At 34.1% G+C, this 208939-nt stretch carries 178 protein-coding genes and 2 tRNA genes; 103 read left to right on the top strand and 77 right to left on the bottom strand.

Features of this window, described 5'->3' with window-relative positions:
- Positions 1–775 (top strand): hypothetical protein (locus N4A45_01515; GenBank protein ID MCT4663894.1); only part of this gene is annotated, 775 nt, incomplete at its 5' end.
- 351 nt (positions 776–1126) lie between these two features.
- On the top strand, positions 1127–2251 hold the full coding sequence (locus N4A45_01510) for a hypothetical protein (protein ID MCT4663893.1): 1125 nt from the start codon (positions 1127–1129) through the stop codon (positions 2249–2251).
- 23 nt (positions 2252–2274) lie between these two features.
- On the opposite strand, the gene hemW is transcribed toward N4A45_01510, so the two are convergent.
- The 5 genes from hemW to metG all read right to left on the bottom strand — a co-directional run bounded on the left by hemW (position 2275) and on the right by metG (position 8344).
- A complete protein-coding gene (hemW, locus tag N4A45_01505) occupies positions 2275–3390 on the bottom strand; it encodes a radical SAM family heme chaperone HemW (protein MCT4663892.1) in 1116 nt (371 codons plus the stop codon).
- A gap of 7 nt (positions 3391–3397) precedes the next feature.
- Complete coding sequence (locus N4A45_01500) at positions 3398–4561, bottom strand: ATP-binding protein (GenBank protein ID MCT4663891.1); 1164 nt, start codon at positions 4559–4561, stop codon at positions 3398–3400.
- A 5-nt stretch (positions 4562–4566) separates the two neighbouring features.
- Entirely contained in the window at positions 4567–5142 is a 576-nt protein-coding gene (locus tag N4A45_01495) for a hypothetical protein (protein MCT4663890.1), read from the bottom strand.
- 51 nt (positions 5143–5193) lie between these two features.
- Positions 5194–6159: an rRNA pseudouridine synthase gene (locus N4A45_01490; GenBank protein ID MCT4663889.1), complete on the bottom strand. Its 966-nt coding sequence runs from the start codon at positions 6157–6159 to the stop codon at positions 5194–5196.
- A 139-nt stretch (positions 6160–6298) separates the two neighbouring features.
- Positions 6299–8344: a methionine--tRNA ligase gene (metG, locus tag N4A45_01485; protein ID MCT4663888.1), complete on the bottom strand. Its 2046-nt coding sequence runs from the start codon at positions 8342–8344 to the stop codon at positions 6299–6301.
- Positions 8345–8481: 137 nt separating this feature from the next.
- Between metG and N4A45_01480 the strand changes: the two genes are divergently transcribed.
- Positions 8482–9096 carry a hypothetical protein gene (locus tag N4A45_01480; GenBank protein ID MCT4663887.1) on the top strand — a complete coding sequence of 205 codons (615 nt, stop codon included), beginning with the start codon at positions 8482–8484 and terminating at the stop codon, positions 9094–9096.
- A gap of 13 nt (positions 9097–9109) precedes the next feature.
- Here the strand turns inward: N4A45_01480 and N4A45_01475 are convergent, their stop codons facing one another.
- From N4A45_01475 to N4A45_01460, 4 genes are all read right to left on the bottom strand, one after another.
- Positions 9110–10657, bottom strand: coding sequence for an FAD-binding protein (locus N4A45_01475; GenBank protein ID MCT4663886.1), 1548 nt, complete (start codon positions 10655–10657; stop codon positions 9110–9112).
- Positions 10658–10684: 27 nt separating this feature from the next.
- Positions 10685–11407, bottom strand: coding sequence for a PorT family protein (locus N4A45_01470; protein MCT4663885.1), 723 nt, complete (start codon positions 11405–11407; stop codon positions 10685–10687).
- A 28-nt stretch (positions 11408–11435) separates the two neighbouring features.
- The gene (gene ubiE / locus N4A45_01465; protein MCT4663884.1) at positions 11436–12164 is read right to left on the bottom strand and encodes a bifunctional demethylmenaquinone methyltransferase/2-methoxy-6-polyprenyl-1,4-benzoquinol methylase UbiE; all 729 of its coding nucleotides are present in this window, start codon (positions 12162–12164) and stop codon (positions 11436–11438) included.
- A gap of 84 nt (positions 12165–12248) precedes the next feature.
- Positions 12249–13424, bottom strand: a complete 1176-nt coding sequence (locus N4A45_01460) for a formyltransferase family protein (protein MCT4663883.1) — start codon at positions 13422–13424, stop codon at positions 12249–12251.
- A gap of 243 nt (positions 13425–13667) precedes the next feature.
- Between N4A45_01460 and N4A45_01455 the strand changes: the two genes are divergently transcribed.
- The 3 genes from N4A45_01455 to N4A45_01445 are packed head-to-tail and all read left to right on the top strand — an operon-like array spanning position 13668 to position 16505.
- Positions 13668–14675, top strand: coding sequence for a Wzz/FepE/Etk N-terminal domain-containing protein (locus tag N4A45_01455; protein ID MCT4663882.1), 1008 nt, complete (start codon positions 13668–13670; stop codon positions 14673–14675).
- Between the two features lie 7 nt (positions 14676–14682).
- Positions 14683–16143 carry an O-antigen ligase family protein gene (locus N4A45_01450; GenBank protein ID MCT4663881.1) on the top strand — a complete coding sequence of 487 codons (1461 nt, stop codon included), beginning with the start codon at positions 14683–14685 and terminating at the stop codon, positions 16141–16143.
- 2 nt (positions 16144–16145) lie between these two features.
- Positions 16146–16505: a Na(+)-translocating NADH-quinone reductase subunit F gene (locus tag N4A45_01445; GenBank protein ID MCT4663880.1), complete on the top strand. Its 360-nt coding sequence runs from the start codon at positions 16146–16148 to the stop codon at positions 16503–16505.
- Positions 16506–16686: 181 nt separating this feature from the next.
- Here the strand turns inward: N4A45_01445 and N4A45_01440 are convergent, their stop codons facing one another.
- The 5 genes from N4A45_01440 to N4A45_01420 all read right to left on the bottom strand — a co-directional run bounded on the left by N4A45_01440 (position 16687) and on the right by N4A45_01420 (position 20910).
- A complete protein-coding gene (locus tag N4A45_01440; protein ID MCT4663879.1) occupies positions 16687–17316 on the bottom strand; it encodes a hypothetical protein in 630 nt (209 codons plus the stop codon).
- Between the two features lie 253 nt (positions 17317–17569).
- Positions 17570–18199, bottom strand: coding sequence for a hypothetical protein (locus tag N4A45_01435; protein ID MCT4663878.1), 630 nt, complete (start codon positions 18197–18199; stop codon positions 17570–17572).
- 10 nt (positions 18200–18209) lie between these two features.
- Positions 18210–18440 (bottom strand): hypothetical protein, encoded by a 231-nt coding sequence (locus N4A45_01430; protein MCT4663877.1) that lies wholly within the window; start codon positions 18438–18440, stop codon positions 18210–18212.
- A 275-nt stretch (positions 18441–18715) separates the two neighbouring features.
- Positions 18716–19621 carry a hypothetical protein gene (locus tag N4A45_01425; protein MCT4663876.1) on the bottom strand — a complete coding sequence of 302 codons (906 nt, stop codon included), beginning with the start codon at positions 19619–19621 and terminating at the stop codon, positions 18716–18718.
- Positions 19622–19980: 359 nt separating this feature from the next.
- The gene (locus N4A45_01420) at positions 19981–20910 is read right to left on the bottom strand and encodes an Rpn family recombination-promoting nuclease/putative transposase (GenBank protein ID MCT4663875.1); all 930 of its coding nucleotides are present in this window, start codon (positions 20908–20910) and stop codon (positions 19981–19983) included.
- A gap of 294 nt (positions 20911–21204) precedes the next feature.
- On the opposite strand from N4A45_01420, the gene folE reads away from it, so the two are divergent.
- Positions 21205–21789: a GTP cyclohydrolase I FolE gene (gene folE, locus N4A45_01415; GenBank protein ID MCT4663874.1), complete on the top strand. Its 585-nt coding sequence runs from the start codon at positions 21205–21207 to the stop codon at positions 21787–21789.
- Positions 21790–21794: 5 nt separating this feature from the next.
- Complete coding sequence (gene fabD, locus N4A45_01410) at positions 21795–22685, top strand: ACP S-malonyltransferase (GenBank protein ID MCT4663873.1); 891 nt, start codon at positions 21795–21797, stop codon at positions 22683–22685.
- A 498-nt stretch (positions 22686–23183) separates the two neighbouring features.
- Here fabD and N4A45_01405 read toward each other — a convergent pair whose 3' ends face one another.
- Positions 23184–23918 carry a DUF2807 domain-containing protein gene (locus N4A45_01405; GenBank protein MCT4663872.1) on the bottom strand — a complete coding sequence of 245 codons (735 nt, stop codon included), beginning with the start codon at positions 23916–23918 and terminating at the stop codon, positions 23184–23186.
- Positions 23919–24085: 167 nt separating this feature from the next.
- Between N4A45_01405 and N4A45_01400 the strand changes: the two genes are divergently transcribed.
- The 4 genes from N4A45_01400 (at position 24086) to N4A45_01385 (ending at position 26286) form a co-directional block, all read left to right on the top strand.
- A complete protein-coding gene (locus tag N4A45_01400) occupies positions 24086–24817 on the top strand; it encodes a pyridoxine 5'-phosphate synthase (GenBank protein MCT4663871.1) in 732 nt (243 codons plus the stop codon).
- The gene (locus tag N4A45_01395) at positions 24798–25574 is read left to right on the top strand and encodes an alpha/beta fold hydrolase (protein MCT4663870.1); all 777 of its coding nucleotides are present in this window, start codon (positions 24798–24800) and stop codon (positions 25572–25574) included. Before N4A45_01400 ends, N4A45_01395 begins: the two co-directional genes overlap by 20 nt.
- 1 nt (position 25575) lies before the next feature.
- The gene (locus tag N4A45_01390; protein MCT4663869.1) at positions 25576–25800 is read left to right on the top strand and encodes an AtpZ/AtpI family protein; all 225 of its coding nucleotides are present in this window, start codon (positions 25576–25578) and stop codon (positions 25798–25800) included.
- Positions 25801–25869: 69 nt separating this feature from the next.
- The gene (locus N4A45_01385; GenBank protein ID MCT4663868.1) at positions 25870–26286 is read left to right on the top strand and encodes a DUF6168 family protein; all 417 of its coding nucleotides are present in this window, start codon (positions 25870–25872) and stop codon (positions 26284–26286) included.
- A 7-nt stretch (positions 26287–26293) separates the two neighbouring features.
- Here the strand turns inward: N4A45_01385 and N4A45_01380 are convergent, their stop codons facing one another.
- The 5 genes from N4A45_01380 to N4A45_01360 form a co-directional block, all read right to left on the bottom strand.
- The gene (locus tag N4A45_01380) at positions 26294–27082 is read right to left on the bottom strand and encodes a class I SAM-dependent methyltransferase (GenBank protein MCT4663867.1); all 789 of its coding nucleotides are present in this window, start codon (positions 27080–27082) and stop codon (positions 26294–26296) included.
- Between the two features lie 18 nt (positions 27083–27100).
- Entirely contained in the window at positions 27101–27982 is an 882-nt protein-coding gene (locus N4A45_01375) for an AAA family ATPase (GenBank protein ID MCT4663866.1), read from the bottom strand.
- Entirely contained in the window at positions 27979–29001 is a 1023-nt protein-coding gene (locus N4A45_01370) for a hypothetical protein (protein MCT4663865.1), read from the bottom strand. The genes N4A45_01375 and N4A45_01370 overlap by 4 nt, the downstream gene beginning before the upstream one ends.
- A 52-nt stretch (positions 29002–29053) precedes the next feature.
- Positions 29054–30157: a slipin family protein gene (locus tag N4A45_01365; protein MCT4663864.1), complete on the bottom strand. Its 1104-nt coding sequence runs from the start codon at positions 30155–30157 to the stop codon at positions 29054–29056.
- Between the two features lie 326 nt (positions 30158–30483).
- A tRNA-Ser gene (locus N4A45_01360) sits at positions 30484–30551 on the bottom strand.
- A gap of 384 nt (positions 30552–30935) precedes the next feature.
- On the opposite strand from N4A45_01360, the gene N4A45_01355 reads away from it, so the two are divergent.
- Complete coding sequence (locus N4A45_01355) at positions 30936–31961, top strand: WYL domain-containing protein (GenBank protein MCT4663863.1); 1026 nt, start codon at positions 30936–30938, stop codon at positions 31959–31961.
- Positions 31962–31998: 37 nt separating this feature from the next.
- Here N4A45_01355 and N4A45_01350 read toward each other — a convergent pair whose 3' ends face one another.
- The 4 genes from N4A45_01350 to N4A45_01335 form a co-directional block, all read right to left on the bottom strand.
- Positions 31999–34194: a glutamine synthetase III gene (locus N4A45_01350; GenBank protein ID MCT4663862.1), complete on the bottom strand. Its 2196-nt coding sequence runs from the start codon at positions 34192–34194 to the stop codon at positions 31999–32001.
- Between the two features lie 204 nt (positions 34195–34398).
- The gene (locus tag N4A45_01345; GenBank protein MCT4663861.1) at positions 34399–35658 is read right to left on the bottom strand and encodes a type II toxin-antitoxin system HipA family toxin; all 1260 of its coding nucleotides are present in this window, start codon (positions 35656–35658) and stop codon (positions 34399–34401) included.
- Between the two features lie 9 nt (positions 35659–35667).
- Entirely contained in the window at positions 35668–35943 is a 276-nt protein-coding gene (locus N4A45_01340; protein MCT4663860.1) for a helix-turn-helix domain-containing protein, read from the bottom strand.
- A gap of 131 nt (positions 35944–36074) precedes the next feature.
- Positions 36075–38042 carry an Omp28-related outer membrane protein gene (locus tag N4A45_01335; protein ID MCT4663859.1) on the bottom strand — a complete coding sequence of 656 codons (1968 nt, stop codon included), beginning with the start codon at positions 38040–38042 and terminating at the stop codon, positions 36075–36077.
- 418 nt (positions 38043–38460) lie between these two features.
- Between N4A45_01335 and N4A45_01330 the strand changes: the two genes are divergently transcribed.
- From N4A45_01330 to N4A45_01310, 5 genes are all read left to right on the top strand, one after another.
- Positions 38461–39897, top strand: coding sequence for a T9SS type A sorting domain-containing protein (locus N4A45_01330; GenBank protein ID MCT4663858.1), 1437 nt, complete (start codon positions 38461–38463; stop codon positions 39895–39897).
- 117 nt (positions 39898–40014) lie between these two features.
- On the top strand, positions 40015–41070 hold the full coding sequence (gene rlmN, locus N4A45_01325; GenBank protein MCT4663857.1) for a 23S rRNA (adenine(2503)-C(2))-methyltransferase RlmN: 1056 nt from the start codon (positions 40015–40017) through the stop codon (positions 41068–41070).
- A 94-nt stretch (positions 41071–41164) separates the two neighbouring features.
- Positions 41165–42094, top strand: a complete 930-nt coding sequence (locus N4A45_01320) for a lamin tail domain-containing protein (GenBank protein MCT4663856.1) — start codon at positions 41165–41167, stop codon at positions 42092–42094.
- A gap of 114 nt (positions 42095–42208) precedes the next feature.
- Positions 42209–44830 carry a TonB-dependent receptor gene (locus N4A45_01315; GenBank protein ID MCT4663855.1) on the top strand — a complete coding sequence of 874 codons (2622 nt, stop codon included), beginning with the start codon at positions 42209–42211 and terminating at the stop codon, positions 44828–44830.
- Positions 44831–44842: 12 nt separating this feature from the next.
- A complete protein-coding gene (locus tag N4A45_01310; protein ID MCT4663854.1) occupies positions 44843–47104 on the top strand; it encodes an endonuclease in 2262 nt (753 codons plus the stop codon).
- Positions 47105–47174: 70 nt separating this feature from the next.
- On the opposite strand, the gene N4A45_01305 is transcribed toward N4A45_01310, so the two are convergent.
- Positions 47175–48092 carry a pyridoxal-phosphate dependent enzyme gene (locus N4A45_01305; protein ID MCT4663853.1) on the bottom strand — a complete coding sequence of 306 codons (918 nt, stop codon included), beginning with the start codon at positions 48090–48092 and terminating at the stop codon, positions 47175–47177.
- Positions 48093–48223: 131 nt separating this feature from the next.
- Here N4A45_01305 and N4A45_01300 point away from each other — a divergent pair, with 131 nt between their 5' ends.
- Both N4A45_01300 and rsgA read left to right on the top strand, forming a co-directional pair.
- Complete coding sequence (locus tag N4A45_01300; GenBank protein ID MCT4663852.1) at positions 48224–50560, top strand: gliding motility-associated C-terminal domain-containing protein; 2337 nt, start codon at positions 48224–48226, stop codon at positions 50558–50560.
- 69 nt (positions 50561–50629) lie between these two features.
- Complete coding sequence (gene rsgA / locus N4A45_01295; GenBank protein ID MCT4663851.1) at positions 50630–51565, top strand: ribosome small subunit-dependent GTPase A; 936 nt, start codon at positions 50630–50632, stop codon at positions 51563–51565.
- An 8-nt stretch (positions 51566–51573) separates the two neighbouring features.
- On the opposite strand, the gene N4A45_01290 is transcribed toward rsgA, so the two are convergent.
- From N4A45_01290 to N4A45_01255, 8 genes are all read right to left on the bottom strand, one after another.
- Complete coding sequence (locus N4A45_01290; GenBank protein MCT4663850.1) at positions 51574–52092, bottom strand: gamma carbonic anhydrase family protein; 519 nt, start codon at positions 52090–52092, stop codon at positions 51574–51576.
- On the bottom strand, positions 52079–52837 hold the full coding sequence (locus N4A45_01285; protein MCT4663849.1) for a glycosyltransferase family 2 protein: 759 nt from the start codon (positions 52835–52837) through the stop codon (positions 52079–52081). The genes N4A45_01290 and N4A45_01285 overlap by 14 nt, the downstream gene beginning before the upstream one ends.
- Positions 52837–53253 (bottom strand): hypothetical protein, encoded by a 417-nt coding sequence (locus N4A45_01280; GenBank protein ID MCT4663848.1) that lies wholly within the window; start codon positions 53251–53253, stop codon positions 52837–52839. The genes N4A45_01285 and N4A45_01280 overlap by 1 nt, the downstream gene beginning before the upstream one ends.
- Positions 53250–54224, bottom strand: coding sequence for a bifunctional ADP-heptose synthase (locus N4A45_01275; protein ID MCT4663847.1), 975 nt, complete (start codon positions 54222–54224; stop codon positions 53250–53252). Before N4A45_01275 ends, N4A45_01280 begins: the two co-directional genes overlap by 4 nt.
- Before the next feature lie 6 nt (positions 54225–54230).
- Positions 54231–55427 (bottom strand): pyridoxal phosphate-dependent aminotransferase, encoded by a 1197-nt coding sequence (locus N4A45_01270; GenBank protein ID MCT4663846.1) that lies wholly within the window; start codon positions 55425–55427, stop codon positions 54231–54233.
- Between the two features lie 154 nt (positions 55428–55581).
- Positions 55582–56307 carry a LytTR family DNA-binding domain-containing protein gene (locus N4A45_01265; protein ID MCT4663845.1) on the bottom strand — a complete coding sequence of 242 codons (726 nt, stop codon included), beginning with the start codon at positions 56305–56307 and terminating at the stop codon, positions 55582–55584.
- The gene (locus N4A45_01260) at positions 56298–57434 is read right to left on the bottom strand and encodes a histidine kinase (protein MCT4663844.1); all 1137 of its coding nucleotides are present in this window, start codon (positions 57432–57434) and stop codon (positions 56298–56300) included. Before N4A45_01260 ends, N4A45_01265 begins: the two co-directional genes overlap by 10 nt.
- A gap of 9 nt (positions 57435–57443) precedes the next feature.
- Positions 57444–58064: a hypothetical protein gene (locus tag N4A45_01255; GenBank protein MCT4663843.1), complete on the bottom strand. Its 621-nt coding sequence runs from the start codon at positions 58062–58064 to the stop codon at positions 57444–57446.
- A gap of 243 nt (positions 58065–58307) precedes the next feature.
- On the opposite strand from N4A45_01255, the gene N4A45_01250 reads away from it, so the two are divergent.
- The 11 genes from N4A45_01250 to arsM all read left to right on the top strand — a co-directional run bounded on the left by N4A45_01250 (position 58308) and on the right by arsM (position 71900).
- Complete coding sequence (locus N4A45_01250) at positions 58308–59468, top strand: DNA polymerase III subunit delta' (GenBank protein ID MCT4663842.1); 1161 nt, start codon at positions 58308–58310, stop codon at positions 59466–59468.
- Positions 59458–60879 (top strand): hypothetical protein, encoded by a 1422-nt coding sequence (locus tag N4A45_01245; protein MCT4663841.1) that lies wholly within the window; start codon positions 59458–59460, stop codon positions 60877–60879. Before N4A45_01250 ends, N4A45_01245 begins: the two co-directional genes overlap by 11 nt.
- The gene (locus tag N4A45_01240) at positions 60880–61344 is read left to right on the top strand and encodes a gliding motility lipoprotein GldH (protein MCT4663840.1); all 465 of its coding nucleotides are present in this window, start codon (positions 60880–60882) and stop codon (positions 61342–61344) included. It abuts the gene before it with no gap.
- Positions 61331–63676 carry a transglycosylase domain-containing protein gene (locus N4A45_01235; protein MCT4663839.1) on the top strand — a complete coding sequence of 782 codons (2346 nt, stop codon included), beginning with the start codon at positions 61331–61333 and terminating at the stop codon, positions 63674–63676. Before N4A45_01240 ends, N4A45_01235 begins: the two co-directional genes overlap by 14 nt.
- A gap of 15 nt (positions 63677–63691) precedes the next feature.
- Positions 63692–64390, top strand: a complete 699-nt coding sequence (locus tag N4A45_01230; protein MCT4663838.1) for a CoA transferase subunit A — start codon at positions 63692–63694, stop codon at positions 64388–64390.
- A 3-nt stretch (positions 64391–64393) separates the two neighbouring features.
- Positions 64394–65830, top strand: coding sequence for an aldehyde dehydrogenase (locus tag N4A45_01225; GenBank protein ID MCT4663837.1), 1437 nt, complete (start codon positions 64394–64396; stop codon positions 65828–65830).
- Between the two features lie 89 nt (positions 65831–65919).
- Entirely contained in the window at positions 65920–66840 is a 921-nt protein-coding gene (locus N4A45_01220; GenBank protein MCT4663836.1) for an OmpA family protein, read from the top strand.
- A 252-nt stretch (positions 66841–67092) separates the two neighbouring features.
- Positions 67093–69138: a S9 family peptidase gene (locus tag N4A45_01215; protein MCT4663835.1), complete on the top strand. Its 2046-nt coding sequence runs from the start codon at positions 67093–67095 to the stop codon at positions 69136–69138.
- Between the two features lie 378 nt (positions 69139–69516).
- Positions 69517–69855: an arsenosugar biosynthesis-associated peroxidase-like protein gene (locus N4A45_01210; GenBank protein ID MCT4663834.1), complete on the top strand. Its 339-nt coding sequence runs from the start codon at positions 69517–69519 to the stop codon at positions 69853–69855.
- 3 nt (positions 69856–69858) lie between these two features.
- Positions 69859–70920, top strand: a complete 1062-nt coding sequence (gene arsS / locus N4A45_01205; GenBank protein ID MCT4663833.1) for an arsenosugar biosynthesis radical SAM protein ArsS — start codon at positions 69859–69861, stop codon at positions 70918–70920.
- A 14-nt stretch (positions 70921–70934) separates the two neighbouring features.
- Positions 70935–71900 (top strand): arsenosugar biosynthesis arsenite methyltransferase ArsM, encoded by a 966-nt coding sequence (gene arsM / locus N4A45_01200; protein MCT4663832.1) that lies wholly within the window; start codon positions 70935–70937, stop codon positions 71898–71900.
- 63 nt (positions 71901–71963) lie between these two features.
- Here the strand turns inward: arsM and N4A45_01195 are convergent, their stop codons facing one another.
- From N4A45_01195 to gpmI, 7 genes are all read right to left on the bottom strand, one after another.
- On the bottom strand, positions 71964–73709 hold the full coding sequence (locus N4A45_01195; protein MCT4663831.1) for a sensor histidine kinase: 1746 nt from the start codon (positions 73707–73709) through the stop codon (positions 71964–71966).
- A gap of 3 nt (positions 73710–73712) precedes the next feature.
- Positions 73713–74405: a response regulator gene (locus N4A45_01190; protein MCT4663830.1), complete on the bottom strand. Its 693-nt coding sequence runs from the start codon at positions 74403–74405 to the stop codon at positions 73713–73715.
- A 240-nt stretch (positions 74406–74645) separates the two neighbouring features.
- Positions 74646–75806, bottom strand: coding sequence for a PLP-dependent aspartate aminotransferase family protein (locus tag N4A45_01185; protein ID MCT4663829.1), 1161 nt, complete (start codon positions 75804–75806; stop codon positions 74646–74648).
- 7 nt (positions 75807–75813) lie between these two features.
- The gene (locus N4A45_01180) at positions 75814–76785 is read right to left on the bottom strand and encodes a pyridoxal-phosphate dependent enzyme (protein MCT4663828.1); all 972 of its coding nucleotides are present in this window, start codon (positions 76783–76785) and stop codon (positions 75814–75816) included.
- Between the two features lie 175 nt (positions 76786–76960).
- Positions 76961–78313 carry a sodium:proton antiporter NhaD gene (nhaD, locus tag N4A45_01175; GenBank protein MCT4663827.1) on the bottom strand — a complete coding sequence of 451 codons (1353 nt, stop codon included), beginning with the start codon at positions 78311–78313 and terminating at the stop codon, positions 76961–76963.
- Complete coding sequence (locus tag N4A45_01170) at positions 78313–79539, bottom strand: amino acid dehydrogenase (protein MCT4663826.1); 1227 nt, start codon at positions 79537–79539, stop codon at positions 78313–78315. The genes nhaD and N4A45_01170 overlap by 1 nt, the downstream gene beginning before the upstream one ends.
- A 354-nt stretch (positions 79540–79893) precedes the next feature.
- A complete protein-coding gene (gpmI, locus tag N4A45_01165) occupies positions 79894–81408 on the bottom strand; it encodes a 2,3-bisphosphoglycerate-independent phosphoglycerate mutase (GenBank protein MCT4663825.1) in 1515 nt (504 codons plus the stop codon).
- Positions 81409–81545: 137 nt separating this feature from the next.
- Here gpmI and N4A45_01160 point away from each other — a divergent pair, with 137 nt between their 5' ends.
- The 11 genes from N4A45_01160 (at position 81546) to N4A45_01110 (ending at position 101512) form a co-directional block, all read left to right on the top strand.
- Positions 81546–88289 carry a T9SS type A sorting domain-containing protein gene (locus N4A45_01160; GenBank protein ID MCT4663824.1) on the top strand — a complete coding sequence of 2248 codons (6744 nt, stop codon included), beginning with the start codon at positions 81546–81548 and terminating at the stop codon, positions 88287–88289.
- A gap of 125 nt (positions 88290–88414) precedes the next feature.
- The gene (gene clpP, locus N4A45_01155; GenBank protein ID MCT4663823.1) at positions 88415–89098 is read left to right on the top strand and encodes an ATP-dependent Clp endopeptidase proteolytic subunit ClpP; all 684 of its coding nucleotides are present in this window, start codon (positions 88415–88417) and stop codon (positions 89096–89098) included.
- Between the two features lie 3 nt (positions 89099–89101).
- Positions 89102–90328: an ATP-dependent Clp protease ATP-binding subunit ClpX gene (clpX, locus tag N4A45_01150; protein ID MCT4663822.1), complete on the top strand. Its 1227-nt coding sequence runs from the start codon at positions 89102–89104 to the stop codon at positions 90326–90328.
- Between the two features lie 93 nt (positions 90329–90421).
- The gene (gene truA / locus N4A45_01145) at positions 90422–91174 is read left to right on the top strand and encodes a tRNA pseudouridine(38-40) synthase TruA (GenBank protein MCT4663821.1); all 753 of its coding nucleotides are present in this window, start codon (positions 90422–90424) and stop codon (positions 91172–91174) included.
- A gap of 10 nt (positions 91175–91184) precedes the next feature.
- A complete protein-coding gene (locus tag N4A45_01140; protein MCT4663820.1) occupies positions 91185–92942 on the top strand; it encodes an ABC transporter ATP-binding protein/permease in 1758 nt (585 codons plus the stop codon).
- A gap of 190 nt (positions 92943–93132) precedes the next feature.
- The gene (locus N4A45_01135) at positions 93133–94206 is read left to right on the top strand and encodes an adenylate/guanylate cyclase domain-containing protein (GenBank protein MCT4663819.1); all 1074 of its coding nucleotides are present in this window, start codon (positions 93133–93135) and stop codon (positions 94204–94206) included.
- The gene (locus N4A45_01130; GenBank protein ID MCT4663818.1) at positions 94203–94976 is read left to right on the top strand and encodes an SdiA-regulated domain-containing protein; all 774 of its coding nucleotides are present in this window, start codon (positions 94203–94205) and stop codon (positions 94974–94976) included. Before N4A45_01135 ends, N4A45_01130 begins: the two co-directional genes overlap by 4 nt.
- Complete coding sequence (locus tag N4A45_01125; protein MCT4663817.1) at positions 94973–98668, top strand: BamA/TamA family outer membrane protein; 3696 nt, start codon at positions 94973–94975, stop codon at positions 98666–98668. The genes N4A45_01130 and N4A45_01125 overlap by 4 nt, the downstream gene beginning before the upstream one ends.
- Before the next feature lie 24 nt (positions 98669–98692).
- Entirely contained in the window at positions 98693–99964 is a 1272-nt protein-coding gene (locus N4A45_01120) for a DUF5706 domain-containing protein (GenBank protein ID MCT4663816.1), read from the top strand.
- 24 nt (positions 99965–99988) lie between these two features.
- Positions 99989–100573 (top strand): hypothetical protein, encoded by a 585-nt coding sequence (locus N4A45_01115; protein ID MCT4663815.1) that lies wholly within the window; start codon positions 99989–99991, stop codon positions 100571–100573.
- Between the two features lie 207 nt (positions 100574–100780).
- Positions 100781–101512 (top strand): HEAT repeat domain-containing protein, encoded by a 732-nt coding sequence (locus tag N4A45_01110; GenBank protein ID MCT4663814.1) that lies wholly within the window; start codon positions 100781–100783, stop codon positions 101510–101512.
- Positions 101513–101633: 121 nt separating this feature from the next.
- On the opposite strand, the gene N4A45_01105 is transcribed toward N4A45_01110, so the two are convergent.
- Complete coding sequence (locus N4A45_01105; GenBank protein MCT4663813.1) at positions 101634–102083, bottom strand: hypothetical protein; 450 nt, start codon at positions 102081–102083, stop codon at positions 101634–101636.
- Positions 102084–102398: 315 nt separating this feature from the next.
- Between N4A45_01105 and N4A45_01100 the strand changes: the two genes are divergently transcribed.
- On the top strand, positions 102399–102794 hold the full coding sequence (locus N4A45_01100; GenBank protein ID MCT4663812.1) for a hypothetical protein: 396 nt from the start codon (positions 102399–102401) through the stop codon (positions 102792–102794).
- Between the two features lie 164 nt (positions 102795–102958).
- Here N4A45_01100 and N4A45_01095 read toward each other — a convergent pair whose 3' ends face one another.
- The 8 genes from N4A45_01095 to N4A45_01060 form a co-directional block, all read right to left on the bottom strand.
- Positions 102959–103474, bottom strand: a complete 516-nt coding sequence (locus N4A45_01095) for a flavodoxin (protein MCT4663811.1) — start codon at positions 103472–103474, stop codon at positions 102959–102961.
- 20 nt (positions 103475–103494) lie between these two features.
- Positions 103495–104031 carry a TetR/AcrR family transcriptional regulator gene (locus N4A45_01090; protein MCT4663810.1) on the bottom strand — a complete coding sequence of 179 codons (537 nt, stop codon included), beginning with the start codon at positions 104029–104031 and terminating at the stop codon, positions 103495–103497.
- A 4-nt stretch (positions 104032–104035) separates the two neighbouring features.
- Complete coding sequence (locus tag N4A45_01085) at positions 104036–104494, bottom strand: hypothetical protein (protein MCT4663809.1); 459 nt, start codon at positions 104492–104494, stop codon at positions 104036–104038.
- Entirely contained in the window at positions 104487–104972 is a 486-nt protein-coding gene (locus N4A45_01080; protein MCT4663808.1) for a GAF domain-containing protein, read from the bottom strand. Before N4A45_01080 ends, N4A45_01085 begins: the two co-directional genes overlap by 8 nt.
- Positions 104972–106261, bottom strand: coding sequence for a glutamate-1-semialdehyde 2,1-aminomutase (gene hemL, locus N4A45_01075; GenBank protein MCT4663807.1), 1290 nt, complete (start codon positions 106259–106261; stop codon positions 104972–104974). The genes N4A45_01080 and hemL overlap by 1 nt, the downstream gene beginning before the upstream one ends.
- Positions 106262–106345: 84 nt before the next feature.
- A complete protein-coding gene (locus N4A45_01070) occupies positions 106346–107674 on the bottom strand; it encodes an ABC transporter permease (protein MCT4663806.1) in 1329 nt (442 codons plus the stop codon).
- Positions 107675–107678: 4 nt separating this feature from the next.
- Complete coding sequence (locus N4A45_01065) at positions 107679–108575, bottom strand: ATP-binding cassette domain-containing protein (protein ID MCT4663805.1); 897 nt, start codon at positions 108573–108575, stop codon at positions 107679–107681.
- A 10-nt stretch (positions 108576–108585) separates the two neighbouring features.
- Complete coding sequence (locus N4A45_01060) at positions 108586–109644, bottom strand: anhydro-N-acetylmuramic acid kinase (protein ID MCT4663804.1); 1059 nt, start codon at positions 109642–109644, stop codon at positions 108586–108588.
- 117 nt (positions 109645–109761) lie between these two features.
- On the opposite strand from N4A45_01060, the gene N4A45_01055 reads away from it, so the two are divergent.
- Entirely contained in the window at positions 109762–110643 is an 882-nt protein-coding gene (locus N4A45_01055; protein MCT4663803.1) for a sterol desaturase family protein, read from the top strand.
- On the opposite strand, the gene radA is transcribed toward N4A45_01055, so the two are convergent.
- A complete protein-coding gene (radA, locus tag N4A45_01050; GenBank protein ID MCT4663802.1) occupies positions 110635–112011 on the bottom strand; it encodes a DNA repair protein RadA in 1377 nt (458 codons plus the stop codon). The two genes, N4A45_01055 and radA, sit on opposite strands and share 9 nt — an antisense overlap.
- A gap of 273 nt (positions 112012–112284) precedes the next feature.
- On the opposite strand from radA, the gene rfaD reads away from it, so the two are divergent.
- The 6 genes from rfaD to N4A45_01020 are packed head-to-tail and all read left to right on the top strand — an operon-like array spanning position 112285 to position 117081.
- Positions 112285–113262 carry an ADP-glyceromanno-heptose 6-epimerase gene (rfaD, locus tag N4A45_01045; GenBank protein MCT4663801.1) on the top strand — a complete coding sequence of 326 codons (978 nt, stop codon included), beginning with the start codon at positions 112285–112287 and terminating at the stop codon, positions 113260–113262.
- A 3-nt stretch (positions 113263–113265) separates the two neighbouring features.
- On the top strand, positions 113266–113919 hold the full coding sequence (locus N4A45_01040) for a peptidoglycan-binding protein (protein ID MCT4663800.1): 654 nt from the start codon (positions 113266–113268) through the stop codon (positions 113917–113919).
- A complete protein-coding gene (locus N4A45_01035; protein ID MCT4663799.1) occupies positions 113916–114278 on the top strand; it encodes a hypothetical protein in 363 nt (120 codons plus the stop codon). Before N4A45_01040 ends, N4A45_01035 begins: the two co-directional genes overlap by 4 nt.
- 24 nt (positions 114279–114302) lie before the next feature.
- Positions 114303–115130 (top strand): hypothetical protein, encoded by an 828-nt coding sequence (locus N4A45_01030; GenBank protein ID MCT4663798.1) that lies wholly within the window; start codon positions 114303–114305, stop codon positions 115128–115130.
- Entirely contained in the window at positions 115131–115622 is a 492-nt protein-coding gene (locus N4A45_01025; GenBank protein MCT4663797.1) for a GTP-binding protein, read from the top strand. It begins immediately after the preceding gene.
- On the top strand, positions 115606–117081 hold the full coding sequence (locus N4A45_01020) for an ATP-binding protein (GenBank protein ID MCT4663796.1): 1476 nt from the start codon (positions 115606–115608) through the stop codon (positions 117079–117081). Before N4A45_01025 ends, N4A45_01020 begins: the two co-directional genes overlap by 17 nt.
- 164 nt (positions 117082–117245) lie before the next feature.
- On the opposite strand, the gene N4A45_01015 is transcribed toward N4A45_01020, so the two are convergent.
- Genes N4A45_01015 through murI form a run of 3 tightly spaced genes read right to left on the bottom strand, consistent with a single transcriptional unit; the run spans position 117246 to position 120863 of the window.
- A complete protein-coding gene (locus N4A45_01015; protein MCT4663795.1) occupies positions 117246–119282 on the bottom strand; it encodes a M3 family metallopeptidase in 2037 nt (678 codons plus the stop codon).
- 10 nt (positions 119283–119292) lie between these two features.
- Positions 119293–120072 (bottom strand): exodeoxyribonuclease III, encoded by a 780-nt coding sequence (locus N4A45_01010; protein MCT4663794.1) that lies wholly within the window; start codon positions 120070–120072, stop codon positions 119293–119295.
- Positions 120054–120863: a glutamate racemase gene (murI, locus tag N4A45_01005; GenBank protein ID MCT4663793.1), complete on the bottom strand. Its 810-nt coding sequence runs from the start codon at positions 120861–120863 to the stop codon at positions 120054–120056. The genes N4A45_01010 and murI overlap by 19 nt, the downstream gene beginning before the upstream one ends.
- Before the next feature lie 219 nt (positions 120864–121082).
- On the opposite strand from murI, the gene crtI reads away from it, so the two are divergent.
- The 12 genes from crtI (at position 121083) to N4A45_00945 (ending at position 131727) form a co-directional block, all read left to right on the top strand.
- On the top strand, positions 121083–122591 hold the full coding sequence (gene crtI / locus N4A45_01000; protein MCT4663792.1) for a phytoene desaturase family protein: 1509 nt from the start codon (positions 121083–121085) through the stop codon (positions 122589–122591).
- Entirely contained in the window at positions 122575–123414 is an 840-nt protein-coding gene (locus tag N4A45_00995) for a phytoene/squalene synthase family protein (GenBank protein ID MCT4663791.1), read from the top strand. Before crtI ends, N4A45_00995 begins: the two co-directional genes overlap by 17 nt.
- Complete coding sequence (locus tag N4A45_00990) at positions 123411–123827, top strand: hypothetical protein (protein ID MCT4663790.1); 417 nt, start codon at positions 123411–123413, stop codon at positions 123825–123827. The genes N4A45_00995 and N4A45_00990 overlap by 4 nt, the downstream gene beginning before the upstream one ends.
- A gap of 4 nt (positions 123828–123831) precedes the next feature.
- Positions 123832–124287 (top strand): sterol desaturase family protein, encoded by a 456-nt coding sequence (locus N4A45_00985; protein ID MCT4663789.1) that lies wholly within the window; start codon positions 123832–123834, stop codon positions 124285–124287.
- Complete coding sequence (locus N4A45_00980; protein MCT4663788.1) at positions 124284–124961, top strand: lycopene cyclase domain-containing protein; 678 nt, start codon at positions 124284–124286, stop codon at positions 124959–124961. The genes N4A45_00985 and N4A45_00980 overlap by 4 nt, the downstream gene beginning before the upstream one ends.
- A gap of 231 nt (positions 124962–125192) precedes the next feature.
- Entirely contained in the window at positions 125193–125483 is a 291-nt protein-coding gene (locus tag N4A45_00975; GenBank protein MCT4663787.1) for a hypothetical protein, read from the top strand.
- 231 nt (positions 125484–125714) lie between these two features.
- Positions 125715–128435, top strand: coding sequence for an insulinase family protein (locus tag N4A45_00970; protein MCT4663786.1), 2721 nt, complete (start codon positions 125715–125717; stop codon positions 128433–128435).
- A 97-nt stretch (positions 128436–128532) separates the two neighbouring features.
- Entirely contained in the window at positions 128533–128784 is a 252-nt protein-coding gene (locus tag N4A45_00965) for a type B 50S ribosomal protein L31 (protein ID MCT4663785.1), read from the top strand.
- Between the two features lie 26 nt (positions 128785–128810).
- The gene (rpsF, locus tag N4A45_00960; GenBank protein MCT4663784.1) at positions 128811–129155 is read left to right on the top strand and encodes a 30S ribosomal protein S6; all 345 of its coding nucleotides are present in this window, start codon (positions 128811–128813) and stop codon (positions 129153–129155) included.
- Positions 129156–129157: 2 nt separating this feature from the next.
- Positions 129158–129424, top strand: coding sequence for a 30S ribosomal protein S18 (gene rpsR / locus N4A45_00955; protein ID MCT4663783.1), 267 nt, complete (start codon positions 129158–129160; stop codon positions 129422–129424).
- Positions 129425–129438: 14 nt separating this feature from the next.
- Positions 129439–129894, top strand: coding sequence for a 50S ribosomal protein L9 (gene rplI / locus N4A45_00950; GenBank protein MCT4663782.1), 456 nt, complete (start codon positions 129439–129441; stop codon positions 129892–129894).
- Positions 129895–130182: 288 nt separating this feature from the next.
- Positions 130183–131727 (top strand): aldehyde dehydrogenase family protein, encoded by a 1545-nt coding sequence (locus N4A45_00945; protein ID MCT4663781.1) that lies wholly within the window; start codon positions 130183–130185, stop codon positions 131725–131727.
- A 75-nt stretch (positions 131728–131802) separates the two neighbouring features.
- Here the strand turns inward: N4A45_00945 and yidD are convergent, their stop codons facing one another.
- The gene (gene yidD, locus N4A45_00940) at positions 131803–132057 is read right to left on the bottom strand and encodes a membrane protein insertion efficiency factor YidD (protein MCT4663780.1); all 255 of its coding nucleotides are present in this window, start codon (positions 132055–132057) and stop codon (positions 131803–131805) included.
- Positions 132058–132174: 117 nt separating this feature from the next.
- Here yidD and pheT point away from each other — a divergent pair, with 117 nt between their 5' ends.
- From pheT to N4A45_00915, 5 genes are all read left to right on the top strand, one after another.
- Complete coding sequence (gene pheT / locus N4A45_00935) at positions 132175–134616, top strand: phenylalanine--tRNA ligase subunit beta (GenBank protein MCT4663779.1); 2442 nt, start codon at positions 132175–132177, stop codon at positions 134614–134616.
- Between the two features lie 99 nt (positions 134617–134715).
- Positions 134716–135144: a TerB family tellurite resistance protein gene (locus tag N4A45_00930; protein ID MCT4663778.1), complete on the top strand. Its 429-nt coding sequence runs from the start codon at positions 134716–134718 to the stop codon at positions 135142–135144.
- A 136-nt stretch (positions 135145–135280) separates the two neighbouring features.
- A complete protein-coding gene (locus N4A45_00925) occupies positions 135281–135838 on the top strand; it encodes a hypothetical protein (protein ID MCT4663777.1) in 558 nt (185 codons plus the stop codon).
- 288 nt (positions 135839–136126) lie between these two features.
- Entirely contained in the window at positions 136127–136627 is a 501-nt protein-coding gene (locus tag N4A45_00920; GenBank protein ID MCT4663776.1) for a biotin/lipoyl-binding protein, read from the top strand.
- Positions 136628–136631: 4 nt separating this feature from the next.
- A complete protein-coding gene (locus N4A45_00915) occupies positions 136632–138173 on the top strand; it encodes an acyl-CoA carboxylase subunit beta (GenBank protein ID MCT4663775.1) in 1542 nt (513 codons plus the stop codon).
- An 82-nt stretch (positions 138174–138255) separates the two neighbouring features.
- Here N4A45_00915 and N4A45_00910 read toward each other — a convergent pair.
- From N4A45_00910 to N4A45_00880, 7 genes are all read right to left on the bottom strand, one after another.
- Positions 138256–138329 (bottom strand) — tRNA-Pro (locus N4A45_00910).
- Between the two features lie 76 nt (positions 138330–138405).
- Complete coding sequence (gene accC, locus N4A45_00905) at positions 138406–139743, bottom strand: acetyl-CoA carboxylase biotin carboxylase subunit (protein MCT4663774.1); 1338 nt, start codon at positions 139741–139743, stop codon at positions 138406–138408.
- Between the two features lie 74 nt (positions 139744–139817).
- Complete coding sequence (accB, locus tag N4A45_00900) at positions 139818–140324, bottom strand: acetyl-CoA carboxylase biotin carboxyl carrier protein (GenBank protein MCT4663773.1); 507 nt, start codon at positions 140322–140324, stop codon at positions 139818–139820.
- A 16-nt stretch (positions 140325–140340) separates the two neighbouring features.
- Complete coding sequence (locus N4A45_00895) at positions 140341–141342, bottom strand: ketoacyl-ACP synthase III (GenBank protein ID MCT4663772.1); 1002 nt, start codon at positions 141340–141342, stop codon at positions 140341–140343.
- On the bottom strand, positions 141339–142292 hold the full coding sequence (plsX, locus tag N4A45_00890; protein ID MCT4663771.1) for a phosphate acyltransferase PlsX: 954 nt from the start codon (positions 142290–142292) through the stop codon (positions 141339–141341). Before plsX ends, N4A45_00895 begins: the two co-directional genes overlap by 4 nt.
- A gap of 99 nt (positions 142293–142391) precedes the next feature.
- Positions 142392–142571 (bottom strand): 50S ribosomal protein L32, encoded by a 180-nt coding sequence (gene rpmF / locus N4A45_00885; protein MCT4663770.1) that lies wholly within the window; start codon positions 142569–142571, stop codon positions 142392–142394.
- Between the two features lie 9 nt (positions 142572–142580).
- Entirely contained in the window at positions 142581–143111 is a 531-nt protein-coding gene (locus N4A45_00880) for a DUF177 domain-containing protein (protein MCT4663769.1), read from the bottom strand.
- Positions 143112–143410: 299 nt separating this feature from the next.
- On the opposite strand from N4A45_00880, the gene N4A45_00875 reads away from it, so the two are divergent.
- Together N4A45_00875 and purD are read left to right on the top strand one after the other, a co-directional pair.
- Entirely contained in the window at positions 143411–145123 is a 1713-nt protein-coding gene (locus N4A45_00875; GenBank protein MCT4663768.1) for a phospho-sugar mutase, read from the top strand.
- Between the two features lie 9 nt (positions 145124–145132).
- Complete coding sequence (purD, locus tag N4A45_00870) at positions 145133–146404, top strand: phosphoribosylamine--glycine ligase (protein ID MCT4663767.1); 1272 nt, start codon at positions 145133–145135, stop codon at positions 146402–146404.
- Between the two features lie 22 nt (positions 146405–146426).
- Here the strand turns inward: purD and N4A45_00865 are convergent, their stop codons facing one another.
- A complete protein-coding gene (locus tag N4A45_00865; GenBank protein ID MCT4663766.1) occupies positions 146427–146591 on the bottom strand; it encodes a hypothetical protein in 165 nt (54 codons plus the stop codon).
- Between the two features lie 41 nt (positions 146592–146632).
- Between N4A45_00865 and N4A45_00860 the strand changes: the two genes are divergently transcribed.
- The 3 genes from N4A45_00860 to N4A45_00850 all read left to right on the top strand — a co-directional run bounded on the left by N4A45_00860 (position 146633) and on the right by N4A45_00850 (position 150660).
- Positions 146633–147547 (top strand): hypothetical protein, encoded by a 915-nt coding sequence (locus N4A45_00860; GenBank protein MCT4663765.1) that lies wholly within the window; start codon positions 146633–146635, stop codon positions 147545–147547.
- 120 nt (positions 147548–147667) lie between these two features.
- The gene (locus N4A45_00855; protein ID MCT4663764.1) at positions 147668–148045 is read left to right on the top strand and encodes a hypothetical protein; all 378 of its coding nucleotides are present in this window, start codon (positions 147668–147670) and stop codon (positions 148043–148045) included.
- 359 nt (positions 148046–148404) lie between these two features.
- Positions 148405–150660 carry a TonB-dependent receptor gene (locus N4A45_00850; GenBank protein MCT4663763.1) on the top strand — a complete coding sequence of 752 codons (2256 nt, stop codon included), beginning with the start codon at positions 148405–148407 and terminating at the stop codon, positions 150658–150660.
- 84 nt (positions 150661–150744) lie between these two features.
- Here N4A45_00850 and N4A45_00845 read toward each other — a convergent pair whose 3' ends face one another.
- From N4A45_00845 to lepA, 3 genes are all read right to left on the bottom strand, one after another.
- Positions 150745–151401: an inorganic phosphate transporter gene (locus N4A45_00845; protein MCT4663762.1), complete on the bottom strand. Its 657-nt coding sequence runs from the start codon at positions 151399–151401 to the stop codon at positions 150745–150747.
- A gap of 163 nt (positions 151402–151564) precedes the next feature.
- Positions 151565–152530, bottom strand: coding sequence for a glycosyltransferase family 9 protein (locus N4A45_00840; GenBank protein MCT4663761.1), 966 nt, complete (start codon positions 152528–152530; stop codon positions 151565–151567).
- Between the two features lie 9 nt (positions 152531–152539).
- A complete protein-coding gene (lepA, locus tag N4A45_00835) occupies positions 152540–154336 on the bottom strand; it encodes a translation elongation factor 4 (GenBank protein MCT4663760.1) in 1797 nt (598 codons plus the stop codon).
- 307 nt (positions 154337–154643) lie between these two features.
- Here lepA and N4A45_00830 point away from each other — a divergent pair, with 307 nt between their 5' ends.
- From N4A45_00830 to N4A45_00740, 19 genes are all read left to right on the top strand, one after another.
- The gene (locus N4A45_00830) at positions 154644–155843 is read left to right on the top strand and encodes an aromatic ring-hydroxylating dioxygenase subunit alpha (GenBank protein ID MCT4663759.1); all 1200 of its coding nucleotides are present in this window, start codon (positions 154644–154646) and stop codon (positions 155841–155843) included.
- Positions 155844–155846: 3 nt separating this feature from the next.
- On the top strand, positions 155847–156914 hold the full coding sequence (locus tag N4A45_00825; GenBank protein MCT4663758.1) for a ferredoxin--NADP reductase: 1068 nt from the start codon (positions 155847–155849) through the stop codon (positions 156912–156914).
- A gap of 177 nt (positions 156915–157091) precedes the next feature.
- Entirely contained in the window at positions 157092–158561 is a 1470-nt protein-coding gene (gene rpoN / locus N4A45_00820; GenBank protein ID MCT4663757.1) for an RNA polymerase factor sigma-54, read from the top strand.
- Positions 158562–159164 carry a phosphatase PAP2 family protein gene (locus N4A45_00815; GenBank protein MCT4663756.1) on the top strand — a complete coding sequence of 201 codons (603 nt, stop codon included), beginning with the start codon at positions 158562–158564 and terminating at the stop codon, positions 159162–159164.
- Between the two features lie 96 nt (positions 159165–159260).
- On the top strand, positions 159261–159566 hold the full coding sequence (locus N4A45_00810) for a hypothetical protein (GenBank protein ID MCT4663755.1): 306 nt from the start codon (positions 159261–159263) through the stop codon (positions 159564–159566).
- Between the two features lie 32 nt (positions 159567–159598).
- Positions 159599–159967 (top strand): hypothetical protein, encoded by a 369-nt coding sequence (locus N4A45_00805; protein MCT4663754.1) that lies wholly within the window; start codon positions 159599–159601, stop codon positions 159965–159967.
- A 105-nt stretch (positions 159968–160072) separates the two neighbouring features.
- On the top strand, positions 160073–160675 hold the full coding sequence (locus N4A45_00800; protein ID MCT4663753.1) for a TetR/AcrR family transcriptional regulator: 603 nt from the start codon (positions 160073–160075) through the stop codon (positions 160673–160675).
- A gap of 10 nt (positions 160676–160685) precedes the next feature.
- Complete coding sequence (locus N4A45_00795) at positions 160686–162011, top strand: TolC family protein (GenBank protein ID MCT4663752.1); 1326 nt, start codon at positions 160686–160688, stop codon at positions 162009–162011.
- A gap of 17 nt (positions 162012–162028) precedes the next feature.
- Positions 162029–163201 carry an efflux RND transporter periplasmic adaptor subunit gene (locus N4A45_00790; protein MCT4663751.1) on the top strand — a complete coding sequence of 391 codons (1173 nt, stop codon included), beginning with the start codon at positions 162029–162031 and terminating at the stop codon, positions 163199–163201.
- 6 nt (positions 163202–163207) lie between these two features.
- Positions 163208–166669 carry an efflux RND transporter permease subunit gene (locus tag N4A45_00785; protein MCT4663750.1) on the top strand — a complete coding sequence of 1154 codons (3462 nt, stop codon included), beginning with the start codon at positions 163208–163210 and terminating at the stop codon, positions 166667–166669.
- A gap of 277 nt (positions 166670–166946) precedes the next feature.
- Positions 166947–168419 carry an IMP dehydrogenase gene (gene guaB / locus N4A45_00780; protein MCT4663749.1) on the top strand — a complete coding sequence of 491 codons (1473 nt, stop codon included), beginning with the start codon at positions 166947–166949 and terminating at the stop codon, positions 168417–168419.
- A gap of 175 nt (positions 168420–168594) precedes the next feature.
- The gene (locus tag N4A45_00775) at positions 168595–170538 is read left to right on the top strand and encodes a peptidylprolyl isomerase (protein MCT4663748.1); all 1944 of its coding nucleotides are present in this window, start codon (positions 168595–168597) and stop codon (positions 170536–170538) included.
- On the top strand, positions 170539–171387 hold the full coding sequence (locus N4A45_00770; GenBank protein MCT4663747.1) for a hypothetical protein: 849 nt from the start codon (positions 170539–170541) through the stop codon (positions 171385–171387).
- Between the two features lies 1 nt (position 171388).
- Positions 171389–172732 carry a peptidylprolyl isomerase gene (locus N4A45_00765; GenBank protein MCT4663746.1) on the top strand — a complete coding sequence of 448 codons (1344 nt, stop codon included), beginning with the start codon at positions 171389–171391 and terminating at the stop codon, positions 172730–172732.
- Positions 172733–172741: 9 nt separating this feature from the next.
- Entirely contained in the window at positions 172742–173698 is a 957-nt protein-coding gene (locus tag N4A45_00760; GenBank protein ID MCT4663745.1) for an AAA family ATPase, read from the top strand.
- A gap of 205 nt (positions 173699–173903) precedes the next feature.
- The gene (locus N4A45_00755) at positions 173904–175511 is read left to right on the top strand and encodes a hypothetical protein (protein MCT4663744.1); all 1608 of its coding nucleotides are present in this window, start codon (positions 173904–173906) and stop codon (positions 175509–175511) included.
- 266 nt (positions 175512–175777) lie between these two features.
- Positions 175778–177376 carry an ABC transporter ATP-binding protein gene (locus N4A45_00750; GenBank protein MCT4663743.1) on the top strand — a complete coding sequence of 533 codons (1599 nt, stop codon included), beginning with the start codon at positions 175778–175780 and terminating at the stop codon, positions 177374–177376.
- Positions 177377–177479: 103 nt separating this feature from the next.
- Positions 177480–178793 (top strand): hypothetical protein, encoded by a 1314-nt coding sequence (locus N4A45_00745; GenBank protein ID MCT4663742.1) that lies wholly within the window; start codon positions 177480–177482, stop codon positions 178791–178793.
- A gap of 210 nt (positions 178794–179003) precedes the next feature.
- Positions 179004–181406 carry a KAP family NTPase gene (locus N4A45_00740; protein ID MCT4663741.1) on the top strand — a complete coding sequence of 801 codons (2403 nt, stop codon included), beginning with the start codon at positions 179004–179006 and terminating at the stop codon, positions 181404–181406.
- Here N4A45_00740 and N4A45_00735 read toward each other — a convergent pair.
- From N4A45_00735 to N4A45_00725, 3 genes are all read right to left on the bottom strand, one after another.
- On the bottom strand, positions 181392–181898 hold the full coding sequence (locus N4A45_00735; protein ID MCT4663740.1) for a GNAT family N-acetyltransferase: 507 nt from the start codon (positions 181896–181898) through the stop codon (positions 181392–181394). The genes N4A45_00740 and N4A45_00735 overlap by 15 nt on opposite strands.
- Before the next feature lie 249 nt (positions 181899–182147).
- Positions 182148–184133 carry a hypothetical protein gene (locus N4A45_00730; GenBank protein MCT4663739.1) on the bottom strand — a complete coding sequence of 662 codons (1986 nt, stop codon included), beginning with the start codon at positions 184131–184133 and terminating at the stop codon, positions 182148–182150.
- Positions 184134–184617: 484 nt separating this feature from the next.
- The gene (locus N4A45_00725) at positions 184618–184791 is read right to left on the bottom strand and encodes a hypothetical protein (protein ID MCT4663738.1); all 174 of its coding nucleotides are present in this window, start codon (positions 184789–184791) and stop codon (positions 184618–184620) included.
- Between the two features lie 87 nt (positions 184792–184878).
- Here N4A45_00725 and N4A45_00720 point away from each other — a divergent pair, with 87 nt between their 5' ends.
- Positions 184879–185796 (top strand): AraC family transcriptional regulator, encoded by a 918-nt coding sequence (locus N4A45_00720; protein ID MCT4663737.1) that lies wholly within the window; start codon positions 184879–184881, stop codon positions 185794–185796.
- A 66-nt stretch (positions 185797–185862) separates the two neighbouring features.
- Here N4A45_00720 and truB read toward each other — a convergent pair whose 3' ends face one another.
- Genes truB through N4A45_00705 form a run of 3 tightly spaced genes read right to left on the bottom strand, consistent with a single transcriptional unit; the run spans position 185863 to position 188205 of the window.
- Positions 185863–186561 carry a tRNA pseudouridine(55) synthase TruB gene (gene truB / locus N4A45_00715; protein ID MCT4663736.1) on the bottom strand — a complete coding sequence of 233 codons (699 nt, stop codon included), beginning with the start codon at positions 186559–186561 and terminating at the stop codon, positions 185863–185865.
- 3 nt (positions 186562–186564) lie between these two features.
- The gene (gene hflX, locus N4A45_00710; GenBank protein ID MCT4663735.1) at positions 186565–187782 is read right to left on the bottom strand and encodes a GTPase HflX; all 1218 of its coding nucleotides are present in this window, start codon (positions 187780–187782) and stop codon (positions 186565–186567) included.
- A gap of 15 nt (positions 187783–187797) precedes the next feature.
- Positions 187798–188205 (bottom strand): hypothetical protein, encoded by a 408-nt coding sequence (locus N4A45_00705; GenBank protein ID MCT4663734.1) that lies wholly within the window; start codon positions 188203–188205, stop codon positions 187798–187800.
- Positions 188206–188282: 77 nt separating this feature from the next.
- On the opposite strand from N4A45_00705, the gene N4A45_00700 reads away from it, so the two are divergent.
- Positions 188283–189173 (top strand): GNAT family N-acetyltransferase, encoded by an 891-nt coding sequence (locus N4A45_00700; protein MCT4663733.1) that lies wholly within the window; start codon positions 188283–188285, stop codon positions 189171–189173.
- A 29-nt stretch (positions 189174–189202) separates the two neighbouring features.
- On the opposite strand, the gene N4A45_00695 is transcribed toward N4A45_00700, so the two are convergent.
- From N4A45_00695 to N4A45_00680, 4 genes are all read right to left on the bottom strand, one after another.
- A complete protein-coding gene (locus N4A45_00695) occupies positions 189203–189922 on the bottom strand; it encodes a response regulator transcription factor (protein ID MCT4663732.1) in 720 nt (239 codons plus the stop codon).
- Positions 189923–189998: 76 nt separating this feature from the next.
- The gene (locus N4A45_00690; protein ID MCT4663731.1) at positions 189999–190793 is read right to left on the bottom strand and encodes a helix-turn-helix domain-containing protein; all 795 of its coding nucleotides are present in this window, start codon (positions 190791–190793) and stop codon (positions 189999–190001) included.
- A gap of 217 nt (positions 190794–191010) precedes the next feature.
- Entirely contained in the window at positions 191011–191610 is a 600-nt protein-coding gene (locus N4A45_00685; GenBank protein MCT4663730.1) for a superoxide dismutase, read from the bottom strand.
- A 55-nt stretch (positions 191611–191665) separates the two neighbouring features.
- Entirely contained in the window at positions 191666–192790 is a 1125-nt protein-coding gene (locus tag N4A45_00680; protein ID MCT4663729.1) for a beta-lactamase family protein, read from the bottom strand.
- Between the two features lie 397 nt (positions 192791–193187).
- Here N4A45_00680 and N4A45_00675 point away from each other — a divergent pair, with 397 nt between their 5' ends.
- Together N4A45_00675 and N4A45_00670 are read left to right on the top strand one after the other, a co-directional pair.
- Positions 193188–194909 carry an HAD-IIIC family phosphatase gene (locus tag N4A45_00675; GenBank protein ID MCT4663728.1) on the top strand — a complete coding sequence of 574 codons (1722 nt, stop codon included), beginning with the start codon at positions 193188–193190 and terminating at the stop codon, positions 194907–194909.
- Between the two features lie 4 nt (positions 194910–194913).
- Positions 194914–195156, top strand: coding sequence for an acyl carrier protein (locus tag N4A45_00670; protein ID MCT4663727.1), 243 nt, complete (start codon positions 194914–194916; stop codon positions 195154–195156).
- Between the two features lie 278 nt (positions 195157–195434).
- Here N4A45_00670 and N4A45_00665 read toward each other — a convergent pair whose 3' ends face one another.
- Positions 195435–196295: a winged helix-turn-helix domain-containing protein gene (locus tag N4A45_00665; protein ID MCT4663726.1), complete on the bottom strand. Its 861-nt coding sequence runs from the start codon at positions 196293–196295 to the stop codon at positions 195435–195437.
- 235 nt (positions 196296–196530) lie between these two features.
- Between N4A45_00665 and N4A45_00660 the strand changes: the two genes are divergently transcribed.
- The 3 genes from N4A45_00660 (at position 196531) to N4A45_00650 (ending at position 200949) form a co-directional block, all read left to right on the top strand.
- Complete coding sequence (locus N4A45_00660) at positions 196531–197448, top strand: hypothetical protein (GenBank protein ID MCT4663725.1); 918 nt, start codon at positions 196531–196533, stop codon at positions 197446–197448.
- Between the two features lie 57 nt (positions 197449–197505).
- Complete coding sequence (locus tag N4A45_00655; GenBank protein ID MCT4663724.1) at positions 197506–199602, top strand: hypothetical protein; 2097 nt, start codon at positions 197506–197508, stop codon at positions 199600–199602.
- Between the two features lie 183 nt (positions 199603–199785).
- Entirely contained in the window at positions 199786–200949 is a 1164-nt protein-coding gene (locus N4A45_00650) for a hypothetical protein (GenBank protein ID MCT4663723.1), read from the top strand.
- Positions 200950–201035: 86 nt separating this feature from the next.
- On the opposite strand, the gene N4A45_00645 is transcribed toward N4A45_00650, so the two are convergent.
- A complete protein-coding gene (locus tag N4A45_00645; protein ID MCT4663722.1) occupies positions 201036–202184 on the bottom strand; it encodes a hypothetical protein in 1149 nt (382 codons plus the stop codon).
- Between the two features lie 468 nt (positions 202185–202652).
- Here N4A45_00645 and gmk point away from each other — a divergent pair, with 468 nt between their 5' ends.
- The 5 genes from gmk to N4A45_00620 form a co-directional block, all read left to right on the top strand.
- Positions 202653–203240: a guanylate kinase gene (gene gmk, locus N4A45_00640; GenBank protein MCT4663721.1), complete on the top strand. Its 588-nt coding sequence runs from the start codon at positions 202653–202655 to the stop codon at positions 203238–203240.
- Positions 203237–203824 (top strand): nicotinate (nicotinamide) nucleotide adenylyltransferase, encoded by a 588-nt coding sequence (gene nadD / locus N4A45_00635; protein MCT4663720.1) that lies wholly within the window; start codon positions 203237–203239, stop codon positions 203822–203824. Before gmk ends, nadD begins: the two co-directional genes overlap by 4 nt.
- A 2-nt stretch (positions 203825–203826) precedes the next feature.
- Positions 203827–204483 (top strand): CoA transferase subunit B, encoded by a 657-nt coding sequence (locus N4A45_00630; GenBank protein ID MCT4663719.1) that lies wholly within the window; start codon positions 203827–203829, stop codon positions 204481–204483.
- A 211-nt stretch (positions 204484–204694) separates the two neighbouring features.
- Positions 204695–207352 (top strand): T9SS type A sorting domain-containing protein, encoded by a 2658-nt coding sequence (locus N4A45_00625; protein ID MCT4663718.1) that lies wholly within the window; start codon positions 204695–204697, stop codon positions 207350–207352.
- A gap of 266 nt (positions 207353–207618) precedes the next feature.
- A partial coding sequence (locus N4A45_00620) for a hypothetical protein (protein MCT4663717.1) occupies positions 207619–208939 on the top strand: 1321 nt, incomplete at its 3' end.

Here is a 208939-nt window from a genome sequence, read left to right as displayed (position 1 = left end):
TAATGAAAATAATCCTGCTGGAACACATACTTACCAGTGGTATAGAGCAGATAATAATACAGGATTAAATAGAGCGGCAATTGCAGGAGCTACTAATTCAACTTATGCCTTAGTGGCTGCGGATAATGGTAAATTTATTCAATTTGAAGTTACGCCAGTTGCAAGTGCTGGTACCACTCCGGGTATGACTACCGCTTCGAATTATTCGTCTGCAATAGCGTCAGCCATTCCAGCTACTGCTAGTCTGACCTTTACGATTACTGATAATAATATCCCGAATGGGAAATTTCACCATTTTGATAATGGTTTTGTAAACTTATTTGATGGTGTTACAACGTATTCTTCTGCGAATAGTAATGATAATAAGTTGCATCCTACGGAATATGACAATACCTCAAGTTTTGCTCAGTCAAATATCAAAAACAATAAGAATTCACCCTTAATGTTTAGGTTTGCCAATAATCAGAATACAGGAACTACGTTGAAGGTAGTATGGTATAATTATGATCAGGGAAATAATAAAACAGGTTTTAAACGATCAAGATTAATCATGGAGCTTTTCAATGGGAATACGCTGGTGCAATCTGCATTTAGTACCGTTCACGCAGATGAATCTGAATCTATCGCTAGAGATTTTTCGGTTACAGCTACGGGTACATTTAATAGAGTAGTTATTAGAACTGCTGATGATACGAAGAAGCACGTAATGATTTCTGAAATTGAAATAAACAATGGAAACACAACCGTTGCAGCAGGAAGTATTTCAACAGACTAATTATTGAAAACACAATATAAAAAAAGGTCTCGACCAAATAATTTGGTCGAGACCTTTTTTTTATGAATAAATTCTAATTATAGATTTTCATTTTATTGAAACTGTTTTATATCATGATGTATATTAATCATTGATCACATCTGTATATTGAGTATTACAAGGAAAACACAAAGGATCTTCATCATTTAGAGCTTCGTTTTTTTGGGTTAGAAATAAAAGAGGATTGATTTCAAATAAATAAGTTTATAATATTTTTCTATCTATAACGATATGTATTTATAAAGCGTATATATTCTGTCACATTGTTTTTTTATTAAAAACAACTTATATTTACCTGATAAATAGTTTGTTATGAAAAGTGTAATTATTGTAAAAGTATCAATAAAAAGTATTATTCTATTATTTTTGTATATGTCTGATAATATTTATGGCCAAGTAGGAGTTGGGACATCAAACCCAGATCCCAGTGCTATTTTGGAATTGAAAGCGGTAAACAGAGGTTTTCTACCACCTAGATTAACGGAAACTCAAATGAATAATATCCAGACTCCGTCATCAGGATTAATTGTTTATTGTAGTAATTGTTGTACAGGAACAGGTCGATTAACATTTTATAATGGTAGCGAGTGGAAGGAGCTTCCACTATGTAATTTTGCTCCATCTGCAGCATTACTGTCTATAGGAGGAACAACACAAGTGGGAGAAGTACTTTCTGCTAGTTTTACCTATATAGATAGTGAAAATGATGCAGCTGGAATACATACTTATCAATGGTATAGAGCGGATAATAATATAGGGTTAAATAGAGTCGCAATTGCTGGCGCTACAGATTCTTTATATAGCTTGGTTGCAGCCGACAATGGTAAATTTATTCAGTTTGAGGTAACCCCGGTTGCAAGTTCAGGTACTTTGTCTGGTGTTGCAACATCTAGTAGTTATGTGGGAGTCATAACGAATTCGGTACCAACTCCATTAATCATTAATAACTCTAGCGTGACAGTTACGGGTGATCATTTTTCAAATGATTTAAACACTTTGCAGGTGTACTTTAATAATAACCTGAATGATGCTGCACCAACAGATGATGGTAACGATGATCACAAAATGCACCATGGAACATCTGTATCCATACCTCTTGGGCAAACTTATACTGCGGCTCATCAGGTGAAATTATATTGGTATCATCCAATGGAGAATAAAAATTGGGGAGTTTATATTAAATTTTTTAATGGAGCAGTTCAAGTAGGAGCAACAACTGCAACACCTTCCGCTAATCTTGATGATCAAGGAAATCAACTACTCACAGCTACCTCCACGGGCAATTTTAACACAATTGTAGTAGGAGCTATTGATAAGAATGGTGGGAATGCCCCAACTGATGGAAGTATCGATGGAGGAAAGGATGCTCGAATAAGAGAAATAGAACTTTGGACGCCAAGCCCAAATTCACAAGAAGTAGAGATAAGTATCAATTAATCTCAATGACCGATACAAGAAGACTAAACAATAAAAAACTCGGCGATAATACCATCAGAAATCATCCAGTGTTCTGGTTTTAATTGAAGGTTTTTTGGGGATTCGATAAAGTACATTTTTTGGAATTTCATGTTTTCCCAAAATTCCTTTTGAAAATCTAAAGGAAAATTTAAAAGTTCCTCTTTATGAATTCCCGAGGCTCTTCGTAAGGATACCATTAACCATTCATTAAAACGATCTTTTGTTGACAGTTTTTCTACCTCCCAGAAGCATGTTTTTTGGCGAATACTTTGAATATATTTAGGATTATTTGAAATATTCCACCTTCTTTCATTACCTGAAAATGAATGAGCCCCTGGGCCTATTCCTATATAGTTTTTTCCCTGCCAATAGGCTTGATTGTGTTGAGATCTTTTTCCCTGTTTAGCAAAATTAGAAAGCTCATAATGGTCATAGGTATTTTCTTGAGCCCATTTTCTAAGATATTCAAAGTCTTGAACGGCTTTTTGATCTTTGATCGGTAAGTTTTTTCCTTTAGAAATCCGATAAGCCAATTTTGTATCAGGCTCCACCGTAAGTGCATAACAAGAAAGGTGAGGAGGATGAAATTTTTTTACAATTTCTAGGTTCTTTTTCCAAAAAGTATCGTTGATTGGGTTACCGTAAATCAAATCAATTGAAAAATTCTCTTTAAAATCAGATTGTACAATATCCTCTAAAGCTTTTATGGATTGATTGGCTTGGTGGTTTCTTCCCATATTTTTGAGTTCTTCATCAAAAAATGACTGAACCCCCATGCTCAATCTCGTAAATCCTAATTTTTTCCAAAATTTCAACTTTTCTGGAGAAATATCTTCTGGATTACACTCTAGAGTGATTTCTTGAATTTCAGAGAAATCAAGGTTTTGTTTTAGTGTATCGACAATAAGTTCTAAGTTAGAATTCTTTAATATTGAGGGGGTTCCTCCACCAAAATAAAGTGTTTCGATACCATTTTTCCATGCTCTTTTCCTTTGTAAAAACTCTTGAATAAGTGCTAAAACCAATTCATCTTCCAAAGCCAAATTAGTTTGAAAATAAAAATTGCAATAAGCGCAAGCTTTCCTGCAAAATGGAATATGAAAATAGAGTGCTGACAAAGGAGTTTTATTTAGCTTTTGAAAGAATCAAACGGATGGTTGTTCCTACGTTTACAGTAGATTTTAGAACATAGATATCTCCATGATGATACATTTCTACAATTCTTTTGGCAAGAGATAAACCTAAGCCCCAACCTCTTGTTTTGGTGGTGAAACCTGGTTCAAAAATGGTTTTAAAATTAGCCAATTTTATTCCCTTTCCAGTGTCTGTGATATCAATATAGATATTCTGATCTTTATCGAAAATGTGTAGTGAAATTTCTCCTTCGCCTTGAATAGAATCTACAGAGTTTCGAATTAAATTTTCGATCACCCAAGACATCAATTCTTTATTGAGGTTTATCGTGTATTCATCAGCTTCGCAAGTGAATTCAAAGTTGATTTTTTGAGAAGAACGCCTTCTGAGATATTGGTAAGCATTTCTGACAACTGGAACGATATTTTGAGGCTCTAAGCCTGGTTGAGCTCCAATTTTAGAAAATCTTTCGGTGATAATTTGAAGTCGGTTTAAATCTTTTTGGATTTCTGCTAATGTTTCATCAGGTACATCGTGTATTTTAAGTAATTCAAACCATCCTAAAAGAGAAGAAAGAGGCGTTCCTATTTGATGTGCCGTTTCTCTTGCCATACCTGCCCACACAAGGCTTTGTTCAGATTTTCTACTGGCAGAAAATGCCCAATATGCCAAGGCAATAAAGAATGCCAAAGTGGTAAAAAGAATATAAGGGTAAATCTTGAGTTTATATAAAACAGAAGAATTGGTATAAAAAATCTTTACTTGGTTATTTTCGCCACTTTCGGGATCCAAAAAACCTTTGATTTGAATGGGTGGATAATCCTTCTCCATATTTCTAATGAGCTGGAGTGTATCAACACCTTCGTCAATATTCAAAGCATTTACGACCTCTTGAGTTTTTTCATTGAAAATGATCATTGGAATGGTGCTGTTGTTTTGCACGATATCCAAAAAGAGATCGATGTCACTACATCCATCTTTAAGATTTTCAATGTGTTGGTAGGCTTTTGCCCAGATTTCTACCTTTTTTACTTCTTCGTATTTGAGTTCCGAAATAAGCGTGTTTGAGTAAATAATCGTAATGGCAACGATACCAAAGGCAGAGATAAAAAACAATCTCTTCCACCAACGACGAAACTGATAGATTGCTTGCACCTGATTTATTCTTTAACCAGATTATAACCAATAGAAAGACTCAAGAAAGTATTGTTTTGAGTGTATCCAAAGTTTTCTGGCTTGACCAATTTATCTACAAAACCGATATGGTATTTGATATTGATATTGACAGATCTTTTTACCTGATATCCGATATTGAAATACACGCCAATATCTCCAAAATTATAATACTTCTTTACATCAATTGCTTGATCAAATTGATCTAAACGTTTTCTTTTTGCAGACATTAATAAATCAAAATCAGCTCCCAAGCCAATAAAGGCTTGGTCTTTAAAACAGTATTCTAAACCTACGGGAATACTCAAATAATTATTGATATAATTTTCTAGAGGAAGATGAAAACTCTCTCTCTGTAGCTGTGAGCGATAATTGAGCCCAGAAACAAAAGAAAATTTACTAAAAACGTTCTTTTTGTAGTAAATCCCGAGCTCCTCCCCAAGAAGACTTTTTTCATTTGGATGGGAAATTACACTTCCTAAATAAACTCCAAACTCTTTGTCGTTCTGTGCTTGAGATGAAAAGAAAAATAATCCTAGGGTTATAATCAATAGCTTTTTCATAGGTAGATTTCAAATTGGATTCTAAAGATAAAAAAAAACAACTGCCTACGGCTATTTCATCTTCAAAAATTGAACTTCTTGGTGTGTTAGTTCTCTATATTGCCCTCTTTTAAGATTCTTTTTGGTAAGTCCTGCATAAAAAGCACGATCTAGTCGATCAATAGTGTATCCAAGTTCTTCAAAAACTCTTCTGATAACTTGATTTCTTCCACTCTTAAATTGCATTCCAATTTCTCTTTTCTTACCTTCTATATATGCCATTTCGAGTGGCTTAAAGAATCCATCTTCTAAATCGATTCCTTCTTGTATTTTATCAAAATCAGCTTTTGTTAAAGGCTTTGCAAGTACAATATAGTAAATTTGAGTGGCTCCATGAATAGGATGCGTCATTTTTCTAGAGACATCACCATCATTGGTAAACAATAGAGTTCCTGTGGTGTTTTTGTCCAATCGTCCAACGGGATAAATTCTTTCGTTACAGGCTTTTTTAATCAAATCCATCACTGTTTTTCGCTCTTCATTTTCAGAAGTTGTGGTGATAAATCCTTTGGGTTTATTCATTACGAAATAACGCTGTTTTTCCCCTTTTATTCTTACTCCATCAAACTGAACAACATCTTTTTTGCCTATTTTGTGACTAAGATCTGTTACTACTTTTCCGTTTACTTTTACTAAACCAGATGTGATGTATTTTTCTACTTCTCTTCTAGAACCCAATCCTGAATGTGCCAAATATTTATTGATTCGCATTAAATCTTTGTTTTTGGCAAAAGTTCCTTTTTTAGGTTTTGAAAATTTCCTTCCTGCTATTCTTTTTTTATCTACAAATCGCTTAGAACCCCCTTTCTTGTCATCAGAATTGTTGTCATCAGAATTATTGCGTTTGTCGTCAGGTGAAAATTCTTTTTTCGATGAAAATTTATTTCCTTTGTCAAATCTTTCATTTCCAAAAGATTCTCTATTTCGTCTTGAACTAAACCCTTTTTTTGAGCTGTTTTTTTTAAAATTTTTTCTCATAATTTGTTTTTTGGCACAGTGGTTGCAAATATGTTTTTAGGTATTGATTTTTCATAAGTGAAAAAAACTAGGTTAAGAGGAAAAGAGGATTGCGAGAGTAATCCTCTTTTCATTTATAACACTTTTTCTATTACACTTATTAAGCAATCGAATCCCCATTATTTGCTTCACTGTTGGGTTCCACGAAGTAGAGTTTTCCATCTTCTTTTTCAGATAATAAAATCATTCCTTCACTTTCTACTCCTCTCATTTTTCTTGGCGCTAGGTTTACCAAAACCATCACTTTTTTACCGATAATTTCTTCTGCATTATAGTGTTCTGCAATTCCAGAAATTATTGTTCTTTGATCTATTCCTGTGTCCACCTTTAATTGAAGAAGTTTTTTGGTTTTTTTCATTTTCTGCGCTTCCAAAATAGTTCCTACTCTTAGGTCCATTTTCATAAAGTCGTCAAAAGTTGTTTCTTCTTTTTGTGGTGTCACTTGGTTGTTGTTTTCTTGTTGTTTTTGTGCTTTAGCTTCCAGCTTTTGCACTTGCTCTTCAACCGTTGCGTCTTCTACTCTTTCAAATAATAGACTTGCCTTGTTTATTTTATGACCTGATTTTAGGAGGTCTTTTTCTCCTGCCATTTCCCAAGTAGTATTATCAAAGGCGAGCATGTTCTTGAGTTTTTCGGAAGTATTCGGGATAAACGGTTCAGCAAGAATTGCTAGTTGGGCACAAATTTGCATAGAAACATACAAAATGTTTTTAGCTATTTGTTCATCTGTTTTATAATGCTTCCAAGGCTCTTCCTCTGTCAAATATTTATTACCCAGTCTTGCTAAAGCCATCATTTCTGATTGAGCCTCGCGAATGCGGTAACGTTCCATAGACTGTTCTACTTTTGTTTTAAACTGAGTAGAAAGCTCCAAAGTTTCTAAGTCTCTTTTTGATGGATTTTCAAAATGAGGTATTTCTCCTCCCCAATATTTATTAATCAAAACTAAAACTCGATTCACAAAATTTCCAAAAACCCCTACAAGTTCGCTATTGTTTTTTCCTTGGAAATCTTGCCAAGTAAAATCGTTATCTTTTGTTTCTGGGGCGATTGCTGTAAGCATATATCTCAAAGAATCTTGTTTTCCTGGGAATTCCTGAAGGTATTCGTGCAGCCATACTGCCCAATCTCTTGAAGTTGAAATCTTTTTCCCTTCGAGATTTAAAAATTCCATTCCAGGAACATTGGAAGGGAGTACATAATCTCCATGTGCTTTTAGCATAGATGGAAAAATAATACAATGGAAAACAATATTGTCTTTTCCAATAAAATGAATGAGTTCCGTATTGTTATCTTTCCAATAGTCTTCCCAATTTTTGTTATTGGCGGTTGCCCATTCTTTGGATGCCGAAATATATCCGATAGGAGCATCAAACCATACATAAAGTACTTTTCCCTCGGCGTTTTCTACAGGAACTTTTATTCCCCAATCTAAATCTCGAGTAACTGCTCTGGGTACCAATCCTTGATCAATCCATGACTTGCATTGTCCATAAACATTTACTTTCCAATCATCTTGATGCCCCTCTACAATCCATTCTTCAAGCCAATCAGAATATTTATCTAATGGTAAATACCAGTGTTTTGTTTCCTTTTTAATAGGTTTTGCTCCACTGATAGTAGATTTTGGTTCAATTAATTCTTCTGGAGATAAGGAAGTTCCACATTTTTCACACTGGTCACCATAGGCTTCTTCATTTTTACAATGTGGGCAGGTTCCTTGAATATAACGATCGGCAAGAAATTGTTTTTCTTGTTCATCATAATATTGCTGAGAAGTTTTTTCAATAAATTCTCCTTTTTCATGAAGGTTTAAGAAAAATTCTTGAGCCGTTTCATGGTGTGTTTTATTGGATGTTCTAGAATAGATATCAAAAGAAATTCCAAATTCTTCAAAGGAATCTTTGATGATGTTGTGGTATTTATCAACAATTTGCTGAGGCGAAACACCTTCTTTTCGAGCCTTCATGGTGATTGCCATACCGTGTTCATCAGAACCACAAACAAAAAGTACATCGTTGTTTCTGAGTCTTTGGTATCTTGCAAAAATATCTGCAGGAATATATACTCCTGCCAAATGCCCAATATGCACAGGTCCATTGGTGTAAGGCAATGCAGCCGTTATGGTAAATCGTCTTTTTTCCACAGTTTTATCTATTTTTTTGAATCAAAAGGCAAAGTTACGGCTTTCCAAATTGATAGCCTCTACTATAGAACGGAAAAGGTTTGCATATTTATTATCCAAGCACTTGTTATTTAATGAAAATACAATATTTTTACCCGATGAAAAAAGCACTAATATTTTTTTTATTTCTTATTGGAATAAATACTTACGGACAAGATTTTACTAGTGGAGTTCAATATAGCTCTGCCAATACTGGTTTTTTTGTTAATGTTGGATTACTTACACCACTTACTGACGGATACACAAAAATACTACTCCATACAGGAGTTTCTTTAGGAATTGAGGAAGGTTATACTCCTGGCCCATACAAATCAACAAAAATCAGTAATTATATTAAATCTGAAATGGCTGGTCAAACATTAAAAAGTTACAGTTTATCAGATTTTGATATTGGGCTTACCTATTCTTTTGAGTTAGGAGGAATGATTGATTTTGCTGATTCTGAATTCGCCATCGGAGGTGGAGTCAAGATTTCAAGATATACTTCTGCAACAGCCAATTATCGAGTAAATTCTCAGACAAAAGGATTTGCTCTTATCACCAATCATGCTCAAACAATTTCTTACGAACTTACTGACGAAGGTAGCTGGGCTTTAAGTCCCATGTTTACATTTGCTTACCATGGTTTCTTTATGTCCTATTCTCCTCAAACTTGGGATGAATTAGAAACAATCAATCACACATTTTGTATTGGAATGCGCATTCAAGACTAAAAATAAATGTGAGTTAGGAATGATTAATTCTCTCAGCACATCGGATTCCGTCCAGAGCAGCAGAGAGAATTCCACCTGCATAGCCTGCTCCTTCTCCACATGGGTATAAATTTTCTACTTGAGGATGGGTCAGTTTTTCTGTATCACGAGGGATTTGGATAGGTGCTGAAGTTCTAGATTCTACACCCACAACATTTGCCTCTTCTGTGTAATATCCTTTCATTTTTCTACCAAAAGCTCTAAAACCGTCTTTAAGTCTTGAAGCAACAAAATTAGGAAGTACTTCATCCAGAGAGCTCGGTGTAAGACCAGGGATATAAGAGCATTTATTCAAATTTGTGGAAACCTTACCTTCACAAAAATCGGTCATTCTTTGTGCTGGGGCTTTTTGTGTTTTTCCACCTATTTCCCAGTTTTTTTGTTCAATAGATTTTTGGAAATTCAAAGAGGTAAAAGCACCATCTTTTTCAAAATTTGGTAACTGGTGGGGATCAATACTTACCACAATTCCCGAATTTGCATATCGAGAACTACGGGTAGAAGCACTCATTCCATTCACAACCACTTCGCCATTTGCTGTTGCTGCGGGAACAATATGACCTCCTGGACACATACAGAATGAATAAACACCTTCTCCTCGTACTTGCTGTACTAATGAATAAGCAGCAGCAGGTAAATATGAAGAACGTATATCACAATGATATTGAATAGAATCAATGATTGTTTGTGGATGTTCTACACGTACTCCTAATGCAAAAGGTTTGGCAATCAATTCCCAATTTTTCTCACGAAAAAGCTCGTAGATATCTCTTGCCGAGTGCCCTGTTGCAAGAATACAGTGTTTTCCTTCAAAGGTATTTCCGTGTTGATCCTTTACTGAGTCAAATGCACCATTTTTTGAAATTATGTCTGTTACCCGTGTATTAAAATGAAATTCTCCTCCGCAATCGATTATCATTTCGCGCATTTTTGCAATAATCTTAGGAAGTTTATTTGTTCCAATATGAGGATGAGCATCCGTGAGAATATCTTCTTTTGCTCCAAAGAACACAAGAATCTCCAATGCTTCCATTAAATTTCCTCTTTTGTTTGAGCGGGTGTAAAGTTTTCCATCTGAATAAGTACCTGCTCCTCCTTCGCCAAAGCAATAATTAGAATCTGGATTTACCTCGTGTAATCTATGGATAATCCCTAAATCTTTTCTTCTTTCAATAACATCTTTTCCTCTTTCTAAAACAATGGGTTTTTTACCTTGTTCTATCAGTTTGAGTGCCGCAAAAAGTCCTGCAGGACCACTTCCAATAATTATGGTTCTTTCTGCATTCTCCACATTTTGGGATGGAAATTTATAAGAGCGTTCAGTATGTTTTTCTCCATTAAAGAACACCTGATACTTAAGGAGGATTTTCACTTTTTTACGAGCATCAATAGATTTTCTAAGAAGTTTAATTCCTTGAATTTCTTTTTTATTGATTCTTAGTTTTTTGGCAATATGAATCTGATGACTTTCTGTAAAATGAGCTTGTTTAGGTGTCAAGCTTATTTGAACCTCTTTTGGCATTGTGTAGTAAGTAAGGTGTATATTGTTTTATTCGAAGGTAAGAATGAGATGAAGGCCACGAGTTTTTACGTTATCAAAAATATCGTAATAGGGTGTTCCATTATCAACTTTTAAATCGGTAAGTCCGTAAACATATTTAGCTTCTATACCTAGTTTAAAAAATTCAAGGTATAAGTCCACTCCCATTCCGAAATGTAAGCCAAAATCCAGAGGTTTAAGGTTTAATACTTCAACTTCTTCCACTTTTTCGTCTGATGACATATCTATTGTCATATGTGAACCTGAGAAAATATAAGGTCTAAAATTACCTCTTCTCATGGCTCTGAATTTTAAAGTAAATGGAATATGCCCTAAGGCTGCTTCGTCTAGCTTTGTCAAAGTTTCAATAGAAGTAGGAGGTAAGCCTGGGATATTGCTGGTCTCGAGCGTACGGTATTCAATAGATCTGTTTACCAAAATAAGGGAAGGTGTAAATCTTAGATTGAAGTGTTTGTTGAGGCGTAAATCTGCAATAAATCCTACATTAAAACCTGAAGACTTAACCGTTTCAGCTGTAAGAATATTGGTTTCAGAGATTTTGTCATTGAATTTTAAATTCAATCCGTCATTTGTTAAACCTACTTGGAAACCAAAATGATAAGGTTTTTTATCTAATTTTGGAATATTCCAAATTCGCTTTCTATCCTGTGCCATTAGTGCTGAAACAGAAAATAGAAAAACTAGTAAAAAAAGTCCAAAATTAGATTTCATATCCTTCATAACGTTTTTGTCTATTAACTTATTGCTTAGTTCCCGAGTAGATACTTGCAATTCCCATGGTTAGAGGTCTGCATTTTGGCTCTAAGTAACCACAATTTGTCATAATATCCAAAAACTCTTGTCCGAAAGGAAAAGCGGCTACAGATTCTGGTAAATAAGTATATGCAGAATCGTCTTTTGAAACCATTTTCCCTATTCCTGGGAGTATTTTGGTAGAATAAAAATTATAAAACTGCTTAAAAGGTGTTGTTGTTGGTTGAGAAAATTCCAAAACATATAGGAATCCACCTGGTTTTAATACTCGGTGTATTTCTTTTAATCCTTTTTCGAGATTTGCAAAATTCCTTACACCAAAGGCTACCGTGATAGCGTCAAAGTGGTTGTCTGGAAAGGGCATTTCTTCTGCATCGCCAAGGATGAAGTTTACGTCATTATCTATCCCTCTTTCTTTGAGTTTTTCTCGACCTACTTCTAGCATTCCTTCGGAGATATCTAAACCAGTAATTTTTATACCTGGCTTATGAAGTGTAATAGCTAGATCTCCTGTTCCTGTGGCAATATCCAAAATATTGTTTACAGAATTTTGATGAAGCATTTTCTTTACTTTTTTTCTCCAACTTACATCTATTCCCATAGAAAGTACACGATTGAGTAGATCGTATTTAGGAGCAATATTATCAAACATTGTTGCTACTTGCTCTTTCTTTCCGTCTTTGGAATCTTTGTAGGGTGTGACAGTTTTTTTCAAGGTCTTATGATTTTGTGACAAATATACAGATTTGTCATAAGACCTTGCTTTTTTTATACACGAATGAATTTACTTTTTTGTTTTTTACACAAAGGGTTCTAATAGATTATTTGGGTCATATTGAAAAATATTTAAGCCATTTGTATCTGTCTTTTCTAAATCGGGTTTATGAGTCAATACAAGCTCTAGCATTCTACTGTCTCCCGTGTTTTTCAAACAAGACAAAGCATACATAGTTATATTTGTTCCTTTGTAATTTACTCCGTTTGGGTTTGCTCCTTGCTCCAATAAATATTGAGCAAGTGCTAAATGGTTATTGTAAACAGCTAATATTAAAGCATTCCATCCCTTTTTATTTCTCAAATCTATTTCTGGAACATAAGGTATTATTTCTTTGATTTTTTTCAAATCACCATTTTTTGCTGCTTCCCAAAATTGCTTGTAGTAATCTTTGTATAGCGTAATATCAAAATCTATTGTTGCAATGGTAATTCCACAGTCATCTTCATCAATAATCGTTTTAGGTTTTTGATTGCTTTTATTTGTACTAATGGAAGTTTTATAGATTTCCCATTCTCCAAATTTCATCATTTGGTAGGGTCTAAAAGTAAAAGCTCTAAACTGATTCCTAATTTCTTCAGCCGTTTTGTTATAATCGATTTCAAGATTTGAGTAATCAATAGTTTTTTTGGAATAATAAGAGCTATTTCTGCTAGATTGTGGAGTGCTATCATATTTCCCTGACACTAGATTGTCAATGTTTTTTATCACAATACTTATTCCATAATCCATATAGGTTTTATACAGAATTTCACTATTTTCTATATACTTTATCGGGAATATTAATTGATCAATAATATCACCCGTATCGATTCCTGCATCTATTTTATGTAGCGTTACCCCCGAAAATTCCTCGCCATGCAGTAAAGGTAAGGCTGAAGTAAACATGCCTTTATACTGTGGTAAAGCCGAAAAATGAATATTAAACAACTCTTTTGTTTTAAATAATTCGGGTTTTATAATTCGATCAAATTCCATGGAGAAAAATACTAAATCCTCCAATTCATACAGCTCTTCAAGGTTAGTTTCTTTTATTCCTTCCTTTCTAGCAAATGAGTGAAAAGAAGGTTGCCAAGAGTCCTCACCATGATCATTTTTGTTCCTTATGTATAAGAAATTAGAGTCTTTATGTTTGTTCTTGAGATAGGCTAATATAGAGATGGCAATCTCATTTTTTCCTGCTACACAGATATGTTTCATTGTATGATGTAATTTTTTTTTTGCTTGAATTCCTAATATTTAGTGCTAAAATTAGTGATTAAATTTTATATACTTATTAGACTTGATGAAATCTGTATTTAAAACATTCGATTTGTTATAATTTTTAACTTTTTAGTTAAAAACTGATTGCAAAAAAAATAATGAACAATTTCTTTCGTTTATATTTGCATGCTAAAGCGAAGCTTTTGTATCCTTAAACCAGAAAATCACACATTCTTAAATATGTCGGATCAATCTTATTTTCAAGCAAAAGACCTTATCAAATTTGTTCTCAAAAACTGGAAAACCTTCCTAATTGTAGGGGTTGTTGCAGTAGTTCTTTCTATTATTTTCTCGAGTAGTACTTTTATCAGACCAAAATACAAGTCTATCGCAACGGTGTATGCAACTACTACTCCGTCTGTTTCGGCAGCACTTACGGTGGAGGATAATCCTTATCGTAAAAATGTTTTAGAATTTGGAGAAGAAGAAAATGCAGAACAACTTATTCAAATTCTTAGATCGGATATGATTAAAGAAGTGATCATTAAAGAATTTGAACTCGGAAAACATTATTGGTTAGATCCAAATCATGAAAAATATGAAGCTTGGCTCGATAATTTGTATAGAAAACACATTACCTTTAAAAAAAATTCCTATTTAGCTGTTGAGATCAATGTGGTAGACTATGATGCCCAAAGAGCCGCAGATATTGCTAACAGAATCGTTGAGTTGATTGATGAAGTAATACTAAAAATCAAAACGGATAGAGCTAAAGAAGCCTTAGTAATAATGGAAGAATATGCCCGTAAAGTTCAAGCAGAAATGGATTCTATTAATAGAGAGGCAACATCTTATTTTGGTGAAGGATATATTTCGGCAGATCAACAATCTCAAAAACTTTCAGAACAATTGGGTATTGCTATCCGTAATAATAATAAACGCGCTGAAGGAAAAATACGAGAAGAATTAAAGAAATTGGGAAAATATGCCGCTCAGATTTATCAGTTTGAACATCGAGCTATGTATCTCAATAGAAATTTGGAAATAACGAGAAAGCAGCTGCATAATATTCAAATAGACAATCTAAAACCAATGACCAATAAATTTGTAATCAACAAAGCTAAACCTGCTTACAAAAAACATTATCCAATACGTTCATTGATTGTAATTGGTGCAGCTCTTTTAGCATTTGTTATTACTCTTACAGTATTGTATTTCAAAGAAAATATTCACGAATTTAAATCCTAATTCTTCTTTGGAAAATCTCCTGAATATACTCAAAGGTGAAAAAGCTCATTTTTGGATTCCTATTTTGGTTTCTGTTTTTTTTCTTGGGCTTTCCACTTATTTCCTCCAACAAGACAAATTGGTTTTTGCTGTGGCAGTTCCTTTTGTGCTTGTGGTTGTTTATTGGGTGATATTCAAGATTGATTATTTTTTCTATTTGCTTGCCATAACCATTCCTTTGAGTGCTTCTTTGGAGGAGTTTGGAATTTATACCTCTATGGCAATTGATATTTCTTTACCAGCGGAGCCCATTTTGGTGTTTTTGTTAGGGGTTTCTTTTTATAAATTCTTCTTCTATTTTGATGACTTTAGAGGAATGAGAAAGCATCCTATCTTTATCGCTTTACTCGTTTATTTGCTCGCCATGCTTTTTTCTGTAGTTACCAGTGAAATGCCTTTGGTGGCTATTAAATCCTTTATTTCTAAATGGTGGTTTATATTTCCAGTCGTTATTCTAGGGTATCAATTTTTTAAGAAAGATCGAAATTATCATCAATTTTTGCTACTACTTTCGGTTTTTACTTCTATTGTAGTTTTATACTCCGTAGTGCGTTTGGCTAGTAAAGGTTTTGAGTTGCATTATGCACATTTTGTTATGCAACCTTTTTATAAGGATCATACAGTTTATGGAGCATCTATAACCTTTGTGATGTTTTTGTCATTCTTTCAAATATTTCAAAAGAACATTTCTGTTTTCTATCGATTTATTTATATCTTAACCACTGTTGTTTTGCTTATCGGAATCGGTTTTTCATATACCCGAGCAGCATGGGTGAGTATTATTGCGGCAATAGGCGTGTGGTTTTTAATAAAAGCCAGAATTCCTTTTAAATATGTCTTAGGATTAGGACTCATTTTAGGAACAACGGTTTATTCATACTGGGATGATATTTATTTTGCTTTAAACAAAAACTCTCAAGATTCCTCAGGAAATATTACTGAGCACATCAATTCTATGTCCAATATTTCTACCGATGCATCTAATGTAGAACGACTTAATAGATGGTTTTGTGCAATCGAACTCTGGAAAGAAAAGCCCATTACGGGTTGGGGACCAGGAACCTACCAATTTGAGTACGGACGTTTTCAAAAATCCTATAGTAGAAGCCTTATTTCTACTAATGATGGAAACCTTGGAAATGCGCATAGTGAATTTTTAGGTTCACTTGCAGACTCGGGGGTGATAGGCTTTTTGGGTCTGGCAATTTTACTCTATGTGTTTTTTTCGCAGTCAATTAAATTGTATTATCGGGTAGAAAACCCCGATTATAAATATTGGGTTATGGCAGCAATATTAGGAAACGCTTCCTATTTTACACATGGAATCCTCAATAATTACCTCGATACCGAAAAAGTAGCCGTTTTTGTTTGGTTGGCATTCTCAATCATCATTATTATTGATAATAAAGACCGAAAAGCGATCTCTTAGTTATGAAATACACTCCTCAAGAACTTCATCAAATAGCCATGACCACAGTGGGGAAAAAACTCGAAAAAAAAGGTTTTGAGTTTCTTGCCATTAACTCTACTTATGGTAAAAACCCTCAATTTGTATGTCAAAAGGATCGTAAACTCAGTTTTGTTCTGGTAAAACACGTGCTATATCCTGCAAATCCTGATGAATTTAACACCATCTGGATGGAAGCCATGAAACAACATGCAAAAGATAAAGAAGCTAGGTTATATTACGCAGGTGTAGGAATTGCGAATGATTCAGACCTGGAAGAATACCCTGAAAAGGACCAAGATGTATTGATTAAGTTTTCGGGGAATATCAAAAGGATTTTATAGAGAATATCGCTATAATATTTTAGTGATAAAGTTTTGAAATTATCAGTATCATTTGATCAAAAGAAGTCTAAATAATGAGTGTTTTGTTGTATGCTGATTTTCATACTGGCTACCAAGTCCAACTTGGTAGTGGCGATTCACTTTGCGGTAGCTGGGGTACATGGTTGTTTGCTATTTTGTACTACGGCTTCTTTTCAGTACCAAAAATCTCAGTCTCTTCGTACAAATGATAGAATTTTAAGGCTGGATTATCTCTATTAAAAAGATTTGGTTTTGGATGTAACTTCGTTAACTTATGAAACAATTCCCTAAAATCTAAATATTCTCTATTTTTAAAAAATGGAATACCAAAAATATGAGGAGCTCTTGATTGAGCACTAAAAAGTCTATGATTTATAAAATCTACAAAAACTATACGATAATCAAAGACAACCGATTCAATCATAGCCTCGTATGTAGTATCCCAAGGATTAATCTCAGCATGTGAATATTGGGTTACGTTAGATGCAGAGAAAATATTATTATTCTTTCTTGAGAACATATCAATACTCACTCTACCTGCTTGATAGGTATATTTTCTATATCTACCCTTTTTAAAAAGAAACCCTTTAAGAGTTGATCTATTTCCTCCTTTTGAGAAAAAGAAAATAGCAGAATCACAAGTATATACCTTTTTATCATTCAGTATGTAATATAGTTCTTTTGCTGAATGGTTCTTTGGTTTAAATTTATTTTGAGAATATACATCAGTACTTGATGATACTAAAAAGATCATTAAAAAAAAACTAAATAAATACTGAGTTGATCCCATTCCGTTTTGTGAAGTTTATAATGTGTCATGCCCCCGTTACCGCTAATTTCACTTGGCTGGACACTTTGAGCATCACACTAAGTTAATCATTTTCACAAGAACAAAACACTCAATAGCTTTTTATTGAGTGTTTTGTTGGTTCTTTTATTTTCATGTTGGTTACTAAGTACAGTAGCGATTAATGGTGTATTATTCATTGGCGGTAGCTGAGATTTGTTAAATATTCTATTTGATGGAGTTGAAGTAAAAATAACTAAGAGCACCATATATATATCTTTCCTTTATCAATCAAGAAATGATTAGAGTAGTCATATCTCATGGATTCAACTTTTTCTTTAGGTTTCTGAGCAGGAATTGTGTTGAGAATAGATTGTGCCTTTTTAGGATTATCTATAAACAATTTACCTAGAGAAGGAAGCTTGTGCCCATTGGTGTTTAGGAGTAATGTATAGCTATCCGTCTCATAAACTTTATTAAATTTCAACAAATCCATTTTCTTTGTATTTATCTTAATTTTTTCGAGATAAGGGTGCCTTATTCTATTGTGTTTTTGATATGCTTTATCTCTCAAAAAGTCTTTATCGACAAAGTTGGCTAATTGGATAAACCCAAATTGTTCAGATAATAGTTCAATAAGGATCACCGCTTTTTCCCCCGTTTTGTCTTCAACCATTTTTGCTATGCCTGTAATGGATAATGTTCTAAGTAAAAAATCAGGATCGTTCCAGTAAAATAAATAATTATCAAATCGATGATTTTCTGATACAACCTTTAAATGGTTAGGACGAGAGGTGATAATTTCTCCATTAATAATAGGTTTTTTCGTTGTACTACAGGCGTTAATTACTAATGCAAATAGAAGTATATAAAACGTTTTTTTCATTTTGATAAATTTAAAAAGAATATAATTCTTCTGATGTGAGTGGGGATCCATGTCCTCCATGAATATTTCTACCGGTCATATAACCAGAATTATCGTTTAGAAACCCTTTGTAGTTTTGCATAAAGAAATGTCTGTTTTCAAAGGCTCCTATCACAATAAAACCTTGAGGGTATAGCACTTCATCATTAAGCATTGTAGTGAAATCAGACTCTTCATCAAGGTTTCCCTCCGCCCCCGCCAATTTTTAATTGACTGGACACTCTGAGCATCACACTAAGTTAATCATTTTCACAAGAACAAAACACTCAATAGATTCTTATTAAGTGTTTTGTATTCTTGTAGATTTTTGATACTCATTACGGTGTTTATTATTCTCATTATGGCTACCAAGTGAAACTTGGCAGTAGCGATTTACTGTGCGATATTCATTTGCGATAGCGGGGTATTTTACCTTTAAGTATATTCACGTAAGAAATGATATCAATTGTTTAGCATTTTTGTTGCTGTATCAGTTTTTTACCAAAGAAGATATTTTCCAATGCCATTAGGCAGGTCTTTGGTGTCAAAATAGTCTTCTTCGGGTTTTTGGTTATATTCAGACCAATGAATGATTTTGGTGTTAAATGTAAAAAGCAATCCATTTTCATCATAAGACAAAAAGGTAATTTCTCCTTTGTAGGGATAATATTTCACTTTATACAAATCATCAACTGCCCCATAATGCCAAGTCATTTTTACTTGGTCTTGTTCAGGATGTTTGAGTGAAAAAGTTTTCCCTATAAGATTTTCTAAGGGTTTAGCTATTTTAAAATCTACAGTATATCCAAAACTATATTCGGTTCCTTGAATCCAAAGTGTATCCGCAGTTTCTGTAAAGATGAGTTCTTCATTGCTTTTATAAAAATCTCCATTATTCACTTGCCAATCAAAAGTGGCGTGCAAACCATTGGGTAAGCCAGCAAAGCCAGAAGAGTCTATATAGGTACGGATAATATAGTCGTCTTTATCTACTCTCAAGTTTTTTGCAAAGCCTGCCTGTAAGGTATCATTATTCTCTAGTACAGCCATAAAAGTAAAATTTGTATAAAAATTCAGATAACTGATATCCATCCATCCTTCTTTTACTTTCAGTTGTTTTCCCTTTGAGGAATACGTTAAATAATGAGGGCTATTAGCTCCCAAAGGGTAATGCCCTACCAATAATTTGTTCGTACCGCTATGGAGGTGAAAATGTAATCGGTCATGATCCAGAACGGCCTCTATATCTAGCGTACTATCTGTAAACAATGAGGTATAAGTATCTGTAGTAAATACTTCCTTATTAAGTTCAAACTGAAGCGTCATAGGATAGGTTTCTTCTTTTTGACAAGAAAAAATTGCAATAATCAAGGGTAGAACAAGAGTCCATTTAATAAAGTTCATAGCAAATAGTTTTAATTATTGTGTATAAAAACAATTATACCATAATTTATGGTGTTAATTTACGTATCGTGATTAGAGCTTTATTGTTTAATAAGTTCTTTGACCCATAATTGATTCTTGCTCCTAATTTCCAAAAAGTAGATTCCCCCGCCCCCGCCAAGTTTCACTTGGTTGGACAACTGATAATCATACCAAATTAACCATTTTTACAAGAACAACAAAACACTCAATGGCTTTTTATTGAGTGTTTTATTTTTATTTCGGTTGCGAAGTGAACTTGGTAGTAATGATTTTGCTTTGTGGTAACTGGGGGCTTTAAGTACCAAAAACAATTACAACGAATATCATCAAGTTTTGCCTTATTGCTCTTCTTGAATTTTTTTGATTTCTTCTTCGGTTAAGCCTGTTGATGAAATAATAATATCAATTGATACATGACTTTTTAATAATGCTTTGGCTGTTTGAATACTTTGAGCTTTCTTGCCTTGTTCAATTCCTTGTTCAATTCCTTGTTCAATTCCTTGTTCAATTCCTTCAGCTTTACCATCCAATTTACCTTCCATGTATTTAGTTTCAAAAGAATTTTCTAAATCTCGATAAACTTTCATACTATCTTCATAAAACATCAGTTCTTTTCTGGATAATTTAGCTACTTCTGCCACCTCAAAAAGATGAGCAAAAACTTTTTCTTGTAGTTTATCTGGGCGTTTTTGTAGATTCGGTAAATTTCTTAGAACATAGAGCCACTTCTCAAATTGCGATTCTAATTCATCTAGTGTTTTATTGAACTTGGGCATTTCAAGATAAATAAAAGTCAATTTATCATAAAACACTTTTTTGGTTTCAATATCCGTAAGCATTACATCATAACGATATTTATCTGGGTTATGCTTATTCTCATCAAAAATAAAATCCAAAATGGCGATGGTATACACTCCTTTTAGATTAAAATCCCAAGTCAGTTTCTTGGCTTGCTCTTGGATGGGGAAAGTGGAATAATAGACCGTTCTATCCTTAAAGAAATTCTGTTTTGTCTTTTGAATCTCTACAATAAATTTCTCTCCTTTTTCATTTTCACAATAAATATCAAAAATAGCTCGTCTATCAGATTCATGACGTCCAACATGTTCATTTTTTAAATATCTGATGGACTTTATATTTCCTTCTTTCTCTTTTAAAAGTTCGTTCAGAAAATCCAATAAAAGTCCTTTGTTGGGTTCTTCACCAAACAATTTCTTAAATCCAAAGTCTGTAAAAGGATTGATATACTTTTCTTCAAATCCCGTCATAATGTATTTCTAAACTATTTTATTACTGCAAAGGTAATCTTTTTGAGAATAGGGTGTGAAATTACTCACTGTGTAGTCTTTATATATTGTTAATAATCAGTTGTAAACTCAGTGAAAATGGACTTTTCTTTTTGTCCAATACCGATATATTGTGAAAACTTAATTGTGAATGAAGAGAAGTAAACCAGTATTGAATAAGTAATCGGTGTAAGAGAATAATTTTAGAAAGTAATCGGTAAACTTAATTCGTCTTTAATAATTAACTTTGCCTCCTAATAGTTTTTGAAACAAGGGATGAACGAAGAAAAATACCCAAAAATAAAAACAGAGAAATTGGCAGAATCTTATCTCAAGATTCTCAAAGATCTTGGAGAAGATAGTGAAAGAGAAGGGCTAGAGAAAACACCAGAGCGGGTGGCTAAATCTATGCAGTTTCTTACAAGCGGGTATGAGCAAGACCCAAAAGAAATTCTCCTTTCAGCCATGTTTGATGAAGATTATCAAGATCCAGTAATTGTAAAAGAAATTGAATTCTATAGTCTTTGTGAGCACCATATTTTACCGTTTTTCGGGAAAGCGCATATCGCTTATATCCCAGACGGAAAAATTGTGGGATTGAGTAAAATACCCCGTATTGTGGAGGTTTTCTCAAGAAGACTACAAGTACAAGAAAGATTGACAAGACAGATAAAAGAATGTATTGAAGAAGTGCTGCAACCAAAAGGGGTAGCGGTAGTTCTTGAAGCGCAACACATGTGTATGCAAATGCGTGGAGTAGAATCTCAAAAATCCATAACCACCACCACTGCTTTTAGTGGTAAGTATGCAGAGGATTTTATGATGAAAAATGAATTCTTACATTTAATATCTCTTAAATAGACTGTATGATGAAACAAGCCTATGTATTCCCTGGTCAAGGAGCCCAATTCACAGGAATGGGAAAAGACCTTTATGAAAATTCGGCGGAAGCCAAAGAATTATTCGAAAAAGCCAATGAAATCCTTGGTTTTCGTATTACCGACATCATGTTTGAGGGTAGTGCCGAAGAATTAAAACAAACAAAAGTAACCCAACCAGCCATCTTTTTGCATTCCACAATTTTGGCTACCGTTTTGGGGGATAATTTCCAACCATCAGCCGTTGCAGGTCACTCTTTAGGTGAGCTTTCGGCTTTAGTTGCCAGTAAAGCTATCGATTTTGAAAGTGGTCTCAAACTCGTTGCACAAAGAGCCAACGCTATGCAAAAAGCCTGCGAAGCAAAACCTTCTACTATGGCAGCAGTGTTGGGTCTTGAAGACGAAGTGGTAGAGCAAGTTTGTCAAGAAACCGAAGGGGTAGTAGTGGCAGCAAATTATAATTGTCCAGGTCAGTTGGTAATTTCTGGAGAAATTGAAGCCGTAGAAAAAGCTTGTGAAACGCTTAAAGAAAAAGGAGCCAGACGTGCTTTACTTCTTCCTGTAGGTGGAGCATTCCACAGCCCATTGATGGAGCCCGCAGCAGAAGCTTTGGCAAAAGCTATTGAAGAAACAGTATTCAAAAAACCTGTTTGCCCAGTGTATCAAAACGTAACGGCAAGCCCAATTGAAGATCCTGAGATTATCAAAATCAATCTAATTGCTCAGTTGACTGCTCCAGTAAAATGGACACAAACTATGATCAAAATGATTGAAGACGGAGTAGAGTCTTTTACAGAAGTAGGTCCAGGAAAAGTCCTTCAAGGATTGGTTAAAAAAGTAGATAGAAAATTCCCTACAAGTTCTGCCTCTGTTGAGTAATAGAACTTGTGAGTAAAAGATAAAAACCCATTTGAAATTATTTTTTCAAATGGGTTTTTTGTTTTTTCCCCTTTGAAGTGCATGTCAGTTCGAGTGTTTTTTGATGAAATGCAATGGAGTCAAAAATTTTATCGAGAATAGCATACGATAATCAAAAAAGTTCTCGATACAATTCCTTTTCCGTTTCTCTCCAAAGAAATCACTCGAACTGACAGAGATATAAAAATTGTATGCTTTTGTCAGTTCGAGTGGTTTTTGATAGAATGCAATGGAGTCAAAAATTTTATCGAGAATAGCATACGATAATCAAAAAAGTTCTCGATACAATTTCTTTTCCGCTGCTCTCCAAAGAAATCACTCGAACTGACAGGAATATAAAGATTGTATTGCTTTTGTCAGTTCGAGTGGTTTTTGATGAAATGCAATGGAGTCAAAAATTTTATCGAGAACAGGATCGTTCAGTTTTTGAAATCATTTTATACCACATTAGGGTATTCATTACTCACCCAAAGAACGCACAGATCCTCCAGAGTTACGAGTGATATCTTTATGGTTTGGTTTTCCATAATATTTGATAGATCCACCGCTAGTTGCTTTTGCTTCTATTTTTTTGTTTACATGGATTTTTATTGAAGCTCCAGAATTTGCATGTGCACTCAGGTTTTCTGTTTGAAGATTTTTGGCTCTAATAGACGAGCCACTGGTGGCTCTTAGATCCGATTTTTCGGTTTTTCCTGCCACTTCAAGGCTTGCTCCGCTATTTGCTGTAGCGCCTAAGAATGAATTGTCTATTTCTATTTCAATACCTGCACCAGAAGTAGCCTTTGCATAAAGTTTTTGTTCTTTAAGGATATTTTTAGATTTAAAATAAGCTCCCGAAGTCACTAAGACATCGGTAATAGAAGGGGCAGAAAGATAGACTTCTTTTTTTTCTACATTTCTCACCATTTTTTTATTGTAGATATGGAGCGTTTGGTCCTTTACTTCCGTGATGAGATTTTCTTGAATATTTTCATCGGCAATTACTCTCAAGCTAGTTTGGGCTGATTCGGTGAAAAAAACTTCAATTCCCGAACTGACTTTTATTTTCGTAAAAGGTTCCTGAATATTCCTTTCTTGAGTAACTACATGGTGATTGCCTTCTATTCCAAACCACTCTGAAGTATTGGAAGCACAAGAAACAAGGCTTAAAATAAATAGGGAACTCAAAAACTTAAGGACAAACTTTTTCATAATTCAATTTTTGTAATTCATGATGGTATAAAGGTATGCATACAGTTTCAGATTTCAAAGATGGCTTCTTGCTGTAATTTTTGTTTTATTGCTTTTCATCAAAAATCACTCGAACTGACAAAAAGAAAAACAATTCTCCTTATTTTTGCCAAACAATTTGAAAGAAAATGACTTTACTAAGTGTCAATATCAATAAAGCCGCTACGCTCAGAAATGCCCGTGGAGGTAATAATCCCAATGTTTTACAATTTGCATTGGATTGTGAAAAATTTGGAGCTCAAGGAATCACCGTGCATCCTCGCCCAGATGAAAGACATATTCGCTATGCCGATGTGTCTGATTTAAAAAAACATATTGCTACAGAACTTAATATTGAGGGATATCCTAATGAGAAATTCGTGGATTTAGTTCTTGCAAATAAACCTGCACAGGTAACTCTAGTACCAGATCCTCCAGGAGTCCTTACCTCTAATGCAGGATGGGATTGTAAAAAGCACTTTGATTTTCTCAAAGAAATAATCGCAAAATTTAAAGCTCAAGGTATTCGCACTTCTTTGTTTATGGAGTGTGATTTAGTACAAATAGAATGGGCTGCAAAAACAGGAGCAGACCGTATAGAGCTTTATACAGAAGATTATGCCACAGGATACCATTTGGATAAAAATCAGGCAATTCAGCCATATATTTTGGCGGCTGAAAAGGCCCAATCATTAGGCTTGGGGCTCAATGCAGGTCATGATTTAGATTTGGATAACTTGGCGTATTTTGCCCAACAAATTCCCAATCTTTTGGAAGTTTCAATAGGGCATGCTTTAATTTGCGATGCACTGTATTTGGGAATTCAAAACACGATTGCTATGTATCGAAAACAATTGGCAGATGGAGATACTCAATCATAAAATACTCGGGGAGGGGAAACCTAAAAAATTGGTCATATTGCACGGACTTTTTGGGATGCTTGATAATTGGATAAGCCTTGGGAAACGTTTTGCAGAGTTTTTTGAAGTTCATTTAATTGATCAAAGAAATCATGGAAGATCTTTTCATCATCCTGTGCATAATTACCAAGAAATGGCTCAGGATTTAGTAAATTATCTCGATGCCAAAGATTTGGATCAAGTATATTTGCTAGGGCACTCTATGGGAGGAAAGACCGTGATGCAAGTTGCTTGTAGTTTTCCCGAAAGAATCGAAAAGCTTATCGTGGTGGATATTGCACCAAAATATTATCCGCCCCATCATCAGGTTATTTTACAAGGTTTGAATGCGGTAGAGACGAGCCAAATAACAAGTAGAAAACAAGCTGATGAAGTCTTGTCGAACTTTTTTGATAATCAAGCAATCAGAATGTTTTTACTCAAAAGTTTGTACCGAAAGGAAGATAAAACGTATGGTTTTAGATTCAATTTACCGACACTAGAGGCTCAAATAGAAAGTATCGGTGGAAGTTCTGATATTTCCTGTGTTTTTGATAAGCCAACAATGTTTGTGGATGGAGCGCTTTCTAATTATATTTTGGAAGAAGATCACGATTTGATAGAGGAGCATTTTCCTGATAACGAAATTGTAGAAATTCCTAATGCGGGGCATTGGGTGCATGCAGAACAAGCTGATTTGTTTTGGGAAAAAGTCATGCATTTTATCCAATATTCTTAAAATGAAAAAGCCAAAAATCCAAAAGAATATTAAAAACTATGCGGTTTTTTCTGGAATTGCCATTCAGATGGCTGCTACTATTTGGCTCGGAAACCTTTTGGGTAAATGGTTAGACGGAAAATTCCCCAATGAAGGAGAGTGGTATAGCAAAGGAATCACACTTTTGGCTATTTTTCTTTCTATTTATTCTATTATTCACCAAGTAAACAAAATGTCTAAGAATTAAACCCAGAGTATGTATAGGCATCTATTGCATCATTGGGTTTTTAAAAAACGATACTAAAAAATATTAGCCATGAAAAAACAATTGATTATAGGTTTAATCCTTGCTGTGGTAGTAAGTGTACTGCTATTTGTTATTCATAAATACATGATTAGTCCTGATTCTTTGGATTATAGTATAGATAAAGTGTATTTGTTCCATGGGATTTTTGCCATAAATATTGTTTTGTTTTCTAGTTTAGTTTCTAGTGTTATGAAGGAGTATGTCGGCTTTGTTTTTTTGGCGGTTATTTTGATTAAGATGATTTTTATTTATATCACATTTCCTGAAGTTTTAAGGTTAGAAAAATCATTGCCAAAGCATCAATTGCTCCATTTTTTGGCGCCATATTTTGCTTTTCTGATTTTTGAAGCTTATTTAGTTATTCGTTTGCTTTATTCAGATTATTTTAAAGAATTGGTCAATACACCTGAGGCGAAGGAGTCCTAAGTAGCTATTATTTTGGTTGTCCAATAATGGTATAACCCATTTGTTTTCCATTTTCCTTAAAGGCTTTTTCTATTCTCCAGACATAAGAATCTTCTTTTGGAAGATCACCTAATAAATCATTTTCGATATCTTTAAATGAGTAGATTCTCATTAATGATGTTTGACCATCGAAGGCGTACATAAATGGAATAATGGGAATTATAAAAGTGAAAACAATCTGCTGCCAAGTGCATTTTTTTACTTGTAAGGTTAAGAAAACAGCCATCAGCATTAAGATTGGGATAGAAATAGGTAACAATAAAAGCCATACTAAAAATGGGATATTGTTTTCTGCCAATTCATAAATCAAAATTCCCTCTCGGTTTTTTTGGGCGGAAGCCAAAATCTTTTTTGCCACGGGTACTGGCATGTGATGAAAACTATTAATCATGGTTTTAAAACCCCTTGGAGCTGTTTCAAAATGAGTCGCATCTACAGATTTCTCCTCATATCGAATATCGGCGTTTTGAGGTTCATTAAAACTAGAAACTACTTTTGGGTTCGGATATAAATCTGTTAAAACTAATTTGACTCCCAGTTTTTTTGCTACTTTAGGCATAATACCACCTGATCCAGAACCAAGATCCACAATTTGATCAAAGGGAATTTCTTTTTTCACTTCATTGAGTCGAGAAAACACGGCTTCATCTGCTTTTACAACATTTCCAAAAGCAATTAATAAATTGGTCATCCCAGCTCGGATGGATGAAGGAATCCAATGAAAATCTTCAAATTCGAATAGTTGTTTACGTTTCATATACTTTATTTAATAAATTTAAAAATCCCCATAATACACTTGAAGACAAGGTAAATTTAATTCATTTCTCCATAAATCCACTACTTGATTTCTGTCATCGAGAATAAATTCCACAAAATATTGATCCTGAATGTTTTGTTTGAATAATTCTTTTTTGATAATGGCATCTTTTCTCATGTCTTTTTTAGCACGCATCCATAGTTGATCATAAGGGATTTTATATTGCTCCAGCCATTTTTTGGTTTCATTTTCAAATTGTCCATCTCTCCCCGAAAGCAAGAGTATTTTGAAGCCCATTTTATGATAATTTTTCACCAAATTCACTATTGGAGTGTTTGGTAAATCTGATAAGCATTTATTCCCCTCAAATGGACCTCTATCGTGCATTAAGGCTAGAGTTCCATCTAAATCGCATATAATTGCCTTGGGCAGTTCAGGGTTTTGAACGCTGTATTTAGGATACTTTTTTTCCTTAGAATTCATTTGTCGTTCCATTTTTCTAATAACTGCTTGTCCAACGGGATTTTCACGCAATAGATCTCGTTTTATACAAACTTCTACAGAAGTGTCAAATGTTTTTATTTCTACCCGAACTTGGTGTCCAGTTTCTTCTTTAAATTCTTTTGCAATTGCTCTCATTTTCTCTTCATTTGAGCTATGCAAATTGGTATCATCTACAATCACGTGTTTTCCGTCTTGTAGTGCCATTTTGATTAAAAAGTCTCTGGTTTTTTTAACAAATTGCTCATTTCCCTTAGAAAATTTTCCAGAATCTAGCATGTCTCTTAGTTCATCTCTATTGATTCTTTTATACATTCCTGGGTTGTTTTTTACCAAGGCTTTTGCATAAGTTGATTTTCCACTTGCGGGTAAACCTTTAAGTAAAATGATCTTTTTCATTTTCTTGTTATTTTGGGTTTTTCAAAATTTGGTCTAATTAATTTCCATATATATTCCGAATAACTTTTTCCATTCAACATGGAAAACAAAATACTTGGATGCTTACAAGTTTTGAAATATTCAGCAGTTTCTTTTCTTGTATGATATTCTTTGTATTCTTGTTTTGCAAGATTTTCTATTTCAGAATATTGTTTCTCAAGTTTATGTTGTATTTCTTTTATCCATGGATAAATTTCATCGGGAATTTCCGCTAAAAATTTTTCGTTTAAACTTTCGTTTTTCATCTGATTCCAAATGACTAAAGAGGAAATGTTATTGTATATTTTATGTAAGTGAATATATTCGTCAAATTTGATTTTTAATCTCAATCCACTTTCAAATCGCAATACATAGCCTTCAGCATTCTTTTTGTTTTCCTTAGATAAACCTGTAATGTTTTTGATGTTTGAGTATTTCTTTACCAAAGGAAATCCGATGTTTTTTAATGGTATATCTTGTCCTGTTTGTGTGTCAATAATGGCTAGTAAAACCAGTTTTTCATCTGCTCCATAATCTACCACAATTCTATTTTCTGGATAGATAATCTCAAATAGGTATGTGTATTTAGGATTCAAATTTTGCCAGATATGTCGATATTTTGTTCTTAAAAGTTGATTTGCAAACTTTGCTTGACAAGACTCAAAAGAGCCTCTTGTTGCAATATAAGGTTCATTTTCTAGCCAATATAATATCCCCAATGAACCATCCATTTTTTCAAAAACTTCAAAGGCTTCATTTGGGATTTCACCTTGATGCTCAGATAGGTTAAAGAATTTCTGAAAAGGTCTTGCATGTATAAAGCCCTCTTTGTTTAAAATCAATCCTCTACACTGTATTGTGGTTGTGTCCCAAAAATATTCAAATTGTGTTTTTTGGCTGTAATTGTAAATAAAAATATCATGAATAGGGTGTTTTTTTTCTGTAATCCAGCCTTTTGATATGTATTCTCTAATTTTCTGAATGTTTATTGTAGATTTCATTTTTTCTGTTTTTATAGAACGGCACGATTGATTATTCAAATCGTGCCTTAGTTCAAGATTTAGCTCCAAAGATTTCTTTCAATTGCTTCACCATACCTCCATTTCCATTCAAGGAAATTTCTCCGATTTTTTCTGCAATTTTTTCTACATATTCCATCTCTTTCAATCTGAAGAGCATTTCATTGTCATCCATCAATTTTGCAGTATTCAACAAACTTCTTGTTGAAGCCGTTTCCTCTCTTCTGGTGATCGTATTTGCTTGAGCACTCTTTTGTGCTACCAATACTTTGTTCATAATTTCCTTTATCTCACCAGGAAGAATAATATCTTTAATTCCTGCAGAGTTTACTGCGACACCCAGTTTTGTGATTTTACTTTTGATTTTTTCTATAATAAAACCAGAAATTTGCTCTTTGTTTTCCATCAATTCATCCAGCGTTAGTGTACCGATATAAGATCTTATCGCCATTTGAAGCGAAGAATACAGTTGTTTGCTGAAATCTTTGTTTTCCATCAGGGCTTTTTCTACATCAATTATTTTATAATTGGCTTGAAAATTTATCCTAATTGCTGCTTTATCTTTGGTGAGAATTTCCTGACCGATAATTTCCATGTCCTGATTTCTCATATCCACTTTTTCTAGTCTCAATTTCTTTGTGTTGTTCCAGAAATAGTATTGTCCCCCCTTGATAATACTGCGTTTTTCACCATTCACATACAGGATTGCTTGTTCTTGTGAAGATACTTCTAGAAGTCTATAATACTGAGTCATTAGTGGGTATTTCAGTATCGCTTTATTGATTTCTTTAGGAACAGAAAGTTCTTCAATGTCATATTTTTTATATTTCATATTCAAAACTCCTTTCCAGTACGCAAGTCTAGAGTTATTTACAACAGTATAAAACCTGTTGTCTTTATATACTATTGCCAATTCACTCTCAGTGGTATCCACAATTTCCAACATTTTCATGAGTTTTTCATTTTTTTCCAAAATTGACCACTCAATTCTACTTGTAAAGAGCTGTGTTGTATTATAAATATACACCTCGGTACCAAGTTTCTTGAAGTATTTACCTTCTGTAAGAATATCAATAATATTCCCATCTTTCATTACGATTCCTACTTCGTAGGCATTTATTTTTACTCTTAGTTCCATTTTTTTTTGTTTTTATAGATTAATTTTTGTTTGATACTTCATAAAGAAATGAGTGAGTGATTTCACTCGTGAAACAAACGGAATTTCTATGAATTTGATTCTTAAATATGCTTGTGTTCTATTTTTCTTTATTGGTATTCTTAATGAATCCAATATTCTCAATAGAAGAGAAACACTTTAATGAATCCTATTGATAGCAATTGCAAGTCTGTTACAAGTTGTGTCATTTTTCAACAGTTGTTGACTTTTAACACCGAAATCATTCACCCATTTTCTGTAAGTTAACTTCAGATTTTTAGTCTGAAAAATTGAGCTATTTGACTCTTCAGTCAAAGTGGGAATCGAACCCACAACACATCGATTATCAGTCGATTGCTCTACCTCTACTAGAACTTAAATCTAGCGCGTCTTCCAGTTCCGCCATACTCAAGTGAAGAGTAGTAGGATTCGAACCTACATAGGGTGGCTATTGTTCTAACCTCTGAACTACGAGAAACTCTCGGCAGGATTCGAACCTGCGGCCATAGCGTGATATGAGTTTTTGGTAACTCACAAACCTTTGAGCCGAGCTGAATACTATAAATCGATACCTAAAGGGCAGATTATTGAACAATAGTGCTATACAGAAACACAAAACAAGGCTCTCTCAATATTGTAAATAAATTTAAAGATCGTTTTGAGCATTTATTTCTAAATGACAAAGCAAAGATGAATAGTAAGTGCGTATTTATTTTGCGTAGTAGTTTTTTATTTCTAATTTTATCAAAAAACATCACTAATGGCTCAAAATAAAAATGCATTAATACGATATAAAACCATTGATAAATGTCTTCAAAACAGGTATAAAAAATGGACTTTGAAGGATTTAATCACAGCCTGTTCAGATGCTCTTTATGAGTATGAGAGTCGTGATGTCAATGTGAGTAAGAGAACGATTCAATTGGATATCCAAAATATGCGAAGTGATAAATTGGGCTATAATGCACCGATTGTAGTGTATGATAAAAAATATTATAAATATGAAGATCCTAACTACACCATAACGGATATTCCTATAACGGAAAACGATATGTATATTCTCTCTGAAACTGTTGAAATGCTAAAACAATTTAAAGATTTTTCACTTTTTTCTGAGCTAGGAGGTATTATCCATAGACTTGAAGACAAGATTTATGCCGAGCAAAACCAAAGAGGTCCGGTAATTCACCTTGATAAAAACGAAAGATTAAAAGGTTTGAAATACCTAGATATTCTTTATCAAAGCATTATAAAAAAAACAGTTTTGAGTATTTGTTACCAGTCTTTTTCTGCCAGAAAATCGTCTTTATTCACAATTCATCCTTATTGGTTAAAGGAATTTAATAATCGTTGGTTCTTAGTGGGTTCCAGTAAAGAAACTCTTATGACACTGGCCTTAGATAGAATTATTTCCATTGATTTTTTATGGGATTATTTCTATAAAAAAACCACGATTAATCCTGATGAATACTACAAAAACACCATTGGAGTTACTGTGATGAAACCAAAGCAAAAAGAGTCGATTTTTTTAAAAATAGATCGATCAAATGCTCCTTATGTACTCACAAAGCCTTTTCATTCATCGCAAGAATTAATAAAAACCTATGCAGATCAATCCATAGAAATAAAAATAGAAGTTCATCAAAACTACGAACTTGAAAGATTGATTTTAGGATTTGGAGATTCTATTGAAGTCCTAAAGCCTAATGGGCTAAGAAGGAGAATTAAACGGAAATTAAAGCAAGCACTAAATAATTACCACAAAAAAAGCAGTGCTGAAAATTAATTTCCAACACTGCTTCCCCAATCTAGTTATTAAAAGTTTATCGAGCAAATAACATCTCACGATATTTTGGCAATGGCCAAACTTCGTCATCTATCATCATTTCTAGCTTATCTGTTTTGTATCTAATCTTATCCAAAAATGGAAATACTTCGTCACAATAAGCTTTTGCCATTGTGGGAACGTCTTCAATTCTGTTACATTTTTTACGAGCTTCAGTCATTCCGTCCACCAAAGTTCTCAATGAACTAATATGTTCAGAGATAGAAGTAATCGTTTTAAGTTGTTCCTGTGCTAAGTTCTTGTATTCATTATCTCCAAATAACTCTTTAAGACCTTTTACGTTCTTAATCAAGGTATTTTGATATCTAATGGCCGTTGGGATCACGTGGTTTCCTACCAAATCACCAAGCACTCTAGATTCAATTTGAATAACCATTTGATATTGTTCATTCAAAATTTCATAACGTGCTTCTAATTCTCTTTTAGATAGTATATTGAGTTCTGAGAATAAGTTAAAAGCCTTTTCTTCATGAAGGAAATCAAATGCATAAGGTGTTCTAGTCACATTATTCATTCCTCGTTTTTTAGCTTCTTCTTTCCAGGCATCTCCATATCCATCTCCTTCAAAACGAATTCTTTTAGACTCTACAATATATTGACGTAGGATATCAAAAATGGCTTCATCTTTAGCAAGACCTGTGGCAATCTTAGCATCTACATCAGCTTTAAAAACTTTTAGCTGTTTTGCCATAATTGCGTTTAAAACGGTCATTGGGAAAGCGCAGTTTGCATCAGATCCTACTGCACGGAATTCAAATTTATTTCCTGTAAAGGCAAATGGAGAAGTTCTGTTTCTATCGGTATTATCTAGTAATACATCTGGAATTTTCCCTACTACATTAAGTTTTAGGTTTGTTTTTTCTTCAGGGCTCATTTTTCCACCTTTCAGTGTAGCTTCGAGCTCATCTAACACTCCCGAAAGTTGGGACCCGATAAATAGAGAGATGATCGCAGGTGGTGCTTCGTTTGCTCCCAAGCGGTGCTCGTTTGAAGCCGAGGCGATACTAGCTCTTAAAATATCATCGTATTCATATACTGCCTTAATGGTATTGATAAAGAAAGTAAGGAATTGTAGATTGCTTTTAGGTGTTTTTCCTGGGCTTAATAAGTTTTTACCTGTATTGGTGGCTAAAGACCAGTTATTATGCTTTCCAGATCCATTAACCCCTGCATAAGGTTTTTCATGTGTAAGCACTTTAAAATGATGGCGTGCTGCTACTTTATCCATCACATCCATCAACAGTTGGTTTTGATCGTTTGCCAAGTTTCCTTCTGTATATACTGGAGCACATTCAAATTGATTTGGAGCCACTTCGTTGTGTCTTGTAGTAACAGGAATACCCAATTTTAGACATTCTGTTTCAAAATCTTGCATATAAGCCAAGGCTCTTGCAGGAATTGCTCCAAAATAATGATCATCTAACTGTTGACCTTTTGCTGGTGAATGACCAAAAAGCGTTCTTCCTGTCATCATCAAATCAGGACGAGCGTTATATAATGCGGTATCTACCAAGAAATATTCTTGTTCCCATCCCAAAGAAGCATTTACTTTGGTTACATTTCTATCAAAATAGGACTGACAAACTGCTGTGGCAGCTTCATCTACTGAGTGAAGTGCTCTAAGAAGAGGTGTTTTATAATCCAATGCCTCACCCGTGTAAGAAACAAAGATGGTAGGAATACAAAGTGTTTTTCCAATAATAAAAGCGGGTGAAGTAGGGTCCCAAGCAGTGTAACCACGTGCTTCAAAAGTATTTCTGATTCCTCCATTTGGAAAACTAGAAGCATCAGGTTCTTGTTGTACTAATAATGATCCGTCAAAACGCTCAATTACTCGTCCTCCTGCAATGGGCTGAAAGAAAGCATCGTGCTTTTCTGCTGTAGTTCCCGTTAGTGGTTGAAACCAGTGCGTGTAATGAGTCACCCCATGAGTCATTGCCCAGTTTTTCATTGCGGAAGCAACTTGATTGGCAATTTTTCTATCAATTTTTGTTCCGTCATGAATCGCTTCTTGTAAGCTTTCATAGGCTTCTTTTGGTAAAAAAGAAAGCATGGCATCCTCATTAAAAACAAGGGTTCCGAAATAATCTGAGATTTTTTCACTTGGAGCTTCTGTTTTATTTGGCTCTCTGTGGTGTTGCTCTGCTAAGGCTTGAAAACGTAGATTGGTCATGATTAGACTTTTATAATTTGGTGCAAAGATAGGTTATTTTATTTAGAGGAAATTTTATTTTTCATGTTTTTGTGAGAATACCCTTATTTTTTTAAGGGTAATTCTGCTTGAGTGTACTTTTTTAATTAAAACACCCTTTAAAATGGATAGTGAATTTAAAATTTATTAATTATCTAATGAATTGATCATTTTTTGTATTGTGAACTAGAATATCGCAAAATCCTTTTCTATGGACTTAATTAAATATTGATGGACTCCATTGTTTTTTGCTAATATGTTCCATTGCGGTATTTGGCTTTGGACAGCATCAATAATTTGTTTGTATTTCTTTATTTGAAACTGTTTCGCTACTGTTTGTAGATCCTCAAATTTGATATGATTCCTTTTATTATTAATAGATAAAGCTCTCTGAGTTTCTCTGTAATTTACTAATGGATTTTTGGAATAAGTGATATCGTAAGCAGGGGATAATCTCCATGAATCCGTCTCTTTTTGATAAATAAAACTATGATTTTTCAAATGGTCATCTTCATTAGCAAAAGTCACATTAAACACCATACGTCTATAAAGCTCTTCAAGATCTTGTAAGGGTAATTTTATACCTAAGCAGAGTTTAAATAAGTTTTCATAACTAGCGTATGTGGATGATTTAAAATCCCAACCACTCATTCCAGATGCTGTGAGACAATGATGTTTTTCACCATGAAGTCGATCAAAGCGTAAAGTAGCAAAGTGTTTACCATCAATGAGCTTCGAATCCATCATCTGAATTCCACATTTTTTTACCAGTTGATGATAGGTGAACTCTATTTGCGATTTATTGTATTCGTCCATTTCCAAATGGAGCTTAACAATATAGTAATTTAGGTTTTTGTTTTCGAAAATATCTCCAGCGGTGATACTTTTGTTTAATGGGTTTTCGGCTATCAGTACTTTGGGTCTTGCTCCACCTGCTGAGGTACCTAATTTGAAAATATTCAAAAGAGCTTGCTCATTAAATCTCCATTCTTTAATCCCTCTTTTTTGTTGTAAAATTTGTTCGGAAATATTTGCTAGATCATGTAAGGAAAATTCGGATAACGGTAATTTTGTTTTATTCGGGAAAAACTCCAAAGCACCCATTCCTCTATTTCCTACATAAGAGAGTAGTTCTATATTTGTAAGCGTTTGTCCTTGTTTTTTTTGATGTTCAAACCAAGTTTTAAAAATCGAATTTCCGAAGGCATCGGGTAAAGAATCTGCAATCATCGGAGGAAGCCCTTGAAAAGAACTATCAAAGAATTGATTAAAGCTTTGTATGTTTTTGATTCTCCTGAAAATATATGGGAATATACTCTTATATAAATTACGCTCTAAAAAGCTTTCGTTGTATTGGAAATGAACCGTTTTTTGGGCAGGATCTATTCCCAAACGAGCAATTTCGGTTTCAAATAAACGTATATCAATAAGAAATTCCTTTTTCATGGTAGGGTATTAATAGAGAGACATATTATTCAAGTCATCTTGTTCTTGATAAGCAGTCAAAGTTTCCATAATTTGATCTAATAATCCAAAATAATAAGCCACTTTTAAAAGATTATCGAAAGTATAATTTTTGCCCAATTCAATATTTTGTAAAGTAGTTTTAGACATTCCTACAAATTGAGCCAGCTCTTCTCTGCTCACCTTTTCTTTTTTTCTTTTACTCTTACAGATATCGGCTATTCTAAGTTTGATATCTTGAGGTGTAGAAATGGATATATTTACCATTATATTGGTTTTTTATGTCAAAAATACATCTTTTTTACCAAAATATTGTCTTTTTATCTTTTTTAAGTACATAAAAAAACCGTTCGGGAATCCGAACGGTTTAATAGTTTGTTGTAGTTTTATATAGGAAACTACTGAACAATTAAGCGACTTGATTGTCCTTTTACCTGAAGAGAATACACTCCTGCAGCCAATTCTGACACATCAATTCTTAAATCATTATTCAAAGTATTTTGCTTGATGAGTTTTCCTGTTACATCAAAGATTTTAAATGTTTCACCTTGAAGGTTTTCACCTTTTAGGTTAACAAAATCTGTTGCTGGATTTGGGAAAACAGTATAGTCAATTACATTGTTTTCGTTCACACTAATAGGAGCATCTTCACCAAAAGTTACATTATCAACCCAGAAGTTGTTACCATAATCAGACGTTCCAACGATTTGAATCATTAGATCTGATTTTCCTGAATAAGATGTAAGATCAATGATGTTTTTTCTCCAGTGCGCTGACTTAGGAGCAAATAATCCGTTTGAAGAGAGTGGTCCAGTTGCTGCAGAAGCACCTTTTAGCGTTAATACATTAGTCCAATTTGCACCACAGTCTTCAGAAATTCTCACAGATAATTCGTCATTTGAAGAATCATCGTATTGAGCATAGGCGTGATCAAATACAAAACCATGATCTACTCCAGCTGAAAAGTCCACTTTTTCATAAGTTACATATACTTTTGATCCTTTAGGAGCGGCGTAGTTATGGAACATCATGGCTTTTTCACTTTGCTCGTAAGCTCCCAGTTTTGTATTCCAATTCTGTAAGTCTCCTTGTTTTAGTACATATACACTAAGTCCAGTAGATGTTAATGCACATTTTTCTAGATCACCTGCATTTGAAGCATCCTCAAATGATTCTGTATGCTTTACACCCAAAGATCCAAGGTTTAAGAAAAGTCCTGTTCTTGCTGAATTATTCCCGAAAGTCACTTCAATTTCTGAGCTAGAAGTACCCTCTACTCCAAATTCAAATCTGTTAACCATATCCGTTAGGTTAACTACTGGGAAAGAAACGGTAGTACTTGCACCTACAGCCAAAGGTGTAGAAACATTCTCATATACTTTTGTACCATCATTTAAAGAATAGGAAGCCTTGAATGAAGAGATTACATTGTTTCCAGCGTTCTTTACAGTTAATTTTGGAGTGGCAGAAGTGTTACAATACCCTACTGCTGCATCTGTGGCATCTGTACTCTCAAAGTCAATAATGCTCACTCCAGCAGGAACATCCAAAGTAACATCAGCATCTACACCTGTAATGATTTCTTGCTGACCTTCTGTAATAAAAGCAGCTACTTCAAGGTTTCCAATTTCGTATGCAACACCATTCAAATCAGCTGGAATAGTATAAGTATAGGTTTTTGTAACGGTTGTTCCTTGTGTTGTCGTATCAATTGCTTCTCCCCATTGTCCAGTGATCAAATGTCTCAACATGTGATTATGCTCGTAATTACCGTTCGGTAACACTTGACTTGGGTTTCCAGCAGAACCAGACTGTGGTCCTTCTACTTTTGATTGAAGAAGTGCAACATTTATCTTGTTATTGTTTGCTCCGTTTCCTGTATAGTAGGCCTTAACGTTAACAGTGAGTACTCTTGTTTGAACATTAACAGATCCTTCAATTGCCATGTTTACATAAGAGTCTTGTCCTAAAATGGTCGTAGCAGATGCTTGCCATGCACTTCTACTAAGAGCTGTGTTAGATCCCGAAAATACATGTCTGTTTACTGTTCCTGCAGGGTAACCCGTAAGTCCTGTTTGACCCGCTAGTGCAGAACCGAATGGTGTTCTAAAATCTGGGTCAGAACCATTAGGATTTGCAAAGCTTCCAGTATGAACATTAATTAAAACAACGTCATTTGGGTTTGCTTGTTTAACTTGATTAGCAATTTTATGTCCATCAGGACAATATCCACAGTAAATTCCTGTGTATTCTTCCAATACCACATTTTTCTTTTGTGGGGATGTATCTACTGTAAGTTGGGCATTCATGCTCGAAAAAGCAAGTAGTCCCACAATAGATAAGGTAGTAAATTTGTAGTTTTTCATAGTCAAAATAGATTAGTAAGACTGCAATTTCTTCATCTTTTCTTAATTTATAAATACTTTTATTGCCTGATGTTTGACCTAGGAATGTTAATTCAACTTAAAAGTTTTTTTTACAGTTTAAAATATTGACATATTTAAAAATGGAGTGATCGTAAATGTTTTTGCTACCACGTTTAAATAATATTTTCCATATATAAATAATGAAAACCAAAAGGGTTATGTAATGGTTTGAATGAGTGATAATTGTGTGTAAATGAACAAAAAAAGTTGATATAAATATTTTCTTAACAAAAAATAAACTTTTAATACTAATTAACAATATGAAAACAGCAGTAAATTAAAAAAAGCAAAAATATTTCAATTGTTTTTTAGAAATTAGACGACTATACTTAGAATTTAACCTAAAACTAAAAAACTTATGAAGAAATTATTACTTTCTGCAATAGCACTAATGAGTGTTGGAGTAGTTTCTGCTCAAAACCCATGGTCTCCACCTGCATCTGTACCAAGTGGAACTTACACGGATCTTAACGGAAACTCTCATGATATCCAAGGATATTTGAATGCAGGTAAAACAGTGCTAGTTGATATTTCTGCAACGTGGTGTGGACCATGTTGGTCTCTACATAACAATAAAGGACTAGAAACAGCTTATCAAATACTAGGACCAAACGGTCAAGATGATGTAGTTGTTCTTTTTATAGAAGGAGATAACTCAACTACTTTAGCCGATTTACAAGGTACAGGACCTAAAACTATTGGAAACTGGATTGAAGGAACTAATTACCCAATCATTGATGATGGTGCTTTAGCTCAGGCTTTTAATGCAACTTACTTTCCAACTCTTTTCAAAATTTGTCCTGATGGAACAATGACAGAGGTTTCACCAAGAACACCTATCGGTATCTTTAATGCCCTTAAAGGATGTACGGGGGTTGAATTGCCAGCAAATGAAATAGGAATTACAGCGAATTATTCTTACGCTTGTGATGACGAAATTGGTGTTTCTGTAAAAGCTACAAACTTTGGTTCTGCAACTTCAACAGGTGCAGTTGATATCAAACACCAAGGAACTACCGTTCATACATTTAATATTTCAGCACCTTCTTTGGCTGATTCAACTTTCTTATCTTCATTTACATCATCAAGTGTAAATACAAATGATTTGACGTTTGAATTTACACCAGCTTCAGGAACAGATAAGGCATATAATAACGTTGATGATGCATCAATCAATCAAACTACAATGGATGCTTTCAACGAGTTTAATATTACTTTACATACAGATAGTTTCCCATCAGAAACTAGTGTTTTATTGATTAACCCAATAACATCAACTGTTTTGTGGAGTACTCCACAATATCAAGGGAATATTAGTGGTGGAAATCTTTACCCTGGTGGTCCTGATGCTGATAAAGATTTTTCATACACTCAGAATATTACGAATGGAGAGTGTGTTTTAGTTTATTTACGTGATTCTTATGGTGATGGTATGAAAGTAGCTGGAGCTTCTGGAGCATATATGAGAGTTAAAGATGCGAATAACAACCTTATTGCTGAGGTGAAAAATACTGATGGTAACTTCAGAACTGTAGGTAAATTTGTTAAGGCTGATGAAAATGTATCGATTGATGAAATCATGAAAGGTGCATTTAAAATTTACCAAGATGGAAGTTTTGTAATTATTACTAATCCAGGATTAATTGGAAACACAGTAACTATTACAGACATTCAAGGAAAAACAATTCACGCTGCAAAAGTAGCTGAAGATTTAACTTTCGACACACAAAACTTAGCTTCTGGAACTTACTTAGTAACTATCGGTAATCACACAGAGAAGTTTATCGTAAGATAATTCTACTATAAAAGTTTTTCACTTTTTTTGATTAAGCCATCTCTTTCTTTGAAAGAGGTGGTTTTTTGTGTTTAGAATAAGCTGTTTCTTCATTCTTAAAAACTGTACCTTTGCACCATGCAAACACCAACCAAACCAGACATCAGACTTTTCTCTAAGGATGAACTTATAGAATCACTAGTTTCACTAGGGGAAAAAAAATTTAGGGCCAAGCAAATAGAAGAGTGGCTTTGGGTAAAAGGCGCTCGTAGTTTTGAGGAAATGACCAATCTTTCAAAAGGTCTTAGACAAACCTTGGAAACAAACTTTGGTATTTACCCTGTGCAAATAGCCGAAGAACAAATCAGTAATGATAAAACCATCAAAGTAGCCTTTGAATTGCACGACGGAAAAATATGCGAAGGAGTTTTGATTCCAGCGGGAGATAGAATGACCGCCTGTATTTCCTCTCAGGTAGGATGTTCTTTAGCTTGTGAGTTCTGTGCAACAGGAAAACTCAAGAGAGAAAGAAATATTACTTATCCAGAAATATATGACCAAGTTTGGTTGATCAACCAAATTGCACAAAAATACTATCAAAAAAAGCTCTCAAACATTGTACTTATGGGAATGGGGGAGCCTTTGATGAATTATAAAAACGTAAAACAAGGAATCGAAAAAATCACCCAAGAGATTGGTTTGCAAATGTCTCCAAGGAGAATTACCCTTTCTACCGCAGGTGTTGCCAAAATGATTACAAGAATGGCAGATGAAAAAGTACGTTTTCCACTCGCACTTTCTCTCCATGCTGCTACCGATGAGAAAAGAACGAAGATCATGCAGATCAATGAGACAAATAATCTTGAAGTTCTTTCTCAAGCGCTACAGTATTATTATGAGCAAACAGGAAATCAGATTACCTTAGAGTATATTATTTTCAAAGATTTTAATGATTCCATTGAAGACGCAAAACACTTGCATCAGTTTGCTAAAAAAGTTCCTTGTAAAATAAATATCTTAGAATATAACCCAATAGATGATGGAGGATTCAAAAAGGCAGATCTCAAAAAAGTGGATGCCTTTAAAGATTATTTAGAAGGAAAAAGGTTGATTGTCAATATTCGTAGAAGTAGAGGGAAAGACATTGATGCAGCTTGTGGGCAATTGGCAAACAAAAATTCAAGTGTTAAGTAATTGTTATTTTTGGATGGATTGGTACCTTTTTTAACAACTACAGAAGTCAAAATATAATACTTTTGCAGCATATTCTAAACACAAACATCAGATTATGAAGAAAATATTATTTTCTGCATTGGCATTAAGCCTAAGTGCTGTAAACGCACAAGATTGTTCAGAGCTATTTTTCTCAGAGTACATTGAGGGATCTAGTAAAAACAAAGCTTTAGAAATTTACAATCCTAAAGGGGAGAATGTTGATTTATCAACTTATTATATCAAAAGATATAAAAATGGACAGGGTCTTGCTGACACAGAGCTACAACTTTCTGGAGTAGTTAAGTCGAAAGATGTAGTTGTTGTATCAAATGGAGAAAAAGAAGACGGAGGTTTTGGAACTGTTGACCCTAAATTATTTGCTTATGCAGATATTCAAGGAACAGGAATTTATGCAACTTCACCGATGTTTTTTAATGGTAACGATGCTATGACTCTTGAGAAAATTGACGGAACTATCGTTGATATCTTTGGAAAAATAGGAGAAGACCCAGGAGAAGGATGGTGTGATTCTGCAGCTTTAGATTACAAAGCAGACGATAACAATTTCTTTCTTTCATGGACTTCAAACCATACTTTGGTAAGAAAAGCAACAGTAAAAAAAGGAATCACTGCGAACCCAAGCTTTTTCAACCCAGCATTAGAGTATGATTCAAATGCAATTAACTATACAGGAAATCTAGGGAAGCACACTTGTGAATGTGGAAACACTGATGATTCTGATTGGACTGAATTAGTACTTAACGTAAACGAATATCAAGCATTTAGTTTTATTGCATTTGCAAACAATGGACTTTTAAACATTGGAGCAGCAACTGAAATTAAAAACGTACAATTGTTTAATACTGCAGGACAACATGTAAAAACCGTTTCAGCGGAAAGTAATCAATTAGAAATTCCAGTTGAAAGCTTAAAAGGTATTTATATTTTGAAGCTTACGTCAACTGAAAATACAGTTTCTTCTTCTAAAGTAAATATCCAATAGATAAGGATGAAGAATTAAAAAATGACCGGTTAGGTGGACAGAAGTCTTACCCAACCGGCTTTTTTGTCTTTAAAAACACCACCAAACAGAGGAAATCTTCACAAAAGACTCATTATGAAAAAGCTCTTATTCATTAGCATTCTTTTCTTTTGCGTTACCCTTGTAAATGCACAAGGACTCATCAAAGGAGTAGTAAAAGATGCAAGAACAAGTGAAACACTAATCTCGGCAAGTATTATGTACGGAGAAAATAAAGGTGTTGTCACAGATATCAATGGTAAATTCTCCATGAGTGTACCAAATGGGGAATATAAACTGACTGTAAGCTATGTTGGTTACAAAAGTGTTATAAGGAATGTTTCGGTTTCAAATAATACCCAAAATCTGGTAATTAATTTACAACCAGAAATTCTAGATGAAGTTACCCTCGTAGCCGATATTGCACAAGAACGTAAAACACCTGTAGCTTTTACTTCTATTACTCCCAAAAAAATTACTGAAGAGCTAGGAGGAAGAGATCTTCCATTGGTTCTTAACCAAACCCCTGGTGTATATGCCACACAGAGTGGAGGTGGAGATGGAGATGCTCGAATCAATATTCGAGGATTCAAACAAGAAAACATGGCTGTTCTTATTGATGGAATTCCTGTAAATGACATGGAGAATGGAGCTGTATATTGGTCAAACTGGTTCGGTCTAGATATTGTTACAAAACGTATGCAAGTTCAGAGAGGTTTATCTGCTTCAAAACTTTCTATTCCTTCTGTGGGAGGAACTATTAATATCCTAACGAATGATACGGAGTCTAAAAAATATCTCAAAGTTCGTCAAGCATTTAATCAATGGGGTAAATCCACAACCAATATTGGATATAATTCTGGAATGAGCGAAAAAGGATGGAATTTTACAGGTGCTTTTTCTTATAAAAAGGGAGAAAACTATACAGATAATTCAGGTGTAGAAGGATTTTTTGCTTACGCAAAAGGAACAAAAAAATGGGACAACCATATCTTATCTCTTTCAGGATTTATTGCACCCCAAGAACATGCACAAAGAAGTTCTCAACAAAGAATTTTAGCTTATGATTCAGAATATGCACACGAACAAGGAATAGACACTTCTAAGTATCTTTCTGTTCAACCAGTAAACTTAGGAAGAGCATACAATAGAGATTGGGGATATATTAAAAGAAGTCGATATAATAATTTTGTTGACAAAGAAGCATTAACTGTGAGAAAGAACTTCTATATGAAGCCTCAATTGAACCTTAACCATACCTATTTAGTTAATGATGATTTAGTGATCAATAATGCTCTTTATTTATCTATTGGAAAAGGAGGGGGAACCAATATAAACAGTACTGTAGGTGCAAAATATTATGATGAAAATGGACTCATAGATTTACAACCTTTTTATGATCAGAATGCTAGAAATCCAATTGAAAAAACAGGAAATCTACATAAATCAAATACTTTTTTGATTGCAAATCATAATGAGCACGTTTGGGGAGGATTATTATCAAAGGTTGATTACCAGATGAATGATGCTTGGAACCTATCAGGAGGTCTTGATTTAAGAACCTATGAAGGAAAACACTTTAAAACAGTTCATGACCTTTTAGGAGGAGATTATGTAAGCGATCCAAATCAAAAAGATGTTCTTGTAAAAGAAGGTGATACCTTAGATTTTAATAACTCTGTGTTTGTAAACTGGGCAGGATTATTCGGTCAAGCAGAATATACAGAAGGTGCTTTAAGCGGTTTCTTAAATTTATCGGTATCTAATATTTCCTTTAGAAAAGAAGATTATTATAGTAATGAAGAATCTGAAACGAAAAATAAAATTGGGTTTACCGTAAAAACAGGAGCAAATTACAATCTTGATGAAAACTCTAATATTTTTGTAAATGTTGGATACTTGAATAAAGCTAGACCTTCAAAATTTATTTTTAACGGATATACAACAGACTTTAGAGCACATACAGATAACGAAGTTGTAACGGCTGCAGAACTTGGGTATCATTTTGGTTCGTCAAAATTTACTATTGATGCCAATGCATACTATACGTTATGGAATGGGAAACCTGTAAACAATATAAAAGTACCTGGTGAAGATAATATTTTCTTTGTACTTCCAGGATTAGACGCACGCCACATGGGAGTAGAAATAGATGGAGTTTATAAAATTACCCCAAAAGTGGATTTACAAGGAACTGTTTCGATAGGTGACTGGGTTTGGACTTCAAAAAATGTAGGTATAGAAGTGTATAACCAGCAAACTGGTGTCACAGAATCTTCAGACCAAACCTTTTCTTTTGACGGAGTTCACGTTGGAGATGCTCCACAAACACAATTAGGTGCTTCGCTGAATGTAAAACCAATTAAAGGTGCTTATGTTCGTTTGAAATATGGTTATAATGCTCGCTATTTTTCTGATTATAATCCAGAGCCAACAGCAGACAATTTAGGAGATAACTATAAGCCAATAGAGCCTTGGAGAATTCCAGACTACGGGAGATTCGACTTGTTTTTAGGGTATAATTTCAAAATTAAAAAGCATAAAGTAGCTTGGCAATTTAGTTTATTCAATGTCTTAGATACGAAATATATTTCGGATGCTCGAAACAACGCCCGTTACATGATTGACGGTCAAATAAACAATAATGATGCTGCTTCGGCATCTGTATTCTTCGGAGCTGGAAGAAACTTATCTACTTCGATAAAAATTACACTCTAAAAAGGAACGAACATGAAAAAAATACTCATACTAGCAGCATTTGCTACAAGTTTTGGTTTATCTGCCCAAAACTTAAACTACTACGAGAATACCTACGGTCAAACAGGTACGACTCTTAAAACCACTTTACATGATCTAATAGATGATCATTCAGAATTTGAATACGGAACCATCAAAACAATCATTAGACAAGCTGATGTGGATCCTGCGAATGCTAATAATATCATCTTGATGTACACCGGGAATTCTATTAGCAAATGGGATTTTGCAAATGATCCAACAGATCCAGGGATGTATGATTACTGGAATAGAGAGCATACTTGGCCAAAGTCTCATGGAAATTTTGGTCCTAATGGTGTTTTTGGAGTAAAAGGAGCCAATACAGATGCTCATCACTTGCGTCCTGTAGATATGACAATGAACTCTGCAAGGTCTTATAAAGATTTTGATAATGGAGGAACCATCGTAAATAACGGATCGACACCTACGCAGTGTAAATCTACCAACAACACATGGGAGCCTAGAGATGCCGTAAAAGGAGATGTAGCCAGAATGATGTTTTATATGGCAGCAAGATATGAAGGTGGTAATAGTGCTGTGGGAAATGCAGAGCCAGATTTAGAATTAGTGGAAGCGATTAATACATTTCCTAATGCAGAATTAGGAAGACTTTCTACTCTTCTCCAATGGCATTTAAATGATCCAGTAGATGCATTTGAACTCAATAGAAATGATATTATAGAAAACTGGCAGCAAAATAGAAATCCATTTATTGATCATCCAGAACTAGCACATATCGTTTTTGGTACAAATTCAGCTTTTGTAGGTTCATTTAGTAATCTAGCAATAAGTCCTTCAGCTCCTACTCAAGGAGACATTATTACCGTTACTGTAGATTTTACAGGAGGGAACTCTTCTGATCTTACACTTTATTGGGGAAATAACTGGAATGACGTATTAGACTCTACAAATTCGGTTACTATGACACAGAATGGGACGAGTTATACGGCTCAAATTCCAGCTCAAGTATATTCTGCTCAAGTAAAATTCAGAATTAGATCTACAGGAAATAATGGTAGTTATATCTCTCATAGATTTAAGATTCAATCAGAACCATTTAACGGAACCATTACGTCAATACGTGCCATTCAAGGAACAGGAGTACATTCACCAATGGCTTGGAAGATTGTTTCACAAGGAAATACTACAACAAATGCAGCCAATAATGTAGAGCGATCTGTAACAGGAATCGTAACAGGAGTTTTTGGAAATAGTTTCTTTGTGCAAGAATCAGATTCTTTGAGATCAGGAATATATGTATATGATGCACCAAGCTTTCCTGCTATTGGTGATAGTGTAATCATCACAGGAAAAATTACCGAGTATCATAATCTTACAGAAGTAGTGGATGTAAGCTTAGTAAATATTATCTCAAATAATCACCCACTTCCAAATTTTCAATTTGTAAACACCGGTGATATTTCTACAGGAAATGCTTCTGCCGAAGATTATGAATCTGTACTTGTAAAATTAAGCGATGCAACTTGTGTAAACGAAGATGTAGGATTTGGAATGTGGAAAGTGAGTGATGGATCAGGAGATGCATTAATCCACAATTCTTCAGTTTATTCTTTTGATCCTACTCAAGGAGAAAGTTATGATATCTCAGGTGTTTTAAATTATAATTTTGATGAATTCAAAGTTGAGTTAAGATTTGCAGAAGATATTTCGGCTCCAGTTGATACTTCTGGTCCTAGATTACTTAAAGCAGAAAGTCCAGCAAAAGGATACTTAAACGTATGGTTTAATGAAGCTACGGAAGAAGTATCAGCAGAGACTTTGGCTAATTTTAGTATTAATAATGGAATTCAAATTACCTCAATTAATCAACACGCACTTGAGAAAACAAAGTTAATCATGACGATCCTGAACCAAACAGTGGGAACTCATACGTTAACATCTTCTCAAGTAGTCGATTTAAAAGGAAATATTGGAGGAATAACAACTGTTGATTTCGTTTCTAATCATAACAATGTATCCGTTGAAGAAAACGAATTAGAAGGGATTCAATTTGTTGGAACTAAATCAGGAATTCTACTAATAAATACAGGAGAGAATATTCATGTATCTATCTGGTCTGTAGAAGGAAAAAAGATTTTTGAAAGAAATAATATTGAAGAACACTCGGAGATTCCTCTTTTTTCTAATGGAACTTATTTCATTAGGTTAGAGAAAAATGGAGTGTTTAAAACTCAAAAATGGGTTATTCAATAACCAGATAATCCTCTAAATAAATTACAAAAGCTCCAAAGTCGACTATCTAGTTACTTTGGAGCTTTTTTTATCATTCAATATCAATAAAGTGTGGGTTTTCTTTTTGAAGTTGTTGATAATTATAACCACTTACGCCTTGTATTCCTCCTGTGTGAATAGCTACAATTCTAGATCCTCGAGGGAAATATCCTTTTTTCACCATATCATAAATCCCAAAGAGCATTTTGCCTGTATAAACAGGGTCTAAAGGGATTTTATGTTTTTGATAAAAATCATTGATAAAGTGAATCAACTCGGGTTTTACCTTTCCAAATCCCCCGAAATGATAGTCACGAATAAGTTCGTACTCGAAAGGAGTAGAAATCATTTTTTCTATTTCTTTATCTAGATAATTTTTATCTTTCAGCATCACCATTCCGATGCCTTTAGTGGGTTCTTTAAGCCCATTCATAATCCCCGAAAATGTTGTTCCAGTTCCAATACTAGAAACAAAATAGTCGTAGTTTTTTTTCCAACTTTTGGAAGTTAAAGCGCAACCTTTTAAAGCTTCTAGGCTATGTCCACCTTCTGGGAGGATATAATAATTCTTCCATTTTACAGGAAGGTCTATTTGCCAATTTTTTTCCCGAAAAGCTCTAAAATCAGAACGAGAGACGAATTGAATATCAGTACCATATTTTTGTAAAAACTGTATCGTAGGATTATTGTAATCCTCCTCTCCACGAATTATGCAGGCAAATGGAATTTCATGCTCATAGCAGGCAAATGCTGTAGCGACTAAATGATTAGAGAAAACCCCACCAAAAGACACAATTCCTTGTTTTTCTAAGCTTGGAAATTTTTCGAGAAAGAAAAAGAGCTTTCTCCATTTATTTCCTGAAACAAATGGGTGTAATAAATCATCTCGTTGAATATCAAGAGAAACGCCATGATTGTCCATTAAATCGTCCTGAATACTTTGTACAATTGTTTGATGCTTATGATCCATAGTTGAGCACTTTGTTTTTATCTTTTTTAGAGGAAATATTGGCTAATTTCCACATTTGTAAGCTATTTTTTAGCACTATTGATACCAGATTTATAGATTACAAAAGGAAATTTGCTAAAAAAAAAGTATATTTGTTATTACTAGAACAAATACCTTTAATTCTCATGAAGATGATGAATCGTTTTTTAATTGTTTTTTCTTTTATTTTTTCTTTCTCTCAAGCCCAGAGCGTTCAGAAACTAATGTATGGAACAAATGCCCTTTTTGGAGCGGTTAACGCAGGAACATCTGTGCCAAGTTATATGGATACTATTGCAGGAACTGCCCCAGCAGATATTGAGGGAATTTCTCATGTAGAAGATAATTTCGGAGATGTCCATTTCTATGTTACTGGTGATGGAGTTTTTAATGCCAATGGAAACCTAGTAGCAGGTTCGGGTGCGATTAACAGCCATGCTGGAATCACAGAAATAGTTACCTGTAAAGTACCTGGTACTGTAACGGATTACTATATCGTATATACCAAAGATGAAGGTTGTGATTTGTTATACTATTCTAAGATTAACTTAGCACTAAACCAAGGTCAAGGACAAATCGTTCCTGTAAATCTCAACTTATTATTGAGTGATACCTCTAACAGTAGTGGATTATATGCAGAGGGAAAGGAAATTATAAATAAACCAAACTCTCAGGATAAATACCTTATTGTAAGACGTTGTGATTTTGGTTTTGAAAAATTTGACATTACCCAACTGGGAATCAATAATAGAAAAACTGTTAAAGTTTGGACACCAGGAACTGTTCTTAATCCAGCAGATTCAGGTCGTGGAGAATTAGATTACCATAACGAGTATCTTGCTTATGCTTCTACGGAGTCTAATGAAATGATCCACTTTGAATTCAATCCTTGTACAGGGAAATCAAGTAATTTGAATGTCTTTAGTGAAACTTTTGACGGAATTTATGGAGTAGAATTTTCTCCCACAGCAAAATATCTATACGGATCCAGTGAAAAAGCTATAAATACCAATGCTGGAAACAGTAATTTAATGAGAGTAGCTACAGGAAGTGCTATCAATCCGCCAAATGTTTATAAAATAGGGACATTTGTTGACTGTAAAGGCGATAGTGTTCACGATGTTGGGCTTGGGCAGTTAGAATTAATGACTTCAAACAAAATTTATTCTCCAATTGTAGGTGAATGCTCTATTTTAGAAATTTCAGACCCTGATAATACGACAATAAATATTGATTATAAGAATACAATAGGAGATATGTATAAAGGATTGAGTGATCTTACTCAAAGTGATATTTATATTAGTTTCTTAGACTATTCTGCTAAAATTACTCCAGTAAAATGTATTGGAGAAAGCAATGGTAAAATCCAACTAACACTCGCAGGAGGAATGCCACCGTACTCGATTAACTGGGATCATAATGGTTCAAATTTATTAAGTGCAAATAATTTGGGAAAAGGAACCTATAAAGTGACTATTTCAGATAATAGCTGTTCAGGAGCATCTGTAGTATTGAATTTTAAAATTACAGAACCAGATTCAATACGTTCTTTAATAGAAGTAGAAGATGCCAGATGTTATCAAGAAAATGGTAAGTTCAAAAAGACAATTTGGGGAGGAATCCCACCCTATACCGTTTCTTATAGCAACGGATTTAGCGAACATAATCCAAGAGCAGGTTTTTACACCATGTATGTGGTAGATAAATATGGTTGTCAGTATTCTGACACATTTAGAATCGAAGAACCAGATAATATTACTTGGTCAGATTCTATTAGTGCTCCACTTTGTCCTGGTGATCCAGGAAGCTACCATGTGTACAACCTTCAAGGAGGAACAGGTAGAATTCTTATCAACGGAAAAGAAGATTCTGTTATTAATTTCTTACCGGGTAATTACACTGTTCAATTTGTAGATGAAAACGGATGTAATAGAACACAAAGTGTGGTAATTCCTTCGGCAGATTCTATTATTTCCAATGTAGTGGTTTATCAAGACGATTGTAATGAATTTATGGGTAGAGCAGAGCTCACTGCTTCTGGAGGAAAAGGAGAGCTTACAACAGAATGGCTTGGTGTAGATCCAGAATCATTCCACCCAGGGAAATACTCCGTGAAGATAACCGATGAAAATGGTTGTGAACATTATTCTTATTTTTCATTTACACCCGAACCAACAAAACTCAATATCCCAACGATCTTTACACCTAATGGTGATGGATTAAACGAATATTGGGCTCCTGTATTTGACTGTGAAAAAGATTTTGAATTCGAAATTCATACACGATGGGGTAAAAAATTATTCCAATCAACTAAGGATAATAGAAAATGGTACGGACATGATCCAAAAGGAATTTTGGTAGATGACGGAATCTATGTTTATATCCTTACATACTATGACTCTAGAGGTAATTCTCATAAAGAGAAGGGAACTTTATTAGTTACTTATTAAAAATAATTTCCAAAAAAGGAAAACAACTCAAAATCCACAAGTAAATTTGCTTGTGGATTTTTTTTTATTATGAAAGGATTAGTCATTAAATCAACTGGGAGTTGGTATAAAGTATTAGACAACAAAGGAAAGTTGTATGATTGTAAAATCAAAGGGAAGTTTAGAATCCAAGGGATTCGGACAACCAATCCTGTTGCTGTGGGAGATGAAGTGGAAATTCTGCAGAATGATAATCAAGATATTCCCTTGATTCATAAAATATATCCAAGAAGAAATTATATTATTAGAAAATCTGTAAATCTATCTAAAGAAGCACATATATTGGCATCTAATATTGATAGAGCCATTTTGATAGTTACCCTAGCATATCCAGAAACGAGCTTGAGTTTTATAGACAGATTTTTAATTACTGCCGAAGCTTATTATATTCCAGTAACCATTGTGTTTAACAAATATGATCTTTATGATGAAGAACTTGAGTTAGACTTAGAAGCCTATAGAATGATGTATGAGGCTATTGGTTATGATACACTTGTGTGTTCTGCGGAAGAAAAATTTGGTTTAGAACCTTTAATAGAAATTCTGAAAGACAAAACAACGCTATTATCTGGTCATTCTGGTGTAGGGAAATCCACTCTTGTTAATGCCATAGAACCTACGCTTGATTTGAGAACGGATGAAATTTCGGATATACATTTACAAGGAAAGCATACCACTACTTTTGCCGAAATGCATCCTTTGAGTTTTGGAGGAAATATAATAGACACTCCCGGTATAAGAGGTTTCGGTTTAGTATATATGGATGTGGAAGAAATAAAAGGGCTTTTTCCCGAGTTTCAGTCTTATTCTAAGGAATGTAAATTTCATAATTGTCAGCACCTTCACGAGCCAAAATGTGCTGTGAAAGCGGCAGTAGAAAAAGGTGAATTATTCTCTACGAGATATGAAAATTATCTACAATTTGTGAATGATATTCAGGAGGAAAATGCGCAAAATCATCGATAATACGTAAGTTATTCTTCTTCAAACCAAGAAGAATACATCACATAATTATCGGCAATTCCTTTTACCAATTGTTCAAAATGCTCAGGGTTTAATTGTTTCACTTTTTTGGCAGGAACACCTGCATAAATCCAACCGCTTTCTACTCTCGTATTTTGTGTAACCACAGATCCCGCAGCCACAATTGCGTTTGATTCTACAACACAACCATCCATAACAGTTGATCCCATTCCTATCAGTACGTTATCTTGAATTGTACAACCGTGTACATTGGCATTATGACCTATAGAAACATTATTTCCGATCAACAAATCATATTTTTCATAGGTTCCATGAAGTACTGCCCCATCTTGAACATTTACTTTGTTCCCAAGAGTAATTTTGCAAACATCACCTCTCACAACAGAAGAAAACCAAAAACTACAGTTTTCACCAGCCTGAATATTTCCAACTAAAGTTGCATTTTCTGCCAAAAAACAAGAAGTGGGAATTTGAGGAGTACAACCTCGTACTTTTTTAATGAGTGCCATGGTTTATTTTTTTTGATTTCAATGCCCAAAAATACTTTAAAAAAACTTCTTTGGTTGTAATTTGAGCAATCTTGAAACCAGCAAAGCCATCTCGGAAACCTTGTTTTAGAAAATATGCTTTTAAAAACCGAAAGGGCGGACTAAAAATCATTTTAAGGAATAAGGAGAAATTGGATTTTCCTTGATACTGTTCTGCAGCAAGTTTGGCGTATTTTTTCGAGCGTTTTTTATGATCTGCTATATGATCAAAACCAAAATGAAATAAATGCCCTTTCAAGGTAGTGATTTCACCTTCAGTTTCAATGTATTCGTGAACTTTTCCACCTTTCCATTGGGTGTTTCTCGGAAAAAGTCTGATTTTTTTATCTGGATACCATTCACCATGCTTAATCCATTTTCCGCAATAATTATTAAGTCTTTGAAGCTCAAAAACACCTCTAAAATCGTTTTTTTTCAGGCTAAGAATGGATTTTTTTAATTCTTCTGAGACTCTTTCATCAGCATCTATATTGAGTACATATTCATAAGAGGCTAAATGATTCAAACGATTTTTTGATGCCACAAAGCCTGCCCATTTCTCTTGGTAAACAATTGCCCCCATTTTTTTAGCAATTGCCACAGTGTGATCTGTACTATAGGAATCCAAAACAATAATTTCGTCACATATTTCTTGAATAGATTGAATACATGCTTCAATATGTTTTTCCTCGTTAAAGGTCAATATAGCGCCAGTAATTTGATGCATCAACTTCCTTTTTGAACAAAAAATCTACCTTGCACGGAGATGATATCATTTCCAAATCCGAAATGCGCGTCAATATAGATTTCTTTCTTTTTATCGCCTTTAAGCACTTTTACTTTTTTGCGTTTAAAACATTTCAATGGGGGATCGTCGTAGGGGCGACTGATCCACATATCAGCATCACGTAAACTGTTTCTGGTGAAGTCATCAAAATCTTCGGGTGTTTGAATATGTAATACCTGATTTTTCCTTAATGGAATATTAATTTGTGTATCACCATCGGGCGTTTCCGTTATTTGAACCACTTGGGTATTTGGGTAAATATCCGTAAACATACCATATTTTACGGCTAAGTAATCTTGGGTTTTACAACTTCCAAGCATCAATAATAGAAAACTAAAAACTAAAAGCTTCTTCATTTTTTATGATTTAATAGCCACTCTTTTTGAATGGGTACAACGCCTAAATGTTCACAAACTAGCCCACCAGCCAAATTAGCAATCCAAGCCATTTGGGAGCGTTCTAAGTTTTGTGCTAGAGCAAGTGCTGCAACAGATACCACGGTGTCTCCTGCACCGCTTACATCAACAATATTTCGTTTGAATGCGGGGTGTCTGTAGAGTGATTTGTCTTTTTGATAAAGTGCTACTCCATATTCAGATAGGGTGAGAAAAATAGTGTCTGCCTCTATTTTAGTATTAAGATTTCGACAAATATTTTCTAATTCTTCGTCTTTACTAGGGTCGCAATTTTCTCCTAAACCTTCTATAATTTCCTTTAAATTAGGTTTGAAAACATCTACATTCTTAAAAGCTAAGAAATTCTTTTTTTTAGGGTCAACGATTATTTTAATACCATTTTCTTTACAAAAATGGGTAGTTTTAGAAATAGTTTCGGGAGTTAATAAACCTTTGTTATAATCTTGAAAAATAAGTACATCTAAGGGGTTTTCTTGATGGATTTTTTTTAAGATATCGAGAATTTTCTCATGCTCTAAAAAATCATGTTTATCTTCTTCATCAACTCTTAAAACATGTTTATCATCTACAATAATCCTTGTTTTAATGGTCGTTTTTCTTCCTTTTGCGGTAATCAGACCACGAGAACTGAGACCATTTTGTTCAAAAAGACGTTTCATACGTTCCCCAGATGCATCATTCCCAATGAGCGATATGATTTCTACTTGAGCTTCCAAACTTTTGAGGTTTAAAGCCACATTGGCTGCACCTCCAAGTCTTTCATCCTTTGTCTGAACATCCACTACAGGTATGGGCGCTTCGGGGCTCATTCTTTCAATACTTCCCCACTGGTAAGCATCAATCATAGAATCTCCTAAAACAAGGATTCTTGAGTCTTTGGTCTTATTTAAAAATGTAGAAATCTCTACCATTCGGCATTAGTCTTCAAGATTATTGACAAAATCGATAATTCTTTCTGCCGCTTTTTTTAAGTTTTCTTCGGAAGTTGCATAAGATAATCTCAAGCAATTTGGTGTCCCAAAGGCATCTCCACTCACGGTAGCTACAAATTTATCTTCGAGAAGTTTTTGAGCAAAATCGGAAGCATTTTTTATTGTTTCTCCTTGATGTTTTTTTCCGAAATAATAGGAAATATCAGGGAAAAGATAAAAAGCACCTTGAGGTAAAGGCATTTTAAAACCTTTTAATTTACTGAGTTCACCGTGCATAAAATCTCTCCTATTTAGAAAAGTATCTCGCATATAGCTTACTTTTTCTGGTGATTCTGCCAGTGCTGTTTCTACTGCTTTTTGGGCAATGGAGCAGGTTCCTGAGGTAATTTGACTTTGCATTTTACTCACAGCTGATGCCAGCCATTGTGGAGCTGCAATATAGCCTAAACGATACCCTGTCATTGCAAATCCTTTTGATAATCCGTTTACGATACACACTCGCTCTTTGATGTTTTCAAATTGAGCAATGCTTTCGTGTTTACCATCAAAGGTGATTAACTCATAGATTTCATCGGAAATAATGAGAATTTCAGGATGTTTTTCAAAAACTTTTGCCAAAGCCTTCAATTCATCCTTAGTATAAAGCATCCCACTGGGGTTTGAGGGCGAACTAAACAAAAAAGCTTTTGTTTTAGGTCCAATTGCTTCCTCAAGCTGCTTTGGTGTTATTTTATAATGGTTTTCTACAGCGGTAGGAATCTCTTTGGCAGTTCCTTCGGCTAATTCTACCATTTGCTTGTAACTTACCCAATAGGGTGCAGGAAGAATGACTTCGTCACCAGGATTCAAGATGGACAGCATAATTTCTGCTAAGCATTGTTTTGCTCCTGTGGACATCACTATTTGTGATGGTGAAAAGTCTAATTGATTGTCTCTTTTTAATTTTTTGACAATAACTTCTCGGGCACTTAAATATCCTGGAACAGGTGTATAGTGAGAAAAATTATCATCAATTGCTTTCTTCATCCCTTCTTTGATAAAATCAGGGGTGTCAAAATCTGGTTCTCCTAGACTTAAACTGACTACGTCTATTCCTTGGTTCTTTAGTTCTCTTGCTTTTTGTGCCATAGCAATCGTTTGCGATGCTTCCATGGACAAAATTCTATTGGAAAGTATATTCATCTTATTACAAATTAACCCAACACAAACTTAAGTTTTTTCCCAATATATCAGCGTTTTTTAGATAGAAGTTTTTTAGGAAAAAAAGAGACTTCAAAATCAGTATTTTCAGAAGAATGAATAGGGTCTTTTCAATGCTTGATCTCCATAAGTGGTATTACAACAAAAAATCGTCTAAAAACTCAAAAAATGGATCCTTGTAGGTTTCTGATATTGGAATAAATTTTTCCCCAAAAATAATTCTGTTTTTTTCAACAATTTCTATTTTTTTGAGATTGACAATATAAGATCTGTGTACCCTCATAAATTGCTCTTCGGGCAGTTTTTTTAAAATATTTTTAAAATTAGATAGAATGAGAACAGGATGCTTTTCGTTTTTTGTAAAAATCTGAATATAATCCTTTAATCCCTCGAAATACAAGATGTCTTTTAACGCTATTTTTTTGATTTGATAGCTTGTTTTTACAAACAAAAATTCTTGCTGAATATGCTCTAAAGACGCTTTATCCATATTTTGCTCTTCAGATAATATTCGCTCAACTCGGTTTATAAATTTCTTTTTGGACAAAGGTTTTAGAAGGTAATCTATTGCCTGAACATCATAAGATTCTGCAGCAAAATTTGCATAAGCTGTTGTAAAAATAATTTTGCATTCATTTTTTTGTTCTTTTAATCTTTTTGCAAGCTCCATTCCATTTAGTTTTGGCATTTCTATATCCAAAAAACAAAAATCTATTTGATTATTCATCAAAAATTTTTGAGCTTCTAGTCCATTCGAAAAACTTCCTTTGAGTTCCAGTGCGTCTATGTCTGAAATATAGTTTTCTATCTGCTGACGAGCCAAAGGTTCATCTTCTACAACAATACAAGTTTTTAAATCCATAATGTTAATTTTGCATGAAAAATATGCTCTGTTTTAGTTATATCGAGCTTGTATAAATCGGGGTATAGTAATTCTAAACGCTCTTTTAGATTATTTAGGCCTGTTCCTTCTCTATCAGTAAGTTGTTCTTTCTTGGTAAAAGTATTCGAAACTTGAAACAGCAGTTTTTTATCCTGAAAAGCTAAACTAATTTTAAGAAAACTATCCTCTTCATTAAGCGTTCCATGCTTAAAGGCGTTTTCAACCAAAACGATAAGAACTAAAGGTGTAATTTGTTTATACTGATAATCTCCCGCAAAATCCTTTTGAATCATAAGTCCTTCTGGAAGTCGTAGCCGCATAATATCTATATAGGAGTTGATCAGTTTAATTTCATCCTGTATAGGGACTTTTTGAGTCTGACTGACATCTAAAACATATCGCATCATTTCGCTAAGGTTGACTAAAGTATCCTGAGCTTTTTCAGACGATATATCTATCAAGGCATGAATGGTATTGAGTGTATTAAAGAAAAAATGAGGTTGTATCTGGTAGGATAAATTCGTAAGTTGAGCTTGAAGCAATAGTGATTCCGCATTTTTCCTAGTGTCTTCTTCGTTTTGCCATTTCTGTTGTAGCTTAATTAATATTGCAACTAAAATTGCGATAAGTTGCAAAACTATTAACCCGATGGGTGCACGATATTTTCTTTTTTTAAGAAAAGGGACTTTGGATCTCCTATTTTTTGTTGATTCTTTGTTTAATTTATGTTGATGTTCGGAATGGAAATTGATTTCATTATCATGATGTTTAGCAGGTCTTTGCTGAAAGAATTCTTTCCTTATTTTTTTAAAAGAACGGGAACTTAATATTAATGTCGAACCGCCAATCATTAATATTTGTATCACTGTGAAAATTAGATATTTTCGTTTGAAGAACCATTTTTTTACTAGCCAAAAATAATTCACATAAAATATAGCAAGAAGTAATATTATTGGTAATTCAAATAGAACAATTGTTGTCCAATTAATTTCTTCAAATTCCCGGACACTAAAAGGGAGTAAAAAGGCTAAAACCACCACGATGATATGAGGTAACATGGTGGTGATTGTTGCTTTTTTTGATTGATATTTCTCTTTGTGAATCACTTTTTTGTTTTAATTAAAAGCCTTTTTGTTTTTATGTCTTTCTTTTCGCATTTCTTGAAATTTAGCAAATTGTTCAGTCGATAAAATTTGCTTCATTTCCGCATTGAATTTACGCTTTTTTTCTTTCATTGAGTTCTTTCTTTTAGTCATAAAAGCTTCTTGATAAGAAAAATGATCAGTCATCACCTTTTGCATTTGACTCTTTTGCTCTACTGTTAGCTTCAGCTCAGTCACTACTCTTTTTTGAATTCTTTCTCGAATTTCTTCCCTTTGAGCTTTATTCTCAGGAATCTCATCTAAGCGCTCATGCTCTTGATGCTTTTTTAATGCCAATGCACGTTCTTCTTTTTTTATTGCACGAAGCTTCTTCATTTGTTTTTTAGAAAGAAACTTAGAAAACTCATTTTGAAGTTTTTTCCTTTGTTCCTTTTTCTCTAAGCGCATTTCTTTATTAGGTTTCATCTGCTCAAAAAGAACTAAAACCTGTTTCTCTTGTTCTTCAGACAAATTTAAAGCTCTATCAAGAGTTTCAAGATGTCGTTTTGGGTGATGTTTTTTTGAGGGATGTTGTGCAAATGCGTTTGATCCCATGAAGGAGATCAAAATAAATGTTTTAATAAAATTTTTCATCGTACTGTTTTTAAGAAATTTACAATACAAATATCAAATGATTACTAGTAAATAAAAAACAAACTCTATTTAATGGTTTATATATTCTACGAAGTTGAGGGAGTATTCGACAGATAAACCCCTCCTATAAATAAAACAAAATGACTCCAGAAGCCTCTTGCGATAAAACCTTGCAAGGGGCTTCATTTTTATATCTCAATCTAATCCCATTCTCTTGCATTAATTATTGTATCTTTGTTTGATATGCAATTTGAGAAAATATTAGGACAAGAACATAATATTCAGCGGTTTTTAGATAGTGTTCAGAATCAGCATATTGCTCATGCTCAGTTTATTGCTGATGCTGGGAATGGTTCTGGTTTTGCATTTGCTTGGGCAGTAGCTCAGTATTTGCTATGTAAAAACCCCAGTGAAAACGATGCATGTGGAGATTGTCAGCCCTGTCGGTTAACGGCACAGCTTCAACATCCCGATTTGCATTTTAGTTTTCCACTGGTGAGGTCTCAAAAAAATGGCGATAAAAACAGTTTTCTCTCCGCTTGGAGAAAAATGGTACTTGCCAATCCTTATTCCAATATGGATGACTGGATTCGGGAAGGAGAATTTCAAACTAAGCAGAGTATCATTGATATAAAAGAAGCAGCAAGTATTCTCAAAGATTTGTCTTTAAGACCTTTTATGGGTTCTTATAAAATCTTGGTGGTTTGGCAACCCCAAAAAATGAATATAGCCGCTTCCAATAAATTGCTCAAATTCATCGAAGAGCCACAAGGAAAAACACTTATTTTGTTTGTGGGCGATTCTTGGGAAGATATTTTGCCCACCCTACAATCTAGGATGCAAAAAACAAGGCTACAACCCATTGCAGATGATGAAATAGCAAGGTATTTAATCAATGAGAAAAATATAAACCCAAACTTAGCCGAAGATATTTCGGTAGTTGCTGATGGTAATATTTCTTTGGCAATAAGATGGTTACAAGATTCAGAAGATTTACAATTGTATTCTCAATTGTTTGTCCAATGGATGCGACTGAGTTTTCAAGCTTTACAAAAGAAAAGCCTAGATAAACTCGTGCTTTGGGTGTCTGAAATGTCAAAACTTGGAAGAGGAAAACAAATAAAATTTTTAGATTTTTCGGCACAATATATCCGAAAATCATTTTTGGCAAATTATCAAATGGATCAGTTGTCAAGTTTTCGCCTAAAAGATGTTCAATTCGATTTATCGAAATTTAGTCCTTTTATACATGCTCAAAATTATCAAGAGATTATAGAAGAATTGGAATTGGCAAGCAAGCATATAGCAAGAAATGCCAATGCAAAAATTGTTTTTTTGGATCTAGCATTCAAAATAGCAAGAAATCTTCATAGGAAACTAAAAATAGAATCCAATGGGATGTAACGGATGTAGTAGTTCTTCGGGAGGAGGCTGTGGTACCTCAGGTGGTGGTTGTGGCGTATGTCATGGTAAATTGCCTGTATTTAACTGGTTAAGCGGTGTTCAAAACCCGAATTTAAATATCATAGAAGTCAGTTTTAAAAACGGAAGAAAAGAGTTTTTCCGAAATGAAAACAAACTGATGATGCAAGTAGGAGATATCGTTTGCGTAGAAGGAGCACCAGGACATGATGTAGGAATTGTGAGCCTTGTGGGAGATATCGTAAGGTTGCAAATGCGTAGGAAAGGAATTTCGAGAAAAGACGAATCCATCAAAAAAATCTACCGAAAGGCAAGTCAAGCCGATATAGAAAAATGGGAAATAGCCCGTGGTAGAGAGCACGAAACCATGCACCAAACAAGGTTGATGGCATTGGATTTAGGTTTAGAAATGAAAATAACCGATGTAGAATTCCAAGGCGACAATACCAAAGCCACCTTTTATTATACAGCAAATGCTCGTGTAGACTTTAGAGAGCTGATAAAGGTCATGGCTACCGATTTTAAAATCAGAATCGAAATGCGCCAGATAGGAGCTAGGCAAGAGTCTGCCAGACTTGGAGGAATTGGGTCTTGTGGTAGAGAACTCTGTTGTAGTTCTTGGCTTTCAGACTTTCGATCAGTAAATACTTCGGCAGCTCGATATCAACAACTCTCCTTAAACCCGCAAAAACTTGCAGGGCAATGCGGAAAATTGAAATGTTGTCTCAATTTTGAATTGGAATCCTATTTGGATGCATTACAGCATTTTCCTTCAACACAACAGCCACTTTTTACAAAAGCAGGGAAAGCTTATAGCCAAAAGGTAGATATTTTTGGAGGTAAAATCTTGTATTGTGTAAAAGAAGATATCATGACGCATTGGTTTGAATTACCTATAGAAGAGGTAAAAGAAATCATTGCGATGAACAAAAAGGGAATTCAGCCAGATTCTCTAGAAGATTATGCTATTGTAAAAGAGGAAGATGCAAGTCTTACCTTTGAAAACGTAGTGGGGCAAGATAGTTTGACGCGTTTTGATACCCAGAAAAAGGATCGTAATAAAAACAGAAATCGCAATAAGCGAAAACCGTCTAATAACCGACCAAACAATAGAAATCCAAAAAAGAAATCGGCTTCAGCCAATGGGGGAAAACCCAAAAATAATAACCAAGGACAAGGTGCCGTTGCCAAGAAACACCCAAATAAAAACAGAGCGAACAATAAAAGGAATGACAAACCTGTTTCCAAAGAAGAACACCAAAAAAGAATAGCCAAAATGCTAGATAAAATGGGTGGTCAAGAAAAAACGGGAGCAGAGGATAAGAAACCAAACAGAGCAAAACCCAAAAGAAAACCAAGAAATTATAGAAAACCTAAAGACAAAAAAGAATAGATGTTAAAAAAGAATATCCTTATTTTTTTATTAGGAATGCTTTTGTATTCCTGCGGTTCAGAAGTGTTTGTTTCTGAGGTTAAAACCATAAACTCAGACGGATGGAATGCTGATGAATCTCACTCTTTTAACTTTGATTTGAATGAAGAAAACACAAAGGATTTGGATTTATTCATTCATCTACAACACAATAATGACTATCGTTTTCAAAATATTTACTTTTTCTCAAAGATTACTTTTCCAGATTTTAGCACAAAAAAAGATACCTTGCAGTATTATTTGGCAGAAAAAAATGGGAAATGGATGGGAAGTGGAATGTCTAACTCTAAAACCATTTTACTTCATTATCCCTTAAATCTTCGTCAGAAAGGAAATTATAAACTTGAGCTTACTCAAGCAATGAGAACAGAAAAACTAACAGGAATTGAAAAATTAGCTATTAGTATAGAACATGGAAAAAATTAAATCAATATTAAATAAAATATGGACTTTCCTTCGTCCACTTTTTGTAAAGTTACTCGCACTAGACGCAGAAGGAACAGCAAGACAAAAACTCACTACCAGAATTATACGTGTATTTTGGATTGTGATTACTTTGCCATTAATTGTCATCAGTTTTGGTTTGCTCTTCGCCTCTTTAGGATGGTTTGGAGACCTGCCAACGGTGGAAGATATCGAACACCCTGAAAACAATTTTGCAACAGAAGTAATGAGTACAGATGGGAAAGTGTTAGGGAAATATTATAGAGAAAATAGAACACCAGTAAAATTTTATGAACTCCCCAATAATTTGCATAAAGCGCTCGTAGCCACAGAAGATGAACGCTTTTATGAACACTCAGGAATTGATGCTTATGGATTAAGCCGTGCGGTGCTCAAAAGACTCATTGGGAAAAACACAGGAGGAGCATCAACCATTACACAGCAGCTTGCAAAAATGCTGTTTACGGGAGAAAGAGATAAAAGTAAACTAGGAAGGTTACAACAGAAATTTAAAGAGTGGGTGATCTCAGCACGATTGGAAAGGCAATATACCAAACAGGAAATTATTGCTATGTACTTCAATAAATTCGATTTTATTCGCCAAGCAGTGGGAATCAAATCGGCATCAAAAATCTATTTTAATAAAGACAATCCAAAAGATCTTGAGCTTCATGAATGTGCCGTATTAGTCGGGATGGCTAAAAACCCTTCCATGTATAATCCGCTTTCAAGACCCAAAAGAGCATTAAACAGAAGAAATACGGTTTTTGGACAAATGCTTAGAAACGGACTTATAACCGAAGCAGAAAAAGATAGTTTGAGAGCTTTACCATTAGGTTTAAAATACACAAGAGAAAGTCATGATACAGGACTTTCAACTTATTTTAGAGAATTTATTCGTCAAGAACTAACCACTTGGTGTAAGCAAAATAAAAAGCCCAATGGAGAGCCTTATAATCTTTATTCTGATGGATTGAGAATTCATACAACCATAGATTCGCGCCTTCAAGCATATGCTGAAAAAGCTGTTTCTAAACACAATAAAGAACTTCAGAAAACATTCTACAAAAGAATGTCTTATTATAAAAGTGCTCCATGGCCTTGGAATTATTCAAAAAAGAAGATCAAGAAGAACTTAGAGCAAAGTAAAAAACGCACGGAGCGTTACCGAGTAATGAAAAAGGCGGGAGCTTCTCAAAAAGAAATTGACAAAGCCTTTAATACCAAAACCAAAATGCGTCTTTACACCATGAAAGGAATGGTGGATACTGTATTAACACCCATGGATTCTATTTTACACATGAAATGGTTTCTCCATCATTCATTGATGAGTATGGATCCTCAAACAGGTTTTGTAAAAGCGTGGGTGGGAGGAATAAACCACTCGGTCTTTAAATATGATAATGTACATCAAGGAAGAAGACAAGTAGGTTCTACCTTTAAGCCATTTGTGTATGCAACAGCTATAGATCAGCATAATTTTTCGCCATGTGATATGGTGCCAAACGCGCAAGTAGTTTTTGAAAAAGAAAACTGGAATTTAAGAAAAGATTGGATTCCCAAAAACTCCGATGGAAAATACGGTGGGGAAAAAAGCTTGGCAGATGCATTGGCAAACTCCACAAATACCATCACTGCATTCCTAATGAAAAAAGTAGGACCTAAAAAAGTTATTCAATTGGCACGTAAAGCAGGAATAGAATCAGAGATTCCAAGTTCACCGAGTATTTGTTTAGGTACACCAGATATTAGTCTCTTTGAAATGGTAGGATCTTATGGTGCATTTGCGAATAAAGGAATTTATACAAAGCCGATTTATATTACCAAAATTGAAGATAGAAATGGAACCATTATTTATCAATACGCCCCAGAAACTAAAGCCGTTTTGAGTGAAGAGAAAGCTTATGTAATGCTCAAACTTATGGAAGGAGTCTCAAAATATGGTTCGGGAGCGAGATTAAGATCAAAATATAAATTCTATAACCCCATTGCAGGAAAAACCGGGACAACCCAAAGCAATAAAGATGGATGGTTTATGGGAATTGTACCAAATCTCGTAACTGGTGTTTGGACAGGGCACGAAGATCAAGCCATTCGTTTTAGAAAAACCAAATATGGGCAAGGGGCTAATATGGCACTTCCTATTTGGGCAGAGTATATGAAAATGGCCTACGCCGATAAAACACTGAATATTTCTGATAAAAGTTTTGAAAGACCTGCTCAGAAAATGACCATAGAAACAAACTGTAAAAAGAAAGATCAGGATCAAGATAATCCCTCTTTTGGTATCGATAGTCCAGACTTAGAATTCTAATAAAAACAAAACGCCATGATCAACAAAACAGTAAACAATGCCGAAGAAGCCGTAAAAGATATTCAAGACGGAATGACACTCATGCTTGGAGGATTTGGACTTTGTGGAATCCCAGAAAATTCTATTTCCGCTTTAGTTAAGCAAGGAACAAAAGAACTTACTTGTATTTCTAATAACGCTGGAGTAGATGATTTTGGAATAGGATTGATGTTGCAACAAAAGCAAGTGAAAAAAATGATTTCTTCTTATGTAGGAGAAAATGCCGAGTTTGAGCGTCAATTGCTTTCAGGCGAACTAGAAGTAGAACTGATCCCACAAGGAACTCTTGCAGAAAGATGTAGAGCCGCAGGTGCAGGAATTCCAGCATTTTTCACACCAGCAGGAGTAGGAACAGAAGTTGCTGAAGGTAAGGAAACTAGAGAATTCAATGGGAAGACCTATTTAATGGAAGAAGCTTTTGATGCCGATTTTGCCATTGTAAAAGCTTGGAAAGGAGATACCGCAGGAAATTTAATATTTAAAGGAACTGCAAGAAATTTTAATCCCATGATGGCAACAGCTGGTAAAATTACCATTGCAGAAGTGGAAGAGCTAGTACCTGCAGGAACATTAGATCCAAATCAAATTCACACTCCAGGAATTTATATTCAAAGAATTTTTCAAGGAGTAGATTACGAAAAGAGAATAGAACAAAGAACGGTAAGAGAATCATAGTGTATGAAAATCCTTAATTATATTGACGGAACACATTTTCCTGCCGAATCAAATGAATGGTTAGAAAATGTGAATCCAGCAACAGGCTCGGTTTTTTCTCAAATAGCATCGAGTCATAAACCAGATGTAGAAAAAGCCTACCAAGCAGCTGAAAAAGCGTTTCCCGTATGGTCTGGAATGAGTAAGCAAGAACGCTCGGAAATTCTTTTGAAAATCTCACAAGGAATTACCGAAAATCTTGAAGAATTGGCACTTGCAGAGTCAACAGATAACGGAAAGCCTCTGAAATTGGCAAAATCTGTAGATATCCCTAGAGCCGCTTCCAATATGGCATTTTTTGCTACAGCTATTCTTCATGATAGCCAGAAAGCCTACGAAATGGATGGTTTGGCAATCAATTATACACAAAGAAAACCTTTGGGTGTTGTGGGTTGTATTTCTCCATGGAATTTGCCACTATATCTTTTTACATGGAAAATTGCTCCCGCTTTGGCAGCAGGAAATTGTGTGGTAGCAAAACCTAGTGAAGTGACACCATATACCGCATTTTTATTTTCAAAAATATGCCAAGAAGCTGGGCTTCCAGTTGGAGTTCTCAATATTGTTCATGGCTTGGGTCCTAATGTAGGACAAGCTATTGTAGAGCATCCAAACATAAAAGCTATTTCCTTTACGGGAGGAACAAAAACAGGTGAGCAGATTGCAAAAATTGCCGCTCCAATGTTTAAAAAACTTTCATTAGAGCTTGGAGGGAAAAACCCAGTGATGGTTTTTGATGACTGCGATTTCGATCAAATGATCAAAGGAGTGGTGCGTTCTTCATTTGCAAACCAAGGACAAATTTGCCTTTGTGGATCTAGAATCTATGTTCAGAAAGGAATTTATGACCGTTTTATCCAAGCATTTCTCGAAAGAGTAAAAAAACTCAAAGTAGGAAATCCACTTGCCGAGGATACAAAAGTGGGTGCATTGGTTTCTGAGCCACATCTTGAGAAAGTGATGTCTTATATAGAACTTGCCCAAGAAGAAGGAGGGGAAATTTTGCATGGTGGAAACCGTGTGTATCCAGAAGGATTTGAAAAAGGATTTTACCTAGAACCTACCGTGATTGCAGAGTTGAATACCTGTGATAGAGTCAATCAAGAAGAGATTTTTGGACCTGTTGTATCAATTATTCCATTTGAAAATGATACAGACGTTTTGGCTCAAGCCAATGATACTCAGTATGGGCTTACAGCCGTTCTGTGGACACAAGATTTAACCAGAGCCCATCAATTAGCTCATCAATTAGATACAGGAATTGTATGGATTAATACTTGGTTATTAAGAGACTTGAGAACCCCATTTGGAGGTGCAAAAAACTCAGGAGTAGGTAGGGAAGGAGGATTTAAAGCCTTGCATTTCTTTACAGAAGAAAAGAATATCTGTATCCGAATATAGCCGAAAATGTCTTATATTTATTGCAGATTTTGAAAAATGAAGCAATTTTTTGGATTCAGAAAACGTTTTTAGTCAAACAAATATTATCTATGAAAAATACATTTTTAACCTTAGTAACCCTTTTATTTGTTGGTTTTGGGAGTGCTCAAGAAACAAATCTTAGTGAATTAACAGAAGGACATGAAGACATCGTTGTAAAACTCAATAAACGAGTTATTGGAAACAAATACACCATGCGTGTTAACAACGATAGACAAAGAGATGCACAAGAAGATCGAATTTATTTTGATAATCGGTTGAAACTGAATAAAAATCGTCATGTAGTGTATTTCGAAAATTTGGAAGATGCAAACAAGTTTTTGTCAAGAAACGGATATAATCTGAACCTTTCGAAATTTGCTTATTGGGATCATCCTGATGGAACCAAAAACTATAACGAAGGAAGAAACGGTACCGCAAAAATTGGAGATATTGCTACAGAACCAAATTATATGAGAACGAGCAAAACAGTTTATGTTTTCTCAAAAGGAGGATCCTATACGGCATTTCCATCAGCATGTAAAACAAAAGCTAAAAGCAGTTCATGTAAAACGAAAGCATCTTGTAAAACTTCCAAGAAATCTTGTGATACTAAGAAAAGTTGTGATAGCAAGAAAACTACCTGTGCATCTAGTTTAAAATCATGTGCAGTAGCCGAAAATAAATTTCACTCGGTGTATTTCTCTACAGACGACTATAAGAAAATAAAGATTACTGAAGTAGCGAAAGTAGCCAATTACCTTAAAGAGAATGCGGATAAAAAAGTATGTATTGTAGGAAATACAGATATCCGTGGAACAAAGGATTACAATCAAAAACTCGGAAAAAACCGTGCCGATGAATGTGCCGATCTTTTAGTGAAGCAATACGGAATCAATCGCTCAAGAATTACCACAAGTAGTAATGGTGAATTAAAACCTTTGTATCAAGGTTTTGATCAAAATAGAAGAGTAGATTTCTTTGTGAAATAGTGAAAAACGAATTTTGCTTATAATAAAAAAAAGGAATAGCCCATAGATATAATACTCTATGGGCTATTTAATTATATTTGCAAACTCAATTGTTTTTTATGCAAGGAAATAACTATTTAAGATGGTATAATTGAATAAAAACTATTGACTAGCACAAAAAAATAAAATTGATTTTCTAAAAGGGCATATAAATTGGTAAGTCTTGTATAGAAATCAAATTTAACAAAAACACATCGACTCAACAAGTTCAGCATGAAGGTATTATTGAAACACACATTTATTCTTTTTGTATTAATCACAACCTCTTTTTTTCAAGAGGCTAAGGCACAAAAAAAATACCCTATAACTCCCGAAAAATTATGGGAGTTAAACCGAATTAGATATCATTTTAGCCTAAATGAGGATGAAGGAATTGTAACCTTAGGAACTTATAACGTAAAAAGAAACGAAGGACAATCAAATATTTACCTTTTAAACTACAAAACCAAAGAGCTAAAAGCTTTGACGAAGCTTAGTGGACACGTGAGTAAGGTGAGTAAAACCAAAGATGATGAAACCATTGGTTTTCTTTATGATGGACAGTGGTATGAGCTAAATTTGGATACCAAGAGAAGAGTTAACCTTCTCAATGATTCTAAAGGAACAAAAGTTTTTAAATACTCCCCTTCAAGTACTTATGCGGTGTATTCCAAAGCTGTGAAATTAGGAAAATCCGTTAGAGATATTCATAAAGATTTACCAAAAGCAGATGTAAAAATATATGATGATCTCAACTATCGTCATTGGAATCAATGGAATGATGAGTTTTATGATCATTTAGTAGTGCAGAGTTATAACAGCGGAAGACTGTATGGAGAGAAGGTTGATATTTTAAAGAAAACAAAATTTGATGTTCCTACCAAGCCTTTTGGAGGATTTGGAGATCTTACGTGGTCACCTGATGGACGAAAATTAGTATACGTAGCGAAGAAATACACAGGTAAAAAATACGCTTCAAGTACCAATACTGATTTATATGAATATGATGTTAAGTCAAGGAAAACAAAAGTTTTATCAGCTGAAAATAAAGGATATGATACGCACCCAAGTTTTTCTCCAAATGGAAAATATTTGGCATGGACACAAATGCGAACACCTACTTATGAATCAGATAAAAACAATATTGTAGTTCTTAAAAGATCTAAAGATTTATTATACAATTTGACCTACAATTTTTCTGAAACAGTTCAAGATTTCAAATGGTCCAAAGATGGAAACAATATTTATTTTCAAGCACCATTTAGAGGAAGCAATCATATTTTTAAAATAGATGTATCGAGTACCTTCGAAAATCCACCTATTACTAAAATAACCACAGGAGATTTTAACTATGGATTGGCAGATGTTTTGGAAAATAAATTGATTTTGTCAAGAACAGATTTTAATAGAGCTACAGAACTTTATCAATGCGATTTAGACGGAGGTAATCTTAAGGCGATTTCTAAGGTGAATGAAGACGTATACAGTAAAATTTTGGATAGTAAAGTGGAAAAAAGAGCTGTAACTACCTCAGACGGGAAGAAGATGCTCACATGGGTGATTTATCCTCCAAATTTTGATCCCAATAAAAAGTACCCAGCATTATTGTATTGTCAGGGTGGACCACAAGCGATGGTTTCACAATTTTATTCATACCGCTGGAATTTCCAGTTGATGGCAGCACAAGGTTATATCGTAATAGCTCCAAACCGAAGAGGATTACCAGGTTTTGGAGAAGAATGGAATGCCGCAATTAGTAGAGATTGGGGTGGTCAAGCTATGAAGGATTATTTATCAGCAGTAGATGATCTTAAAAAAGAATCTTTTGTAGATGAAGATAAAATAGGAGCTGTGGGAGCTTCTTATGGTGGATATTCTGTTTATATGCTGGCAGGAATTCATCAAAAGAGATTTAAAACATTTATTTCTCATTGTGGTCTATTCAACTTAGAATCTTGGTATGGATCTACTGAGGAATTGTTTTTTGCACATTGGGATATTGGTGGTCCTTATTGGATAGATACCTACAAAGAAAATTACCAGAAAAACTCACCACATAAATATGTTCAAAACTGGGATACACCGATGATGGTTATCCATGGAGGAAAAGACTATCGTGTTCCAGATACTCAAGGATTAGAAGCTTATCAAGCTGCAAGAATGAAGGGATTGAAAGCAAGATTGATGTATTTTCCAAATGAAGGACACTGGGTGCTTGGACCACAAAATTCTTTGCTTTGGCACAGAGAATTCTTTAAGTGGCTGGAGGAGACCATGTAGAAATATAGGGCTTTTTTAAAAGACGAATTTAAAACACTAAAAACAGGACTTTATTAAAAAGCTCCTGTTTTTTGTTTGCCAATAAAAATGAATATTTCCCTATTAAATTTGTAATGATTGATTATTTTTAGATACTAAAAGAAGTAATACCATTTACGGTGTGAATTTACACAGTGGTGTTATGTCGATACATTGCTAAAAATCAGTTATGAACGTAATGATATAAGTGAGTACTTTCAGCAAGTAATCGGTATAAACTGAACAAGAAAAGATAAATCGGGCAATTTGATAGCGATTCTAAAAAGGAAAATACTTGAAAATAGGTTTCTTAATAGAAAATTTGTTTGATTTTTTTAAAAATAATATTAATGCTAAATTATGGCTGAAAAAACTTATTACAACCCTAAAGATCTCAAAAAATTTGGTGAAATAACAGAATGGGATCAAGAGCTCGGAGAAAAATTCTTTGACTACTATGGAGAGGTTTTTAAAGACGGAGCTTTAACGAGCAGAGAAAAATCTTTAATAGCACTCGCAGTGGCACATACTGTACAATGTTCCTATTGTATTGATGCTTATTCGCAAGATGGGATCAAGAGAGGATTAGAAAAAGAAGAAATGATGGAAGCAGTTCATGTAGCTGCTGCAATCCGTTCAGGAGCGACATTGGTACACAGTGTTCAGATGATGAATAAATATGATAAACTTTCGATGTAATCTATGGGAAGTAAAAAATCATTATTAGCTCAAAAAATTCCTTTAGCAAGTCCTAAATTACAAATGGATTGGCTTTCTGGTAAGCGTTTTCAGGAAACAGAATTGCCTACATTTACTCAAAAATTAAAAGAAGGTACTCATTTTCCACTGAAGCCTAAGAAACTTGATATCTTTCAGATAAATGTTGGATATATGTGTAATCAAGTATGTGCACATTGTCATGTAGACGCTGGCCCAGATAGACGAGAGATTATGACCAAAGAAACGATGGAGCTTTGTTTGGAAGTCTATAAAAAATCTGGAGCAACAACTTTAGATCTCACTGGTGGAGCACCAGAAATGAATCCGCACTTTAGATGGTTTGTGGAAGAAGCAAGTAAAATAGGTGTTCAAGATTTTATTGTAAGATCGAATCTTACCATTTTGCGTGCTGCACCAAGGTATCATGATATGCCTGCCTTTTTTAAGAAACATAATATCCACGTAGTTTCTTCATTACCTTTCTATAAAAAAGGAAAAACAGACAAACAAAGAGGAGATGGAGTTTTTCAAGCATCTATAGAAGCATTGAAGGAGCTGAATAAGGTAGGATATGGTAAAGAAGGAAGCGGATTACAACTAGATTTGGTTTATAATCCTGCTGGAGCTTTTTTGCCTGCTGACCAAGGTGAGCTAGAAAATCAATTTAAAAAATCTCTAAAAGAAGATTTTGGAATAGAATTTAATAGCCTTTTTGCCATTACCAATTTACCCGTAAGTCGATTTTTAGAGTATTTAATTCGTTCAGAGAATTATGAAGACTATATGGAAACTTTGATTGAGGCATATAATCCTTCAGCAGTAGAAAATGTAATGTGTACCAATACACTATCTGTTAGCTGGGATGGTTTTTTATACGATTGTGACTTTAACCAAATGCTTGATCTAAAAGTAGCCACAAAAACCAGTAAGCACCTCAAAGATTTTAACCTAAAAGAATTAGAAAATAGAAATATTATCGTCAACCAACATTGCTATGGATGTACCGCAGGTGCGGGTTCTAGTTGTCAAGGAACGGTAATATAAAAAAACACCAAGATATGAGTTATTTAAAAGCCACCAACGATTTATATAAAGCAGCAGCAGAAACCCCAGATGTAGGTCTTTGTTGTACCACAAATCCAGTTTGGAGTTTTCCAGAGTTGGAAATTCCAAAAATCATGTTAGAAATGAATTATGGATGTGGTTCTACGGTAAACCCAAGAGATTTAGTGAATACTCCAAATGTCCTTTATGTAGGAGTAGGAGGAGGAATGGAATTACTTCAGTTTTCCTACTTTTCACGTAAAAAAGGGGGCGTTATAGGAGTAGATGTCGTTGACGAAATGCTTGAGGCTTCAGCCAAAAATTTTGAGGAAGCTGAAAAGAGTAATACTTGGTTCAACAAAGAATTTGTTGAACTGAAAAAAGGAGATGCGCTCAACCTCCCTATAGAAGATAATACAATAGATGTAGCCGCTCAAAATTGCCTATTTAATATCTTTAAAGAAGAAGATCTTACAAAAGCCTTAAAAGAAATGTATCGTGTGCTTAAACCAAATGGTCGATTAGTGATGTCTGATCCTATTTGTGAGCAAGAAATGAATGAAACCCTTAGAAGTGATGACCGACTAAGAGCAGAATGTTTGAGCGGTTCAATTCCTTTAAAAGATTATATCAAGGCGATGACAGACGTAGGGTTTGGGACGATAGAAATAAGAGCCAAAAGAGCTTACCGAGTACTGAGTCCAAACCATTACCCTACAGATGAACTTATTTATATAGAAAGTGTAGAGGTTTGTGCAATAAAAGATCCGATGCCTGCTGATGGTCCTTGTGTATTTACGGGAAAAACAGCTATTTACCATGGAGAAAAAGAATTTTTTGACGATAATGCAGGTCATATTCTGCTAAGAAATCAACCAACTGCTATATGTGATAAAACAGCTGGCGCACTAGCAAAGCTTGATGAAGAAATTTACATTAGCGAATCCACTTTTCATTATGACGGTGGAGGTTGTTGTTAAGATATTTTTGGGTGTATTTTTAATAAGAGCCACTTTTAGACCTTATGGTTTAGGAGTGGCTTTTTACCATTCAGAATGTACTTTTTCCCTAAAGCTAAATTCAAAATGAGCACCATTATTATTGTAAGATTTTGAACTCCCCATAAGCTGTTTAACCATTGTATCTATAACATATAATCCAAAATTTTCTTGATGCTTTTCTGTTAATATACCTGTGCCATTGTCATGGTAATGAATCGAAAAACTTTCATCTTTTTTTTGAGAAATCGAAATGTTGATTTGTAGAAATTCCTCTTGACTATGAGCATATTTGAGGGAGTTTGTGATGAGCTCATTGAGAATTAATCCAATTGGGACTAAAGTTGATAAATTAAGACTGATTTTGTTTCCATATATTTCCCAACTCAGCTTTTGATCATGAGAAAAAGATTGATCAAAGTAATGTACCATTCTTTCAACATATTCTTGAAAAGGAATCTGATCTTCTAGCTCCATTTCATACATCAGCTGATGAATATTTCCGATACTTTGAATTCTATTAATCATATTCTCAAATTGCTTTTTGTTTTCCAAAGTCATCAAGCTGTTGATTAGTTGTAAGTTGTTCTTTACCCGGTGGTTGAGCTCCTTTTTTAGAGTTTGTTCGTGAGTTAAAGCTGCATGAAGTTCTTTGTTTATACTTTTAATAGTTTCCTGTTTTGTTGTAAGTCTTTTATTAAAAATACGTGTTTTGAAATAGAGAGATAGAATAATGATAAATAAAACAAAAAGAGATAGGAAATAAATAATAGAAGTGTGATATTTTGATTTTTGATCATCTATTTTAATTTTTTGCTCATTGATAATCAATTGTTTTTTTTCGTCTTCATACTTTTTGGTGATTTTTTCTAATTTAATTTTTTGCTCATTAAATACCTTTGATAAATAGTGTTTTTGAAAGATTTCTGAATAGTAAAGAGCTTTTTGATAATCGCCATTCTTTTTGTAGAATCGTGAAAAAACTAAATAAAATGAACTATAATCTTCTTTGAGGACATCCGTATTCATCAAAGATTCTGCTAGTTGTTGATGCTCAATAAATTTTTGCGTAGAAATTTGTGGTTGTTTGCTGAGGTTTAATAAAATCATCAAACGCATATAGATATTACCTTGTGTATTCGCAAGCTCAAATGCTTTTTCTAAATGTTCTATTCGGTTTGAGTCATATAGAAATGCATGAAGCATATAAGTAGTTGCCAAATTAATGGTGTCACTATTCTCTTTTCCATAGTATTCAGCACTGTCTAAACTTTGTTTGGCAAAATCTATTTGACTAGAAACTCTAAAGGCTGATGTTTCTCTGACGTAAAAATAGGATTTTAAATCTTGATAATTCTTGTCAAAAATAATTTCTGAAGCATTTTTTAAATGCAAAAAACAGGTCTTATAATCCCCATTTTTTTCATAAACTAAAGAGGTTAGGATAGAGGCGTTTGCAAAATACCAGTAAGCTTTTTGAGCTTTCATTTGCTCCAAAAGTGGAAGGAGAATCTTTAAGGCTTTATCATCTTTATTTGCAAGCTCCATAAGGTGAGCTTTTTCTGTTTGGATAAAAAAATGAAATTCGGCAGTTTTTTGATTATCTGATTCATAAATTTCTTTTGCTTGCTCTAAAATGATCCAAGCAGAATCTGTAAGATGTTGATTTCGGAGAAAATATGCCTCATGACATTTCTTCTCAAGTAATAAATTATTGCGTGGGATTCTTATCTGACCCAAACTTGGCAAGATATTTAATAAGCATATTGAAAACCATATAACAATTTTCATCTATTATTCTTTAAGTACTTGTAGAATAGCTTGTTTTTGGCTTCTGCTAATCGGAATTCTTGTTTTATTAATGATTAGATCACTTTTATCTATAAATTCTATCTTTTCAATATTTACAATATAACTACGATGCGGAGAGATAAATCCACTTCCAGAGAGGTTAATCAACATATTTTTGATGGTGTTTCTTGTAACAAGTGGTTTATCAATATTCTCTAAATAAACTTTGAGATAGACATGATCAGACTTTATCAAAACGATTTCATTTTTATCAATATAATGTGAGATTTTACCATCGTTGATCACTATTTTACTGTTTTGTTCATTGGGTAAAAAAGTTGCCATTTCCAAAGTAGCAAAAAGGCTTTCCTTTTGAATAGGTTTTGATAAATATGCTTTCGGAGCTGTTTCTTTTGCTTTCTCTAAAAACTCTCTGTCTGTGTGAGAAGTCAGATAAATAAACGGAATATGGATATGTTTATTGATGTAATTGGCAATTTCAAAACCAGATTTTGTACCATATAATACAATGTCAAGGAGTACAATATCTACAAGTTGATTCTTTAGAATTTTGATAGCAGTTTCATAGGAAATGGCAATATCCACCACTTCATAGCCCTTTTGTGTAAGATATTGTTTGATATCTTCTGCTATAAGCAATTCATCTTCAATAATTAAAACCTTTTTTCTTGACATTTTGTAATTTATAGTACACTATTATAGTTGTGAAAATTACAATTTTTTATAAAAATATCTATGTATAGAATAAGAATTCAAGTGATTGAGTTTAGATAGGCAGGCAGAGGGAAGAATTATAAGGAAGGTATTTGAATCACCTAGATTCATTCCACAAGTGGGTGAATCTAGATGATTAAAAAAAGGAGGTTTTGAATAAAAAAATAAGCGTTCTATTTTTTTACTTTAGGTATATTTTAATTATATGACCTTTAGGCTATTCTCTAAATCTTCTAAAAGATCTTCTAGGTTTTCCACACCTACAGAAATCCTAACAAGAGAATCAGAGATTCCCAGTTTTGCACGATCTTCTGCTGGTACAGAAGCGTGAGTCATAATAGCTGGGTGTTCTACAAGAGATTCTACACCACCAAGGCTTTCGGCCAAAACAAAATGATGCAGTTTTTCTAAGAATTTATTTGTTCCTTCTAAATCCGTATCTAAATCAACAGAGATCATTCCCCCAAAACCTTTCATTTGCTTTTTTGCTAAAGCGTATTGTGGATGAGAAGGAAGCCCTGGATAAATACATTTTTTTACTTTAGGATGATTTTCCAAAAACTCAGCAATCGCCATAGCATTCTTTTGGTGTTGTTCCATTCTCATTCCTAAAGTCTTAATTCCTCTTGCAACCATATAACTATCAAATGGTGCCATGATAGCTCCTACAGAGTTTTGCATAAACTGGACTTGTTCGTACAGTTTTGAGTCATTCATCATGAGTGCACCACCTATGGAATCACTATGTCCGTTGATATATTTTGATGTAGAATGCATTACAACATCTGCTCCCAGTTCCAATGGTGATTGAAAATAAGGACTCATGAATGTATTATCTACAGCTAGAATAACTCCGTGTTCTTTGGCAATTTTAGCAATAGCTTCTATATCACTAATTTTAAGCATCGGATTTGTTGGAGTTTCTAGCCAAATAAGTTTGGTGTTTTCTTGAATGACGTTTTTAACATTTTCTGCCACGGTCATGTCAACAAAATCAAAAGAAACTTGATATTTTTCTGCAAATACTTTTCTGAATAATCTTTGAGTTCCCCCATAAACATCATCCATACAAACCACGTGGTCACCTGATTTTACTAGAGCAAAAAGAAGTGTGCTTTCTGAAGCTAAACCAGAAGCAAAGGCAAGACCATATTGTGCATTTTCAATAGCTGCAAGTTTATCCTCAAGAGTTTTTCTTGTAGGGTTTAAAGATCTTGAGTATTCGTATCCATTCGTTGGGATTTCTACTTTTTCTCTTGCAAAAGTAGTTGCTAAATGAATAGGAGAGACAGCATCTCCACTTCCTCCAGGGAGTGTGTTAGGTTTCTCTCCTGTATGTATTGCGGTTGTTCTAAATTTCATCTTTCTGTTAGTTCATTAGTTTGTTTTCCTTCATCCAATTGTCGTTATACACCGTAGAAAGATAACTACGTCCTGAGTCTGGTAAAAAGACCACCATCACATCATCTTCTGTTAAATTCTTAGCGTATTCTAAAGCGGCTACTACTGCTGCACCTGCTGATGATCCACCAAGAAGTGCTTCAGATTGTGTGAGCTTTCTGGTCATTTCATAAGCATCTTTATCCGTAACAGTAAGTACTTCATCTATTGCCGATAAATCCATGGTTTCGGGCATGAAATCTTCTCCAATACCTTCAATAAGATAGGAATGAACTACTTCTTCAGTACCATAGAAACGTCCAGAGTAAAGAGATCCTTCTGTATCTGCTCCAATTATTTTGATATTGGGGTTCTTTTCTTTAAGATATTTGGCAGTTCCTGAAATTGTTCCTCCAGTTCCCATTCCTGCAACAAAATGAGTGATTTTACCTTCAGTATCTTCCCATATTTCTGGTCCCGTACTCACATAGTGTGCTTTTGGATTGTTTTGGTTAAAATACTGATTTGGAGAAAATGCACCTTCTATTTCTGTAACTTTTTGTTTGGCTACGGAATAGTAAGATTTTGGATCTTCTGGCTCAACAGCTGTTGGGCATCTAAGTACTTTTGCTCCATAGGCTTCAAGAAGTCTTTGTTTTTCCATACTCATTTTATCGGGCATGGTAAAAATAGCTTGATATCCTCTTAGTTTACAAACCATTGCTAATCCTACTCCTGTATTTCCTGAAGTAGGTTCTACTACTGTGCCTCCAGGTTTTAGAAGTCCGTCTTTTTCGGCTTGGTCTAGCATGGAAACAGCTATCCTGTCTTTACTACTTCCTCCTGGATTTAGATATTCTAGTTTAGCAAGTATTAGGGGTTTAAGGTCTTTGGCAACATCGTTGAGCTTTACCATAGGGGTATTACCAATCAGCCCCAAGATATTATTAGCGTATTTCATGTTTGTTTTTTCTAAAATTTATAAACTGATGCAAGATAAGGATTATCACGTAGTATTCTACTATTTGGGAGATGGTATTTGGTCGTTTATTTGTTAAATTCTAAAGCTTTAAACAATAGAAACCCCATTTCAAATAAATGAAATGGGGTTTAATAATATCGAAAAGCTCAGTAAACTAGCCTACAAATCCTCTAAGGAGCATAAAAGAAATAGATCCTATAGCAAAACCAATAAAGGCAAGCCAAGAAATTTTCTTTAAATACCAGAAGAAGTCAATTTTTAACATTCCCATAGCAACAACTCCAGCGGCAGAACCGATAATAAGCATCGAACCACCTGTACCCGCTGCAAAGGCAACAAAATGCCAAAGCTGATCATCAGTACCTTCTGTAAACATTCCCATAGAAGCTGCCACAAGTGGTACATTATCCACAATGGCTGATCCAACTCCTAGGAGCATTACAACAATATCTGTGTTTGGAATAACTTCTCTCATAGACTCAGCACCAATAAAGAGTAATCCTAGAGATTCTAAAGCAGCAACTGCCATCAAAATTCCAAAGAAGAAAAGTATAGAAGGCATTTCTATTTTAGAAAGCGAGTGGTGTACTGGGCTGTGGTGAGTATGATCAGATACTACATCTCCGATGCTAAATTTAGCACGACTATAAATCTCAGCAAAAATACAAACTACAGAAAGTGAAAGCATCATTCCTACATAAGGAGGAAGGTGAGTAAGTACTTTAAAAATTGGTACAAAAATGATTCCTGCTAAACCAAGGTAAAGCATTGTTGGCCCAAATTTACTAGCTGGTTTATCAGATTCTGGAATCGGTTCTATTTCTCCCTGAAATGCAGGAAGGAAAGAAGCAATAAAAGTAGGGATAATCATGGTAAGCAATGATGGAAGAAGTAGATAAGAAAGAAGTTTTCCTGTAGTTACTTTATCTCCAATCCAAAGCATGGTTGTGGTAACATCTCCAATTGGAGACCAAGCTCCACCGGCATTAGCTGCAACAATTATCATCCCTCCAAACCATAGTTTGGTATTTGTATCCTTGATGATTTTTTGTAGGATAGAAATCAATACAATAGTTGCGGTAAGATTATCAATAATTGCCGAAAGGATAAATGCTAAGAAAGCGAAAATCCAAAGCAATTTTTTCTTACTACGAGTTTGGATATAATTTTTAAAGGTTGCAAAACCATCGTAATAATCGATAATTTCGACAATAGTCATGGCTCCCATCAAGAAAAATAGAATTTCGGCCGTTTTCCCTAAGTGGTGAAGAAGGGTTTCTTCCATTAGGTGCATTTTGTCGGCGTGTTCCATCATCCCAAAATTTTCCATTAAGGCATGTTTTCCCGAGTCAAACCATTGGGCAAAACTATCAATTCCAAAAGCTACAGCAGCCCAAGCTAGAGCCATCATGGCTAAAGCTGGAATGAGCTTGTCTATTTTTAAGTTATGTTCTAGTGTAATAGCTAGATATCCTATTACAAAGATTAAAATAATCAGCGTTTCCATTATACTAATTTATTAAGTGCAATCTCAAAAGCTACTTTAGAGAGATTGAGTTTAGATTCATTTTTATCGTGAGCAATTTCTAATGCTTTTCTAATTCTAGATGAAGTATCTTCAAAGATATTATTATCTGATAATTCTATCCCATGCTGCATTAAATAAGCAAATACTCTAGCCATTCCACAATTAGCAATAAAGTCTGGAATTACTGAAACAAGAGCATCGGTATATTCTCCTGTGGGTCCAAAGAAAATATCTTCATCAGCAAAAGGAACATTGGCTCCACATGAGATGACTTCTAATCCGTTTTCTTTCATTAAGTCAACTTGAGACTTCTTTACCAATCTTGAGGCAGCGGCAGGAACAAAAATTTCTGCTCCAACAGTCCATATTTTTTCATTGATTTCGTCAAATGAAAGCATATTTTCAGCAACTAAATAGTTTCCTTCTTTTTTTAGGAAAAGATTTTCTATTTCTTCAAGGCTAAATCCATCGGCGTTAAGCAAACCACCAACACGGTCGATAATTCCCACAACTTTAGCTCCAGCTTTAGCTTGGTAATAAGCGGCAGCTGCACCTACATTTCCCCATCCTTGAATGATGACTCTTTTTCCTTCCAGAGTTCCTCCATAAATATCATAGAAATGTCTTACGGCTTCAGAAACACCATATCCAGTAATCATATCGGCTACTGTGTATTTTCCGTTAATTTCTGGTGTAAGTTCAGGATTTGTAACTGGATAAAGAACTCCTTCTTGAAGTTGTTTGATAATGACCTTCTTTGCTTCATCTGTTGGAGCAAAATGTCCATTAAAAACGCCTTCTTGTGGATGATCTATTCCAAGTTCGCTACAAATAGGGATTACTTCATGGATCTCATCCACATTGAGATCTCCACCTGTACCATAGTAGTTTTTAAGGAGTGGTTTAACGGCTTTATACCATCTTTTTAGAACACCTTCTTTACGAGGATCTGCAGGATCAAAATCGATTCCCGATTTTGCACCACCTATATCTGGACCTGCAACGGTAAATTTTACTTCCATTGTTTTGGCAAGAGAAACGACCTCGTGTTTGTTAAGTCCTTTTCTCATTCTCGTTCCCCCTCCGGCAGCTCCACCTCTAAGTGAGTTGATTACTACCCAACCTTTTGCTTCTGTTTCAGAATCATGCCACTCAAAGACAATCTCTGGTGCTTTGGTTTCGTAAAACTTTAGTGTCTCTTTCATTGATGTATTTTTAGCAAAGCTTTTTAAACTTCACAAATGTAAAAAATGCAGTTGGAAAAATCCATTTTGGAAAGGATTATTTAAAGTAAAAATGAGAATTAAAGTGAATCAATGGTAGAAAAGTGAAAAAGTTATGTGTAAACCCCATTTTTGAATTGTCAGTATCAAATTTTCGGGAGGGATAGGAAAATATGATATATGATTTTACTATATTTCTTTATACCTTAAACATTTGATATTTAGTGATAAATTAGTTTTAATGGTGAAGATTTAATGTGTTATTTTTGGAAGTAAAAACCCTTGAGATATTAAATAAATCAAGGGTTTTTAACTGGTAGAATTATAAAATCGGATCTAAAACAAAGGAACTCCATCCATTTCTGAAGGTTGTTCGATTCCCATAATCTTCAGAATTGTGGGTGCAATATCTGCCAATTTTCCATTATTAATACTCTTTTGCTCACTGTTTGCTAAAATTACAGGAACTGGGTTTGTGGTATGTGCGGTATGCTTGCTACCGTCTTCATTAATCATAAACTCCGCATTTCCGTGATCGGCAATTACGATTATTTGATAATCTTGAGCAATTAACTCTGGAACCAACTCGGATAGGCAAGAATCTACCGTTTCCACTGCTTTTTGTACGGCTTCATAAACACCTGTGTGTCCCACCATATCTGGGTTGGCGAAATTCAAACAAATAAAATCCGATGCCTCTTCTGATTGGATATGTTGGATGGTTGCATCTTTTATTTCTTGAGCGCCCATTTCTGGTTGCAAGTCATAGGTGGCTACTTTTGGGGAGTTTATTAAAATCCTTTTTTCTCCATCAAACTCCTGTTCTCTTCCTCCACTAAAAAAGAAAGTCACATGTGGGTATTTCTCCGTTTCGGCAATTCTTAATTGTGTTTTACCGTTGTTGGAAATTACTTCACCAAGCGTATTGTTGAGGTTGTTCTTTTTGAAGATCACATTTACATTTTCAAATTTTTCATCATAATTAGTCATGGTGAAATACTCAATATTCAGCTTACGCATATTGTATTCAGGAAGGTCTTTTTGACTCAATGCAATAGAAATTTCTCTACATCGATCCGTTCTATAATTAAAGCATAAAACAATATCTCCTTCTTTTATACGGGAGTCTTTTTCGCTTTTTATTATAGATGGTAAAATAAATTCATCTGTTATATTATTTTGATAAGAGTGTGTAAAGACTTCTTCGGCGGAATCAAAAACGGCTCCATCTTGGTGAACTAATAAATCATAAGCTTTTTTAATTCTTTCCCAGCGGTTGTCTCTGTCCATCGCATAGTATCTTCCTATTATTGAAGATAAATTACAGCTAGGCTTATCTTCTATATATTCTATTAGAGAACGAATATAGTCTTTTCCTCCGTTTGGATCGGTGTCTCGTCCGTCTGTAAAGGCATGAAGGAAGATTTCGGTTGAATTTTCATCTAAAATATTAATCAAAGCTTTTAGATGGTTGATATGAGAATGAATTCCTCCATCAGAAACTAATCCCATCAAGTGAATTCTTTTGTTGGGAGCATTTTTAGCGAGTTTTTTGAGTTGAAGTAAGGTTTCGTTTTCTGCTATTGCTCCAGAGCTAATACTATTATTAATTTTTACCAATTCTTGAAAAACCACTCTACCCGATCCGATATTTAAATGTCCAACTTCTGAGTTTCCCATTTGTCCATCGGGTAAGCCTACAAAATTTCCATCGGTTCTTAAAGTAGCATCTGGGTATTGAGAAATCATTTTTTTAAAGAAAGGCGTATTGGAGTGGTAAACGGCATCAGACTGTTTCTGATTCCCAATTCCCCACCCATCTAGGATTAACAAAGCACATTTTGAAGACATAACTATTTTATTTTTTAGCAAAATTAATAAAACTTTATGGGCTAATTTTAGGAGAAAATAAATTAACAAAATGTAACTATTTCATTAAAAATGTTTATATTTGGGATTGATACCTAAACTCTTAAATCTAAAAACTTATGATTAAAAAACTAAGAATGTTAGCTGCATTCGCAACGGTTTTCGCTGTAAATCAAGGGTTTTCGCAGTCATTGACTTGTACAGAAACTGCTACGCAGTCAGGTCAAGATGCTTCGAATTATATTACCTCGGTTTATAGCCCTTCTTGTGCGGATACAGCAACCAATGGATGGATAACAGAAGTTGAAGTCCAATCAGTGATAACCTATGGCTCAGGATCAAGTGTTTATTGCCCTAGCTGGTATAATTTTGACATCATCGTAAATGGTCAAACCATTTTAGATGGAACCTGTGATCAAAGTGTGATGCTTTCAGATCATGGGATTGATTTGAATAATATTGATAGTATTCAAGTTAAAATCCATAACACAGACCCTGTTTCTGATGCTACAGTAACTAACTTAACAGTTGATTATACGTATATTCAAACAACTTGTCCGCCACCAAATGAATTGGATGCAACGACAATTGGTACAACAACTGCAACCATTGATTTCAATGAAAATGGAACCGCTCTTTTGTGGGAATATGAATTAGTTAATGTTGAAGCTGGAGATACAGCTACTGGAACACCAACAAATACCATTATCGGAAATTCAGAAGTGAGTTTAACTTCACTAACACCAGATAATGACTATGCAATTTACGTTAGAGCAATGTGTTCTCCAGATTCTAGTATGTGGGCTGGGCCGTTGAATTTCACAACAGATCCTACATGTTTGCCAGTATCGAATGTAACAATTCAAAATATCACCGATGTTTCTGCGGTTGCTGAATGGATTTCAGCCGAAGATGCATGGGAGATTGAATTGATTAATACTTCAGCTAGTGGAACCTTTACAGGAAACCCAACAGTTACGAGTATTACAGATTCAACATACACATTTACCTCTCTTTTACCAGAAACAGATTACTCTTTTAAAGTAAGAGCAAATTGTGGAGTAGTAGATGGTAATGGAGCGTGGTCTGCTGCAGTTTCGTTTACAACAGATCCTTCATGTCTTCCACCTTCAGGATTAACGGATACTTTGTTAACAGCTAGTGGAATTACACTTTCTTGGACAGCCAATGATGGTGAAACAGAATGGGGAATCGAATTAGTGAATCTTGATAATGGAGAGACTCAAGAATTTGAAGATGACTATATCGCAACTACAAACCCAACAATTACCCTTACAGGATTAGCTGCATCTACAGATTATGCAGTTTATGTTAATGCACAATGTTCGGGAACTGATTCAAGTACATGGATTGGGCCATTGAACTTCCAAACGCTTTGTGTTCCTTTCTCAATGCCTTATGTAGATTCAATTGATAATTTCGCTCCAGACTGTTTTGAAATTGGACCAATGGTTTCTGGAGATCAGTGGAATCACTATACTTCTAATGGAAAGTCTATGAGAGCTCCTACGCGTTATATGACTTCTACACAAACGCCAATTTGGTTTACAACTGCCGAAGTAAATTACTCAACAGGTGGTTACCTTCATTTTGATGTAGCAAATACTAAGTATTCTGGTACAGCAAACACTTCTTTAAAAATAGAGTATTCTACAAATGGTGGTTCAACATGGACAAACCTTTGGTTACAAGAAAATGAAGATTTATCTACATCTACTTCTAGTTCTTTTACCAATGCGGTAAACCCTCATGTTTGGGAAGAAAAATTAGTTTTGTTACCTACTACATTAGTTGGGCAAACTTTGAAATTTAGATTTACTGCAGGAAAAACTTCTGGAGGAACATATACTGGAGCAAACATGTTTGTTGATAATATTGGAGTACGCTCTTTCTCAACTTGTGAGCCAGCATTCAGCTTAACTTTTGACTCAGCAACGCTTACCACAGCTAACTTTAGCTTTATTGATGTTGCAGATCAATCACAATCGTTCTACTATGAAGCTATTTCAGCAGATTTAACAGATACTGTTACAGGTACTGCAACAGCATCACCTTTTACAGTTACAGGATTAATGTCAAGTACTTCTTATAATATGTCTTTGACAACGTACTGTACTTCAGATACCGTAAATGGACCATCAGTTAGCTTTAATACAGATTGTGGTATTTTCACCTCATTCACAGAGAACTTCGATAATGCAAATGGTGCAGACATGCCAAATTGTTGGGGATCTATATTAGCAAATGTTCCTGCTTCGTCAAATGCATCTATTAAGATTACTCAATATTCTGCAAAATCTGGTTCATATAAAATGGATTTCGATCACGGATCTCAATCAAGTAGTTTGATTCCTGATATGATTCTTTATTCTCCAGAGCTTGACTCACTTTCAGATAAGTGGATGACTTTCTGGTTGAGAGGTAGTTATAACTCAAGTTCACATGTTAGAAAAATTGAAGTAGGATATATTACAGATATTACGGATGAGGATTCATTTGTAGAACTTGAAACGATTACAGTAACAGGTTCATCATATACAAAATATGATTTTAAACCATCTGATTATCCAAACTTCCAAGGAACAAGAATCGCTTTCCGTTATGACTGGAATTCATCTTATGGTGTTGATGTATATATGGATGATGTAATTTGGGAAATTGCTCCTACATGTTATCCACCAACGAATGTAGTTGTAGATAGTGCTAATGCAAATACTGTTTTTGGATCATTTACTCCTGCTGATACTGCCGATACGGAGTGGTTTGCAGAAATTGTAAACTTAACAGCTGGTCAATCAGTAACTGGTGTTGCTACAGATACGATTACTTCAACAAACTTTGCCATTTCAGGACTGAATCCAAACTCACAATATGAAATTTATTTCTTAACAAATTGTGGTATCGTTCAATCTGATTGGATGCTGAATGGTGTTGATTTTACTACCGCATGTACTGCTCAAGATTCTTTAGACGAAGGATTTGAAAATGGAGCACCTTGTTGGTCATTTATTGCAAATGCTCCATCAGGTTTCGTTACCAGTGCGATCTATAATGGATATGCTCAATCAAGTTCTAAGTCGGTTCGTTTATACCACAGTAGTTCTGCTAATAATGAAGAAGTTCTTGCAATAACACCTGAACTGTCTAATATGAATAGTGGTGATAGAAAGCTAGTATTCAACTATAGAAGAGCTTATGGACCAGTTGGAACTCTTCAATTGGGAACGATGACAGATAATACTGACCCTGCTACATTTACAGAGTTAGCAACTTATCCATCAACTTCTACATCTTACCAAGAAGTTGAGTATGGTTTTGCTAATTATACAGGAACAGATAAGTATATTGCATTTAGATTAAAAGAAAACGGAACTTATAACTATATTCATATAGATAATGTTTCATGGGAAGAAATGGATAGCTGTGCTACACCAGTGAATCTTAATGTAACAAACTTAACAGATGTTTCAGCAACCTTGAATGCATCTTCACTTTCATTAAACTCTCAATTTGACTTTGAGTGGATCAATATTACTGCAGGTGATACATTTACTTATACGCCAGATACTACAGTACTGACAGGTGCAACGGTTGATATTACAGGATTACTACCAAGTACGACTTATGAGTTTATCGTAAGAAATACTTGTGATTCTACTTGGACATTTGCTGAGACTTTTACTACACCTGCATCTTATGATGTTGTATTAGATGGAGTGATTAGTCCTGATGATAACGGATGTATGTTAACAGCTTCTGAAGAAGTTATTATTGGAATTTCGAATAATGGTGGTCAACCAGCATTTGGTTTCGATGTGTACTATAGCTGGGATGATACAACATATATGCTAGATAGTACGTACCCAGATACCATTGCTTCTGGTCAATCAGCTATTTATACATTAACTAACACTTTCGACTTTAGTTCGGCACAAGATTCAACAATCTACATTAAGCTTGTTCAAACGAATGACGCTGATACAAATAACAATGTGGATAATCAAGATATCACGAATCAAGGTAATGCACTAGTTCAAATTGTAATTAACACAGGAAACTACGCGGGTGAATATTGGTGGAATATTATCGATACGGCTGCTGGAAATACAGTGTTTAATGTAGCTCAACCAAATGGTTATAGTAACTATACAGATGGATACACTTATGATGTTTGTCTTTTCGAAGGAGTAGTATATAGCTTTGAGGCTTGGGATGATTATGGTGATGGATGGAACTCTGGTACTTATGAAGTTTCACAATGTTTTGGAAATATTATCATAAACAATAATGGAGAAAGTCCAGATGATCCTACTGTGGTGCCACCAGGAACAGATCAATTAGAGGCATTAGAGTACTTCTCAATTAACGCTTGTCCTGATAATGATTTAGCAATCATTTCTTTTGATTCAGTATCTTCAGCTTGTGGATTATCAGCATCTGAAATAGGATATGTAAGCTTTAAAAATCATGGAAATGACACAGTAACTTCGGCTTCTGGAGCATCTATCCAGTATAGTGTAAATGGATCTCCAATGACAGATGTTTATACATTTACAACTCCGTTGGCTCCTGGAGCTACTGCTATGGCAGCTTTACCTTCAGTGGATATGTCAACAGCAGGAAATTACACTTATAGTTTCCAAGTATTATTCCCAGCTGATTCTAGTGCTCAAAATAATACTTTAACTGCAACAGTGGTAAGTATTCCTCAAGACACTGCATCAAATAATAATTTTGATGTAACTCAAGAAGGTTGGACATCTGGAATTATCCAAGGGATTACAAACTCATGGGAGTGGGGTGTTCCAACTACGGCGAATATGGCTCAAGGTACTCAAGGAAAAGCTTGGGTAACTAAATTGGATACCAATGCAGCATTAAATGAAGATTCATATTTATTGTCTCCATGTTATGATTTCTCTGGATATACAGCAGATGTTGAAATCTCAATGGATTATATCATGACAACACCAGTATCAGGGTTTAGCTCTCACTATGCAAGACTTCAATATACCACTGATGATAATAGTTGGACAACAGTAGATATGCAACCAAATAATTTCTCAAATAACTTTGCGACCTCTAATACTTGGACAGATGCAGGAGCATTAATCACAGGATTAGCAGGTGAGCCTTATGTGAGATTTAGATTCTACTTTAGAACATCTTTCAGTAACCCAATTGAAGGATTTGGAGTTGATAATATAGAGATTAAGGAACATGTTCCTTATACAGATGCTACTTTATCAAATCTTACTTATAATGGTATCACTGTACCTGGATTCCATCCTGATACATTGAATTATACAGTAATGTTACCTTTCGGAACAACAAATATTCCTAATGTATCTGCTGTATATAATGCACCTATTGTAGATGATATTGATGTAGATCAAGCTCCAGCATTACCTGGTGCGGCAACTGTAGAAGTTACTGCAGAAGATACTGCGTTTAGCTTACTATATACGGTGAACTTTGAAGTAACTCCGGGTGATACAAATGCTTATCTATCTGATTTATCTTATGGAGGTAACACAATCGCAGGATTTGATTCTACAATTACTCAGTACACAATTACAGTACCTTATGGTACAACAAACTTTGGTGCCTTCACTGGAACAGCATCGTCTAATTTGTCTAATACACTAATTGGTCAATTGGCTCCGGGAACTACCTTACCAGATACTATTTATGCAAATGTAACTGCGCAGGATCCAAATTATACAATGCAGTATATGGTAATTGTGAATGAAGAAGCACCAAATGCGAATGCGTTCTTATCTGATATTCAAGTGAACGGTAACTCGGTAATTGGATTCGATTCAACAACGTACAACTATACGTACACGGTACCAAATGGAGCTACAGCTACTGTACTTCCTCATTTAGCAAATTCATTGGCGAGTTATACAATGACACCTTCAGGAACGATTACAACGTTCCCAACAACGGTTTCTATTGTGGTTACAGCTCAAGATACGAATGTTACAAACACGTACACAGTAGTTATCAATGAAGTTGCTAGTGATAATGCATTCTTATCAGACTTATTAGTTGATGGAACAACAATCACAGGATTTGATTCTTCGGTTTATACTTACAACTATGATACATTAGCTTATGGAGCATCTATTCCACCAATCACGTGGGTAACTTCAGATCCTGATGTTGATACAGCTTATGTAACAATAGCGAACAATACAGCCACGGTAACCGTACTTGCTGAGAATATGACTACTCAGAAAGAGTATTTCATTAACTTCTTCTTCGAGGATGGAAACACAAATGCACTATTATCTGGTATAACAGGTTCGTTTGGTAGATTAATCGATGCTGGATCGAATAATGTTACGGCAACTTTTGATCCTAATACATTCCTATATGAGTGGTGTATTGATAAAGTTGTAAACATTAACTCTATTCCTACGTTGACTCCTACAGCTCAAGAAGCGACATCTACCATAAACTTCGTTCAGAATTTTGCAGCAATTGGAGATACAGCAATCATCGAGGTAACAGCTCAGGATACAAACTATACGGAAACGTATAAAATCATCCTGAAAGACTGTACTACTGGATTAGAAGATCTTGAAGAAGGTAAGGTAACAGTTTATCCGAACCCTACAAATGGAATTGTAAATATCGATGTAGAATCGTCTATCACAGACTTCGAAATCACAGTTTACAACCCACTAGGGCAAATCGTTAAACAAGACGCTTACCAAGATCAAACTTCTGTAGAATATGATTTAAGTGAAATGACTAACGGTCTTTACCAAGTTGTCCTAAGAGACAAATTGACTAATAAAGTCATGAGAACAAAAATCAATGTTCTTAAATAAGTAATCATAAACTTAAACCAGATTTAAGTAGAGATAAGAGGCTTTCCGAAAGGGAAGCCTCTTTTTGTTTTCTATATCTAAAATTCTATTAGTATCTTCGTTATATCATCAAAAAAGAATAAAATATGTTTCCAAAAAACGAATTTGATAAATATGCTACTAAACACTTAGGAATTAGTAGCCAGACCATGCATGACTACAAATCAGCTATCCAAAGCAGTTATATATCGCCAACAATTATTGAAGAACGTCAAATGAATGTTGCTTCTATGGACGTTTTCTCAAGATTAATGATGGATAGAATCATTTTCTTAGGAACAGGAATTAATGATTATGTAGCCAATATTGTCATGGGACAATTATTGTTTTTAGAATCTGCGGACCCAAATAAAGACATCCAAATCTATGTAAACTCTCCTGGAGGATCAGTTTATGCAGGATTGGGAATTTATGATACCATGCAGTATATTGCCCCTGATGTATCTACTATCTGTACAGGAATGGCAGCGAGTATGGGAGCTGTATTACTCTGTGCAGGGCACGAAGGAAAGAGATTTGCTCTAAAACATTCACGTGTGATGATTCATCAACCACTAGGAGGAGCACAAGGACAAGCATCAGATATTGAAATTACTCACCGTGAAATTCAAAAACTGAAAAAAGAACTCTATGAAATCATCGCTCAACACTCAGGAAAACCTTATGAAAAAGTTTGGGAAGATTCTGATAGAGACTACTGGATGACTTCAAAAGAAGCATTAGATTACGGAATGGTAGATAAAGTACTACTCAGAGAAAACCATAAATAATATATGGCAAAAAAAAATCAATGTTCCTTTTGTGGAGCACACAAGGATGATGTAGATATCCTAGTAACTGGAGCAAGCGGACAAATATGTGAAATGTGTATCGTTCGTTCAAAGGTTTTGTTGGAAAGAAATGGAATTTTACCTTCAGATGGTGATTCTATAATGGATTTGGATGAAACCGAATCCGAAGAAGAAATAAACCTTCTTCAACCCACTGAGATGAAATCTCACCTCGATGAATACGTTATCGGGCAAGATGAAGCCAAAAAACGACTTTGTGTAGCAGTTTATAACCATTATAAAAGATTGCTTACAAAAGGGAAAGATACCTATGATGTAGAGATTGATAAATCGAATATGCTTTTTGTTGGACGTACAGGAACAGGTAAAACCCTTATGGCAAAAACGATTGCTAAAGTTCTCCAAGTTCCTTTCACTATCGTAGATGCTACAGTGTTTACACAAGCAGGATACGTGGGAGAAGACGTAGAAAGTATTTTGAGTAGATTATTACAATCTTGTAATTATGAAGTCAATAAAGCCGAGAAAGGAATTGTATTTATTGATGAGGTAGATAAAATTGCAAGAAAAGGGAATAATCCATCAATTACACGGGATGTATCTGGTGAAGGAGTTCAGCAATCACTTCTTAAAATTATAGAAGGATCTGAAGTAAATGTACCACCAGAAGGAGGAAGAAAACATCCAGACCAGAAATACATCAAAGTAAATACACACGATATCCTATTTATTTGTGGGGGAGCTTTTGATGGAATCGAAGAAATTATCAGATCAAGGATGAAAAAGCAGTCCATTGGTTTTGGTTCACACTCCAACAAACAAATCGAAGGAGAAGAAGTACTACAATATGTGAGTCCTCAAGATGTGAAAAGATTTGGACTGATTCCCGAACTCGTAGGAAGGTTACCTGTAGTAACGTATCTGAAACCACTGAACAAGGAAGCTTTGAAATCAATCCTTACAGAACCCAAAAATTCTGTAATTAAGCAATATCAAGCACTTTTTGCGATGGATGATAAAGAGCTTACTTTTACCGAAGAGGCCTTAGATTTTATTGTAGATAAAGCAGATGAAAATAAACTTGGAGCAAGAGGATTAAGAGGAATCTGTGAAGACATTATGATAGACTTAATGTATGATGCACCCAAGATGAAAAAGAAAAAAATCTTGATTGATAAAGAATATGCAATGAGTAAAATAGATCATTAAAGATTTTCTATTAGAATTTATTATGAGACCTTTGCGATATTCATTAAGATTATTTCAAAGGTCTTTTTTTTAAAAGAAAAACCGACAAAAAAAATGTCAAATACCCAAAGATATTTTATCAGATTCGCATACAATGGAACACGTTATCATGGCTCTCAGGTTCAGCCTGATCAAATAAGTGTGCAGGAGGAAATGGAAAAGTGTTTAAGCCTTTTGTGTAAGGAAAAAATTTCATTGCTTTTCGCAGGAAGAACAGATGCCGGTGTACATGCAAAAGAGATGTGGGCACATTTTGATCTTCAGAATTCCAAAGTGCCCGAAAAATGGGTTTATCGAATGAATCAATTCTTAGGGAAAGATATTGCCGTTTACGAAATAATTATGGCTCGTGCTGATGCACATGCTCGTTTTGACGCAACAGAGAGAAGTTATGAATATCATATTAGCACTCAAAAAAATATTTTCAGTCAAGAAACGAGCTATTTTTTAAAACATAAATTGGATATAGATTTAATGAACAAAGCATGTGAAATTCTTAAAGAATATGAAGATTTTGAAGCTTTTTCTAGAACCCATACCGATGTAAAAACGTTTATCTGCAATATCCAGGAAGCACATTGGAAATTTGAAAACAGCCACTATATTTTTCATATCACCGCCAATAGATTTTTGAGAAATATGGTAAGAGCCATTGTAGGCACCATGTTAGATATTGGTAAAGGAAAAACAAGTTTAGAAACATTTAGAAGTATCATTGAATCAAAAAATAGATCTAATGCAGGTTCTTCTGCTCCCGCAAAAGGTTTATTTTTGACAAAAGTACAATACCCAACAACCATTTTCTGAAACCAAAAGAATGAGCCAAACAAAGAAAAAAGCCATATTTCGATGGGATTTCCTCAGACGATTGATGAAATTTATAAAACCGTACCGCAAGGTGTTTTATTTCTGTGTGTTTTTTACACTTTCATTGGCATTTCTAAGTATTAGTAGAACCTTTTTTGTCCGTGAAGCATTTCAAGATAATATCGCTTCGCCAAATATGGAAGGATTGCGATTCTACGCCCTATTAATACTTTCTTTTATACTGATAGAAGCTCTTTTTCAGTTTTTAATGAGTTACTGGTCTGGTTGGCTTGGGCAAATGGTTATCAAGGATATCCGAACAGTTACTTATAGAAAATTGAGTCAATTTAAAACCGTCTTTTTTGATAAAAATCCAGTGGGAAAACTGGTGGTGAGAGTGGTATCTGATATCGAAGCCATTTCAGATATTTTTTCCCAAGGAATTCTCACATTTGTGGGAGATTTGGTGAAAATTCTTTTTATTGTTGGTTTGATGTTTTACACAGACATCCGCATCACTATTTATATTTTACTTCTTTTTCCGATCATGTTTTTGGCTACCCGATGGTTTCAAAAATATATGAAAAAAGCATTTGATCAAGAACGAACTGCCATTGGGGCATTAGGAAGCTTTGTGCAAGAACATGTACAAGGAATGTCTATTGTGCAAATATTTAATAGGGAAAAACAAGAGTTTCAAAAGTTTCAAAACCTTAATGAAAAGCACCTCAAGGCTACTTTACAGTCTATACTCTATTTCTCTATTTTTCTGCCCTTTATAGAAATAATATCTGCGGTAGCATTAGGGATTGTCGTTTGGCAAGGAGGTTTAGATATTATTAATAATACTGGCTTAGAGCCAGGAGATATCGTTTTGTATATTTTGTTGATAAATATGCTCTTTAGACCTGTAAGACAGTTGGCAGATAGAGTAAACACGATCCAAAGAGGTTTAGTGGCGTCTGAAAGAATCTTTAATATTTTAGATGATAATCAAGATGATTTTGATACCGATTCTCCACAAGAAACAATAGATTTAAGTGGGGATATTGTTTTTGATCAGGTTGATTTTTCCTACAAAGAAGGAGAACGAATACTTCATCAGCTAAGTTTTGAGATAAAAAAGAACGAAAATATTGCTCTGGTAGGAGCAACAGGAGCGGGTAAGAGTACAATATTGAATCTTCTGAACAGATTTTATGAAATAGAAGGAGGAGAAATTTTAATTAATAAACACCCAATACAAAAACTGCCAAAGAAATTTTTGAGAACCCAAATTGCCGCCGTACAACAAGACGGATTTTTATTTTCAGGAACCATTATGTATAACCTTCAAATAGGAAATGATTTCTCAAGAGAAAGAATATTTGAAGCTGCAAAAGAAATAGGAATCTATGAGTACTTTGAAAAATTACCCAATCAGTTTGATTTTCAAGTTTCAGAAAGAGGATCGAATCTATCAACCGGGCAAAGACAGCTAGTGGCTTTTCTGAGAGCATATTTATACAACCCAAGTATCATTATTTTAGACGAGGCAACAGCGTCAATAGACACAATAACGGAACAATATATTCAAACAGCATTCAATAAACTGAGACAAGGAAGAACGGCTATCGTTGTGGCTCATCGATTAAGTACGATCCAAAATGCCGACAAAATATTTGTTTTAGATAAAGGAAAACTTGTGGAAGAAGGAAGTCATGAAGATCTTTTGACAGAAAAAGGACTTTATGCAAACCTTCACCAAATGCAGTTTGGAGATTCCTAATGATACAGGAACTTTTAGCTGAGGATTAAAAAGAGTAATATTTCACGGCTTTATTAACTAAGAATTCAAAGATTTTTCTTTGATCTAAATTTTCCTTCTTTTTGAAAAGCGATAAATTATCTATAAATTGAATAGACATCTGATTTTTTTTTAAAAAAATAGACACACAACCAACACATAACCTTTATTAATGAAAAGAAGGAGCTTTTATACGCATTTTAAGTATTATTTTATAATCAGCTTTATCATGTTTAGCCTTTTTGCTTACAATAGAATCACCAATGTTGATTCTAGCAAAATGGATCAAAATATGTTATTGTTGATAAATGAATTTGGTTTGATCAAATTTACATTGATAATCAATGTGTTTACTTCTTCTTTAATGGCTTTGTCTGCAAGCCTTTTTGATATCCTTGTATTAAGGAAAATCTTAAAATATAAGCGCTGGATTACTTTTATTATGCTCTCGATATTAGCGGATGCTGCTATCGTGTTATTGGTTTTAGATACAGTAGTTTTATTTATCAATCGTTTATTTTATAAAGTTTCTGGCGTATCCTATCAATTTTTCACTCAAGATGAAATAAGCCCCATAGCAGTCAATATTCTTGTTATTTTATTCATGGGTAAAATTTTTATAGAAATGGATAAAAAACTAGGACGAGGAAACCTCTGGAAAATGATAACAGGTAAATTTCTAAGGCCTGTTGAAGAAGAACGAGTTTTTATGTTTGTAGATCTAAAAGATTCTAGTTTATTAGCCGAAACATTAGGGCATATTAGGTTTAGTCAACTACTTCAAGATTGTTTTTATGATTTTGCTGTAGTGGATAAATTTAAGGCAGATGTATATCAATACGTTGGAGATGAGGTGGTAATTTCTTGGAACAAAAAAGATGCTTTTAAAAATAATAATGTTCTTAAAGCCTTTTTTGCATTCAATGAGATTATTGATAAAAGAGCGAATCATTATGAACAAGAATATGGGGTAAAACCTTTTTTTAAGGCAGGAGCACATATAGGACCCGTGGTAATTACAGAAGTTGGTGAGTATAAAAAAGAAATTACTTATCATGGAGACACCATGAATACCGCTTCACGTATTCAAGCAATGTGCAATAATTTGTCTGCACAGCTTCTTATTTCTTCTCAAGTATATGATTCACTTTTGGATTGTGAAGAGTTTAAACGTGAATATATAGGCGAACATCCTGTTAAAGGAAAAATGAATATGGTAAAACTCTATAAAATCACTCAAGAATGAAGCGACTTGCATTTGTCATATTGTCAATGACCTTATTTGCCTGTGATGGCTTAGTAAAAAACGCTCAACAAAACATTGGTTTCGATATTGTGGAGTTAGATAATCAGCTAAATGAGATATCGGGTCTTACCTTTGATGAGAATTCAAATTTATTTGCGATTAATGATGAGCAAGGCATCGTTTTTCAAATTGATCCGTCTTCAGGTAGAACGATTGATGAACGATATTTTGGAAAAAATGGAGATTATGAAGGGATTACAAATACTTCTAAAGGCTTATTTGTTTTAAAAAGTAATGGAGACTTGTATCCTCTTGATATTAAGGGAAAAGATCGGTTTAAGTTTCCAAAAAGAAATGGGTTTGATTTTGAAGGCTTGAGTTACGATGAGCAAAATAAACAATTGATTCTTGCTTGTAAATCACATTCGATAAAAAAATATAAAAATAAGGTGCTTTTCTATGCTTTCGATCTAGAAAAAATGGAATATTTAAAAAAGCCAATTTTAACTCTAGCTCATGATCAAGTTGGAAAAAATTTCAAACCTTCAGGTTTATACATTCAACCCAATGGGACATGGTTTATTCTCAGTTCTTCTTCAAGAGAATTAATGATCTATACAATGAAAACAGCTGATTTTGATAAAATAAAATTACCCAAAAGACCCTTTCAACAACCAGAGGGAATTGTTGTGCTAAAGACAGGAGAAATCTATATTTCGAATGAAAAGAAAAATGGATTTCCAAATATTGTTAAAATCCCAAGACCATGAAGCAAATAGGAATCTATATCAGTATTTTTCTGTTTATGATCTCTTGTAATACGGGTTCATTGGTTTATATAAACCCCAAATTAAAGAACAAAATCATTCCCGATGAGGGTTCTGAATTAGTATATGAGTTATACTTGGTAGGAGATGCAGGAGAAAGTCCCACAGAATCTTCAGAAGTTTTTTCTCCTATGGTAAAAGAAATGTCTGCAAACGGAAAATGTGGAGTAGTCGTTTTAGGGGATAATATTTACCCCGTAGGATTGAGGAAAAAAGATCATCCTGAAAGAAAACAAGACGAAGAAAGAATCATCGCTCAGTTAGACTTATTGAAAGATGTAGAAGCAGATCTCTTTTTTATCCCAGGAAATCACGATTGGCAAAGGCAAGGAGAAAAAGGAGAGAAGCAAGTAAAGCGTCAAGAAAGATTTATAGAAAAATACCTTCAAAAAGGCGATGTATTTCTTCCTAGTAAAGGTTGCCCTGGTCCCGAAGTTCGAGAATTATCCCCAGGCTTAGTCATGATCATCTTAGATACACAATGGTGGTTGCATCCTCACAAAAAACCCAATGGAGAGGCCGATGATTGTTCCGTGAGAAATACAGATGAATTACTTTTTAGTTTTAAAGAACAACTGAAAAAACATCGAAATAAAAAAATCATTGTAGCAGGCCATCATCCTCTGGTGAGTAATGGAAAACATGGAGGGAATTTTCCATTAAAATACCATTTGTTTCCACTTACCGAGTTATCAAAAAATGCTTATGTTCCATTACCCGTTTTGGGGAGTATTTATCCTGGGTATAGAAAGTTCTTAGGGCATAGGCAAGATATTGCTCATCCTGTTTATCGAGACTTTGTAAGAAAAATTTCTCAAGCGATGAATGAGTATGATGATATTATCTATGTTTCTGGGCATGAGCATAATTTACAATATACCAAAAAAGATAATTTTCATCATATCATTAGTGGTGCAGGAAGTAAAGGAACTTATTTAAAAAGAAATAGGAAAATTGATTTTGGAACAAGTAATAAAGGATATTCTAAATTAAAAATCTTTGCAAATGGAGCAGTTTGGGTAAGCTTTTATGCACTCAATGAACAGGGAAAAATGGTAGAGGTTTTTAATAGAAAACTATTTACTAAAGAGATTAAAAACTTGGGAGCCCTAAAAGGGAATGCGGTTAAAATATCTTATGCAAATCAAGTCATGCGGGTGACACCGGATTCCACTTACCAAGGTGGAAAAATGAAGCGATTCTTGATGGGTGATATGTATAGAGATCTTTGGGCAACAGAGATAGAGGTTCCTGTACTAGATATACATAACAAAGCAGGAGGTTTAACACCCATTAAAAAAGGGGGAGGAATGCAAACTATTTCTTTGAGACTTCAAGGAGCCAATGGTTTACAATATTCTCTACGAGGAATTAAAAAAAATACGGAATTCCTAACTCAAAGAAATTTAAGAGGAACGATCGCTCAAGATATCATTTATGAAGGTATGGCTGGTGCTCATCCTTATGCCGCACTCGCTGTTCCGCCACTTGCAAATGCAGCTAAAATATATTATAGTAATCCGGAGTTAGTTTATGTTCCCAAAGATGCTATTTTAGGAGATTATATTGATGAATTTGGTGGAATGCTCGCAATCATTGAAGAACGCCCAGATAATAATATGGAAGCTTTTTCAAATTTTGGAAATAGCAAGAAAGTCATCAGTTACTCTAAGGCGATAAAGAAAATTCAAAACTCAACAAAACATCAAATAGATTTACCTTTTACTCTGCGTTCAAGAATCTTTGATATGCTTATTGGAGATTGGGATCGTCATGATGATCAGTGGAGATGGGCGACTTTTAAGAAAGGTAAGAAAACGATATATAGACCTATACCTAGAGATAGAGATCAAGTCTTTTTTAGATTTGATGGAGTATTACCTTTCCTTACTAGGCAAAGAGCTTTAATGCCAAAATTTCAGCCATTTAAAAAAGAAATTATCAGTATTGAAGGTTTTAATTTTAATGCGAGATATTTTGATAGAGCTTTTTTATCTCAGGCAACATTGAATGATTGGTTATTGCAGGTCGAAAATCTACAAAGTTTTATTACAGATTCTGTAATCGAGGTATCTATTTCAAAATTACCTAAAGCGTCACAAGAAATGCATGGTAACGAACTGAAAGACATCTTGAAGGCAAGAAGAAACAATTTAGCTCATTTTGTGAAGGAATATTATGAAATTCTGTCAAAACAAGTAGATATTATAGGAACTTTCGGGAGCGAAAAATTTGTAGTGAAAAGAATGAATGACCGGGAAGTGGAGGTGTCAGTTTTCAATATAAAAAAAGACAAAAGTATCGCTACAAAAGCTTTCTATAAACGCATTTTTAATACAGAAGAGACCAAAGAAATAAGATTGTATGGCTTAGATGGGAAAGACGAATATATCGTTGAAGGATCTGTTAATAAAAGTATTCTCGTGAGGATTATAGGGGGTACAAAAAAAGATAAAATAGAGGATAATTCTACTGTTAAAGGTTGGAGAAATTATACAAAAATCTACGAAACATCCTCTAAGAATGCGTTCTCTCTAGGAAAAGAATCTAAGCTATTTATCAAGAATGAGCCTGAGCATATTGACTATAACCGAAGAGGTTTTAGATACAATCGTCTTGCACCGCTTTTGAGTCTTGGTAGAAATCCCGATGATGGATTTTATCTGGGGGCAGGTTTTGTTTATACCAAGCATGGATTTAAAAAAGAACCCTTTGAGCAAAGACATAAATTTGTGTTGGGAAAATCGATCAATAGACAGGATGGATGGCGAGCCGATTATACTTTTACCTATACAGATATCATTGGACAAGCAGATTTTGAGTCTGATTTATCATTAAGATTACCGCAGTTTTTTGATTTCCATGGAATAGGAAACGAAACTCCGTTTATAGATAAAGATGAGCACTCCGAAGCATGGGTACGGCTTTCAAAAATTAGATGGAAACCTAGTTTGATAATCCCGATATCAAATTATGCAAGCGCATTAGAAATATTTTCGAGTTTAAATCATTTCAGACATCAAGAAGGAATCCATGACAGTTTTAGTCATCACTGGAAAAGTCGTCAAACAAATTTAGGACTTGGGGTAGGTTTTTCCTACGAGAATATGGATCATGTAACAAACCCACATAGAGGATTTGTGTTTAATACTTCAGGGCAGTGGAGTCAAGATATTTCTGGAAATGATTATTCTTTTTTCGAGTTAAAATCTGAGCTCCGTTTATTTATTCCATTAAATTTCAGGAAAAAACAAACAACTTTAGCGTTTAGATCTGGATTTGCAAAGAATTTTGGAGATTTCTCCTTTTTTCAGAGCCATTTTTTGGGAGGTCAAACAAATTTTAGAGGCGTTTATAGAAATCGTTTTTCTGGGAGATCTATGCAATTTAATTCCCTAGAGCTAAGAACAAGTTTGTTAAAAGTGCCTAATTATGTAGTTCCTTTCGATTTTGGTTTTACTGCCTATACAGATTTGGCAAGAACTTGGCAAGACAAGGAGGAATCAAAAAAATGGCATCATTCTTATGGTTTAGGAATGTATTTCGGTATTTTAGATCAACTAATTATCCGAGGAGGTTATACTTTTTATGAAAATGAAGAGTTATTAACAGTAAGCACCGGTTTTATGTTTTAGATAAAACAAAAAAGCAAGATTATTATGGATATTCAGAACGAAAATCAACTCATAGCCGACATTTACCAGTTTGTAAAGAAAGCATTTGATGAAAACAAACAAAGAAGATTGTTTTATCATAATATGATGCATACAGAAATGGTATTTGATGCAGCAATTGAAATTTCTCAGAATACTGAAGGAGTCTCAGAAGAAGATATAGAACATCTTAAAATAGCGATACTTTTTCATGATATTGCCTATGTGAAATCTTGCGAAAACCATGAAGATAAGAGTGCAATAGTTGCTCAGGATTATTTATTAAAAATGAATTATCCAGAAAATAAAGTGCAAAAAATCATGAAATTGATTCAAGCAACGAACTTACAGCACGACCCTCAAAATATTTTAGAGAAAATCATCAAGGATGCAGATCTTGTTCATTTAGGAAATACAGATTATATTGATACTTCGTTTGAGGATCTCTATAAAGAAGTAAAAGAGCTCATGAAGCCAGAAATGAGTAATCAAGAATGGGCAACATCATGTGTTGATTTTCTTAAAACTCACAAATACCATACTGAGTATGCAAAAAGAGAATGGGAGCCTAAAAAATCAGGTAATTTACATAAGTTGAATCATTTAATGAATGAGATTATGATTGAGGAAAAGAACAGGTTAGATACAGGAAAAGAATCTGAAGAGAATAATAATACCAACAACAACGATCTTAAATCATCAAAGAAGAAAAAAAAGAAAAAGGATAAAGGAGACCGACCCGATAGAGGAATTGAAACCATGTTTAGAGTTTCTCTTAGAAACCACTTGAATTTAAGTAGAATAGCCGATAATAAAGCAAACACTATGATTAGTGTTAATGCCATTATTATTTCTATTGTACTCTCACTTCTCTTTCCAAAATTAGACAACAATCCATTCTTAGCTTATGCAGGAATCACCTTATTGGTTTCAAGTATTATTTCTATTATTCTTGCGACCATATCAACGATTCCTAAAACAACACATGGTCTTTTGTCCAAAGAAGACGTTGAAAATAAAAAAGGGAACTTATTGTTTTTTGGTAATTTTCATAAAATGAGCCTAGAGGATTATGAGTGGGGAATTCAACAGCTAATGAATGACAAAGATTATTTATACAATAGCTTGTCAAGAGACTTATTTTTCCTTGGGAAAGTATTGCATAAGAAATATAAATTACTTCGCTATACCTATTATGTGTTCGTAATTGGTTTATGTGTTTCCATTATCGTTTTTATCTATAGTTTGAGATGTGTAGCAGAAGGAAGTGTGCTTTAGCATCATTCTTGCAAAAGCAAGGCTATGAAAAATACTGTGATAAAATTAAGTTTACTGATTGTTGTTTTAAGTAGTGTAGCTTCTTGCCTTTCAAAAAGACACATAAGTGAAACCTATGACCATATTAAAGATGAAGAGCGCGCTACTCTAGTTCATTATTATAACCAAACAGTAGAGCATAGAACGCGTTTTTATGATTTGGAACAAAGGTTTTTGAAAATCACAAAAGACAAGAACTTTAAGCTAAAGGTATTTGACAGAGTGTCTTTAGAACAAACTGCTTGTGCTTTGAACACAGAAATATTTTGGATTATAGACGATGAGGTATTCCCTGTTGAAGTCAAAAAAATGCCTTCAAAAGATTTTACCAATTTTGTTCCCCAAAAACAAAAAATAGCTACACTGGATAGTAGTAAAGTAGAGGTTTTGTCTGATATTAAAGTTTTTCCTACAAGAAAAGTGACACTAATTTATCATCTAAGACCCGCTATGATCAAAGCAATAAAAAAATCAAAGTATATTGCAGTAAGGTATTATTCTGAAGAAGAGATGATCACAGTGCCAATGAAGAAAAGACAAAGAAAACAATTAAGGTCTTTTGTGAGGTAAGGGGCATAGATATAAGAATTACATCTGGTTTTTTGCTTTAACAATCCCAAATAGTGTAATATAGAAACGTGTATTTTGTTAAATATTAGATGTTTATTTGCATACTGGGATTGTATGTAGCTGTAAATTAATTATTAATGTAAGGATGCAGAGAGTGGTTTTAGCAACTAATCTGTACTAAATAAAAAACACCAAAATATTTACTAAATGACTTATTCTAAAAAGAAACAATTTAAAGAGCTATTTTATAAGATGGTACTAAATTATAAAAAGAATAAGCTTGATGTTTTGATATCTGAGGCTAGAAGAAATGGGTCTAAATCTTTTTATGAATTTTGTATTAAGAAAACAAAATCTAATTCTTTTAAGGAGAGAGATATTGCTATTACAATTTTATCCCAGTTGAGTAGAAAAGGAAAAATTAGACCTTATAGAAAAGAGGTGTATTTTTTATTTTTAGCCATGTTGAAAAAGGAAAAGAAAAAAGAAGTAATTAGCTCTCTATTGTATGGAATAAGTGTGAATTCTGAAAATCTAAGAGAAGTTGATATTCCTTTTCTATTTTCTTTTTCTGAAAAGTATAAAGAGAAATATATGAAGATTGCTGTTATTCATGCTATTTCCGGTCAAAATTTTCAATCTTCAATTGAGTATTTAATTGAATTTACTTCAGATAAAAGTGCAAAAGTAAGGGACTGGGCAATTTCCTCTTTGGAACTGATGGAGGAATATGAAGATTTAGTTTTGCCTATTTTATTAAAGGGAGTAAAAGATACGAATCATGGTGTGCGATCTGAGGCAATTCTTGGTCTAATTAGACGGAAATACGACAATTCTGGTATGTTGCTTTTTAAAGAATTAGAAGGTACTTATTGTTTATCTTATACTCTTAAAGAAGCTTTGAAGCTTGCTCTTGTAAACTATCACAAGCTTGATTAATAAGAATATAAGAAATAGGAAAAAAGCAATATTCTGAACGACTCTTCAATCTCATTATAAAAAATAAAAGAGTGACACAAAATCATAGCATCACTCTTTTTAAAAAATAAAATGGATATTTTTATTTTTTCCAGTTCGAATGTCCTTTCTTTAATAACTCAGTAGTTTTAGCATTCCAAGGTGAGAGAGTGTTAAGCATTTTCCCATTAAATGGACCATTGAAAAACAGATATAGCTTTCCATCTACAATATCAAAAGTTTCGGGGTTGATAGGAAATTTACTGTCCTTTGCAGCCACACCCCAGGCACAATATCCATCAAATTGTGGTAGGAATTTTTCTGGATTCTTTTTAAAAGTTTCGAGGTTTTCTTTAGAAGAAAACTGGTAAGTAGCCTTATTAAATTTAGTAGAGTAAGCTTCAAAACCTTTTTTAGCAGTCCCAGAAAAATAGGAAACAAGATCGTATCCGCCAATAGCCAAACCATTTTTATCTATTGGAGCTATTTGAGCTTGTGCATAGGCCATCATTGTGAATGCAGCAAGTAACATAATCGATTTAAGTTTTTTCATCTCTTATTTGGTGTTTAAAATTCTATGTCAATATTGACACTACAAAGATGACAATGAATCAACAGTCAAAGAATGGATGATTTATGCTTCTTGATGGATTTTTTTGAGATTTATGATGAAAAAATACCAAACCTCAAGTAAAATTTTCTAAAAAATGAGGAGAAAATTCCATAAACAATTACAAAACCCTATTCAGAATTATACATTAGTTGATTTTTCTATAATTCATGTAAATTTGGTTGATTATCAGTCTGTCAAAACTCATTTCGACCTTTCGGGAGATTAGAGATAGAAAATCAAAGAAAACAAAATAATATGAGCAAATTCGGGATTAAAAAGATATGTTTGATTATTTCTTTGATTAGCCTTTCATTCAGTTGTAGAACCATACCTTCTTCTTCTTCTCAGGGGGTGAAAAGTATTGGTGAATTTATAGTTGGTAGTATTTATAATACTCAGGGTTTCGAATACTATTCAAATAACACAGCTTCAGATACAACATTCTTAATCAATAAATCAAGCAGGGTTTTTCGTGACATTAATATTGGAGATACAATTTTTTATTTGATAAGTGAAGATAGCTTGATTAATACTTCATCTGTTTTAGAGTATGATTATTATTATAATGATGTGAAGATTTGTGGATGTAAACTATCAACTCATAGGGTAATTTTAAGCAATAAAATATGGGTGAATTCAGCAAGCAGGTAGAGTTTAGCTAAACCTAGTATGTGTTTAATCAATGATAAAAATAGGAAGAAAGGGAACAAACGGTTACAAGACCTGTCCCAACAAAAAAAAATGGGAACTTTATTAAAGATCCCATTTTTCTGTATAAGGTTAAACTTATCACCTAACATATGAATTAAGAGCTTTTAGGCGATAGGGAATTCTTTTTTGATTTGCTCTAGCCATTCCTCAAGGCGTTCGTCTGTTTGATCGGGCTGATTATCTTGATCTAGTGCTAAACCAATGAAAGTTCCTTCTTTCATTTCTGCCTTAGATTCTGTGTGGTCGTATCCATCAGTGGACCATTTTCCTACAATAGTTCCACCATTTTCAAGGACAACTTCAGCAACCATACCTACGCCATCAATAAAATATTCTGCATATACATATTGATCTCCAAGACCATATAAAGCAATTGTTTTTCCTGTGAAATCTACCTTTTTGAAATCTTCAAAAAAGCTTTCCCAGTCACTTTGCAACTGTCCATCATGCCAAGTAGAAAGTCCTAAAATGAGTTGATCGTATTGATCAAATTGTTCAATTTCGGCATCATACATATCATGAGTATCCACAAGATCTTCACCGAGCATTTCTTGTATTTTTTCAGCTACTTCTTCTGTATTTCCCGTATCAGATCCGTAAAAAAGTCCTATTTTTTTCATCTTTGTGTTGTGTTTTTGTCTTAATAAATTCGCTCAATCAGTTCTTCTAAGGCTGTTTCATGCTTTTTATCATCCAAGATGTCATTCATCTGGATAAAACCAATCATGAGCATATAAAATTGTCTTGCTTTCCTTTTTGGATTCGAGACTTTTTTCTCTCGCAAAAATACCGCCAAAATCGTTAAGAATGCTGTTTGAAACTCTTTTATTTTCTCTTGTAATGTGACCGAAGTTTCATTTCGTAAGTCATTGTAAATATGAGAAAATACAAATGGGTAATTCTCTTGATTTTGCTCTTGTGAATATCTTTTGATAAGTCTCTTGAGTGCAACGATCACTTTCCCTGTACAAATATTAGAAATAATCCTCAGTTCTTGATCGATAAGGTTTTGAAGTGCTAAACCAAAAATCTCTTCTTTTCCTTTAGGGAAATAATAATATAAGGTTCCTTTTGAGAGTTTTGTGATACTCAAAAGCTCATTGATTCCTGTTTGCTGATATCCCTTTTGCAATAGGAGCTCTTCGGCTTGTTGAATAAGAATTTCTTTCTTGGTCATTTGTCTAGTTGAGTTTATGATTTAAGACAAATTCTTTGATCGGTAATTCATATTCTTTTGCTCCAACACGGTACGTGAAAATGGCATTTTTAAAGGGTTCTTTTCCATAGAGAGAATTGGGTAATGAAACATAGTCTCCCACTTTGTCAATTTTTTCTTTAAATAAAGCCGTACAAGTAAGTATCGAAGGTAAGTCTCTATCCGTTGGTTCGTATAAATCTGGGATGGCTTCTAGGGTGTGTTCTCCTATTTTAAAGCTTATTGGTTTTACTTTTTCCAATTTTTCCCCTGTAAATACAATATAAAATTTAATTCCTCTATCATGTGTTTTTACGTCTGTGTAGTAATGATAAGAAGTCTTAGTTACTAAAGAAGATATTTTTTCAGGCTTCAGTAGATTACAAGAAGTAAACACCAATAAAGTGGTAATCAATAAACTGATTTTTGTGATCGCTTTAAACATTTTTTTCGTTTTTAATGACTTGTGAAATTAATAAACATATTTGACTTAGGAAAATTTCATCTGTTTTTCCAAAAGCAGCTGGTTTATTGGAGTCTATATCTATTTGTCCAATCATGTCTTCTTCTAGAAACATAGGGACTACAATCTCCGATTTGACATCGATATTACAAGCGATATAATTATCCTCTTGGTTTACATCGTCAATAATAAATGTATCTTGAGACTCGGCAGTCTGTCCACAAATACCTTTCCCGAAAGGGATTTTAGTATGTTCGGTTTTGCTTCCTACATAGGGTCCCAGTTCCAGCATTCTTTCTTCTGTTTGGGAAACCATATAAAAACCTGTCCAATTGTAGTAATCGAGGTTTTGATCAATCAGTTCACAAGCTTTTTTCATGGCTTGCGTACTTGAAGGTTTTTGAGATTGAAGAAAGGTTTCAAATTCCTTCAGGATATTTTTAAAAATAATTTCCGACATTATTTTACAAGTATTTCTGTCAAGGCTTCATCAATAGCTTGAGCCGTTTGTTCAAGAAGTTCTGAAGTATGTGTATGGGCAATAAATAATGTTTCAAATGCTGAAGGAGCTAAGTAAATTCCTCTTTTTAGAACTCCATGAAATACTTTTTTGAAAAGATCGGCATCGGCAGCACAGGCATCATCAAAATTGGCAACCTTGTTTACTCCAAAATGAAAACTAATCATGGATCCATTTCGGTTGATTACGTATTGAAGTTGATGTTTATTAAATACCTTTTCTAATAAATGATGAAGAAATTCGGCTTTTTCATCTATTTCTTTGAAAATTTTTGGGTTTTCATAAAGTTCTTTTAGGAGCGTTAATCCTGCTGTCATTGCCATGGGATTACCAGAGAGTGTTCCAGCTTGATACACGGGACCTTCTGGAGCAATCATTGCCATAACCTCTTTTCTACCACCAAAAGCTCCTACTGGCATTCCTCCACCAATTACTTTACCCATGGTAATAAGGTCTGGTTTGATTTCAAATTTATGATGAGCACCTCCTGCTGAAAGACGGAAACCTGTCATTACTTCATCAAAAATAAGAAGAGCGCCTTCTTGATCACAGATTGTTCTTAATCCTTCAAGAAAACCTTCATGAGGGGGAATACACCCCATATTTCCTGCCACGGGTTCTATTATGATAGCGGCAATTTCTCCGGGGTTATCTGTAAATACTTGTTTGACACTTTCAAGGTCATTATACCTTGCTAATAAAGTGTCTTTTGCTGTTCCTTTTGTAACTCCAGGAGAGTTTGGAACTCCAAGTGTGATGGCTCCTGATCCTGCTTTAATCAAAAAAGCATCGGCATGACCGTGATAGCAACCTTCAAACTTGATAAATTTTTCTCTATTTGTATAGGCTCTAGCTAAACGAATGGCACTCATGCAAGCTTCTGTTCCAGAGTTCACCATTCTTACTTTATCTACAGCCGGCATCATCTTGCAAATCAATTCTGCTAAATCTGTTTCAATCTCCGTAGGAGCTCCAAAAGAGGTGGAATTTTCCGTGGCGTTTTTCAAAGCTTGTGTAACACCAGGGTGTGCATGTCCAAGAATCATAGGTCCCCAAGAACCAATATAATCGATATACTCTTTGTCATCTACATCTACTAAGATAGATCCGTGAGCTTTTTTGAAAAAAACAGGTGTTCCGCCTACTGATTTGAAGGCACGTACAGGAGAGTTTACTCCACCAGGAATAAACATTTGAGCACGTTGAAAAAAAGATTCACTCTTCGTCATTTTAGCTATTTTTGAAATTCTGGGTAAAGATACACTCTCTTCTTTTTTTGAATTGTATTTCAGGGTGGATTTTTTAAAAGTCTTTTAATCCTTCATTCGAATCCATTTCCAAAGATCTTTATAGCTTGCTTTTTTACCAAAATTGAGCAAACCATGTTGATATATTTTGGAGGAAATTTTAACCATGAGCATAAAAGAGAGTAGCAATAATATAATGGCTGTAAGTAGCTCCCACCATGGAACACCAAAAGGGAGACGAATAGCCATTACAATAGGTGAAGTAAGTGGAAACATAGACATAAACATTCCTACAGGTCCATCGGGATTATCTTGAAGAGAAATTCCTACATATATGGCAAGCACCAATGGAATGGTTACGGGAAGCATAAATTGCTGTGTATCTGTTTCTGTATCAGATGCTGCACCTATTGCTGCAAAAATGGACGAATAGAGTAAATACCCTAAGATAAAAAGGAAAAAAGCACCAAAAATAATCTTACCAATTTCTAATCCTTCAAAATTCATGATGATATTTTCCATCACCCCAGAATTCATCACTTCTTCCATAATCTCTTCGGCTTCATTGCTGGCAACTTGGTCGGGCTGTGGGATAAAGGCAGAGAAAATAAGACTACTAATTCCTGCTAGAATTCCCCAAATACCAAACTGGGTAATGGCAACTAAACCTGCTGCAATAATTTTCCCGATCATTAACTGAAAAGGTTTTACAGATGAAATAATGACTTCTATTACTCGAGTCGTTTTTTCTTCCAAAACAGAACGCATAATAGAAGCTCCATGAACAAAAATGAACATGTAAATTCCCATTGCTACAATCATTCCAATGATAAACCGAATATAAGTGTAGGTTTCGTCTCGTTCTACTTCTTCCTTGTGATCGGCACTATAACTAATATAGCTGATATCTACATTTACATCTATTTTGTCAAGTACTTCTTGCTCTATTTCATAATAATCCATTTTTACTTTTCTAAAACGTTTTTCAATGGTTCTTTCTATATATGAAATGATGGAAGTATTGGGAGTCGCGTTGGAGTAGAGTTTGACACTTTTTCCTAAATCTTGAATATTCTCTCTTTTAAGCGAAGGAATGACTAATAATCCATAAGCATCTTTTTTGCTGGCAACGAAATCTTTAGGTTGATCTTTTAATGATTTAATCAGCTGAAAATCAACTTGCTTATTGTCTTTAAGGTCTTTTTCTGACAGATAATTGGTTTCATCCAATACATAAAGAACAGATTGATCGGCTTGATTTGCAACAATAAGTACTCCCACTATTGAAAACAAAGCGACCATGATGACTGGAGCCAAAAAAGTGAGAATCAAAAAAGATTTTTTCTTTACCTTATTAAAGTATTCTCTAAGGATAACTATTTTGAGTTTTTTCATGATACTATTCTGCTACAGCGTTGATAAATATTTCATTCATACTAGGAATATGTTCCTTAAAAGCTAGAAAATCTACAGTTTCTGGAAGGTTTTTCACAATTTGCAATGGGTTTTCTATTTTAGATAAATCCAATTTGTATTGCCAAAAAATACCTTCTTGTTTCTGCTCAAGAACATGAATATTTTCCTCAAAAGAAAGTGCTTCTTGATGATTGACCTCTAGTAAATAAATCGCATTTCGGAACTGATTTTTTATCTCGGTCTTTTTACCATCTAATATTTTGTTGGATTGATGAATGAGACAAATATGGGAGCATAAATCTTCCACAGATTCCATGCGGTGAGTGGAAAATAAAATGGTTACTCCTTCCTCGTTCAAACGAATAATTTCGTCTCTTATCAGATTCGCATTTACAGGATCGAAACCAGAAAAAGGCTCATCTAAAATGAGTATTTCAGGTTCGTGAATAACGGTGGCAACAAATTGAATTTTTTGAGCCATTCCTTTTGATAATTCCCTGAGTTTTTTACCATTCCAGCCTTCTATTTTAAGTCTTTTGAACCAATCATTCATATTGGCTTTTGCAGTCTTAACATCCAAACCTCTTAACTGAGCAAGATATAATAATTGATCCTCAACCTTCATTTCTCTATAGAGGCCTCTCTCTTCGGGTAAATAACCAATTTTTGAAAGATCTTCTCTAGAAATCAGCCGATCATTCCAATAAATTTCGCCTTTTGTGGCAGGGATAATTTGATTGAGTACACGCAGGAAAGTGGTTTTTCCAGCTCCATTGGGTCCTAGAATTCCATAAATACTCCCTTTGGGAACAGAAATGGAGAAATTATTTAAAGCCGTAAACGCTTCATAATTTTTAGTAATGTTTTTTATTTCTAACATTTTTTTATAATCAAATAGGATAAAAAATAGTTCCAGAAGAATGATCTCTCAAAGAACCAGTGACCGAAGATAAGATATTGATTTGGTTCTTAAATCTTAAAAAACCTAAAAAGGCAAATATTAATGCCTCCTTAAAGTCGATGAGTTCCTTGTTTGGAATCATTATTTCACATGATGTTTGCTCTCGAAGTTTATTGATAAAAAATTGATTATAAGTTCCTCCTCCTGTGATTAGCACATTTTTTTTATGATCAATTTCTTTACTTATCTGTTCTGTGAAATGCACGCAAAGGGTATGGAGTTTATCTTGGGTGCTTAGCTGATTAAAGTTGTCTAAAATAGCCCAAAAATGACTTTCGAGATTTTCAATAGAAAGTGATTTAGGAGTTTTTTTGGAGTAGTAGGAAACACAATTTAGTTTATCTAAAAGGGCTTCGTTGAGCTTTCCAGATTGTGCAATTTGTCCACCATTATCATACTCCAATCCCATTTTTGAAACTTCTCTATTTAGCAAATGATTGAACGGGCAGAGATCCCAAGCAATTCGTTCTTTTTGTCGTTCTAAGGAAATATTGGCAAATCCTCCTAAGTTGATACAGGCTTCATATTTTGAGAAAAGTAATTGGTCGCCAATGGGAACAAGTGGCGCTCCTTGACCGCCCAATATAACATCTTGTTGTCTGAAATTACAAACCACAGGATTTTTAGTTAACTGTGAGAGTAAATCACCTTTGGTAATTTGAAGTGTATAACCCTCATTGGGGTTGTGGTACACGGTATGACCATGCGTTGCAATAGCATCAATTTGGAGATTTGGGAATTCTTTTTCAAACTCTAAAATATAGTGATATTGTAGTTTAGTAAAGGAAATTTCAAGTTCTATGAGTTCTTTACCCGAGAGAAAATAGGCTCCTAAAAGCTTATTTTTCCATTCCTGAGAATAGGGATAAAAAGCAGTTTGATGAATTTGATATTCCCACTTGTTATTATTCTTTGAAAAAGAAGATAAGCAGAAGTCTAAACCATCACAAGAGGTTCCAGACATGATTCCGAGTATGTGTTGAGGCATTCAAACAATTTTTTATAAATATACCAAATACAATATTAATAAACAGTTTGTCCTATTTTTGCTTTCATAATTGTAAGGTTCTTTAAGGGAAAAGACTATTATTAAAATTGAGACTCTATGCTAGAAATTATATCAAAAGCTTACAGTAATTATTACCAATATCTGATTAAGGAAATTACCAGCCCTGGATTAGAAAATTATTTCTATGCTTTAATACTTTTTTCACTTGCAGTTTGGGGTTTAGAGATCATTCATCCTTGGAGAAAGCACCAAAAAATTATTAGAAAAGATTTCTTTTTGGATCTCTTTTATATGTTTTTTAATTTTTTCATTTTTAACCTGATTCTTTTTATTGCACTTTCAGATATGGTGCATTTTGGTTTTCAAAGTCTTTTAGCCTATTTAAATATCTCAGAGCAGAATTTGCAATTATTCAATATTTCAGAATTTCCTGTGGCAGTTGGTTTGTTAGTCTTTTTTCTTTTATCAGACTTTGTGCAATGGGGTGTTCATGTTACTTTACATAAAGTTCCTTTTCTTTGGAATTTTCATAAAGTGCATCATTCTGTAAAAGAAATGGGCTTTGCTGCACACTTGCGTTATCATTGGTTTGAGACATTTGCCTATAAGCCAATAGTGTATTTATTGTTAGTATTGATAGGCGGTTTCGAGGTTTCTCAGGTATTTTTGGTGCATTATTTTGCTTTGTTAATTGGGCATTTGAATCATTCCAATTTTGAATACGATTTAGGACCTTTGAAATATATTTTTAATAATAACAAAATGCATATTTGGCACCACTCAAAAAAACTCCCTAAGAATCATCGTTTTGGAATGAATTTCGGAATTTCTTTGAGTATTTGGGATTATATTTTTAAAACAGCCTACATTCCTCACGATGGAAGAGATATCCCTTTGGGTTTTCATAAAGATGAAGAAATGCCAAAAGATTTTATAGGGCAAGAACTGTTTCCGCTCACCAAGAAGAAATTAAAATAAGGCATGATAAAGTTCTAATACAGAGCTTACATAGTTGATTTTTACATGATACTGATCAGGATTGTCAATTTTTGAGTAGGAGCTTACAAAAACATCTGAAAAACCGAGCTTTTGAGCTTCCAAAATCCTTTGATCAATTTTTCTAGAAGGGCGTACTTCGCCATTTAAACCTATTTCCCCACAAAAAGCCACTTTTTTATCCACTGCACAATCCTCATTGGAAGATAAAATGGCTGCCACAACGGCTAAGTCCATACTTGGATCATCCATTTTAATTCCTCCTGTGATATTCAAGAAAACATCTTTTACTCCTAATCGAAAACCGCATTTTTTTTCCAAAACTGCCAAAAGCATATTTAGTCTTCTGGTATCAAACCCCGTCGTGGAACGTTGAGGTGTGCCGTAAACCGCAGAGCTTACGAGTGCTTGAACTTCAATCATTAAAGGGCGGACACCCTCAACTGTTGCTGCAATAGCTGATCCGCTTAAATCCTCTCCCAATTGATTGGAGAGTAAATCTGAAGGATTGTCAACAGGAGAAAGCCCTTGCTGATTCATTTCATAAATCCCTAATTCATGAGTAGAACCAAATCTATTTTTGCTACTTCTGAGAATTCTATAAGCATATTTATTGTCTCCTTCAAATTGAAGAACAACGTCCACCATGTGTTCTAAAACTTTGGGTCCAGCAATATTTCCATCTTTAGTCAAATGACCAATGAGAACAATGACAGTACCTGTTTCTTTTGCAAATCGCATGAGCTCTGTAGTACACTCCTTAATTTGTGTGATGGTTCCAGGGAGAGAATCTACTAAGGGGCTTTGTAGTGTCTGGATAGAGTCAATAATCATCAGTTGAGGTTGATGCTTTTTGGCTTCTTTTAAAATCGAATGCGTATTGATTTCTGTATAAATCATGCAATTTTCATTCTGATGATCAATTCTATCAGCACGAAGCTTTATCTGTCTTTCAGATTCTTCACCAGAAACATAAAGTGTTTTTATTTGATGCTGAAAAAGGGCTAATTGCAACATAAGAGTAGATTTTCCGATCCCAGGTTCTCCACCAAATAAGACCATCGCACCCGAAACCATACCGCCTCCCAATACTCTATTAAATTCACTATCGGCAAGTTCAATTCTGAGTTCGTTTTCTAAAGAAATTTCTGCTAAAGATTTTGGTTTATGTTGGATATCTGCATCTGTAGATTGTACCCACTGGGGAACTGAAGAAGCTGATTTTTTAGGCACTTTATGCTCCACAATTGTATTCCATTCTTTACAATAAGTGCATTGTCCTTGCCACTTAGAAAACTCATTCCCACAATTATTACAGTAAAAAACTGTCTTTTCCTTTATCTTAGCCATCTTCTGTTATGCTTAATTGATCTAAATTCTATTTTTCAAATTTAGTGTCAACGAAGGTAATGAAAATTTACTTTTCGATTTAGAAATTTAGAATTTACAAAAAGACTTCGTTATAAAGGATTCTTGTGGGTGCTAAAAATTAAAAAGGATATTATTTTTAACCAAAGTTTATGAGGTTATTTTGTTGTATAACAATATTTTGAAATATAGAGTAATCAGTATTGAATCCATGGATAATTTAGTACATTTGTCTGTTAATAAAAGTACAAAAAATTGGGTGAAATAATAGTTACAGGCGCGGCGGGGTTTATAGCTTCGGCATTGGCTAGTGATTTATCTAGAGAAGGAAAATCATTGGTTTTAGTAGATGATTTTTCAATTCGTTCTAAGCAAAAGAATTTTCAAAATTTAAAGGAAGCTACTTTTGTCCAAAGGGCTGATTTTTTCAATTGGTTGTCTCAAAAAGATGCCAGTGAAATTGAATTAATTATCCATTTAGGAGCAAGAACAGATACTGCAGAGCAATCAGTAACATTATTTGAGGAATTAAATATTTCTTATTCACAGCGTGTGTGGAATTATTGTAGCGATTATGAAATACCATTGATCTACGCATCTTCAGCAGCTACTTATGGTGATGGAAAACTCGGTTTTGAAGATTCTCATGAACTCATCTCATCATTAAAACCCTTAAATCCTTATGGAGATTCTAAAAACCTATTTGATATTTGGGCTTTAGAGCAAGAAAAAACACCTCCATTTTGGGCAGGTTTAAAGTTTTTTAATGTGTATGGACCCAATGAATATCATAAAGGTAGAATGGCTTCAGTGATATTCCATGCGTTTAATCAGATTAAAGAAACAGGAAAAATGAAGCTTTTCCGATCTCATAATGCCAATTTTGAAGATGGGCAACAATTGAGAGATTTTATTTACGTGAAAGATATCGTTCATGTAATTAATTTCTTGAAAGAAAATGGAAAAACAGCGTATTCTGGAATATATAATTTAGGAACAGGGAAAGCAGATAGCTTTTATCATTTAGTTAAATATACATTTGAGGCACTAGATTTACCCGAGGTAATAGAGTATATCGATATCCCCGAGGATATTCGTGAAAACTATCAGTACTTTACAGAAGCCAATATGAAAAAATTGGTTAATATTGGGTATAAAAGACCTTTTACCAGCCTTGAAGAAGGAGTTAAGGATTATGTGAAGCAATATTTGAATAAAAATAGTTATTTTTAACAAATGAAAAAAATAGGTAGAATATTAGTGTTAGTAGCCCTACTGATTATTTCTTATTTGATTTACCAAGAATATCAACGAAGAAATATGTCACAAGGTCTCTTAGTGTCTATTTCCGATGAGATTGATCAAGATTATTATAACAATGAATTAGTCTTGGAATATTATCATTTGGCAGATCAATTAAATGGTAGAATACGCAAGGCTTGGCACAATCACTTAAAAGATATTCGAGATCAAAAGGAAAACGACCCTGACTTTATCAATTCACAAGTGTCATTTAACAATGAACATAGGATTTATAAAACAATCGAAAAGAAACTGATTTTTTCAAAAAATGAGAAGCTAAAGGGTCGAACAAATCAGGATATTTTCACGCTAGAAAATTGTAAGCAATATCGTTTGAATAGCAGAAGCTGTAAACTCAATAATTGGATTTTATTTGAATATGGAGATACAGATGAAGCAATCAAAATAGTGCAGAAAAAACTCAGCAATCTGGGATATACACTTCCAGTTGATGGGATATTTTTATCAGAAACCGAAACCACTGTTAAAAGCTATCAGACCAAATATGGAATGGAGCCCAATGGTAAAATTGATTTACCCATATGGTTGCATTTATTTGGAATTGAAAGTAAAAAAGAAAAGCTATGAGCAAAGGTAAAGAAGAAAAGAAACCAGTAGAAGAAAGCAAAGCTCCAATCAGCAATGATCAAAAAATTGATGTAATAAAAGAGCTGATTTTTGGAAATAATATGCGCGAATACCAACAGGAATTCGAGGATGTGAATGTCAAAATAAAGGAAGCCGAGCAGCGCTTGAGCGATCAACTAAATCAATCTAAGGAAGAACTCTATGATTATATTGAAGAAATGAGAAAAGAATTCAATAATAAGATCGATGAGCTGCAAATGAACCTTAACCAAGAAGTTGATCGATTGGATGATCAAAAAATGGATCGCCAACTATTGGCAGATCAATTAGAGAAAATGGCGCGTAAGATTAAGGAGTAATCGAATCTGCTAGACATTAAAGAATTGAAAGAAGACGAACAAAAGTTTGAGCAACTCAAAAAGTTGCTACTTCATAATGAGCAAACTATTCTCGATGAACATCAAGAGGGGATAGCGGATTTACGTGCTCAATTGAAAAACTTTGAAGAAAATTTCCCTGTCAAATCCAAAGAACAAATGGAGGAATTGATGGCGGATTTTAAAAAGCGTTTTCCTGATGAATTTAAAAGTCTGATTACAAAATCCATTAAGAATCAAGTACGAGAATCTCAAGATGAAATGGTAGAGGCTTTGCATCCCATTATTGGTAAATTGATTAAAAAATTTATCAGAAAAGAGATAGAGAAAATCAGTGAAGACATAGACACACAAGTGAATACATTCTTTACTGTAGATGGATTAAAAAGGTGGTTTAATACGAAAATTAGAGGGGTTGACTATAGTAAGCAAATACTGCAAGATAAGGTCTCAGCACCTATTGTAAAACAAATTTTCTTATTAGATTCAGAATCAGCTATTTTACTAGGGTCTTACTCCACAGAAGATACCGTGGATGAAGATTTGGTTTCAGCAATGCTTTCCGCAATTACAGATTTTGTAGAAGATGCCTTGCAAACCGAAAAAGAGCATTTGGAATGGCTAGAGTACGAAACGCATAAATTGCACGTAAAGAGTATTGGAAAAGCAGATATTGCCTTTGTAATAGATGGTAACCCACATGCAGATTTTAAAAGTGAATTGGAAGATAAAATCTTTGAATTTGCTGAAAAAGGTTTTAAGGAAGACCTAACAGAAGAAGAGTTTGGCAAAGTATTGGCTAAATTCTTTGACAAATTTACCCACAAAAAATAAATGATAAAAAAGAAGGTCGTTATATTAGGGCATTTCGGAGTAGGAAAAACTTCTCTTACAAATCGATATGTACATAAACTTTTCTCAGATAAGTATCTGACGACTATTGGTGTAACTATATATAAAAAAGTAGTTGAACTGAATGCTAGTGACTCCATACAAATGATCCTTTGGGATATTGCTGGAGAACAAGATATGAGTCTGATTAATCATAAATACCTCAAGGGGGCGCATGCTTTTGTGTATGTTGTTGATCTTACAAGAGAAGAAACATTTGTAGCTCTAGAAGAAGATTTGATTAAATTGAAGACACACCTTTCAGATATTCCTTATGTTACCGTAGGTAATAAACTGGATTTGATTGATGAAAGCCTTGCTTTGTCTATCAAAGATACCTATCAATTAGATTTTCTTAGTAGTGCCAAAACTGGGAAAAACGTTGATAATTTTTTCTTTAAAATCTCAAAAGATTTACATGAAGAAGTTAAATGAACTGAAGTTTAAATATACGAGTAATAGTACTCAGATTATTATTTTTGATAAAAATCAAATAATAAAAGAGTCTTGTCATACCATTTTTCCTGTAGAAATCGGTGTGCATCTTTCAGTTCCATTTCCTTTCTTAGAGCCTTACACAGAAGAATTAATTGAAGAAGGAATTTCAGAAAAACTCGATTGCGTTACCATAGAGTTAGTTGGAAAACGTTTGCATTTAGATTTTACTATTGATCAACAAAGTGATCAATACATTATTTTCTTGGAAAATCATACCATCACTTATCAGGCGAGAGAGATTATCCAACAAAAAAGAAACGAATACTTTATCTATAGTGAGCACCTTGAGCAGATGCAAAAAGAAAAGGATTTGTTTTTTCAGAAAATTAATCACGAAATAAGAAACCCTCTCCAAAATTCTCTTTTAATGCTTGAGAGAATGAAAGAGGATCATTTGGTTGCAGATAAAAGACTACTTCATACTTTGATAAACAATATTGAATCTGCGGCATATATTGCCGAAGATATTCTAGAAATTGCAAAGCTCAAACGAGGGCATGTAAATATTCGTAATAAAACGAATAAACTTGTTGAGGTTTTGAGTGAAATAGAAGAAAAGCATCGATATAGATTGGAGATCAATAATAACAAAATCGTATTAGATTTAGATGTTAAATATCATCATTGCTATTATTTGTTTGATAAATTGAGAATTAATCAAATATTTGATAATCTGATTATTAATGCAAATAAATTCACCCAAAATGGTACAATTACCTTCGGGGTTGAAAATCATGTGGATTTAGGAGCATTTTATAAATTTTCATTCTATGTAAAAGATACGGGTGTAGGAATGACTCAAAATCAAGCAGACCAAATATTCGATGATTTTGTTCAGGTGGCTAATGAGCAAGCTCAAAAAGGTTTTGGTTTAGGCTTGGCAATTGTAAAGCAGTATGTAAAGCTCTATAGTGGTAAAATAAAGGCTTTTAGTGAGAAAACCATCGGAACTATTATTCGATTTGATCTTACCTTTGAGAAAAGCTCAGAAAGAGATCGTCTTATTGAAAATCATCAATTAACTGCAGAAGGTGTTAAAATATTATTGGTGGATGATGATCCAATAAGTTTATTGCTATTGAAAGCTGGATTTGTAAAGCAAAAATCTCATATAGACACCGCTAGGACTGTAGGAGAAGCTATTGATAAATTAAAAATAAATTCCTATGATTTTGTCATTACAGATTATAATCTAAATGAAGAATATACGGCTTATGACATTAAAAATAAGGTAGGTACAAAAGATTCAGGAAATGTAATGAAATGGATTATTCTATCAGGTGATAGTATAAAAGAAGAAGAATTTAAGGAGCGAGGATTCCATGCGGCAATTCAAAAACCCGCAAACCTCAACAAAATCCTCAAAGTCATTAACCGCCTACAAAGTTGTGAATAATAAAAAAAGCCCTAAAATCAAATGATTTTAGGGCTTTTTGATACCTAAGTGAAAAATAATAAAAAGGTTGAGTTCAAAAAAACAACCATTAACAACTCAAAACTATGGAAACATCTTGTGAAGATTGCTGCTAATGATCGATTGTCACGGTTTTTGTCCAATGCTTATTTTTCTTGTAATCCAGCTCTTTTTAGCAATGCTACACTAGATGGTTCTTGACCTCTAAACCTTTTGTAGAGTGTCATTGGAGGTTCTGTACCACCTTTTTCAAGAATATTTTCTTTAAACAATTGAGAAACGTCTTTATTAAATATTCCTTTTTCTTTGAAAAATTCAAAAGCATCGGCATCCAAAACTTCTGCCCATTTATAGGAATAATATCCAGATGAATACCCTCCTTGGAAAATATGTGAAAAAGCAGTGCTCATTAGTGTTTTAGAATTATAAGGATACAACTGTGTAGAAGAGAAAGCTTCTTTTTCTATTTCCTCAACCGTTTTATTTTCAGGTTTTAAGAAATGCCAAGTCATATCTAAGAATCCGAAACTTAATTGCCTAACAGTTTTCATTCCTTCCATAAAGGTAGCAGATTCTTTAATTTTTTCTACTAGATCAAAAGGAATTGGTTCTTTTGTTTGATAATGAAAAGCTATTTTATCGAGCATTTCCTTTTCATAACACCAGTTTTCTAGCATTTGAGAGGGAAGTTCTACAAAATCCCAAAATACATTGGTTCCAGATAAACTTGGGTACTCAGTATTAGCAAGCATCCCATGGAGGGCATGTCCAAATTCGTGAAAGAGTGTTGTAAACTCATTGAAGGTTAATAAAGAAGGTGTTTCACCAGTAGGCGGGGTGAAATTACACACAATAGACACGTGAGGTCTTGAGTTCTCACCGTTCTTTTTCCATTGATTTTTATATGAAGTCATCCATGCTCCTTGTCTTTTTCCAGGTCTTGGGAAATAATCTGTGTAAAACACAGAAACGAATTCCCCATCTTTGTTAAAAACCTCATAAGCATTCACGTCTTGATGATAAGTAGTTATATTTTCTTGGAGTTCAAATTTTAGATCAAAAAGTGTTTCTGCTAAGTAAAACATTCCTTTTTCACATTGTTCGAGTGGTAAAAAAGGCTTTAGGGCTTCTTCATCAAAATCAAATTTTTCTTGTTTGAGTTTTTCAGTATAATAAGCACCATCCCAAGACTGAAAATCTTTTATTCCATCTGTTTTCTCAGCAAAAGATTGCAATTCTTTAAATTCCTTATTTGCAAATGGCATTGATTTAGATTTTAAATCATCTAAGAAATTCATTACGTTTTCTGGCGTCTCAGCCATGCGTTCCTCTAAAACAAAGTGTGCATGAGATTCGTAGCCTAGTAATTCAGCTCTTTTATGTCTGAGGGAAACGATTTTTTGAATATGTTTTCTGTTGTCAAATTCATTGTCTCCAAAAGCCCTTTGTCCAAAGGCTAAAGCAAGTTTTTTTCTAAGATCTCTGTTATTCGCATACGTCATAAAAGGAATATACGAGGGGTAATCTAAGGTAATTAACCATTGATCTTTTTTACCTTTTTGCTCTGCCATCATTTTTGCTGTGGCAATCGCTTGTTTTGGTAATCCATCAAGATCATTTTCATGATCTATCCAAAGTTCAAAGGCATTGCTAGATGCTAAAACATTTTCTCCAAAAGTGAGTTTTGTTTTTGCCAGTTCTTTATCTATCGTTCTAAGCTGTTCTTTGTCGCTCTCATTCAATAATGCCCCATTTCTTACAAAAGATTTGTAACGCTGGTTTAGTAAAGTCTTTTTTTCTTCGCAAAGTTCCTTTTGATTCGTGTTTTCAAAGACTATTTTTATTCTTCCAAATAGTTTTTCGCTTAAATTAATATCATTGCCAAAATCTGTGAGAAGAGGAGATATTTCTTGAGCTATTTTCTGAATTTCCTCATTTGTTTCGGCACTATTTAGGTTGAAGAAAATAGACGAAATTCTGTCTAATTGCATTCCTGCAAATTCTAAAGCTTCTATGGTGTTTTCAAAAGTAGGAGCTTCCTCATTATTTTCAATGAATTTAATGTCTGCTTTTGCTGCCTTTATTGCTTCATGAAAAGCAGGAATAAAATGTTCATTTTTAATTAAATCAAATGCAGGGGTATCATGAAGAGTCTGCGTTTTATGTAATAATGGATTATTCATGGTTGTTTGCTTAAAATTCTAGTTCAATTTCTACTGGGCAATGATCGCTGTGTACGACTTCTGTTCTTATTTTTGCTTCTTTAAGGTGATTTACAAGTGTGTTTGCTACCATCCAATAATCAATTCGCCAGCCTTTGTTTCTTGATCGGGCAGCCATTCTATAAGTCCACCAAGAGTAAGCATCCAAGGTATCAGGATTTAGATATCGGAAACTATCGATCATTTTAGTTTTCTCCATAAAAGTGCTCACCCACTCCCGTTCTTCAGGAAGAAAACCTGAAGTCTTTTTATTGGTTTTTGGGTTATGAATATCTATTTCGGTATGACAGATATTAAAATCTCCACCTATTAATAAATTTGGAACATCTTTTAAAAGTTCTTGAATATATTGTAGGAAAAGATCCAAGAATCTCATTTTAAAGGTCTGCCTTTCTGCTCCACTACTCCCAGAGGGAATATAAACGCTCATTACTGAAAAATGCTCATAATCTGCACGAATAATTCTTCCTTCAAAATCTATTTCTGGAATCCCGCTTCCATATTCCACATGTTTTGGGATTTCTTTAGAGCAGATTGCCACACCACTATAGCCTTTCTTTTGAGCGGAATGACTGTACACATGATATCCTAGTTTTTCAAGATCTTCTTTTGGTATTTGTTCATCTTGTGCTTTAGTTTCTTGAATACAAAAAACATTTGGTTGGTCTTCATCAAGCCAATCAATAAGACCTTTTTTTACGGCAGCTCGAATTCCGTTGAGATTGTAGGAGCTTATTTTAAATCTTCCCATAAGTCGTATTCTTCAAAGTGAATGGTTTGTTTAAAAAATATTTTAGCACTTTCTTCAAAGCTTTTTGTATAGAGTGAAACATAAAAATGAGAACTTTCATGTTCTTGATCTGCTAAAATATCTCTTTCTTCTAAGTGTCTTTTTACTTCATGTGCCACTATTTGTGGAGAGTCTATTATTTCTTTTTCATAATGATAATAGCCCGCAATTTCATCATGAATTAATGGGTAATGCGTACAACCTAAAATGATTGTATCAGTATTTTTTAAGTTTTCATCACTTAAATACTCCTCAATAATTGCATTAGATACATTTTTGGAAGCAAAATTCTCCTCAATCATTTGTGCAAAAAGAGGAGTCGCTTTCTCATAACATAAATGTTGCGGAGTTAATTTTTTGATATAATTTGAATAAATCTTGGATCCAATAGTGGCTTTTGTTCCTAAGATTCCGATATTTTTTTGTGAAGAATTTTTAAGGCTCATTACCACAGGTTCAATAACAGAAATAATCGGTAATTGATTTCCATAGAGTTTTTTTAGCGGTTCAAACACTACAGAAGATGCAGAATTACAAGCAATGATGATTGCTTTACAATCTTTGGAAATCAAAAATTCTGTAATTTTTTTCGAATAAGCCAAAATAGCCGCACCAGATTTTTCGCCATAAGGCAAGTGAGCAGTATCTCCAAAATAAATAAAATGCTCTTGGGGCATGAGGTCTTGAATTGCCTTAGCAACTGTGAGTCCTCCAATACCAGAGTCAAATATCCCAATGGGTTTATTTTTCATATAAAATGATGGGTTCAATTAAGTATCAAAGATGAGAAAAAAAGCTAAACCAGTGAGTGATTTGTTTTGATTTTCTTATGCTTTCCCACTCAGATCATAGAGGAAATGTACATGGGAATGGTTTTGTCAAAATACGCAAAGAAAGATTTTTTGTATCTCATCGAAAAATAGAATGATTATTTAAAATTGTTACGTATATTTGATAATAAACGTAACAGAATGCAGAAGGTAATTATAATAGGTGCAGGCTTTTCTTCTCTATCTACAGCTTGTTACCTTGCTAAAGAGGGTTATCAGGTTACTGTGTTTGAAAAGCAAAACTATGTAGGCGGAAGAGCAAGGCAATTGAAAAAGGAAGGGTTCACCTTTGATATGGGACCTACTTTCTATTGGATGCCAGATGTATTTGATGCGTTTTTTGAAGATTTCGGACGAAGCACAAATGATTTTTATGAACTCAATAAGCTCGCAACAGCTTATCGAGTGATTTTTGAAAATGAAGAAGTTATAGACATTGAAGATCACTTAGATAAAATTGCCCAAAAATTTGAAGAAATTGAAAAGGGTAGTGGAGCGAAGCTTAAGAAATTTATTGCTAAAGCAAAAGAAAACTATGAATTAGCAATCCAGGATTTAGTATATCAACCTGGGGAAAATTTATTCGAAATTATCAATGGTAAAACGGCAACGAAATTACCTCTTTTTATTCAGACAATTGCCAAGCAAGTGTCTCAAGTGGTCCAAGATGAGAAATTAAGGATGATCTTACAATTTCCAATTCTTTTTTTAGGAGCCACGCCCAAAACAACGCCTAGTTTTTACAATTTTATGAACTATGCAGATTTTGGATTAGGAACTTGGTATCCTGAAGGAGGAATGTATGAAGTTGCTCAAGGAATGTACAGACTAGCAAAAGATTTAAACGTCAAGTTTATTTTAAATGCACAAGTCAATCAAATCCTTGAAAAAAAAGGAAAAGCCATTGGGATTTCATTAAAAGATGAAAGTGTTTTTTATGCAGATATTATCATTAGCGGAGCCGATTATCATTTTACGGAACAAATAATTCCTAAAAAATTTCGCCAGTATTCCGATGCTTATTGGAGAAATAAAACATTCGCACCTTCGGCTCTGTTATTTTATGTTGGTTTTAAAGCTAAATTGCCTAACTTAGAACATCATACTTTGTTTTTTGATACGGATTTTGACGAGCATATTCAGAGTATATATGGGAATCCATCTTGGCCAAAATCGCCTTTGTTTTACGCGAGTTTTCCTAGTATTTCAGATTCCACAGTAGCACCCGAAGGTAATGAAGCTGGTATTTTTCTTATTCCTTTAGCAACCCACCTAGATGGAGATGACGAAAGCACAAGAAAAACATATTTACATAAAATTTTAGCGAGGCTATCAAAACAAGTAGGAAGGGATTTAAAAGAAGAAATTCTTTTTTATGAATCTTTCTGTGTTAAAGAATTTAAAGAGGAATACTCCTCTTATGGCGGAAACGCTTATGGACTCGCAAATACACTTATGCAAACACATATTTTGCGACCAAAACTCAAAAGCAAAAAACTCAAGAACCTTTTCTTTACAGGGCAATTAACTGTACCTGGTCCTGGAGTTCCACCAGCGATAATCTCAGGAAAAGTTGTAGCAAGTTTAGTACAAAAATATCATCCAAATATAACCAACCATAAAATAGAGAACCATGAAAGAACTGTTTGACGAATCTTCATTAAAAATAAGTAAAATAGTTACCAATACCTATTCTACAAGTTTTTCTATGGCTAGTAGATTACTTTCTCCAAGAGTAAGAAAGGCAATTTATGCCATTTATGGTTTCGTTAGATATGCCGATGAAATTGTAGATAGTTTCGATGGTTTTCCACAAGCCGAAATGCTCCAAGAGTTTAGGGAAGAGTTTTACAGAGCACAAAAGAGAAAGATAAGTATCAATCCTGTGATACATGCTTTTGTAAAAGTCTATGATCAGTATCAATTAGATTTGGAAATGGTGAATGCTTTTCTAGATTCCATGGAAATGGATCTCTCTAAAAGTAATTACCAAAGCGTTTCGGCTTATAATACCTATATTTATGGTTCAGCCGATGTGGTGGGGCTAATGTGTTTGAAGGTATTTGTAAATGGGGATTCGGAGCAATATGAACGACTCAAAGAATCTTCCATGAAGTTGGGGTCGGCTTTTCAAAAAGTTAATTTTCTTAGAGATCTAAGAGATGATCAAGACCGATTAAACCGTTCTTATTTTCCTACGGTTAACTTTGATCAATTGAGCTCAGAGCAGAAAAACGAAATTATCGATGAGATAGAAGCTGATTTTACACATGCTTTTGAGGGAATTAAAAATCTACCTTTTGAAGCCAGATTAGGAGTCTACACCGCCTATAGATATTATAGAAAACTTCTGAGGAAAATAAAAAAAGTAGAAGCTTCTAGGATTTTGGAGGCAAGAATACGCGTATCGAATACCGATAAAGTAATTATTGCAAGTAAAGCTTTTTTAAGACACCAATTTAATTTGATATGAAGTATCTCATTTTAGTCTTCTATTTTGTAGTGTATAATAGCTTTTCTCAAGATTTTGTGAAAGAATTCCATCAGCTATCTTCTAAGGCAGAAGAGGAAGTGTATATCCTTAAATATCAAGGTAAATCTATATCTCACAAGGCATTTGTTCTATCATTAGAGATGAAAAAAGCTGAATATACCTGGCAACCTTGGAAAAAATGGGCTATTTTTATATCGGAGAAAAACAAGCTGGAATCTTTAATACAGCAAAATCCAGAAAATATTTATTTACGATATATCCGATTTTTGATTCAGCAAAAAGTCCCTAAAATCGTTGGTTATCGATCAAACCTAGAAGAAGATAAAGAGATGATTAGCCGTTTTCTTCAACAAGATAAGGAAAACGAATTGGCGAAATATTTTAAAATATAAACTTATGATTTGGCTTTTTATAGGAATAACATTAATTACTTTCTTGATCATGGAAGGTATAACATGGTTCACTCATAAATATGTGATGCATGGTTTTTTATGGTATCTGCATGAGGATCATCATCAGCCACAGTATCAAGGAGTGTTCGAAAAAAACGATTTATTCTTTGTTATTTTTGCTATACCCAGTATCTTATTGTTTTACTTTGGGCTAGAGCCCGAAATCAATTATCGTTTTTTTATTGGACTAGGAATTCTATTATATGGAATTGCTTATTTTTTAGTTCACGATATTATGATTCATGGGCGTTTCCCTTGGCTTAAACACACCACAAACAAATACTTTCAGGGTTTAAGAAAAGGACATAGAATGCATCACAAGCATATTGAAAAGGAGGATGGAGAATGCTTTGGGATGCTTATGGTCCCTTTTAAATATTTTAAGAAAAAGAAAGAATGAACCAATGGTTGTACTTATTGCTCAATATAGGATCATTTAGTATTCCTTTTTTATACTCTTTTCATCCCAGAATGCGGTTTATCCAAAACTGGAAAGCAATTCTGTGCTCCACAACAATAATTGCATTTATTTTTATTATTTGGGATGCAATTTTTGTTAAAATGGGTATTTGGGGATTTAATCAAGACTATCATTTGCCTTTGCATATTCTTGGTTTACCATTAGAAGAATGGCTGTTTTTCTTCTGTATTCCTTATGCCAGTTTGTTTATCTACTTTTCTCTAGAATATTATTTCCCAAAACTGATATTGTCTAAAAAAACGGTAGATATCGTTCATTTTCTTTTAGTAGCAGTAGGTTTATTTCTATTATTAAAAGGGTGGGATAAATGGTACACTAGAATTGACATGATATTTTTTATAATTTCTCTAATGATTACCAAGAGGTATTTAAACAGATTTTTACTCGCTTTTCTAGTGATTTTGATTCCCTTTTTTGTGGTAAATGGAATTCTTACAGGAACTGGTTTGCCAGAACCAGTAGTATGGTATCATTCTAAAGAATTTTTGGGAATGAGAATAGGAACGATCCCTTTTGAAGATGTCTTTTATGCTTTTTCTATGTTGTATTCTAATTTAGTTTTGTTTCATTATTTCAAAAAACGCTTTATATAAGAAATTGTGCCATTTGTGGTGTTGATTTACTTAGCGGTATTAAAATAACAAAATTAAATTTTCGTTTAACGGTCTTTAATCATCTTTTAAAGGATTCTTTTTGCTGTTTTTTGGTTCTGGTAGTGAAAATATTTGTTAAAACATTTATGTTTTAGTGTTTTAAAAATGAGTTGTTTGTATTTTTGGCATGCTGTTTGTTTTATAGCTGATGGGGAAACAAATAAACTTATCATGAAAACTGAGTTAACAATCATTAAGCTAAGAAAATTGGATGCTGAAAAAGTAAAATTTCAGCAAGTGAAGAAATTTTTGGGTAATTTTATTGGAATGCTTGTGCCTATTGTTAATATCAATATGGCACCAAACCTTTCTGAAATTTGGATCGCAGTGGAGAATGAACATGTACCCTTTTTAAAACAATTGCTTTCGAGCAGTTCATTCTTTAACGGATACGAAATTCAGCAACTCGAATTGAACAAAAGGAACATTCCATTTGTTGAACTCAATTTTTCGATGAATTAGGAGTCTTTCTCATAATAAGGTTAATTAATGCAAGAAGGTGTTTTAGAAATAAAACACCTTTTTGTTTGTGAAATATTTTGGGCTCTAAAAGATTCCCAAATTGAAGAATTCAAATTAACTTACCTTTTCAAAAAAGATATTTCAGTCGTCAATAATCGATTGAGATATTCCATTAAAAACCAAAAACCTTATCTTTGGTTTTCCTAAAATCCATGCTAATAGAATTTGATTATGATCAGAAAATTATTTGCGATAACAATTTTAACTTTTTTGAGCATTATACCAGTATTTGCCCAAGCAAATTTGTTTGAAAGTCAAGAAAAAAATTATCAAGCTCATATACCATTTAAACGATATGAGTTACCCAATGGTTTGAGTGTAATTATACATGAAAATTCCGCCTTTGGAAATCTTGTCCAAGTGGGTGTGCATTTTCACGCAGGAACGTCTAGCGATCCTGCAAATCTCAAGGGAATCGCTCAACAAACCTTTGAATCCATGAAACAAGGTTCAAAGAATTTTAATAAAAGGGAAATAGAAAGTACCCTTTTGCAAGTAGGAGGAAAATCTCATCATTACCAAACAAAAGATTATACTTCCTTTAATTCATTTGTCCCATCTCAAGCACTCGAAAATATTTTACAAATTGAAGCTGACAGGTGGAAAAATGCACAGAGTAAATTGGCGAAAAAGCCAATAGAAAACACTTCGTATTTACCTAAAGACTTTTACCCAAAAAATCACCCATATTTTTCGGAACCAAATAAAAGATTATACGCTGAATCTGAAATAAAAAAACACAAAGCAAGATGGTTTGGTGCCAATAATGCTGTGATTACAATAGTAGGAAATGTCTCGTATCAACAAGCATTAGGCTGGGTGGAATATTATTTTTCTGAACTTCCAAAAGGAACCCCTTATTTCAAGAGAAATCAAATACCGATGAGGTATATTGAGGATCAAATATTTATCACAAGTTCTAAAAATAAATACCAAAGTTTTACCGTACTAGCACCCACAGAAGATCAAGCCTCCGAAGATGCCTTGGCATTGGAAGGACTTGCTTATGTGTTGGTAGATTATGCAAAAAGCGATTTAAAAAATAGGGTATTGGATAAAGGATTTGCCTTTGAACTTGAAGTGAAAAGCGAAATTGATGAACTAGCAGGTGTTTTTGGAATCACTTTTAAAGTCAGTAAAAATCGATCTTTGAAAGTTCTCGAACCCATGTTTAAAGCAAGTATAATGAGTTTTCAGCAATATGGAACATCTTTAGAAGCATTGGAAGTATTCAAGAAAAACCATGGATTAGATCTCCTAAAAAACAAGGAAAGTATTCCTAGTATTTCGAAAGCTTTGGCAGAGGGATACCTGTTTTATAAAAATCCTAACCATTTGCAAGAGCGTTATGAAAAGTTGCAACATATCCGACCTTCACAAATAGATAATGCTGCAGAGAAATACCTACGAAAAGTCCTTTTTCATGTAGATTATGGAATAAATACTAAGGAAAACTGGAGTGGTGTTTCACGTTTTAGAAAGCCCAAAGCACTAAAAGTATACAATGCAAATGGAAACTACAAAAAGGACTGGAAAATAGAATCTTCAAAAATTGATAAAACCACGGCAATTCAGCTTCCTGAGATCGAAAACGAGTTTAAATACCCACTGTATCACAAAAAATGGAAAAATGGAGCAAAAATTATCGGTTCAACCAATAGAGCTTCTCAAGTAAATAGAATCGATATTTTGATTCCAGCGGGTAAAAAATTTGAACAAGAAAATAATTTTGGAGCAAGTGAAATACTCGCAAAAATGATTGCTGGTGGAAGTATTTCTTTAGATCGGATAGATTATGAAAATATTTTACAAACAGTGGGTGCAAAGCTAGAAATAAGTAGCGATTTTCATTTTATAAGATTCCGACTTGTGTGTCCTGAAAAAGCAACACAAACCGCTATAGAAACCCTGCTTCATTTACTTATACAGCCACATTTGACAGAGAAAAAACTCATTGATTTAAAGCAAGTAGTTCACTCTGCAGATGTATTGGATATTAATTCTCTAAAACAGTTTCATAGACAATATTTCGGAACTGATGGGATGATTGTTGCCTATACAGGGAGATTGCCATTTAAAGCTTATGCAAAGGCTTTTCGAGGACTAGAAAAATGGAATGAAAAGAATACACTCTTAACAAAGGTAGATCAAGATATTCCTGCAAAACTTGCCTTGAAGAAAGAAACACATGCGCTTGAAACCAGCTTATCCATTTTGAGACAGAATCAAATCATTTGTCCAAAAACTTTCGCAAAATACTTGCAAGTAAATGGGCTAGGTTATCAAGACTGGAAAGTGGAAGCTAGAGAAAATGATCTTGTTTTTACTAAGCTTTCGAAACCATCCAACAAAACACTGGATAAAAATGTAGAGGTTTTTAAAAACTTGTTTAATCAAAAACACTTAGCAACTGATTCTGTGTTAATTAATGCTGTGAAAAATCAGCAAGCATTTGATTTCATTACTTTAGATGAGAAACTCAGTCAGTTGAGTAAATATGGAATGCTCAACTGGAAAACAAAGCATTATAAAAACTGGAAAAAAACATTGGCGAAAGCCAAAGTAGCAGAAATTGCAGAAGTGTATCAAAAGAATATGCGCCCAGAAAGAATGAATTGGACAATTTCTTTGCCCTTCTTTGATCTAAATGAATTAGAGAAAATCAAAAAGAACTATCAAAATACTTTTCCTGCTTTTAAAACAATAAAAATTCCCAAAACCCCAAGGAAGCATAAGGTGAAAACTCCTTTTGAAATGGGGAAATATGGAAAAAAACACTATCCAGTATTTAAGGGAAAAAGTTTTGATATTGCCTATAAAAAAGCCAAAAAGAAGCTCAAAGGAACCCAATATAGAACCTTTATTTACAAAGGCAAGATTTATAAACTCTAATAATCTGCCAGAAAATATAGCTCAAATAGGAGGTAAATTAGTTTGAAAAACAAAATAATATCCCTAAATTTGCAGACTTGAAAAAATCTTTCTAATCATGAAACAAGGAATACATCCAGAGAACTACCGCATGGTTTGTGTAAAAGATATGTCTAATGGAGAGACATTCATTACCAAGTCTTGCGCTGATGCGAAAGAGACAATTGAAATTGATGGAGTTGAGTATCCACTACTAAAGATGGAAATCACTTCTGCATCACATCCATTCTACACAGGAAAATCTAAAGTGGTTGATACTGCAGGTAGAATCGATAAGTTCAAGAGTCGATACGCAAAGTTTAAGAAGTAATTTGTTAAAAAGAAAAAACAAAAGTTATGAACAACTACGAAACTGTTTTCATTCTGAATCCCGTTTTGTCTGAAGAACAGGCAAAGGAAACAGTAAGTAAGTTTACAGGTCTTTTGGAATCCAACGGAGCCGAAATTGTAAACTTAGAGAGTTGGGGGCTTAGAAAATTAGCTTACCCGATCCAAAAAAAGAGTACAGGATTTTACCACTTGGTAGAGTTCAAGGTAGATCCAGCATTTATCTCAAAATTCGAAGTAGAATTCAAACGTGATGAGCGCATCATGAGATTTCTTACTGTGAAGCAAGATAAGTATGCACAAGCCTACTCACAACAAAGAAGAGATAAATTATCAAACGCTAAAAAATCTTAATTATGGCTCAAGGAGATGTAAGATACCTTACGCCGTTGGCAATTGATACGGGTAAGAGAAAAAAATACTGTCGTTTTAAAAGATCAGGAATTAAGTATGTGGATTATAAAGATCCAGATTTCTTATTGAAGTTCTTAAACGAGCAAGGTAAAATCCTTCCAAGAAGACTTACAGGTACTTCTTTGAAGTTTCAGAGAAAAGTTGCTAAGGCTGTAAAAAGAGCACGTCAAATCGCTCTATTACCTTATTTAACAGATTTATTGAAGTAAAAAACTAGAACGTTATGGAAATTATTTTGATAAAAGACGTAGCGAATCTAGGATTTGCTGACGATATCGTAAACGTAAAGAACGGTTACGGAAGAAACTTTCTAATTCCTCAAGGATTTGCAAAATTAGCTACTCCTAGTGCAAAAAAACAATTGGATGAAACTTTGAAGCAAAGAGCTTTTAAAGAACAAAAAATTGTTGCTGATGCTAAAGAAGTTGCTGAGAAAATCAAAGGATTGGAAGTAAAATTAACTGCCAAAGTAGCAAAAGGATCAAACAAACTTTTCGGATCTATTACAAATATTGATCTTGAGAAATTTTTATCAAACAATGGAATATCACTTGAGAAAAAGTTTATCTCTATCGTTGGTGGATCTATCAAAGCTCTTGGAAAATACACTGTAAAATACAGATGTCACCGTGAAGTGATTGTAGAATCTGCAGTAGAAATAGTAGCTGAAGCTGAATAATTATTCAGAAAGCACAATCATATTAAAAGCCTGATAGCAATTTTGTTATCAGGCTTTTTTTTTGTGTGAGTTTTGATGTTTTCGTGTATTGATTAAAAAATCTTCGCAATGAAATTTAATACATTAATAATCAACGGTATATTATTTTTAGTTCTCTTATAAAAAGCCCAATAATTAGGCTTTATTTCCATTAAGTATCAGATATCCATAAAAATGTCTTAGAAATCAACTAAATTTGTTGTTTCTGATTAAAAACTAACATTGCGAAAGCATAAACTTATAGAGATTATGAGTCAAGAAATAAACATGGAATCTGTACTAAAGGCACTAGGTTTGAAGGACAAAAATGATGGAACTTCAACAGGAAAAAACTTTAGTAACGAATCAAAAGAATACATAAAATCATATTCACCAGTAGATGGTAAATTAATCGGGGAGGTATCGGTAACTACCGCTGCTGAATACGAAAATGTAATCCAATCTACCCAAGAAGCTTTTAAATCTTGGAGAATGATGCCCGCACCAAAACGTGGAGAAATTGTACGTCAGTTTGGTGAAAAACTAAGAAAATATAAGGAACCTTTAGGGAAATTGGTTTCTTATGAAATGGGAAAATCTTACCAAGAAGGTTTAGGTGAAGTACAAGAGATGATTGATATCTGTGATTTTGCTACAGGACTTTCACGTCAGCTAAACGGTATCACAATCCATTCTGAAAGACCTATGCACCGTATGTATGACCAATATCATCCACTAGGAACAGTAGGAATCATTTCTGCTTTTAACTTCCCAGTTGCTGTTTGGGCTTGGAATACCGCTTTGGCTTGGATTTGTGGAGACGTTTGTGTTTGGAAGCCTTCAGAAAAAGCACCACTTTGTGGAGTTGCTTGTCAGAATATTTTCAATGAAGTATTGGAAGATAATAATCTGCCAGAAGGAATTTCATGTTTGGTAAATGGAGACTACAAAGTAGGAGAAATGATGACAAGCGATAAGCGTGTGCCATTAGTTTCTGCTACAGGATCTACGAGAATGGGACGTGCAGTAGGACAGGAAGTTGCAAAACGTTTTGGTAAAACCATTTTAGAACTTGGAGGAAACAATGCAATCATTGTAACACCAGATGCAGATCTTGAAATGACTATTGTAGGAGCTGTTTTTGGAGCTGTAGGAACAGCAGGACAACGTTGTACTTCTACACGTAGATTAATCATTCATGAATCAATTTTTGACAATGTAATCGAGAAAATGAAAGGAGCCTATAAACAATTGAAAATAGGAAATCCTTTGGATGAGAACAATCACGTAGGACCACTTATTGATGAGGCTGCGGTAGAAATGTATAATAATGCCATTGCAAAAGCAAAAGCCGAAGGTGGAAAAGTAATTGTAGATGGAGGAGTACTTGAAGGAAACGGATACGAAAGTGGATGTTATGTACAGCCTGCAATCATTGAAGCTAAAAACGAATTCCAGATTGTTCAAGACGAAACATTTGCCCCAATTCTTTATGTAATGAAATACTCAGAACTAGAAGAAGCAATTGCTATGCAAAATGACGTACCACAAGGATTGTCATCAGCGATTATGACAAACAATCTAAGAGAAGCGGAAAACTTCCTTTCTCACCAAGGATCAGATTGTGGAATTGCCAATGTAAATATCGGTACTTCAGGTGCAGAGATTGGAGGTGCCTTTGGAGGTGAAAAAGAAACAGGTGGAGGACGTGAGTCTGGATCAGATGCATGGAAAGCATATATGAGAAGACAAACAAATACGATTAACTACTCTACAGAATTACCACTTGCTCAAGGAATCAAATTCGATTTCTAAAAAGTAGTAAATCTTCAATAAAAAATAAGCCAAACACATCAATGTGTTTGGCTTTTTCTATTTTTACAAATCTTTCTACTTCTTTTTTCTAGCGCTTGATTCCTTTTTAGGTACAGGATCATAACCATGCCCACCCCAAGGGTGACAAGAAGAAATTCGCTTGATACCAAGATACAATCCCTTAAAAAGTCCCCACTCCTTTAAGGCATCAACCATGTATGAAGAACAAGTAGGATTATATCTACACGCCGAAGGAAAAATGGGAGAAATCATATATTGATATATTTTTACCAATACCAATACAGGAAAAATCAAAATACGGTTGATTATTTTCATGATACAAAGATGCTCATATTTTTCGGTTTGATAAGAAACAAAACACCCAAACAAAATCTATGTGCTTCTGATTTTTTGACTTAAATTTGCGAATCGCAAAAAGACGCAGATATGAAAATTGGTTATAATTGGCTTTCGCAATATATCGATATACAAATGCCTATCGATAAAATAGGTGAAATACTTACAGATATAGGATTAGAGGTTGAAGGAATCGAACAAATGGGAGGTTCTCAAACAGACTTTAGTAAAGTACTGGTAGGTGAAGTGGTCTCTTGTTCTCAGCACCCTAATGCTGATAAACTCAAGTGCTGTAAAGTACATGTGGGAGCAGAAGAACAATTATCTATTGTATGTGGTGCGCCTAATGTTGCCGAAGGACAAAAAGTAATGGTTGCCGTTCATGGTGCCGTTTTAATGCCAACGGGAGCCGAAAAACCTTTTAAAATCAAGAAAGGAAAAATAAGAGGAGAAGCTTCTCAAGGAATGATCTGTGCCTTAGATGAATTAGGTTTTGGAAACGATCATTCGGGAATTCATATCCTAGATTCCGATGCTGTAATTGGAGATTCTGTAAAAGCTTACCTTGACATTGATGAGGATGCCACAATCGAGATTGGGCTTACGCCAAACAGAGCCGATGCAATGTCTCATTTGGGTGTAGCACGAGATTTAAAAGCGTATTGCGAGTTGCACCAGATTCCATATACTTGGAAAGCAGAACATCTAGAGCCTATCCAAAATGAATTAGAAAAATTTCCGATAGAAGTACAATCCGACAAATGTTTCCGTTATGCGGGTCTTGTTGTAAAAAATGTACAGGTAGCGGCTTCACCAGAATGGCTAGTGAAAGCTTTAGCTTCTATTGGGATTAGTACAACCAATAATTTGGTGGATATTAGCAACTATGTCATGCATCACATTGGGCAACCTTTGCACTTTTTTGATGCCGATAAAATTGCTGGAGACAAAATAATTGTTCGTCAAGCAAAAGCAGGAGAAAAACTACTTACGCTTGATGAAAGAGAAATAGAATTAGTAGAAGAGGATTTAGTAATTTGCGATGAGCAAGATGCTATGTGTATAGCAGGAGTTATGGGTGGTATTCATTCTTCGGTTTCCGATTCTACTTCTTCTGTTTTTATAGAATCAGCCTATTTTGAGCCTGTTTCTGTAAGAAAATCAGCAAAAAGACACACATTCCATACCGATGCATCTTTTAGATTCGAAAGAGGAATCGATTTTAAAACCACACTAGATGGTGTGAGCTGGGCAGTAGAGCTTATTCAAGAAGTTTGTCCAGAAGCCGAAGTAATCAATAATCTTGAAGATATCGTTACTCAAGAAGTAAACGATTTCCAATTTGAGTTTTCATTGGATTATTGCCGAAAAATTATAGGGAAAAACCTAGCAAAAGAACAAATATTAGCCGCCTTGAAAGCATTAGATATCAAGGCAATTAAAAAGACAGAAGACCTTTATGAATTGAGTGTTCCAAGTTATCGAAATGACGTAACACGCCCAATTGATGTGGTTGAAGATGTACTAAGACTCGTTGGTTATAATTCTATTGAACTTCCTAGTCGTTTTCAAGTTTCATTGGAGATAGAAAATGGAGTAGATGAACATAAATTATACAACGATATAGCCAATTCTTTGGTAGCTGTGGGATACCACGAAGCCATGAATAATTCTCTTACAAAACAATCTTATAAAGGATTGATGGACGAATATAAAGCTGAGCAAGCTGTAGATATTCTCAATCCATTATCTCAAGATTTGGGAATATTAAGACAATCTATGCTCATGCCTTTGTTGGAAAATATTGCTTATAATTTTAATCATAAAAATGATTCTATTAAGCTTTTTGAGTTTGGAAAGACTTATGCCCAATACAATGGAAACTATGCTGAAAGTAAAATTCTAGCATTTGCATTAAGTGGGAATTATCGTACTCAGTCTTGGAATGAAGATAAAGAGAAGACACAATTTTTCCAATTAAAATCAGCGATTGAACTTGTGTTGGCGAAAACGGGATTAGCAGGGAAACTCAAGCAAAAAGAGCTCAAACATTCTGCAGCATTAGATGGAATTATCCTCAAATATAAAAAGACCAATATTGCTTCCATAATGATCGTGAACCCAAAAGTTGCTAAAGCTTGTGGACTCAAAAAAGAAGCTTTTTATGGAGAAATCTATTGGGATAATTTGGTGAAAATTATTGATGGGAAAATAGAATATGAAGCCGTAAGTAAATATCCAAATGTAAAGCGAGATCTAGCATTAGTGATGGATGAACAAGTGTCTTTTGGAGAAATCAAGTCTCTTGCGCTAGAGGTAGAAAAAAATATTCTTACTGAGGTGGAAATATTTGATGTTTACCGAGGTGAAAAATTAGAAACAGGAAAAAAATCTTATGCCATTAGTTTTACCTTCTTAGATAAAAACAAAACGCTGGTAGATAAGGTAGTAGATAAAGCCATTCTGAAAATTTATAGCCAATTACAAAAGAAATTTGGACTAGAACTAAGAGATGGAGAGTTAAAGGCTTAAAACTTAGCAGAGAGAATTGTAAAATTTTTCTAAGATTTTATAAATTAGACGAGTTGAAAAACAATTCTTTGACTAAATTTGCATTCAAAATACTAAAACATGTCAATATACGAACTATATAGCAGTGGGGCACACAAGAGAAACCTTGGACATTTTGCCAATATTGTGGCTTTGGCTGTAGCCGATAACGTAATCACCGAAGATGAGCAAATTCTGCTTATTCGAATGAAGAAAAGATTGGGAATCAAAGATTCTGAATACAGAGAAATCCTTGAGAATCCTAAAAAATACCCAATTAATCCACCCGTGGATTATGATGGAAGAATAGAACGTTTATACAATCTTACTCGTATGATAGTAGCGGATAGTGATATTAGCGATAAGCAAGTAAGTATGCTACACAGAATCGTAATAGGACTAGGTTTCCCTATCGAAAGAGAAGAGAAAATAGTAGAAGCAGCCTTTTTCTTAGTAGAAAAGCACTTAGAACTTGATGATTTTATTGATGCAATCAAAAAGGTGAAGTAATATTTCCCTTTTCTTATAATGTAGAACCTGCTTTCATGAATATTGAGAGCGGGTTTTTTTGTGATTTTTTTAAAAATTATGGATGGTGCTAAGTAGAAAATAAAAATTCATATAAATCTATATGGTAAACTTAAATATGATAGATACGATAGGGAGCGGTATTAAGCGAATGTTTATTATACAGAAAAACAAGTATTTTCCTTTACCTGATTATGATATTTTAAGTAGTCAAGTACAAGTGAAAATTACAGGTAAAGTACTAGATATAAAATATGCCCGTAAGATTGCACAGATGCCTGATTTAACTTTGAATGACATTACTCTATTAGATAAAGTTTCAAAGCAAAAATCACTAACTGATTCTGAAATTACGTTTTTGAGATCTAAAAAATTGATTGAAGGCAGAAAACCTAATTTTCATATTTCATCAAAAGTCGCAAAGGTATCAGGTGAGAAGGCTAAGTATATTAAACAGAAAGGTTTTGATGATGAGTATTACGAAAAACTAATTATTGAATATTTAAAAAAATTCACAACAGCGACCAGCAGCGACTTTAAAAAGCTATTAAGTGACAAATTTCCCGATATTTTAAGTGATAAACAAAAGGAAGAAAAAAGAAGAAATATGCTTCAAAAACTTAAACGCAATAAGCTCATTGAATTATCTTTTGACCGAAGATGGAAACTCGTTTAATTAAACGACATTTAAACGATATTTAAACGAAAATGAGATAAAAAACATTTACAAAACCTTGTAAAAGAGGGATTAAATAGTGCGTTTAGATAAAGTTTAGAAAATATCTACTATATTTTAAAAAAAACATTTTTAAAATATTATATCAAATCAAAAAGGTATCATTCACAAGCGAATGGTGCATACAGTGTTTTGAGTGATTAACAATCATAATGCAAAACAGCTAATAGAAAAAGATAATCCAATAATAAATGATATTTTTGTTAGACCAACGATAAAAAAACGCTTATGTTCACTGCAAAAGTTGGAAATAAAACTTTCCAGATCAATAAAAACCTTGACCAAAGTATGAGTCTCAATGATCAAGAGATCAATTGGGATCTTGTAAAAACGGGAAAAACAGGTTTTCATATTCTTAAAGACAATCAGTCCTATCTTGTGGATATTGTATCCATAAATAAAGAAGATAAAACAACTAATATCCGTGTAAATGGAACGGATTATCAGATTTCTATGAAAGATAAAATGGATCTTTTGTTAGAAAGTATGGGAATGAGTTCTATGGCAACCAAGAAAATTAAGAATTTCCAAGCGCAAATGCCTGGGCTTATCTTGGATCTTAAAGTCGAAATAGGACAAGAAGTAAAGGAAGGAGATCCTTTATTGGTTCTTGAAGCCATGAAAATGGAAAATGTATTGAAAAGCCCTGCTGATTTGACCATCAAAAATATTTTGGTTAATCAAGGAGATGCTGTAGAAAAAAAGCAAGTATTAATAGAATTCGCATAAGTCTATGAAAGATAAAATTAAAATATTACACGAGAAAAAAGCCGAAGCACTTCTTGGTGGAGGTGAAAAAAGAATAGAGTCTCAGCACAAAAAAGGTAAACTTACAGCAAGAGAAAGAATCATGCTTTTGTTTGATGAAGGTACTTTTGAAGAAATAGGAATGCTAGTAACACACCGTTCAACAAATTTTGGGTTGGATAAACAAAAGACTCTTGGAGATGGAGTTGTTACAGGTTATGGATATATCAACGGAAGATTGATTTACGCTTTTGCACAAGATTTCACAGTTTTGGGAGGATCTTTAGCAGAAGCACATGCCGAAAAGATTTGTAAAATAATGGATTTGGCAATGAAAAACGGAGCACCAGTTATTGGACTAAATGACTCGGGAGGAGCCAGAATCCAAGAAGGAGTTGTATCTCTTGGAGGTTATGCTGATATCTTCTTTAGAAATACACAAGCCAGTGGAGTGATTCCTCAAATTTCATTAATTATGGGGCCTTGTGCAGGTGGAGCAGTTTACTCTCCCGCACTTACAGATTTTATCATGATGGTGGAAGATTCTTCTTATATGTTCGTTACGGGGCCCAATGTTGTTAAAACCGTTACCCACGAAGAAGTAACTAGTGAAGAGCTAGGTGGAGCTTCTACACATTCTTCAAAGTCTGGAGTAGCCCATTTTACAGCTTCTAACGAGGTAGAGGCAATTTCGAAATTGAAAGAACTTCTTGCATTTATGCCTCAAAACTGTGAAGAAGATGCTCCAAGTTTAGACTATGAAGTAGCAGACGAAACAAGAACTAAGCTCGATAATATTATCCCAGATAATCCAAATTTACCTTATGATATCAAGGAAGTAATTGAAGAGGTTGCAGATGCGGATTCTTTCTTTGAAGTACATAAAGATTATGCAGAGAATATCGTTGTAGGATTTGCTCGTTTGGGAGGAAAAAGTCTTGGAATTGTAGCGAATCAACCTGCATATTTAGCAGGAGTTCTGAATATTGAAGCCTCTGTAAAAGCCGCACGTTTTGTGCGTTTTTGTGATGCTTTTAATATTCCATTATTAGTTTTTGAAGATGTACCAGGGTTCTTGCCAGGGACAGACCAAGAATGGAATGGGATTATTAATCATGGAGCGAAATTACTTTATGCATTCTCAGAAGCAACAGTGCCAAGAATTACGGTAATTACCCGTAAAGCTTACGGTGGAGCTTATGATGTAATGAACTCAAAACATATTGGAGCCGATATGAATTATGCTTGGCCATCTGCCGAAATTGCGGTAATGGGTGCAAAAGGGGCATCAGAAATCATTTTTAAAAGAGAAATAGCTTCTTCTGAAAATCCAGAAGCTAAATGGAAGGAAAAAGAAGCAGAATATGCAGAACTTTTTGCAAATCCATACAATGCAGCTGCCAGAGGTTATGTAGATGATGTTATAGAACCTTCTAAAACTAGAGAAAAGTTGATTAAAGCTTTTAAATCTCTTGAGAATAAGGTTGTGGTAACCCCAAAGAAAAAGCACGGAAATATCCCTTTATAATTTTAAAGAGTTTTCTAATAAATAAAAAGCCAATCAAATATTTTCTATTTGATTGGCTTTTTTGTGTTATAACGGGGTAATGTCGGGATGACAGGGTTCGAACCTGCGACCTCACGGCCCCCAGCCGTGCGCGCTACCGGGCTGCGCCACATCCCGAAAAAAATGGGGTTCCAAATTCTTTACTCGTAAAAAATTAGAACCCCAAATATATTAAAATCATGTTAAATACTGATTACAAAATCTTGTATTCTTCCATGAATTTTGTTGTGTAAACTCCACTTTTAAATGCTTCATTATCCATTAAAGCATGATGGAAAGGTATTGTTGTTTTAACCCCTTCGATAACAAATTCAGAAAGTGCTCTTTTCATTTTCTCAATTGCTTCTTCACGAGTTTGTGCAACAGTGATCAGTTTAGCGATCATAGAGTCATAATGAGGAGGAATTACATATCCTGCATACACATGGGTATCTACACGGATTCCGTGTCCTCCTGGTGCATGAAAAACGGTAATTTGTCCAGGGCTTGGTCTAAAGTCCTTTTCTGGATCTTCTGCATTTATACGACATTCAATTGCGTGAAGCTTTGGCTCATAGTTTGCTCCAGTAATAGGAACACCCGCAGCCACTTTTATTTGCTCGGCAATTAAGTCATAATTAATAACTTCTTCAGTAACTGGATGCTCTACTTGAATTCTTGTGTTCATTTCCATGAAATAGAAATTTCGATCTTTGTCCACCAAGAATTCTACAGTACCTACACCTTCATAATTAACAGCAAGAGCTGCTAGTACAGCTGCGTCACCCATTCTTTTACGGAGTTCATCAGTCATAAAAGGAGAAGGAGCTTCTTCTACTAATTTTTGATGACGTCTTTGGATAGAACAATCTCTTTCAGAAAGGTGGCAGGCTTTTCCATGTGCATCACCCACAATTTGGATTTCGATATGTCTTGGCTCTACAATGAGTTTTTCCATATACATCCCATCGTTTCCAAAGGCCGCCCCAGCTTCTTGTCTTGCAGAATCCCATGCGCCTTGTAGGTTTTCTTTTTCGAAAACAGCACGCATTCCTCTTCCACCACCTCCAGCAGTTGCTTTCAGCATCACTGGATATCCGATTTCCTCAGCAAGTTTTTCCGCATCTTCAAAAGTATCAAGAAGACCATCTGAACCTGGAATACATGGAACACCGGCTGCACTCATGGTATCACGAGCCATTGCTTTGTCTCCCATTTTATCAATCATATCTGGAGAAGCACCAATAAATTTGATACCGTGTTCTCCACAGATTCTTGAGAAATTTGCATTTTCTGATAAAAATCCATAACCAGGATGGATTGCATCAGCGTTCGTTATTTCAGCGGCTGCAATGATATTAGAAATCTTTAGATAAGAATCCGTACTATTGGCAGGGCCAATACATACGGCTTCATCTGCGAAACGTACGTGAAGACTATCTTTATCTGCTGTAGAGTGAACTGCTACTGTTTTTATCCCCATCTCTTTACAAGTACGGATAACACGTAGTGCAATTTCACCTCTGTTGGCAATTAATATTTTTTTGAACATAAGGCTTGATTTAATAGTTTGAATGATTTTTTTTACTCCAAAAATATTAGAGCTTTTAAAAAAAAATCGACTACCTATGATGGGTCAACCAAGAAAAGTGGTTGATCAAATTCTACTGGAGACATATCGTCAACCAATACTTTTACGATCTTTCCAGAAACTTCAGATTCAATTTCGTTGAATAGTTTCATAGCCTCAACAATACATACTACGTCACCTGCTTTCACGGTATCACCTACAGAAGCAAATGCATCTTTGTCTGGCGATGGTTTGCGGTAGAAAGTACCGATAATTGGTGATTTTATAGTTAAGAATTTAGATTCATCATCTTTTGATTCTACTGGTGCAGCTGGTGTTTCAGCTACGGGTGCTGCTGGAGCTATAGCTTGAACTGGGGCTTGAACTGCTTGTGGAGCAGCTGCTACAGGAATTTGTTGAACAATGGTAGCTGCTGGCTCACCATTTTTCTTTTTCCCACCTGTTTTAATGTTTAATTTAAGATCTTCTAATTCTAGAGATACTTCAGTTGCTCCAGATTTGGCAACGAATTTAATAAGGTCTTGAATTTCTTTCAGTGTCATAATCTTTCGTTTTCTGTTAGTTTTTTGGGTCATAGGCCCATTTTAAATAGAGTGCTCCCCAAGTAAATCCACCTCCAAAAGCAGCCAAAACAATATTGTCTCCTTTTTTGAGTTTATCTTGCCAATCCCATAAACATAGTGGGAGTGTCCCTGATGTGGTATTACCATAGCGCTGGATATTGATCATTACTTTGTCTTTGTCAAGCCCCATTCTTCTCTGCGTAGCATCGATAATTCTTAGGTTTGCTTGATGCGGAACGAGCCAATCAACATCATCTCCAGTTAGGTTATTCTTTTCCATGAGTTCAGCCGATACATCTGCCATATTGGTTACGGCAAATTTAAAAACGGTTTGACCTTCTTGGTAAATATAGTGTTCTTTATTTTGTACAGTTTCTAGGCTAGCAGGTTTTACAGATCCTCCAGCTTTTTGATGAAGGTGTTTTCTACCTGCTCCATCTGTTTTAAGAATGGCATCTTGAATTCCATATCCTTCTTCATTAGCCTCTAACAAAACAGCTCCTGCTCCATCTCCAAAGATAACACAAGTTGCTCGATCTTCATAATCTACAATAGAGCTCATTTTATCTGCACCCACGACTACTACTTTTTTATAGCGTCCTGTTTCTACATATTGTGCGGCTGTTTGAAGAGAGAAAAGAAATCCAGAACATGCGGCACCTATATCAAAACTAAAGGCATTTTTGGCGCCTACTTTATCTGCAATGATATTTGCTGTTGCAGGGAAAACCATATCAGGAGTTACTGTACCGCAAATAATCAAATCGATTTCTTCTGCTGAAATTCCTCTTTTTTCTAATAAATCTTCCACGGCTTTAGCTCCCATATCAGAAGTTCCGAGTCCTTCTCCTTTTAGAATTCTTCTTTCAGAAATTCCTGTACGGGTTTTAATCCACTCATCAGAAGTATCTACCATGTTTTCTAGTTCTTTGTTAGTAAGAACATATTCAGGTAAATAACCTCCTACGGCGGTAATAGCTGCTCTAATTTTTGTCATAATTTAAAAGCGTCTTTAATTTTCTCTTCCAAATTAGCCGAGACTAATTCATAGGAGTGTAATAGCATATTTTTGATGGCAATATCATTAGATATCCCATGTCCTATCAAAACATTTGAATTCATACCCAAAACAGGAGTCCCTCCATATTTCTCGTAATTGAATTCATCTAGATAAGAATCTTCGAATTTAAGTTTTTTTGTTAAAGTGTACATACCTTCAAGTTGTTTTAATACAACATTTCCAGTAAACCCATCAGTAACAATAACGTCTGCTTCTGTAAAAAGTATATCTCTACCTTCTATATTTCCTATAAAGTTGATCATTTTATGATCTTTTAATAGAGAATAGGTACTTTGTGTCAATTGATTTCCTTTTTCGGCTTCTTCTCCAATATTGAGTAATGCTACTTTAGGTTTTTGTACTCCTAAAATATGTTCTGCATAAAGAGAACCAAGAATCCCGAATTGTTCAAGAACATCGGGTTTGCAATCCACATTTACTCCAACGTCAAGCAATACCGCTTTTCGGCCGTCATAAAGAGGGATTGATACAGAAATACATGGACGAATGACACCTGGAATGGCTTTTACAGAATAGTATCCTCCCACCAGCATAGCTCCAGAGTTTCCGGCACTTGCAAAGGAGTTAATCTTTCCAGATTTTAGATAGTGAAAACCAAGAGCAATGCTAGATTTTTGTTTCTTAGCAATGGCTTTGGCGGGGTGTTCGCTCATTTCGATAATCTCATCACAATGGACAATAGAAAATGGATGCGAAGTAATATTGAGTTCGGAAATAGACTGAAGAATACGCTCTTCTTGCCCAAATAGAACAATTTCTACCTCTTTGGGTAATTGTTTCATGGCTAGTAAAGCTCCCTCAATGACGCACTTAGGGGCAAAGTCACCTCCCATTGCGTCAATTCCGATTTGTATTCTTGATGGCATATAATAAAAATGTAGATTTAAACCTTAGTTTAATGAAGGTCTAAATCTACAAAATAATTATAAATTCAAGAAAAGATAATCCCAAAACTAATTTTGGAATTATGCTTCCATTACTACTCTACCTTTGTAATACATTTTCCCTTCATGCCAATATGCACGGTGGTATAAATGCGACTCACCTGTTGTAGGACAAGTGGCTACAGTAGGAGCCTCTGCCTTGTAGTGAGTTCTTCTTTTATCTCTTCTCGTTTTCGATATTTTTCGTTTTGGATGTGCCATAACTTCTTCTTATTTCTTTGTTAGTAAATCCTTTAAAGCAGACCATCTTTCATCAATCTGCTCTTCTTCGTATGTTTCTGAGCCTAATACTTGCTCAAGTTTTTCTAATAATTCTGCGGGGCAACCTTCGCTACCATCTTCTTTGTCTGGATGAACCCTTTGCATAGGCAAATTAATAATCAACCATTCAAAAAACAAATTATCTAAGATAATTTGATAATCATTTTTGCCGATATTGATGATTTCATCTGTGCTTTGGGCTTCGTCACCTATTTTATAGATCACTTTTTCCTCAAATTGCATCGGATGTTGATAATCCTCACCGCAACGGTCACAAGGAAACTCATAGATTAAATCAAAATGAGCCTCTAACTCCATCATGTTTTCTCTTTTATCAAAAGAAACAATCACATCTCCTTGTATAAGAGTGATTTCATTATAGGAGCTCTCTTGAAAAAAATCTCTTGGAATCTGAAATTTGTACTCATGCTTACCAAGTTTTAGCCCTGTAAACTCAATGATCATCTTTTTCTCTTCCATCAGTTTTTTATTTTCGAGAGGGCAAATTTATAAAATCTTTTTATAATTCACCATAATATAGTAGGTTAAATAATCAATTCTATCAGAATTTGCTTTTTATTAACCTCCTAAGACTATTTCAATAGCGATCTTTTTAGAAAGTTATCGACTATTGTTGTTTTTTTTTGTTATTCCTCAAAGGTAAGACTAAATATTTTATTTATAAAAATACTAACTACTCCAAATTCCATCTAAAAAAGCCCTTGAGCATTCCCAAAGTATCTTATCTTTGACACTTATAAGATTAGAATACAAAAAATATGAATCAAGAGATTATCAATCAGGCAATCGCAAATGCTAAAACTTGGCAAGAGGCAGATTTGAGCCCTGAGATCAACGAATATATTGCAAAAGGACTAGAAAGCTTAGATAAAGATTTTATTGAGTCTTTTTATCAAGAAATGGCTTTTGGAACTGGTGGAATGCGTGGAATTATGGGTGTAGGTTCAAACAGAATCAATATTTATACCCTAGGTGCTGCTACTCAAGCTTTGGCTCAAGTGATTTTAGCATCCAATAAGAATGCCTCTGTAGCTATTGCTTTTGATAGTAGAAACAACTCACAATTTTTTGCTGAGAAATTAGCAGATATTTTATCGGCAAACGGAGTAAGAGCTTATATCTTTGAAGCAATTCGCCCTACGCCGCAACTTTCGTTTGCTGTGAGAGAGAAAGGCTGTGATGCAGGAATTGTAATTACCGCTTCACATAATCCGCCAGAGTATAACGGATACAAAGTATATGGTTCTGATGGTTGCCAAATTGTAGCTCCTTTTGACAAAACTTTAATTGATCGTGTTAGAAAAACCAGTTTTCAAGAAATTCTTTGGGATAGAAATGAAGAATTGGTGACTTATATGGGTGCTCAAGAGGATCAAGAATATTATGACGCTATAAAAGGACTTTCTTTAAGTCAAGATTTGGTGGCTAAATTCAAAGAAGAAGCCGTAGTTTATACAGGTTTACATGGAACAGGAGCAATCGCTACAAAGAAAGCTATGCAAAATTGGGGTTTCAATAATATTATTGAAGTCGCTGAGCAAGGTACTCCTGATGGAAATTTTCCAACAGTAAAATCCCCAAACCCCGAAGAACCAGAAGCCTTAGAAATGGCAATTAATCTTGCAAAAGAAAAAGGTGTAGAGCTTGTGATGGGAACAGATCCAGATTCTGACCGTGTAGGGATTGCGGTGAGAGATTCTGAGGGTAAATATATCCTCCTAAATGGGAATCAAACAGCTTCTTTATTATTCTACTATATGCTAGAAAATACCAAATTCCAAGGAAATGAGTTTATCGCCAAAACAGTAGTGACCTCTGATATTTTGGATAGAATAGGAGAGCATTATGGAATTGAAGTAGTGAACACCCTCACTGGTTTTAAACATATCGGAACGGCTATTCGTGAGCGAGAAGGAAGTAAAAAATACATTGTAGGAGGTGAAGAGTCTTATGGATACCTCATTGGAGATTTAGTGAGAGACAAAGACGCCATCAGTTCTTGCTGTATGATTGCCGAAGCTTTTGTTTGGGCAAAAAGCCAAGGAAAAAGCCTTTTGGAATTATTGGAAGAAGTGCATTGTAAATTTGGCTTCTATCAAGAATCTTTAAATGCATTGACAAAAAAAGGAATTGATGGAGCTCAAGAAATAAAAATCTTGGTAGAAAACTACCGAAACAACCCAATGGAAAGCATTGCTGGGGAAAAAATAGTGTCGGTAATAGATTATGGTTCTGCAACCAAAAAAAATCTACTCACAGGTGAAGAAGAAAAAGTAGCTTTGCCAAAATCGAATTTCATGCAGTTTATTACTGAAAGAGATAGTAAAATTACGGTGAGACCTTCGGGAACAGAGCCAAAAATTAAATACTATATTTCGGTTTGTGAAAAAGATTTTTCAGATTATCAATCAACTCAAGAAAAACTCAACCAGAAAATTCAAGAAATTAAAAAAGAACTTGGATTAGCTTAAATATCATCTATGAACGTACTCATATTAGGATCTGGAGGAAGAGAATGTGCTTTTAGCTGGAAACTTAGCCAAAGCCCAAAACTCTCTCAACTTTTTATTGCACCTGGAAATGCAGGAACCTCTGCTTATGGTCAAAATGTAGATTTGAAAGAAACGGATTTCGAAGCAATCAAAACATTTGTTATCCAAAACGATATCAAAATGGTAGTGGTAGGTCCCGAAGCGCCACTTGTGGAAGGGATTCACGATTTTTTTGCTGAAGAAGAAGACTTGAAGAATATCACAGTCATTGGACCTAAAAAAGCAGGAGCAGAACTAGAGGGATCAAAGGATTTTGCCAAAGAATTTATGGCAAAACACCATATTCCTACAGCTCGATACAAGACTTTTAACGCAGAAAATTTAGAAGAAGGTTATACCTTCCTAGAGAGTCTAAAAGCACCTTATGTGCTCAAAGCAGATGGACTTGCAGCAGGAAAAGGAGTACTTATTTTAGATAATTTGGATACGGCCAAAACAGAGCTGAAAACAATGATTGCTGATGCTAAATTTGGTGAAGCAAGTGCCAAGGTAGTGATCGAAGAATTTTTAGATGGAATCGAACTTTCTTGTTTTGCACTTACAGATGGTTCAGATTATGTTTTGCTTCCAAATGCCAAGGATTATAAAAGAATTGGAGAAGGAGATACAGGACTTAATACTGGAGGTATGGGAGCTATTTCACCAGTGCCTTTTGCCTCAGAAGAGTTTATGGCAAAAATAGAATCTAAAGTAGTGCGTCCCACTATTGAAGGTCTTAAAAAAGATCAGTTAGATTATCAAGGATTTGTCTTTTTTGGTTTGATAAAAGTAGGAGAAGAGCCTTTTGTTATTGAATATAATGTTCGTATGGGAGATCCCGAAACAGAGGTTGTTTTACCAAGAATAGAAAGTGATCTATTAGAACTTTTTGAAGCCGTAGGAAATAAAAATCTTGCATCAAAAGAGATACAAATTACAGATAAGAGTGCCACAACTGTGATGCTTGTTTCTGGAGGATATCCCGAAGCTTATGAGAAAGGTAAGGAAATGAAAGGACTAAACGAAGTGGAAAATTCGATCCTTTTTCATGCAGGAACAAAAGAGGATAATGGGAAAGTGGTAACAAGTGGTGGACGTGTGATGGCTATTACTTCTTACGGAGAAAACTTTAGAGAAGCACTAAAACAATCGTATACGAATGCCGAAAAAGTAGATTTCGATGGAGTATACTATCGTAAAGATCTAGGTTTCGATTTATAAGCACAAAAAAAAGAGGAGGCCCTTAGGCTTCCTCATATTTTTCAGCTTTGATGATAGCAATACATTTTGCTAATCCTAGGGTGATTCCAACAGCGATTAAAATGTTAGGAATACCACCTCCAGCTTCCATCAACGATTTGGTAGCTGCTCCCAAAAAGTCTCCTAAAGAAATAAGAAATTCAGTCATCTTAGTATAATTTTGGATCTAAGGACAAATGTAGTAAAAAAATGCTGATAAGCCTTTTTAAAAACGGAAATAGAAATATAATTCTCATCACTTTATTCGCAATACTCGTGTTGAGAAATTTTTGTGCTTGGTATCAAGGAACTTGGGATTATCCTATTTTGATTATTTTCCTTCTCCATTTAGCAGAAGCTTTTCTGTTACAAAGAGTTTTGAGTACTCATTTAATCATTAGGAAGCAAAACAATTTTCCCATTTTGTTTTTTATGCTTTTTAGCTCCATGAGTATTTTTTCTAGCTGGAGTGTTCACCATCTTACCTTTCTTATTTTTAGTTTGGTGTTTTACTTAATGACCTCCATTTTGCCACAAATTCAGCAATATCAAAAGAAACTTTTTCATGCTTCTTTGCTTACTGGAGTTATTCTGATTTTATCACCCATTTCTTGGTATATCTCTCTTGTAGTTTGGTTGTTTTATATTTTTCTAAAAGATTTTTATAGACTCAAAGAAATCTCAATATTACTTTTAGGACAGTTAATCGTTCTTTACTTTTATTACTCTCTTGAAGTACTATCTTTTGATAAAGAAATAGCGTTTTTGAGTTATTTTACTAAAGATTTCCCGAGTATATTAGAAATCTGGAAGCGTGGTACTCAGTCTTTGATATTGGTGTTTTTAATGCTATTTTCAAGTATTTCATTTTTTGATTTAGTAAAGTTTTACCCCAGAAAAAAGAAAATACCTAGAGCACTTACAGCTTTGTTAGTCGGAATCTTTCTTATTGCTTTGGTGGTAAGTATCGGATTTAGTCATCAGATTTTCCCCATGATTTTGTTCGTTTTTGCATTGTCGGCAGTTTTATCAAATTATTTTGAGTTTTCTCGAAAATCTAAGTTTTCAACAATTTACTTATTGATTATTATCTTTTCTTTTTTCGGACTCTGCCTGAGTTTGTAGTGTAATTTAGACTTAAACTAGTCCTACGTTTGTCTAAAGTTTTTTTCTTACTTGAGTGACTTTTTTCATGTTCTATGTGCTAAATTCTGTCTAATATTGAAGCAAATTTTGAAAAGCTCGTTGAAAAAAACACTTTCTATATTATTTGTCTTTTTAATTTTACTTTCCACGCTAGTGAAAGTTTGGACCTATTTCGATTTTTTGATTCATCAAAAAGAAATAGCTGAAACCCTCTGTGTCGAGAAAGATAAGGAAGTGAATACCTGTAATGGGAAATGTCATTTAACAACTCAACTTCAAGAAGTAGAACAAACAGATAAACCTATCCAAAACCAAAATAAAAAAGAAGAAATTCAAATACACTTCTTTTTTGTTGATGAAGTCTTAAGTGTCAATCTGCATGGTTTATTCAAGAACATTAAAAATCTGAAATATTTTTATCAATATTTTTATTCAAATCCTTTTTACTCTTCTATTCTGAAGCCCCCAATTTCTTAATCTCTTATTGTCATTTTCTATTTCGTTTCCTATGGAGATCTCCCATTCGAACGTTTTAGAACCACTTATTCAACAAAAAAACAAAATTCAGGACCATTTCTGTAAAATAGAATATGCAACACCAGTATCGGTCATTCTATTTTATAAAAATATTGGCAATGGTCTAGTTTTCTAAAGTTTTTATAGAGTTTCTATGCTTGTAGTTTCTGCCATTTATGGTATTAATATACTAGTGCCCTCTTCCCCCTACAAAGGGGAATAGATAATCACTCTGTAAAACGAATAATACATTTTTATGGGTATTTATTTACTCATAGGTATTATGCTTTAGAACAAAAAAAAAGAGAAAGAAAAATCAAATGAACACAAAATATATAATTGCCATTATCGTTCTTATGGCACAGTTTGGGCTTGCAGCTCAAGATTTAAAAAGCTTAACACTACAAGATTCCGAAACAGGAAATATCATCACCCAAGCCACATTTGAATATGGAAATCAAAAAGGAATTTCTGATGAAAATGGAAGGTTTAAAATTAATTTCGATACTAAAACATTACTTCAAATATCTCATGTGGTCTATGGAGTAAATGAGTATCAGCCTAAAGAAGTAAAGGTTTTTTTAGAAAAAGGAATCATATTGTTGACGGCAAAACAAGAAAACCTTTACCCCGTTACAGTTTTGTCTTTAAGACCCAAAGCAAGAAAACATGAAGTTTTAAAACTACAATCTGTGGATAAACTAGCTTTTGATGGAGCCGAGATTTTGAAAAAATCCGCTGTAATATCGGGAATCAAAAAAAGTGGAAGTTATGGGTTCGATCCTGTGTTTCGAGGATTTAAATATGATCAAATTAACATCGTAACTCAAGGGTGTCAAACAGCATCAGCAGCTTGTCCAAACAGAATGGACCCTCCAACCAGCCAGATGTCTCCAAATATGATAGACCGTGTAGAAATTCTAAAAGGACCTTATGCACTTCGTTTTGGAACAGGACTAGGGGCTACCATAAATTATATTACCAAAAAAGGACAATTTACGCCAGAAATGAAGTGGAATGGTAGAGCTTCATTGGGCTACCAAAGTAATGGAAATGGTTTAAGATCCGAAATTTCAACGGGATTTAGTACCAAGAATATTCACTTAAATTTCTTTGGAGCATTTTCAAAAGGCGATGATTATACAGATGGTAGAGGTGAAGAAGTTCGTTCTGGTTACCAAAGGGCAAGTTATGGTTTAAAAGGTGATTTTAAGCTGTCTTCGGCTCATGAAATAGGACTTTTGGCAAGCAATAATAGAGCCTCAGATGTCGATTTTGTAGCACTTCCTATGGATTTAAGATCAGATGATACTTGGATGCTTAATCTGGAACATCGATGGGCTTTTTCGGGTAGAAAATTACAAAATTGGAAGACGAATATTTATGCATCGCTAGTAGATCATTTAATGGATAACCATGGGAATATTACTAAAATGAGTATGGTGAAAGCACATACGGATGCTCATACAAAGAATATTGGTTTTAGAACAGAAGGAACTTGGAAAACAACGAACGGAAAATGGTTTGGAGGTGCTGATACAAGATGGGAAAATATAGCAGGTACTCGTTTTAGAGAAATGCTCATGGGACCCAAGAAAGGCAAAATCATGAAAGATAATGTTTGGCAAAATGGAAGCATTTTGCGTTCAGCTATTTTTGTAGAATATCAAGGGAAACAAGACGTTTGGGAATATGTGTTGTCATCGAGACTAGCTTTTAATCAATCGGATGCAAATGAACTTGCGGCTTCTTTCAAAAATCGTTTTCCAGAAGGAGTGAAGGAAAAACAAATTAATCCAAATATCTCATTAGGAGTTCATTATTCTTTAAATGATTATTCAAAGTTTAGTCTTTGGATGGCTCATGTTCAGCGTTCTGGTTCTATCACCGAGCGTTTTATTAACTCTTTTCCTGTAGGAAATGATCCTTATGAACTTGTTGGAAATCCTATTATTAAACCTGAAAAAAATAAACAAATAGATTTCGGATACGAGTATCAAACAGAAAAAACAGCTATTGGAGCAACAATTTATGCTTCCTATTTATCAGATTATATTTCCTCAATAATAGATCCTAAGTTGAAACCTGTGATGAAAATGAGCCCTGGGGTTCGAGTATTTTCCAATATTGATCAAGCTCTAAGAACAGGTTTTGAGATTCAATGGAAACAAGCTTTGATGGAAAATGTGCATCAAGAAATTCAATTGGCATATACGTATGGAAAAGACGTAAATACTGATGAGGCTTTGCCAGAAATTGCACCTTTAGATATGCGTTATCAACTTGGGGCAGAATTGATGAAGGGGAAAATAATTCCTTCTTTGGAGCTGCGTTATGTTGCTGATCAGAAAAGAATAGCTACTGCATTTGGAGAAACAAAAACGCCTTCTTTTTTTCTAATGAATTTGGCGGTGGAATATCTACCTTTTAAAAATGCACGACTAAAATTGGGTGTCGATAATTTATTTAATACAGCGTATTATGAACATCTAAATAGATCGGTGCGTGGAACAAATAATTTATCCATTTATGATATGGGAAGAAACATTCATGCTGCTTTTAGTTATAGATTTTAGAAAGAAAAAATAATAAAAAACGGGCTCTATTTCATGAAATAAGCCCGTTTTTTTATACCCTAATATTTATATATCTGTTAGGAATTATTCTTCGTCATCAGTTTCTGGTTCTAGATTTAGAAACGAAAAATTATACCCTTCATATATGGCAATTCCATAAAATACGATGTCCATAAATTGAAAACTTTCTTTCATAATTTCAGGAAGATAAGCATAGTCAAAAGAATTAAGGATCTCGAAAAATGGTACACCTGCATCTTTTGCAAATAAACCGATAATGCTAAGGAAATTACCTATTGCTACACTTAAAAAAGCAATAATTCCACCCGAGATTCCAAAAATTTGATCAATTCCTTTTCCAAAATATCTCATGGAGAGTCCCACTAAAGCTCCGATACCGATAGCCATATAACCTATTTGATAGCCTGTTTTAACGGTGATAAAACCCCAAATTGCCGCTCCAATAAGACCCGCAATAAAAGCTGCGAGAATTCCCATAGGTAAATTTTGATCATTTTTGAGTTTAAAAATTTCATCTTTAGAGAGTCGTGCATGTGCATTTCCTACTTGAATATTCTCTTTGTCGTCTAAAGGAATCGCACTGTTATCGACATTAAAATTCGGGCAAGAATTCTCAAAATTTGCGGGTTCTTTTGTCAATTTGCAGATAATGCCCGTATCGATACTGAAGGCTCGGTTAGTACATTTTTTGCAAAATTCTAATTGTTCTTCTCTTGTCATTTATTAATTATTTTTATGATGAAGAGCAAGATAATAAAAAAATTAAACTTATCATTCCTCTATAAGTTTCAATGATGTATCATGTAGATACAACTAAAAACTAATTATGAACAGCATTGTTTTAAGATAATTAGCACCGATACCGATAACAAGTTATTCTTGTTTATTGGAGGCTAAAAACTTTATTAACCGCTTGAGTAATCGTAGAAATTGGAATTAAATCAATGAATGAAATAGAAGCAGACCAAGTTTGTTTTCCGAGTTTGGAAGTAGGTCTTAAAAAGTGAGGATGCTCGAGAATAACAGAATGAGAATTTGGTTTATAGGGAGCAAAGCCTAATTCTGGTGTTGTTGCTCCCCAAAGCGATAAAATGGGTTTGTTTAATGCCGTTGCTATATGCATCATACCTGTATCATGAGAGAGAACTGCTTGGGAAAATTTGAGTAAGTGAGCAGAGTCATGAATAGAAAGTTTGCCAGCGGTGTTGTGAACATGATCAAATTTTTCTGCCAATCTTTTTCCCTTTTCTGCATCATCAGGTCCTCCCACAAGGAAAATAGGAATCTTCAAATGAGAAAATAAGGTTTCCATTCTTTGTTCGCTCATCATTTTGCCACGGTGTTGTCCGCCTATCACAAATGCTAGGAATTTACTCGGAAGTTCAGCAGTGTTGAGCTTTTGAATGGGTTTTAAGAAAAAATCTAAACCCAAATGATCTACTTTGATATTATTTTGACGAATACAATCTAATGACCGATCCGTGACGTGTGAAACCCCGAAAGCTTTAGATTTTGTGGTAACTAATAAAGCTTTCTTAAAGTTTTGTTTATCAATTGTTGTGGTGAATGTATTTGGGAAAAGTGCCCGAGTTTTTTTAGATCGGATATTGTGATGCAAATCAACAATCCAGTCAAATGATGTTTCGGTAAAATCTTTAGAAGGGTTTTCTACATCTTGTTCATAGGTCCAAATCTTATGAATATAAGGATTTTCATCCACCAAGGAAATAAAGTTTTTTTTGGTGATAAAATGAACCTCAAACCCATTCTTCGATAAGTTTCGAAGAACAGGAGAAGTAAGGATAATATCTCCTATGGAGCTAAAACGTATGACAAGAACTTTTTTCAACTAGAACCGTTAATCATCCAGTTTCAAAACAGCCATAAATGCTTTTTGAGGAATCTCTACATTTCCTACTTGACGCATTCTTTTCTTTCCTTTTTTCTGTTTTTCAAGAAGTTTTCTTTTTCTAGAAATATCTCCCCCATAACATTTTGCAGTAACGTCTTTACGAACGGCTTTTACTGTTTCACGAGAAATGATTTTTGATCCAATAGCTGCTTGAATTGCGATATCAAACTGCTGTCTTGGTATCAGTTCTCTTAGTTTAGAACAGATTTTTTTACCTACGGTATAAGCATTGTCTCTATGAATTAGGGCAGAAAGTGCATCTACTTGTTCTCCATTCAAAAGAATATCGAGTTTAGAAAGATTAGATTCACGCATTCCTATCGGTTGATAATCAAAAGATGCATAACCTTTAGAAATGGTTTTTAGTTTGTCATAAAAATCAAAAACGATCTCTGCCAAAGGCATTTCAAAACTAAGTTCTACACGGTCTGTAGAAAGATATACTTGATTTTTTAAGATTCCTCTTTTTTCAATAGCCAAACTCATTACTGCACCCACATAGTCGGCTTTTGTAATGATAGAAGCATCAATAAAAGGTTCTTCTACATAATCTAAATAATTTGGTTCAGGAAGATCTGATGGATTTCTCACCTCAAATTCTTCACCTTTTTTTGTGTAGGCATTATAGTATACGTTTGGTACCGTAGTGATTACCGTCATATTGAACTCGCGTTCTAACCTTTCTTGGATAATTTCCATGTGAAGCATTCCTAAGAAACCACATCGAAAACCAAAACCAAGTGCAGCAGAAGATTCTGGTTCATAAGTAAGAGAAGCATCATTTAATTGAAGCTTTTCCATAGAAGCACGAAGTTCTTCGTAATCCTCGGTATCCACAGGGTAAATACCCGCAAAAACCATTGGTTTTACATCCTCAAAACCTTCGATAGGATTATCGCAAGAAGCTTGAGTATGTGTAATGGTATCTCCTACTTTTACTTCTACAGCATTTTTTATTCCCGAAATAAGATAACCTACATCACCTGCTTTAATTTCTTTTCTTGGAAACTGTTCAAGTTTTAATGAACCTATTTCATCAGCACCATATTCTTTGTTTGTCGCAAAGAATTTTACCTTGTCTCCTTTATTGATTTTTCCATTGACTACCTTGAAATAAACTTCTACTCCACGGAATGGATTGTAAACAGAATCAAAAATTAAAGCTTGGAGTTTGTCATCTTCATTTCCTGTTGGTGCAGGAACTCGCTTCACGATTTCTTCCAAAACCTTTGGCACACCTAGTCCTGTTTTGGCAGAAACTTGAAGAATATCTTCAAATTCACCACCAATAAGATCCGTGATTTGCTCTCCTACTTCTTCTGGCTCAGCACTAGGAAGATCTACTTTGTTGAGGATTGGGATAATTTCAAGATCATTCTCCAATGCCAGATAAAGATTGGAAATTGTTTGAGCTTGAATTCCCTGAGCGGCATCCACAATAAGTAAAGCACCTTCGCAAGCTGCGATAGATCTAGAAACTTCATAAGAAAAATCTACGTGACCAGGAGTATCAATGAGGTTTAAGCGATATTCTTCTCCTTCATATTGATAATCCATTTGAATTGCATGACTCTTAATAGTAATCCCACGCTCTCTTTCAAGATCCATATCATCTAACAACTGATTTTGTTGTTTTCTTTGTTCAACGGTTTGAGTTACCTCAATAAGTCTGTCTGCCAAAGTTGATTTACCATGGTCAATATGAGCAATAATGCAAAAATTTCTTATGTTTTCTTGTTTCATCTTTCGAAATAATAATCGATCTAATCGACAAATTTAATCGAAAATATAGTGGTTGGGTTGATTTGAGCATTTTTTTCTTTGATAAGAAGTTAAAGAGCCTCTTTGTTTTTGAGATTACTCTAATATTCCCTTTTTTGATTTAACTCAAAAAATAATAGCCAAATTAGATACATCTTTGTACTGAATGTTTAAAAACAGTATGTTATGATTTCAAATGTAGTGTTTGAAAAATAAAATACTTGTAAGCAAATCCGTAACTTTAGCGGAATACAACATTATTAACTTCATAATTTAAAAGCCAAACGCTATGAATTCCAAAAAAATGATGCATGCCTTACCCGTTGAGGCTTACACTTCGCAAAAATGGTTTGATTTAGAACAAAAATATTTGTTTTCTACCACTTGGCAGTTTGCTGGTTTTGTAGAAGATATTGCTCAGCCAGGCGATTATATTTCTGTGCAAGCAGGTCTGCATAATATATTTATAGTAAAAGGACGAGATCAGCGTTTGCGAGCTTTTCATAATATGTGTAGGCATCGAGGTACTCAGCTTTTGCGGGCTGTGGGTAAAGCTCAGAAAGCCATTACCTGTCCCTACCATGATTGGACCTTTGATTTAGAAGGAAAACTGATAAGTATCCCTCAAAAAGAAGAAGAGTTCCCTGAGTTAAAAGGGAAGAAATTGCATGAATGCAATCTGAATTTACATGAGGCATCAGTAGATATATTTAAAGGAATGCTCTTTGTTCATCCCGATAAAGATGCTCCAAATATTATGGATTTTTTTGGAGGAGTTGAGCCATATTTAGGCCCTCACAAAGTAGAAGAACTTGTAGAATATTCTGAAAATAAAAATGCCCCATTCTACACCAAAGAAATAAAAGCCAACTGGAAAATTGTTGTAGAAAACTATATTGATCATTACCATTTAGCACATCTGCATGAAGGGACTTTGGATATGTACGACCATGCCAATGCAAGCTTTGGTTGGGAAGGTCCTCACTATTGGTTTTATGAACCTCTAGTTCCCGAGTTTTTGGCAGATGTGGATAATGCAGCCCTACAACCGCTCATTAAAAGCGTACCAAGAGAAAAAATAGGAGCTTATGTTCCTTGGCTTTTTCCAAATATAGGTTTGGGAGAAAACGAAGCCAGTTGGAGCACATTTCAGACCATTCCACTTGCTCCAGACAGAACCCTTGTGGTGATCCGAAGTAAAGTAGAAAACGCCAGTGAATGGGAGTTTGCTAAACAAATAACAAAATCCTCTTTGAGCAAAGTATGGAGTAAATATGGCGGGAAAGGAAAATACGAAGGAGATAAAAGTGATCCCATGGCAAGTGGCGATTTTATGCTAGAGGATATTTATGCCTGTGAGCAGCAGCAAAAGTCTTTACAATCTCCCATGTTTAGCATAGGAGCTCAAGCAAAACGAGGTGAATATGCCATTTTTAGATTCCAAGAAGAGGTGAAAAAATGGATGTTAAAAAACGGAGCAAAAATTTAAACCATGAGTAAATTATATCCATTACGTGTTAGCAATGTGCAAAAAGAAACCGAAGAGGCAGTTGTGGTTTCTTTTGATGTTCCAGAAGAATTATATGAAATATTTGACTACAAAGCAGGACAATATCTTACTCTGCAATTTACCCTAAATGGCGAAGAAGTAAGACGTTCCTATTCTCTCTGTAGTTCACCCGCTATAAATGAATCTTTACAGATAGGGGTGAAGCGTGTGAAAAACGGTTTAGTATCCAATCATATAAACGATCATATTAAAAGTGGAGACACCATTATGGTTTTACCGCCTGAAGGTCGGTTTTATGCCGAAATAAAAAAAGAGCAATACAAAACCTATTATTTGTTTGCGGCAGGAAGTGGTATTACCCCCATCCTTTCTATACTAAAAACGGTTTTAACTACCGAACCACGTAGCTTTGTGCATTTGCTTTTCGGTAATCGAAACCAAGAAAGTGTTTTGTTTAAAGCAGAAATAGACCATTGGCAAGAGCAATTTCCCGAAAGGTTAATCGTAGCACATTATCTTAGTAAACCCAAAACCAGTTGGTTTTCTAGTAAAAAAGAATGGGAATACCGAGAGGGAAGAGTAAATGAAAAAGCTATAACATGGTTTGTTAATACCTATCCGCCCTATGCTCAAAATGCTGAGTATTATATTTGCGGACCAGGGAAAATGATTGAAAACACCCAACAGTTTTTACAAAAAATAGACGTTCCTATTTCTCGAATTTTTAAAGAAAGCTTTGGAGGAGCAGAAAGTAAAACAGTTACCCAAATTTTTGAAAAAGCACAACTCAAAGCACGTTTAAACGGAGAGGAAATAATTACTGAAATCCCTAAAGAAACAACAATCTTGAGAGCTTTAATACAAAATGGAAATCAACCGCCATATTCTTGCGAAGGCGGGGTGTGTTCTAGTTGTATTTGTAAGCTCACTAGTGGAGCCGTAAGTATGAAAAAAAATCTATCACTTACTGAAGAAGAGGTTGCAAAAGGTTATATATTAAGCTGTCAAAGTTTACCAACTACCGAAAAGGTTGAAGTAGTTTTTGATTAGGATAAATGGATAAAATTGGGATATTCTTAAAAAAAACAAAGTTCTTTAAATCAGTTAAATCAACATATTTTCACGCTAGAGTAAGAGGATAATTCAAGATTTATGAAGAAATTTGCCTTTAGCCTATTCACATAAAAGAATTTGTGATTATTTTAGTGAAAATTCAAAATTCAATCCATGATTAAGCAGTCTTTATATCAAAAGCAACTTCAAAAGCTGTCTCCTCAACAAATTCAGTTGATGAAACTTATTCAATTGCCCATTTTGGAATTTGAAGAAGCCGTAAAGAATGAGCTCGAAGTGAATCCTGCACTAGAAGAAGGTTCAGAAAAAGTGGAGGAAACACAATATGGATCTGATGAACAAGAACGTGAAATCCACGAAGAGGAGACAGAATTTATTCAGGCTGAGGATCTTAATATAGATGCTTATTTGAGTGATGATGAGACTCCTGGTTATAAAATGTATTCCAATAATCAATCTACAGATGATGAAGAAAAAGTAATTCCTTTTGCTGTTCCTTATTCATTCCATGAACAATTGGTTGATCAAATAGGGATGCTACCGCTTAATGATCATCAAGAGCAATTAGCAAAATACTTGGTAGGATGTATTTCTGGAAACGGTTATTTAAGAAGAGAACTGGAAGAAGTAGTTGATGATTTAGCATTCAATATGAATGTCATGACTACAGAGGAAGAGCTTGAAGAAGTTCTTATATATATACATCAATTGGATCCTGTGGGAGTGGGAGCTAGAAATCTTCAAGAATGCCTTTTGATACAGTTAAAAAGAAAAAGCAAAAATTTCACAAGAGATTTAGCAATTTCAATTATCGAAAATTATTTTGATGCCTTTTCTAAGAAACATTTCAAAAAAATTCAATCAAAACTTAATTGTACTGATGATGAATTGAGAGATTCTATGGAATTAATCTCCAAGCTGAATCCTAAACCAGGGAATTCTCATGGAAGCTCTGGCTTGAAAGGACAGCAGCAGATTATTCCAGATTTTGAAATAAGAATTGTAGATGGAGAAATAGAACTTTTAATGCACGGAAGAAATGTCCCAGATCTTCGAGTGAATAAAAGTTATGTGAATATGATCCAAGATTATAAAGGGAACAAGCAAAATCAAACAAAGAAAAATAAAGAAGCAGCTCTTTTTGCAAAGCAAAAATTAGATTCGGCCAAATGGTTTATAGACGCTATAAAGCAAAGACATCAAACACTAAATGTGACCATTAATGCGGTGATTGATCGTCAACGAGCTTATTTTCTCACGGGGGATGAAGCAAAACTGAAACCCATGATTTTGAAAGATATTGCCGATGTGATTGGAATGGATATTTCTACAGTTTCTAGGGTGGCGAATAGTAAATATATTCAAACACCGTATGGTACGAAGCTGATCAAAGAATTTTTCTCTGAATCTATGAAAAACGCTGAAGGGGAAGATGTTTCAACACGAGAGCTGAAAAACAAGTTGAAGGAAATAGTGGAAGCCGAAAATAAGAAAAAACCACTCACAGACGAAAAATTAGCGAAAGCAATGAAAGAGGCAGGATACCCCATAGCTCGTAGAACCATTGCAAAATACCGTGAGCAACTTAATATTCCTGTTGCAAGAATGCGTAAAAAAATCTAAATGAAATTTCTCGCAAATCTGATTTCCTTTCTCGCTCACCCCATTTTTCTTTTATCAGGAATGATATTTCTGTTTATGGCAAAAGATTATATCATGCTTGAGGAAGAGATTGCTCAAGTTTTTGGAAATATTGTACTTATCTGCACCACAATAATCCCTTTGATCGCAATTGTTGTATTAAAAAAAATGGGAATCATAAGTAGTTTGAGAATTCCATTGGCCAAAGAAAGAAAACTGCCCTATATTATCACTTTTAGCGCTTATTTTTTCTTGAGTATGCTTTTTAATGATACAAGAGTTATTCCGCAAGAAATTACCCATATTTTTAAAGCTTCCTCGTTGAGTATTGCTGTTTTACTTCTCTTACTAAAATATACAAAATCTAGTGCCCATGCCGCTGCTTGGGGTGGTGTAGTTGGAGCTTTATTGATGCTCATGTGGCAATACGATTACCCGGTCTATACCCTCTTTACATGGAGCATTCTGTTTACAGGTTTAGTCATGTGGTCACGGTTATATCTTTCAGCACATACTCAAAAGCAGGTGTACGAAGGTTTAGGAATAGGATTTTTCAGTCAAGTTGTTGTCTTTCTGATTTTTTAGATCAATAATTTCATCTATTAAATACATCAATTACAAGTAGATATTTTTTATATTTGACAAGTATTTTTGTTTTATTAACGGTGAAAAGAATCAGCAATGCCGGTAAAAACTACAGTTGAAATAAAATGTCCCAATTGCGGATTACTCAACAAGAATCAAGATTATTGTATTTCCTGTAAAATTCCCATCTCTTACCAAGCAAAAAGGAAAGAAGAGGATAAAAAAATTCGTCTAGCCAAAAAAAATAAACCAAAAGATAAGTACGATAAGCTCTTTGAGCATCTTAAAACACATCCCATTTTTATAGTAAGGTGGTTCTATTATATCGTTTATTCCATAGCATTTGTCTTTTATATGATTGCCGCTTTTTTTGCATTTATTGTAGCTTTTTTCAACGGTTGAAAATTGACAAAACCAATCTATTTTTTTAGAATATGAAAATAAAGTACCTAAAAGAACTCTTTCCATTTTGGTTTATTGGTGCTTTATGTCTGTATATTTTTGTTTTGTGGTCTCGTGTCGTGGAATGGGGTTTACCCGTATTTATCAATAATCATTTAAATGACTTTTTATGTATTCCTGTGGTACTCCACTTATCGTTATTTTTTACGAAAAGCATAAAAAAGAATTCGAGTTTCCATCTTCAATGGAAGAATATCATTCCAGTGGTTTTGCTATTTGCTTTTCTTTTCGAATGGTTTTTACCAATGATGAACTCTGGTTATGTTTCGGACATTAAGGATGTTATTGCGTATTTTTTAGGAGCCTTAATTTATCAGTTGTTCTCATACTTAACAAAATAGACACTTTATTTATCTACAATGAAAATTAACGAAAAAAAATGGAAACTAATTTCGTTTTTTCAGTTTCCATGATTACATTTGCCAAAATTCTAAAGCAAAAAATCATTGGATCAAACATGTAAAATAAAAGAAGTTGCTTCAAAATTATTTATGAAACTTGGTTTTAAAAGTGTGACTATGGATGATATTTCCAAAGAAATGGGAATGTCAAAAAAGACACTTTATAAATCTTATTCCAATAAAAGAGAGTTGATAAAAACTTGCGTTTTGGATTATAAAGAGACCATTTTTGAAGAAATGGAGCAAATAAAAAAAGAAGATAATAACCCAATTGAGGAACTTTTTAGGCTTGAATCGTTTTTTGATAATGCTATTTTTGATACTGAGTTATCGCCTTCATTTCAGCTAAAGAAATATTATCCAGAAGTCTTTCAAGAGATTCATTGTACGTTAGATGGAGATTTTGATCAATTTATGCACAATAATATTTTAAAAGGGCAAGCAGAAGGGTTTTATATGAATGATTTAGACGTTGAATTAGCGAAAATGTTTCATAAGACACTTAGAATGAATGGAGAAGCAGAGCAAATGGCGGAAGAAAAAGAAAGGCATTATGCCATTTTGAAATATCATATCCGTGCGATCGCTACGGAAAAAGGAAGAACAGAATTAAACAACCAACTTAATAAATTGTATGGTCAACATTAAAACAACCATAATGACCCTGCTGTTGATATTGGGGATATCAACAGCAAAGGCTCAAGACGAAAAATTGTCATTGAGTTTAGAGCAAGCAATCGATTATGCAAAAGAGCACAATAAAAGGGTGCAAAATGCAAATCATTCAATTCTTGCTGCACGCTACAAAAAATGGGAAACAACCACTATGGGGCTTCCGCAGATTAATGGAGAAATCAAGTATCAAAATTGGATTGAGCAGGCAAAGCAGTTATTGCCAGCTCAAATTGCTGATCCAAAGGCTCCAGCAGGTGAATTTGTAGAAATAGCTTTTGGAACAACTCAATCAATGGCTGCTAATGTAACAGTTTCACAACTTATTTTTGATGGGCAGTATTTGGTAGGACTTCAAGCAGCTAAAGTGTTTTTAGAGATTTCTGAGAATGCACTTCAAAAAACTGAAGTAGAAATTGAAAAAGCTGTGGTGAATGCATACGGAAATGTTCTTCTTACCCAAGAAATGATTGCTATTACGGATAAGAATATTGCCAATGTTGATAAATCGCTCTACGAAACTCAAAAAATGTTTGAAAACGGTTTAACTGAAGAAGAGCGAGTGGAACAATTAGAAATTACTAAGCTAAATCTAAAAAATGCTCGATCAAATGCAAAGAGACTATTGGATTTGTCTTTTGATATGTTGAATTTCACTCTAGGAAGAGACTTAGATGCTGAAATTTCATTAACGGAAAAATTGAATTTACTTAGCGAGAAAAATATCGATATGAAATTAATAGGTCTAAAACCTAATTTAATGAGTAATATAGATGTTCAGATTGCCCAGAATCAATTGAGATCCAAAGAGCTCATTAAGAGACAAGAAATTAGTAAAGGAATGCCTCAACTTTCAATGTTTTTGAGTGGTGCAGGAAATGGGTTCTCAAATGATTTTACTTTTTTCAATTCTGATCAACGATATATTCCGTCTCTACTTTTTGGAGTAAATCTCAAAATTCCTATTTTTTCTTCGTTTAGAAGAACTAAAGCTGTACAAAGAGCAGGAGTCGAAATAAGAAAATCTCAAAACGATTTAGATAATAAAATTCAAGAAATTCAACTTCAATATGATCGAGCGCAGAGCAATTATCGTTTTGCAATCGAAAATCTACAAACCAGTAAACGCAGTCTCAAACTCGCAGAAAGAATCGAAAAGAAAAACCAAACCAAATTTAAAGAAGGAATGGGATCTAGTTTTGACCTTTCTCAAGCACAACAACAACTCTATACCTCACAAAGAAGCTATTTAGAGGCTATGCTCGAAGTAATTAACTCAAGAGCCGCCATTAAATCAATCACCAACCAATAACGCAAGTAAAAGAAATTATGAAAAAGATATTAGGAATAGCCACGGTAGCCTTAGTGATGGTTGCTTGTGGATCAAAAGGGAAAAAATCTGTTGAAGATCGAATTGCCAAAGCTGATGGAGATATCAAGGTTTTAAAGACAATCAAATCTGAGCTAACGGCTGAGTCTATTACGCTAAATAAAGACATCAAAAAATTGACAGATTTAATTGTAGAATTGGATACGAATCAAAATACCTATTTAGTTTCTACAAGTGCGATTCAAAAACAAGAATTTAAACACTTTGTTGAATTTCAAGGAAATGTGACTACAAAGCAAAATGTAATCATTTCTCCAGAAGCTTCAGGAATTATCCAAAGCGTGTTAGTGAAAGAAGGATCTAGAGTATCAAAAGGACAAGTGTTGGCTATTTTAGATGATAATGGATTAAAAGAGCAATTGGCTCAGTTAAAAATCCAAACAGAATTGTCTAAAACAGTTTATGAGAAAAAGAAAAGACTTTGGAGTCAGAAAATTGGGTCGGAAATAGACTTTCTTCAATCTGAAACCTCATACAAGGCGCAGGTAGAAGCTGTTAAACAAATGGAGATCCGTTTGAGTAAAACAAAGGTTACTGCACCGTTTTCTGGGGTAATTGATCAAGTTTTTAAAGAAAAAGGAAACCTTGTAGCTCCAGGTCAAGGAGGGAGTATGTTCCGTATTATCAACTTGAGTAATATGTATATTACTGCAAATTTGCCAGAAATTTATCTTAAAAAGGTTTCGAAAAATAAAGAAGTAAAAGTAGAAATACCTGTAATAGGTTTGGAAACGACTTCTTCGGTTCGTCAAACAGGAAACTATATCAATCCTACAAATAGAACTTTTGCTATTGAAGTACCTTTATCAAACAAACACAAAAATGTTAAACCAAATATGACTGTAAAGTTGTTTGTAAATGATTACTCAAATAATGATGCAGTGATTATTCCTCAATCTGTTATTTCTGAGAATGCTATTGGGAAACAATATGTTTTTGTTGCCAAAAAGAATGCTAAAGGATTACTTAATGCTGTAAAACAAACGATTGTTACAGGAAAGTCTAAAGGTGATGTTGTTGAGGTATTGGAAGGTTTAAAAGAAAACGATCAACTTATTGTTGAAGGTGCCAGAACAATCAAAGAAGGACAATTGATCAAAATTGTAAAATAATATACTATGAGTCAGAAAAAAACCAATAAAGAATTCGGACTCTCCTCTTGGGCGATCAACAATAAAACCTCTATTTGGGTGCTTATATTTATGTTCCTTTTTATGGGATACCAAGCATACCAAGAAATGCCAAGAGAGAATTTTCCTGAAGTAAAAGAAACCAAGATATACATCTCTACAGTTTATCCAGGTAACACTGCAGAGGATATAGAAAAACTGATTACGAAACCCATAGAAGATAAAGTAAAATCTTTAAGTGGAGTAACAGACGTAACCTCAACTTCTCAGGCAGATTATGCGATTATAATTGTAGAATTTGAACCTGATAAAGACGTTGCTGATGCAAAACAGCGAGTAAAAGATAAAGTAGATAGCGAAACAGCTTCAGAAGATTGGCCAACTTTTAACGGAGCCAAGGTAGAACCGAATGTATTCGATTTGAATATCTCTGAAGAAATGCCCATTCTGAACGTGAATTTTTCAGGTGATTATCCACCACAAAAATTACGAGATTATGCAGACCTAGTTAAAGACAAGATTGAATCCTTTGGAGAAATTAAGTCAGCAGATATCCGTGGAGTACAGAACAAGGAAGTGGAAATTGCGGTAGATATCTATAAAATGACTGCTGCTAAAGTAACCATTGGAGATATTTCTAGAGCTGTATCTAATGGAAATATGACGATTTCTGCGGGTAATTTAGTGGCTTCTGGGCAAAGACGAACCATTCGTGTTATTGGAGAAATAGAGTCTCCAGAAGAGCTTGAAAACTTCGTTGTTAAAAACGAAAAAGGAAATGAAGTTTACCTAAAAGACATTGCAAAAGTTGAATTCAAATCGAAAGAGAAAACCACCTTTGCAAGAAATCTAGGAAAGCCAGTAGTTATGTTGGATGTAAAGAAAAGAGCTGGACAAAACATGGTTGATGCTGCTCAAAAAATCCAACAACTTATTAAAGAATCCCATGGAAAATTGTATCCATCGGATCTTGAAGTGACGATTTCAAATGATCAATCTATCAAAACAATAAACCAAGTAGATGATTTAGTAAACAATATCATATTCGGAATTATCCTAGTAGTTGTTGTACTGATGTTCTTCCTTGGATTTAGAAATGCACTTTTTGTAGGGTTTGCGATCCCGATGTCTATGTTTATGTCTTTCATGATCCTAAATTTAATGGGATATACCTTAAATACAATGATCCTTTTCGGGATGATTATGGGATTGGGGATGCTTGTAGATAACGGAATCGTAGTTGTAGAAAACGTTTATCGTTTAATGAGCGAAGAAGGAATGAGTCGTATGGAAGCTGCCAAGAAAGGTATTGGAGAAATAGCTTTCCCTATTATCATTTCAACAGCTACAACGGTTGCTGCATTCGTACCACTTGGTTTATGGCCAGGTCTTATGGGGCAGTTTATGAAATACTTCCCAATCACACTTTCTGTAGTACTCGGTTCTTCCTTGTTTGTGGCAATATTCTTTAACTCGGTACTGGTATCACAGCTGATGAGTATTGATGATCGTAAATTATCTTTTAAACAACTCATAATACTGTCGTTGATTTTACTTCCAATTGGAGGATTGATATTCGCTTTTGGTGGTGATTATAGAGGTCTAGGATTAGTAATGATAGTTACGGCAATATTGTTCTGGGCTTACCGTTTGTTTGTGAAAAACTGGGCTATTTATTTCCAAACCAATATTTTGGCTTGGATGGAGAGAAAGTATGAACAAACTTTGGCTTGGTCATTAAAAGGTTGGAAGCCTGCTATTTTATCAATCGGTACTTTTGTATTTCTAGTTGTAGTTATTGGTTTCTTTATACAATCGGTAAGTAGCCAAAGAACGAAAATAGAGTTTTTCCCAGACAATCAGCCAAATCAGGTAATTGTGTATATGGAGTATCCGCAAGGAACGGATATCAATAAAACCAATATCATCACCAAAAATGTAGAAGAAAGAGTTCGTCAAGTTATTGATCAAGATAAATACATTATCGATGGTGAAAACTTTATGGTGGAATCATTCTTAGCGCAAGTAGGAGAAGGAGCAGGAAACCCTCAAACAGATGGAGGTTCTTCAGCAGAAATCCCACATAAAGGAAAAATAACCCTTACGCTAAGAGAATTCAAATATCGTAGAGGATTATCTTCTGAAACATTGCGTCAAGAAATTCAAGATGCTATTACAGGAATTTATCCAGGAATTGCTATTTCAGTTGAAAAAGATGCCGTAGGTCCACCAGCAGGTTACCCTATCAATATTGAACTTTCTGGAGAAGATTATAATGAATTGATTCAAACTGCAGAAAGTATGCGTTCTTTTATCAATGAAAAGAAAATACCTGGAATTGCAGAACTAAAAATCGATGTAAATAAATCGCTTCCATCTATGGAGGTTCAAATAGATCGTAAAAAAGCAGGAGAACTAGGTTTGTCACCAGCACAAATAGGGTCGCAATTACGTCAGGCACTTTTCGGGGCAAAAGCAGGTGTGTATAAAGAAGGTGGAGATGATTATGATATCAATGTCCGTTTTGATGAAACAGACCGAAATAATATCGATCTTTTATTCAATCAAAATATTACTTTCAAAAACCCTGATAATGGGCAAATAATTGAAATACCTGTATCTGCGGTAACTAGTAAGAAATTATCGTCAAGTTTCTCGGCAATCAAACACACAGCAACTAAAAGGGTGGTAACGGTGTATTCTGCACTTTCACCAGGGTTTACAGATGCAGCCGCTATTGTAGGGCAAATTGAAGGAGAAATGCAATCTTTTGATAAGCCAGAATCTGTTGAGTTTAATTTTACAGGACAAATTGAAGAGCAAAAGAAACAAATGACTTTCTTGGTTGGTGCGTTTTTCACTGGATTATTTTTGATCTTCTTAATTCTAATCTTCCAGTTTAACTCTATTTCGAAACCAACAATCATTATGTTGGCAATTTTCTTGAGTTTAATCGGAGTATTTGGAGGAATCGTTCTTTCAGGAGCATCTTTTGTTATTATGATGACCATGATGGGAATTATCTCTCTTGCAGGAGTAGTTGTAAATAATGGGGTAGTACTACTGGATTATACCCAACTGCTCATGGATAGAACAAGAGAAAGATTAGGAATTGAAACGGGAGAATTACTGTCAATGGAAGACACGACAACTGCAATAATACAAGCAGGAAAAGCACGTCTTCGTCCAGTACTTCTTACAGCAATTACTACCGTACTAGGGCTTATTCCACTTTCGCAAGGTATCAATATCAATTTTATGACCTTGTTTAATGATTTGGATGCCAATATTTATGTAGGAGGAGACAATGTTGTTTTTTGGGGACCACTAGCTAATGCCGTTATATACGGATTAATTATTGCCACTTTCCTAACTTTAATTGTAGTACCTGTACTATTCTTAATTGTAAATAAGGTAAAACATTGGCTGAAAAGTTTGAAAAAAGCCTAATATCTAAAATGACTTTTAGTTTTTAATTAAAACCATCTGAGAAATACTTTTTCTCAGGTGGTTTTTTCGTTGTGCAAAAAACGAATGTCTTCTTCTAATGTTAATTTTTTGATAAATTTATCATTTGTATATACTTGATAATAAGGATTTAACTTAGTTTAATATGTAAGCGATTCGACAACTAATTGATATTAAAAAAGAGAATTACTCAAGAAGTCCATTTTTTGATAGATAAAACTTATCTTTGCATGCAATTCATTTAAACCTGTATTGCAAGATGAAAGCGCTTCACGAAACAAGATTCATTGGAGAAGGTCTCACATATGACGACGTTCTTCTCGTACCTGCCTTTTCCGAGGTATTGCCCAAAGCCGTAGAAATAAAAACAAGATTTACAAGAAACATTTCGCTCAATGCTCCCATTGTAGCCGCAGCGATGGATACTGTTTCTGAATCTGCCATGGCAATCGCCATTGCTAGAGAAGGAGGAATTGCCGTACTTCATAAAAATATGTCTGTAGATAGACAAGCTCAAGAAATTAGAAAAGTAAAAAGATCAGAGAGTGGAATGATTCTCGATCCTGTAACGCTTTATCAAGATGCTTGTGTTGTGGATGCCAAAAATCTTATGCGAGAGCATAAAATAGGAGGAATCCCTGTTGTAGATAAAGATAATAAGCTTATTGGAATTGTTACCAATAGGGATCTTCGTTTTGAAAAAGACGATTATAAAGATATTACAGAGGTGATGACACAAAATAATTTGATCACCACCAATGAAGAAACAACTTTGGCTCAAGCCGAAGAAACGCTGCAAAGAAATAAAATAGAAAAACTCCCAGTAGTTAATGATGAAAATCAACTAGTAGGATTAATCACTTTTAGAGATATCATCAAGATTCAAGAAAATCCAAACTCTTGTAAAGACCAATTTGGAAGATTGAGAGTTGCAGCAGCAGTAGGAGCTTCAGGAGATGTAATGAACCGTGTAGAAAAACTGCATAAAGCAGGAGTTGATGCGATTGTATTAGATTCTGCACATGGTCACCATGTGGATATTGCCAAGACCTTGGTGAGAATCAAAAAACACTTTCCAGAACTTGATGTAGTGGCAGGGAATATCGCCACGCCAGAAGCCGCAAAATATCTTGCAGAAGCAGGAGCTGATGCCGTAAAAGTAGGAATAGGACCAGGGTCTATTTGTACCACACGTGTTGTTGCAGGAGTAGGAGTACCACAGTTAACCGCTGTAATGAATGTAGCCGATGCTCTTAAAGACACAGATGTTCCAGTAATAGCCGATGGAGGAGTAAGATTTACAGGTGACATTGCCAAGGCATTAGCAGGAGGAGCAAGCTCTGTGATGCTCGGGTCACTTTTGGCAGGAACAGAAGAAGCACCAGGAGATACAATAATTTACGAAGGAAGAAAATACAAAGCCTACCGAGGAATGGGGTCAATTGATGCGATGAAGCACGGATCCAAAGATCGTTATTTCCAAGGAGGTGAAGATGATGTGAAAAAACTTGTTCCAGAAGGAATTGTGGGAAGAGTTGCATACAAAGGAACACTAAAAGAAGTGATGTATCAATTTATTGGTGGACTTCGTGCAAGTATGGGATATTGTGGAGCTCCTACAATTGAAGCGCTTAAAAATGCAAAATTTGTAAGAATAACTGCAGCAGGAATTCACGAGTCACATCCTCATGATGTTTCAATAACAAAAGAAGCACCGAATTATTCTAGATAATATTATTTAGAACTTTTTTATAAAAAACACTGTTTAGATTCCCATTTAGGCAGTGTTTTTGAATTTTAGGAAGCATTAAATAAATAGTTTGATGGATAACTCCATGTATTTTGGTAAATTGCTAGCACAAAATACAAATTATTTCCAGTAAACTAAAAACCAAAACATTTTACAAATGAAACAATTGTTGTATCTAGCGATTGCTATGGTAAGCTTGAGTTTTGCTCAAAACCCACAAGCTACTTTATTGAGCATTGGAGAAAAGGAATTTTCAGTAGAAGATTTCATGTATGTTTATAATAAAAATAGAGATTTGGCAAACCAAGTAGATCCCAAAACGGTGGATGAATACATGGATTTGTATATCAATTTTAAATTAAAAGTTCTCGATGCTGAAGAAGAGAAACTAGATACCACAAAAAGCTTTCTTAGAGAATATAAAGGGTATAAAAAACAAGTGACCAATAGTTTTTTGTATGACAAAAAATTGGATGAAAAATTTGTAAAAGAAGCTTACGAGAGATTGAAATACCAGAGAAGAGCCAGTCATATTTTGGTACAGGTAAATGCTCAAAAGAACGATGCTCAAGCCAAAAAAGAAGCCCAAAATATTTTAGAACAACTAAAAAAGGGAGCTGATTTTACTACATTGGCAAAAAAATATTCCGAAGATCCTAGTGTAAAAGAAAATGGAGGAGATTTAGGATATTTCACTACATTACAAATGGTATATCCTTTTGAAAACGCTGTGTATAATACAGAAAAAGGGGCGGTTTCAGATTTGGTTCGTACCCGTTTTGGATACCATATTCTTACCGTAACTGATATAAGGAAAAATCTTGGAGAGCGAAGAGTGGCTCATATTATGTTGAGATTTAATAACGAGAAAACGAACGTAGAAGAGCAAAATAAGAAAATAAACGAAGTATATAATCAACTAGAAAATGGGGCAGATTTTGAAGATTTGGCAAAGTCCTATTCAGATGATTATAGAAATGCCACTAGAGGTGGATTAATGGAGTGGATTGCTCAAGATGGAAGTCTAGATCCTATGTTTGAAAAGGAAACTTTTGCAATTCAAAAAATCTATCAGTACTCAAAGCCTTTTAAAACTCAGTATGGGTATCACATTATTAAACTAATGGGAGTGAATGAAATAGGAAGTTTTGAAAATGAACAAAGACAGCTAGAAAGAAAAATAGAAAACAATGACAGAATAAGAGCAAAAAAAGCTCAAATGCTCATTAAACTAAAAAATGAATATGAACTAGAGCTAAAGAAAAAACATTTCTATAGTCTTGGAAAACTCATTAATACGAAAGCGTTCACAGAGGCTAATAGCATCAAAGAACTCAATACAAAAAAATATAAGCATACGCTATTTTCTTATGCTGGGAAAAAAGTAACACAAAAAGACTTTGTTGAATATTTATTGAAGCACAAGGTTGCTTTCCAGCAAAGTAGGAAAAGAATGGAATTAGCAGAAGAAAAATTAGGCGTGTTGATTCAAGAAAAACTCTTTGAACAAGAAAAATCTCAGCTGAGTAAAAAATACCCAGAATACAGAAACCTCCTCAATGAGTATCGAGATGGGATGTTGCTTTATGAAATTTCTAAACAGAAAGTTTGGGATAAAGCAATGACAGATACTACTGGAATCCAAAACTATTTTGATTCCCACAGTGCAAATTATCAATGGAAAGAAAGAGTTATTGCCCATGAATATATTTGTAACAATAAAAAAGTGGCAAAGAACGTAGCTAAAATGCTCAAAAAAGGAAAGGGAAATAAAGAAATTACCGATCTGCTAAATAAGGAAAATGCCCTTGATGTATCTATTAAAGAAATAACGATAGAGCGAGGAAAAAAACCAAATTATGAACAGATTCCTTGGCAAAAAGGAGTAAGTAAAGCATTTGAAGTAAATCAAAAATATGTAATCCTCAATATTCAAGAAATACTAGAATCACAGCCAAAAGAACTCAAAGAAGTACGAGGAGTTGTGATATCTGAGTATCAAAAAGTATTGGAGGCAAATTGGCTTACTCACTTGAAAAATACGCATCAAATAAAGATCGATCAAAAAGTATTTGAATCCGTAAAAAAGAGTCTTAAATAAATGGTATTTCGACTTTTAAACTTTTTATTATTAGGTGTTTTATTCTCGTCTTGTGGTTTTTTTGCCGGAGATCAAGAAGCAAGAATTATCGCAAGATATAATGACGAAAATCTTTTGTCTCAAGTAATTGATGATGCGGTGCCTAAAAATTTGTCCCCTAAAGATAGTATTGTCTTTGTGAAACATTTTGTAAACCAATGGGCAAGAAAGCAGGCAATTCTAGAGCACGCAGTATTTAATTTATCAGACGAAGATCTAAATATCGATCAACTTGTGGAAAACTACCGATCATCCTTGATAAGACAGCGTTTTGAGCAAGATTACCTCAATCAGAAAATGGACACTGTTGTTACAAGGGAGCAAAAGGAAACTTACTACCAAAAGTATCAAGAAGTTTTTTTGCTTAAAGAATCCATTGCTAGAATCCGATATATACGAGTGGGGAAAGTAGCACCAGATATCGAAGAATTAAAGGAAAGACTGGAAGTTCAAGACGAAGACGATGAAATTTGGCTTATTGATTATGCAAATCAATTTGCAAAAAGACATTATTTTAAGACTGATATTTGGGTGAAAATAAACGATTTTGTGGAGGAATTACCGATAGATGAATTCCAAAAGAACATTTTATACAACACAAAAAAGGTGCTTCAATTTGAGGATGAGAAGGACTATTTTCTGTTAAAAATAGTTGATTATAAAATAAAAAACCAAATTCCACCTTTAAACTATGTTCAAGAACAAGTTCAAAGTTTAATTTTACACCAACGCAAAAAACAAATGCTACAAGAACTTGAAAATGTCTTGTTCGAGAAAGCACTTAAAGAAGGAAAATTTGAATTTTATTAGTATGCTAAAAGCAAAAATATTAATCTTGGGGTTGTTGATGAGTACCCCTTTCGTATTTGCACAAAACAAAGCCGTTATAGACGAGGTAATCGCTATTGTGGGAGATCATCCTGTTTTTTACTCAGATTATCAAGACCAAATAAGCCAATTCAAAGGGCAAGGTACAGCGGTAACTCAAGAGTTGCAAGTGGAAGTTTTAGAAACAATTCTTAGACAAAAACTCTTACTCCATAAAGCCGCCTTAGATTCTATTGAAGTAAATGATGCAGAAATAGAATCAACCGTAAATCGTAGATTAGAGTATTTCCAGAAACAAGCAGGAGGTAAAGAAGCCTTAGAGAAGTATTTTAAAAAATCTACAAAAGAAATTAAGGAGGAAATGCGCAAGCCACTCAAGGATCAAATGCTTGGGGAGCGTGCAAAATTTGCCATTATTGACGGAATAAAACAAACTCCTTCACAAATTCGTGAGTTTTTTGAGAATCTGCCTATAGATAGTTTGCCGATTATTGAAGACCAATACAAAATTGCCCAGATTATTAAAATCCCAGAACCTAGTGTGGATGCTAAAAAAGAGGTGATTGCAAAGCTGAAAAAGTTTAAAGAGCGTATTCTTAGTGGTGAAGACATGGAAACCTTAGCTATTCTATATACAGAAGACCCAGGTTCTAGCATAAACGGAGGTTTGTACAAGGGCATCAAAAAGGGAATGTTTGTAAAAGAATTTGAAGAAGTGATGTACAGTCTAGAAATTGGACAAATTTCTGATCCCTTTGAAACAGAATATGGATTCCATATTGTAAAATTAGAAGGAAGAGAAGGAGACGTTGTTGATGTACGACACATCCTTGTTTCACCAAAAATATCTGAGGAACAAATGCAAGAAGCAAAAGCATTTTTGGATTCTATACAAGTGCGAATTTCTAATAATGATTATACTTTTGAAAAAGCAGCTCAAAAATTTTCTGATGATAAAATCACTAAAAATAATGGTGGTTTAATCACAAATCCACAAACAGGTGGAAACCTTTTTGAAAAAGACAAAATGGATAATTTATTAAAATTGACTTTAAAAGACCTAGGTAAAGGAGAGGTTTCTAAGGTGAGTTTTGTAGATCTTCCAAACAAAAAAAGAGCTTATAGAATTTTATCAATTCGTGAGGTGGTTCCAGCACATACATTGAATTTAAAAGATGATTATTTGACAATTCAAAGAATGTCAAAAATGAATGAGGAAAACAAAAAGCTCGCAAACTGGATGAAAACCACCATCAAAGATATTTACATCAATCTAAAACCACAGTATCAAGACTGGAATTTTGAATTAAATTGGACTAAAAAATAGCATAAAAGGATGGAGAAAGACTTGGCGTTACTCAAAACATTGGAGCATAAATTTCAATCACTAAAATCAGAAATGGGAAAAGTGGTTGTGGGGCAGGAAGAAGTGGTGGAACATTTACTTTTATCGATTTTTACCAATAGTCATTGTCTGCTAGTGGGAGTTCCTGGTTTAGCAAAAACGCTCATGATTAATACCTTGTCCCAATGTTTGGGATTGTCTTTTAATCGTATTCAGTTTACTCCAGATTTAATGCCATCGGATATCGTGGGAACAGAAATACTCAACAAAAACAAAGATTTTGAGTTTGTCAAAGGACCTATTTTCTCCAATATCATCCTTGCCGATGAAATAAACCGTACGCCACCCAAAACACAAGCAGCACTCTTGGAAGCCATGCAAGAGAAAAAGGTAACATCAAATGGTCAGACTTATGATCTTGGAAAACTCTTTTATGTACTGGCAACCCAAAACCCCATAGAGCAAGAAGGAACTTATCCGCTACCAGAAGCTCAGTTAGATCGTTTTATGTTTCAGATAAACCTTGAGTATCCTTCTTTTGAAGAAGAAGTAGAGATTATCAAAAGAACTACGGCAAACAGAATGGTAAGCGTAGATAATGTTCTGAGTGCTGAAGAAATCTTAGAATTTCAAAGAATTATTAGAGACATCCCAGTTGCAGATAATGTTTTGAAATACACCGTGGAACTCGTTCAGAAAACTCGAACAGGAATTCATGCCAATAATGATTTTGCCAAAGAATATATAGGTTGGGGAGCAGGCCCAAGAGCTTCTCAAAACCTCATTTTGGCTGCCAAAGCCCATGCCGCACTTCACGGAAAATTTTCTCCAGATATAGAAGATGTACAAGCGGTATTAAAACCTGTACTACGTCATCGTGTGATGCTTAATTATAAAGCAAAAGCAAACCACATAGGAATAGATGATTTGTTGAAAGAAATTCAATAGTAGGATTGCTTAAGATAAAGCATTGTCTAATAGAATTCCCATAGTTTTATTCCCTACCTGATCATCTAATTATCAAGTAATTGTGTTTATTTAACTGCGTATTACGACTTTTGAAAGTCGTTATTTTGCAGTTGAACTTATTCGGCTTTAGCTATCAGCTCTATAGGTCTATTTTTGCTCGCAATAAATAATAAATGACATTGTTGTGAAAATAGTAGAACGCACCTTTTTCCCGATATTCTTAATGTTTTGTATGAATATCTTCGGACAAGTGGGTATTGGGACCTCCAATCCACATCAATCTTCAAAGTTGGATATAAGTAGTTCAACAAGAGGATTTTTACCCCCAAGAATGAGCATCGCTCAAAGAGATAATATAGCGAACCCTGCTACAGGTTTGGTTATTTATAATACCAGCACTCACTGCCTAGAGTGGAACAATGGAGACCCTAATGCTCCAGATTGGTTCAAGCCATGTGCAGATCCACAAGTGGTTGTTGTATCGCAGTGTTCTGTACAAGAAACGGGCTCTTTGTTTACCAATACTTTTCCAGGTGGTGTTACTCAAATGATCCTTGTGGATATACAAGGAGCAGGAATTAAGACGATTACTACAGATACCGTAAATGGAGTATACTTTAGCTATATAGGAGAAGTACAAAACGGAACTCAAAATTTGATTTTAAGAGCTTTGGGAACTCCTCAGCAGGTAGGAACTTTTACCTACACTATTACATTTGGAGGAAACTCTTGTACCTTTGATAGAACAGTTGCCGTACCACAGGCGAGTATGAATTTAAATTGTGCAGGAATTCAATATTTAGGAGGAGATATTGAAAATAACCGTGTATTGACTAATAGCGATGGCTTCATAATACGCATACCTTATACACAAGGAAATGGAGGTACAATAGGAGCATTGGCGGTAAATTCGACAACTATAACTGGATATACGGCAAGTACAGCCGCTGGAAATGTATCTGTAGGCAATGGAAATCTTGATTTAACCATCACTGGAGGTTCAACGAATTCTACAGGAGTTGCTCAATTTAATATTCAAGTGGACGGACAGACCTGTCAAGCTCAGAAAAATATTATCCAACCTTTGGCATCAGTGACTTCATTAAATTGTGCAGGAGCCAGTTTATCATCGGCTTTACAGCCTAATCAAGTAATAGCCAACGGAACCACATTAAGCGTGCCTTATTCTGGTGGAAATGGAGCGAGTTATCCTAGTCGATCTTTTGTAGTGAATGGAATAACGGCACAGCTTCCAGCTGGGAGTTTAGCAAATGGTAGTGGTACTTTAGTGTTCAATTTATCTGGAAATACAGGGTCTGCAGGAACACATAATCTTAATATCAATCTTTTTCATCAAAATTGTACCGTAGCTATTGTTGTTCAAGATATTTTTGCCAATGTACGATTAGTTATTGATCAAGAATCTTTCTTCTCTGGTGGTATTGGGCTTTATTCAAGCTTTAGGCAATATGTTTATGGTTTACCAAGTGTGGCAGATTATGGTTCAGATTATATTGTAAAAGTTAATGGAGTTAACAAAATGAGAAGTACTGTGAATTCTACTATTACAAATTGTGCAGTTAATCCTGGTGATGCATGTTTGCGTTCAGGTTGGTTTTCTATAGGATTACCAAATGGAAAAGAGTTAAAAGTGTACGCTACAAGACCACCAACGGCACCATCAACTGGAACAGGAAGTAACAGAACAAGAAGAAGAATTTGTAAAGATGAGGGACCAGATGATCCTGCCGCAGCAAATGATTATACTTGTACAAATCATAATGTAAACTAATATCGAAAGGATCAAAGACGAGATACATTAGATACTCAATCGGAAAGCCATCATTAATTTAACTCTTGTTATCTTTTTGGTGGTTTTCTTTTTTGTAAGTTGATTATTGAATTTATACAGATGACTTGTTCAAAACTCACTTATGAATAAAGTGAAATAAGTGAGTTTTCACAATGAATCGGCACAATAGCTATGAGTGAATTAACTCTGAAATAGTATTAGTTTTTATCCATTACAGTATATTCGTATAAACAAAACAGACGAAAATGCTTAGAATTCAGAATTTCGGAATAGAAACAACAAATGGGAAAGAACTCTTAAAGGACATTAATTTTGATCTTGACCAAGGAGTTTTTCTTGCCGTAGTTGGGGAATCGGGTTCTGGAAAAAGTCTGACAGTACTTTCGATAGCACAACTACTATCTCATAATCTTAAAACTTCAGGAGAAATCCTTTGGGAAGGAAAGGATATATTTCAGTTTTCAGAAACAGAAATGACTAACTTTCGGAAAGAACAATTGGCATTTATATTTCAAAATCCAATGCATTGCTTAAATCCCTCTATGCGTTGTGGTAAGCAACTAGAAGAAGTTCTAGAATTAAAGAGTTTTTCTAAAGACCAATGGGAGAATAGACTTAAAAAAGTACTAGATCAAGTAGAGCTTAGAGAAACGCAAAGAATCTTACAAAGTTATCCACACGAACTTTCAGGAGGTCAAAAACAAAGAATCATGATTGCCATGGCTTTGTTGTCTGAGGCTCAATTAATCATTGCTGATGAGCCAACGACTGCTTTAGATGTTTTGGTTCAAGACGAGATATTGCAATTACTCAAAAAAATACAAGAAGAAATAGGTGTTTCTATCTTATTTATTACCCACGATTTAAATCTTGCCTTTCAGTTTGCAGATCAAATTTTGGTCATGAAAGACGGAAGAATAGTTGAGCAAGGCACTGTAGAAATCATTAAAAATACCCCAAAAGAACTTTATACAAAGGCTTTGATGCTTTGTCGTCCACAAAAAATATATCAACGTCCTTTGCCTACCGTTACTCAGATAATGAATGATGAAAAACAAACCTTATCATTCAAAAAGAAAGCCTTGAATCAAGAACATATACTTTTTTCTATAAAAGAATTATGTTTTGGTTATGAGGAAAATAAAACGATACTTCATCATATTAATTTAGATGTTTACGAAGGGGAATCTTTGGGAATAGTGGGAGCTTCGGGTTCAGGAAAATCTACTTTGGGAAGATGTATCATGCGTCTTTCAGAGGAGTATTCGGGCTCCATTCATTGGAAAAATGAAAAGGAAATAAGAGAAATTCCGATATCTGATTATCGAAAAAATATTCAGATGATTTTTCAAGATCCTTACGGTTCTTTGGATGCCAGAGCTAAGGTTTCAAAGCAATTAGGAGAACTGTATCAAATATATCAACCGAAGTTGAATAAGAAAGAGCGAATCATAGCAATTAGCCAATTACTTGTTCAGGTGGGCTTAACGCCCGATTTTTTTGACAAACGCCCTAGAGAAATGTCTGGAGGGCAGCGTCAAAGAATTTGTATTGCTAGAGCGTTGATTACTGGAGCAAAGGTGCTTATTCTAGATGAATCTCTTGCAGCACTAGATGTTTCTATCCAAGCGACAATGATGAATTTACTCAATGATCTTCGAGAAAAATTTGGTCTCACCTATTTATTTATTTCTCATGATCTTCAATCCGTAAACTATTTTTGTGATAGAATTTTGGTATTAAACCAAGGGAAAATAGAAGAATTGAATTCCAGTGAAGCACTTATCAAAAATCCACAATCAGTATATACACAAAAGTTGATCTCTACGGCTTTTATTGGGTGAATTTAATTTTGGCTTTGTTGATTTAGTAATTACTAAAAAGTAATAATCATTATTGTTTTTGTGTCAAATTATATACATTTGCCACCGCAAAAAACAAAAAAAGATGAAACTCGCACTTAACTCATTTTTTGTTCTAATATTTTTTGTGTCAAATTCTTTTGCACAAGTGGGTATTGGAACAATATCACCAAATCCTTCGGCAATTCTCGATGTTACCTCAACAAATAAAGGTTTTTTACCTCCCAGATTAAGTTTTGCAGAGCTTACAGCTATCCAAAACCCTGCGGAAGGTCTCATGGTTTATTGTAAAGATTGCTGTACCAGCGAAGGAACGATCTCATTTTTTAATGGAGACATTTGGAATTCATTGAAGTTTGATGGTTGTACTTTAATTGATCTAGACAATGATGGAATCCCAAATGCCATCGATCAAGATATCGATGGTGATGGAATTCTAAATATCCATGATAATGTAACGGTGAGTCTACCATCAAACCCTGGTTTTGAAAACCTTGATAATGGTGCTAGTTTCCCTAGTGCAGGGGGGTGGACACACGTAAATCAAGCAAATGTGCCTTATTGGTCAACAACAAACACACAAGGGAAAATAGAGTTGGCAGCTGCTGGTTTTGCAAGTACTCAGCCTTATGAAGGAAATTATTTTGCCGAGCTCAATGCCAATCAATTTGCTTCATTGTATCAAGATGTTGCGGTTATTGAGAATTACCATGTGAACTGGTCTATTGCTCATAAGGGTAGAGAAACACCATGGGGAGCACCACGAACAGATGCCATGATTATCAAAATTGGTCCCATAGGGAATCTAACTGCTGTAGATACGGTTTTTACTCATTCTTCAGCTTGGAAAGTGTATTCAGGATCTTATAGTGTTCCTTCAGGAGTTACTCAAATAAGGTTTGAATTTGCAGCTTATATAGGTTATGGTTCAAGTTATGGAAATTTTATTGATGCTTTTACATTAGAACTGGAAGCTAAAGATATTGATGGGGACGGATTAGAAAACCAAATGGACCTTGATTCTGATAATGATGGAATACCAGATAATGTGGAGTATCAAACTTCTTCCAATTATATTGCCCCAGGTACACAATCTGATGCGCAAGGAAGACTCCAAGCTTATGGAAATAACGGATTAACAAATCCTACAGATTCAGATGGAGATAATCTTTTAGATTTCTTAGATGCCGATTCAGATAACGATGGGCAAACCGATATTCAAGAGTCTGGTTTTACTTTTTCTAATTCTGATAAAGATAATGATGGATTGCATGACAATGCAGATGCCACTCCAAATTCAGGATATCAAGATGTAAATGGAAAGGCCGTTAATAATTCTGGAAACAATATGCTTCCAGATGCCAATAATGGTACCGATAATGAAGATTATAGAGAGTAAATAGAAGCAATTGTATTGAGCAAGTACGTTCATGAACTCAAAATGAAAATAAAACCATCAGGATTCTACATGTTTTGCGAGTTCTGTAGAAAACAAGCTATTTAGTATAATAACTAAAAGTTAATGATGGTCATCTCCATTTTTCTTAATTGAAAAATGGAGATTTTTTTTTGATTTGATTATTTTTGTTACAATATTCAATTTTTATATATGGCATCTATTCAACAAATTATTCAACAAAAATCAGCCTATATTAAGCTCATTGTAGTTTTAGTATTTCTGAATCTTTTTTTGTTTCTCGTAATGTCTAAGCTTTCATACTTGGTGAAGGACTTTTTTACCTTTGTTTTAAATAAGGAAAATATTGGGATTTCTACAACTATCGTTGTGATAATTGGAGGAATTATGGTGCTCAAAATAATAATTTTTGAAGCGGTTTTACGCTTTAGAGATTGGATGATAGCCATTAATATACTTCTTCTATTCCTTTTTGGCTATTTTTCTGATTTAAAGGATCTAAATTTCGGAAAAAAAGAAATTTTACAAGTCTTCGTGTGTCCTATTGGTTTAACCCTTGTTATTGCGGCTCTCTTTGCATCATGCAAAGTAATAAAAAAACGAGCACGTGAAAAGGCTGAAGAAAAAGCGGGCTCTTTGCTTAATGATGAAACCAGTGAAGAGGCAGATCAATTGAATAGAAGTGATGAAGTAAAAATGATTTTCAACAAAATTTCGGAAGTAAAAAACAATAATGACGCTTTTACCTTATCCATTTTAGGTAAATGGGGAGAAGGTAAAACTACTTTTATGAATTTACTTGAGAAGGAAGTTGAGTCCGAAAATCATATTAGCTTTATTTTTCATCCTTGGAAACTGAATTCAAAAGAAGCTATTTTAAGAACCTATTTTGATGAGCTAGAACGCCATTTATCGTTCTATTTCTTTGATATCGATAAATCAATAAAGCGGTATTTGGTCAGTATAAACAGTGCCTTTAAAAAGTCTTGGCTGGATAGTGCTTTAAGTTTATTCTATCCTAAACAAACACAAAGAGAAATATATGAATCATTAGTAAAAAAAATTAATTCCTTAGATAAAAAAGTCTGGGTGTTTGTTGACGATCTTGATCGCTTGGATGCTCAAGAAATAATGGAAGTATTTAAACTCATTAGAAATACCGCAAATTTTCCAAATATGGTCTATGTTCTCGGTTATGATAAAGAGTATGTTGCTAAACAATTGAAGCGTTCCATAGATGCAAATCCTTATCATTTTATGGAAAAAATTGTCAATTTAGAATATGATTTAGGGCTTGTAAAGCAGGAAATCTTTTTAAATTATTTTATAAGAAAATTAAAAGAAATATTTCCTGAAAATTTGCAGGAAATATCTAATTTGGAAGCTCATTTTGCAAGTTTGAGACTAGGTTTAAGAGTTGTTGAAAAGCATGGTGTAAGTTCAGATGATGAATTCGATAACCTAGGAATTTCTTTTTTAAGGATTAATAATTTCAGAAAGATAAAAAGGATTCTGAATGCATTGATAATTTTTAAGCAAAGCCCGAATTTTAAATATTTTTGGTTTCACCAAGTTTTTTATCTAAGTATTCTAAAAACTGGCTATTTAAAAGCTTACTCCTGTTTAAAAAAAGATATCGAGAATTTATCCTATAAATCTATGAAAGATCAAGAAAACAAGGGCTTTATTACTGATGTAAATGAAAATATGGAAACCTTAATAAAAAAATTATATAAAGAGGATAAAAGGGGTCAAAAGGAAGTTATGTATATCATTAAAGAATTATTTTCAAAAAAAAGTGAAAATTCTGTATCTACATTGGCCATTTCTCATATTGAATATTACCATTATTATTTTAATTCGCAGATCTTCACAATTGATATCAAACATTTTGAAGATATTTTCTCTAATACTTTTGAACTCACGCAAATTGAGAAATGGATAAAAGAGGGGCTTGATAAACAGATTTACTTAATTATTGAAAATAAATTAAGATCTAATTTGGGTCTTAAGCCTTCTTTAGACTTTATCGAAAAAATATGCAGTCTGAACCAAAAAAGAGACAATGGACAGTTTATTTCAAACTTAGTTAAGCTATTAAATGATTCTTTAAGAGTGCATATTGGGATTGAATCACCAGAGCAGATTGCCGGTGGTGAAAGTGAAGAGCAAAAGGTCGTGATTGTCAATGAACATTTAGAAATTATTAAAAGTGTAGAGCAGAGAATGCAATTTTCAATTATTTGGTTTTTTCAAATTCCCGTTACTTTCTATAAGCTTATAGATAATGATCTTTACTGTGATTTTCTAAAAAGAATCCATAACTCTATAAAAAAATCCCCAGAGATTGATTTTGGAAATATAATTGGGGGTCTTGATAAACTTAGGAAATCAAGAGTAGAAAATAGGCTACTCGCAGAAAATGATGGTTTAAATAGTGAGATTATCAATTTGCTGATAAATCAAAAAAGATTAACAAAAGAGAATTTAAATGGATATATATATCATGCGGAATACCTCAGAAATTTTCATAATGAATTAAAACAAATTGATGGACTTAATGAAGAAGAATTCCAATGGTTATTCGGGGAGTAACACCCTCTCAAAAGCCAAGCGTTCAGAACCTCTAAAATAGACTTTGCCACAATAACTATAGTTCAGTTTTTTGAAAATATGGAGCATGGGTTTGTTGTCAAAGTTGGTATCCACCTTGATGCTAAAAACACCTTGAGATAGTGCTATATTTTCAACTTCTTTAAATACCCTTTTGGCAATTCCTTTCCCAAGGTATTCTGGTGAAACTGCCAAGCGGTGGATCACAAGAAAGGATTGGTTAGTTAGCCATTTTCCTACAATATCTGCATAAGCAGGCTCTTTGTCTTTTACAATCGATAAATAAGCCAAGATGGTTTCATTCTCCATCAAAACATAGCCAGAATGCGCATCAATATCCTGCTGAATAGTTTGAATATTTGGATAACCATCTTGCCATTGATTACTACCGTCTTCTTTTCTTCTTTCTATGGCTTTTTGGAGAATATGCCAGATGGTCTCTATTTGAGATTTTTGCGCTTTTATGAGTTTCATTTGATATTATGCTGATTACTTGCTAAAATTACTCATTTATTCACTACGTTCATAGTGATTTTTAGCAAGTAATCAGCATAATACCTTTGAGTAGATGAATGCAATAGAGATATTGTGTAGAGCTCTCGGGACAAAAAAAACAAGAGGTTTTATACTTCACAATCAATGAAAGCTTATTAAATACTAAATCCCTTACTCTATTTCAAATAGTATAAGGGATTTAATGTTACTCTAAAAAATAGATTTTTTTTAATGTACCCAAGTATTATTTATTGCATTGGGAAATTCTGCTGGTCGGAATGCATGCTTAGTAGTATCTACGGTTCTCATTAAATTGTTATATGTAGTTGCTCCTGCGGTATAAATTTTTCCATCCTCTGTTATGAGTCCAGTTACCCATTCAAGGGTTTTTATTGACCTTACTCTAGATCCATTAAGCGCTGATAAATTTACTTCAACAAATTTATTAAAACCAGCAATTCCTGGCACAGGATTCTGAACACCACCAGCGAAATGGAAGTTGCTTCCTCTCATATAGAGCTTGTTGTCGGAAGTGAGGACAAATAGTCTAGATCGAGCATTATCATAGTTATTGGCTAAATAGATCCTAACTATATTGGCAGTGCTATAATTTAGGGCTCCAGTTGGATCTTTTTGTATTTCTTCAAAATGTTCTACATGTTGTGCTCCCGTGTTTGAAACCGCACCACTTATACCTGCAGCACCATGCCCTGCTACATAAAGAGAACCATCGGTTAATAGAACTACCGTATTAGTAGCGGTAGCTGTCAATTGGGCAACTTGATAGTTTTGAGGGAGTCTTTTATTTACGGAAGGGTCAGCGACCCCTTCAACTTTACCAAATCTCCTGTAGTCAAGGGGATTAGATAGACCTGTACCTCCGTATAATCTTCTTCCTGTAGCCCAAATTTTATTATTTTGATCGATAAAAAATGCCCTTTCTCTAGTTGCAAAGATTGAGATAGGGATAGGCACCTGCCCATTGTTTTGATTTTTATAGTAGTCATCATCTAAATCTAAATGCTGAAACGTAGCTATATTGTCTGTAGATTGATTTCCGAGTTGCCCATAGGCCCCAGCTCCTGTTCGATAAATCTTGTGGTTATTTGTAAGTAGATAAGATGTTGCCCAACCTGCACTCACTTGTATTACTTTTTCGTTAGCGGGTAAAAAATTTGAAATAACTACAGGTGTTAGATAAAAACTATCAGGTAGACCTAGTTCCCCCAAAATGCTACTTCCAAATCCGTACACTATTCCTTGTGCATCTAATGCCAACGTGTGACTATTACCGTTACTTGTTTCTACTATTTGTGCCACATTTCCATTGTGATTAGGGAAATTAATTTTTTCAAAATCAGAATGAGGTATAGGACCTCCATTCACACCTCTACCTGCGGCTCCGCCACCTGTTAATCCTGTTGAATAAACTTCTCCTAAGTTGTTTACATATACGGAGGTCCAGCCACATGCTGAGGTAATTTTATTACAATCACAATCTTTTACCGTAGTAGAAATTTTATTTTGTTTATCTACCCCCTGTTCTTTGTAAGTTAAATAGATATCAGCCACAAAAGCATTAATAGTGGTTGTTCCTAGTGCCGTAGTATTTAAGTCTTGTCTATAAGTGATTGTAGCAGTGGTTGTAGAATTAGGTCCACTTGCCGTAAGGTTTGTTAAGGTGGGTTGGCTAATGCTCTGAATCACGTCCCCTACTACATTAACAGCTACTAAAGCGAGGTCTGTCACAGCAATAGTCGTACGAATAGTAATCGTTTGTTCGTAGGTGGCTTGTTGAGAGAAATCGGATTTAAAATTTGCTCTTAACGCTAAAGATCCACATGTAGCACTAAAATCATTGCTTTCTGCAATATCAAAACACGTTTGTGTGCTTAAGCTAAGGCTTCCTGATGGGTTGTTTGGAGCTGTAGGAGATACGCCTCCTCCACCACTTCCTGAGCAAAGGCTTTGCCAATCCGCAGTGTTATTCCCTCCACCGGTGGCCGTATATACTTCTAGGCATTTTTTAGTGGAATTATAAATAAGTAAGCCTTGGGCTGGATTTACAATGGCGTTTCTTTCTGCTTCAGTTAATCTTGGAGGCAAAAAACCTTTATTTGTGCTTTCAATATCTAATATAGCAGATACATGCGGACTAATAGTTCCCATACCTACCTGAGCGTAAATAATTGAATGAATTGCTAGTAATAGCAAGATAGTTATCCTTTTAAACATATGAATTAGTATTTTATTTGTAGTCTATTTGAGTTTTTTTTAATTACAAAAAAATTAACATTATTGATCTACTCAATAGTAAAATTGCCACAAAGTTAAGTAATATTAATAATATACTTGTGAGGAAAAATGGAAATAATGTATTAAGTATTAGATATGAATTGATTATTGCAACATTTGTATTGTTTTAATAATAAACCATTAAGGGTTGTAAGTGTAGTCTTTTATACACAAAGTAATGTTAGTGTGTTATAAGTTTTACCATTCAAAGACTATATGACAGATTTCTCTAAGATTACTAATCTTATTCGCATGTGCTGGTTGTTTATTGAAATCAAAGAAAAGAGTTTTTCATTTGTGAATTATCCAGTTCGTTAGTTTCGTAAGAGTAATGGTTACATAACTTATTGCTATTGGTCCAAATCAAAGTCATTTTCTACGATATTGATAATTTCATTTTTCTTCAGATTATCAAAACATAGCCAGAATGCGCATCAATATCCTGCTGAATAGTTTGAATATTTGGATAACCATCTTGCCATTGATTACTACCGTCTTCTTTTCTTCTTTCGATCGCCTTTTGGAGAATTTGCCAAATAGTCTCTATTTGAGATTTTTGCGCTTTTATGAGTTTCATTTGATATTATGCTGATTACTTGCTAAGAGCAAGATAAGTATAAAAAAATAAAAGAATCTATTCTATCTTTGGAAAAAGAGTCATCTGTTGAAAACACCTGAAAACTATACCGAAACCGAATATATTAAAAGAATTAATGAAGTATTCACCTATATTGAAGAGCATTTGCAAGAAGATCTTTCTTTAGAAAAAATTGCTCGCAAGGCTTTATTTTCTCCTTTTCATTTTCATAGAATTTTTAAAATCATTGTAGGAGAAACGCTCAATGAGTATATCACTCGAAAGAGATTGCAAAAAGCAGCGAATAGACTCATTCATGACAAAAATCTACTTGTAGCTTCTGTGGCTGTGGATTGTGGATTCGGAAGTCATGCAAGCTTTTCTCGTGCATTCAAGAAAAAATATGATATGAGTCCTACAGATTTTTATAAAAAAAATAATCATCGCAAGATGAATCAAATCAATAGCAATAATCATCAAATACTTGAAGAAAGGCAGCAATACATTTGTACCATTGTTCAACTAAAAAAATGGATTACTATGAATGCAAACATTGAAGTAAAAGAAATGAAACCTATGAAAGTTGCCTATATTACTTGTATAGGAGTAGGGAAAATGCCGGGGAGTTTTGAAAGGCTCATCCAGTGGGGAGCTCCAAAAGGATATATGACTCATCCCGAATTTAAAATGGCGACTTTATATCATGATAGTTTTAAAACTACTGAGTCCGACAAAGTAAGAATGAGTGCCTGTATGGTGGTACATGAAGATGTGATGCCCGATGGAGAAATAGGAACTCAAACAATTCCTGGCGGAAAAATGGTGGTGAGTAGAATGGAAATCGGTTTAGAAGAATTTGAAAAAGCTTGGACAGGGGCTTTTATCTGGTTAAACGATCAGGGTTATGAAATGGCAGAGGCACAACCTTTTGAAATCTATCAGAATGATTATAGGACACATCCTGAAAATAAATTTATTTTGGATATCTGTATTCCTATAAAGTGAAAAAATCCCCTAGATTGAGAAATGTAATCTAGGGGATTTTAGTTTAATAAATCTTAATCGATAGTTTTACTCTATTTCCGATTCAATTTTAGAAACGAGTTCTGTTAATTCCCAAGCATTTTTCACAGAAAAATCCCCAATTTTAGTTCTTCTTAAAGCAGAAAGATGTGCACCCGATTTAAGTTTTTTTCCAAAATCATAGGCAAAAGAACGAATATAAGTTCCTTTGCTACACAGGACCCTAAAATGGATATTGGGCATAGATATTTTGGTGATTTCTACTTCGTAGAAAGTGATCTTTCGGGCTTTTACCTCCACTTCTTCACCCCGACGAGCTTTTTTATAAAGCGCTTCTCCCTTTTGTTTTAGTGCCGAGAAAATGGGCGGAAATTGATCTTGTTCGCCTAAAAATGAATCAGCAATTTCTTGAATGGCTTCTTCGGTGATATGTTCAGTGGGATACTCTTGGTCTATTTCTGTTTCCAGATCATAGCTTGGAGTGGTTCCTCCCAGAGTAATAGTTCCTGTATATTCCTTGGCTTGCCCTTGGTACTCAGTAATTGTTTTGGTTTTTTTACCCGTACATATAATGAGCAAACCTGTAGCAAGTGGATCAAGCGTTCCGGCATGTCCTATTTTTATTTTTCTCAGACCATAAGTCCTACGAATCGCATGCTTGAGTTTATTTACCGCCTGAAAAGAAGTCCATTCCAATGGTTTGTCTACAAGGAGTACTTCACCTTTTTGATATTTGGTTTGTTCCATGAATTAAGAATCTTGTTCTTCGTCGTAATAATCAAATAAGAAACTGTTGTAAGGAAAACGCTTCCTGTGAATGTCTGCAATAGGTTTATAGAGTTTTTCCTTTAGTTTATTGATGTCTTCACGATCTCTTGCTGAGATAAAAATGGCATCAATATGCTCTTTGTTTTGATAATGATTTTGATAATATTCCAAAGAAAGATTCTCTCTCAAAACAGGGGTTAAATCATCTTCATCTTTTGGGGTAAAATCAAATAAATCAATTTTATTGAAAACCATCATAACAGGCTTGTCATCGGCATTTATTTCTTTTAGAATACCTTCTACGGCGGCAATATGATCTTCAAAACTCGCATGAGAGATATCTACTACATGAATGAGAAAATCGGCTTCTCTTACTTCATCTAGTGTAGATTTGAAAGATTCTATTAATTGGGTAGGTAGTTTTCTAATAAATCCAACAGTATCTGTTAATAAGAATGGAAGATTTTTTACTACTACTTTTCTCACCGCAGTATCTAGTGTGGCAAAAAGTTTATTTTCTTCAAGAACCTGAGACTTGCTCAAAGAATTCATGAGCGTTGATTTTCCTACGTTTGTGTAACCCACTAAAGCAGCACGAACCAATTGTCCTCTATTTTTTCTTTGAGTTGCCATTTGTTTATCAATGGTCTTGAGCCTCTTCTTGAGTAGAGAAATTTTATCACGTATAATCCTTCTATCTGTTTCAATTTCTTTTTCTCCAGGACCTTTCATTCCTATTCCCCCTTTTTGTTTTTGGAGGTGAGTCCACATTCTTGTAAGACGTGGAAGTAGGTATTGATATTGGGCAAGTTCCACTTGTGCAACGGCATAAGAAGTTTGAGCACGGGCAGCAAAAATATCAAGGATTAGATTGGTTCTATCCAGAATTTTACAATTCATCATCTCTTCCAAATTTCTCAGTTGCGAAGCCGAGAGCTCATCATCAAAGATTACGGTGTCTATATCCTGTTCTTTGATAAAGACATTGATTTCTTCAATTTTTCCTGTTCCAATAAAACTTTTAGGGTTTGGCTTGGTCAATTTTTGTTGAAAACGCCCAAGAGTTTTTGCACCCGCTGTAAACGCTAGAAATTCTAGCTCATCGAGGTATTCCTGAGCGGTGGTTTCATTTTGAAGCTGGGTAATTACCCCCACAAGAACAACACGTTCTTTTTTATGTTTTTTTATTTCTATAGACATAGAGTATTTTCTTGTTTATGCCAACCAGAATGGTAAAACTCTCAAGGCAATAAAAAGCACAGAAAGACCATAAAGAATCGTTCTTGTCTTCATGACTCCTGCAGTAGGATTCTTTTTTGTTTTAGAATGAGCAATAGTTACAAATACGGCAACTAATACCATCATCATTGGGTGTTCTACAAATCTTAATCTTGCAGCCTTTTCTCCCATATAACTCCCAAAATTCATGATGTGAGGAGAGAATAAAATCAGTCCGAAGAGCAATTGAATATGCGTAAGGATTAAGGCGATCAAAGATAACTTTAGGTCCTTTACTCCAAATTTTTTCTTCAATAAACCAATTGTGGAAGTAATAAATGCAATAAAGATAACCATAGCCACTAGGTAGCTAAAATGACTGTGTAGAGTTTTGATAAATTCCATGTTGTTTGTCTTTTATTTTCAAATGTAATAAATTAGCCTAAAGAAGCTGCCATTATTAATTTTTTCATTCAAAAAAGTTGTCAGAAATACAAGTAATCTCTCGAGAAAATATCAATATTCAGTTTTACCAAATCTGTGTGCAAGATGCTAAGGTCTATGCGCAACCTTGGTATTTAGACATCGTTTTTGATAAAAAATGGGAGTGTTTGGTGTTTGGGAATTATGACTTTGTGTTACCAATTTCTCTCCAAAAAAAAATGTTTTGGAAATTTGCTCAACTTCCTATTCTTACACAGCAGTTAGGGATTTTTCCCAATAAAAATATTCCAGAGGAGGTTTTATTAGCTTTTTCTGATAAATTGCAATCTCGCTATCATTATATAGCTTATTCTTCGGTTCAAGATTTAAAATTAGGGAAGGCTCAAGAAAGAACAAATTGTATGCTGTCATTGGCGGATTATCCTCCAACAGGGAAAAGAGGGGAACGACTTAGGCGTGCCATTCGCTCTGCGGTAAAAAACCATATTATTGTTCAGCCCTCTACAGATATCGAAACAAGTTTAACTTTCTATTTTAATAATTTTCATTTTACAGGAGCTACCTTAAATAGATCTCAAGAAAAGCAAATGAGAAATGTTTTGTCTCAACTATTTTCTTGTGGAAAATTAAAAATATACCAAGCTTACAGAGAAAATGAACTTGTAGCGATAAATATGTGGTTAATACATAAGGAAACTGCTTACTATATGGTTTCTATCTCGAATGAAGTTGGGAGAAAACATCGAGCGATGAACTTACTGGTTCATACTTTTATTGAACAATGCGAAAATGTCAAAACGATAGATTTCGAGGGATCCAGTATAGAAGGGGTAAAACGATTTTTTAGGAGTTTTGGAGCCGAAGAAGAACGTTACTATTTAAATACTCAAAACAGACTTCCTTACTTTCTCCAATTTATAAAGAGGTAGTATTTATAACAAGTAATTGGTGTGTGTGATTATCTATTAGATTTTTCAATTTCACTCCATCGGCTATTGAAATGATCTTTAAAGCTACCAGAGATGGGGATAATTTCATCTTTAATCACAATTTCTTTAGAGTTAAACTGGTCAATCCTGCTCAAATTGATAATATATCTACGATGAGTTCTCACGAGATAGTCTCTGGTGTTCTCTTCAAGGAACTTTGGAATACTATTTCGTAGAATATAATTTTGATCATCGTAGAATAAGATAATATAATTTCCTTCAGATTTTACGAAGTGAACTTTCTTCAAATCAATTTTAATCTTATTTCTGTTGCTTTTGATATAGATAAAATCTGGTTCTTCATCCTTTTTCGCATATTTTTCAAGAATCAACTTAATATTTGTAATCACATTCGTCTCAACGAAAGGTTTCATAATATGCGTCTCTGCACCAGATCGAATAATCCCTTGAAGTGTTTTAGAATCATTGTATGCGGTGATAATTACAAAGGGAATTTCTAAGTCTTTGAGTTTTTTTCCGAGCCAGAAACCATCGTTTTCACCTGCTAAATTGATATCTACTAATACTAAGTCAACTTTAGACTTGTTTTCACTAATCAGTTCATAAGCTTTCTCGGCAGTTGGCTCTGATCCAATGAAAGCAAAGCCATTATTTTTTATCATAATTTCTAAAGCTAATCTTGTTAAAGTTTTATCTTCAACAATGAAAATTCCAAATTCTGTATTCATTTGAGTTTATAATGGATTAGACTTTTGTTTGGAAATGTAAATAAAAAATATCAAAAGACAATAATGAAATAGGTGGTTATTTCACATATTGGCTTTCCCAACGTGAAATAGTATTTCGGCTTACTTGGTATTTTCTTGCGATTTCACTGGTTGTTAAATTATTGTCTTTCTTTTCTTTTAATATCTTGCTTATTAGATCTTTATCAAAGCTTTTTAACGATTGATACATCTCTTTTGAGTACTTGCTGTCTAGGTGTTTACTGATTTCACTATTTATAGCAATTACATCTTTTATATTCTCAATAGTATCAATTTTGTCTAATAATTCTGTACTTTTAAGAGAAGAATGAGACTTCAGCATATCCTTGAAAATCCTCTTATGATTTACATCATTTATTTTAGGAATAATCTTTTTTTTTTCAACTTCATTATTCGTTGCCCCATTATGTTTTTTTATCCAGCGATAAATGGTTGTTTTTGGAATCGAATATCTATTGATGATTTCCTGAATTTCCAATTCCTTTTTTTCTATAAGTTCAAGGATAAAAGTTTTTATTTCAGGTGAATAATAGTTTTTTCTAAATTCAGGATATACTTTTTTAGTGTTTTCTTTTGGTGCTTGAGCTCTAGCAGAAGATGGACTATAAATTTGTAAATGTGTGTGGTAGAACATGAATAGATTGTAGTCTAAAATCTTACTCCACTTTAATAAAACAGAGGCATCTAGACTTTCGCTTTCATACATATTCATAAGTTCATTATGGTCACAGTTCAATAGTTTTGTTAAATCGAAATTATCGAAATCTTTATCTTGAACTAATTCAAAAATAATCTTACCAATATGGATTTCTTTAAATTGGTTACTGTTCATAGTATGTAAAATTGGTGCGTGTATATTTATATATAATTACTAATATATAAAAAACAATAGATAGTTGAATTATTTCTTCAGTAATTGTGAAGAACCCCCTTATTTTTGTGATTTATGTGCTATAAATAAAAAAAAAAGAGTGTTACACCTTAGTGTAACACTCTTCGTATTTTGTCTATCTTCTTAATTATGGATTAAGAAGAATTTGGATGATGCTTTAAGCATTTTCCATGTTTTTTTGAACTTGCTCCCAGTTAATCAAATTCCAAAATGCATTGATATAATCAGGACGACGATTTTGAAACTTTAAGTAATAAGCATGTTCCCATACATCAAGTCCTAAGATTGGTGTACCACTACATCCAATACCCATTAATGGGTTATCTTGATTTGGGGTAGAGCAAACTTCTAGTTTTCCGTTTTTCACACAAAGCCAAGCCCACCCAGAACCAAATCTAGTAGCAGCAGCAGCGTTGAATTCTTCTTGTAGTTTTTCAAAGCTTCCAAAATCTCTATCAATTGCTTCAGCTATTGCTCCCGATGGTTTTCCTCCACCGTTTGGACTCAAAATATTCCAGAAAAGACGGTGATTATAATAACCTCCTCCGTTGTTTCTTACTCCTCCAGGAAGGCTCTCACCCTTTGCCATCATTTCTTCAATACTCATTTCGGCATACTCTGTACCTTCAATGGCTGCATTGAGTTTTGCAGTATATCCTGCGTGGTGTTTGCTATGGTGAATTTCCATAGTCATTGCGTCAAAATGTGGCTCTAATGCATCGTATGCATACGCTAATTGTGGTAATTCGAATTTCATTTTTTTAATTGTTTTTTGGTTGTTGTTTTACGGGTTCATACAAATGTAAACTTTTTTAAGAATACATTTTTATAATTTCCTCTACATAAATTTTAAGTGATTGTCCATCTACCGTTTGTTCTCCTAGTCTAACAATTACTAAATCCAAATCTGGAATTACGGCAACATATTGTCCAGAAAAACCCTGCATATAATAGAAGGGCTTGCTGTAATTAGATTCTATCCACCATTGGTAACCATAATTTCCTTTTTTATTACTGGCTTGGGTAGCAATATCAATATAGGGAGCTGGAACAAGGTTTTGTCCATTCCATTTTCCTTTTTGTAGATACAATTGTCCTATTCTAGCAAAGTCTCTTGCGGTTGAGTTTAAACAACAAAAAGCGATTTCCTCACCGCTTCCTTCAAGGTGCCAGGTTGCATCTGCTCTTGCACCTAAAGGTTTCCATAATTTTTGAGAGGCATATTCTGCAAGGGTCATTCCTGTTGCTTTTTCTAAAATCATTGCCAAAAGTTGAGTTGCCCCACTTTGGTAAACATATTCACTACCCGGTTCTTTTACTACTTTTAGGGAAAGCATTTGATTTTTTATATCGTCACCATAATAGGCTCTTACCGTACTTGAAGGTTTGCTATATACTTCCTCCCACTCTAAACCAGCTTGCATACTCAAAAGATGTCGTATTTCTAGTTTGTGGTTGAAATATTTTTCTTTATCAAGTCCTTTTCCAAAATCTGGAAGAAAATCTGTTACAGGTTGAAAAACATTATCAATTTTATTGTCTTTCATGGCAATTCCAATTAAAGTACTCACCACAGATTTTGCCATAGAAAAGGAATTTGAAGTGACATTGATACCTCCTTTTCCCCAGTATTTTTCGAAATCTAATTTTCCTTTTTGAAATACTAAAAGAGCTACACTTTCTTGATTTTCAAGTTCTGAAGTGATCTTTGTGTTCAGTTTTTTTTGATTGTATGTGGGGCTCAGTTGCCATTCTTGTGTCGATCCTTTAGAGACCGTGGCAAGCTCAAAATCTTCTTTGTCAAAAATGCTTGCTTTGGAACTCCCTGACAAGTAAGTGTTCTTCCAAGCTTTGAATAGGTAGGTATTCCCAGACGAAAAAATGTAAATAATACCGATAATAAAAAGAGAAACAATTGAAATAAGTACCTTTTTCATAGATCAAACTATTTTTAAGATGTTATAAAATAAAAAAAGCAAGTTAAATGATTTATTCCAATTATTGAAATTTCGGAATCCACTCTGAAGAGAAACGATGAAAAATTTTAATGACATTGCCAGTTCAAATGATTTCTTTGTAGGGAAGCGAAAAAGAAATTTTATCGAGAACTCGTTACATTTCATCAAAAATCACTTCCGGATGGGTGGGGCAGAGTTTATTCCGGGATCATTGGGACTGAATTGACAAAATTTTATTGAGAACTTTTAATATAAAAATAATATTCAATATTTTCCAATAATCTCTTATGGCTGGCTAAGTTATTTACCTTAATTTTGTTTCTGTAATGAAAGGAAAAGCTATCAAGAATTGATAATTTCTTTCAAAATAAATATTATGCTTACATTCAATCAACTAAAGAAAAACTTAAAAAAGCCAACAGCAGGTTTTAAAGAAATAAAAGTAGCCATACTTGGAGATTATGCAACACAGTTTGTAAGAAGAGCTATAGAAGGCTATGCGATAGAAAAGGGTTATAAATTGATTGTTTTTGAGGCGGATTATAATCAAATTGATCAACAGATAGAAAACCCCAATTCTACTCTATATGAGTTTGATCCTCAATACACATTCATTAGTCAATCTTCTCCTAAACTACTCAAGAAATTTCAAAAATGCAGTTCTGAAGAAAGAGAAATATTTGCCCAAAATTTTATCGAAAAACAAAAAGATTATTATCAAGTTTTAAAAGAAAGAACCAAGACGAAAGTGGTCTTTGATAATTTTGTGGAGATAAACGATTCGGTTTTTGGAAATTTCGCCAATAAAATAGCGAATTCCTTTTTATTCCAGCTTAGGAAAATCAATTTCTTGATGATGGAAATGGTACAAGAACTCCCAGATTCTTACCTTCTAGATCTTTTGAGTCTTCAAACAGAGCTGGGAAATGAAACGGTTTTTGATGCAAAAATGTATGTAAATGCCGATATGGCTTATGGTTTGGAATTTATTCCACCTTTGGCAAACGGATTCACAGATATTCTTGCCTCTATAGAAGGAAAATTTAAAAAATGTCTGATTTTAGATTTGGATAATACCACTTGGGGTGGAATTATTGGAGACGACGGAGTAGAAGGAATCCAAGTGGGAGATTTGGGAATAGGAAAAGCCTTTACCGAGCTACAAACTTGGGCATTGGAATTGAAAAATAGAGGAATTATTCTAGCCATTTGTTCAAAAAATACAGAGTCTGTTGCTAAAGAACCCTTTGAAAAACATCCAGAAATGGTGCTTAGATTAAGTGATATTTCTATGTTTGTTGCAAACTGGGAGAATAAAGCCGATAATATTAGACATATCAAAGAAGTACTCAATATTGGGTATGACTCAATGGTATTTTTAGATGATAATCCTTTTGAAAGAAATATGGTAAGAACCAATGTTCCAGAAGGGATTACTGTACCCGAATTACCAGAAGACCCTGCAGAGTATATGAGTTATATTAGAACGCTCAATCTTTTTGAGACGGCTTCTTATTCTGAAAATGATAAAAAGAGAACGGCTCAATACCAAGAACAAGCAAAAAGAGCTGTTGCACGTAAGAAATTCACCAATGAGGGCGATTTTTTACAAAGTATGGAGATGTCTTCAAAGGTAGAGGAGTTTAATAACTTTAACACTCCAAGAGTTGCTCAGTTATCACAGAGGTCTAATCAATTTAATCTACGTACAATTCGTTACACCGAGGACGACGTAAAACAAATGGCGGAGGATGAAAATGTGATCGATTTAACCTTTACACTTGATGATAAATACGGGGAAAACGGACTAATTTGTTTATTGATTACTAAAATTAAAGATCAAGAAGCCTTTATTGATACTTGGATTATGAGTTGTAGAGTGCTCAAAAGAGGGATGGAGTTGTTTGTGTTGAATACTTTGGCAGAAATAGCAAAAGAAAAAGGAATCACAAAACTTGTGGGAGAATATTTACCTACTCCAAAGAATGCTTTGGTAGAAGATCATTATAAAAATCTGGGATTTGTTTCAGAAAATGGACTTTGGGTATTAGATTTGCACAATTTCGAACCAAAAAAATGTTTCATTAGTAAAAAATAAAGCAATGACAATTGAAGAAATTTTAAAAGAAGTTAACGAGATTTTTATCGACGTATTAGATGATGACGATATTGAGTTAGATATGAACACCACTGCCGATGATGTAGAGGATTGGGATTCATTAACACATATTCAGCTAGTAGTAGCTACAGAAAAACGCTTTAAAATAAAGTTTACAGCTCAAGAAATTAGAGAACTTGCCAATGTTGGTGAGTATTGCGAACTTGTAAAACAAAAAATGGCTTAACACCATTTATTATGTAAAACAAAAATAACAAAGGCATCCTAGTTTTAGGGTGCTTTTTTTTTGCTATACTATTTATGGTGTGTTAATTTAACCATAAGTTCTAGCTTCTTTTTCGGAGGTGTTTACTTGGCTTAACATCCTCATTCCCCTCCCGAAAAATCGGGACAAGCTATTCAAAGAGGGCTTAAGCAGTGAGTAAATTAACAACGTAAGCGGTATAACTTCCCCCTTCCTCCCTTCGAATAGCTTGTTTGGATATTTCGGAAGTAGATCGATAATCAGTCAGTGATAACAAATTTGTACCCCACCCCACGAACCGTCAAGATTTGAATATTTTCATCTCTTTCTAGCCTTTTTCTCAGTTTAGAAATATGCACATCCAAGGTTCTGCCTAAATATGTGGTATTCCCGTTCCATACTTTATTGAGAATAGCGGCTCTTTCTAAAACAGAATTTTCATTCTGAATAAAATACAAAAGTAAATCTGATTCTTTAGTAGAGAGTTCTTCGCTTTGGTTTTCAAAAGTTAAAAGGAGTTTTTTGGGTTCGAAAACATAATTTCCTAATGCAATACGTAATGATTCCTTTGGTTCAACACTTTTTTTACGGTTTTTCTTTCTGAGGATGATGTATAACAACACCAAAATAGTTACCATCAGAAAACTAATAAGAACTTTATAATCCAATGAATAATCAATTATTTGTTCGTTTTTTGTTGGGACTTCCGTGAAATATATTTGATAACAATCTTTTGGGAGTTTTCTTAGTTTACAAGGTTCTAATCCTTTTTCTCTTTGTCTATTGGAGTAAAAACTATAAACTATTTCATCAGAATTGCATTTTTTTACTTCTACAATATAGTTTTTGGTAAGACCGTATTGCGAATAAATTTTATAAACCGCTAAAACCAAAAGATCGGGTTCAAAGGCAAATTCTCTATCAATATCCATTCTATAAGAGTGTTCATTTTTTTGGATAGGTAAAATCCTAGAAGTACTATCCTCAAGCATCAAAAGAAATTCGTGCCCGATACTTCTAAAGGAGATTTTTTCTAATTCAATTTCAGAATTTATTTGCCCAAAATTAAAGGTAGAAATCATGCTCAAAAAAAGTAGTAATATAAAATGTGATTTGATCATATCAGAATGGATGGTGGCGGCTGTTGTTTGTCAATTTTTTTTCTAAATTTTAGCCTCTTTCGTTTTTTTGATGAAATTGTTTTGTGTTTTTTTTTGGTAAATATAAACTAAGAAAATAGGTAAAACCACCATGAAAACATTAAATTACAAGCGATTTACATTAATTTACATTGCTTAAACTCTTTTTGTTCCACTTGCTGCTACCTTCACCCTGTTGAACCAAAAAAAATATTTTATGAAAAATTATTCAAACTTACTTTTAGGATTTATTGTTTTATTGTTTGTTTCTTGTGCATCAAAAAATCAAGAAGAAATACTGGTAAAACAGGTTGAAATTAAAAAAGAAAAACAGCAAGAACCACATCGTTTTGGAGGATGGTATTGCCCCGATAATCTCCATGGATTTCCTGCGGTAAATATTCAAGACTGGGAAAAAGTTCCCGTAATTCAAGGAAGAATGCCTAGCGAACAGGAGGTAAAAACAGAAGCATCATTAATCTATGTGAATCCCAAAGAATATCCCGATGCAAAGATAATAAGCAAGCAATTTCCAAAGTTGGGAAAGTTTTTTAATAAACATACGCAAAGAGAAGAATTGGTAATTGTAATCCAGGGTTTTACCGTGCAGAAAGATACTATATTAGGTTTCCGTTATCTAAATGGAGGAAATGGAAGTTCTCGTTTTCACGAAATACAGTTTTTGAGTGAAAAGGAGATTCAAGAGATTCCTAAAAACACCTTTGTTACTGGTAAAATAGAAATTATTGCAGGAGAAAAAAAGATATGGAAAGTATTGACAGATATGAGTTATAGAAGAGAACTTCAAGCTTTGTTTGATCCTAAAAAAGAGCTTTCAAAAAAATGGTTTGAGAAAACCAATGTAAATTATCATTACCCTAAAGCTAAAACGCCCACAGCTACTTTTGGAGATAAAATGTTTGGAAGCTATTATATTCAGAATGATTTTCAAGAGCACAATTTTACCATAAAGTTCTTTTTAGATTTTGATCAAAAAACCAATACTACTCATTTAGTTTATGCCTGCGGACCTTTTGAAAAAAATGATTCCGAAGCACAAAATCAACTCGTGAAATGGACAGAACAAATAAAAATGTTGGCAGAAATGAAAATGTATGGGGCTGATTTGGAATAATTTCTAAATCGGTACGATTTCTTTAAATTTACCACCAGAAAAACATCACACTCGCTCATGAAAAATCTACTATTCACACTTTACCTGCTGATAGCTCCATTGAGTTTACAGGCAAGTTTCTCTATAAGTGGTAGTGTAATCACACAGTCTGGGACGAATTCTAGTCTCGATGGAATACAAAACCTTAATGGTGTTTCTGTTTCCACCCAAAACAATATTAGGGTGTATAATATTGGAAATAGGAGATTGGTAATCAATGGTAATTTAACTATTGACCCAGAGACAGAAATGCTCATTGTGGGTTATGCTTCGGGAGAAATGTTAGTAGTGCAAAACAATGGTAGATTGACTATTGGAAAACAAATTACGACTAACGGATTCACGAGATATAGCGAAGGAATGGCGATATATTTAGAAAATTGCCCATCGGGTTTTACAGATCGTGTTAGCTTTCGGAATAATGCACGCCTAGACTGGTATGGTGGTGTGATATCTCAATATGCAGGGAAATTTGGTTTTTATCAAAATAGTGTGCGTGTGAGAATATTCTCAGAAAATGCCAAATTGATTTATCGCTCTGTAGACCCTCAAAACCAAATAAGGCAAGAGACTAATGATTTTATTGCCAATGCATTTACGTTTATTAATGGAGATTTAACGGTAGTTGCTCCAAACGGACAACTTAATGGGTATAATCCTATTCATTGTAGTGGGGCAATATCATTCTCTGGTGCAACACCTAACCAAGATGTGATATTTAACGGCTACCGAGGTGGAGGAAGTGGGAACTTTAAAGATATTAAATTTTGGCAAGGAAGTCGTCCTGTTTTTTATAATACCTCAACAGGGTCTAACTTGAAAGCAGGATTTCACTTATCAGGTGGTTCATCTTATGGTATTGCAATGGTTTATCAAAAATTACAAGTCAAAACCAGTAATCAAGATGGTTCTACAATTGAAGGTGCAAAATGTTTTATTAGAGACCATAATAATGGAAACAGACAAACGTATAACAAAGAAGGACATATAGTAAACAATACTGCCGACAAAACTTATACTTTGCTTACTGATAATTCAGGCGAATCTTCAGTAGAAGACATCTTATTGGGTGCTGTTGTGGTGAACACAGGAACAGGAGATGGAGTGAATACAGGAGTGTATTCTTGGGATTATAGAGGAAAACAAAACAATAGTACAGATTTATTTGATCTGAATTTCTGGAACTACGATCATTTATATCTACAAGTACCTAATGTGCAGCTTAAGGGCGTTGAAAATAAAATAGTACAGGCTGCCTTAATTAAGGATCCATTTATTTCAAAAAATAAAAATGCAGCATCTGCAATCACAGGAATCTCCTTAGTTCATAATAGCTCAAATGATGAAGGTACAATTACCATTTCTGATTCTATAAGTCTTTGTGATCTGTATGATTTTATTAAGCTAGATAAGGTGAATAATAATCTAGAAGAACCAGAAATAGGAAGTTTAATGGTCAGTGTTTCTGAAAACACACTCAATATTGGAGATTATACCCTCATTCTTCAAAATGGAGCGAAGCTGAACCCTTGTGATAAATATCAAAAAATTGTTTCAAATAAAGTTTCTACCATTGCCAATGTTTCAAATAACTTAAAAACAGCTTTAACTGATCCTAATGGGAATTATAAGTTGATCAGGATGATTGGATTGCTCAATGCAGATTTTGAAATACAAGAAAACGGCGGAGGGAACACTTTAGCTTCGGGAACCAATGCATCGGGAGCGGTGAATATAACTGTTCAAACCAATACAGATTCCTTGAGTTTGTTAGTCACCAAAACGAATTTTACGAACTGGAATGCCGACATTGATATCACTACTGCAGATGTGTTCAATTTTTATATCACACAATCTTCTTTGGAGAATTCTCTTGGAACTAATGCTACTTTGGAAAAACAGGAAAATGAACTCTTTCTTTTAAAAAAGATATTTACCAAGAATACCGCTCTAGCTAATAGATTTTCTGGTGTAGATAGCACAACAGTAACCATCAATTCGGTAAGTCAAAATGGGATCATAAACGCAACGCTAGAAAAACAAGAAGAATTGATTAATTTGCTCAAGCAAGTGCTTAGAGAAACTTCAAAAATAGAAACTCAACTGGAGGAATAGTTCTATTGTTTTAGGGGTTGAAGGATGATTATTTCTGTTATTCTTTCTGAATAAAAAAAATCGCTTTTATTGAGTTTTTCTTTATAATAAAATAATTTAAAACCAGTTAAAAAACGCAGTTATATGCTTTTTTTAAAAGTGCTTTACGGTAGTTTTGATTATTACTCATCAAAAATTGAAATAATGTTAAGATTCTTTTTATTCCTATTGCCTTTCACTTTTCTGAAAGCAAATGACACGATCGTAAACCTACATCTGATTCCTCCTATGGAGGATGTCTTTTATTTACATGATGAAACACATAGGCTGGCATCTGAAAAGGATCTTCATCCTCAACTAGCAACTTTTTATATAAAAAAAAGAAAAGTTACTAATATGGTAATAGAAGGAGGTCATGCAACGGCTTATTTAGCCAATCAATATTTGAAAACGGGTAATAAAGAGTGGTTGTGCAAGATGGTTTCTGCTAAAATGGACCCAGTATTTGTCAATACGCTTAAAAAGGTGCGTAAATTATCAAAATCCCAACATCCTGTAAAATTCATAGGAATTGATGTTTATAATTATAGTGGAGATTGGCTCTACGCCATTCATGATTTTCTTGGAAAACTAACGATTAAATCCCAAAAAATGGAATGCATTCATCACTCTATAGATTCATTAGTGAATTTTTATACACAAGTAGATCAAGAGAATTTTGAAGAACTGAGTCTTCAAGTACCGTCTAGGGATTCCATATATAAATTGAAACGTGATTTTAAGAATTATTTTTACCAAAATCAACAAATTTTTCAAAAAGGACTGACAACGAAAGATTATTCTGAATTGGAATACATTTTAGTTTCCGATAAAGATGATTATGGCAAGCATGAAGATCAAAGGAATCAATGGACGAATAAAAATTGGATAGAAAATATCCATCATTTTATTCAACTCAATCTTGCTCATGAAGGTAATTTTTATGGGAAATTTGGTTCAGGACATATACGATATGGTCTTAGTGGAAAAGGTAAGTTCTCTAAACTACTTAATGACTCAAAAGAGTCTAAGTTTTATAAAAAAGTAGTTCTTTGTAATACCGCCTATCTGAACTCTTATTATGACGGTAAAGATGAGGAAGTTACATTTACTAAAGAAAATAATTACACTTACGAAATTCCAAGAAAAAACTGGAAAAAACGAAAACATCAAAACTATTGGTTTCATAAAAGAAAACTTACTACTCAATCAAAATATGAGGTGGTACAAAGAAAATTTAGAAACTTCAAAGCAAGCTTTATTATTTATATCAAAAATGACACACCAGCTGTTTCAAGACTAAAATTTTGTGGTGATGGTGGGTGGTAGCTGTTGATGAAAGATCTAAAGTGTTTATGTGTAAGTATTTAATCATTACTAAGAAAGATATCACTAAAAACAATATTGAGTAAGTCTTATGGTTTTTTGAATTCGTGAATTTCATATTGATCACCGATCATTTTGCGTAAATAAAAACCGTTTGGGCTCGGGATCAATCTGCCTTCAAATTGCATAGATAAGTGCTCGGACATTTTGTAGCTCCCTTCTAAATTCAATGCTTCATCGAAAATAAGAACGGTGTATTTTCTCTGTTGAACAGGACTTGCGATAAAATCATCTGTTTCATTGTACGCTAGACCTTCAAGCATGAGAACATAAAATTTGTGGGTAAACGGGTTAAAAACCATCGAGAAAAAATAGTCATTTACCGTTAGCTCTTTTCTCATATTATTTAGATGATAAAAGTGCTCATCAAAATCTTTAAAATCAAAAGACTTTTTGGAATAGGCTCCAGTTTCATCAGAAAAAATATGAAACTCTGGTGTAAAAGGAGATAAAGTGATTAAGCTATCGCCTTTAAAGAGTCTTTCTTTAAAATGGACAAAAGGAGCTTCAATTTTCCTTTGACACAAAACCTCATCGTATTCATCAAAAAAATGGATGCTACCATCTTTTAAATTGAGTTTTACCAGTGCTGGATATGTACACATTGTATCTACAATGGTATGCATATCAAGAAGTCCGTCAAGGTGGGATATTCTACCCACAAGAGTGTGATTGGCGTAGCTTATTGGGTTGATATGTGTTTTTGAAATTGCAAAGTACTTCCCATTGTGATTATTGGCTAAGTCATATCGTTTGAGGTGATTTTTAGAAAATTCAAAGAAAACATGCGCTCCATTTGTGGCTTCATAAGAAGGTTGGATCAAAAAGGAATCTTTTCCTATCACAAGGAATTCTTCTATATGTTGATGATTTTCCATAAAAACTTCTTGAGGAATTATAAACGAATCTACCTTAATGGTTTGCTTATTATGATAGGAAAATTTATCAATCCATGTAGGATCTGTTTGCCGAATGGCATATACATAGCTTTGATTATTTCGATTCTCTATAAAATGAGTGACTACGGGAAAACGAAATTCAAGATTATGATGTTCAAAGGGAAAGGAAAACGTTTTCTTTGATTGATATTCTACCTGAGTATATGTAGGCTCTTGAGCAACTGTTTTAGCTACTGAGAACATAAACATTGCTATAAATATGAGTCGTATTTTGTTCATTGGTTGCTATATTCGATTATTGACACTTCCGTAAAAGTAAGGAATTGTATTAAAACACATTTTGAAAAAAATAATTTTAGCCTAGAAGGAAAAAGATTAATTTTGTTTGATAATCAAAAAACATAATGGACATTTGAAAGCACAAATAAAAAACTCGAAAATAAAGCAAAGATTACCAAAGAAATAAGAGGAATGTGATTTTTGTTTTAATGCTTGATTCTATTCAAAAACCCTACTTTTACTAAACAATCAATTTCAAAATTCTGCCATAAGACAAAAGCTGTAATACTATACTATGACTTTTTAGATATTTTCGTAATATTATAGTATGACAATTGCTGTTTCGGGGGAATTTAAGACAACAGAAATAGTGAACTAAACAAAATATACACGCCCTAAGTAAAGAAAAAATTCACATTAGATTCAAGATAGAAAACCAAATTCGTAATTTTGCCAAAAGTTAAGCAAATGCACACCCAAGGCAAACTCATAATATTTTCAGCTCCTTCTGGAGCGGGGAAATCCACAATTATCAACCATATTTTGGAGAATTATCCCAGTCTTACCTTTTCTATTTCGGCTTGTAGCAGAGCACCAAGAGAAGGAGAGGAAGATGGCGTTCATTATTATTTTTTAGGAACAGAAGGCTTTAAGGAACAGATAGAGCAAGATGCTTTTGTAGAATGGGAAGAGGTTTATAAAGATAATTTTTACGGAACTTTAAAATCTGAACTAACAAGAATATGGGGTAACCAACAGACTGCTGTTTTCGATTTGGACGTAGTGGGTGGAGTGAATCTCAAAAAGAAATTTGGTGATCAAGCTTTGTCAATTTTTATCAAGCCTCCATCTATTGAAGTCTTGGAAGAAAGATTGAGAAGTAGAGGTACCGAAACCGAAGAAAAGATTCAAATGCGTATTGGGAAAGCCGCAAAAGAGCTGGAATATGCCAAACATTTTGACTGTATTGTGGAAAATGATATTCTGGAGCGAGCACTCACAAAAACCAGTTATTTAATTGAAGATTTTATCTCACAGAAAACACAATTGTCATGAAAATAGGTTTGTTTTTTGGTTCTTTTAATCCCATTCATATCGGGCATTTGATTTTAGCCAACTACTTGGTAGAAGAAACCGATTTAGATGAGGTGTGGCTGGTAGTTACTCCACACAATCCTTTTAAGAAAAAAAGTTCATTGCTTGCAGATCATCATAGATTGAGAATGGTGGAAATGGCTTTAGAACCTTATGATAAACTCAAAGCATCTAATATTGAGTTTGGACTCAAAAAACCTTCTTACACCATTGACACCCTTACTGTTTTAAAAGAAAAATATCCTAAACACGATTTTTCTATTATTATGGGAGCCGATAATCTAAATCATTTTCATAAATGGAAAAACTATGAGCAAATTTTAGAGTTTTATAGCGTTTATGTGTATCCACGCACCACAGGGAAAGTTACAGAGCTAGATGCTCACCCAAAAATTACCCGAGTAAATGCTCCTATTATTGAATTATCAAGTACCTTTATACGCCAATCTATTGCTGAAAAAAAATGCGTAAAACCGATGTTGGACACCGCAGTATGGCAATATATTGACGAAATGAATTTTTATAAACCCAAACCTACATTCTAATCATGGCATTATCAAAACAACAAATAGCCCAAAGAATAGCCCAAGAACTGAAAGACGGATACTATGTGAACCTCGGAATTGGAATTCCAACCTTGGTTGCCAACTATATTCCAGAAGGAATGAATGTAGTCTTACAATCTGAAAATGGATTATTAGGAATGGGTCCTTTTCCTACGGAAGATAAGGTGGATGCCGATATGATCAATGCAGGAAAACAAACCATCACGACATTAGATGGTTCTTCTATTTTTAGTTCTGCTGAAAGTTTTGCCATGATCCGTGGACAACATGTTCATTTAACAGTTTTGGGAGCGATGGAAGTAGCCGAAAATGGAGATATAGCCAACTGGAAAATCCCAGGGAAAATGGTAAAAGGTATGGGTGGAGCAATGGATTTGGTAGCATCTGCTAGAAACATCATTGTAGCCATGATGCACACTAACAAAAAGGGACAAAGTAAACTTCTTAAGGCTTGTAGCTTGCCACTTACAGGAGTGGAATGCGTAACAAAAGTAGTTTCTAATTTAGCCGTTCTGGAAATCAAAAATGGCGCTTTTTATTTATTAGAAAGAGCACCAGGAGTAAGTGTAGAAGAAATTCAAGCTGCCACAGAAGGAAAATTGATTGTGGAAGGAGATATTCCAGAGATTCAGTTTTAATTTTTTTAGGAAAAAATAGAACAAACCCTTTGTGTTTTTACGAAAATACAAAGGGTTTTTTTGTGTTTGAAAATATTGTTATTCAGATCTTTTTGTACTTATTAATAGTAGTCTCTGTTTTAGATAGTAAAAAGAAATCCATTTAACTCTAAAACAAAGTCGATTATCGAAATATCTTAAATCGACAGAGGTTAAAAAGTATTTTTGCTATATGAAATACTTGATTATTATAATTTTAGCATTTGGGGTAAACAGTTTGAAAGCTCAAAATCTATTAGACTCTACGGTTTATGAGAGTAGAATAGAGCAACCTAACCGCAGTATTTTTCCCGATTTTGATACCGATGGAGATTTAGACATCGTTCAATCTTCTACGGAAGGAACTTTCCTGATGAATCATGAAGGAGATTTTTATTTTAAAAAAGAAAAATTAGTAGGAATTTCTAATGATTTCCAGATTTTAGCTTCATCGGATTTTGACGAGGATGGAAAACTGGATTTTTTAGGTTCTCAAGATAGTACTTGGATCATCTATTTTCAGGGAAATAATTTGAACTTCACACCGTATAGTCTTAATTATAAAGGGGCATTTTTAAATTACGACCTTCTAGACATCAATGGTGATAATAAAGATGATATTTTGTTAGGAAGTGATACAGGAATAGTCCAACTGACAAACAATGGAAATCAAACCTTTTCTGAACTGATCATAGATACGCAGATAACGAATACTCCCGTAAAATGGCATGATATGAATACCGATGGTACTTGGGATATTCTTTGTACAGAAAAAGTGGATAGTTTTATGTATCTACAATATTTATCTAATGCAAATAGTCAGAGTAAAATTATTTTAGATTCTGTACAAGTTTTCGCAAATCTTTCGAGCTGGCAAGTGGATTTAAAAGTGCAAGCAAATCAGCTTTTTATAAAAGATATTGACTATAATGGGAGTCAAGAATTTATCTTGGTTTACAAACAAGGTTTGAATCTAAACTCTATCATATTTAACTATTCAAACCAAACAGTACAGAATAGAAAAAAGCAAGCTTTAAGCATAGGAGCACAGTATTTTGTTGAGGCTGATTTTCAGGATTACAACAATGATTCCTTGGTGGATATTTACTTGTATAATCACGATTTTTGCTCTGCAAATGAGATCGGAACTACTATTGGAGTCATGGACTCAAACTGGAATTACACTTTTACACCAGAGCTTCAAGTGATTTCCTTAGGATATCATGAGAAAATGTTCTATACCAAAATGATAGATTTTGATCAGGATGGAGAAATGGATATTTACAAGAATATTCATCCTTATAATGCTATGGAGATCAAAACAATGTCTAAAGGAAATTACCAACTCAATAAGTTGCCGCAATATCGGGAAGCTAAGTTTTCTTCTACAAATAACGGGAATTTATACGGAGCGGAGGTTAATGAAAGAGGGCAGCTTATTTTTTCGCATCGAAATGCTAATGGTTTTAAGCAGCATAAAGTAATCCATGAGATGTGGTTGTATGGAATGGAAATACAACTTGAATTTAAAAAGAGTCCGAATTATCCTTACCAAGTTTTGGTTTTAAATCATAGGAAAAATTATCAATTTGAAGTCAGAGAATCTTTTGCGTGGAGAATAGATGGGAATCATCAATTGCAACCCATTTCTTTAGAACCAAGTCATCTTACAGGAGGTTTTTATAGAAATATATACCCAACGGAATTTAATAATGATGGAATGATTGATTTTGTAGCGGTTCTAAACGGAAAGTTGTTCAAATATCAAGCAAACAATATACAAGGAGGTTTTATAAAGTCTGTATTGTATCAGCATGTTAGTGTTCAGAATGCAACCTATTTCTATGCTAAAGATCTTAATGGAGATGGTTGGGAAGATATCATTTATCAAACAGCAAGCGCACTTCATATTCTTTGGATGAACAATGGAGCAGTTCAAAGTAGCTCGGTAAGGAATAATATAGGAGCAGAAAAACTGTTGGCAATAGCAGACTATGATCATGATGGAAACGTGGATCTACTAAGAAGTACAGATTATTTTTCTTTTGATGCTAATTCTGCATCCCAAATTTCATATTCACCTCAATATCCTATTAATATAGGAAGTCATTTTCAAGGTGGAGGTTTTTGGGATTCCGATAATTTATACGACCCCGTTTTTAACAATAACGGAAACAGTATTCTAAGTATTTCTACAATGGATACAACTTATAATTTTGGTGCAAAAACCAACTATTTTTTCGATTCTTTCGACTATGATTCGGATGGACAAAATGATTGGGTTGCAGTTCCTAAAATATCTTATGGTTACCCAACTCACAATGCTAATAATGAGAGTGCTATTGTGTATCGATCGAATATAATGGTTCCTATTATTAATTATAATATGAACCAGAGTTCTTATTTGGTAGGTGATACTTGTTTCGTAACAGTTCAGCAAAACCCTTATGAGGTTCTAAGTTTTTATAAGAACGGGAATTTCGTTTCGGATTCCACTTTTGTATGGAAAGATATTTTAAGTCAGTCAAGTACCCAGCTTCAAATGATGCTTCAAAGCCCTTTTGGAAAAGATTCTCTCAATATCACCATATTGGCAACAGAAGTGGGGATTGATGAAAATGATCAGCAAGAAATTGATATTTATCCAAATCCTACTCATGGAGTACTGCATATAAATTCCGATGCTCAATTATGGAAAAGAATGAGCATACACGGTATGAGTGGAAAACTCTTGATGCAATCTACGTATAAAAACCAATGGGATATTAGTCAACTCTCCAAAGGAGTTTATTTCTTGAAATTATCTAATGGAAGCAAAAGCGTGGTGACTAAAATACAAAGGGTGAATTGATTGCTTTTCTCGATACAATTTTTGATTCCATTGCATTTCATCAAAAACCACTCGAATTGACAGTATTGTATTGAGTATGTCAGTTCGAGTGAATTTTCTGTAGAGCAACGGAAGAAAATTTTTATCGAGAACTCCTCAGTATCTCCAACCTTTTCTCAGAATAAAAACCATTTTAGTAATTGTGAAAATCATATAAATACTTCATTAGTAGGTGTATATTGAATTATTTTTTGTAAATTTCTGTTAAATTTTAAATAATCATCAATATGTACTACTTCAAACTACTTTTTATAAGCCTATGCGCCTTGAGTTTTTCTAACCTTTTCGGACAAGGTAATTATGAATACTTAGATATTAATAATCAAAGGATTCCGCTCCAAAATGATGGAAGGGCGTTTTTGAGATTAACTGGACTACCCGAAGGCTCCAAAGGTTTTGAAGAATCACAAATTCCGAAAGGAAGTAATAGATCTACCATATTTAGTCAGGATTTATGGTTAGGAGCCTTACTTTCAGATAGCAGTATTAAAGTCTCTGGAGAGCTTACATATTCAAAAATTGAATTAGGAAAAAGAAAAGCAGGTATTTCTGACTCAGAAAGAAATACAAGCTCAAAAAAAGCAGTTTGGAAAATATACAGACAAGAGATTATAAAACATAGAAAACAATATAAGGATCCAGAATACATCATGCATGAGTCTATTCTTAATTGGCCTGCAAAAAAGAGCACGGATATAGTGAATGAGGATGAGCTTGCACCATTTCAAGATATGAATAATAATGGATATTATGATCCAGAAAATGGTGATTTCCCTTTGATACGAGGAGAGCAAGCCGTATTTACAATATTTCATTATGATGATCCAAATAATTCTAATGCCTTGAATGGTGTTCAAGTGAACCTTATGCTGTATGGTTTTATAAACAGAGGAACTATTTTGGATGATATTATATTTGCTAATTATAAGATTATCAATAAAAATAAAGAAGACTTCTTGGACTTCCGTTTAGGGAACCTTAATAATTATTCTTTAGGTCAAGGAGTTGTTAGGCAAATTGCATCAGATTCTACTACCAATTCTTTTTTTGCATACAATCAAAAGTTTCTTAGTCCGAATAATGGAGTAGATCAGACACCAGTTTATGGAGTTCGATCATTGTCAAATACTTTAGATTATTCTTTTTCTCTTCGAAGAATTACCAATTCTCCAATTGGAATTCCACAAACTAAGGAAGACTTTTGGAACTATCTCAACGGAAGATTTAAAGATTCAACAACCATTGCAGATCATTATCAAAGTCATGAAAGTAATAAATTTATGTATCCAGTAGGGAAAAATTGGACAATACCTGGATATTCATTAGAGTTCAATGTCGGAATACACAATTTAGGAGCTTTGCCAGCGGGAGAGTCTACATGTATAGATATGGCTTATATCTTGGCATCAAATACCCAAAAAAGCACGCCCAAAACGATAGAGAAATTCAGAAAAATGGCGGCTGGCGTAAAAACTATTTACGATTATGATTATTCGGGTTGTTATGATACCGATGAATTTTGGTTCGTAGGAAACGAAGAATACAGCC

Source organism: Flavobacteriales bacterium (assembly GCA_025210805.1).
Lineage (GTDB): Bacteria > Bacteroidota > Bacteroidia > Flavobacteriales > CAJXXR01 > JAOAQX01.
The sequence above is the reverse complement of the archived record's forward strand: the minus strand, read 5'-3'. Positions and strand labels throughout refer to the sequence as shown.

What these genes read in the sequence shown, in the direction of transcription:
- N4A45_01020 (MCT4663796.1), top strand. Translation starts at nt 115,606, where the DNA reads ATGAAGAAGTTAAATGAACTGAAGTTTAAATATACGAGTAATAGTACT.
- N4A45_01305 (MCT4663853.1), bottom strand. Translation starts at nt 48,092, where the DNA reads ATGGATCATAAGCATCAAACAATTGTACAAAGTATTCAGGACGATTTA.
- hflX (MCT4663735.1), bottom strand. Translation starts at nt 187,782, where the DNA reads ATGTCTATAGAAATAAAAAAACATAAAAAAGAACGTGTTGTTCTTGTG.
- N4A45_00675 (MCT4663728.1), top strand. Translation starts at nt 193,188, where the DNA reads ATGCTTACATTCAATCAACTAAAGAAAAACTTAAAAAAGCCAACAGCA.
- N4A45_00670 (MCT4663727.1), top strand. Translation starts at nt 194,914, where the DNA reads ATGACAATTGAAGAAATTTTAAAAGAAGTTAACGAGATTTTTATCGAC.
- N4A45_00745 (MCT4663742.1), top strand. Translation starts at nt 177,480, where the DNA reads ATGAAACTCGCACTTAACTCATTTTTTGTTCTAATATTTTTTGTGTCA.
- N4A45_00795 (MCT4663752.1), top strand. Translation starts at nt 160,686, where the DNA reads ATGACCCTGCTGTTGATATTGGGGATATCAACAGCAAAGGCTCAAGAC.
- N4A45_00625 (MCT4663718.1), top strand. Translation starts at nt 204,695, where the DNA reads ATGAAATACTTGATTATTATAATTTTAGCATTTGGGGTAAACAGTTTG.
- N4A45_00880 (MCT4663769.1), bottom strand. Translation starts at nt 143,111, where the DNA reads ATGGAAGAGAAAAAGATGATCATTGAGTTTACAGGGCTAAAACTTGGT.
- N4A45_01220 (MCT4663836.1), top strand. Translation starts at nt 65,920, where the DNA reads ATGAAAAATACATTTTTAACCTTAGTAACCCTTTTATTTGTTGGTTTT.
- N4A45_00830 (MCT4663759.1), top strand. Translation starts at nt 154,644, where the DNA reads ATGAATTCCAAAAAAATGATGCATGCCTTACCCGTTGAGGCTTACACT.
- N4A45_00860 (MCT4663765.1), top strand. Translation starts at nt 146,633, where the DNA reads ATGCTGATAAGCCTTTTTAAAAACGGAAATAGAAATATAATTCTCATC.
- N4A45_00750 (MCT4663743.1), top strand. Translation starts at nt 175,778, where the DNA reads ATGCTTAGAATTCAGAATTTCGGAATAGAAACAACAAATGGGAAAGAA.
- N4A45_00980 (MCT4663788.1), top strand. Translation starts at nt 124,284, where the DNA reads ATGAACCAATGGTTGTACTTATTGCTCAATATAGGATCATTTAGTATT.
- N4A45_00785 (MCT4663750.1), top strand. Translation starts at nt 163,208, where the DNA reads ATGAGTCAGAAAAAAACCAATAAAGAATTCGGACTCTCCTCTTGGGCG.
- N4A45_01015 (MCT4663795.1), bottom strand. Translation starts at nt 119,282, where the DNA reads ATGAATAATCCATTATTACATAAAACGCAGACTCTTCATGATACCCCT.
- N4A45_01475 (MCT4663886.1), bottom strand. Translation starts at nt 10,657, where the DNA reads ATGCCAAAAGAGGTTCAAATAAGCTTGACACCTAAACAAGCTCATTTT.
- hemL (MCT4663807.1), bottom strand. Translation starts at nt 106,261, where the DNA reads ATGACGAAGAGTGAATCTTTTTTTCAACGTGCTCAAATGTTTATTCCT.
- N4A45_01355 (MCT4663863.1), top strand. Translation starts at nt 30,936, where the DNA reads ATGGCTCAAAATAAAAATGCATTAATACGATATAAAACCATTGATAAA.
- N4A45_01085 (MCT4663809.1), bottom strand. Translation starts at nt 104,494, where the DNA reads ATGTTTAAAGCGATCACAAAAATCAGTTTATTGATTACCACTTTATTG.
- N4A45_00990 (MCT4663790.1), top strand. Translation starts at nt 123,411, where the DNA reads ATGAAGTATCTCATTTTAGTCTTCTATTTTGTAGTGTATAATAGCTTT.
- N4A45_00825 (MCT4663758.1), top strand. Translation starts at nt 155,847, where the DNA reads ATGAGTAAATTATATCCATTACGTGTTAGCAATGTGCAAAAAGAAACC.
- N4A45_00765 (MCT4663746.1), top strand. Translation starts at nt 171,389, where the DNA reads ATGCTAAAAGCAAAAATATTAATCTTGGGGTTGTTGATGAGTACCCCT.
- radA (MCT4663802.1), bottom strand. Translation starts at nt 112,011, where the DNA reads ATGGCTAAGATAAAGGAAAAGACAGTTTTTTACTGTAATAATTGTGGG.
- N4A45_00875 (MCT4663768.1), top strand. Translation starts at nt 143,411, where the DNA reads ATGAATCAAGAGATTATCAATCAGGCAATCGCAAATGCTAAAACTTGG.
- truA (MCT4663821.1), top strand. Translation starts at nt 90,422, where the DNA reads ATGTCAAATACCCAAAGATATTTTATCAGATTCGCATACAATGGAACA.
- N4A45_01335 (MCT4663859.1), bottom strand. Translation starts at nt 38,042, where the DNA reads ATGAAAAACTACAAATTTACTACCTTATCTATTGTGGGACTACTTGCT.
- N4A45_01100 (MCT4663812.1), top strand. Translation starts at nt 102,399, where the DNA reads ATGAGCAAATTCGGGATTAAAAAGATATGTTTGATTATTTCTTTGATT.
- nadD (MCT4663720.1), top strand. Translation starts at nt 203,237, where the DNA reads ATGAAAATAGGTTTGTTTTTTGGTTCTTTTAATCCCATTCATATCGGG.
- N4A45_01070 (MCT4663806.1), bottom strand. Translation starts at nt 107,674, where the DNA reads ATGAAAAAACTCAAAATAGTTATCCTTAGAGAATACTTTAATAAGGTA.
- N4A45_01115 (MCT4663815.1), top strand. Translation starts at nt 99,989, where the DNA reads ATGAAAAATACTGTGATAAAATTAAGTTTACTGATTGTTGTTTTAAGT.
- N4A45_01350 (MCT4663862.1), bottom strand. Translation starts at nt 34,194, where the DNA reads ATGACCAATCTACGTTTTCAAGCCTTAGCAGAGCAACACCACAGAGAG.
- rpsF (MCT4663784.1), top strand. Translation starts at nt 128,811, where the DNA reads ATGAACAACTACGAAACTGTTTTCATTCTGAATCCCGTTTTGTCTGAA.
- N4A45_01285 (MCT4663849.1), bottom strand. Translation starts at nt 52,837, where the DNA reads ATGCATCAAATTACTGGCGCTATATTGACCTTTAACGAGGAAAAACAT.
- N4A45_01370 (MCT4663865.1), bottom strand. Translation starts at nt 29,001, where the DNA reads ATGAAATCTACAATAAACATTCAGAAAATTAGAGAATACATATCAAAA.
- N4A45_01375 (MCT4663866.1), bottom strand. Translation starts at nt 27,982, where the DNA reads ATGAAAAAGATCATTTTACTTAAAGGTTTACCCGCAAGTGGAAAATCA.
- N4A45_01380 (MCT4663867.1), bottom strand. Translation starts at nt 27,082, where the DNA reads ATGAAACGTAAACAACTATTCGAATTTGAAGATTTTCATTGGATTCCT.
- rlmN (MCT4663857.1), top strand. Translation starts at nt 40,015, where the DNA reads ATGCAAACACCAACCAAACCAGACATCAGACTTTTCTCTAAGGATGAA.
- fabD (MCT4663873.1), top strand. Translation starts at nt 21,795, where the DNA reads ATGATGAAACAAGCCTATGTATTCCCTGGTCAAGGAGCCCAATTCACA.
- N4A45_00865 (MCT4663766.1), bottom strand. Translation starts at nt 146,591, where the DNA reads ATGACTGAATTTCTTATTTCTTTAGGAGACTTTTTGGGAGCAGCTACC.
- N4A45_00975 (MCT4663787.1), top strand. Translation starts at nt 125,193, where the DNA reads ATGAAAACTGAGTTAACAATCATTAAGCTAAGAAAATTGGATGCTGAA.
- guaB (MCT4663749.1), top strand. Translation starts at nt 166,947, where the DNA reads ATGAAAGCGCTTCACGAAACAAGATTCATTGGAGAAGGTCTCACATAT.
- N4A45_01110 (MCT4663814.1), top strand. Translation starts at nt 100,781, where the DNA reads ATGACTTATTCTAAAAAGAAACAATTTAAAGAGCTATTTTATAAGATG.
- N4A45_00660 (MCT4663725.1), top strand. Translation starts at nt 196,531, where the DNA reads ATGAAAAATTATTCAAACTTACTTTTAGGATTTATTGTTTTATTGTTT.
- N4A45_01250 (MCT4663842.1), top strand. Translation starts at nt 58,308, where the DNA reads ATGCAATTTGAGAAAATATTAGGACAAGAACATAATATTCAGCGGTTT.
- N4A45_01010 (MCT4663794.1), bottom strand. Translation starts at nt 120,072, where the DNA reads ATGGGAAGATTTAAAATAAGCTCCTACAATCTCAACGGAATTCGAGCT.
- N4A45_01280 (MCT4663848.1), bottom strand. Translation starts at nt 53,253, where the DNA reads ATGAAGAAGCTTTTAGTTTTTAGTTTTCTATTATTGATGCTTGGAAGT.
- N4A45_01345 (MCT4663861.1), bottom strand. Translation starts at nt 35,658, where the DNA reads ATGAAAAAGGAATTTCTTATTGATATACGTTTATTTGAAACCGAAATT.
- N4A45_01460 (MCT4663883.1), bottom strand. Translation starts at nt 13,424, where the DNA reads ATGAAACATATCTGTGTAGCAGGAAAAAATGAGATTGCCATCTCTATA.
- N4A45_01425 (MCT4663876.1), bottom strand. Translation starts at nt 19,621, where the DNA reads ATGAACTTTATTAAATGGACTCTTGTTCTACCCTTGATTATTGCAATT.
- purD (MCT4663767.1), top strand. Translation starts at nt 145,133, where the DNA reads ATGAACGTACTCATATTAGGATCTGGAGGAAGAGAATGTGCTTTTAGC.
- N4A45_00695 (MCT4663732.1), bottom strand. Translation starts at nt 189,922, where the DNA reads ATGAATACAGAATTTGGAATTTTCATTGTTGAAGATAAAACTTTAACA.
- N4A45_00995 (MCT4663791.1), top strand. Translation starts at nt 122,575, where the DNA reads ATGAAAGAACTGTTTGACGAATCTTCATTAAAAATAAGTAAAATAGTT.
- N4A45_01180 (MCT4663828.1), bottom strand. Translation starts at nt 76,785, where the DNA reads ATGAAATACGCTAATAATATCTTGGGGCTGATTGGTAATACCCCTATG.
- N4A45_01395 (MCT4663870.1), top strand. Translation starts at nt 24,798, where the DNA reads ATGGAGATACTCAATCATAAAATACTCGGGGAGGGGAAACCTAAAAAA.
- N4A45_01490 (MCT4663889.1), bottom strand. Translation starts at nt 6,159, where the DNA reads ATGAGAAAAAATTTTAAAAAAAACAGCTCAAAAAAAGGGTTTAGTTCA.
- N4A45_01040 (MCT4663800.1), top strand. Translation starts at nt 113,266, where the DNA reads ATGAAAAAAATAGGTAGAATATTAGTGTTAGTAGCCCTACTGATTATT.
- N4A45_01095 (MCT4663811.1), bottom strand. Translation starts at nt 103,474, where the DNA reads ATGAAAAAAATAGGACTTTTTTACGGATCTGATACGGGAAATACAGAA.
- N4A45_00775 (MCT4663748.1), top strand. Translation starts at nt 168,595, where the DNA reads ATGAAACAATTGTTGTATCTAGCGATTGCTATGGTAAGCTTGAGTTTT.
- N4A45_00725 (MCT4663738.1), bottom strand. Translation starts at nt 184,791, where the DNA reads ATGAAACTCATAAAAGCGCAAAAATCTCAAATAGAGACTATTTGGCAA.
- N4A45_00655 (MCT4663724.1), top strand. Translation starts at nt 197,506, where the DNA reads ATGAAAAATCTACTATTCACACTTTACCTGCTGATAGCTCCATTGAGT.
- N4A45_00680 (MCT4663729.1), bottom strand. Translation starts at nt 192,790, where the DNA reads ATGAAAAAGGTACTTATTTCAATTGTTTCTCTTTTTATTATCGGTATT.
- lepA (MCT4663760.1), bottom strand. Translation starts at nt 154,336, where the DNA reads ATGAAACAAGAAAACATAAGAAATTTTTGCATTATTGCTCATATTGAC.
- N4A45_01225 (MCT4663837.1), top strand. Translation starts at nt 64,394, where the DNA reads ATGAAAATCCTTAATTATATTGACGGAACACATTTTCCTGCCGAATCA.
- N4A45_01230 (MCT4663838.1), top strand. Translation starts at nt 63,692, where the DNA reads ATGATCAACAAAACAGTAAACAATGCCGAAGAAGCCGTAAAAGATATT.
- N4A45_00970 (MCT4663786.1), top strand. Translation starts at nt 125,715, where the DNA reads ATGATCAGAAAATTATTTGCGATAACAATTTTAACTTTTTTGAGCATT.
- N4A45_01440 (MCT4663879.1), bottom strand. Translation starts at nt 17,316, where the DNA reads ATGGGATCAACTCAGTATTTATTTAGTTTTTTTTTAATGATCTTTTTA.
- pheT (MCT4663779.1), top strand. Translation starts at nt 132,175, where the DNA reads ATGAAAATTGGTTATAATTGGCTTTCGCAATATATCGATATACAAATG.
- N4A45_01235 (MCT4663839.1), top strand. Translation starts at nt 61,331, where the DNA reads ATGGAAAAAATTAAATCAATATTAAATAAAATATGGACTTTCCTTCGT.
- N4A45_01435 (MCT4663878.1), bottom strand. Translation starts at nt 18,199, where the DNA reads ATGAAAAAAACGTTTTATATACTTCTATTTGCATTAGTAATTAACGCC.
- N4A45_01025 (MCT4663797.1), top strand. Translation starts at nt 115,131, where the DNA reads ATGATAAAAAAGAAGGTCGTTATATTAGGGCATTTCGGAGTAGGAAAA.
- rpoN (MCT4663757.1), top strand. Translation starts at nt 157,092, where the DNA reads ATGATTAAGCAGTCTTTATATCAAAAGCAACTTCAAAAGCTGTCTCCT.
- N4A45_00815 (MCT4663756.1), top strand. Translation starts at nt 158,562, where the DNA reads ATGAAATTTCTCGCAAATCTGATTTCCTTTCTCGCTCACCCCATTTTT.
- N4A45_00845 (MCT4663762.1), bottom strand. Translation starts at nt 151,401, where the DNA reads ATGACAAGAGAAGAACAATTAGAATTTTGCAAAAAATGTACTAACCGA.
- N4A45_01390 (MCT4663869.1), top strand. Translation starts at nt 25,576, where the DNA reads ATGAAAAAGCCAAAAATCCAAAAGAATATTAAAAACTATGCGGTTTTT.
- N4A45_00850 (MCT4663763.1), top strand. Translation starts at nt 148,405, where the DNA reads ATGAACACAAAATATATAATTGCCATTATCGTTCTTATGGCACAGTTT.
- N4A45_01080 (MCT4663808.1), bottom strand. Translation starts at nt 104,972, where the DNA reads ATGTCGGAAATTATTTTTAAAAATATCCTGAAGGAATTTGAAACCTTT.
- N4A45_01135 (MCT4663819.1), top strand. Translation starts at nt 93,133, where the DNA reads ATGAAAAGAAGGAGCTTTTATACGCATTTTAAGTATTATTTTATAATC.
- N4A45_01210 (MCT4663834.1), top strand. Translation starts at nt 69,517, where the DNA reads ATGGCTGAAAAAACTTATTACAACCCTAAAGATCTCAAAAAATTTGGT.
- N4A45_01275 (MCT4663847.1), bottom strand. Translation starts at nt 54,224, where the DNA reads ATGGTAGAGATTTCTACATTTTTAAATAAGACCAAAGACTCAAGAATC.
- truB (MCT4663736.1), bottom strand. Translation starts at nt 186,561, where the DNA reads ATGGAACAAACCAAATATCAAAAAGGTGAAGTACTCCTTGTAGACAAA.
- N4A45_00770 (MCT4663747.1), top strand. Translation starts at nt 170,539, where the DNA reads ATGGTATTTCGACTTTTAAACTTTTTATTATTAGGTGTTTTATTCTCG.
- N4A45_01245 (MCT4663841.1), top strand. Translation starts at nt 59,458, where the DNA reads ATGGGATGTAACGGATGTAGTAGTTCTTCGGGAGGAGGCTGTGGTACC.
- N4A45_01385 (MCT4663868.1), top strand. Translation starts at nt 25,870, where the DNA reads ATGAAAAAACAATTGATTATAGGTTTAATCCTTGCTGTGGTAGTAAGT.
- N4A45_00645 (MCT4663722.1), bottom strand. Translation starts at nt 202,184, where the DNA reads ATGAACAAAATACGACTCATATTTATAGCAATGTTTATGTTCTCAGTA.
- N4A45_00810 (MCT4663755.1), top strand. Translation starts at nt 159,261, where the DNA reads ATGCCGGTAAAAACTACAGTTGAAATAAAATGTCCCAATTGCGGATTA.
- rpsR (MCT4663783.1), top strand. Translation starts at nt 129,158, where the DNA reads ATGGCTCAAGGAGATGTAAGATACCTTACGCCGTTGGCAATTGATACG.
- N4A45_01420 (MCT4663875.1), bottom strand. Translation starts at nt 20,910, where the DNA reads ATGACGGGATTTGAAGAAAAGTATATCAATCCTTTTACAGACTTTGGA.
- N4A45_00895 (MCT4663772.1), bottom strand. Translation starts at nt 141,342, where the DNA reads ATGACAAAAATTAGAGCAGCTATTACCGCCGTAGGAGGTTATTTACCT.
- N4A45_00630 (MCT4663719.1), top strand. Translation starts at nt 203,827, where the DNA reads ATGGCATTATCAAAACAACAAATAGCCCAAAGAATAGCCCAAGAACTG.
- rplI (MCT4663782.1), top strand. Translation starts at nt 129,439, where the DNA reads ATGGAAATTATTTTGATAAAAGACGTAGCGAATCTAGGATTTGCTGAC.
- N4A45_00965 (MCT4663785.1), top strand. Translation starts at nt 128,533, where the DNA reads ATGAAACAAGGAATACATCCAGAGAACTACCGCATGGTTTGTGTAAAA.
- folE (MCT4663874.1), top strand. Translation starts at nt 21,205, where the DNA reads ATGAACGAAGAAAAATACCCAAAAATAAAAACAGAGAAATTGGCAGAA.
- N4A45_01480 (MCT4663887.1), top strand. Translation starts at nt 8,482, where the DNA reads ATGAAAAAAGCACTAATATTTTTTTTATTTCTTATTGGAATAAATACT.
- N4A45_01320 (MCT4663856.1), top strand. Translation starts at nt 41,165, where the DNA reads ATGAAGAAAATATTATTTTCTGCATTGGCATTAAGCCTAAGTGCTGTA.
- N4A45_00665 (MCT4663726.1), bottom strand. Translation starts at nt 196,295, where the DNA reads ATGATCAAATCACATTTTATATTACTACTTTTTTTGAGCATGATTTCT.
- N4A45_01170 (MCT4663826.1), bottom strand. Translation starts at nt 79,539, where the DNA reads ATGAAAGAGACACTAAAGTTTTACGAAACCAAAGCACCAGAGATTGTC.
- N4A45_01365 (MCT4663864.1), bottom strand. Translation starts at nt 30,157, where the DNA reads ATGGAACTAAGAGTAAAAATAAATGCCTACGAAGTAGGAATCGTAATG.
- gmk (MCT4663721.1), top strand. Translation starts at nt 202,653, where the DNA reads ATGCACACCCAAGGCAAACTCATAATATTTTCAGCTCCTTCTGGAGCG.
- N4A45_01290 (MCT4663850.1), bottom strand. Translation starts at nt 52,092, where the DNA reads ATGGCACTCATTAAAAAAGTACGAGGTTGTACTCCTCAAATTCCCACT.
- clpP (MCT4663823.1), top strand. Translation starts at nt 88,415, where the DNA reads ATGTTTCCAAAAAACGAATTTGATAAATATGCTACTAAACACTTAGGA.
- N4A45_00740 (MCT4663741.1), top strand. Translation starts at nt 179,004, where the DNA reads ATGGCATCTATTCAACAAATTATTCAACAAAAATCAGCCTATATTAAG.
- N4A45_00760 (MCT4663745.1), top strand. Translation starts at nt 172,742, where the DNA reads ATGGAGAAAGACTTGGCGTTACTCAAAACATTGGAGCATAAATTTCAA.
- N4A45_01065 (MCT4663805.1), bottom strand. Translation starts at nt 108,575, where the DNA reads ATGTTAGAAATAAAAAACATTACTAAAAATTATGAAGCGTTTACGGCT.
- N4A45_01255 (MCT4663843.1), bottom strand. Translation starts at nt 58,064, where the DNA reads ATGAAAAATTTTATTAAAACATTTATTTTGATCTCCTTCATGGGATCA.
- nhaD (MCT4663827.1), bottom strand. Translation starts at nt 78,313, where the DNA reads ATGGAAACGCTGATTATTTTAATCTTTGTAATAGGATATCTAGCTATT.
- N4A45_00735 (MCT4663740.1), bottom strand. Translation starts at nt 181,898, where the DNA reads ATGAAACTCATAAAAGCGCAAAAATCTCAAATAGAGACCATCTGGCAT.
- N4A45_01105 (MCT4663813.1), bottom strand. Translation starts at nt 102,083, where the DNA reads ATGAAAAAACTTAAATCGATTATGTTACTTGCTGCATTCACAATGATG.
- N4A45_00920 (MCT4663776.1), top strand. Translation starts at nt 136,127, where the DNA reads ATGTTCACTGCAAAAGTTGGAAATAAAACTTTCCAGATCAATAAAAAC.
- crtI (MCT4663792.1), top strand. Translation starts at nt 121,083, where the DNA reads ATGCAGAAGGTAATTATAATAGGTGCAGGCTTTTCTTCTCTATCTACA.
- arsM (MCT4663832.1), top strand. Translation starts at nt 70,935, where the DNA reads ATGAGTTATTTAAAAGCCACCAACGATTTATATAAAGCAGCAGCAGAA.
- N4A45_00925 (MCT4663777.1), top strand. Translation starts at nt 135,281, where the DNA reads ATGATAGATACGATAGGGAGCGGTATTAAGCGAATGTTTATTATACAG.
- N4A45_01270 (MCT4663846.1), bottom strand. Translation starts at nt 55,427, where the DNA reads ATGAATATACTTTCCAATAGAATTTTGTCCATGGAAGCATCGCAAACG.
- accC (MCT4663774.1), bottom strand. Translation starts at nt 139,743, where the DNA reads ATGTTCAAAAAAATATTAATTGCCAACAGAGGTGAAATTGCACTACGT.
- N4A45_01185 (MCT4663829.1), bottom strand. Translation starts at nt 75,806, where the DNA reads ATGAAATTTAGAACAACCGCAATACATACAGGAGAGAAACCTAACACA.
- murI (MCT4663793.1), bottom strand. Translation starts at nt 120,863, where the DNA reads ATGAAAAATAAACCCATTGGGATATTTGACTCTGGTATTGGAGGACTC.
- N4A45_01400 (MCT4663871.1), top strand. Translation starts at nt 24,086, where the DNA reads ATGACTTTACTAAGTGTCAATATCAATAAAGCCGCTACGCTCAGAAAT.
- N4A45_01215 (MCT4663835.1), top strand. Translation starts at nt 67,093, where the DNA reads ATGAAGGTATTATTGAAACACACATTTATTCTTTTTGTATTAATCACA.
- N4A45_01470 (MCT4663885.1), bottom strand. Translation starts at nt 11,407, where the DNA reads ATGAAATCTAATTTTGGACTTTTTTTACTAGTTTTTCTATTTTCTGTT.
- N4A45_01510 (MCT4663893.1), top strand. Translation starts at nt 1,127, where the DNA reads ATGAAAAGTGTAATTATTGTAAAAGTATCAATAAAAAGTATTATTCTA.
- N4A45_01495 (MCT4663890.1), bottom strand. Translation starts at nt 5,142, where the DNA reads ATGAAAAAGCTATTGATTATAACCCTAGGATTATTTTTCTTTTCATCT.
- N4A45_01125 (MCT4663817.1), top strand. Translation starts at nt 94,973, where the DNA reads ATGAAGCAAATAGGAATCTATATCAGTATTTTTCTGTTTATGATCTCT.
- N4A45_00690 (MCT4663731.1), bottom strand. Translation starts at nt 190,793, where the DNA reads ATGAACAGTAACCAATTTAAAGAAATCCATATTGGTAAGATTATTTTT.
- N4A45_01140 (MCT4663820.1), top strand. Translation starts at nt 91,185, where the DNA reads ATGAGCCAAACAAAGAAAAAAGCCATATTTCGATGGGATTTCCTCAGA.
- N4A45_01240 (MCT4663840.1), top strand. Translation starts at nt 60,880, where the DNA reads ATGTTAAAAAAGAATATCCTTATTTTTTTATTAGGAATGCTTTTGTAT.
- N4A45_01130 (MCT4663818.1), top strand. Translation starts at nt 94,203, where the DNA reads ATGAAGCGACTTGCATTTGTCATATTGTCAATGACCTTATTTGCCTGT.
- N4A45_00985 (MCT4663789.1), top strand. Translation starts at nt 123,832, where the DNA reads ATGATTTGGCTTTTTATAGGAATAACATTAATTACTTTCTTGATCATG.
- N4A45_01455 (MCT4663882.1), top strand. Translation starts at nt 13,668, where the DNA reads ATGTCGGATCAATCTTATTTTCAAGCAAAAGACCTTATCAAATTTGTT.
- N4A45_01405 (MCT4663872.1), bottom strand. Translation starts at nt 23,918, where the DNA reads ATGAAAAAGTTTGTCCTTAAGTTTTTGAGTTCCCTATTTATTTTAAGC.
- N4A45_01090 (MCT4663810.1), bottom strand. Translation starts at nt 104,031, where the DNA reads ATGACCAAGAAAGAAATTCTTATTCAACAAGCCGAAGAGCTCCTATTG.
- N4A45_00685 (MCT4663730.1), bottom strand. Translation starts at nt 191,610, where the DNA reads ATGAAATTCGAATTACCACAATTAGCGTATGCATACGATGCATTAGAG.
- rpmF (MCT4663770.1), bottom strand. Translation starts at nt 142,571, where the DNA reads ATGGCACATCCAAAACGAAAAATATCGAAAACGAGAAGAGATAAAAGA.
- N4A45_00915 (MCT4663775.1), top strand. Translation starts at nt 136,632, where the DNA reads ATGAAAGATAAAATTAAAATATTACACGAGAAAAAAGCCGAAGCACTT.
- N4A45_01055 (MCT4663803.1), top strand. Translation starts at nt 109,762, where the DNA reads ATGCTAGAAATTATATCAAAAGCTTACAGTAATTATTACCAATATCTG.
- N4A45_01330 (MCT4663858.1), top strand. Translation starts at nt 38,461, where the DNA reads ATGAAGAAATTATTACTTTCTGCAATAGCACTAATGAGTGTTGGAGTA.
- N4A45_01120 (MCT4663816.1), top strand. Translation starts at nt 98,693, where the DNA reads ATGGATATTCAGAACGAAAATCAACTCATAGCCGACATTTACCAGTTT.
- N4A45_01190 (MCT4663830.1), bottom strand. Translation starts at nt 74,405, where the DNA reads ATGTCAAGAAAAAAGGTTTTAATTATTGAAGATGAATTGCTTATAGCA.
- N4A45_00650 (MCT4663723.1), top strand. Translation starts at nt 199,786, where the DNA reads ATGTTAAGATTCTTTTTATTCCTATTGCCTTTCACTTTTCTGAAAGCA.
- N4A45_01315 (MCT4663855.1), top strand. Translation starts at nt 42,209, where the DNA reads ATGAAAAAGCTCTTATTCATTAGCATTCTTTTCTTTTGCGTTACCCTT.
- N4A45_00805 (MCT4663754.1), top strand. Translation starts at nt 159,599, where the DNA reads ATGAAAATAAAGTACCTAAAAGAACTCTTTCCATTTTGGTTTATTGGT.
- N4A45_00945 (MCT4663781.1), top strand. Translation starts at nt 130,183, where the DNA reads ATGAGTCAAGAAATAAACATGGAATCTGTACTAAAGGCACTAGGTTTG.
- N4A45_01160 (MCT4663824.1), top strand. Translation starts at nt 81,546, where the DNA reads ATGATTAAAAAACTAAGAATGTTAGCTGCATTCGCAACGGTTTTCGCT.
- N4A45_01060 (MCT4663804.1), bottom strand. Translation starts at nt 109,644, where the DNA reads ATGCCTCAACACATACTCGGAATCATGTCTGGAACCTCTTGTGATGGT.
- N4A45_01310 (MCT4663854.1), top strand. Translation starts at nt 44,843, where the DNA reads ATGAAAAAAATACTCATACTAGCAGCATTTGCTACAAGTTTTGGTTTA.
- clpX (MCT4663822.1), top strand. Translation starts at nt 89,102, where the DNA reads ATGGCAAAAAAAAATCAATGTTCCTTTTGTGGAGCACACAAGGATGAT.
- plsX (MCT4663771.1), bottom strand. Translation starts at nt 142,292, where the DNA reads ATGCCATCAAGAATACAAATCGGAATTGACGCAATGGGAGGTGACTTT.
- N4A45_01265 (MCT4663845.1), bottom strand. Translation starts at nt 56,307, where the DNA reads ATGGATTTAAAAACTTGTATTGTTGTAGAAGATGAACCTTTGGCTCGT.
- rsgA (MCT4663851.1), top strand. Translation starts at nt 50,630, where the DNA reads ATGAAAGGATTAGTCATTAAATCAACTGGGAGTTGGTATAAAGTATTA.
- accB (MCT4663773.1), bottom strand. Translation starts at nt 140,324, where the DNA reads ATGACACTGAAAGAAATTCAAGACCTTATTAAATTCGTTGCCAAATCT.
- N4A45_01340 (MCT4663860.1), bottom strand. Translation starts at nt 35,943, where the DNA reads ATGGTAAATATATCCATTTCTACACCTCAAGATATCAAACTTAGAATA.
- N4A45_01445 (MCT4663880.1), top strand. Translation starts at nt 16,146, where the DNA reads ATGAAATACACTCCTCAAGAACTTCATCAAATAGCCATGACCACAGTG.
- N4A45_00930 (MCT4663778.1), top strand. Translation starts at nt 134,716, where the DNA reads ATGTCAATATACGAACTATATAGCAGTGGGGCACACAAGAGAAACCTT.
- N4A45_01195 (MCT4663831.1), bottom strand. Translation starts at nt 73,709, where the DNA reads ATGAAAATTGTTATATGGTTTTCAATATGCTTATTAAATATCTTGCCA.
- N4A45_00790 (MCT4663751.1), top strand. Translation starts at nt 162,029, where the DNA reads ATGAAAAAGATATTAGGAATAGCCACGGTAGCCTTAGTGATGGTTGCT.
- arsS (MCT4663833.1), top strand. Translation starts at nt 69,859, where the DNA reads ATGGGAAGTAAAAAATCATTATTAGCTCAAAAAATTCCTTTAGCAAGT.
- N4A45_01035 (MCT4663799.1), top strand. Translation starts at nt 113,916, where the DNA reads ATGAGCAAAGGTAAAGAAGAAAAGAAACCAGTAGAAGAAAGCAAAGCT.
- N4A45_00705 (MCT4663734.1), bottom strand. Translation starts at nt 188,205, where the DNA reads ATGGAATTTATCAAAACTCTACACAGTCATTTTAGCTACCTAGTGGCT.
- gpmI (MCT4663825.1), bottom strand. Translation starts at nt 81,408, where the DNA reads ATGTCTTCAAAATGTGCTTTGTTAATCCTAGATGGGTGGGGAATTGGG.